General features: G+C 62.3%; 167 protein-coding genes, 2 pseudogenes and 3 riboswitches (1 of these 172 running past the window's edge). Of the genes and pseudogenes, 97 read left to right on the top strand and 72 right to left on the bottom strand.

Annotated elements, in window-relative coordinates; all coding sequences use genetic code 11:
• Nucleotides 1–257: 257 nt before the first annotated feature.
• Entirely contained in the window at nucleotides 258–1652 is a 1395-nt protein-coding gene (locus ACN50D_RS14885; protein ID WP_209448300.1) for a PLP-dependent aminotransferase family protein, read from the bottom strand.
• 47 nt (nucleotides 1653–1699) lie between these two features.
• Between ACN50D_RS14885 and ACN50D_RS14880 the strand changes: the two genes are divergently transcribed.
• The 4 genes from ACN50D_RS14880 to ACN50D_RS14865 all read left to right on the top strand — a co-directional run bounded on the left by ACN50D_RS14880 (nucleotide 1700) and on the right by ACN50D_RS14865 (nucleotide 5936).
• Complete coding sequence (locus ACN50D_RS14880; RefSeq protein WP_003941117.1) at nucleotides 1700–2158, top strand: carboxymuconolactone decarboxylase family protein; 459 nt, start codon at nucleotides 1700–1702, stop codon at nucleotides 2156–2158.
• Nucleotides 2159–2778: 620 nt separating this feature from the next.
• Nucleotides 2779–4233, top strand: coding sequence for a hypothetical protein (locus ACN50D_RS14875; protein ID WP_249342957.1), 1455 nt, complete (start codon nucleotides 2779–2781; stop codon nucleotides 4231–4233).
• Nucleotides 4234–4362: 129 nt separating this feature from the next.
• Nucleotides 4363–5061, top strand: a complete 699-nt coding sequence (locus ACN50D_RS14870) for a class F sortase (protein WP_064688680.1) — start codon at nucleotides 4363–4365, stop codon at nucleotides 5059–5061.
• A 77-nt stretch (nucleotides 5062–5138) separates the two neighbouring features.
• Complete coding sequence (locus ACN50D_RS14865) at nucleotides 5139–5936, top strand: SDR family NAD(P)-dependent oxidoreductase (RefSeq protein WP_054187853.1); 798 nt, start codon at nucleotides 5139–5141, stop codon at nucleotides 5934–5936.
• Between the two features lie 14 nt (nucleotides 5937–5950).
• Here the strand turns inward: ACN50D_RS14865 and ACN50D_RS14860 are convergent, their stop codons facing one another.
• A complete protein-coding gene (locus ACN50D_RS14860) occupies nucleotides 5951–7072 on the bottom strand; it encodes a GGDEF domain-containing protein (RefSeq protein WP_054187854.1) in 1122 nt (373 codons plus the stop codon).
• Between the two features lie 175 nt (nucleotides 7073–7247).
• On the opposite strand from ACN50D_RS14860, the gene ACN50D_RS14855 reads away from it, so the two are divergent.
• Complete coding sequence (locus tag ACN50D_RS14855; protein ID WP_007727164.1) at nucleotides 7248–7892, top strand: GntR family transcriptional regulator; 645 nt, start codon at nucleotides 7248–7250, stop codon at nucleotides 7890–7892.
• The gene (locus ACN50D_RS14850; RefSeq protein ID WP_211921345.1) at nucleotides 7892–9166 is read left to right on the top strand and encodes an MFS transporter; all 1275 of its coding nucleotides are present in this window, start codon (nucleotides 7892–7894) and stop codon (nucleotides 9164–9166) included. Before ACN50D_RS14855 ends, ACN50D_RS14850 begins: the two co-directional genes overlap by 1 nt.
• A 45-nt stretch (nucleotides 9167–9211) precedes the next feature.
• On the opposite strand, the gene ACN50D_RS14845 is transcribed toward ACN50D_RS14850, so the two are convergent.
• The 6 genes from ACN50D_RS14845 to ACN50D_RS14820 form a co-directional block, all read right to left on the bottom strand.
• Nucleotides 9212–10783, bottom strand: a complete 1572-nt coding sequence (locus ACN50D_RS14845) for a flotillin family protein (RefSeq protein ID WP_003941083.1) — start codon at nucleotides 10781–10783, stop codon at nucleotides 9212–9214.
• An 11-nt stretch (nucleotides 10784–10794) separates the two neighbouring features.
• Nucleotides 10795–11310: a hypothetical protein gene (locus ACN50D_RS14840; RefSeq protein ID WP_211921347.1), complete on the bottom strand. Its 516-nt coding sequence runs from the start codon at nucleotides 11308–11310 to the stop codon at nucleotides 10795–10797.
• Between the two features lie 148 nt (nucleotides 11311–11458).
• Complete coding sequence (locus tag ACN50D_RS14835; protein ID WP_211921617.1) at nucleotides 11459–12760, bottom strand: M1 family metallopeptidase; 1302 nt, start codon at nucleotides 12758–12760, stop codon at nucleotides 11459–11461.
• 11 nt (nucleotides 12761–12771) lie between these two features.
• The gene (locus ACN50D_RS14830; RefSeq protein WP_211921615.1) at nucleotides 12772–16665 is read right to left on the bottom strand and encodes a Pls/PosA family non-ribosomal peptide synthetase; all 3894 of its coding nucleotides are present in this window, start codon (nucleotides 16663–16665) and stop codon (nucleotides 12772–12774) included.
• A gap of 122 nt (nucleotides 16666–16787) precedes the next feature.
• A complete protein-coding gene (locus tag ACN50D_RS14825; RefSeq protein WP_050655916.1) occupies nucleotides 16788–18641 on the bottom strand; it encodes a BCCT family transporter in 1854 nt (617 codons plus the stop codon).
• A gap of 428 nt (nucleotides 18642–19069) precedes the next feature.
• Nucleotides 19070–19474, bottom strand: a complete 405-nt coding sequence (locus tag ACN50D_RS14820) for a ribosomal protein L7/L12 (RefSeq protein ID WP_161121434.1) — start codon at nucleotides 19472–19474, stop codon at nucleotides 19070–19072.
• 39 nt (nucleotides 19475–19513) lie between these two features.
• Here ACN50D_RS14820 and ACN50D_RS14815 point away from each other — a divergent pair, with 39 nt between their 5' ends.
• A complete protein-coding gene (locus ACN50D_RS14815) occupies nucleotides 19514–19840 on the top strand; it encodes a hypothetical protein (RefSeq protein ID WP_039972778.1) in 327 nt (108 codons plus the stop codon).
• Here the strand turns inward: ACN50D_RS14815 and ACN50D_RS14810 are convergent.
• Entirely contained in the window at nucleotides 19828–19968 is a 141-nt protein-coding gene (locus ACN50D_RS14810; RefSeq protein WP_003941170.1) for a hypothetical protein, read from the bottom strand. The genes ACN50D_RS14815 and ACN50D_RS14810 overlap by 13 nt on opposite strands.
• Before the next feature lie 244 nt (nucleotides 19969–20212).
• On the opposite strand from ACN50D_RS14810, the gene ACN50D_RS14805 reads away from it, so the two are divergent.
• The 8 genes from ACN50D_RS14805 (at nucleotide 20213) to ACN50D_RS14770 (ending at nucleotide 30156) form a co-directional block, all read left to right on the top strand.
• A complete protein-coding gene (locus tag ACN50D_RS14805; protein ID WP_042922757.1) occupies nucleotides 20213–20944 on the top strand; it encodes an SDR family oxidoreductase in 732 nt (243 codons plus the stop codon).
• Nucleotides 20945–21095: 151 nt separating this feature from the next.
• Nucleotides 21096–22463: a purine-cytosine permease family protein gene (locus ACN50D_RS14800; protein WP_211921349.1), complete on the top strand. Its 1368-nt coding sequence runs from the start codon at nucleotides 21096–21098 to the stop codon at nucleotides 22461–22463.
• A gap of 30 nt (nucleotides 22464–22493) precedes the next feature.
• Nucleotides 22494–24074, top strand: coding sequence for a hydantoinase/oxoprolinase N-terminal domain-containing protein (locus ACN50D_RS14795; protein ID WP_208689925.1), 1581 nt, complete (start codon nucleotides 22494–22496; stop codon nucleotides 24072–24074).
• Nucleotides 24071–25180 carry a DUF917 domain-containing protein gene (locus tag ACN50D_RS14790; protein WP_211921351.1) on the top strand — a complete coding sequence of 370 codons (1110 nt, stop codon included), beginning with the start codon at nucleotides 24071–24073 and terminating at the stop codon, nucleotides 25178–25180. The genes ACN50D_RS14795 and ACN50D_RS14790 overlap by 4 nt, the downstream gene beginning before the upstream one ends.
• Before the next feature lie 6 nt (nucleotides 25181–25186).
• Complete coding sequence (locus ACN50D_RS14785) at nucleotides 25187–26245, top strand: DUF917 domain-containing protein (RefSeq protein WP_211921353.1); 1059 nt, start codon at nucleotides 25187–25189, stop codon at nucleotides 26243–26245.
• Nucleotides 26242–27777 carry a PucR family transcriptional regulator gene (locus tag ACN50D_RS14780; protein ID WP_047269699.1) on the top strand — a complete coding sequence of 512 codons (1536 nt, stop codon included), beginning with the start codon at nucleotides 26242–26244 and terminating at the stop codon, nucleotides 27775–27777. Before ACN50D_RS14785 ends, ACN50D_RS14780 begins: the two co-directional genes overlap by 4 nt.
• Nucleotides 27778–27837: 60 nt before the next feature.
• Nucleotides 27838–27952, top strand: a riboswitch (SAM riboswitch).
• A gap of 53 nt (nucleotides 27953–28005) precedes the next feature.
• Nucleotides 28006–29331: an aminotransferase class V-fold PLP-dependent enzyme gene (locus tag ACN50D_RS14775; protein WP_047269698.1), complete on the top strand. Its 1326-nt coding sequence runs from the start codon at nucleotides 28006–28008 to the stop codon at nucleotides 29329–29331.
• A 210-nt stretch (nucleotides 29332–29541) separates the two neighbouring features.
• Nucleotides 29542–30156 carry a hypothetical protein gene (locus tag ACN50D_RS14770; protein WP_003941149.1) on the top strand — a complete coding sequence of 205 codons (615 nt, stop codon included), beginning with the start codon at nucleotides 29542–29544 and terminating at the stop codon, nucleotides 30154–30156.
• Here the strand turns inward: ACN50D_RS14770 and ACN50D_RS14765 are convergent.
• On the bottom strand, nucleotides 30135–31013 hold the full coding sequence (locus tag ACN50D_RS14765) for a DNA-binding transcriptional regulator (protein WP_054187927.1): 879 nt from the start codon (nucleotides 31011–31013) through the stop codon (nucleotides 30135–30137). The two genes, ACN50D_RS14770 and ACN50D_RS14765, sit on opposite strands and share 22 nt — an antisense overlap.
• Nucleotides 31014–31156: 143 nt before the next feature.
• On the opposite strand from ACN50D_RS14765, the gene ACN50D_RS14760 reads away from it, so the two are divergent.
• Together ACN50D_RS14760 and ACN50D_RS14755 are read left to right on the top strand one after the other, a co-directional pair.
• Entirely contained in the window at nucleotides 31157–32155 is a 999-nt protein-coding gene (locus ACN50D_RS14760) for an alpha/beta hydrolase family protein (RefSeq protein ID WP_211921355.1), read from the top strand.
• A complete protein-coding gene (locus ACN50D_RS14755; RefSeq protein WP_211921357.1) occupies nucleotides 32148–33359 on the top strand; it encodes a saccharopine dehydrogenase family protein in 1212 nt (403 codons plus the stop codon). Before ACN50D_RS14760 ends, ACN50D_RS14755 begins: the two co-directional genes overlap by 8 nt.
• Here the strand turns inward: ACN50D_RS14755 and ACN50D_RS14750 are convergent, their stop codons facing one another.
• Nucleotides 33360–33704 carry a hypothetical protein gene (locus ACN50D_RS14750; protein WP_042922749.1) on the bottom strand — a complete coding sequence of 115 codons (345 nt, stop codon included), beginning with the start codon at nucleotides 33702–33704 and terminating at the stop codon, nucleotides 33360–33362. It lies immediately after the preceding gene.
• Between the two features lie 93 nt (nucleotides 33705–33797).
• A complete protein-coding gene (locus ACN50D_RS14745; RefSeq protein ID WP_211921359.1) occupies nucleotides 33798–34175 on the bottom strand; it encodes a hypothetical protein in 378 nt (125 codons plus the stop codon).
• A 63-nt stretch (nucleotides 34176–34238) separates the two neighbouring features.
• On the opposite strand from ACN50D_RS14745, the gene ACN50D_RS14740 reads away from it, so the two are divergent.
• Both ACN50D_RS14740 and ACN50D_RS14735 read left to right on the top strand, forming a co-directional pair.
• Entirely contained in the window at nucleotides 34239–34817 is a 579-nt protein-coding gene (locus ACN50D_RS14740) for a CGNR zinc finger domain-containing protein (protein ID WP_050655927.1), read from the top strand.
• Nucleotides 34818–34951: 134 nt separating this feature from the next.
• Nucleotides 34952–36559: an ABC transporter substrate-binding protein gene (locus tag ACN50D_RS14735; protein ID WP_211921361.1), complete on the top strand. Its 1608-nt coding sequence runs from the start codon at nucleotides 34952–34954 to the stop codon at nucleotides 36557–36559.
• Nucleotides 36560–36914: 355 nt separating this feature from the next.
• Here ACN50D_RS14735 and ACN50D_RS14730 read toward each other — a convergent pair whose 3' ends face one another.
• The gene (locus ACN50D_RS14730; protein WP_211921363.1) at nucleotides 36915–38417 is read right to left on the bottom strand and encodes an MFS transporter; all 1503 of its coding nucleotides are present in this window, start codon (nucleotides 38415–38417) and stop codon (nucleotides 36915–36917) included.
• 158 nt (nucleotides 38418–38575) lie between these two features.
• On the opposite strand from ACN50D_RS14730, the gene ACN50D_RS14725 reads away from it, so the two are divergent.
• On the top strand, nucleotides 38576–39250 hold the full coding sequence (locus ACN50D_RS14725; RefSeq protein WP_007727120.1) for a TetR/AcrR family transcriptional regulator: 675 nt from the start codon (nucleotides 38576–38578) through the stop codon (nucleotides 39248–39250).
• Here ACN50D_RS14725 and ACN50D_RS14720 read toward each other — a convergent pair.
• Nucleotides 39240–40001 carry a DMT family transporter gene (locus ACN50D_RS14720; RefSeq protein WP_307850489.1) on the bottom strand — a complete coding sequence of 254 codons (762 nt, stop codon included), beginning with the start codon at nucleotides 39999–40001 and terminating at the stop codon, nucleotides 39240–39242. The genes ACN50D_RS14725 and ACN50D_RS14720 overlap by 11 nt on opposite strands.
• On the opposite strand from ACN50D_RS14720, the pseudogene ACN50D_RS14715 reads away from it, so the two are divergent.
• A pseudogene (locus tag ACN50D_RS14715) lies at nucleotides 39998–40051 on the top strand (hypothetical protein); the annotation flags it as partial. The gene ACN50D_RS14720 and the pseudogene ACN50D_RS14715 overlap by 4 nt on opposite strands.
• 79 nt (nucleotides 40052–40130) lie before the next feature.
• Here ACN50D_RS14715 and ACN50D_RS14710 read toward each other — a convergent pair.
• The 3 genes from ACN50D_RS14710 to ACN50D_RS14700 all read right to left on the bottom strand — a co-directional run bounded on the left by ACN50D_RS14710 (nucleotide 40131) and on the right by ACN50D_RS14700 (nucleotide 43468).
• Nucleotides 40131–41453, bottom strand: coding sequence for an MFS transporter (locus ACN50D_RS14710; protein ID WP_211921365.1), 1323 nt, complete (start codon nucleotides 41451–41453; stop codon nucleotides 40131–40133).
• Nucleotides 41437–41964 carry a carboxymuconolactone decarboxylase family protein gene (locus tag ACN50D_RS14705; RefSeq protein WP_211921367.1) on the bottom strand — a complete coding sequence of 176 codons (528 nt, stop codon included), beginning with the start codon at nucleotides 41962–41964 and terminating at the stop codon, nucleotides 41437–41439. Before ACN50D_RS14705 ends, ACN50D_RS14710 begins: the two co-directional genes overlap by 17 nt.
• Before the next feature lie 73 nt (nucleotides 41965–42037).
• Nucleotides 42038–43468, bottom strand: a complete 1431-nt coding sequence (locus ACN50D_RS14700; protein ID WP_041814608.1) for an MFS transporter — start codon at nucleotides 43466–43468, stop codon at nucleotides 42038–42040.
• Between the two features lie 251 nt (nucleotides 43469–43719).
• Here ACN50D_RS14700 and ACN50D_RS14695 point away from each other — a divergent pair, with 251 nt between their 5' ends.
• The 3 genes from ACN50D_RS14695 (at nucleotide 43720) to ACN50D_RS14685 (ending at nucleotide 45514) form a co-directional block, all read left to right on the top strand.
• Complete coding sequence (locus ACN50D_RS14695; protein ID WP_065456201.1) at nucleotides 43720–44526, top strand: hypothetical protein; 807 nt, start codon at nucleotides 43720–43722, stop codon at nucleotides 44524–44526.
• A 198-nt stretch (nucleotides 44527–44724) separates the two neighbouring features.
• Entirely contained in the window at nucleotides 44725–45102 is a 378-nt protein-coding gene (locus ACN50D_RS14690) for a metal-sensitive transcriptional regulator (protein ID WP_211921369.1), read from the top strand.
• Nucleotides 45103–45109: 7 nt separating this feature from the next.
• On the top strand, nucleotides 45110–45514 hold the full coding sequence (locus tag ACN50D_RS14685) for a 6-carboxytetrahydropterin synthase (protein WP_054187872.1): 405 nt from the start codon (nucleotides 45110–45112) through the stop codon (nucleotides 45512–45514).
• Nucleotides 45515–45555: 41 nt separating this feature from the next.
• On the opposite strand, the gene ACN50D_RS14680 is transcribed toward ACN50D_RS14685, so the two are convergent.
• Both ACN50D_RS14680 and ACN50D_RS14675 read right to left on the bottom strand, forming a co-directional pair.
• Nucleotides 45556–47157: an ABC transporter substrate-binding protein gene (locus ACN50D_RS14680; protein ID WP_003941166.1), complete on the bottom strand. Its 1602-nt coding sequence runs from the start codon at nucleotides 47155–47157 to the stop codon at nucleotides 45556–45558.
• Between the two features lie 163 nt (nucleotides 47158–47320).
• Nucleotides 47321–47776, bottom strand: a complete 456-nt coding sequence (locus tag ACN50D_RS14675; protein ID WP_307850465.1) for a hypothetical protein — start codon at nucleotides 47774–47776, stop codon at nucleotides 47321–47323.
• Between the two features lie 91 nt (nucleotides 47777–47867).
• Between ACN50D_RS14675 and ACN50D_RS14670 the strand changes: the two genes are divergently transcribed.
• Nucleotides 47868–48542, top strand: a complete 675-nt coding sequence (locus ACN50D_RS14670; protein ID WP_162113894.1) for a class I SAM-dependent methyltransferase — start codon at nucleotides 47868–47870, stop codon at nucleotides 48540–48542.
• Here ACN50D_RS14670 and speB read toward each other — a convergent pair.
• Nucleotides 48506–49462, bottom strand: a complete 957-nt coding sequence (gene speB, locus ACN50D_RS14665; RefSeq protein WP_003941134.1) for an agmatinase — start codon at nucleotides 49460–49462, stop codon at nucleotides 48506–48508. The two genes, ACN50D_RS14670 and speB, sit on opposite strands and share 37 nt — an antisense overlap.
• Nucleotides 49463–49608: 146 nt before the next feature.
• Here speB and ACN50D_RS14660 point away from each other — a divergent pair, with 146 nt between their 5' ends.
• The 4 genes from ACN50D_RS14660 to ACN50D_RS14645 all read left to right on the top strand — a co-directional run bounded on the left by ACN50D_RS14660 (nucleotide 49609) and on the right by ACN50D_RS14645 (nucleotide 56227).
• Nucleotides 49609–50244: a helix-turn-helix domain-containing protein gene (locus ACN50D_RS14660; protein ID WP_007727089.1), complete on the top strand. Its 636-nt coding sequence runs from the start codon at nucleotides 49609–49611 to the stop codon at nucleotides 50242–50244.
• A gap of 133 nt (nucleotides 50245–50377) precedes the next feature.
• A complete protein-coding gene (locus ACN50D_RS14655; RefSeq protein WP_070161550.1) occupies nucleotides 50378–51223 on the top strand; it encodes a carbon-nitrogen hydrolase family protein in 846 nt (281 codons plus the stop codon).
• On the top strand, nucleotides 51220–52908 hold the full coding sequence (locus tag ACN50D_RS14650) for a flavin monoamine oxidase family protein (protein WP_042452042.1): 1689 nt from the start codon (nucleotides 51220–51222) through the stop codon (nucleotides 52906–52908). Before ACN50D_RS14655 ends, ACN50D_RS14650 begins: the two co-directional genes overlap by 4 nt.
• Before the next feature lie 127 nt (nucleotides 52909–53035).
• The gene (locus ACN50D_RS14645) at nucleotides 53036–56227 is read left to right on the top strand and encodes an NAD-glutamate dehydrogenase domain-containing protein (protein ID WP_211921371.1); all 3192 of its coding nucleotides are present in this window, start codon (nucleotides 53036–53038) and stop codon (nucleotides 56225–56227) included.
• Here ACN50D_RS14645 and ACN50D_RS14640 read toward each other — a convergent pair.
• Nucleotides 56204–57721 (bottom strand): PucR family transcriptional regulator, encoded by a 1518-nt coding sequence (locus tag ACN50D_RS14640; RefSeq protein ID WP_065351873.1) that lies wholly within the window; start codon nucleotides 57719–57721, stop codon nucleotides 56204–56206. The two genes, ACN50D_RS14645 and ACN50D_RS14640, sit on opposite strands and share 24 nt — an antisense overlap.
• 128 nt (nucleotides 57722–57849) lie before the next feature.
• Between ACN50D_RS14640 and gabT the strand changes: the two genes are divergently transcribed.
• Together gabT and ACN50D_RS14630 are read left to right on the top strand one after the other, a co-directional pair.
• Complete coding sequence (gene gabT / locus ACN50D_RS14635) at nucleotides 57850–59214, top strand: 4-aminobutyrate--2-oxoglutarate transaminase (RefSeq protein ID WP_007727077.1); 1365 nt, start codon at nucleotides 57850–57852, stop codon at nucleotides 59212–59214.
• Between the two features lies 1 nt (nucleotide 59215).
• Nucleotides 59216–60661 carry an NAD-dependent succinate-semialdehyde dehydrogenase gene (locus ACN50D_RS14630; protein WP_211921372.1) on the top strand — a complete coding sequence of 482 codons (1446 nt, stop codon included), beginning with the start codon at nucleotides 59216–59218 and terminating at the stop codon, nucleotides 60659–60661.
• Nucleotides 60662–60713: 52 nt separating this feature from the next.
• Here ACN50D_RS14630 and dszD read toward each other — a convergent pair whose 3' ends face one another.
• The 3 genes from dszD to ACN50D_RS14615 all read right to left on the bottom strand — a co-directional run bounded on the left by dszD (nucleotide 60714) and on the right by ACN50D_RS14615 (nucleotide 63093).
• Entirely contained in the window at nucleotides 60714–61292 is a 579-nt protein-coding gene (gene dszD, locus ACN50D_RS14625) for an NADH:FMN oxidoreductase DszD (RefSeq protein ID WP_003941189.1), read from the bottom strand.
• Nucleotides 61293–61500: 208 nt separating this feature from the next.
• Nucleotides 61501–61974, bottom strand: a complete 474-nt coding sequence (locus ACN50D_RS14620) for a YbaK/EbsC family protein (protein WP_065351875.1) — start codon at nucleotides 61972–61974, stop codon at nucleotides 61501–61503.
• Nucleotides 61975–61989: 15 nt separating this feature from the next.
• Nucleotides 61990–63093, bottom strand: a complete 1104-nt coding sequence (locus tag ACN50D_RS14615) for a membrane protein (protein WP_003941129.1) — start codon at nucleotides 63091–63093, stop codon at nucleotides 61990–61992.
• A 126-nt stretch (nucleotides 63094–63219) separates the two neighbouring features.
• Between ACN50D_RS14615 and ACN50D_RS14610 the strand changes: the two genes are divergently transcribed.
• From ACN50D_RS14610 to ACN50D_RS14600, 3 genes are all read left to right on the top strand, one after another.
• Nucleotides 63220–63804, top strand: coding sequence for a TetR/AcrR family transcriptional regulator (locus tag ACN50D_RS14610; protein ID WP_039972784.1), 585 nt, complete (start codon nucleotides 63220–63222; stop codon nucleotides 63802–63804).
• A gap of 45 nt (nucleotides 63805–63849) precedes the next feature.
• Nucleotides 63850–64023, top strand: a riboswitch (M-box (ykoK) riboswitch).
• A 347-nt stretch (nucleotides 64024–64370) separates the two neighbouring features.
• On the top strand, nucleotides 64371–67064 hold the full coding sequence (gene mgtA, locus ACN50D_RS14605; protein WP_064111423.1) for a magnesium-translocating P-type ATPase: 2694 nt from the start codon (nucleotides 64371–64373) through the stop codon (nucleotides 67062–67064).
• A gap of 9 nt (nucleotides 67065–67073) precedes the next feature.
• A complete protein-coding gene (locus ACN50D_RS14600) occupies nucleotides 67074–67778 on the top strand; it encodes an MgtC/SapB family protein (protein WP_003941187.1) in 705 nt (234 codons plus the stop codon).
• 18 nt (nucleotides 67779–67796) lie between these two features.
• Here the strand turns inward: ACN50D_RS14600 and ACN50D_RS14595 are convergent, their stop codons facing one another.
• The 5 genes from ACN50D_RS14595 to ACN50D_RS14575 all read right to left on the bottom strand — a co-directional run bounded on the left by ACN50D_RS14595 (nucleotide 67797) and on the right by ACN50D_RS14575 (nucleotide 72175).
• Complete coding sequence (locus ACN50D_RS14595; protein ID WP_211921374.1) at nucleotides 67797–69158, bottom strand: lipase family protein; 1362 nt, start codon at nucleotides 69156–69158, stop codon at nucleotides 67797–67799.
• A gap of 63 nt (nucleotides 69159–69221) precedes the next feature.
• Nucleotides 69222–69671 (bottom strand): GNAT family N-acetyltransferase, encoded by a 450-nt coding sequence (locus ACN50D_RS14590; protein WP_007727049.1) that lies wholly within the window; start codon nucleotides 69669–69671, stop codon nucleotides 69222–69224.
• Nucleotides 69672–69689: 18 nt separating this feature from the next.
• Nucleotides 69690–70166: a GNAT family N-acetyltransferase gene (locus tag ACN50D_RS14585; protein ID WP_042922718.1), complete on the bottom strand. Its 477-nt coding sequence runs from the start codon at nucleotides 70164–70166 to the stop codon at nucleotides 69690–69692.
• Nucleotides 70167–70340: 174 nt separating this feature from the next.
• Complete coding sequence (locus ACN50D_RS14580) at nucleotides 70341–71462, bottom strand: DUF475 domain-containing protein (protein ID WP_003941145.1); 1122 nt, start codon at nucleotides 71460–71462, stop codon at nucleotides 70341–70343.
• Nucleotides 71463–71599: 137 nt separating this feature from the next.
• Entirely contained in the window at nucleotides 71600–72175 is a 576-nt protein-coding gene (locus ACN50D_RS14575) for a TerD family protein (protein WP_003941199.1), read from the bottom strand.
• A gap of 243 nt (nucleotides 72176–72418) precedes the next feature.
• On the opposite strand from ACN50D_RS14575, the gene ACN50D_RS14570 reads away from it, so the two are divergent.
• The 9 genes from ACN50D_RS14570 (at nucleotide 72419) to ACN50D_RS14530 (ending at nucleotide 82685) form a co-directional block, all read left to right on the top strand.
• A complete protein-coding gene (locus ACN50D_RS14570; RefSeq protein ID WP_007727045.1) occupies nucleotides 72419–73564 on the top strand; it encodes a hypothetical protein in 1146 nt (381 codons plus the stop codon).
• Nucleotides 73565–73656: 92 nt separating this feature from the next.
• A complete protein-coding gene (locus tag ACN50D_RS14565; RefSeq protein WP_042950575.1) occupies nucleotides 73657–74814 on the top strand; it encodes an HpcH/HpaI aldolase/citrate lyase family protein in 1158 nt (385 codons plus the stop codon).
• A complete protein-coding gene (locus ACN50D_RS14560; RefSeq protein WP_007727042.1) occupies nucleotides 74811–76100 on the top strand; it encodes a phosphoribosyltransferase family protein in 1290 nt (429 codons plus the stop codon). The genes ACN50D_RS14565 and ACN50D_RS14560 overlap by 4 nt, the downstream gene beginning before the upstream one ends.
• Nucleotides 76097–77206 (top strand): cysteine protease StiP family protein, encoded by a 1110-nt coding sequence (locus tag ACN50D_RS14555; protein WP_003941082.1) that lies wholly within the window; start codon nucleotides 76097–76099, stop codon nucleotides 77204–77206. The genes ACN50D_RS14560 and ACN50D_RS14555 overlap by 4 nt, the downstream gene beginning before the upstream one ends.
• The gene (locus ACN50D_RS14550; protein WP_082661496.1) at nucleotides 77203–78060 is read left to right on the top strand and encodes an HAD family hydrolase; all 858 of its coding nucleotides are present in this window, start codon (nucleotides 77203–77205) and stop codon (nucleotides 78058–78060) included. The genes ACN50D_RS14555 and ACN50D_RS14550 overlap by 4 nt, the downstream gene beginning before the upstream one ends.
• 27 nt (nucleotides 78061–78087) lie before the next feature.
• Nucleotides 78088–79497 carry a TerD family protein gene (locus ACN50D_RS14545; RefSeq protein WP_003941186.1) on the top strand — a complete coding sequence of 470 codons (1410 nt, stop codon included), beginning with the start codon at nucleotides 78088–78090 and terminating at the stop codon, nucleotides 79495–79497.
• Nucleotides 79498–79654: 157 nt separating this feature from the next.
• A complete protein-coding gene (locus tag ACN50D_RS14540; protein ID WP_211921376.1) occupies nucleotides 79655–80548 on the top strand; it encodes an SGNH/GDSL hydrolase family protein in 894 nt (297 codons plus the stop codon).
• Nucleotides 80549–80588: 40 nt separating this feature from the next.
• Complete coding sequence (locus ACN50D_RS14535; protein WP_083745009.1) at nucleotides 80589–82145, top strand: TerD family protein; 1557 nt, start codon at nucleotides 80589–80591, stop codon at nucleotides 82143–82145.
• A gap of 84 nt (nucleotides 82146–82229) precedes the next feature.
• Nucleotides 82230–82685 carry a tellurite resistance TerB family protein gene (locus tag ACN50D_RS14530; RefSeq protein WP_003941110.1) on the top strand — a complete coding sequence of 152 codons (456 nt, stop codon included), beginning with the start codon at nucleotides 82230–82232 and terminating at the stop codon, nucleotides 82683–82685.
• A gap of 56 nt (nucleotides 82686–82741) precedes the next feature.
• Here the strand turns inward: ACN50D_RS14530 and ACN50D_RS14525 are convergent, their stop codons facing one another.
• Nucleotides 82742–83263, bottom strand: coding sequence for a 2-oxo-4-hydroxy-4-carboxy-5-ureidoimidazoline decarboxylase (locus ACN50D_RS14525; RefSeq protein ID WP_007727034.1), 522 nt, complete (start codon nucleotides 83261–83263; stop codon nucleotides 82742–82744).
• 496 nt (nucleotides 83264–83759) lie between these two features.
• Between ACN50D_RS14525 and ACN50D_RS14520 the strand changes: the two genes are divergently transcribed.
• On the top strand, nucleotides 83760–84224 hold the full coding sequence (locus ACN50D_RS14520) for a hypothetical protein (protein WP_193595668.1): 465 nt from the start codon (nucleotides 83760–83762) through the stop codon (nucleotides 84222–84224).
• A 940-nt stretch (nucleotides 84225–85164) separates the two neighbouring features.
• On the opposite strand, the gene ACN50D_RS14515 is transcribed toward ACN50D_RS14520, so the two are convergent.
• From ACN50D_RS14515 to ACN50D_RS14495, 5 genes are all read right to left on the bottom strand, one after another.
• On the bottom strand, nucleotides 85165–86958 hold the full coding sequence (locus ACN50D_RS14515; RefSeq protein ID WP_007727030.1) for an alpha/beta fold hydrolase: 1794 nt from the start codon (nucleotides 86956–86958) through the stop codon (nucleotides 85165–85167).
• Nucleotides 86955–87509, bottom strand: a complete 555-nt coding sequence (locus ACN50D_RS14510; protein WP_007727029.1) for a TetR/AcrR family transcriptional regulator — start codon at nucleotides 87507–87509, stop codon at nucleotides 86955–86957. The genes ACN50D_RS14515 and ACN50D_RS14510 overlap by 4 nt, the downstream gene beginning before the upstream one ends.
• Nucleotides 87510–87696: 187 nt before the next feature.
• Entirely contained in the window at nucleotides 87697–88119 is a 423-nt protein-coding gene (locus tag ACN50D_RS14505) for a hypothetical protein (protein WP_231915382.1), read from the bottom strand.
• A gap of 434 nt (nucleotides 88120–88553) precedes the next feature.
• Nucleotides 88554–90533 (bottom strand): amino acid permease, encoded by a 1980-nt coding sequence (locus tag ACN50D_RS14500; RefSeq protein ID WP_080961074.1) that lies wholly within the window; start codon nucleotides 90531–90533, stop codon nucleotides 88554–88556.
• A gap of 4 nt (nucleotides 90534–90537) precedes the next feature.
• Nucleotides 90538–91356, bottom strand: a complete 819-nt coding sequence (locus ACN50D_RS14495) for a polysaccharide deacetylase family protein (protein WP_007727026.1) — start codon at nucleotides 91354–91356, stop codon at nucleotides 90538–90540.
• A 122-nt stretch (nucleotides 91357–91478) separates the two neighbouring features.
• Here ACN50D_RS14495 and ACN50D_RS14490 point away from each other — a divergent pair, with 122 nt between their 5' ends.
• The 3 genes from ACN50D_RS14490 (at nucleotide 91479) to ACN50D_RS14480 (ending at nucleotide 94225) form a co-directional block, all read left to right on the top strand.
• Nucleotides 91479–93008, top strand: a complete 1530-nt coding sequence (locus tag ACN50D_RS14490; protein ID WP_307850468.1) for an LCP family protein — start codon at nucleotides 91479–91481, stop codon at nucleotides 93006–93008.
• A gap of 133 nt (nucleotides 93009–93141) precedes the next feature.
• Entirely contained in the window at nucleotides 93142–93348 is a 207-nt protein-coding gene (locus tag ACN50D_RS14485; protein WP_124568973.1) for a hypothetical protein, read from the top strand.
• Nucleotides 93349–93394: 46 nt separating this feature from the next.
• On the top strand, nucleotides 93395–94225 hold the full coding sequence (locus ACN50D_RS14480; RefSeq protein WP_007727023.1) for a crotonase/enoyl-CoA hydratase family protein: 831 nt from the start codon (nucleotides 93395–93397) through the stop codon (nucleotides 94223–94225).
• A gap of 125 nt (nucleotides 94226–94350) precedes the next feature.
• On the opposite strand, the gene ACN50D_RS14475 is transcribed toward ACN50D_RS14480, so the two are convergent.
• Nucleotides 94351–94842 carry an inorganic diphosphatase gene (locus tag ACN50D_RS14475; protein ID WP_003941181.1) on the bottom strand — a complete coding sequence of 164 codons (492 nt, stop codon included), beginning with the start codon at nucleotides 94840–94842 and terminating at the stop codon, nucleotides 94351–94353.
• 103 nt (nucleotides 94843–94945) lie between these two features.
• Here ACN50D_RS14475 and dacB point away from each other — a divergent pair, with 103 nt between their 5' ends.
• From dacB to ACN50D_RS14450, 5 genes are all read left to right on the top strand, one after another.
• Entirely contained in the window at nucleotides 94946–96355 is a 1410-nt protein-coding gene (dacB, locus tag ACN50D_RS14470) for a D-alanyl-D-alanine carboxypeptidase/D-alanyl-D-alanine-endopeptidase (RefSeq protein ID WP_165638579.1), read from the top strand.
• Entirely contained in the window at nucleotides 96355–97428 is a 1074-nt protein-coding gene (locus ACN50D_RS14465) for a zinc-dependent metalloprotease (RefSeq protein WP_070161956.1), read from the top strand. The genes dacB and ACN50D_RS14465 overlap by 1 nt, the downstream gene beginning before the upstream one ends.
• Nucleotides 97429–98406, top strand: a complete 978-nt coding sequence (gene tilS / locus ACN50D_RS14460) for a tRNA lysidine(34) synthetase TilS (RefSeq protein ID WP_047269663.1) — start codon at nucleotides 97429–97431, stop codon at nucleotides 98404–98406.
• Nucleotides 98407–98409: 3 nt separating this feature from the next.
• A complete protein-coding gene (gene hpt, locus ACN50D_RS14455; protein ID WP_003941159.1) occupies nucleotides 98410–98964 on the top strand; it encodes a hypoxanthine phosphoribosyltransferase in 555 nt (184 codons plus the stop codon).
• 776 nt (nucleotides 98965–99740) lie between these two features.
• Complete coding sequence (locus tag ACN50D_RS14450; RefSeq protein ID WP_064688653.1) at nucleotides 99741–100355, top strand: DUF2510 domain-containing protein; 615 nt, start codon at nucleotides 99741–99743, stop codon at nucleotides 100353–100355.
• 357 nt (nucleotides 100356–100712) lie between these two features.
• Here the strand turns inward: ACN50D_RS14450 and ACN50D_RS14445 are convergent, their stop codons facing one another.
• The gene (locus ACN50D_RS14445; protein WP_211921379.1) at nucleotides 100713–102122 is read right to left on the bottom strand and encodes an acyl-CoA synthetase; all 1410 of its coding nucleotides are present in this window, start codon (nucleotides 102120–102122) and stop codon (nucleotides 100713–100715) included.
• 28 nt (nucleotides 102123–102150) lie between these two features.
• A complete protein-coding gene (locus ACN50D_RS14440) occupies nucleotides 102151–103491 on the bottom strand; it encodes an SLC13 family permease (RefSeq protein WP_211921381.1) in 1341 nt (446 codons plus the stop codon).
• A 99-nt stretch (nucleotides 103492–103590) separates the two neighbouring features.
• Between ACN50D_RS14440 and ACN50D_RS14435 the strand changes: the two genes are divergently transcribed.
• The 14 genes from ACN50D_RS14435 (at nucleotide 103591) to ACN50D_RS14370 (ending at nucleotide 115624) form a co-directional block, all read left to right on the top strand.
• Entirely contained in the window at nucleotides 103591–104238 is a 648-nt protein-coding gene (locus tag ACN50D_RS14435; protein ID WP_007727006.1) for a FadR/GntR family transcriptional regulator, read from the top strand.
• Between the two features lie 267 nt (nucleotides 104239–104505).
• Entirely contained in the window at nucleotides 104506–107070 is a 2565-nt protein-coding gene (gene ftsH, locus ACN50D_RS14430; RefSeq protein ID WP_162113921.1) for an ATP-dependent zinc metalloprotease FtsH, read from the top strand.
• A gap of 59 nt (nucleotides 107071–107129) precedes the next feature.
• On the top strand, nucleotides 107130–107747 hold the full coding sequence (gene folE, locus ACN50D_RS14425; RefSeq protein WP_019746783.1) for a GTP cyclohydrolase I FolE: 618 nt from the start codon (nucleotides 107130–107132) through the stop codon (nucleotides 107745–107747).
• Nucleotides 107748–107752: 5 nt separating this feature from the next.
• Complete coding sequence (gene folP / locus ACN50D_RS14420; protein ID WP_020968349.1) at nucleotides 107753–108613, top strand: dihydropteroate synthase; 861 nt, start codon at nucleotides 107753–107755, stop codon at nucleotides 108611–108613.
• Between the two features lies 1 nt (nucleotide 108614).
• Nucleotides 108615–108980, top strand: a complete 366-nt coding sequence (folB, locus tag ACN50D_RS14415; protein ID WP_003945780.1) for a dihydroneopterin aldolase — start codon at nucleotides 108615–108617, stop codon at nucleotides 108978–108980.
• Complete coding sequence (gene folK / locus ACN50D_RS14410; RefSeq protein WP_042923562.1) at nucleotides 108977–109480, top strand: 2-amino-4-hydroxy-6-hydroxymethyldihydropteridine diphosphokinase; 504 nt, start codon at nucleotides 108977–108979, stop codon at nucleotides 109478–109480. The genes folB and folK overlap by 4 nt, the downstream gene beginning before the upstream one ends.
• Nucleotides 109481–109497: 17 nt before the next feature.
• The gene (locus tag ACN50D_RS14405) at nucleotides 109498–109965 is read left to right on the top strand and encodes a DUF3180 domain-containing protein (RefSeq protein WP_153213529.1); all 468 of its coding nucleotides are present in this window, start codon (nucleotides 109498–109500) and stop codon (nucleotides 109963–109965) included.
• Nucleotides 109966–110033: 68 nt separating this feature from the next.
• Complete coding sequence (locus ACN50D_RS14400) at nucleotides 110034–111155, top strand: DUF6779 domain-containing protein (protein ID WP_211921383.1); 1122 nt, start codon at nucleotides 110034–110036, stop codon at nucleotides 111153–111155.
• Between the two features lie 110 nt (nucleotides 111156–111265).
• Complete coding sequence (locus tag ACN50D_RS14395; RefSeq protein WP_003945822.1) at nucleotides 111266–112207, top strand: Rossmann-like and DUF2520 domain-containing protein; 942 nt, start codon at nucleotides 111266–111268, stop codon at nucleotides 112205–112207.
• Nucleotides 112200–113132, top strand: a complete 933-nt coding sequence (gene panC / locus ACN50D_RS14390; RefSeq protein WP_003945953.1) for a pantoate--beta-alanine ligase — start codon at nucleotides 112200–112202, stop codon at nucleotides 113130–113132. The genes ACN50D_RS14395 and panC overlap by 8 nt, the downstream gene beginning before the upstream one ends.
• A 27-nt stretch (nucleotides 113133–113159) precedes the next feature.
• On the top strand, nucleotides 113160–113606 hold the full coding sequence (panD, locus tag ACN50D_RS14385; RefSeq protein WP_003945761.1) for an aspartate 1-decarboxylase: 447 nt from the start codon (nucleotides 113160–113162) through the stop codon (nucleotides 113604–113606).
• A 3-nt stretch (nucleotides 113607–113609) separates the two neighbouring features.
• Entirely contained in the window at nucleotides 113610–114425 is an 816-nt protein-coding gene (locus tag ACN50D_RS14380) for a type III pantothenate kinase (RefSeq protein ID WP_007726991.1), read from the top strand.
• Between the two features lie 261 nt (nucleotides 114426–114686).
• Nucleotides 114687–115205, top strand: coding sequence for a cysteine dioxygenase (locus ACN50D_RS14375; RefSeq protein WP_007726989.1), 519 nt, complete (start codon nucleotides 114687–114689; stop codon nucleotides 115203–115205).
• Nucleotides 115202–115624: a rhodanese-like domain-containing protein gene (locus tag ACN50D_RS14370; RefSeq protein ID WP_003945445.1), complete on the top strand. Its 423-nt coding sequence runs from the start codon at nucleotides 115202–115204 to the stop codon at nucleotides 115622–115624. The genes ACN50D_RS14375 and ACN50D_RS14370 overlap by 4 nt, the downstream gene beginning before the upstream one ends.
• A gap of 21 nt (nucleotides 115625–115645) precedes the next feature.
• On the opposite strand, the gene ACN50D_RS14365 is transcribed toward ACN50D_RS14370, so the two are convergent.
• Nucleotides 115646–116605, bottom strand: a complete 960-nt coding sequence (locus ACN50D_RS14365) for an AraC family transcriptional regulator (protein WP_211921385.1) — start codon at nucleotides 116603–116605, stop codon at nucleotides 115646–115648.
• Nucleotides 116606–116685: 80 nt separating this feature from the next.
• On the opposite strand from ACN50D_RS14365, the gene ACN50D_RS14360 reads away from it, so the two are divergent.
• The 8 genes from ACN50D_RS14360 (at nucleotide 116686) to ACN50D_RS14325 (ending at nucleotide 125848) form a co-directional block, all read left to right on the top strand.
• A complete protein-coding gene (locus ACN50D_RS14360; RefSeq protein ID WP_073512057.1) occupies nucleotides 116686–117519 on the top strand; it encodes an NAD(P)H-binding protein in 834 nt (277 codons plus the stop codon).
• Between the two features lie 79 nt (nucleotides 117520–117598).
• Nucleotides 117599–118003, top strand: coding sequence for an anthrone oxygenase family protein (locus tag ACN50D_RS14355; protein WP_249342960.1), 405 nt, complete (start codon nucleotides 117599–117601; stop codon nucleotides 118001–118003).
• 11 nt (nucleotides 118004–118014) lie between these two features.
• Nucleotides 118015–119526, top strand: coding sequence for a lysine--tRNA ligase (lysS, locus tag ACN50D_RS14350; protein ID WP_003945834.1), 1512 nt, complete (start codon nucleotides 118015–118017; stop codon nucleotides 119524–119526).
• A 642-nt stretch (nucleotides 119527–120168) separates the two neighbouring features.
• Nucleotides 120169–120507 (top strand): histone-like nucleoid-structuring protein Lsr2, encoded by a 339-nt coding sequence (locus tag ACN50D_RS14345; RefSeq protein WP_003945673.1) that lies wholly within the window; start codon nucleotides 120169–120171, stop codon nucleotides 120505–120507.
• Nucleotides 120508–120657: 150 nt separating this feature from the next.
• Entirely contained in the window at nucleotides 120658–121554 is an 897-nt protein-coding gene (locus ACN50D_RS14340; protein WP_047269726.1) for an esterase/lipase family protein, read from the top strand.
• Nucleotides 121555–121592: 38 nt separating this feature from the next.
• On the top strand, nucleotides 121593–122450 hold the full coding sequence (locus ACN50D_RS14335) for an esterase/lipase family protein (protein ID WP_211921386.1): 858 nt from the start codon (nucleotides 121593–121595) through the stop codon (nucleotides 122448–122450).
• Between the two features lie 297 nt (nucleotides 122451–122747).
• The gene (locus ACN50D_RS14330; protein ID WP_003945604.1) at nucleotides 122748–125291 is read left to right on the top strand and encodes an ATP-dependent Clp protease ATP-binding subunit; all 2544 of its coding nucleotides are present in this window, start codon (nucleotides 122748–122750) and stop codon (nucleotides 125289–125291) included.
• A 77-nt stretch (nucleotides 125292–125368) separates the two neighbouring features.
• Entirely contained in the window at nucleotides 125369–125848 is a 480-nt protein-coding gene (locus ACN50D_RS14325; RefSeq protein WP_054825400.1) for a nucleoside deaminase, read from the top strand.
• Between the two features lie 57 nt (nucleotides 125849–125905).
• Here the strand turns inward: ACN50D_RS14325 and fadD5 are convergent, their stop codons facing one another.
• The 3 genes from fadD5 to ACN50D_RS14310 all read right to left on the bottom strand — a co-directional run bounded on the left by fadD5 (nucleotide 125906) and on the right by ACN50D_RS14310 (nucleotide 129356).
• Entirely contained in the window at nucleotides 125906–127495 is a 1590-nt protein-coding gene (gene fadD5 / locus ACN50D_RS14320; protein ID WP_064688644.1) for a fatty-acid--CoA ligase FadD5, read from the bottom strand.
• A 95-nt stretch (nucleotides 127496–127590) separates the two neighbouring features.
• Nucleotides 127591–128370: an enoyl-CoA hydratase gene (locus ACN50D_RS14315; RefSeq protein ID WP_003945899.1), complete on the bottom strand. Its 780-nt coding sequence runs from the start codon at nucleotides 128368–128370 to the stop codon at nucleotides 127591–127593.
• On the bottom strand, nucleotides 128367–129356 hold the full coding sequence (locus ACN50D_RS14310) for an NAD(P)H-dependent flavin oxidoreductase (RefSeq protein ID WP_211921388.1): 990 nt from the start codon (nucleotides 129354–129356) through the stop codon (nucleotides 128367–128369). The genes ACN50D_RS14315 and ACN50D_RS14310 overlap by 4 nt, the downstream gene beginning before the upstream one ends.
• Nucleotides 129357–129695: 339 nt before the next feature.
• Between ACN50D_RS14310 and ACN50D_RS14305 the strand changes: the two genes are divergently transcribed.
• Together ACN50D_RS14305 and ACN50D_RS14300 are read left to right on the top strand one after the other, a co-directional pair.
• Nucleotides 129696–130919, top strand: coding sequence for a TetR/AcrR family transcriptional regulator (locus ACN50D_RS14305; protein ID WP_233405645.1), 1224 nt, complete (start codon nucleotides 129696–129698; stop codon nucleotides 130917–130919).
• Nucleotides 130920–131017: 98 nt separating this feature from the next.
• Nucleotides 131018–131452, top strand: a complete 435-nt coding sequence (locus ACN50D_RS14300; RefSeq protein ID WP_211921390.1) for an OsmC family protein — start codon at nucleotides 131018–131020, stop codon at nucleotides 131450–131452.
• On the opposite strand, the gene ACN50D_RS14295 is transcribed toward ACN50D_RS14300, so the two are convergent.
• Both ACN50D_RS14295 and ACN50D_RS14290 read right to left on the bottom strand, forming a co-directional pair.
• On the bottom strand, nucleotides 131427–131909 hold the full coding sequence (locus ACN50D_RS14295; RefSeq protein WP_064111334.1) for a hypothetical protein: 483 nt from the start codon (nucleotides 131907–131909) through the stop codon (nucleotides 131427–131429). The genes ACN50D_RS14300 and ACN50D_RS14295 overlap by 26 nt on opposite strands.
• The gene (locus tag ACN50D_RS14290; protein WP_003945701.1) at nucleotides 131906–132421 is read right to left on the bottom strand and encodes a DUF4352 domain-containing protein; all 516 of its coding nucleotides are present in this window, start codon (nucleotides 132419–132421) and stop codon (nucleotides 131906–131908) included. The genes ACN50D_RS14295 and ACN50D_RS14290 overlap by 4 nt, the downstream gene beginning before the upstream one ends.
• A 24-nt stretch (nucleotides 132422–132445) precedes the next feature.
• Between ACN50D_RS14290 and ACN50D_RS14285 the strand changes: the two genes are divergently transcribed.
• From ACN50D_RS14285 to ACN50D_RS14275, 3 genes are all read left to right on the top strand, one after another.
• Nucleotides 132446–133801 carry a sensor histidine kinase gene (locus ACN50D_RS14285; RefSeq protein WP_054781748.1) on the top strand — a complete coding sequence of 452 codons (1356 nt, stop codon included), beginning with the start codon at nucleotides 132446–132448 and terminating at the stop codon, nucleotides 133799–133801.
• A 48-nt stretch (nucleotides 133802–133849) separates the two neighbouring features.
• Nucleotides 133850–134503, top strand: coding sequence for a response regulator (locus ACN50D_RS14280; protein WP_211921392.1), 654 nt, complete (start codon nucleotides 133850–133852; stop codon nucleotides 134501–134503).
• Between the two features lie 86 nt (nucleotides 134504–134589).
• On the top strand, nucleotides 134590–135219 hold the full coding sequence (locus ACN50D_RS14275; protein ID WP_307850470.1) for a DsbA family oxidoreductase: 630 nt from the start codon (nucleotides 134590–134592) through the stop codon (nucleotides 135217–135219).
• Here the strand turns inward: ACN50D_RS14275 and ACN50D_RS14270 are convergent.
• Both ACN50D_RS14270 and ACN50D_RS14265 read right to left on the bottom strand, forming a co-directional pair.
• A complete protein-coding gene (locus ACN50D_RS14270; protein ID WP_211921619.1) occupies nucleotides 135198–136466 on the bottom strand; it encodes a GAF domain-containing protein in 1269 nt (422 codons plus the stop codon). The two genes, ACN50D_RS14275 and ACN50D_RS14270, sit on opposite strands and share 22 nt — an antisense overlap.
• Before the next feature lie 77 nt (nucleotides 136467–136543).
• Nucleotides 136544–137323, bottom strand: a complete 780-nt coding sequence (locus ACN50D_RS14265) for an acetoin reductase (RefSeq protein WP_054826788.1) — start codon at nucleotides 137321–137323, stop codon at nucleotides 136544–136546.
• A 220-nt stretch (nucleotides 137324–137543) separates the two neighbouring features.
• Here ACN50D_RS14265 and ACN50D_RS14260 point away from each other — a divergent pair, with 220 nt between their 5' ends.
• Nucleotides 137544–138689 carry a hypothetical protein gene (locus ACN50D_RS14260; RefSeq protein WP_042451931.1) on the top strand — a complete coding sequence of 382 codons (1146 nt, stop codon included), beginning with the start codon at nucleotides 137544–137546 and terminating at the stop codon, nucleotides 138687–138689.
• A 140-nt stretch (nucleotides 138690–138829) separates the two neighbouring features.
• Complete coding sequence (locus tag ACN50D_RS14255; RefSeq protein ID WP_211921396.1) at nucleotides 138830–140665, top strand: flavin-containing monooxygenase; 1836 nt, start codon at nucleotides 138830–138832, stop codon at nucleotides 140663–140665.
• Nucleotides 140666–140724: 59 nt separating this feature from the next.
• Here the strand turns inward: ACN50D_RS14255 and ACN50D_RS14250 are convergent, their stop codons facing one another.
• From ACN50D_RS14250 to mhuD, 3 genes are all read right to left on the bottom strand, one after another.
• On the bottom strand, nucleotides 140725–141501 hold the full coding sequence (locus ACN50D_RS14250; RefSeq protein WP_050656740.1) for a CbtA family protein: 777 nt from the start codon (nucleotides 141499–141501) through the stop codon (nucleotides 140725–140727).
• The gene (locus tag ACN50D_RS14245) at nucleotides 141492–141686 is read right to left on the bottom strand and encodes a CbtB domain-containing protein (protein WP_003945915.1); all 195 of its coding nucleotides are present in this window, start codon (nucleotides 141684–141686) and stop codon (nucleotides 141492–141494) included. The genes ACN50D_RS14250 and ACN50D_RS14245 overlap by 10 nt, the downstream gene beginning before the upstream one ends.
• 24 nt (nucleotides 141687–141710) lie before the next feature.
• Nucleotides 141711–141850: riboswitch (cobalamin riboswitch) on the bottom strand.
• 88 nt (nucleotides 141851–141938) lie between these two features.
• Nucleotides 141939–142247 (bottom strand): mycobilin-forming heme oxygenase MhuD, encoded by a 309-nt coding sequence (mhuD, locus tag ACN50D_RS14240; protein WP_007726927.1) that lies wholly within the window; start codon nucleotides 142245–142247, stop codon nucleotides 141939–141941.
• Nucleotides 142248–142292: 45 nt separating this feature from the next.
• Between mhuD and ACN50D_RS14235 the strand changes: the two genes are divergently transcribed.
• Nucleotides 142293–143030 carry an alpha/beta fold hydrolase gene (locus ACN50D_RS14235; protein WP_050656754.1) on the top strand — a complete coding sequence of 246 codons (738 nt, stop codon included), beginning with the start codon at nucleotides 142293–142295 and terminating at the stop codon, nucleotides 143028–143030.
• Here the strand turns inward: ACN50D_RS14235 and ACN50D_RS14230 are convergent.
• Both ACN50D_RS14230 and ACN50D_RS14225 read right to left on the bottom strand, forming a co-directional pair.
• A complete protein-coding gene (locus ACN50D_RS14230; RefSeq protein ID WP_003945905.1) occupies nucleotides 143015–143440 on the bottom strand; it encodes an HIT family protein in 426 nt (141 codons plus the stop codon). The two genes, ACN50D_RS14235 and ACN50D_RS14230, sit on opposite strands and share 16 nt — an antisense overlap.
• Nucleotides 143441–143478: 38 nt before the next feature.
• On the bottom strand, nucleotides 143479–146097 hold the full coding sequence (locus tag ACN50D_RS14225; protein WP_211921398.1) for a helix-turn-helix transcriptional regulator: 2619 nt from the start codon (nucleotides 146095–146097) through the stop codon (nucleotides 143479–143481).
• 296 nt (nucleotides 146098–146393) lie between these two features.
• Here ACN50D_RS14225 and ACN50D_RS14220 point away from each other — a divergent pair, with 296 nt between their 5' ends.
• Together ACN50D_RS14220 and ACN50D_RS14215 are read left to right on the top strand one after the other, a co-directional pair.
• Entirely contained in the window at nucleotides 146394–147305 is a 912-nt protein-coding gene (locus ACN50D_RS14220; protein WP_050656742.1) for a hypothetical protein, read from the top strand.
• Between the two features lie 59 nt (nucleotides 147306–147364).
• Entirely contained in the window at nucleotides 147365–148390 is a 1026-nt protein-coding gene (locus ACN50D_RS14215; protein ID WP_228232434.1) for a hypothetical protein, read from the top strand.
• On the opposite strand, the gene ACN50D_RS14210 is transcribed toward ACN50D_RS14215, so the two are convergent.
• From ACN50D_RS14210 to ACN50D_RS14195, 4 genes are all read right to left on the bottom strand, one after another.
• On the bottom strand, nucleotides 148387–149268 hold the full coding sequence (locus tag ACN50D_RS14210) for an A/G-specific adenine glycosylase (RefSeq protein WP_007726916.1): 882 nt from the start codon (nucleotides 149266–149268) through the stop codon (nucleotides 148387–148389). The two genes, ACN50D_RS14215 and ACN50D_RS14210, sit on opposite strands and share 4 nt — an antisense overlap.
• 149 nt (nucleotides 149269–149417) lie before the next feature.
• Complete coding sequence (locus tag ACN50D_RS14205) at nucleotides 149418–150782, bottom strand: MFS transporter (RefSeq protein ID WP_042451923.1); 1365 nt, start codon at nucleotides 150780–150782, stop codon at nucleotides 149418–149420.
• Nucleotides 150783–150807: 25 nt separating this feature from the next.
• Complete coding sequence (locus tag ACN50D_RS14200) at nucleotides 150808–151089, bottom strand: hypothetical protein (RefSeq protein ID WP_211921400.1); 282 nt, start codon at nucleotides 151087–151089, stop codon at nucleotides 150808–150810.
• 334 nt (nucleotides 151090–151423) lie between these two features.
• Complete coding sequence (locus ACN50D_RS14195; RefSeq protein WP_211921402.1) at nucleotides 151424–152011, bottom strand: TetR/AcrR family transcriptional regulator; 588 nt, start codon at nucleotides 152009–152011, stop codon at nucleotides 151424–151426.
• 160 nt (nucleotides 152012–152171) lie between these two features.
• On the opposite strand from ACN50D_RS14195, the gene ACN50D_RS14190 reads away from it, so the two are divergent.
• On the top strand, nucleotides 152172–153059 hold the full coding sequence (locus tag ACN50D_RS14190) for a crotonase/enoyl-CoA hydratase family protein (protein ID WP_064111586.1): 888 nt from the start codon (nucleotides 152172–152174) through the stop codon (nucleotides 153057–153059).
• Between the two features lie 42 nt (nucleotides 153060–153101).
• Here ACN50D_RS14190 and ACN50D_RS14185 read toward each other — a convergent pair whose 3' ends face one another.
• A complete protein-coding gene (locus ACN50D_RS14185; protein ID WP_064443074.1) occupies nucleotides 153102–154106 on the bottom strand; it encodes an AraC family transcriptional regulator in 1005 nt (334 codons plus the stop codon).
• 115 nt (nucleotides 154107–154221) lie between these two features.
• Here ACN50D_RS14185 and ACN50D_RS14180 point away from each other — a divergent pair, with 115 nt between their 5' ends.
• The 7 genes and pseudogenes from ACN50D_RS14180 (at nucleotide 154222) to ACN50D_RS14150 (ending at nucleotide 162136) form a co-directional block, all read left to right on the top strand.
• Nucleotides 154222–155676: an aldehyde dehydrogenase gene (locus tag ACN50D_RS14180; RefSeq protein WP_211921404.1), complete on the top strand. Its 1455-nt coding sequence runs from the start codon at nucleotides 154222–154224 to the stop codon at nucleotides 155674–155676.
• Between the two features lie 13 nt (nucleotides 155677–155689).
• Complete coding sequence (locus tag ACN50D_RS14175) at nucleotides 155690–156481, top strand: maleylpyruvate isomerase N-terminal domain-containing protein (RefSeq protein WP_042451910.1); 792 nt, start codon at nucleotides 155690–155692, stop codon at nucleotides 156479–156481.
• Nucleotides 156482–156521: 40 nt separating this feature from the next.
• Nucleotides 156522–157358, top strand: coding sequence for an SDR family oxidoreductase (locus ACN50D_RS14170; RefSeq protein WP_211921406.1), 837 nt, complete (start codon nucleotides 156522–156524; stop codon nucleotides 157356–157358).
• 199 nt (nucleotides 157359–157557) lie between these two features.
• A complete protein-coding gene (locus tag ACN50D_RS14165; RefSeq protein WP_064443076.1) occupies nucleotides 157558–158526 on the top strand; it encodes an NADPH:quinone oxidoreductase family protein in 969 nt (322 codons plus the stop codon).
• A gap of 59 nt (nucleotides 158527–158585) precedes the next feature.
• Nucleotides 158586–160133, top strand: coding sequence for an acyl-CoA synthetase (locus ACN50D_RS14160; protein WP_064111573.1), 1548 nt, complete (start codon nucleotides 158586–158588; stop codon nucleotides 160131–160133).
• Complete coding sequence (locus tag ACN50D_RS14155) at nucleotides 160130–161224, top strand: CaiB/BaiF CoA transferase family protein (RefSeq protein WP_042451899.1); 1095 nt, start codon at nucleotides 160130–160132, stop codon at nucleotides 161222–161224. The genes ACN50D_RS14160 and ACN50D_RS14155 overlap by 4 nt, the downstream gene beginning before the upstream one ends.
• Nucleotides 161225–161361: 137 nt before the next feature.
• Nucleotides 161362–162136, top strand: a pseudogene (locus ACN50D_RS14150) (enoyl-CoA hydratase).
• 78 nt (nucleotides 162137–162214) lie between these two features.
• Here the strand turns inward: ACN50D_RS14150 and ACN50D_RS14145 are convergent.
• From ACN50D_RS14145 to ACN50D_RS14125, 5 genes are all read right to left on the bottom strand, one after another.
• Nucleotides 162215–163366, bottom strand: coding sequence for an acyl-CoA dehydrogenase family protein (locus ACN50D_RS14145; protein ID WP_042451894.1), 1152 nt, complete (start codon nucleotides 163364–163366; stop codon nucleotides 162215–162217).
• 16 nt (nucleotides 163367–163382) lie between these two features.
• Nucleotides 163383–164366 carry an NAD(P)H-dependent flavin oxidoreductase gene (locus tag ACN50D_RS14140; RefSeq protein ID WP_042451892.1) on the bottom strand — a complete coding sequence of 328 codons (984 nt, stop codon included), beginning with the start codon at nucleotides 164364–164366 and terminating at the stop codon, nucleotides 163383–163385.
• Between the two features lie 32 nt (nucleotides 164367–164398).
• On the bottom strand, nucleotides 164399–165799 hold the full coding sequence (locus tag ACN50D_RS14135) for a 4-hydroxyphenylacetate 3-hydroxylase N-terminal domain-containing protein (RefSeq protein WP_307850472.1): 1401 nt from the start codon (nucleotides 165797–165799) through the stop codon (nucleotides 164399–164401).
• Nucleotides 165800–165926: 127 nt separating this feature from the next.
• Nucleotides 165927–167366: an aldehyde dehydrogenase gene (locus ACN50D_RS14130; protein ID WP_211921410.1), complete on the bottom strand. Its 1440-nt coding sequence runs from the start codon at nucleotides 167364–167366 to the stop codon at nucleotides 165927–165929.
• Nucleotides 167367–167478: 112 nt separating this feature from the next.
• The gene (locus ACN50D_RS14125; RefSeq protein ID WP_042451886.1) at nucleotides 167479–168414 is read right to left on the bottom strand and encodes a helix-turn-helix domain-containing protein; all 936 of its coding nucleotides are present in this window, start codon (nucleotides 168412–168414) and stop codon (nucleotides 167479–167481) included.
• Nucleotides 168415–168513: 99 nt separating this feature from the next.
• Between ACN50D_RS14125 and ACN50D_RS14120 the strand changes: the two genes are divergently transcribed.
• The 3 genes from ACN50D_RS14120 to ACN50D_RS14110 all read left to right on the top strand — a co-directional run bounded on the left by ACN50D_RS14120 (nucleotide 168514) and on the right by ACN50D_RS14110 (nucleotide 172635).
• Entirely contained in the window at nucleotides 168514–170226 is a 1713-nt protein-coding gene (locus ACN50D_RS14120; protein WP_042451883.1) for a thiamine pyrophosphate-binding protein, read from the top strand.
• Entirely contained in the window at nucleotides 170226–171005 is a 780-nt protein-coding gene (locus tag ACN50D_RS14115) for an SDR family NAD(P)-dependent oxidoreductase (protein WP_249342963.1), read from the top strand. Before ACN50D_RS14120 ends, ACN50D_RS14115 begins: the two co-directional genes overlap by 1 nt.
• A gap of 91 nt (nucleotides 171006–171096) precedes the next feature.
• A complete protein-coding gene (locus tag ACN50D_RS14110; protein ID WP_211921411.1) occupies nucleotides 171097–172635 on the top strand; it encodes a long-chain-fatty-acid--CoA ligase in 1539 nt (512 codons plus the stop codon).
• A 3-nt stretch (nucleotides 172636–172638) separates the two neighbouring features.
• On the opposite strand, the gene ACN50D_RS14105 is transcribed toward ACN50D_RS14110, so the two are convergent.
• Genes ACN50D_RS14105 through ACN50D_RS14060 form a run of 10 tightly spaced genes read right to left on the bottom strand, consistent with a single transcriptional unit; the run spans nucleotide 172639 to nucleotide 182120 of the window.
• Nucleotides 172639–173280, bottom strand: coding sequence for a TetR/AcrR family transcriptional regulator (locus tag ACN50D_RS14105; protein WP_069146941.1), 642 nt, complete (start codon nucleotides 173278–173280; stop codon nucleotides 172639–172641).
• 58 nt (nucleotides 173281–173338) lie between these two features.
• Complete coding sequence (locus ACN50D_RS14100; protein WP_211921413.1) at nucleotides 173339–173863, bottom strand: hypothetical protein; 525 nt, start codon at nucleotides 173861–173863, stop codon at nucleotides 173339–173341.
• On the bottom strand, nucleotides 173860–175098 hold the full coding sequence (locus ACN50D_RS14095; protein WP_042923604.1) for an MlaD family protein: 1239 nt from the start codon (nucleotides 175096–175098) through the stop codon (nucleotides 173860–173862). Before ACN50D_RS14095 ends, ACN50D_RS14100 begins: the two co-directional genes overlap by 4 nt.
• Complete coding sequence (locus tag ACN50D_RS14090; RefSeq protein ID WP_211921415.1) at nucleotides 175095–176168, bottom strand: MCE family protein; 1074 nt, start codon at nucleotides 176166–176168, stop codon at nucleotides 175095–175097. The genes ACN50D_RS14095 and ACN50D_RS14090 overlap by 4 nt, the downstream gene beginning before the upstream one ends.
• Nucleotides 176168–177247 carry an MCE family protein gene (locus ACN50D_RS14085; protein WP_007726908.1) on the bottom strand — a complete coding sequence of 360 codons (1080 nt, stop codon included), beginning with the start codon at nucleotides 177245–177247 and terminating at the stop codon, nucleotides 176168–176170. Before ACN50D_RS14085 ends, ACN50D_RS14090 begins: the two co-directional genes overlap by 1 nt.
• Entirely contained in the window at nucleotides 177244–178236 is a 993-nt protein-coding gene (locus tag ACN50D_RS14080; protein ID WP_249342964.1) for an MCE family protein, read from the bottom strand. The genes ACN50D_RS14085 and ACN50D_RS14080 overlap by 4 nt, the downstream gene beginning before the upstream one ends.
• A complete protein-coding gene (locus ACN50D_RS14075; protein WP_050656749.1) occupies nucleotides 178233–179243 on the bottom strand; it encodes an MCE family protein in 1011 nt (336 codons plus the stop codon). Before ACN50D_RS14075 ends, ACN50D_RS14080 begins: the two co-directional genes overlap by 4 nt.
• Complete coding sequence (locus ACN50D_RS14070; RefSeq protein WP_211921419.1) at nucleotides 179240–180424, bottom strand: MCE family protein; 1185 nt, start codon at nucleotides 180422–180424, stop codon at nucleotides 179240–179242. The genes ACN50D_RS14075 and ACN50D_RS14070 overlap by 4 nt, the downstream gene beginning before the upstream one ends.
• On the bottom strand, nucleotides 180421–181266 hold the full coding sequence (locus tag ACN50D_RS14065) for an MlaE family ABC transporter permease (protein WP_211921421.1): 846 nt from the start codon (nucleotides 181264–181266) through the stop codon (nucleotides 180421–180423). The genes ACN50D_RS14070 and ACN50D_RS14065 overlap by 4 nt, the downstream gene beginning before the upstream one ends.
• Nucleotides 181266–182120: an MlaE family ABC transporter permease gene (locus ACN50D_RS14060; RefSeq protein ID WP_003945667.1), complete on the bottom strand. Its 855-nt coding sequence runs from the start codon at nucleotides 182118–182120 to the stop codon at nucleotides 181266–181268. Before ACN50D_RS14060 ends, ACN50D_RS14065 begins: the two co-directional genes overlap by 1 nt.
• A gap of 228 nt (nucleotides 182121–182348) precedes the next feature.
• On the opposite strand from ACN50D_RS14060, the gene ACN50D_RS14055 reads away from it, so the two are divergent.
• Together ACN50D_RS14055 and ACN50D_RS14050 are read left to right on the top strand one after the other, a co-directional pair.
• Nucleotides 182349–182987: a carbonic anhydrase gene (locus tag ACN50D_RS14055; protein WP_003945421.1), complete on the top strand. Its 639-nt coding sequence runs from the start codon at nucleotides 182349–182351 to the stop codon at nucleotides 182985–182987.
• 97 nt (nucleotides 182988–183084) lie between these two features.
• Nucleotides 183085–183828 carry a DUF4232 domain-containing protein gene (locus ACN50D_RS14050; protein WP_007726893.1) on the top strand — a complete coding sequence of 248 codons (744 nt, stop codon included), beginning with the start codon at nucleotides 183085–183087 and terminating at the stop codon, nucleotides 183826–183828.
• 25 nt (nucleotides 183829–183853) lie between these two features.
• Here the strand turns inward: ACN50D_RS14050 and disA are convergent, their stop codons facing one another.
• Nucleotides 183854–184297, bottom strand: the 3' portion of a protein-coding gene (gene disA, locus ACN50D_RS14045) for a DNA integrity scanning diadenylate cyclase DisA (protein ID WP_024487741.1). It continues 642 nt past the right edge of the window; only the last 444 of its 1086 coding nucleotides appear in the window; its start codon lies beyond the right edge, outside the window — the gene reads right to left on this strand; it ends in the stop codon at nucleotides 183854–183856.

Here is a 184297-nt window from a genome sequence, read left to right as displayed (position 1 = left end):
ACCACCACCATCACCCGAAAGTACCCCCGCCGGCACCCCCGACTTCGAGCGAACGGCACTGTCGTCGCCTCAGATCGACCGAACGTACCGTTCACACCATCAGGGGCGGGCACGCCGCCGACTCACCACCCCGTCCGGGACCGAGCGAACGACACGCTCACCCTCTTGGACGAGGGGAACGGTACGTTCACACCATCAGGGCAGGGCAGGGCAGGGCAGGGCAGGGCAGGTGAGCGGCTGGGCAGGGCCGGCAGGCGTTATCGCAGAGCTGCCTGCAGCACCTCGCAGAGCACGTCCAGCGTCCTCGAATACTGCGACTGCGTCGGCGTGCTGTAGCCGACGACGATGCCGTCACCGCCGACTGACGACACGTCGGGATGTCGGAAGACCGACAGCCCTTCGAGCCCGAGATCGCTCGCCTGGGCCGCTGCAAGAACAGATTGTTCGGTGCCGGAGGGCAGACGGATCACAGCGTGAAGTCCCGCGGAGATCCCCTCGACCCTGACCTGGGGTACTTGCTGCGCAAGTGTCGCAACCAGTTGATCGCGTCGTCGTCGGTACGAGGTGCGCATCTTTCGAATATGGCTGTCGAATCTTCCGGATTCGATGAAGTCCGCCAAGGTCAATTGATCCGTTGAACTTACCCAGCGTTCGTAGGGTCCCTTTGTTGCGAGGACAGGTTCGATCAGCCTGTCCGGCAACACCATCCATCCGATGCGAATGGCCGGCGACAGTGTCTTGCTGACAGTGCCCAGGTACGCAACGTGCTGCGGTGCGATTCCTTGGAGTGCACCGACAGGTTTTCTGTCGTAACGGAATTCGCCGTCGTAGTCGTCCTCGATGATGACGCCGCCAGTAGTCGTGGCCCATTCGAGAGCGGTCGCGCGCCTCGCCGGTGTGAGGGGACCGCCGAGAGGGAACTGATGGGTCGGCGTCAGCAGAACACTTTCAGCAGATGTAGACGCCAATTCGTCTGTGCAAGTGCCTGATTCGTCAACCGATATGGGAACTGTCAGCAGCCCTTCGTCGGCGAGCAACTGTCGGTGCAGGTGAAGGCAGAAAGCGTCGACCGCAATCGTTCCTCCGAGTGCGCGGGCAAGGAGGGAGATCCCGTGACCCGAGCTGGCACTGATCACAATGCAGCTCGGATCGACGCGAACGCCTCTGGTGCGACTCAGGTATGTGGTGAGGGCGTTTCGGAGTTCGACTCGGCCCCTGGGATCAGTAGTCGCGAACGCGTCGGTCGGCGCGGTGGTCAAAGCACGTCTGGCGGACGAAATCCATGCAGTGCGGGGAAATGCCGACGCGTCGGGCGATCCAGGGAGAAGGCTGTAGGTCCAGCGTCGTCGAGTCGGTGATGGCTCGACCTCGCGGGTGTGTGTGCTGGCGAGCGTGGCGACCAGGGTCCCGGAACCAGGCCGTGTGACAAGCCACCCAGCTGCGGCGAGCTCGGCATAGCAGTCCGCAACGGTGTTTCGGGCAACTCCGAGGTCGAGCGCGAGGGTGCGGGAAGGTGGGAGTCTGGTGCCGGGCTTCAACAGTCCACTGTCGATCGCGTCGCGAAGGGTCTGAAGCAGTGCAGCGCGAACCCCGATTCCCTGTGGCAGCTCGATATGTAGATCGAACCCAAGATTGGCCCACGAATTCACCACCGGATTGAACCATGTTTCCGGGTCTTTCCGGGATTACCGTTTGAGTTATGACTACAGCAACAGGACAAAGACTGGATATCGCAAAGCTGGCGCCCGAGGTCTACAGGGCGATGATTGCGTTGGATGCCGCTGCACGCAAGGGGCTGGAGCCGACGCTCGTCGAGCTGGTCCTCACGCGTGCGTCGCAGCTGAATCATTGCGCATGGTGCCTGGACATGCACACTCGCGATGCCCGAAAGGTCGGCGTGACGGAGCAGAAGCTCTACCTACTGAACGCGTGGGAAGAAGCGCGAGGGATGTACTCCGATCGTGAACGTGCCGCGCTCGCCTTGACCGAGGCCGTGACAGTCCTCACCGACGGTTTCGTTCCGGACGAGGTGTACAGCGAGGCTGCCGGCGAATTCTCGGACGTGGAACTGGCTCAGCTCATCAGCGTCATTTTGACGATCAATGCGTGGAATCGCATTGCGGTTACCACGAGGAAGGCGCCTCCGGTCCGAGACTGATCCGAGGCTCGTGCTCCGCTCTCCGGCAGGGCAGGGTTCCGCCGTCGGAGATCTGGGTAATCGACGCAAAGAGGACCAAAAGATTGGTTCAGGGTGTGAACAAAACCAACAGATTCTTTGAATGTGAGGCAAATCACATAATGTGAGTGGAGATTGTTCTGGGTCATCTACAAGTTGCCCGAATCCCGACAAAGCAGTCTCGGTCGGAAGTTTCCGGCGAAGGGGTCCGCATAGCGGGCCCCTTCTTTTGCGCGCGAGCTGAAAACGCCCCTTCCTGTGAGTTTCCCCAGAATGTCCAAGTTACCGACTGGCTAGCGTTGGCGAAATGTCGGGAACGTCGCGGTTGGATGAGCAGATTTTGGGGGGATCGCGATTGTTGTGCGGTTGGACAAAGGTTCAGTCACCTTCATGGCTAACTCGTCATCCGAATGTCCAAGCTGCGCCCTGGGTGCTCGACGATTGGGTGATCTTTCTTGAAACATGCACTACATTGCCATTCAGTAACTGGCTGATTGCCAAAAGTGATCGGCTGATCCTCTCGGAAGTGAGCGCTGGGTGGCGTGGTATTGGGAATCCAGGCAACCGTCCCGCTACCGAAATGTCTTGAAAGGGAAGCTTTGATGACTGTGTCTGGTTCACGGCGTAGGCCGCTTGTTCTCCGGCTCTCGCTAACTGCAGCTATTGCCGTAACGGTGGCCGGTAGTAGCGTCGCTTTTGCATCACCAGCTGTGTCCGCGCCGATGCCGGTGCGAACCGCGGCCGCTCCGGCGTTCACCGCCGGGTTGTGTGAGGGCACCGAGTACACGCCCTCGGAGCAGATGCTCGACATCTCCGGCATTCGGCTGGATCACTACAACGACGGCAACATCGTGCCGATGTACGGCACCACCGATCGGGGTACCTCGGCCGCGGTGGATGCTCCGGTCTGCGGTGTCCGCGACGTCGACGGAATTGCGAAGTCGGAATGGATGTACTGCACGGACTTCGATCTCGATCCGTGTGCCGGTGTCGACGAGAACGGTTTGCCGGTTGACAAGCACAACGACGAGATGGGTGCGACGGTGCCGTCTTCGGGCAATCCCGATCTGTCAGCCGACGATCTCGCTGTCATCAGTTGGTTGCTGCAGAATCCCGCCAAACTCGACGGTGTCGTTTCGGGAAATAGCAGCGAGGATGCACGTTCGGCGCGGCAGACGCTTGTGTGGTGTGTCTCGGACTACGACAATCCGCTGATGGCCGATTTCAAAAGCCTGTGCGACAGGAACATCGGAGACGACGAGCGAGCTCGCATCGTCGAGATCATGAACGTCACGCAGACGCTCGACCTCGTTCGCAAGACACCCGCGACGGGGACTCTGAAGGCCGGCGAGACTGCCGTTTTCACCCTGAATACGAATATGTACCGGAAGCCGATCACTGTTCAGTCCTCGGCGGGCACCGAACTGACCGTCTGTGGTGACAACGCCAAGGCGACGTTGTCTGCAAATCAACTGACGGTCGACGGGCGCGGCGACGCACCGACTGCTGTTGATCTTTGCCTCACCGCTGCGGCCGGCGGGGACTACTCGGTGACTGCAAGCGTCATTCCGGATTCGGTCGAGAACCTGCACTGGAACACGGCAGGCGCACAGTGCCAGATCTTCGCGTCGTTCGACACCGTTCGGCCGGCTTCGATGAATGCATCTGCCAGCGTCGGATATGCAGCAGCACCCACGACGACACCGGCAACGAGCACGCCGGCAACGACCACACCGGCAACGACCACACCGGCCACCACGACGCCTGCAACCCCGGTCGTTCCGATCGTGCCGATTGTTCCGATCGTGCCCATCGTGCCGATTGTGCCGGTCGTGCCTGTAGTTCCGGGTGCACCTGTTCCGTCGCAGCCGGTTGCAACTCCCGCAACTCCGGCGCCGTCGGCTCCGAAGCCGGCCACTGGCCCCCGCCCGGTTGCCATCGACGGTGGTGCTGCTGAACAGAATTCAGGCCGTAACGTCGCCGTCGCAGTGACGGGCCTCGGGCTTGTCGGAATGGCTGCTGCCGGAGCAGTTGCTCTCCGCCGCAAGCGATCCTGACACCAGGCACGTGTAGTAGACGTCGGCACCGATCACGATTCGTGTGATCGGTGCCGACATTGATCAGACGCAGGGGGCGTCAATTCGCACGAGGTGCCGGGGGCGCCTCATCCCGCAGGAGACAGTTCGATGACCATGTACGAGTCGGATCCCAATCCATCCAATCCATACGACGATCCCAACCACGATCAGCCCGCGAGTCCAGGCAAAGGGCGTCGTGTCGCGTTCATTCTGGCTCTCATCGCGGTGTTGGCCGCCGGTGCTTCCATGGCCTTCGTCGGCCTGCGATCCTCCGATGGCGATGCTGCGATCCCGCCGAGTCCGGGAGTTGTCATGTCGCACTCCGCGAATCCGGCAACGCCTACGGATGCGTTGATGACTCCCAACACCCTTTCGCTCGACCCGGTCGGTGTTCAGGCGCCGATCGTGGACGCCACCGTGCCGGAAGGAGTTCTCACTCCGCCGGAGAACGTCAAGAACGTCGGAATCTGGCTCGACGGTGCATCTCTCGATTCCGCCACCGGCACGACCTTGATTGCCGGACACGTCAATCTGACCGGCCAGGGTAACGGCGCGCTGTTCGACCTGGGCACGATCGAGCCGGGTGAAGTGATCCGTACATCCGACGCGACGGGTAAGAGCACGTCGTGGAAGGTGACTGCGGTGACGACGCGCCCGAAGGCCGATGGTGTGGAGGAAAGCGTGCTGGCCGGCCCGGAAGGCCCTCGTAAGTTGGCAGTCGTAACCTGCGGCGGCGAACTGCAATTCGAGGACGGTGTGGGCAACTACGCCGACAACGTCTACCTGTACGCGGATCTGATGGTCTGAGACACAGGAATGATTCCGACGGTCCCCGATCCCTCTTCGTAGAGATCGGGGACCGCCTGTTGGATAGTGTCGCAGGTATGGATCTTCACTTGTCTGGAAAGCGTGCGATCGTTGCCGGTGGTAGCAAGGGGATCGGTCTGGCAATCGCCAGAGGTCTGGCCGCTGAAGGGGTCGACATCGCGATACTCGCGCGCACTGAGCGAACCGTCGTAAGCGTTGCACGAGATTTGGTTTCGGAGTTCGGAATTCGTGCGATCGGAGTCGTGACGGATACGCGAGACGACGACGCGGTTCAGGCGTCGGTGCGGCAAGTGGTAATGGAGTTCGGCGGTGTCGACATTCTGGTCAATTCGGCAGCGACGCCGTTCAGCGCCGGAAAGCCGACGGATTTCGAGGCGACCACCGACGACGTCGTGCGAGACGAAGTCGAAGTGAAAGTGCTGGGGTACCTGCGAACTGCGCGCGCTGTGGCGCCGTATCTGATTGATCAGGGTTGGGGTCGGATCATCAACATCAGCGGTTTGGGTGCCAGACAGGCCACTTCGATCGCCCACACGATCCGCAACGTCAGTGTGTCTGCACTGACCAAGAATCTTGCGGACGAGCTGGGCCCCAAGGGAATCAACGTCACCGTCGTCCATCCGGGCGTGACGAGGACCGAGAGGTTGACCGCACGGATTACGCGCGAGTCGGAAGAATCCGGCCGCTCGCAGGCAGAGGTGGAGCGTGGTATCGCGACGAACTCGATACATCGGATCATCGATGCCGAAGAAGTAGCCGACGTCGTGACCTTCCTGGCATCGCCGCGAAGCATCGCGATCACCGGTGACGCAGTGGCAGCGGGTGGAGGAGTGCCAGGGCCGGTCTACTACTGAAATTGTGCGTACTGCTACCTGCCGGCGGTGGTGACGATCGTGTGAACGCGTCCGCCGCCGAGTCTCTTGCTTTCGTACATCGCCGAATCGGCGACTTTCTGCATGTCCGTGAACGCTGCTGCGCGGTCTTCTCCGGCGACGAATTTGTGGGTACGCACGGCGATTCCGATGCTCGAAGTCGACGGTATCTCGTCGGAATTCGAGTGCATTGCCGGTCCGATCGAGTTGAGCATCGGTCCGATGGCTGGCACGGAAAGTCTTTGAACGAGGATGAATTCGTCGCCGCCGACCCGCGCGACGACAGCATCAGCGTGTGCCCAGGCGGATAACCGCTGCGATACCCGGAGAATGATGCGATCGCCGACGTCGTGGCCGTGCACGTCGTTGATCGTCTTGAACCGGTCGATGTCGATCGCGATCACGAGTAGTGCCGCAGATTCTTGACGCTGGAACCCCTCGAGTACCTTCTCGACGTGGCGGTCGAGGCCACGACGGTTCAAGAGGCCGGTGAGAGGATCGAGGTCGGAACTGGAAGCATCCATGCTGAGCATCGTCAGCACGATCTGCGAGATGAATGCGCAGACCACCAACGCGGTGATGACGACCAGTACTTTCGAAACACCAAGGGCTGGATCGCGATCCGGCCCGAACAGAATTGGCTGCGCAGCCACCGCGATCACAAGAAGCGAAAAAGCTATGTGCGCGATCTGCAACTTCGGGTTGTGGAAGTAGGCGATGTAGATGCCGACCAGAGCAAAAATGACACAGGTGAGCAATCGTGCGAGCTGGGAGGAATCTCCAACGACGGAGATCGTGACCGCGATGTCGCAGAAGACCACGAAACCGAACGAGCGACGCTTTGTGGGGCCGAAGACCCACCATGAGACTCCGACTACGAAGCACGAGATCACGACAACAGTATTGAAGAACAGCGCAATCGTGCTTGTCGGACCGGCAGGGCTGAATCTGTTCAGTAGTGCGCACACTCCCAGTCCGATGACAATGATGCCAAGTAATAGCCGGGTGGCGGTCGTGAGGCCGTTGTCGCGGAGATAGCGAGTGAAGCGGTCGTATTGATCGGGAAGAATCAACCACTCGCGGGTCAGCGTCCTCATCGACTTCATCTGCGATGTCATGAGTGCATCAGTCCTCGAAGGCTGGAGCGTGCGCCATTCATCGCGAACTGATTCCTCTTCTGTCTGGCACCTTGCAATGCTAACTGGATCGATGCCGCATCGGACCGAGATGTTCGGATCGGCGACCCGGATGTCTGCGTTGCGCCAGCGTGGAGTATAAATACATCTTGTGTCTATGTTGTATTCCGCTTCCGAAACCGTCTTCCGCGAAGTCAAGGAGCTGATCCTTTCCGGCGAGCTCGCCGGCGGGGAGCTGATCAGTGAGGGTGACATCGCTGCACGGACCAATGTGAGCCGAACGCCGGTGCGTGAGGCGTTTCTGCGTCTCGAGTCGGAAGGTTGGATGCGCCTCTATCCGAAGAAGGGGGCGCTGATCGTCCCGGTCGCGGATGGGGAAGCGGAACACGTAGTCAGTGCCAGACAGCTCGTCGAGACTCAGAGCGTTCGAGTCGTGTCGGTCCGACCGCACGCACGGGAAGCGCTTGTCGCAGCGTTGCGCGCGAATCTGATCGAGCAACGTGAGATTGCTGATCGCGGGGACGTGGCCGCGTTCAGCGCAATCGATGCAGACTTCCACAAGATGATCGTTGCCGCCGGCGGGAACCCTTTGCTCGACTCGTTCTACGCGAGTCTGCGCGACAGGCAACGACGGATGACAGCCCGGTCGATCTCACGCGACCCCGGCCAACTCTCGCGCATCCTTGCCGATCACACCGCGCTTACCGACCTCGTCGACACAGGCGATGCCGACGGATACAACACTGCCGTCCTCACACACATGCGCCAGGTCCACGGCCTCGGCTTCGAAGGAACTCTGTGATGAGCACCCAAACGATCGGCGCTGGGACCGCGGCCGAAACTCGTCTCGAGGGTGAACGCCTCTCCGGCGGAAAGTGGCTGTGGCTGACCGTTGCCGCCAGTATGTTCGCCGCTGCCTGGGGCGGAAACGAATTCACCCCACTGCTGGTGATGTACCGACTCGACCACGGCTATTCGCCGGTGATGGTCGATTTCTTCCTCTTCGCCTACGTCGTCGGAATTGTGCCGGCCCTGCTGCTCGGCGGCCCGCTGTCCGATCGATTGGGTCGACGCCCGATCATGCTCCCCGCGCCGATCATCGCGATCGCCGGTTCGACGCTGCTCGCTTTCGGGGCGGACTCCGCCGCTGCTCTCATCCTGGGAAGAATCCTCTGTGGCATTGCCTTGGGGATCGGTATGGCCGTCGGCGGCTCCTGGGTCAAGGAGTTGTCCACGCAACCTTGGGACCCGACGGCGTCGGAAGGCGCAGGTGCTCGGCGAGCAGCGATGAGTCTGACCGCGGGCTTCGCCTTGGGAGCGGGTGCTGCGGGAATCTTGGCGCAGTGGGCGCCCATGCCGAGTGTGTTGGCGTACTTGTTGCACATCGCGATCACCGTCCTCGCCGCCATGGCGCTGTGGCGTGCGCCCGAAACACGACCGGCACAGGCGAAATCCGACCGTCGCAGGTTGATCGACGACCTCAAGATCCCCTCGGCAGGTCACCGCAGATTCCTCTACGTCGTCGTTCCGTTGGCGCCGTGGGTGTTCGGTGCCGCCAGTGTCGCGTATGCAGTTATTCCGGCGCTCATGACCGGGCACAGTGGCGATGCGCCCGTGGCCTTTTCGGCTCTGCTGTGCATGGTCGCGCTGACATGCGGATTCGCGATTCAGTCGTTGGGGCGCAAGATCGACACCGACCGCAGTGCTCGTGGCGCCGTTGTGGCTCTGGTGTTTCTGGTGGTCGGTATGGCCGGTGCTGCTCTGGTTGCGTCGACGCTGACCGTGGCGATCGCGATCGTGGCTGCAGCGATCCTCGGTTGCGGGTACGGCATGGCACTGGTGTCCGGGTTGCTGGAGATCCAGCGAATCGCGGGGCCGGACGATCTGGCAGGATTGACCGCGGTGTTCTACTCGATCACCTACATCGGGTTCGCGGTGCCTGCGTTGCTGGCGATGCTGTCGGAAAGTATTCCGGCACTGAGCTACACGGTGACTCTGCTGTTCGGATCAGCCGCCGCCGCTGCCTGCTTGATTCTGATTCTCTTCAAGTCGCGTTCACATCTTCCGAGCGCGTGAAGCCGGCCCGCCGACTCCTACGAGAGTCGGCGGACCGGGGCGAAATCACGCGTCTACGGTTGCGGAACCGTTTTCCGAACTGTGGACCGAATTGTGTACCGAACCAGCCGGAACCGATGCGGTCTTGTTCAGGCCGTTGAGCAAACCGGTGATATCGACGCCTGAGCTTTCGAGAGTTTCGATGACACCGGCAATCACCTGGGGACTGATGCCCAGGATCGAGCCGATCGAACCCTGCGCCCCGTCGCTACCGCCGACGATGGAGATCCGATCGATGTCGCCGACCGGCTTCGCTGCTGCTGCGGTGGCGTCGACCAGTGCTGCCAGAACGTCAGGCAGAGTGAGCAACTGCGCGGCCTGCGGGGTGTAGGAATTGAGCGCCTCGGCGATCTGACGCTTACCGGCAGCTTCGGCTTCGAGCTTGGCGCGCAAACCATCCGCTTCGGCCTGCTGTTCGGCGCGAACGGCGTCGGCCGCTACCTTGCGGCCGTCAGCTTCGGCTTCCAGACGTGCTCGAAGGCCGTCGGCATCAGCCTGCTGCTCGGAGCGAACAGCGTCGGCGACGAGCTTTCGTGCATCGGCCTGAGCCCCGCCGGCCTGCCTTGCTGACTCGGCCTGTGCCTGGGCGCGGAGGATCGCGGCCTGTCGCTCACCCTCTGCGCGTGCGATGGAGGCTTGGCGTTCGGCCTCGGCCGGTGCAATGACATCTGCCTGCAATGCCGCTTCCGATTGCTGGGCGCGACGACGCTCGACCTCGGTGCGAGCTTCGACGCGGGCCGCCTCGGCCTGCTCACGTGCGATGCCGACGGCCTTCTCGGCCGTTGCCTGCGCGAGTGGTCCGGCCTGGTCGGCTTCGGCGTTCTCGGCTTCGGTCTGTGCTCGAAGGCGAGCGAGTTCGACGTCGCGCTTCTGATTTGCACTCGCGATCGCAGTGTCGGCCTCGGCCTGTGCGACGGAGCCTGCCTGTCGCGCCTTTGCCGACTGGATCTGCGAATCACGCTCTGCTTCAGCAGTTCCGATCGCGGCATCACGTTTGACCTCGGCGATGCGGCGCTGACCGAGCGATTCGAGGTAGCCGTTGAAGTCGGAGATTCCCGCGATCTTGATGACATCGACTTCCATGCCGATGCGTGCGAGGTCGCCGCCTGCCTCCTCGACCACGCTGCGTGCGAGCGAATCGCGGTTGGAGTTCAGATCCTCGACCGTCATGGTTGCGGTGATTCCGCGCAGGCTGCCGGCGAGGATTTCGTTGATCTGCTGCTGGAGTTCGTCCAGGTCGGAGGTCAGGAATCGTTGCACCGCTGTCTGAACCGCTTCGTCGGCGGAACCGATTCGTACCAGGCCGACTGCCTCGACGTTGACCGGAACACCGTCGTTGGAGAGCGCATTCTTGAGATTGATGCTGACGTTGAACGGCTCGAGCGACATGATGTCGACGCGTTCGATTCCCGGAATCTTGAACCGGGCTCCGCCGCGGACGACTTTCGGCTTGCCTCGTCCGGTGAAGACCGCCACTTCGTTCGGCGGGACCTTGACGTAGTTCTTCACGTAGATCGCGGGGAGAACGATGAAGATGATTACTGCGACTACAACCGCAATGATGATGATTGGCAGCATGTATCGAGTCCTTAGATCGCGTCGTCAACCGTGACGACGTGAAGGTATTGATCGTCTACATCGGCGATGTAGACGGTGGTGCCGGTGGTGAGCGCCATCGGCTGTGCACTGACGGCCTTGGCCTGCACGCGATTGCCTTCGGCGTCGACGAACGAGACTTCTCCCCAACCTTCGGCTGCAATGGTGAGGGTGACCGTGCCCAACAGCCCGGAGTACGAAGCTCGTCCGATGTGCGAATTATCTTGTTGCTCAAGGAGGTAGGGGAGAAGTAGGCCGCGCGTGACGACAACGAGAACGGCGGCGAGTGCGAGTGCTGCAATCGCCGCTACCAATGTCGGAGCGTCCGCGAGAGTGGCAGCTACGCCGTCGGCGCCGAAGCCGAAAAGTGCTGTGGCCAAGGTTGTCAGGCTCAGAAATGGCAGCCCGTCTGCGTGGCCGCCGCCCAGATCTGCAACCTCGCCGACGGCAAAGGCTCCGATCAGGGCGACGACCCCGATCACGAAACATATTGTGAATACAACGAACATCGATCCCCCGATCTACCTGTCGAGGAAGCGTGCCCTGAGAATTGTGTTGTCGGGGTCGTCCCTCGGCCCACCTCTATAGTAAAGGTAAGACAAAGCTAATCGGCGCATTCGGAATGTTTCGGCGTGGTGATATCGCGGTGAGAGAGCGTCAGAGACGAGGCAGAGAGCGCTGATTCAGCCATGCATCCCACAGTGGGCGCAATGGAGTGTCGGTGAAACGTGAAGCGAGATCGGTGAATTGCTCGGTACTGACCGTGCTGTGCCGATGCTTCGTGGTCCACTGACGGATCAGTTCGAAGAACTTCTCGTCTCCGAGAACGCCGCGCAGGGCGTGCAGAGTCAATGCGCCCCGCTTGTAGATTCGATCGTCGAACATCAGGGCAGGACCGGGATTGGCGACGATCAAGTCCTGAGATTTACGCCCGAGCCCTTGATAGGCGTTTGTCGCGAGTTGGTTCGAGGACGGGCCACCGGAATTCTCGGACCAGATCCACTCCGCGTAACAGGCAAAGCCTTCGTGCAGCCAGATGTCGCACCACTGCCCGAGAGTGAGGCTGTTGCCGAACCATTGATGGGCAAGCTCGTGTGCGACAAGACGTTCGGAACCGCGCCTGCCTGTGCAATGGTTGGCTCCGAAGATCGAGAGTCCCTGCGCTTCGATGGGGATTTCGAGTTCGTCGTCGGTGACCACAGCGGTGTAGTCGGCAAAGGGATACGGGCCGAACAGCTTTCCGAAGACCTCCAGCATCTGGGGTTGGCGCCCGAAGTCGACGTCGAACGCTGCGCGCAGCCGAGGTGGGTGAACGGCGAAGACCGGTACCGTCCCGGCGCTCACTTGTCGGTGCTCGTACTGACCGATCTGAATGGTTGCCAGGTAGGTTGCCATCGGTTCGGTCTGCTCGTAGACCCACGTCGTCTGACTCGCACGGGTCTGCTTGCGGATCAGCTTGCCGTTGGCGAGGGCGTAGAACGGGGAATCGGTGGTGATCGAGATGCGGTACGACGCTTTGGAAATCGGATGGTCGTCGCACGGGAACCAGGACGCCGCGCCGTTGGGCTGACTTGCGACCAAAGTTCCTTCGTCGAGTTCCTCCCAGCCGACTTCGCCCCACAGGCTCTTGATCGGCTCGGGGTTGCCGCTGTACGCGATGGTGACCGACAGGGCACCGCCCGCGGGGATCTTGGTAGACGGCGTGAGGATCAGCTTGTTGTTCAAGTGCGCGTACTTGGTGCCACGGGCACCGTTGACGGACACCTTGGACACCTGCAGGTTCTGCGCGAGGTCGAAGCTGAACTTGGATCGGCTCTCGGTGGTGACAGCGGTGATGACAGCTTTGCCGGCGAGACGGTTGCTGAAGACCTTGTACGTCAGTTCCAGTTCGTACCGGGACACGCGGTACCCGCGGTTGCCGTTGAGCGGCAGGTACGGATCGATCGGCTCCTCGAGCATTCGGTTCGGCTTCACGACGCCACCCACGGTGCAATCGGGTTGCCCTGCCAGCGGGTGGAGGGCGGAACGGTGTCACCTCGCATCACCAGAGATGCAGGCCCTACCGTCGCTCCCGCGCCGATGCCGGCTGCGGGTAGCGCGACACAGTGCGGTCCCAGCGTTGCTCCTGCTCCCAAAGTGACGGTGTCCATGGACATGATCCGATCATGGAAGAGATGAGTTTGCACGACGCACCCCCGTTCCACTGTCGCTCCGTCGCCCAAAGTCACAAGATCTGCCTCGGGTAGCCAGTACGACTCACACCAAACGCCCTTACCGATCTTGGCCCCGAGTCCACGCAAGAAGATGTTCAGTACGGCCGTACCAGTCGCCGCGCGAGCGAACCACGGCGCCGCGACGGTCTCGACGAAGGCGTCGGCTACCTCGTTTCGCCAGACGAACGAACTCCACAGCGGATGCTCGACCTTGGCGATGCGTCCGACGACGATCCACTTGGCGGCGATGGTGATCGCGCCCGCCACTGCTCCGGCGACGAGCAGAATTACGCCGCTCAGCAGAGCCGCGAACCAGAATCCGACTGCGCCGACCAGTGCTTCGAGTGCAAACAGAACACCGAGACCGATGCCGAACGTGACCATGACGGGGATCAGTCGGCAGGTTTCGACCACTCCGCGGGCGATCTTGAGGCGCATGGGCGGATTGAACGTGCGGGCGGCGTCGGTGTCTCCGGCAGCCCTTCTCAGACGTACCGGTGGACTACCCAGCCACGATGATCCGGACTTGGCCTTGGACGGGGTAGCCGACAGAACCGCCACCAGACCGTTCTTGGGGACGCGTCGACCGGGGGCGGTCATACCGGAGTTGCCGAGGAACGCGCGCTTGCCGATCTTCGCCTGTTCGATGTGCATCCAGCCGCCGCCGAGGCCGTAGCTCGCAACCATGGTGTCGTCAGCGAGGAATGCACCGTCGGCGACCGTCGTGAACTTGGGAAGGAGGAGCACGGTGGATGCTTCGACGTTCTTGCCGATCTTGGCGCCGAGAAGGCGGAGCCATCCCGGCGTCAGCAGGCTCGCGTAGAGCGGGAAGAGGAAGGTTCTGGCCGAGTCGAGCAGGCGTTCGGTCGCCCACACCTGCCAGCCGATGCGGCTGCGGACAGGGTGGTAACCGGGGGTCAGCCCGATCGAGAGAAGACGAACGGCCACAAGGGTGACGACTGCGAAGACGAGCAAACTCAGGATGGTCGCGACGGGAAGCATGATCAGCGATTGGAGCACTGCACTCGCGAGCGTGTCGGTGTCGCGAATCCACCAACCGATCAATGCGATCCCGGCCATCAGCGCGAAGATCGGCATACCGGCCAGGAAGACCGAGGTGACACCGTATACCGGCACCCAGCCGGGTGCACGCTTCGGATGTTCGGCAGGCCAAGGATGATTCGCTTTCCCGACCTTGGTGGCGGGGGAGCCGGCCCACTGCTGGTTTGCCTTCACTCGGCCGAACACCGCAGATCCGGGTTCGACGACGGCGTCCCGACCGATACGCGCGCCGGGCAGAAGCGTCGAGCGTGAACCGACGGAGGCGCCGTCGCCGATCTTGATCTCACCGATGTGGATGACGTCGCCGTCGATCCAGTGGCCCGAGAGGTCGACTTCGGGTTCGACGGAGCAGCCGTCACCGAGTTCGAGCATGCCGGTGATGGGAGGAAGTGTGTGGAGATCGACGCCGCTGCCGATGTCGGCGCCGAGGGCGCGGGCGTAATAGAGCATCCACGGTGCGCCCGAAAGGTTGGCTGCGCCACTGGCTTCGGTGAGTCGGAGCGCTATCCACAGACGCAGGTGTTCACTACCACCTCGCGGGTACGTTCCTGGCTCCAACTTGCGTAGGAGCAGGCGCGCCCCGACGACGGCGATGGTCATACGGCCGATCGGCGTGATGAACACGATGAACGCCAACAGGATCCACCACCACGAGACCGTGGGCGCCCAGCTGACGTCGACGAACCAGCCGAGGACGTTGTTCGCGATCGCCAGCCACGTCACCCACTGCAGTCCGGTGAGCGTCGTGAGTGGAACGGTGACGGCGATCTGCGCCAGCTGAGTTTTCAAGGGTGTCGGAGCGACGATGCGCGGCTCCACAGTTTCGGTGGGTGCCAATTCGTCGAGATATTCGGCGAGCGATCCCAACCGCGGATGGTCGTAGAGTTGTGCGACGGTCACTTCTGGGAACCGCTCGCGCAGGGCGGTCACCAACTGAGCAGCAGAGAGGGATCCGCCGCCCACTTCGAAGAAGTCGTCGTCGAGTCCGGTGATCTGGGCTCCCAGGATCGATCCCCACAGGCCGGCAACCCAGGCAGCGGTGCCGTCGAGGCCCAACGCGGCCCCGGCATCTTCACCGGCGCCGGGCAACGGCCACGGCAGCGCATTGCGGTCGACCTTGCCTGACGTACGCGTCGGAAGTTCGTCCATCAACGCCAGACGCGGCACGAGGGCTGCTGGTAGCTGCTCGCTGAGCAGTGCATGAGCGGCCTTGAGATCGAAGTCGGGATCCGTGCTGGCGATGTATCCGACGAGGAGCTGGTTGCAGGCTGCCGTCTTCTTCACGGCTGCGGCAGCGCCGCTCACACCCGGCAGGTTCTGCAAGGCGTTGTCGACCTCACCGAGTTCGATGCGCCTGCCGCCGAGCTTGACCTGATCGTCCGCGCGGCCCTGGAACATCAGGCCGGTGGTTTCGAGCCGGACCAGGTCGCCGCTTCGGTAGGCGCGTTCCCACCCGAGCGAGGGCATCGACGCGTACTTCTCGGCGTCCTTCGCGGGGTCGAGGTAACGGGCGAGGCCGACGCCGCCGATCACCAGCTCGCCCACCTCGCCGACCGCGACGGGATTGCTCTGGGCGTCGACGACGGCAAGGTCCCAGCCGTCGAGGGGGAGGCCGATGCTGACGGGGCTCTTGCCGTCCATCAGTGCGCCGCAGGCGACGACGGTTGCCTCGGTGGGGCCGTAAGTGTTCCAGACCTCGCGGCCCTCGACGGCCAGGCGTTCGGCCAGTTCGGGTGGGCAGGCTTCGCCGCCGAAGATCAGGAGTCGAACGGCTTCGAGGGCCTCGGCCGGCCACAGAGACGCAAGCGTCGGCACAGTGGAGACGATGCTGACGTCACGCGAGACCAGCCACGGGCCGAGGTCCATGCCGCTGCGGACCAGCGAACGAGGAGCCGGGACGAGGCAGGCGCCGTGGCGCCACGCGAGCCACATCTCCTCGCAGGACGCGTCGAATGCCACGGAGAGTCCCGCGAGGACGCGGTCACCAGGCCCGATGGGCTCGTCCTGGAGGAACATGCGCGCCTCGGCGTCGACGAAGGCTGCGGCATTGAGGTGAGTGACCGCGACGCCCTTGGGGGTGCCCGTGGATCCTGAGGTGAAGATGATCCAGGCGTCGTCCTCGGGTTCGGGTTCGCGAACCGGTGGATGTTCGAGCCGCTTCGGCGCCGTCCCCGGCTGGATTCCGTCGCCGGTGATGATCGCCGCTACCTGCGCCTCGCCGAACACCAACTCGGCGCGCTCTTCCGGATCGTCGGCGTCGACGGGAACGTAGGCGGCGCCCGCCGCGAGGATCGACAGGATCGCGACGTACAGCGAACGCGAACCTGACGGCATCCTGATTCCGACGCGGTCACCTGCGCCGACGCCGGCATCACCGAGCCAGCGCGCACCGAGCTCGATCTCGTCGAGCAACTCCGAGTACGACAGTGTGGTGTCGCCGTCGTCGATGGCAGGTGCTTCCGGGTTGGCCTCGGCTGAGGCCCGCACGATGTCGATGAGCGTGCGCGGCGCAGGTGCATGCGCCGACCGTAGGAATACGGACGGAATCCCGAAAGATTGTTCCGTCTCCGACTGCGACTGGAGTGGCAAACCCGTTGGTCCTGTTCTACTCACGAAACTTAGAGTCCTGCGAACTGTCGAGTTGAAAGTCTCATGACAAGTTTGCGAGTTGGTGAACAGATATGCCTAATGCAACATGCCGAACGTGCCGGTCAGTCCGTACTGGCAGCTTGCGCGTGGCCTTCTGCCGAGTCGGCGAACTCGGGTGTGTCGAACACCTCTCCGCCCAGCGGATCGACGACCTTCGATTCCTCGGAGAAGTCGACGGCGCCGGTATCCGGGTCGATGTTGACCGCATGGGCGGGAACTTCGTGGACCGCGACGAGCATGTGGGCGTCGGAGGGATCCGTCATGATTCCGCTTTGTGACGGGGTGAGCCCGGCGAAGGTCGACGAGATCTTCAGATCGCGGAGCCGCTTCTCGGTGGGTTGCGGAACGTCGGTCGATGCCGAGGCATTTGTAGAAACCCGCAGGTAGCGCGGTGCCGAAGCGACCTCGTATCGGAACGCCTTCAGCATCGACAGACATGCCAGCACCATGATGACCGAGAACGGTACCGCCGTGGCGATGGCAACGGTTTGCAGCGCCGTGAGCGATCCACTGCCACCCACGATGAGGAGAACTGCGGCCGCGGCACCGGAGAGGAACGTCCAGTAGACACGCGTGATCTTGGAGGTCTCCAAGCTGCCACCGGTCGCAAGGATGTCGATGACGATCGAGCCGGAATCCGCGGACGTGACGAAGAAGAAGACGATCACGACGATCGCGAGAACACTCGAAATCGTTCCGAGCGGAAGTCCGTCGAGAAGCGTGAACAGCGACGTGTTGGTGTCCACTGCGCCGGATGCGTCGAGCATCGTGCCTTCGTTGCGCTGACGCAGAATGCCGGAGTTACCGAAGATCGTGAACCACAACGAACCAACCAGCGTCGGGGCCAGCAGTACACCGAAGACGAATTCGCGGATGGTGCGGCCGCGTGAGATGCGCGCGATGAACATGCCGACGAACGGTGCCCAGCTCATCCACCAACCCCAGTAGAAGATGGTCCATGCGCCCTGCCAGCCGTCTTCGGCGAACGGGGACGTGCGCAGCATCAGTTCGGGCAAGGCCTGGACGTATCCGCCGAGGTTCTGCACCCACGACTGCATGAGGAACAGCGTCGGTCCCAGAATCAGGACGAACAGTGCCAGCGCGGCAGCGAGCATCATGTTGATGTTGGAGAGCCACTTGAGGCCCTTGGTGACGCCGGAGACGACCGAGAAGGTGGCCATGCCCGTCACGATGACGATGATGGTGATGACCAACCAGTTGTCGGTCTCCACCCAGCCGAGGTAGTCGAGGCCGGCCGAGATCTGCTGGACACCGAAGCCCAGCGACGTCGCGACACCGAACAGCGTGCCGACGATGGCGACGACGTCGATGGCGTGGCCGATCTTTCCTTCGATGCGAGCCCGTCCGAGGAGCGGCTCGAGCAACCAACGGATCGAGAGCGGACGACCCTTGCGGTAGGTCATGTACGCCAGACCAAGGCCGACGACGACGTAGATCGCCCATGCATGAAGGCCCCAGTGGAACAGCGTAAGTTCCATCGCTTGATTGGCTGCGGCGTCCGTGGATCCCGCGATCTGCCCGGCGACGGGAGGGTTCACATAGTGCGAAAGGGGTTCTGCCACTCCGTAGAACACGAGGCCGATGCCCATCCCGGCGCTGAAGAGCATCGCGAACCACGAGAGCATGCCGAACTCGGGTTGCTCGTCGTCGCGCCCCAATCGGATGTTGCCGATGCGGCTGATTCCGCAGTACAGCGCAAAGATCACGAAACCGGTAGCCGAGAGGATGTACCACCAGCCGACGCCGTCGCTGATCACGTTGTTGAGAGTTTCGAAAGCATCCGCAGCGGTTCCCGCATAGATCACGGCAAAGGCGATCAGGGCAAAGATCACTATCGACGCGGGGATGAACACGGGTTTCCGTAGTTCACGCCACGCAGTTTTGACCGCAGTCATTCCACTCCTCGAACGTTCAGGCATTCACAGCGCCCATACGGGCAGCCACGTGTCACGCGTAGGTGGGCGTTGCGCTCACACCATCGCAGGTCAAGACCGGGCTATTGTTTTGAAATTCAACGTAACGTCAAGTTTCGGTCAACTCAACTGGACGAAAGATGCTGCACTGTCGCGAAAGTTCTCACTGGATACCGTAGTTCCGGTTGTAAATCGTTGGGTAATAGTGGCATTGGGCCATGAGTGGAATGCTGAACGGCGAATTCGATTGGTACGGTGAGTTGAATCGGTCGAGTCGACGCTCACCGATTGACCACATTTGTCAAACTCGGCGAAACAGCCTGTCTGTCAGGTGGTTAACTCCTGGTGTGCTTGCCCGATCGTGGCGGTCAGGTGTCGATACCTAACTGTGATTGTGATGGTCGCAACTATCAGTGATGCGGGCCCTGTTCGCCCCGCTGAGCGTCGATCAGATCCATCGCATCCTTCAGACCCAAGCCCGGATGCAGTTCGCGTAGTGCCTTGATTGCCGGAATACGGTCGTCAGTCGACGCGAGTGCGCTACGGACGTCGTCGGCGGGTATTTCGGTGGGGGCAGTCGTCCCTTCCCACCACACCGACTGAGGTTTGTTCCTGTTTCGCCAGGCTTGGCCTGCGTAGTACGCAGACCCGACCGTCGCGAAAAGCCAGATTGCGAGGAATGTCCAATTCCAAGCTGTGGGTTCTGTGATGACCTTGTCGATGGTGCTTGGGCCGAAGAAAACGAGAAGCCAGGCCAGCACGATCGTCTGCCACCATCGCTCGACGCGCCTGCTCGGATTCCACCACTCGGCCATCGATCGATACTCGCACAGTGCTGCGGTTTCGATGCGACGATGGAGATCATGGAGATTCGTGATGCGGTGGAGCGATTTCGAGGGGAATCAGGGACCTCGACGATCTTCGGAGAACCGCACCAGACCAGCGACGGATCGACGATCATCACGGTTTCGCGTCTACACCGGCGGTGGCGCCGCGACCCGATACCGGTGCCAGTGGGAGTGTTCTCGATCCACGAGGGTGAGCCGTCGTGGTCACCGGCCGTCGATCACACCAGGGCGGCTTTGATGGGGGAGTTCATCGGGTTGGCGGCCGCAGTGATCGCAACTCTGGCCGTTCTACGTCGTCCGCCCTGGCCTGATGTGACGATTCAGAAGGGGTGACCCAGAATTACGCCGATCAGTTGGAACGGCATCGCGAGGAACATCGATCCGACGTAGAGCGGATAGCGAATCGGATCGCCGGCGAGGTAACCCTCGGCGAGCCAGGCCATGACGTCTGCTGATCCCATAGTCGTTACTTCCCTTCGCTGTTGTGGTTCACCGACATTTTCGGTCGTGGGAGTTGTTTTGTTACAGGCGAACTCGAAGGAGGAGTACATGTGAAGGCAGTTTCGACGCAGCAAACGTCGTCAAGCGAGATCCCCGGGGGCGGTGTCCTCTAACAGCTAAGTCTCGATACTTAGCACTGTGCCGTAGTGAAATCTGTGCGTTCTGCACATGTCGGGACAATTCGGTGAGCCCTACAGTCGCTGCATGACAACGACACCTTCTCCTCTCTCAGGCAAGACCGTCGTACTGATCGGCGGCGGAACAGGCATCGGGCTGCGAGTGGCGCAGCTTGCCGTCGACGCCGGTGCGCAGGTAGTTCTCGGCGGCCGAACCGCATCCAAGCTCGAAGCAGCGGCCGCGCAGCTGGGTGAGGCGGCGCACTGGTTCACCGTCGACACCTCCGACGACGACTCGGTGAAAGCGTTCTTCACCAACATCCCCAGCGTCGATGCGCTCTTCACCACGGCTGCCGATTACCAGGTCGGCTCGTTCCGTGAACAGAGCGTCGAGGAAGCGGCGTCGCCGTTCACCTCCAAGTTCTGGGGGCAGTACCGCGTCGTGCACGCTGCGCTCGACAAGCTGACACCCACCGCATCGGTGGTCCTCATGTCCGGCGCTGCCAGTGTGCGGCCACCCGCAGCTGCCGCGGCATACGTTGCAGCCAACGCGGCAATCGAGGGGCTCGGGCGGGGGCTGGCGGTCGAACTGTCGCCGATCCGCGTCAACACTGTCGCTCCCGGAACCATCGACGGGCATCTGTGGGCTCAGCGCCCGGCGGAGGTTCGGGAGGCCGCGTTCACCTGGAGTGCCGAGAACAACGTGCTCGGCCGCGTCGGGAACGAAGACGAGATTGCACAAGCGGTGTTCTATCTCTTCACCAACACGTACACAACGGGTTCCACGCTGTACCCCGACGGCGGGTATGCGTTGCGTTAGACCCGTGCCATTTGGCGACTGTGTGAAATGACGACTGTGCGAAATGCATTGTCGTAACACGAAGAAACGCCAATTCGCCCATAGGCGTGACCCCTGCCACATTCGTACCGTCTTCTCCGAGAACACTTCCCAACTATTCGAGGAGTCCGTCATGAAAAACACGTCAGCGACCGCCGCCGGCGGTGAAGTGTCCGACGGTGACGACTACGCGCTCACCCGCGTTCCCGACGAAGCACGATATTCGTGGTTCTCGGTGGCAGTACAGCGATTCGGTCAGGTATCGGCACTCGCACAGTTCTTGCTCGGTGCGACGCTCGGCTACGGTATGACGTTCTGGAATGCCTTCTGGGCATTGACAGTCGGGGCGGTGATTCTCGAGGTCGTCTGTATTTTCATCGGCATCATCGGGGTTCGTGAAGGGCTCAACACATCGGTGGTCGCACGCTGGTGTGGATTCGGGCACGCAGGTTCCGCGGTGATCGGTTTGGTGATCGGGGTCAGCCTGATCGGTTGGTTCGGCATACAATCTGCTGTCTCTGCATCAGGTTTGCACGGAATCATGCCGTTTCTGCCGCAGTGGGCGTGGGCTTTGGCCTTCGGTCTCCTGATCACCGCGATAGTCCTTCGCGGGTTCGGATCCATGCAACTGATCGCCAACATCACCGTTCCGCTGTTCCTGATCCTGGTCGGTTGGGCCGTCATCGCCGAACTGCGTAATCACTCGCTGTCAGATCTGATGACATCTGCTCCAGCCGGGCCGGAGCTCAGCTTCCTCGCCGGAACTACCATCGTCGCAGGCGGTTTCATTGCCGGAGCCGTGATCACACCCGACATGACGCGCTTCAACCGCACGGCAGGCGATGTCGTGAAGCAGACGCTCGTCGGAATAACGTTGGGCGAATACGTGATCGGGCTGACCGGTGTTCTCCTTGCCCATGCCGTTCGCAGTTCCGATATCGCCACGATCATCCTGTCGTCGGTCGGCTGGGTCGGCGTTCTCATCATTGTTCTCGGGACTTTCAAGATCAACGACTGGAACCTGTACAGTTCGGGGCTCGGCATCGTGAACTTCATCGACGTCGTGTTCGGTCGACGGATCAATCGCGCAGTTGTCACAGCAGTTGTCGGCATCACCGGTTCGGTCCTCGCGGCTGCCGGAATCCTGAACTCGTTCACCGACTTCCTGATCCTGTTGGGCGTCGGATTCCCGCCGATCGCCGGGATCATGGTGGCGGAATACTTCATCGTCAAGACATGGCGCAAGGATCTGGAGGAGAGTCGAGCTGCGGGTACCCTCCCGAACTCGGCACCCACTTGGGTACCGGCCACGCTGGTGATCTGGATCGTCTCGGCGCTGATCGGTCATTACAGCACCTTCGGCCTGCCGTCGATCAACGCGGTGGCCTCGGCCTTCGTTCTCTACGTCGTCGCGGGTCGACTCGGCCTGATTCGCGGAGTCGGACGCACCGCAACCGAAGCGCCGCAAGAGACTTCGGGAAGATCTGCGCTCACGCACTAGCACGGCACACACTGTAGAAGGGAGTTCGCGATGCGAATCGGAATCGACGTCGGTGGTACGAACACCGATGCGGTCCTGATGGACGGGACCACCGTCATCGGGCATGTCAAACACTCGACCAGCAAGGACATCACCGGCGGAATCGGCGGAGCTCTGACGGCGCTGCAGCAGCAGTACTCGTTCTCTCCCAGCGCTGTTCAAGCAGTGATGATCGGCACGACGCACTTTCTCAACGCTCTCATCGAGCAACGCGGACTTGCACCGACAGCGGCTCTGCGATTGGGGCTTCCGGCGACCGCCGCGCTTCCGCCGATGGTGGGGTGGCCGCGAGACCTGGTCTCCGCTGTGCAAGGAAGGCACTACCTCGCTCACGGTGGGCACGAGTTCGACGGTCGTCGTATCTCGCCGCTGGACCCCGACGAGATTCGCCGCCATGCCGCCGATATGGCTCGCAGCGGTACTCGTTCGGTCGCAATATCTTCGGTGTTCTCTCCGGTCAATCTCGAATGCGAAGCGGCCGCCGCGGAGATCGTGCGTGAGGAACTCGGCCCGGACGTCGCAATTTCGCTCTCGCACGAGATCGGTCGAGTGGGTCTACTCCAGCGGGAGAACGCGACCATCATCAATGCTGCGCTGCGCGAGCTCGCCGATCACATCGTCGACGGTCTTGCCCGATCTTTGGTCGAGCACGGCATTGTCGCGCCGCTGTACCTGAGCCAGAACGACGGAACCTTGATGGACATCGAGTACGCGAGGCGTTATCCGGTGGCGACTTTCGCTTCGGGGCCGACCAACTCCATGCGAGGCGCCGCTGTTCTGTCCGGTCTGGCCAGCTGTGCGGTGATCGACATCGGGGGCACCACTACCGACGTGGGCGTATTGACCAACGGTTTCCCCAGAGAAGCCACCACGGAGGTGACGGTCGCGGGGGTACGGACCAATTTCCGTATGCCGGACGTCTTCTCGATCGGTATCGGTGGTGGTTCGGTGGTGGATGCAGACGGACTCACAGTCGGACCCGAATCTGTGGGATACGAATTGGGTTCACGGGCACTCGTATTCGGCGGTGACACGTTGACGGCCACCGACATAGCCGTCGCGGCAGGCTTGGCCGACGTCGGAGATCGCAGTGCGGTGGCGCACCTCGACCGCGGCCTGGTGTCGACGGCACTCGACCGGATCTCGCGCCGAGTCGCCGACGCCGTGGAACAGATGCGGACCACGTCGGATCCACTTCCCGTTGTGGCGGTTGGCGGGGGATCGGTACTGCTGGAGCGTGAACTCCCGGGCCTGGGAACGGTGATTCGTCCTGAGCGCTTCGATGTTGCCAATGCGATCGGCGCTGCGATCGCGCAGGTCAGTGGTGAGGTAGATCGAGTCGAAGCGGTGCGGGACGGGCACCGGCAGGTCTTTGCCGACGATGCTCGCCAGGAGGCGATCGATCGGGCAGTCGCCGCAGGCGCACGGCCCGAGTCGGTGCAGATCGTGGAGTTCGACGAGGTCCCGATTCCGTATCTGCCGGGCAACGCAACACGTATTCGAGTGAAGGCAGTCGGTGACTTGGCACTGCACAGTGGTTTGGTCTCCACCGGTCAGGAGGGCTCACGATGAGTTGGACACTACGAACGGCGGATCTCGACGACCTCGCCAGGGGCGCAGCCTTGTTGGGCACCGGCGGCGGGGGAGATCCGTTCGTCGGCAAGATGTTGGTCACGCAGGCGCTCGGTGAGGCCGGTGAAATCACAATTCTCGATCCGGAGGAGCTTGACGACGACGCGTGGGTGATTCCCGTCGCGCAGATGGGTGCCCCGACCGTCGTGGTCGAAAAGATGCCGCGCGGAACCGAACCCGAGCTGGCGCTGATCACGTTGGAGAAGCACACGGGTCGAACTGCAGATGCCACGATGCCGATGGAGTGCGGCGGAATCAATTCGATGATTCCGTTGCTGGTGGCCGCACGGCGCGGCCTGCCGGTTGTCGACGCCGACGGGATGGGACGAGCCTTTCCTCAGCTCGAGATGGAAACCTTCTCGGTGTACGGGATTTCGGCGAGTCCGCTCGCCATGGCGAACGAGCACGACGAGGTGGCGATCTTCGACACCGGAAGTGACAACAGCAGATTGGAGGGCCTCGCCCGCGGGGTGACGTCGAGGTTCGGTGGGATGGCGCACATCGCGCAGTACTCGATGACGGGTGCAGATGTGAAGCGGACGGCGATCCCACGGACTCTGTCGTTGGCCCTGACCATCGGCCGGTCCATCAGACTTTCACGTGAGCAGCGGGTGGACCCGGTGCAGGCGCTTGTCGACAGTCTCGCCGACACGCTCTACGGATACGGGCGAGTTCTCTTTCACGGCAAGGTGATCGATGTCGACCGGCGAACCGATGAGGGGTTCGCTCGGGGTTCGGTGCGGATCGCCGGCGTCGGAGACGAAGAGCTGGAAGTTCAGTTCCAGAACGAAAATCTGATCGCCGTCCAATCCGGAGTGATGGTGGCGATCGTGCCAGACCTGATCTGCATCGTCGAGGCCGATACCGCCGAACCCATCACCACCGAGGGCTTGCGGTACGGGCAGCGCGTTGCGGTCATCGGGATCGCGACCCCACCCATCATGAGAACCCCGGAGGCACTGGCGGTCTTCGGCCCGGCTAGCTTCGGGCTCGATCGCCCGTTCCTGCCGGTGGAGACACTCGAGCAACCTGTACTGGCAGAATAGCGAGCCGTGAGCAGGCTGCACGCGGTCCGGGAGGCCGACCTCGACGCGATCGCAGCGGGGGCGGTGGTCCTGGGCTGCGGCGGGGGCGGCGATCCACGCTTGTTCGTGGAATTGCTGCGTCCACTGATGACGTCTACTTCGGTGGAGGTCATCGCGCCGGACCAGTTGCCGGAGGAGGCATTGGTGATGCCGGTGGGAATCGTCGGATCGGCCCTGGCCTTGGAGGAGCAATTGCCCTCCGGGCGTGAGTTTGCAGATACTGCAGCAGCTTTGACGCGCTGGACCGGGAAGCGTCCGACCGCGGTGATGACTTTCGAAGGCGGTGGACTCAACGCTCTCTCCGGCATTTCGGCGGCGTTGGCGTTGGGAATTCCCGTGGTCGACGCGGACCTGCTGGGTCGAGCGATGCCGCGGCTCGATCACTTCTCTCTCGCCGCAGCCGGGTTGGAATTGTGCCCGGTCACACTCGCCCAGCCCGGCGGCCTCATTACCGTCGTCGACGGAGTGGATGTGCTCGGCGCCGAGGTAGCAGTGCGGTCGTTGATCGGGAGAACCAGCGGTTGGGGCGCTCTAGCGATCGCGTCGATCGATGCGCGGACGGTGCAGGAGGCGTGCATTCCGGGAACTCTCTCCCGAGCACACGAACTGGGTCAGCACATCGGGGCCCTGGGCAGTTGGCAGGAGATCGCGGAGAGCTCCGGGGCCCTGGTAATGGGGACTGGCCGGGTGCGTGCGGTCCGTCGTAGTCGTCCGGACACCGGCGATCGTCGGGGCAGCGTGATTCTCGAACACGATTCTGCGGTGATACGAGTCGAATTCGAGAGTGAGTTCCTGACCGTCGCGTTGGACGGCGAGATGATTGCAACGTGCCCGGACATCGTGACGTTGCTCGACGTGCGGACCGGCGCCTTCGTCTCGTGTGAATCCGTGCACCAGGGGCACGATGTGGCCGTGTTGGTTCTTCCCGGTCCACAGTGGTGGGCGGACGAAGTGGGCAGATTGAAAGTTGTCGGCCCGCGGGCATTCGGGATCGACCACGACGCAGTGCTGATGGAGGCGCGATGAGCGCGAGTGTTTCGGCGTTGCTGAACAACCCGGCCTTTGTCGGGCTGTATCGACTTGCCGGGGAGGGTGATCCCGTCGTGACGACAGTGGGAGCACTCACCGGGGAATCGGCACAGTCGGCCGAGGCCGTGTCGGGTGCGGCGAGTTCAGGATCAGTTCTGGTGATTCTCGATCGAATCGACATCGGGGAGTGGAGATTCGACGCTCTCCTTCGGCGCACAGCGGCGACCGGCTGCCAGGTGGTCGCTGTGCACAGCGCTGCGGCGGAGGATGCGAATCTCTCGTTGCTTGCCGATCGGCTCGGACTGGTGGTGCTCGGAGTATCCGACCCGTGGCAGTTCAGCGTGGATCTTCGTGATCTTCTCTCGAATTCGCGGGCGGTGATGGCCGACGCAGTACTGCGGGCGACACACGCGGGCCAACGAGCCGGAGGAAGCGTCGAGAATCTTCTGTCGGTGCTACTGAACACCTTTCAGCGTTCATTCTTTCTCCTGGACACGTCCGGACGTCCGATGACCGGCGCCGACCTGTTGTCAGACGCTGATCGAGCAGCTGCCGGTATGTTGTCGGGTCGCGGGGCGCCCACCACGGTCGAATTGGACTCCGGCGGGGTCCTGATTGCGTGCCCGGTGATGTCCGGCGCAGCCCGAGAGCCCTGGCTGGCGGTGCTGCTCCCGGTGCGTCAAAGCGTCGAAGAGGCTTCTCTCTCAGTGGTTCTCGACGTGGCCTCGTTGGCTGCCGGGCACCGACTGGCCGTTGCGCGCATGGTCGACGAGCGTGAAGCGCGCCGGCGTAGCGCGTTGCTCGGTGAACTGATCGACACGTCAGCAGACGCCACACCCGGACTGCTCCGGCGCGCACTCGACGCGGGTTGGATGCTGGACGGATGGCACATCGGCATCAAAGTCCTGGCGGTCGGTGAGGTCGACCTGGTGGCAAGACGCAGCGAGGTTGCAGATGCTCTCGCCGCCGAGGGAATCGACGCCAATGTCGTGGAACAGGCTGACGGCTGGGCGGCGTGGACGACTCTGCCAGGCGAGCCGCGACCGGAGGCGATCACCAGGATCGCCGAGTGTATCCGTGCAGCTCAGGCCAGGTTGGAACCCACGATGGAGACCTGGGTAGGTGTGGGACGCGCACACGACGGTCCGGCTGGAATCGGTTCGTCCCTGTCGGAGGCCGGGGATGCCGCTCGGCTCGCCGGTTCCCGATCTCAAACAGGTCGATTCCTGCACGTGGACCGCCTCGGGCTGGCGCAGTTGCTGCTGGCGTGGACGCGAACCGACACCTTCCAGCCTGCGGCCGCGGCATTGCTCGCACCGCTACGCGATTCCAATGGAGAGTTGCTCGAGACTCTGTCGACGTACCTCGACGAAGAATCGTCTCTGGCTCACACCGCAACCCGAATGGGCTTGCACCGCAACACCGTATCGAGTCGGATCGATAGAATTCAGCGCCTTCTCTCGGTCGATCTGGCCGATCCGGAAACCAGGCTTGCGCTCCACCTCGCCTGCCGGACGATCGCGCCGTGACGACGGTCTTCGCAGCTTCGTCTTGACAAGCGCGGGAGGTTCCTGCCATCCTCGTTGCCAGGTCACGAGTACCAGTGTTCAGCCCCGGCTTGCTGGTCGGCAACCCTCCTCCGCGGTGGGGTGCTCCGGGTGACGACCCGGCTGCGTTCGAAAACGAATGCGGCAAGCGCGGACTCTTCCGGGGCCATCTCCCGACGAACGAGTCCTTGAACGTGAGGATTGTCTTCGATGACTGCTGTATTGAGTGCCGACACCTGCTGCACCACCGCGATTGCCAAGGTTTCGGGTGCCGACCTGCAGGTTCCATTGGTTCAGGGCGGCGAATGCTCCTACGCCAACTTCGACTACGCGGCCAGCGCGCCGGCATTGGCCCAGGTCACCGACCGTATCGCCGAATTGTTGCCCACGTACGCCAGCGTCCACCGCGGTGCCGGCTACGCGTCCCGGATCTCCACGCTCACCTACGAGAACGCTCGTGAATCCGTTGCTCGTTTCGTGAACTGTGCCAACGATCAGGTTGTCGTCTTCACCCGGAACACCACCGATTCGCTGAACCTGCTTGCGCAGTGCGTCCCCGGCAGCACCGTCGTCCTCGACGTCGAGCATCACGCAAACCTGTTGCCGTGGAACGACGCTCGTATCGTCACCGCCGCAGACACCATCGAAGAAACGATCGAGCGTCTGATCGGTGAACTGTGCACCAAGCCTGCCGCGCTGCTCGCAATCACCGGGGCCTCCAACGTGACCGGTGAGATCCTGCCGATTGCACGTTTGGCTGACATCGCTCACCGTTGCGGCGCACGTATCCTCGTCGACGCTGCTCAGTTGGCTCCCCACCGTCGCATCGACCTGCAGGAATGCGGCGTCGACTACGTAGCGTTCTCGGGCCACAAGCTGTACGCGCCCTTCGGCGCCGGCGTTCTCGTCGGCCGCCGTGACTGGCTCGACGAAGCTCAGCCGTACCTCGCCGGCGGCGGCGCCGTGCGTGAGGTGACCATCGAATCCACCGAGTGGGCTTGCGCGCCCGCACGCCACGAGGCGGGTTCCCCCAACGTGCTCGGTGCGGCAGCCATCGCGACCGCCTGCGAAACCCTGCACGCCCTGGACTTCGACGTGATCGCCGAGCATGAGAAGGCGCTCACCGCCCAGCTCACTGACGGCTTGTCCGCCATCGAGGGCGTCTCACTCGTGCGACTGTGGAACGACGCTCCCGACGCCGTCGGAATCGTCACCTTCACCGTTGACGGATTCGAAGCGGGCGAGATCGCCGCATTCCTCTCCGCCGAGCACGGCATCGGAGTTCGCGACGGTCGCTTCTGCGCACATCCGGTTCTCGCGCGCCTCGGCCTCTCCGGCGGTGCAGTTCGCGCCAGCCTCGGCCTCGGTAGCAGCTCGGACGACGTGACGCGGTTGGTCGACGCCGTGAACATCCTGGTTTCGAATCAGCGTGATTGGAAGTACGCGAAGACGGCAGGTGCGTGGAACCCTGTGCCCGAGACCCGCCCCTTCCTCGGAGCCGCAGACGACAATGCCGGCGCAGCCGAGTGCGTCTGAGCTGAGCTCGGTCCCCGAAAACTCGAACGGACAACTAGCATGGCAGCCATGGCACCAGCGGATTTTCCCGCCACCCCTTCGAGAGTGAGCATCACTCTCGGTCAGTGGTGCCGTCGCCATGTCGATCTGTGCCGCACCTCTTCAGGAATGTGTTCGAGCTGACGATTCGTCTCGCTCATCCCATACTTTTCTGATTTTCGGAGGTCTCACATGTCTTCACTCGCTTCGCATTCTCTGCACGTAGCGGTCGAGTTGACCGGATCCGGTCACCATCCGGCCGCTGAGGGCGCACCCGGCAACCTGCCCATCATCGGCGGCGACTACTGGGTGGACCTCACCGAGGGTGAAAAGGCTCTCGATTTGGCTTCATTCCCTACCAATGTGGTTCGGATTCGCGCTGCGGATCTGCGTGAGGCACAGCTCGAACGCGCACGGATACGCGCTGCCGTCGCCGAAGAAGGACGCGATCCCGACAGCGTCGCAGTGCTGGTCGATCTCGAGATTCTGATCGCGCCGGAGGCTCGCTCCGCTCGTAAGGAGCTTGCGCAGTTGGACAGCGCGTTGACCTCGCCGCGGGTTCCCGTTTCGCTTCATTACGTCGGAACGCCTTCCGGTCTCGGCAGTTTGATCGCCGATATCCGAGCTGCGGAGGTCGCCGACGGCGTTACGTTGCTGCCTCTCGCATTGCCTCGCACGCTCGAGCATCTGGTGGACAGCACCATTCCGTGGCTTCAGGATCGCGGACTTGTCACACCGTCCACCGCAGTCGACGAGGTTCTCGGGCGTTTCGGACTGCCGCCCCGTCAGCGCACGCTTGCGTCCTGATCGTCACCGATTGCATCTGCGTACAGGTGGAACAGCGACGGTAATTCGTCGGCACCGTCCACCTGTGCCAGAAGCGTCCAGCACTGCGCAGTGATCGACCGAGCCCTCGTGCCGATCCAGTTGGTGGGCAGTAGTTCCGGCGGCAACAGCGGATCCGGTTCCATGGCTCGCGTGAATTCCGCCGCGAGTTCGATGGTCATCGTGACAGCATCGGTACCCGGACTGTTCTGCAGTTTGTGCAGGCGTGCGGTCGCTACGTCGAGTAGCCGTTCGTATCCGTCAGCGATCTGGTCCAGTGGCCACAACTGCGCGGCAATCTTCACGGGGTCTTCGAGAGTGCCCACTTTCAGATCTCGAGTGGTGAGAGAAGACAGGTGCTGTTCGACGTCGAGTTCGGCGGCCGCATCGCGAATATACGGTTCCCAGGCGTGCGGCGAGACGTACAGACCGCCCTGGACGAGCGCGCCGCCGAGGTAAACGACCCTGGTGCGCAGCGCATCTCGCCCTTTCCGTGACGACTCCGGAATTGCGAATCCGGCCAGGTGCCAGTACCCGTCCCACGGCGTCACAGTGTCGCGGTCTTGTCGATAGGCCAGCCGAACGAATTCGACGTCGGGTTCCATCTCGCGCAGGGCTTTCGGCGTTGCTCGTAGCGTGGCCTGTCGCCCGCGACCTTCCTGAGTGAACTTCCCCTCGGTGACCAACCGCTTGATGCACAGCCGAACCTGTTGATCAGTTTTGCCGAGGGCGTCGGCGGTGGCATAGAGGGTGTGCCCGTCGACAGTTCCGTCCGTGCGCAGTAGTCCCTCGATCAAGATCCTCGTGGGTACATCGACGTCCCTGTCGGTCATCGCCATGTCCTTTCCTCGCTTCTCGACATCTTCGCCCACAACTGTACTATCGAATGCAATACGATCGTTTCAAATTCGTACGTTAGGGCGGGAAGATGGCAGCGGAATCGATGAGCGAGGGCAAGAGTAAGCCTCGTTTACGCAGGTGGATGGTTACTTCCCTGGCGGTGGTCGTTGTTCTGATCGCGACTCTGGTGGGCTGGACGCTGTACCAGAACACCTATGACATCCGTGAGGAAAAAGTGACGATCACCGGGGGATCGGTGCCGCTCCAGGGAGTCCTTGCACTGCCCGAACACGGTGACGGTCCCTTCGGGCTCGTGGTTTTCGTCCACGGAGACGGCCCGGTCGATGCAACACATGAGACGTTCTATCGACCGGTGTGGGAGGCGTTCGCAAAGGCGGGGTACGCGTCACTCTCCTGGGACAAGCCGGGGGTGAATGGGGCACCGGGCAATTGGCTCGACCAGAGCATGGACGATCGCGCGGCAGAAACGGAAGCGGCAATCGAGTGGGCGCGGGGACGTTCGGATATCGATCCGTCTCGGATCGGTCTGTGGGGTGCAAGCCAGGCAGGGTGGGTGATGCCCAAGGTGGTGAACCTCGACCCGGACGTAGCGTTCGTCATTGCCGTGGGTCCCGCGATCAACTGGCTCCAACAAGGCGAATTCAATACCCTAGCCGAACTTTCCGAGAGAAATGCGTCGGCCGACGAGTTCGAGAAAGCGCGGGTCGATCGTGCGAAGAACTTGGATCAGTTGGCCCGTGATGCATCGTTCGACGATCTCGTGGCCTCCGGCGAGGCCGACGGTCTCACCGAAGACCGGTGGAACTTCATCCGAAAGAACTACCTCTCGGATGCGCGAGCCGATCTCGAAACCGTGAAGGTTCCGGTGCTCTTGATCATCGGCGGACAAGACGTCAACGTCGACGTGGCTGATACCGAAAGGGCGTACCGCGAATTACTCGACTCGCCAGGGCAACTGGTGGTCAAGAAGTACCCCGACGCCACTCACTCGATTGTGGAGAAGGACCTCGAAGACTCGGAATTGATGTCGGCTCTGGTGGCCGTTCTTGCTCCCCGTTCGATCTTCGCTCCCGGCTATCTAGCGGATCAGACTGCATTTTTGGAGGGAATTCATGGCTGACGGAATCACGGTTGTCGCACTGGGTGGTGCCGGTGCCATGGGCTCGGCAGCAGTTCGTCTGGCCGCAACATTGCCGGGAATCGGCAAGGTAGTAGTCGCGGATCGCGATATCGATGCTGCGAAGCGTCTTTCAGTTGAACTGGCGCAGGCGTCAGCGGAAGTCGAGGCGCGCAGCATCGACGTCACGGACGGTCGCACGCTACGTGAATTGCTTGACGGCGCAGACGTGGTCGTCAATACGGTCGGACCGTTCTTCCGTTTCGGCGTCGGCATTCTCCAGGCAGCGATCGAGACCGGGACTCACTATCTCGACATCTGCGACGACTGGGAGCCGGCCGTCGACATGCTGGAATTGGACTGTGCCGCGAGGGGAGCCGGAATCTGTGCGGTAGTCGGCATGGGCGCAAGTCCCGGGATGAGTAACCTCCTGGCCGCGATGGCAGTCTCGCGATTGGACGTGGTCGACGATCTGTATACAGCCTGGCCGGTTGATGTCGAGGGCGAGGACGAGTCGGTGGACACATTGAGTGCAGCCGCCGTTCACTGGATGCAACAGATCAGCGGCCAGGTTCCGGTGGTTCGTGCGGGGCGAATCGTCAACGAAGAACCGTTGCGTTCCATCGCACTCGAACTGCCCGGCGGACGTCGGGGGAACGCTTACGTGGTCGGGCATCCGGAGCCGGTGATGTTTCATCGGACCATCAATCCTGCGGGGCATTCGGCAAATCTGATGGTCATCACACCGGAAACCGTGGCGTTTCTCGACGTTCTCCGCGCCGACATCGACAAGGGGAGAATCGATCTCGACTCGGCCGCCGAAGAATTGGGCAAGCCTTCGCTCGGACGGATGATCCGTGCTGCGCCTCGAATGCTCACGCGCGCCGGCCACGGATCCCTGCCGTTGTTCTTCGCCTCGGCGACAGGAATGTTCGACGGAAGAGCGATGCGCGTCGTGGCCCGGGTTGCAGACGATTCACCGGTGTCGGAGTTGCTGTCGGACATGGCCGGTTCAACCGGAATCCCCTTGGCGCTCGGCCTTGCTCAGGTGGTGTCCCGGCTCGCCGACGGAACGATTTCGGATCGGATCGGTGTGCACTCACCCGAGAGCGTCGTCGACCCGGAAGTTCTGTTCACTGCGCTGGCGCGGTTGTTCGATCGAACCGACTGGAGTGAGATCGTCACCGTCGAATCCGAGTTCCGCTAGTCAGTTCGCGGCGTGTGATCCGATGCGACTGCGGATTTCGGTCTCGACGCGATCGGCGTCCTTGGGGCTGAACGAAGGCGATCCGTGGCCGGCGAGAGTGAGTACCACCGCGGTCTCCTTCCACGGGCGTGAAAGATCCAGGCTGTACCACGAGCTGAAATCTGTTGTTCCCCAGATTCGTAGGCGTCCGCTCAGCCATGACATGACTCCGAGGTCGACGGATTCGATCTGCGAGTACGGGACGAACTTGCTGACAAACGGGAAGTAGTAGTGGCGGATCGTGACGCCCTGATCGTCGATCCGGACGGTTCGGTCCTCGTAGATTGTCGATGTTCCTGCACTCACAGTGATAACCCGGTTCCTGCTGGTCGATGCTCTCGATGGCTGCCTGAAAACCAACCATACAGTCTCTATTGGGACAGGCTGCGAGCGCGGGCGTCAAGCGCTGGTGGGCCTTGAGACGACGAGATCGCTCACCGCGATCTGGGCATTGCCGATTGCCGTCTGAACTGGTTTACAACTGCTCGATGCTCGGGCGAGCGCAAGAACTGCGGTGAGCAGGGCAGCGTCGGGTTGTCCTTCGAACGGTCCGCTCTCGACATCGAACTTTCCAGCTCGCAACTGCTTTCGGGCGTTGATTCCCAGTTGTGAAATGACCTCGTCCATCGCGGTCAGGCATTGGGCGAGCGCTCCGATCGACCAGTAGAGATCGGCTGCAACGACGGGTGTCCCCGACGCCACGGTGCCGGCGCGGCGTAATCGGTTGTGGGTGTCGAGGAGTATCTCGGGCAGTCCGTGGTCTGCGCAGTGTTCCATCCCGCCGCCTCCGTAAGGTGTAAAGTTAGGTTATTCAATTACGGTAAAGCAGGGAGGTAAGGGATGCAAGTAGTTTTAGACGATTACGTATCCGGTGCGTCGTTTGCGACGGACCTGGTCAACACCTCACCCCGAGTGTGGGTGGAGGCTGGTGACGCGTTGCCAGACTCCCAGACGCTTCACGATCTACTGGACGAACATGGACTCTCGCCGGATGCGCTCACCAACGGACGCGGGCCGACCAGCGGTGAACTTGCGGACGTTCAGGGGCTCAGAGAGGAAATTCGTTCGGTTCTCGATGCTCCGACTGCCGGCGAACTAGTCGATCGCACTCATCAACTTCTCCAGGCCGTCCCGCATCACGTTCGACTTACGCCAGATTCCCAGAACGGCTATCGGTGGAATGCAGTACCGGACAACACAATCGATCTCGCGGGTGAACTCACGTTGTTGATCGGATACTCGTTGCTGGGGACTCTGCGCACATTGGGGTACGAACGATTCCGTCCATGCGCATCGCCGACGTGCAACGGGGTGTTTGTCGATACGAGCAGGGGAGGGCGACGCCGATACTGCATGCCGGCGTTGTGCGGCAACCGAATCAACGTCGCGAATCACCGTCAACGGCAGCGTCGTACTTAGCGTCTGCGCTTGCCCGGTCGATAGTGACAATCGAACAGAGTACGGCCGACTGTATGGGGAACTTCAACGAGATACAGACCACGTCAATCCCGCACGATTGTCGCCATGGCAACTCCTAGTAGATGGCGGCTCGTATGAAAGCCCGTTCTGTCTCCGCGACAGCAGTTATCAGCGTTGGCGTTTTCACCCTGGCCGGGTGTGGCGGCGCATCCAGTCCCGAAGGTTCAGTCGGTGAGTATGCAAAGGACGGCAGTTTCACGACTGTCATCAACGCCGATCCCGGAAATCTGCACCCTCTGATCACCAACCTTACGTCGACTCAGATCGTGAACGCGTACTCGTACGATTCGTTGATCGACATCGACGCGCAAACACGCACTGTGCGTCCCTATCTGGCGGAGAGCTGGAGTGAAGAAGGGAACACGCTGAAGTTCGTGCTCAAGAAGGGCATCACTTGTGCCGACGGCACTTCCTTCACCGCACAGACCGCGGCCGATGACATCAACTGGGTCATGGATCCTGAAAACGCTTCACCGCTACGCGGATCCACTGTGCCGATGTCGACTTCGGCCTCAGCGGACGGTGACGAACTGACGGTGACTACCGCCGAGCCAGCGCCCTTCCTGCTCTCTCGGATCGGCGCGTTGCGGCTTCCGTGCGCTGCGACGCTCGAAGACCCGGCCAGTATCCGTTCCAGTAGTAACGGAACGGGTCTGTTCAAGGTCACCGAAGTTGTTCCCAACGATCACATCACGATGGAACGCCGCGACGGCTACACCTGGAGTCCGAACGGCGAGACCACTTCCGACACTCTCGGAGTGCCGAAGACAGTGACGATCAAGATTGTCACCGATCCCAGTACGACGGCGAATCTTGTTCTCACAGGCGGAGTGAATGCCGCAGCGGTCACCGGTTCGGACGAGGAACGAGTCTTGGCCGCGGGTCTGGATTCGAAGACCTACACCACGTTGTCCGGCGAGTTCATCTTCAATCATTTCGCGGCCCTACCCACGGCAGACCGTGCTGTACGGCAGGCCCTCGTGCAGGCAGTAGACCTGGACGACTACACCGAGATCACCACCGGCGGTAAAGGAACCCGCGCACGTGCCCTCGCGGTTTCGGAACCCCTTGCCTGCGACTACAACAGTGTTGAAGGAACGATTCCCGAGTTCGACGTCGACGCAGCCAAGAAGACCTTGTCCGACGCAGGTTGGAAGGCGGGGGCCGACGGCGTCCTGACGAAGGACGGTCGACCGCTTGCCCTCAACGTGATTTTCAACAACTCACGCGATACGAACTCTGCCGCCGCGGAATACGTGGCAACACAGTGGGAAGGACTGGGCGCGAAGGTGAAACTGACCGGCGGCGACTACAGTTTTGTCATCGCCAACACATTCAGCACCACCGACCTGTCGTCGTGGGACGTTTCCATCGGTTTGACGCTGGGGAGTGATACGCCGAGCATCTTTGCCAAGTACTTCACCGGCCCGCCCAAACCTGAAGGAGTGAACTTCGCTTCCCTCGACAACAAGAAGTACATCGAATTGTCCACTGAGGCTTCGCTTCTTCCCGGTGACGAGTCTTGCAAGGTCTGGGAGGAAAGTGAGCGCGCGTTGTTCAACGACATCGACCTGCTGCCGGTATCCACGACTCCCGCTCACATGTTCTTCAACGGCGCAACGTCGATCTACCCGCCGTCGAGCGGAATCCTTCCGGGCTCGGCGATCCGTGTCCTGAAGTAGGACCCTCGGCAAACGCTCACTTTCGGGTATTGATCATCCGAAGAGCAAACCGAAATACCACTGCAGCACCCGCACCTGCAGCCAGGCCGGCGACGACATCGGCAAGAAGGACACCGACGCCTATGCCCAGGACGGCAGCGGCGGCGACAGCAAGGGCTACGTCAGCACGGGGAGCGGCGATCGCGGCATCCTTTCCCCGAGTATCGAACGAGCACCCATCTCAACGGAGCATGTCACGAAACTGTCGTCCGCAGGTGTATCAACAGCAAAATGTGTGAAACGCGTCGGCCCCGACGGAGTTGGACTCCGCCGGGGCCGGGCTGTGTGTACAGCGCAGTGTGTATTGCGCGCTGGCTCAGTGTGTCGGAACGGATTCCTTCGAGGAGGGCGGGGACGTATCGGTGTGCTGGCTACCAATCTCCCTGCGGGAGTTGGAGCTGTTGAACCGAGGGAGGAAACCGGCCAGGACGAGTGCGACGACGGCGGATCCGGCAGCGAGGGCCATGACGACGCGGAAAGCGTTCTCCGACGGCAGCGTTGCCCCACCGATGGACATGGTCATCTGGGCGATGACGACACCCGCGATGGCGCTGGCGAATGAGGTACCGAGGGAGCGCATCAGGGTGTTGAAGCTGTTGGCTGCACCGGTCTCGGACGGAGGAACAGCCCCCATGATGAGAGCGGGCATCGCGCCGTAAGCCATACCGGTACCGGCGCCGATGATCACTGCGATCACGATCAGTTCCCAAATCGAGTGCATGGCGAAAATGCCGATGCCGTAACCGATTGCGACGACAACGGCGCCGAGCATGAGCGTCACCTTGGGGCCGTGCGAATTGGTGATGCGTGAGGACAGCGGAGAGATCAGCATCATGATGATGCCGGAGGGAGCCATGACCAGACCTGCGGTGAGCATCGAACCGCCTAGGCCGTAACCAGTGACTTCAGGCAACTGGACTACCTGGGGAAAGACCATGCTGGCGGCGAACATCGCGAATCCGAACACGATCGATGCGAGGTTGGTGAAGAGCACCTGGCGGCGGATGGATACGCGTAGATCCACCAGCGGCTTGGGGGTGCGTAGTTCCCACCAAGCCCAGAATCCGAATATCAGGATCGCGGCGCCGAACAAGGAAAGCGTGAGCGTGCTCGTCCAACCCCAGTCGCCACCCTTGGAAATGGCCAGTAGTAGAGCGATGAGGGCGGCTGAGAGCGAGATTGCCCCACCGAAGTCGAACGTGCCACCTGTGCGAACCGCCGATTCGGGGACCAGGACGACAACAAGAACGGCCGCAAGAGCGCCGAGCACGGCTGACGCCCAGAACAGGACGTGCCAGTCGGCGTACTCGGCGATCAAAGCCGCGATCGGAAGCCCCAGAGCGCCACCGACTCCCAGCGAAGCGCTCATCATCGCAACAGCGCCGGCGAGCTTCTTGGGCGGAAGTACATCGCGCATCACACTGATACCCAGCGGAATGACGCCGGCAGCAAGGCCTTGCAGGATTCGGCCGGCAACGAGGGGGATAACGCTCGAACTGAGGGCTCCGACCACCGAACCGGTGACCAACAGCGCCATGCTGATCAGGAGTAGACGCCGTTTGCCGAACATGTCGCCCAAGCGGCCCATGGTCGGGACGGCGACGGCGGCGGCGAGCAGCGTGGCGGTCACAGCCCACGCGGTATCGGACGCCGGCGCGTTCAGGTACTCGGGCAGATGCGGGATGATCGGGATGACCAGCGTCTGCATGAGCGAGACGACGATGCCGGAAAACGCCAGAACAGCCACCACTGCGGTGGTGGCTGGCGACTTCGTTGTCTGTGGCGGCGTTGTCGGTGGTGGAGAAGTGGTTGACGACATTGCGGTAACTCCATCGGAGGAAGAACGAATAATGGTTTAAGTCAGTTGATTGAACTAAAGTTAAATCAAGTGACTGACTTAACGGAAGGGTGTGCCTCCGATCGTGACGAATATCTCCGGTGCCGAGCAGCTTCGGATGGTCGAGGATGATGGTGCCCATGACTACGAGGACTGAGGACGCGTCGGCCGACGTCGGCGGCGCCGCAAATTCCGCGCGCTCTGCTGCAACCCGAGACCGCATTCTCGCCGTCGCCGAGCAGTTGTTCGCCGAGCACGGTGTCTTCGCGGTTTCGAACCGCCAGGTGAGTGAAGCGGCGGGTCAGGGCAACAATGCAGCCGTCGGATACCACTTCGGGACCAAGACCGATCTGGTCCGCGCGATCGTGAACAAGCATTCCCAGCAGGTCGAGAAGAAGCGTGGCGAACTGCTGTGTGAGATCGAAGGGTCCACAAACGTTCGTGACTGGATTTCGTGTCTGGTTCGGGCGTCGACCGATCACTACGCCGAAATGGGTGGCCCGACTTGGTACGCGCGGTTCAGTGCACAGATTCTCACCGACCCGGTCCTGCGGAAAATCGTCTACGACGAGGTACTGGCCTCGCCCACCCTGCAGGAGACGCTTCGGGGACTCTCTGACTGTCTGGCCGACATGCCGATGAGTGTTCGACGCGCCCGCGCGGACATCGGACGCAATGCGATCGTGCACATGTTCGCCGAACGTGAGCGCACGCTTGCCGAAGAGGGGCCGGACGCGGTCACGTCATGGGAGGACTTCACGACCGACCTCGTCGACGCGCTGGTCGGACTTTGGACGGCTCCGATCAGCCGCTGACCGGCCGTTTGTCCGCGCTAGCCGCCCGCCCCGGGGCAACCCTGCGGGATGGATCTCGCGTCGGTGGAAGATCCAGGAGCAAGCCGACTCCGGCAAGAATGACGACGAGCCCGCCGACGAGCGCGAAGGTAACAGGCTCGTTCAACCACAGCACTCCGATGGCTGATGCCGAAATCGGAACGAGAAGAGTGACGGCCGATGCCGCGACTGGACCTGCCTGACGAATTATCCAGAAGTAGACCAGGTAGCCACCGGCGGTAGCCCCCAGCCCCAGGGCTACCACGGCGATGAGTGGGCCGACGGTTATGGGCCCCGGAGGGGGAGCGACGGCGGACACCGGCACCAAGAGGGCGACCGCGGCAAGTTGCTGGCCGAGGGCCAGCGTCAGGGGTGGAGTGTCCTGGAACGACTTTCGTGCGTAGACACCTCCGACTGCGTACAGCAGCGCCGCGGTCGCAGATGCGCCAATGGCCAGCATTGCGCGACTGTCGATCGTTGACGGAATTCCGCCGACAAGCACCGAGACGCCGACGATGCCGATCGCGACCCCCGAGAGTTTTCGCCAGGTGATCTTTTGTCGAAGCCAGAAAGCGGCGACGAATACGGTGAACATCGGAGTCGTGGCATTCAGGATCGACGCCGTCGACGAGTTGAGGCCGACGATCGCAGTTGCGACAAGCGTCAGGGGCCCAGCGACGTTGAGGGTTTCGTGACTTCGAAGGTAATCGGTACTGGTTCTGCTGCAAGGGATGTGGTCCTCGGTTCGACGCAAATCCCAGGAAGTATGCCGACGTGAGCTGAGCGAAAAGTGGTGGTGCAGGCGATGGCTGCACCACCACTTTCGTTGAGGCCCAATCGAGGTTCGGGCAGACCGTCGACATCAGACGGTGCGAGCGCATGCGCACTGGGTTGCCGCCAAGGTGCATTGGCCTCGCGTGGTTTCATACGTCGCCTGTCCGGGCAATTCAGCAACTGTCTCCCGAGGCCAAAGTGCAAATCCTGCAACGGCTCCCACTGCGGCAAGCGCTGCAAGGATGCTCCAGGTGACCGCAAATCCCGCGCTCGAACCAACCCATCCGGCGATCGGATAGGTGACAAGCCAGGCAAGGTGCGACAGGGAGAACTGGGCTGCGAACACCTCCGGTATGCCTGCGGGTTCGACGGAGCGCCGAAGTACTTTTCCGGTCGGAGTGACGATCATGGCCATGCCGGCGCCGACGAGCGCCCACACTGCGGCAGTGAGCATCCACGTGAATACACCGGCCACGGCGAGGGCTGCTGCCGCGCCGGCGCTGACGACCAGGACAACGGAACCTGCTGTCATCACGGTACGTTCAGCGGTTCTGTCGAGAACGCGTGGAAGAAGAAGCGCGGTCACCAACGTGCCGGTGCCTGACGCGGCAAGCATCCACGCCACGTCGGATTGGGTTCCACCGAGCTCGTCGCGGACGTAGTTGACGGTGTTGACCACCACGATCGATCCGGCTGCTGCCACCACGAGATTGAGTGCCATGATGCCGCGCAGTCGCGGCGTGGTCACGAAGATCCGCATCCCCGACGCGATCCGATCCCACGCCTTGCGGTGAGTACTTCGGCGAGCGTTGGGGATTCGGGTGGCCAGCACGAGCAGTGCCGAGACGGCAAAGCCCACGGAGGTGGCGACGAACAACAGGTTGAATGTCATGAAGGACAGAGCGACTGCGGCAAGAACAGGGCTGAGCAGGCTTTCCATCGTGTAAGCGACCTGCGATGCCGACAGCGCGCGGGTGAAATCGGCCTCGTCGGTCACGATGTCAGGGATGACCGCTTGGAACGTGGGAGTGAACGCTGCCGACGCAGCTTGGAGAACGCCCACCAGCACGTAGATGTGCCAGATCTCGCTGACGAAGGGCAATGCGATCACGACCGCTGCGCGAATGGCGTCGAGGACAACGAGGAAAGCCCGTCTCGGCAACCGGTCTACGTACGCCGCCGCGAGTGGAGCGATCACGACGTACAGGGACATCTTGATCGTCAGCGCGGTGGCCAGCACGGCTCCGGCGCTCGGTCCGGCGAGTTCGTAGGCGAGTAGACCCAGCGCAACCGTCGCCAACCCGGTGCCGAACAGCGCGATGATCTGGGCGCTGAAGAGCAGGCGATAGTCGCGAATCAAGAACAGATGCAGGCTGTTCCGTTCCGGTGCGGAGTTAGCGATCCGGTTCATTTGGTTTCACTCCCGCGACAAGATTGAAAGCTCCGGTCAGGACATTGAGGGCGACGATTACGACTACGTCGGCGATCTCGCGATCACCGTAGCCGTGCGCTCGAAGGCCCGTGATGTGTTCGTCTGAAATCGAGGCAGGCTCCCGATAGACGCGAAGCCCGAGGTCGATCATTGCCGCGATGGCGGGATCGGCCGAGGTGCCCGCGCGGGCACGCTCGATCTCGTCCGCCTCGACGCCGTTGGCGTGCGCGGCGGCCACGTGGGCTTCGAGGCAAACAGCGCAACCTTGCTGGACCTGCACAGCGATAGAGATTCGCTCGGTGATCTTGCGGCTCAGTTTCGCTCGCTTCATTGCTCGGCTGAGTTGCAGATAGCCGCCCAGCACAGCGGGCGAATGAGCCATCGCCGCGACCATGTCACCGACCTGTCCGTGACGGTTGACGAGTTCGGCGAGAAGGTCTTTCGATGCACCGACAGCGGTGGTGGGCGTGAGAGAAGCAAGGCGCGACATAACGAGTCCTAAGTGGTTCCGCCGGTGGTGGGTTCGGCTGGTGACAGCCGGCCGAACCCACCACCGGAGTTGGTCAAGAATTGACGGTGGATTGAACGGGTCGAGGATCGTCGACCTTGGTCGACCGCATCACGATCGCGGTGATTGCTGCGCCAACCACTGCTATGGCGGCTGCTCCGAGGAACACGGCGGAGAAACCGTTCGTCAACTCCGTCAGGTCACCGAGTTGATCAGCGCCGAACACTGCTGCGATCGCGGTCATCACCGCGAGGCCGACAGCCGAGCCGACCTGGTAGCTGACGTTGACGATGCCGGAAGCCAATCCGCCCTCTTCCGGGCGCGCAGCCGAAATCGCCGTACCGAGTGAGGGAATGAACGCCAGCGTCATACCTGCCGCAGCCACGAGCGATGCCGGCAGTACGTCGACCCAGAAGTTGCCGGTGGGCCGGATCAACGACATCCAACCCAAACCGATTCCCAGTACAAGCAATCCGGTCACGATCATCGCTTTTGCACCGAAGCGTGCCATGGCCCGTGGTGCCACGACGACCATGCCGAGCATGACGAAGATCGTCATCGGCAGCAGCGCCGCACCGGCCGGGAAGGCGCTGTATCCGAGCACTTGCTGCAGGTACAGGTTCAGGAAGAACCACATCGGTATCCAGGCAGCGCCGAGGACGAGCTGAGCGATGTTCGCGGCACCGAGGTTGGGCGCCTTGAAGATTCCCAGACGCACCAGAGGTTCCCGACGCTTGGACTGGATCAACACGAATGCACCCAACAGAGCGGCCGAAACGGCGAGCGCCAGCCACGTCTGCCCGGATCCCCATCCAACATCAGGTGCTCTGACGATGCCGAAGACTCCGACAGCAAGACCTGCGGTGACAGCGAGTGCGCCGAGGAAGTCGATCGACCCGGTACGTGCCGGTGCGTTCGGCATCAGGAGGGGAGTAGCGATCAGCGCGATGACAGCGATGGGAATGTTGAGGTAAAACACCCAAGGCCAGCTGGTGTATTCGGTGATGACGCCGCCGAGGAACACGCCGGCCGTACCGCCGGCCGGGGCGGCAGCGCCGTAGATGGACAGCGCCTTGGTCATCTCTTTCTGCGTGCTGCCGAACAGCATCATCAGCAAGGTGAGCGCCGACGGCGCGATGAGTGCGGCACCGGCACCCTGAACTGCGCGGCCCGCAAGTTCGACGGCGACGTTACCGGCGGCACCGGCGACAACGGAACCGATCAGCAGGATCAGCCAACCAGCGGAGAACACTCTGCGGGCGCCGAACAGGTCGGACAGGCGGCCGCCGAGGAGGAGTAGCCCGCCGAACGCGATGACGTACGCATTGAAGACCCAGGTCAGGCCTTCTTGGGAAAAGCCGAGATCGCTCTGCATCTGGGGGAGAGCGACGCCGATGATGGAGGTGTCCATGATGACCATGAACTGAGCGGCGGCGATCAACGCCAACGCCCACCACTTACGGGTGGATTTCGGTTGTGTGGACATTCTGAGTTCCTTACCTGTACGGGGTATAGGTGATGCTTGTGTGGTCAAGGGGTGTCGTAAGCGGGCCTGGGTGACATCGGCGCAGCGCTTCGTTGGGGCGCACGGGGAAATGCTGCTCTTGGAACTCATTCGGCCGGCGCTCTGCGTAGATGCGCATCGGATCTCCTTCGAGTGAATTCAGGGTGTTCGAGTAGTTCGTTGCATACCCTAGGGGGGTATGGTACAAATTGCAACAGGTTCGATGTCAAGGAGTGCAGAACCTGACGCAGACGGCAACGAAAGTGCTGCCGACCCAAACTTTGGAGGGCAAGATGTTCAGCGACAACGGCTACACACTGGAATTGGCAACGTCGGAGGCGACCGTCGGCAACCATGTCCCCTTGCAGTTCCGGATCCTGGATCCGGTTGGAACTCCCTTGATCCGGTACACGGACACCCACGACAAGCAGTTGCATCTGATCGTGGTCGGTCTGGACCTGACCGGATTCCAGCACGTGCATCCCGAATTGGACGAGAACGGAAACTGGCATGTGTCAGTCGATTTCGATCATGCGGGAGACTATCGAGTGTTCGCTGATTTCACTCCGGACGGTGGTGACGGAATCACGCTCAGTGCGGATGTGCGCGTCGCCGGACCCTATGATCCTCGGCCGTTGCCCGCTGCTGCTGCCGCCACGACGGTCGACGGCTATACCGTCTCCCTCGAAGGCGCGGCCCATGCCGGCCAGATATCGAAGCTCACGCTCTCGGTCAGTCGTGACGGAATCCCGGTCACGGACTTGCAGCCCTACCTTGCCGCATACGGGCATCTGGTCGCGTTGCGTGCCTCCGACCTCGCCTATCTCCATGTCCATCCGGACGGCTACCCCGGTGACGGTGTCACGCCGGCTGGACCGGCAATCACCTTCTACGCCAACATGCCGAGCGCCGAGGATTACCGGTTGTTTTTGGACTTCAAGCACGGCGGAGTGGTGCGTACGGCGGAATTCACGCTGACGGCCGACAATGCGACCACGCCTGGGGCCGAACACTCGAGCCACGCGCACCACGGGCACTGAAACCGAATGCGTTTCGCAGCAACGGGAAAACGGGCATCGCTAATCGCCATGCACCCATCTGTTCGCGCAGTAGCGAAGTGCGTGGCGATGTGCACAGTGATTGCTCTGCAAGACAAGGGAAGTCGAAGAGTATCCGCACATCGCACCGGTAACGAGAATTGTTGCGAAGTCATGTGTTGACGAACAGGAGGACATCGAATGTCGGAAGCGACAGAAGTTGGCAGTGCGCCAAGCAGCGCTCCAAACAGTGTCCAAAGCAGTGATGCGACCGGCGATGCATGCTGCACGAGTGATTCGCACGGCTACATCACCGCCAAGGGCGACTACCTGGCGCGTCTGCGTCGCATAGAAGGTCAAGCTCGCGGCCTGCAGCGCATGGTCGACGAGGACAAGTACTGTATCGACATCCTGACGCAGGTGTCGGCGATGACCAAGGGCCTCCAGGCGGTGGCCATGGGCCTGCTCGAGGACCACATCGGCCACTGCGTCGTCAAAGCCGCTGTTGCCGGTGGGCCCGAGGCGGACGCGAAGATCAAAGAAGCGAACGACGCGATTGCGCGATTGGTCCGCTCATAGAATTGTGATGAACATTGATACCTTGGTGCGCATGTTCAGTATCGAGATCCGTCGTACATTCGCTGTGAGGCAGGGGCTTCCGGCACCGGTGCGGGACGCGAAGAACTTGCCGCCGCTGATGCCTGCCGACGGATTTCGCGTGACGATGCGAGTGGCGTTCTCGTTCGAGGACGACCAACTCGGAGAACGTGGATGGTTTGTCGACACGGACGCTCTGGACGAGTCCGTCGATCGATGTGCCGAGCAATTGGCGAGCGGTGCCTGGCCGGAGATTTTCGATTTCCGTCCGTCATTCGAGAATGTCGCGAAGTGGGCTTTCAGTGAACTTGCGTCCAGCATTCCTCAGCTGACCTACGTCGAACTCGACAACGAGACGATCGGTGTGGCAACAAGATACGTCAGATCACAATGATCTGACGTATCTCGTTGACGCACCGCGTTCGGTCGACCGGCCTACTGGTAGAGGCGCAACGCAGAACCGATGAAGGTCTTACCGAATGCGAGTCCGGCCTTGTTGAAGTAGAAGCTCAAGACCGTATCTGCAAACGGGACTGCGGACACCGTTTTGGTGATCTGTGACTCGGCGTCCGCCCACTCCGCGCACGCTGCTTCGCCGGTCAAGCCGGATGCCTTGGCAACGGCTGCTTCGTAGGCGGGGTTGTTGATCGAAGAGAAGTTCTTACCTGCTGCCGGAGCAGGACCGGAGAAGAACGGGACGAACCCGCTGGGAACCGAATTGTTGATCTGGATCCACGCGATGTCCCACTGGTTGTTGTCCTTGCCACTGAGCATGACGTCGACAACCTTGGTCTGGTCGGCTCCTGTCACCTCGACGGTCGCACCGAGGTCGGACCATGCCGACTGGGTGAGCTCGGCTGCCGCGCTGCGCGCATCTTCGCCGGCAGCGTAGAAGAGGCGGAGGGTCAGCGGCTTTCCGTCCTTGCTTCGTTTGCCGTCGGAGCCGGCGGTCCAACCTGCAGCGTCCAGTGTTGCCTTTGCTGCGCTGAGGTCGAAGTCCGGAATGTTGCCTGCGACAGAGTCGTACACACAGGCTCGGGGCTCGACGGAGACAAGACTTGTTGCACGGGTGCCCTGGCCGCCAGTGATGACTTCAGCGAGATCGTCGAGATTGACAGCCTGGACGAGAGCTTTTCGAACGGCGGGATCGCTGGTCGGATTGTCCGCAATCTGATTGAAGTACATCTGACCGGCGGGAAGTGGGCGCTGGACCGAGTCGAAATTGGCGGCATCGATGCGATCCTTGTCCGGACCGGCGATCGGAGATGCGCTCAGTTCGCCTGAGAGAAGCTGGTTTGCTGCGGTGCTGACATTGGGTGCCATGACAGCAATGACTGTCTTGGGGACACCCGGTGTGTCGGAGGTGGTGTCGTCGGGCCCCCAGCTGTAACCGTCACGACGCTCGAACGTGTAGTGGTCATTGGCCGAGACTTCGGTGACTTCGAACATGCCGGAGCCCAGCGACTTGTTGTTCGAGGCGGTCGGATCTTCGAGACCGGCATCGCACATGATCGGGAGGCGACTGATGGTGAGGAGGAGGAACGGGGTCGGCGCCGGAGTGGTTACCGTGATGGTGCGGGTGGCGAGATCGGCAGTGGCCGAAGCGCCGATGGGAACTGTGGTGCCGCGTTGTTGTGAACCCTTGGCTGGATCGGCTACGAAGTTGATGTTGTTCGCGACGGTCTGTGCAGTCAGCGTCGACCCGTCGGTACAGGTCACGCCTTCACGAATGGTGAAGGACGCGGAGGTCGGCGTTTCTTCCCACTTCTCGGCCAACCATGGTTTGAATTCACTGGTTTCAGGATCCTGGTAGACCAGGGAGTCGTACGCCAGCTTCGAAATTTCCGCGGTTGCCGCAGAGCCGGACATGATCGGGTTGAGTGCACCCGGATCGCCTTGCAACGCGTACCGGAAGGTTCCGTCAGTCAGAGGCTCACCGCCGCCGGAGCCCGAGGACGTGCCTCCCGAGCTGCAAGCCGACAATACGAGCGCGAGCCCCGCGGTCGCGGCAAGCGTCGAATAGGAGCGGTGTTTCATTGTGCCTCCGTGAAGGAGCCGGGGCCCGGGAGTGAATCGTGAGGGCGCAGTCGAGTGTGACCGCTAAATCTTGGCGTAGGACGTGACGGGCATCTCGGTCGATCCTCACGAAAATCGGGCGGATTTTTGTTCGATTTCACGAAGGTTGGAGTTCTGGTTCAGTTCACGGGGAGTCGAGGTCACTTCGTCGTGGCCACCCGGTCTCCGTGAGCACGGTTGCTGGAACTGACCTCAACGGGGAGGTGGGGCCGAGACCGTGGAGGTCTGCGTCGTCGTCGATTTCGGACCAGAATTCGTCCGCCGAAACATCAAGGCCGAGAACGATCCACGGCGGTCCGGCTTCTTGGAACGCGTACGAGACGGTTCCGGTACGCGGAACTGTCGTATCGAACAGTCGGTCTCCGACGGGATAGCCCTGCTGCTCGCCGACCAAAGTCAAGGTAGTCGGTTCGAAGGATTCATCGCGCAGAATCTTCTCGACTGCGCGGTCGAAGCTCTGCTGGACGCTGAACTCTTCGTCCGAGTTCGAACCGGTGAACTCGGGGAAATGCGCACAACACAAAACGTATGGGCCCGCTGAGCTGCAGTAGAGACGAAACACGGGAAATCCACCGGCCACGACGTGACGTTAGCAGGGCGTCGAAATGGAGAAGTTGCTGTTTCAGCAAAGATGGTTGCGTGAGTTGTGGAGGGTCGTTCATCCTGGGTGCATGAGCCACGAACACCACAATCACCACGAAAACTCCGATACCACCGAGAATCCGTACGCCAAGGCGGACGCACAGTTCTGGAACTCGCTGTACGAGGAACGCCCCGCGCGCTGGAGCGGAAATCCCAACCCACAGTTGATTGCCGAAGCCTCCGACCTGGAACCGGGCACGGCACTCGACGTCGGTTGCGGCGAAGGTGCCGACGCTTTGTGGTTGGCGCATCGCGGGTGGAAGGTCACCGGCACCGACATCTCGTCGGTTGCGCTCGGGCGCGCCCAGGCTCACGTCGAGGGCGAGGGCGTCGACATCGAATGGCTGGAAGCCGACCTGACGAAGTGGGATCCGCAGGGGCGCTCGTTCGATCTGGTGTCCGCGCAGTTCTTCCACATGCTCGAACCCGCGCGCGGGGAATTGTTCCGTGCTCTCGGAGATCTGGTCGCGCCCGGCGGGCATTTGCTGATCGTGGGCCACTCACCTCACGAGTCGCCGACCGAGCACCATCGGGCCATGCTCCATACACCCGAATACGTGGAGTCGCTGTTCACCGATGGTTGGAAGGTGTTGGTCTCGGAGTCGCGGGAACGTGATCTTCCCGCGAACCCCGAGATGCATCACACGACGGATACCGTTGTGCTGCTTCAGCGATTGAGTGCGAGCACCGACAGCAACTCGTAAGCGACGTGAGCCGCTGCGATACCGGTGATCTCGGCGTGGTCGTACGCCGGCGCTACCTCGACGATGTCGGCGCCGACCACGTTGAGTCCCACCAACCCACGCAGTGTGTTCAACAATTCGCGAGAGGTCATGCCGCCCGCTTCGGGTGTTCCGGTGCCCGGAGCGTGGGCGGGATCGAGTACGTCGATGTCGACGGAGACGTACACCGGGCCACCGTCGAGGCGCTTACGCATGCGCTCGACGATGCTGGCGACACCGTCGACCTCGTAGTCGTCACTGCGGATCACCTGGAAGCCGAGGACGCGGTCGTCTTCGAGGTCCTTCTCGCTGTAGAGCGGTCCACGGATGCCGATGTGCTGCGAACGCTCCATGTCGATCAGGCCCTCTTCGCTGGCGCGGCGGAAGGGGGTGCCGTGGGTGAAAGGCTGACCGAAGTAGGTGTCCCAGGTGTCGAGATGAGCGTCGAAGTGCAGGACGGCGATCGGGCCGTGATCGCGGGCCAGTGAACGCAGGATCGGCAGTGCGATGGTGTGGTCGCCGCCGAGCGTGAGCACGGAGGAACCGTCGGCGCGCAGGTCGGTGACGGCGGACTGAACCGTCGTGAGAGCTTCCTGAATGTCGAAGGGGTTGACGCCGATGTCGCCGAAATCGGCTACCTGCTGATTGGCGAAGGGCGAGACCTTGAGAGCCGGGTTGTACGGACGCAGCAGCTTCGACGCAGCGCGGATGTGGCCCGGACCGAACCGGGCACCGGGGCGGTAGCTGACACCCGAATCGAAGGGGATGCCGAGGATCGTCACGTCGGCGCGCGAGACCTCGTCCAGGCGCGGGAGACGCGCAAAGGTGGTCGGCTCGGCGTAGCGGGGGACGCGCGTGGCGTCGACGGGTCCGATGAACGATCCGGGGTTGTTGGTAGCCATGTGCAGAGGTCCCTGCTCTCGATTCGGCGCACACCGGGCGCCCTTCAGTGATGTAGCTCTCTGAGCAAGTATGGTTTCTTCAAGAGGCTCGGTTGTCAACCCCTGTTTCCTGAAAGGGACACGGCGGTCGTGAAGGAGTGGGTTCAGTGGCCAAGGCGAAGGAAGCGGTCGAGCCGGTCGGACCGCGCATCGGGGCGAGGCTCAAGGCGGCACGTCAATCGAAGCGGTTGACCCTCGACGACCTGGCCGAGGCCTGTGGTGTGACCAAGGGGTATCTCTCGAAACTCGAGCGCGATCACGTCAACGCGTCGGTGGCGACCCTGATCAAGGTGTGCGCGGTGCTCGAGATCCCTGTCGGATCCCTGTTCGAGAATGCGTCCGCCGGTGAAGTAGTCCGCGCCGACGCCATGCCGCAAATCAGCTTCGGTGGCGAAAAGATGACGGAGTACCTGCTCACGCCTACCAACGAGCGTCGAATTCAGGTGCTGCTCGGCGAGCTGGAACCAGGCGGCGGAAGTGGTCGGGAGTTCTACAGTCTGCCGATCGACGTGAACTTCGTGCACGTGCTCGAGGGCGGCTTGCGGGTCTCGTTCGAGGGCGGTCGGACGGATCCGAACGGTGAGGCCGTCGATGCCGAAGACGTCGTACTTGCGGCGGGCGATTCCTTCACATTCACGCCGACCCACAACCATAGTTTTCAGGCCGAAGGCTCGGTTCTGGCGAAGGTTCTGTGGGTCTTGAATCCGGCATTGCCGGAAGGGCCCCGCGCGTCGTCTTCGTGAGACTCGAATCCGTGAATGTTGATTCTTAGGAAACAAGAGTTGACATGATTGGCGGCACCCGTCACGCTGGTAGTTGTCCCCGTCACACACACCGTCGAAAATTGGCGTCACGGAACTCCTGAAGGAGCGCACCATGCATGTCGATTCAGTTCGAGTTGGCCTGTTCCAAGGTCCGCTCACCACCCCGGACACCTTTGCGTCGGTGGAGTTCAACCTCGCTGCAATCGACACTGCTGCCCGCGAGGCTGCAGCATCCGGTGCGAAGATCCTGCTGACGCCGGAGATGTCCGCAACCGGCTACGACATCGGCGAACTGGTGTCGCTACGCGCGGAACCGGCCGACGGCCCCATCTTCGATTCCGTCGCCGCGATTGCTCGAAGTGCCGGCATCGCAGTCGTCTACGGCTACCCCGAACTCGACGGGGGAGATGTCTACAACAGTGTGCAGGTGGTGGACCGCGACGGCACTTCGCTTGCGCACTACCGCAAGACGCACCTGTTCGGCGCGCTCGACCGCGAACATTTCCGGCCAGGTGAGACCCTGGTGGTCGGGTTCGATTTCGAGGGCATCCGCTGCGGGTTGTTGATCTGCTACGACGTGGAATTTCCGGAAGCGGTTCGGGCCCATGCCGACGCCGGTACCGAATGGCTCATCGTGCCGACAGGGTTGATGACTCCGTACGAACACATTGCGCAGCAAGTGGTTCCGGCCCGCGCATACGAGAGTCAGATGTTTGTCACCTACGTCAATCGCTGCGGCGCCGAAACCGAGCTGACCTACTGCGGTCTCTCGTGCGCCATCGCGCCCGACGGTGCCGAGTTGGCGAGGGCCGGGTTCGGCCAGGAATTGCTCTTCGCGGATATCGCCGCCGCCACCGTCTCGCAATCGCGCACCCTCAACACGCATCTCGACGATCGACGCCTCGATCTGTATCCAGACCTTTCTGTCACGACTGTCTCCAAGGAGAACCGTAGATGACCATCCCAGTAGCTCCGGACAGTTCCTCGGAACCCGGGAAGCAGCCGCCCCTCACGATGTTCGGGCCGGATTTTCCGTTCCCGTACGACGACTACGTTTCCAGTCCGGCGGGACTCGGCTCGGTGCCCGATCTGGCACTGGGTACAGAAGTTGCCGTGATCGGTGGCGGACTCTCCGGCATGATCGCGGCCTACGAGTTGCTCAAGGTCGGTCTCAAACCGATTGTCTACGAAGCTGATCAGATCGGTGGCCGGATGCGGTCGGTCGAGTTCGACGGGCACCCCGGGGTTGTCGCCGAGATGGGCGCAATGCGTTTCCCACCATCGTCGACGACGTTGTTCCACTACCTGAACGAACTGGGTCTGCAGACCGAAGAGTTCCCCAATCCCCTTGCCGAGGTCACGCCGAGCACCGTCATCGATCTCAAGGGCGAGAGTCACTACGCGCACACTCTCGAGGATCTGCCGCCGATCTACACCGAGGTGGCGCAGGCCTGGCAGCGCACTCTCGAAGAGCATGCCGATCTGATTCCGTTGCAGCAGGCCATTCGTGACCGCGACACCGCAGAAATCAAGCGGATCTGGAACGACCTCGTGGTGCGCTACGACGACCAGACGTTCTACGGATTCCTCGCCGCGTCGAAGCACTTCAAGTCCTTCCACATGCGGGAAGTGTTCGGACAGGTCGGATTCGGTACGGGCGGTTGGGATACCGACTACCCCAATTCGATCCTCGAAATCCTTCGTGTGGTCATCACGGCCGCCGACGACGACCACCGCGGCATCGTCGGTGGATCGCAGCAGCTGCCGATGCGGTTGTGGAACCGCGCCCCGGCGCACATGGCGCATTGGCCTGCCGGTACTACGGTCGCTTCGCTCAACGACGGTGAGACGCGTCCCCGCGTCACCGAACTCCGGCGTACCGAGCCCGGCAACATCACGGTCACCGACTCCGAAGGTTTCATTCGCACGTATGCGAGTGCCGTTGTGACAGTGCAGAGTTGGATGCTGCTGAACAATATCAGGTGTGACGACGATCTGTTCCCGATCGACCACTGGACTGCGATCGAGCGAACTCACTACATGGGTTCGACCAAGGTGTTCGTTCTCGTCGACCGCCCGTTCTGGAAGGACAAGGACCCCGTGACCGGCCGTGATTCGGTGTCGATGACACTGACCGACCGTATGAGTCGCGGCACCTACCTGCTGGATCAAGGCGAGGGCAAGCCAGGCCTGATCTGCTTGTCGTACACCTGGTCGGACGATTCGCTGAAGCTGCTGGCGCTCGACGCCACCGAGCGCATGAACATCATGCTGCGCTCTCTCGAAGAGATTTACCCCGGCGTTGACTTCCGCAGCCACATCATCTCGAGCCCGGTGACGCTGTCGTGGGAAACCGAGCGCGACTTCATGGGCGCATTCAAGGCGAACCTTCCGGGGCACTACCGCTACCAGGAGCGCCTGTTCTCCCACTTCGTGCAGAATGATCTCGAACCGCGTCATCGGGGAATCTTCCTCGCCGGTGACGACGTGTCGTGGACCGCCGGCTGGGCTGAGGGCGCGATCCAGACCGCGATCAACGCGGTATGGGGCGTCGTCAACCATCTCGGCGGCGCTGCGCCTGCCGAGAATCCCGGACCCGGCGACGTGTTCGAGGAGCTTGCTCCGATCAGGTTGGGCGACTGAGCTCACCGCAACTGCCGAAATGTCGTGCCCGATGGGGGTTGGTACTCCTATCGGGCACGACCTCTTTCCGGTGATCCACGCAACACTGGAAAGTGTTCGGATCCAATAATTTCCAGGAGGGTGTTCAATGGCGAGCACATCATCGGCGACCAAGACCGCAGCTGCAGAATCGAGACCGGCAGGCGGTGATCGATCCGGTGACCCGGCGCTCGAACTGGTCGCCGAATTGGCAGCAGCGGGCCAGCGACTCGTCTTCCGTCAGGGTGACAACCTGAACAGTGACGATCTGACCTGCGTGGTGCTGTGGCCGTCCGGAGAGCCCTCCCTCTCCGATCTGTGCGAGAACTTCGAGTCTCTCGGACTCCGAGTTTCGACGCACCGCCCGCTTCCGACCGTTCTGGGTTCGGCGCATTACTTCACCTTCGAGCCGAGCACCTTCGACGGCAGTGCGCTGGAGAAGATGGCGGACGCCTTCGAAGCCGTCATCGCCGGACAGACCCGGATGGATGCGTTCTCCAGTCTGATCGGACGAGCAGACATCACCTGGCGCGATGCAGAGTTGCTGCGCGCTGCGTGCCGTTTCCTCGCTCAGGCTCGTATCGGTTTGTCCGAGAGCTACATCGTCGGAGTGTTGGCAGCGAAGCCACTCTTCGTACGGCAGGCGATCGAACTTTTCACCGCGCGTTTCGACCCCGCCGTGGCGGGTGTGCGTGAGACAGCTGTGGCTACCGCAACGGCAGCTATCGATGAATCAGTCGACGGTGCAGACACTCTCGACGAGGATCGCGTCTTGCGCGGCGTGCGTTCGTTCCTGCAGGCGACTCTGCGCACCAACTGGTACCTGCGCGGTGAGAGCGGCGAACCGCTACCGTACGCGTCGTTCAAGATCGACTCGCAGTTGCTCTCCACTCCGCAGAAGACCGTTCCCTTCCGCGAGATCTACGTCAGCGCACCCAATGTCGAAGGCGTGCATCTGCGTAGTTCCTCCGTCGCCCGTGGTGGCCTGCGTTGGTCGGATCGATACGAGGACTTCCGCACCGAGGCTCTGAGTCTCATGAAGACCCAGAGCGTGAAGAATTCGCCGATCGTTCCTTCGGGAGCCAAGGGCGCGTTCGTGGTTCGGGGCACGTCGTCACCGACTCCGGCGCAGGTGCAGGAGTCTTACAGCACCTTCATTCGCGGCCTGCTGGACGTGGTGGACAACATCGTCGACGGCGCTGCGGTACACCCGGCAGAAGTAATCGAGTACGACGGTGAAGACTCCTATCTCGTCGTGGCAGCAGACAAGGGGACAGCGCGGTTCTCCGACGTCGCGAACGGCATCGCCGTCGAGCGTGGTTTCTGGCTCGGCGACGCTTTTGCTTCCGGCGGTTCGGCCGGCTACGACCACAAGGCGATGGGCATCACCGCTCGCGGCGCCTGGGTAGCGGTTCGACGGCACTTCGCCGAGCGCGACCTCGATGTCGACACCGATCCGTTCACCGTCGCGGGTATCGGGGACATGTCCGGCGACGTGTTCGGCAACGGAATGTTGCTCTCGCACAAGATCCGTCTGGTCGCGGCATTCGATCACCGCCACATCTTCATCGACCCGAACCCCGACACCGAGACGAGCTTTGCCGAACGCGCTCGCCTCTTCACCGTGCCGCGCTCGTCCTGGGACGACTTCGATCGCACCGTGATGTCGCCGGGCGGTGGCGTCTGGCCGCGGAGCGCGAAGTCGATCCGCCTTCCGCTCGAGGCGCGTGCGGCCCTCGGAATCACCGAGGAGAACTTGACCCCGCAGGAACTGATCCGAGCGATCCTGTGTGCTCCGGTGGACCTGTTGTGGAACGGCGGCGTCGGTACCTACGTGAAAGCGTCGACCGAAAGCAACGTCGACGCGGCCGATCCGTCCAACGACGCAGTTCGCGTCAGCGCTGACGAGTTGCGTGCGACGGTGGTCGGTGAGGGCGGCAACCTCGGCTTCACCCAGCGTGCCCGCATCGAATATGCCGCTGGCGGAGGCCGAATCAACGCCGACTTCATCGACAACGCGGCCGGCGTGGCTACCTCGGACCGTGAGGTCAACATCAAGATCGCACTCGCAGCGTTGGACTCGACCTCGCGCAATGAACTACTCGCGGCGGCCCAGGACGAGGTGGCCGCATCGGTGCTCGAGGCCAGTGAAGATCAGACCCTCGCGATCAGCCTGGCCGAGCACCGCGCACCGGCCCTGCTCGATCAGCACGAGCGGTTGATCGAGAACCTCGTCTCGGCGGGCGCCATGAAGCGACTGGAAGAATCTCTGCCCGACGCCAAGGCGCTGGCGGTCAGGGCGCGTGCCGGGCAGGGTCTCCTGCGGCCGGAACTTGCTGTGCTGGTGGCGCAGTCGAAGAACGTACTGACTGCGGAACTGGGCGCATCGACGGTCCCGGACAATCAGATCTTCGCCGATCGTCTCCCGCAGTACTTCCCGCTCTCCGTCGTCGAGGCCGCACCGGACGCAGTCCGCGCACATCGGTTGGGCCGCGACATCATCATCACCTCGGTTGTCGACGAACTGGTCAACCGCGTCGGCCCCGGCGTGTTGTTCCGGCTCGAGGAACACCTCGGAGTTCGCAGTCCGGAAGCGGCTCTGGCCTACGCCGTAGTCAGCGAAGTGCTTGGAACGGAGGACCTTCGACGTGAAATCCTGAACTCCGATCTCAGTGCCACCGAACAGCTGAAGGCTCTCGATCGCTTGCAGCAGCTGTTGGAATCCGAAATGAGCTGGGTGTTGCGCCGCCCGGGTGCTGCCGGCCGGTTCACCGTGAACCCGCGCGCCGACATCGATCGGTGGGCAGCCCCGGTGCGGGAACTCACCGACGGTTTGCCGGCCAGCGAGCGCATCGAGGCGTCTTTCGGAGCACTCGCCCTGGCAGACATTGCACTGCAGGAGAATACGACGGCCGCGGCCGCAGCCGCGATCTATCGGGAACTCTCCGACGCTCTCGATCTGGGCGATGTTCTCGGCGGCGTCGACGTCGCCGTCGGTGCCTCGCATTGGGAGGTCATGGGCAGCGCTGCCGTCCATGCCAGGCTGACGGCGCGTTTCGCGGACCTCGTGTCCGGTGCGCTCGGTGAAGGTATTCCGGAGGTCGTCGAGTTGTGGACCGCCGCCAATCCGCAAGCGGTGCGCCGGTTCACGGCTTTGATGTCGAGCGTGAGCCGCAGCGGAGCGCTGGACACCGCCCGTCTCTGCACGGTCGACGCCGAACTCGAACTACTCGTCCGCGGTGCGTCGAGCTTCGCTTCGGTGCACGCGGAGGAGGGTTCAGCGGCCCTCCCAGGCGAGTAGCGATAGCAGCAGTTCGGCTCTGACCCTGGCCTGTCCGAGGTCGCATTGCAGCAGTTCCTCGATGCGTGCGATGCGACCTCGGAGGGTGTGCCGATGAACACCGAGTTCGGCTGCGGCCGATTCCCATTGGCCGTTTGCCTCGAGATAGGCGCGCAAAGACGCGGCCAGTGCGGTTCCGTGTGCCTGGTCGTGTTCGGTCAGCACCGGGATGGTGTCCGCAGCCATTGCGATCAGTGCCTCACGGGCAGGCTCGGATGCCAGAATCGTCGAACCACTCAGAGCGTCGAACTCGAGAATGCGGGCAGTGGCCGTCGTGAGATTGGCCGCGGCGCGGGCCTGGACGAGTGCGCGCGGTGCGTCCAGAAGACGGTGAGGGGTGCTGATTCCGGCACGCACGGCTTTCGCTTCGGTGGGGGAGAGCTGCGCCAGTAGTGTTTTGGCGGTGTCGATTGTGTCGGTTCCGCGGAGGAGGACGGTCAGCGAACCGTCCTCGGATTGCGCGAACAACGGCCGGCCTGCTCGCGCGAGAGCGTTGTCGAGTTCGCGAAGAACTGGGCCGAGTCCGGATCCGCGAACGTGGACGACACGAATGTTGCCGTGCGTGTCGCTTGCCTCGTCCAAGTACGACGGCACACCGTCCTCGGGGATTCGGCCGTCGAGTAAGAGCCCGAAAGCCATGGCGTTGAGTCGAGTTCGCTCGGCCCGTAGTCGAACCGGTTTCTCGAGTTCGAGAGTGAGCAGCGAGACCGCATGCCCGAGCAACACTCTGTCGATATTGCTCAGGGGCCCGGCGCCCGCCATGGCGAGGTAGCCGTGCCAACTGTCGGTGACGCCGACGGGGGACAGTGTCAGCGTCCGTTCGGGTGTGCTCTGCGAGATCGACGCCGGAGCGTTGGGATCGCGGGTGGTGGCCGCGACCGCGCGAACCTCGGTGATCAACGACTTCTGGTTTGCCGGATGCACCGCGGTGATCCGATCACCGACAAACGCCACCGAAGTTTTTGTGGCCGTGGCTAGTTCACGCACGATCGCCGACACGCCACCGCGCAGTGCAACGCGGGTGATGCGCGTCTGTACTTCTGCCGCGCGGAGTACCGATTCGTATTCCTGCTGGCTCAGACGGGTCATCACCGCGCGCGTGACTGCCGCGAACGGGGTCGTGAACGGCACTTCCAGCAGGGGGAGTCCGCGGCTGCGGGCGGCGGCAATCAGGTCTGTGGGCACACTCTCGTGGGAAAGGCCGGTCCCGAAACCCAGAGCCGATACTTCTGCGGCGGCCAGACGGTCGATGTACTCGCTGTAGTCGGTGGCGTCCGCGCCCACCAGTGCCAGCCCGGTGGTGAGCACCAATTCGCCGCCGGAAAGCCACGGGGTGGGGTCCGTCAGCTCTGTGGCCTGCGCAAACGTGACGGGGTGGGTGGCAGCTGCTCGGTCGGTGAGCAGAGCCAGCGAGAGGTGTTTCTGTCGCAAGAGCCACGAGATCGGAACCGTCACCTGATCAAGGCTAGCTGTCGTTGCCGATATGGAGTAGCCCTGGAGCTCCGGGTATCCATTTCGGCAGTGCTTGCGATGCTTCGCGCGTCGCATACTCGAATGCAATACACAACCGAGAGGGTGGTCACATGAGTGCAATCGAATACCGGCTTCCGCAGGAGCGTCGCATCGTCACGGAGTTCCCGGGCCCGCGCTCGGCTGCGCTCGCCGAACGCCGTAAGAAGGTCGTCGGCGCCGGCGTCGCATCCACCCTCCCGGTCTACGTCGCCGACGCAGACGGCGGAGTCATCGTCGACGTCGACGGCAACTCGCTGATCGACCTCGGTGCCGGTATCGCGGTGACCAGCGTCGGCGCCTCCAACCCGGCCGTCGTGTCCGCAGTTCAGGATCAGGTCGCGCACTTCACCCACACCTGTTTCATGGTCGCTCCGTACGAGGGCTACGTCGAGGTCGCCGAGCGTCTCGCCGAACTCACCCCCGGTGACCACGAGAAGCGTTCCGTGCTGTTCAACTCCGGCGCAGAAGCTGTCGAGAACGCAGTCAAGATCGCCCGTCACGCGACCGGTCGCGACGCAGTCGTCGTCTTCGACCACGCGTACCACGGCCGCACCAACCTCACGATGGCACTGACGTCGAAGTCCATGCCGTACAAGAGCGGCTTCGGTCCGTTCGCCCCCGAGGTCTACCGCGTCCCGATGTCCTACCCGTACCGCGAGGGCCTCAATGTCGACGGCTCCAAGATCACCGGTGAGCAGGCCGCACAGCGCGCCATCACGATGATCGAGAAGCAGGTCGGCGCTGCCAACACGGCCGCCATCCTCATCGAGCCCATTCAGGGTGAGGGTGGATTCATCGTTCCCGCAGAAGGCTTCCTCCCGACGCTCGTCGCGTGGGCCAAGGAGAACGGCGTCGTCTTCATCGCCGACGAGGTTCAGGCAGGCTTCGCTCGTACCGGCGCCTGGTTCGCCAGCGATCACGAGGGCATCGTCCCCGACCTGGTCACGCTCGCCAAGGGCATCGCAGGCGGCATGCCGCTCGCCGCTGTCACGGGCCGCGCGGAGCTCATCGACGCTGTCCACCCCGGCGGCCTCGGTGGCACCTACGGCGGTAACCCCGTCGCCTGCGCCGCTGCATTGGCGTCCATCGACCAGATGCGTGAGCTCGACCTCTGTGGCCGCGCACGCACCATCGAGTCGACCGTCGTCGGCCGAATGAACGCACTGGCAAAGGAACTCGACGTCATCGGTGACGTTCGCGGTCGCGGCGCGATGCTCGCCATCGAGTTGGTCAAGCCCGGTGGGCAGGAGCCGGACGCAGACATCACCAAGAAGATCGCCGCCGAATGCCTCGCTGCCGGCGTCGTGATCCTCACCTGCGGTACCTACGGCAACGTCATCCGTCTGCTCCCGCCGCTGGTCATCTCCGAAGAGCTGCTCGACGACGCGTTGACCGTCCTCGAGACCGCTATCCGCACTGCAGCACAGGGGAACTGACATGTCCAACGTCTCGGATCTTCTCGACTCGGTACCCAAGGGTCTCTGGCTCGGCGGCAAGCTCGTCCCGGCCGAGAAGACCTTTGCGGTCTACAACCCGGCAACGGGTGAGGAACTCGCCCAGGTAGCCGACGCCACCGCTGCCGACGGTATCCGTGCGCTCGACCTCGCCGCTGCGGCGCAGGAAGACTGGGCGGCCACTCCGGCACGTGTACGCGGCGAGATTCTGCGCACCGCCTTCGAATTGCTGCACGCCCGCGCCGAGGACTTCGCGCTGATGATGACCCTGGAAATGGGTAAGTCGTTGGCAGAGAGCCGCGGTGAGGTCAACTACGGCGGCGAATTCCTGCGCTGGTTCAGCGAGGAAGCAGTACGCATCGGCGGACGTTTCACGCAGGCTCCGGCCGGCAACGGTCGCATCCTGGTCACCAAGGAAGCCGTCGGACCGGTCCTCGCGATCACCCCGTGGAACTTCCCGCTCGCCATGGGCACACGCAAGATCGGACCGGCGCTGGCTGCCGGTTGCACCATCATCGTCAAGCCCGCCGAGGACACGCCGCTGACCATGCAGCTCCTCGGTCAGGTGTTCGCCGATGCCGGTCTGCCCGACGGTGTGCTCTCGATCCTCCCGACGTCCGACGCGGCCTCCATCAGTGGACCGCTGATGGAAGATGCGCGTCTGCGCAAGGTCACCTTCACCGGCTCCACTGGCGTCGGAAAGTTGTTGGTGCGCAATGCTGCTGACAAGCTGCTCCGCACGTCGATGGAACTCGGTGGCAATGCGCCGTTCATCGTCTTCGACGACGCCGACATCGACGCAGCTGTCGACGGCGCAATGCTCGCGAAGATGCGTAACGGCGGCGAGGCCTGCACCGCGGCCAACCGCATCTACGTCGCCAACTCGGTGCGCGAAGAGTTCACCGACAAGTTCACCGCCAAGGTTGCGGCCTTGAAGGTGGGCGCCGGTGACGCCGAGGGCACCAACATCGGACCGCTGATCAACACCAAGCAGCTCGCAACCGTCACCGGACTCGTCGACGACGCGGTGTCCAAGGGCGCTCGCGTTCGCACCGGTGGATCGGCGCCCGAAGGCCCCGGGTTCTTCTTCACCCCGACGGTCCTCGACCGGGTGCCCGCCGACGCGCGCCTGCTGAAGGAAGAGATCTTCGGACCCGTTGCGGCAGTGGTCGGTTTCGACACCGAAGACGAAGCGATCGCGGCTGCGAACAACACCGAGTACGGTCTCGTGGCGTACTTCTACACCCGCGACATCGACCGTGCGATGCGCGTCTCGGCCAAGCTGGACACCGGCATGGTGGGCGTCAATCGCGGCGCGATCTCCGATGCTGCCGCGCCGTTCGGTGGCGTGAAGGAATCGGGCTTCGGCCGTGAAGGCGGAACCGAGGGTATCGACGAGTATCTCGATACCAAGTACGTAGCGCTCTAACTTGCTGTGCGCCTTTATTAACCGCGGGCGGTTAATAAAGGCGCACAGTTGTCTATTGACCCAACGGAGTCGGGCGGTAGTACTTGCCCTCGTGGTAGAGCAGCGGCGCGGCAGCGGATTCGTCGTCTTCTTCGGCGTGAACCCGCGTGACGAGTCCGATGACCAGCGTGTGGTCGCCGACAGGGATCAACTGGTCGACCTTGACGCGCATCCAGCTGGGGGTGCCGTGCAGCACCGGCTCCCCGGTGTCGAGCACTGCCCACAGTGACTCGTCTGCAAAACGCTGATCGGCACTACGCGCAAAGCGCTGGGCCAGATGCTGCTGATGTTCGCCGAGAAGGTGGATCACCAAGGACTCGGCTGCCTTGAGCGCATTGATGCTCGACGACGTCTCCGCGATGTTGAACGAGACGAGCGGCGGCTCGAGGGAGACGGACGAGAACGAAGTGGCGGTGAAACCCACCGGGCCGGTACCCGAATCGAGGGTCACGACGGTGACACCGGCGGGGTGGCGGCGAAGCGCAGCGCGGTAGTCACCGGCGCAGATGCCGGTGGACAACTCGGGCGTCGCTGCTACTTCGGGGACGTCGGGGGTGGTGTGGCTGGAAACGGCATTCGGCTTGTCAGACAACGGGAACTCTCCGGCTGGAACTCGAGGTGTGCGGTGTGGTCGAGGTGACTGCGCTCGGCATACACAGACATGCGTCGGTGCGGCACAGATCTACGTGCCGTCGACGCCAGTGGTTGCCGGCCGGGGTCCTGGTTGCAGTGCACATGGTGCGTCCAACTATAGGTGGACGCACGTCTGAGTGGTTTCGGACCGGGTTGGCTGAAGTGCTTCAGTCCATGTCGACGGCGAGGCCGGCGGTGATTCGGAGGAGTTCGGAGTACGTCGTGCGAAAGACCGTGTTGGGGTGCCCGGCGGCTGCCCACAACTCGGGGTACTGCTCGAGGGCGGTATCGACGTACGTCGGCAGGTTGGTGGGATGCCCGAGCGGAGCGACCCCACCGATCGGCTGGCCCGTCGCGGACTTCGCCATCTCCAGCGGCGCCCGCGTGAGCTTGCCTTCGAGGCGTTCGCCGGTGGCCTTCAGATTCACCTGATGCGCGCCGGAGACCAGCAGCAGGACCGGATCGTCGTCGAGAAGGAACACCAGTGACTTGGTGATCGCGCCTACCTCCACCCCGACGGCCGCCGCTGCCTCGGCCGCGGTGTGCGTGGCTTCGGGCTGCGTGACGATGACGCCGTGGTGACCCCGTGAGATCAGTGTTTCGGCGACGTGCGAGGCGTTGGGGTGGAGGAGGCTCGTCATGAGTTCAGACTAGGACTAGTCGGCGTTCGCCACAGCTGGAGTCGGCGTCGTGTCGGTGGACTTTCGGTTGCGACGGATCGTAAAGCCGAACAGCATGACCGCACCGATCAGTGCGTACAGGAAAAGCGTCAGAGCAGGCTGGCCGACGCCGACGTTGTTGAAGTAGACGATGCTCCGCACGCCTTCGGTGCCGGCGCCAGGTGTGATCCATCGGCCGATGGCGGCATAGAACGAGGGAATCACGTTGGAGCCGAATGCGCCTCCCGCACTGGGATTGCCGAGAATCACGAAGACGGCGATAGCCAGCGGGACTGCCAGAACGCCGATGGCAGCGCGCAATCCGAGTGTGAACATGGCGGTGCCGAACACCACGGCTGTTCCCAGGATCCACAGCGGGAACCAGTGGCCCGCGAAAGTTCCGAGTACGTGTGAGGTAATGAGGGCGCCGAGAGCTCCCGAGATGATCGAGTAGATCGCGATCACGCCCGTGTGTGCGCTTGCCTGGCGGAGAGTCTTCGGCGCACCGATGAACAGTCCGATGGCTGCCGCGAGGAGATAGCCGCCGACGACCCAGCCGACCGAGAGGTAGAAGCCCGAGAGGCCGCGGTTGTCGTGGGCTCCGACGGGGATCTCGTCGCGGACGACGAACTGTCGGTCCTGTGTCGCCTCGACCTTCGTGAACACCGCTTCGAGTGACGTCGCGATAGAGCTGCCGCCCGCGCTCGCGGTGATCAGGGTGTCCGGCCCGGCCGGGTTGATGACAAACGCGCCCTGGATCTCTCGGTCGTTGATCATGCGGCGAGCGGTCGCCGTGCTGTCGACCACCTGAGCGTCGAGCGGGCTGCCGTCGATGGCGTTGAGTTTGTCGGCGATCTGCTGATCCATGCCGTCGGGTGTGCCCTGATCGGCGATGACCGCGATTTCGATGTCTCGCGGAGTCGGCTGATGGAAGGCGGCGACGTAGCTGAGGATGAAGCCCATCTGCAGCAGGAGCACGCCGACGAACAACGCGGCCATCACCTTGGGTGCGCCGTACTTCACGAGCAGATTGTCGTGGTGGTGTTCGTCGTGGGTGGAGCTGTTGTCTGGTGCGGCGTGTGCCGGATGCGTAGTGGTCACGAAAGAGTCCTGATCTTGTCGAAAGTAAAGAGCTTGTCAATACCCGAGGTATTGAATACTCTAGGTATCGTGACTGAATCTCGTCAACCGGACTGGACTCCGGTAACCCGCCCCGGACGTGACGTGGTGCGGCAAAGACTGCTCGACGCTGCGGCGGAAGAGTTTGCGGAGCGCGGATTCAGTGCTGCACGTCTCACTGAAGTTGCTCGCCGAGCGGGCTTCACCAAGGGGGCTGTCTACTCCAACTTCGAGTCGAAACAAGATCTGTTCGCCGAACTGTTCGCGCAACGGTCTCTCGAACTGGCCGGCCGGGTGCTCGCCGAGATCGCCGGGATGAACCCCGCCGACGCGGCGGGCAAAGGTGGCGAGGCCATTGCAACGTGGATGGTCGACGACCCGGGGTGGTCGCTTCTCGTCCTCGAATTCGGAGTGCTCGCCGGGCGTGATCCGCAGATCGCTCAGGCGTACTTACGTGAGCGTCGCCACTTGCGCAGCCAACTCGTGGAGTTGATCGGCGAACGTGCCCGTGAATGGGGAGTGGACGATTCCTTTGACGTGCGGACAACCGCAATCTCGTTGATGGCGTTGATATCCGGGCTCGTTCTCGAACACTCCGTGGATCCGGAAGAGGTTGATCAGAGTGTCATGGGTGCCGCCGTGACGGCACTCTTCGCCGGCGCCGTCGCACGTGCAGGATTGTCCGCCGTCTGAGTTGCTCGGTTGACAGGCAACAGATTTGAGAACTACCCTCTGGGTGCAGTACCTCGTTAGGTGAGGCTTCTGCACGAACACAGGCCACTGATCTCACGACGTCGAGAGACGCCCAAGGTTAGGACAGATCTCCCCGGCTTAAGGGGTGATCCAAAGTGGCTTCCCGTTCTTGATCGGGACACGTCGTGCAGTGCCAAAACTCGGACGTGGAGGTGTTTTCGCAGCTTGATGCCGGTTTCTTCCGGCGAAGGCGAGAGTACGTCGATATTCGGTTCTCCTGGCGTGTGCTGTGCGCATGTACTTGTGTGGCGTCATCGGACGCCCCGAACTTTCAGGAGGTGACCATCGTGGACGACCCGCCGAGTCGATATTCGACCCATCCTTCTGTTCTTGCCGACGATGCTCACCCCGGTCTTTTGCTCTTCAGTCACTGACTCTTTGCATCCTCGGCTTCATCTGCGCGGCTTTGCCGCGACCGCTGACGACTTCCATTGTCGCTCAGCGCATTCTGCTGCCCTCATGCACTGGCATGGTCCGGCGTGTTCGGGCAGCCGAGGAGATTCGTCATGTCATTTTCCGTTCTCGCATTGCGGCCACGGCCCACGAGAAACAGTGCACAACAAACACATTCAACAGTCCTGGCAAAGGAAAGCGCACAGGAATTGGTCGACTTCTCGGCCTCGGACACGCGCACCGTTCTCGCGGATCTGACCACGACGGCCAACGGCCTTCGTGACGATCAGATCGACGATCTTCGTCGGCAATACGGGCGCAACGATGTCCGCCACGACCGCCCGGCGCCGGCAATCGTGCAGTTCGCGGAAGCCTTCAAGAACCCGTTCATCCTGATCCTGGTATTCCTCGCCCTGATCATGGTCGGGACCGACGTGGTCTGGGCGGACCCCGAGGACGGTCCTTCCTACGAGGGCATCATCACTCTCGGGTTGATGATCTTTGTCAGTGTCTCACTGAGGTTCTGGCAGGAATACCGTTCGAGTCGCGCCGCCGAGGCGCTCAAGGCGATGGTTACGACGACCGTCGCGGCCACCCGCAAGATCAACAACACCGTGGTCACGGCTGAGATTCCGATCGAGCAGTTACTGCCGGGGGATGTAGTCCAGCTTGCCGCCGGCGACATGATCCCGGCCGATGTCCGCATCATCCGGGCCAAGGATCTACAGGTCAATCAGTCCATGCTCAGCGGTGAATCGATGCCGGCCGAGAAGTCGGCGGACCCGTCGTCGGGGATCGACGTCGATCGGCTGCTCGAAGCCGAGAACATCGGGTTCATGGGTACTTCCGTCGTGTCGGGCAGTGGCACCGCCGTTGCGGTACACACCGGCAAGCGGACCTACTTCGGTGCCATGACAGCACAATTGGCGTCCAAGCGACCCGAAACCAGCTTCGACGTCGGGGTGCGCAGCGTCAGCTATCTGCTGATCAAGTTCATGCTGATCATGGTTCCCGCGGTGTTCATCATCAACGGACTGACCAAGGACTGGAGCCAAGCACTACTCTTCGGCGTCGCCACCGCCGTGGGGTTGACTCCGGAAATGTTGCCGCTCATCGTGACGGCGAACCTGGCCAAGGGTGCGCTCCACATGTCGCGCAAGAAGGTGATCGTCAAGCAGATCAACGCGATTCAGAACTTCGGTGCCATGGACGTTCTGTGCACGGACAAGACCGGAACTCTCACCGAGGACCGCATCGTTCTCGGTGAGCATCTCGATACTGCCGGACGTAAGTCCGAGGACGTATTGCGGCTAGCGGCGGTCAATTCCGTGAATCAGACCGGATTGCGCAGTCTTCTCGACGACGCGGTGATCGAGGCCGCCGGTCCCGAAGTGGTCGAGGAGATCTCGCGTCGGCACGGGTTGGTGGACGAGATTCCCTTCGACTTCAAGCGCCGTCGACTCTCCGTGGTGGTCGACCACGGAGACGCCGATCTGATCGTAACCAAAGGTGCAGTGGAAGAGCTCCTTTCGGTCTGTGAATCGGTGGAACTGGACGGGGTGACCCACCAATTGACACCGGGATGGCTGGCCCGAGTCGACCGTCTGGTCGCGGAGCTGAACGGTCAAGGCAAGCGAGTGCTTGCGGTGGCAACCAAGACAGTCGTCGAAGAGCAGCGCCGCGAGTACTCGACGGCCGACGAAGAGGGCATGACCCTGGTCGGTCTGCTGGCATTCCTCGACCCGCCGAAGGAATCTGCGGCCGGGGCGATCGAAGCCCTCGCGAGCCACGGAGTCGCGGTCAAGGTAGTGACGGGTGACAACGAACTGGTCGCCGAAACCGTCTGCGGCAAAGTCGGTATCGACGTGGGGACCGTGGTCTCCGGCGCTGAGATCGAAGCGTTGAGCGACGACGCCCTCGACGAGTTGGTGCAGCGGACAACCGTATTCGCGAAGACGGATCCGATGCAGAAGGCACGCATTGTCGAATCGCTGCGCCGGGTCGGCCACACGGTTGGTTTCCTCGGTGACGGTGTCAACGACGCACCCGCACTGCGGGCTGCGGACGTCGGCATCTCCGTTGACACAGCGGCGGACATCGCCCGCGAATCCGCGGACATCATCTTGCTGGAGAAGGACCTCGGTGTACTCGAACAAGGAGTCATCGAAGGGCGTCGTACCTTCGGAAACATCCAGAAGTACATCAAGATGACTGCGTCGTCGAACTTCGGGAACGTCTTCTCGGTGCTCGTCGCCAGTGCCCTGCTGCCGTTCATCCCCATGATTCCCGTAGTTCTGTTGTTGCAGAACCTGATCTACGATCTCTCGATGCTCACGATCCCGTGGGACCGTGTCGACGACGACTTCCTCGCGAAGCCCCGCAAGTGGGAGACCAAGAGCCTTCGCCGGTTCATGGTGTTCATCGGCCCGATCAGTTCGATCTTCGACATCTCGACGTTCGCGCTGATGTGGTTCGTGTTCGCCGCCAACTCTCCCGAGCATGCAGCGCTGTTCCAATCGGGTTGGTTCATCGAGTCATTGATCTCGCAGACGCTGATCGTTCACATGATCCGCACCCGCAAGATCCCGTTCATCCAGTCGCGTGCATCGCTGCCGGTACTGCTCAGCACGGGCGCTGCCTGCGTCTTCGCGCTGGTGTTCCCGTTCACGTCCTGGGGTCATTCCCTCGGGTTGGTTTCACTGCCGTGGAACTACTTCCCGTGGCTGGTCCTCACCCTCGGGGCATACTGCGTCGTCACGCAGGTGGCCAAGGGAATGTTCATTCGTCGATTCGCGACCTGGCTCTAGGAGTTCACCGTGGAAATCCACGTCATCCTTGTGCGGATAGCGCTCGGGCTCGTCCTCGGCGCTGCCGTCGGGATCGAAAGGCAATGGCGCGCAAGGATGGCGGGTCTGCGAACCAACGCGTTGGTGAGCTTGGGTGCGACGCTCTTCGTCATCATGGGCGCGTACGGGTTTCAGGGCCCGGACGCCGATCCGACGCGCGTCGCAGCGCAGATCGTCTCGGGGATCGGTTTCCTCGGTGCTGGAGTGATCATGAAGCAGGGTGCGTCGGTCACCGGCCTGAACACTGCCGCCACTCTGTGGGCCACGGCCGCCGTCGGCGCACTGGCCGGAGGCGGAATGTACTGGGTCGCGGTGTTCGGGGCCGGCGCAATCATGTTGGCGAACACGCTGTTGAGGCCGTTGGGTCGGATGATGGATCACCAGCCTGCCCGAACCGGACGCGAAGAACCGCCCGCGGACTACACCTTCGAGGTGACCTGTCACGGCGACGCCGAAGCTCACATCAGAGGTCTTACCGTGCAGTCCATTTCGAGGCCCGAGTTTCAGCTCCGGTCAGTGCAGTCCTTCGACATCCCGGACAGCGACCGCGTGCGGGTGGTGGCCGAACTGGCTGCCGCGGAGCGTGACGACGGACTCCTGGAATCCGCCGTCAGCCGACTTAGCCTGGAACCGTTGGTGACTCACGTTCGGTGGGAGGTGGAACCGTCGAAGTAGATTCAGGCTCGCTGTCAGTCAGCGCGCATGTTCTTGCGGCGCAAGTGAGTTCCCCAGTGCAATGTTCGCGCAGTTGGACGGTGCAGGCTTGCCGTTCAAGCGGTCGTCGACCCAGGCGAGCGCACCGGGGAGCCAGAGCATGGCGCCGAGGAAGTGGCTGATGGTGTCGTACTGGTCGTACTGAATCGCCAGGCCGGCGTCGCAGTACTTGCGTGCGAGGGTGCGGACGTCGCCCGTGATCATCACGCCGTCTCCCGCTCCGACACCGGGGCCGCCGGGTTGGGTGCCCTCGATGGTGCCGTTGGCCGCCTGCGCGATGAACATCGGAATGGTCGGTGTCGCCGCGGTGCCCATGTTGATCTTGTTCACGACATCGACGTACTCGGGAACCGTATTGGGATCGGCGTACTCGGGTTTGACCAGATCCTGCCAGGTCAGTCCGGGATACTGTGCCAGCACATTGCCGATGGACGCGTCTTCGAGTCGAGCCATGACGTCGCGTCCACGGTCGCTGAGATACTTCCCGAAATCGATGTCGTACGAACGCGCAACGCCGACGACTGCCATGCCGACCACGCCGCCCCACCCGATGCTTCCGCTCGCGTAGCGAAGGTTGTTGGCCGGATTGACCAGCACGCCTCCCTGCGCGGCACCGATCAAGTTGTCGTTGATCTCCGGTGCATATGCGGGAGCGAGTATCGAAGCCCAGTTGGTGGCGATCGCTCCGCCGGAGTAACCCATCAGCGCGATCTCTGCGTCGTCGGTGATTCCGGTTTCCGGGACATCGCGGGCGGCACGCAGAGCGTCGAGCGTCATCATCCCGTATTCGGGTCCGGCAGCGAAGTTTGCATCCGGCCCCTCGGTGTCCGGGACGACGATCGTGTAGCCCAATGCGAAGAGCGGCCCGAACAGGGCTGCCTCGATGGACGTGAAGGTACCGCCGATGTTGAAGTTGCGTCCGCTGGGAGTCCAGTCGCCGATCGGGGTGTTACCCGCGATGGCTCGCGACGGGCTGTCGTCGGGGTTCAGCGAATCGTAAAAGGACTGGTACGAAACAACTTTGTTCGGTTGGGCGTTGGCCGGGCGCAGGATCGAGGTGACGTTGGCGGACGGCTGTCCCAGGGCGTCGGTTGATCGGTAGAGAACCTGGACTGCCTGTATCGGGGTCGGGATGTTGAGCACGGTGTACGGCACGGTGCGAGTCTCGAGTACCGCACCCGGGGCGTACGACGAGAGGGGTGCCGCGCCGTCGTAGCTGTAGAAACCGTCATCGGGGGACTTGGCAAGGACTGGCTGCGCGAGCGCTACCGGTGCGCCGACGCCTGTCAGTGCAAGCGCGAGTACTCCGACAACTGCGCGAGATAAGACCCTTGACGACATACTCGTCCTCCACATTGTGTGCCACGCCCCACCCTGAGATCGTGGTGTGACGACCACCATATATTACTCGTGGGTAATGTGGGGATCAGTCAGATCGGTCGTCGTATCGAGGTCTCGACGTAGGAAGATTTCGGAGGACTCGCCTGGGAGTAAAAGAACTCCCGCGTCGGTGTATCCCATTGCGCGATAGAAGTTCTGGGCTGATTCGTCGGCGAGTGTGGAGGTGAGGACCTGCGAGTGTCCCGCGCGGCTCATGCGTTTTTCCCAATCTGTGACCAAAGCGCGCCCGATGCCTTGGCCGCGGTTCGAAGACAGGACGGTCAGCATGTTCATGAACGGAATCTCGTCCCAGAACAAGCCCCAGCGCAGCCATCCGATTGGATTACCGTTGTCCTCGGCGATGAGTATCCGGCCGCGTTGGACCACTGACGCGAGTTCCTCGGCAGCGACGTGCGAGTCGTGCTCACGTAAGAACGGCAAGTCTGTCTGCGCTGCGACGCGAATGTTCACCACAGAAGTCAGTATCGCCGTTCAGTCGGAGTTGATGGCGTTCGGCTTGGACAGGTAGACGACTCCGGGGATGTGGCTGGGGTCCGGCGGCAATTGGGAGTAGCCCGCTCGGGTGTACAGGCGAATGTTCCGCAGGCTCCTGCTTCCGGTGAACAGCTCGAAACGTGTGATGTGCTCCGGAGCGTTCTGTTCCACGTGCTGCAAGAGGCGTCGGCCGAGGCCGTTGCCCGCCAAGTCCGGTGCCACCATGAGGCGACCGATCTGCCATGCGGTTCCGTCCGCGGTTCCTCGCACGGCCCCGACGAGCCGGCCGCCGCGTCGTGCGGTCCAGACAGTCGACTCCTGAACCCAGGCTCGGACCGTGGGTAGGTCCTCGTGGAGCGGGGGTATGTCCATGCTGTTGTTGGAGATTGCTTCCGAAACCCAGCAACAGCGTTGTAGAACAAGGATTTCCGCGGCGTCCTCGTCCGTTGCGCGCTCTATGACTATCTCGTTCATTGTTTCCCTTACGAATAGGTTCTTCGCACCCGCAGGCCAATTGTTCACCCGCAGGCTGAATTTGGCGCGCGGCTGAACAATTGGCGCGCGGTTGTGAATGCAGAGCGTTTCAATTCAGGCATAACAAACAAAACGCCCGCAACCAATTGGTCGCGGGCGTTTCGAAAAAGAACGTCAGACAGTTGCCGGAGTGTTCTCGTCCAACTTCGGATCTGCGTTCGCGATTCGCTTGTTGCGAATGAGGCTGCTGATGAAAGCAGCGCCGATCAAGAAGACACCGACCAGGCCGGTGATGATCTCGTTGATGTGAACGCCGATGGACACCATCAAGATGACGGCCAGAGCGCCGATGGCCCAGTGCGCACCGTGCTCGAGGTAGACGTAATCGGAGAGCGTGCCCTTGCGGACCAGGAAGACCGTGATGGAACGGACGAACATCGCGCCGACGAAGCCGAGGCCGAGGGCGATGATGATCGGGTCTGCTGTGATGGCGAATGCGCCGATGACGCCGTCGAAGGAGAAGGACGCGTCGAGGACCTCGAGGTAGAGGAACAGGAAGAAGCCGGCCTTACCGGTCGCTTTCGCGAGCTGCGTGGGGCCGCCGGACTTGGCGGTTTCTTCCTCTTCGCCTTCTTCCGGCAGATTGAACAGTTCACCCAATCCGTTGACCGCGATGTAGGTGATCATGCCCAGAACGCCCGAGATCATGACGGTGGAGACCTTGTCGTCAGCAGCGAGGAAAGAACCACTGAGAACCAGGACGATGCCGGCCACGACGACGGAGAGCTGATCGAGCTTGCCGATGCGAGCGAGCGGCTTCTCCAGCCAGGACAGCCAGGTGATCTCACGCTCTTCGAAGATGAATCCGAGGAAGAGCATCAGCAGGAACATGCCACCGAAGGCAGCGATCTGCGGGTGAGCGTCGGTGAGGATGGTTTCGTAGCTCGGCTCGCCGTTGGCGAAGTACGCGGCGTCGTCCGCAGGCGGGTTCAGTGCGAGGTCGAGTGCAGCTACGGGTCCGAGACCGGATGCAGCCCAGACGATCACGAGCGGGAACACCAGACGCATACCGAAGACGGCGATGATGACGCCGATGGTGAGGAAGATCTTCTGCCAGAATTCACTCATTCTTTGCAGAACAGTGGCGTTGATGACGGCGTTGTCGAAGGAAAGCGAGATTTCCAGAATCGACAGGATGATGACGAGGAACAGTGCCTCGGGTCCGCCGTAGATGAACGCAACGATCATCGCGAGGATCGAAATTGCGATGGATAAACCGAATATTCGCAGTACCACGGAGCGTGGCCCTTTCTAGTTGGTCAATGCAGAGTGGTTACTGCAAGCGGTCTCTCACCGCATCCGAACGTGAAAACGGGGAGGGTTCCACAGACTACTGCGGAACCTTCCCCGAGTCAGCTCGTCGAGAGCGAAGATCAGACGTTGACGCCGTAATCGCGCGCGATGCCCGCGAGGCCGGACGCGTAGCCCTGGCCGATTGCGCGGAACTTCCACTCTGCACCGTTGCGGTACAGCTCACCGAAGACCATGGCGGTCTCGGTGGAAGCGTCCTCGGAGAGGTCGTAACGAGCGAGCTCGTTGCCGTTCGACTTGTCGACGACGCGGATGTACGCGTTGCGGACCTGGCCGAAGGACTGCGAGCGAGCTTCTGCGTCGTAGATCGAAACGGGGAAGACAACGCTCTCGACCTCGGCAGGAACCGCTGCGAGGTTCACGTCGATCTGCTCGTCGTCGCCTTCGCCTTCGCCGTCCGTGTTGTCACCCTTGTGCTCGATCGAGCCGTCGGGCGAACGGAGGTTGTTGAAGAAGATGAAGTGCTGGTCGGAGAGGACCTTCTTGTTCGAGCCTGCGCCGATTGCGCTGGCGTCGAGGTCGAAAGCAGCTCCGGTGGTGGAACGTGCGTCCCAGCCCAGGCCGACGACCACTGCAGTCAGGTTCGGGGCCTCCTTCGTGAGAGAGACATTGCCGCCTTTGGTCAAGCTGACGCCCATTCAGGGGTCCTTTCAAGAGGAGAGACAAGGCCCACTACGACGCGAAGTCGTCTTGGGAGTGTGTTTACCTCCACCACCCTAACCGCAGTTCCGGTGTGTTCGCCGTAACAGCAGAATTACGAACCGAGAAGCGAAGTGCTGGACCCGTAGGATTCAATCGTGGTGGGAAGATGGTCGGAGCGCTTCAATCGGGGGGCAAGAGTGGGGGAGTCGGTCAGTCGTGCGCGGGAGGCGCAGACGGCCATGGTTTCGGCGTTCCTCGACATGGACAAGCGGCAGACCATCGCGTCGGCAGCAGTCGACGCTTCCGCCGAGCTGTACCCCGAGCGAGGGCTGCGCGCTGCGTGGGAACCCGTTCGGGATCGGTGCTTCCAGGCTGCGTCGGACTACCTCGACACATCCGAGCGCTATGGCAACGATCAAGTACTCCACCAGAACCCGAACGGTGCTCGGGCGGCGTTCGAAAAGTCGGTAGCCGAACTCGTCGAGGCGGCAAAGGGCGTCGACGCCTTCTACAACGGGCATCGTGCGCACCTCGAGCAGGCGACGGTCACGATGTCCGCCATTCCCGTCCTCGGCCAGCAGGCCCGAACCCTGGCGAACGCCGTCCGGGAAAAACTGGCTGCCACCGATCAGCGCTATCGCGAGTACCCGTCGGTGGTGACGGCCTCCGAACACCTCGACGACGCGGTTGCAGCGCTCGACAATGCGCGCTCATCCGGTCGCGCCGACGCAGTCCGCACGCGGGCCGAGAGTGTCCGCGAAGCGGTATCGGCGCTCGAGGAAGCATTGGCAGAAGCCCCGTCGACCCAGCACCGTGCCGAGATGACGATTTCCTCGGTCTCGACCAGGTTGTCGGCAGTGCGCACTCGAGTGGACCGCCTGGATCCGGCGTACTCCGCATTGCTGCGCGAGTTCAACGCCGCGAGTTCTGCTGACCTCGTCGACAACAGCAGTCGCAGCCGAGCGCATATCGATCAGGCCGACATCGATCTCAAGGAAGCGAAGCAGTCGCTGGCTGCGGGAAACCCCGAACATGCACTGGCTTTGATGGCCGAAGCCCGCGTGCACCTCGCCGACGCCGAAGCGTGTGCCGACGCCGTGACGGACCGTCTCGCTACTCTGCGTGCAGTCCGGGCAGATCCGAGCCAAAAGGAACGTGAGGTTCGTTTCCGGCTGAAAGACGCCCAGATGTTCGCTGTTAACCAAGGGTTGGTGGCGGAGTGGGGCTCCGTACTCGATGCTCAACTAGCAAGGATCGAGCGAGCGAGTGCGTCACTGTCGGGAACTCATCCGGACTACTGGTCGTATGTATTACAGCTGGACTCGGTATCGACGTTCATCACCGAAGTTGTCGAGAAGATGCGGGCGCGAGCCGGCAAAAACTGAATGGTCGGGCCGATCGGGGGATCGGAGTTGCTCGACGCGTTGTCACAGGGGGTCGTTTCATGGACTTGATTGCGGTTACAGAGAGAAGAGAAATGCAGCACTTTCAACATCTCGAGGATGACGTGCGGGAGCAACTGTTCCTGCATGCGCCTCGATCGTTCGCGGATTCCGACGAGAGGGATCTGCTCGCGATTGCTCTGGGTGCAACTCTCTACGTTCCTGCCACCCGAGCCGGGTTGGCCGACATCGTGGTCAAGCGTGCGTCCGAGGGCGTCAGCTCGATGGTGCTTGATCTCGAGGACGCCGTCGCGGATCACGAGGTGGAGTCGGCGCGAGCGAACGCGGTTGACGCTCTCGACAAGATCGCGTCCACCGACGCCGTCGGCATGCTGCTGTTCGTACGGGTCCGTGAAGTCGCGGACATCCACAAGGTCGCCGCGTCGTTGACCGAGGGGCGCGCCGCGCTCACCGGGTTCGTCATCCCGAAGTTCGGCAGCGAGTCCGGCCCCGTGTTTCTCGACGCCGTCGCGGACGCATCCGAGTTGCTGGGCAAGCATCTCTACGCGATGCCGGTACTCGAATCACCCGCGCTTGTGCACCGCGATACTCGCGATCTCGAATTGCGCACCATCAGTGGGATTCTCGCGCAACACCGCGATCGAATCCTTGCCGTCCGCATCGGCGCCACCGACATGTGCAGCACCTTCGGCATCCGTCGTGACCGCGATCTGACCATCTACGACGTGCGCGTGGTGGTCGACGTCATCGCCGACATCGTCAACTATCTCGGGCGCGCGGACGGTTCGGGTTTTGTCATCACCGGGCCCGTGTGGGAGTACTTCGCCGATCACGAACGCATGTTCCGGCCGATGCTGCGCGCCACCCCGTTCGAGGAACACGACGCCGTCCGGTTCCGTCAGCATCTCGTCAGCCGCGACCTCGACGGTCTGCTCCGTGAGATCGCGCTGGACCGAGCCAACGGAATCCAGGGCAAGACGGTCATCCACCCGTCGCACGTCGCAGCGGTCAATGCATTGTCCGCCGTCACGCACGAGGAATATCACGATGCCCTCGACATTCTCGGTGCCGACGCCGGGGGAGTTCAGGCGTCCGGCTACCGGAACAAGATGAACGAGATGAAGCCGCACCGCAATTGGGCCCATCAGACTGCGCTCCGAGCTCACGTGTTCGGTGTGACCAACAAGGGAATCACGTTCGTCGAGTTGCTGACGGCGTTGGTCGATCGATGACAGAGCTTGTCCAGTCCAAGGACGTTCCCTGGGCTACAGCAGAATTCGGCTTGGACCTCGTTCACGGTGATTCGTCACTCGGGCATTCGGTGCCCGATCTGGTGATCCCGGGACTTCGGCGGAATCCGCGTCGCGCTCATCTGCTGGTGTCCACCGTGCTGGGAAAGCACGTGCCCACCGAGCCGTCCGTGGTCATCGGCGCTGCCGACGACCTCGGCGATCTGGTGCGGACAACCCTCGGTGAGGGTGTCGACGTCGTCGTTCTCGGATTTGCCGAAACCGCAACAGGTTTGGGCCACTGCGTCGCAGCTCGCCTCCACGCTCACTGCTACCTGCACTCCACGCGCCGAGACGTACCAGGGGCTACGACGCTCGCCGGATTCGAGGAGGGGCACTCGCACGCCACGAGCCATCTGATGCAGCCGACGTCCGCCGAACTGTTCGAGAACGACCTGCCTCTGGTCCTCGTCGACGACGAGATCTCCACCGGCGCCACCGCGATCGATGCCATCCGGGCGCTGCACGGGCAATGCCCGCGAAGCCGCTACGTCGTGGCCTCGCTGGTGGACATGAGAACCGAGGAACACCGAGTCGCCGGCGAAGCCGCGGCGGCAGAGTTGAATGTACGAATCGACTACGTCTCTCTCGCTTCGGGTTCGACGGTCCTGCCCGACGGCCTGACCGAGCGCGTCACGGCGCTGGATGCTCCGGATCTCAATCCGATCGGTGACCGCCGTGGCACGCTGGCACGGATCGATCTGCCGTGGCCGGCACATGTCCCCGACGGTGGCAGGCACGGCTTTCTCGATGGCGACACCGCGGCATTCGAGTCAGCCGTCGAGGCAGCGGTGTCCATTCTCAAATCGTCGATCGACGCGTCGCGTGCTGTGATCGTGATCGGTCACGAGGAGTTGATGTACCTGCCACTGCGCATCGCTGCGGGCTTGGAAAGCTCTGGGCGAGCAGTTCGTTACCAGACCACAACTCGCTCACCCGCGTACGTCGTCGACGTGCCGGGATACCCGCTGCGTCGCGGGTTCACCTTTCCGGCGCCCGAACTGGGTGAGAACGACCCTCGATACGTCTACAACGCGCAGTGGCCTGATGCGGCGGTCGACGCCCTTGCGTTGCTGGTCATCGACGAGCCCGCCGACACCGATCGGTTGACGGCGATGGACGGAGTGGTCGAGGTGTTGCGGAACTCCGGCACCGACGTCCTGGTCGCCACCGTTCGCGGGGCCGATCCGTCGGCGCTGCGAGATTCCAGAGCAGGGAGCTCGTCATGAACGAACCATTGGTCGGGCCCGAATTCGGTTCGTACGCGCCGGGCGAAGTGAAGTGGCTGCTCAAGGATCTCTCGCACGTGGATCTCGAAGCGGATGTATCCGTGCGCGAGAAGCGTATTCAGTCGGGTGAGGCGCACTATGCCGAGTCTCTCCCCATCGAGTACCAACCCGATCAGGCATACCGGGATCTTTTCGAGACGGTGCTCGCCGAGAGCGCTCCACGGTTGGCGCGCGCTGTCGGGACCGTGATGGACCTGGTCTTGGCCGAGCGGGGGAGTGACATCACGCTGGTCTCACTCGCCCGGGCCGGAACACCGATCGGGATTCTGATGCGGCGCTGGGCCCAGCAGACCCGCGGGTTGACGTTGCCGCACTATGCGGTGTCCATCGTCCGTGGCAAAGGAATCGATTCCGTCGCACTCGATTATCTTGCGCACCATCACGACTCGGAGAACGTCGTCTTCGTCGACGGCTGGACGGGCAAGGGCGCCATCGCCCGCGAACTCGACGCAGCGTTGACGGAGTACCACGAGGCAGGCGGAGCGAAGTTCGACTCCGATCTGGCTGTTCTCGCCGACCCCGGACACTGCGTGCGAACGTACGGGACCCGTGACGACTTCCTGATCGCGTCGGCGTGCCTCAATTCGACGGTGTCCGGCTTGGTCTCACGAACTGTCCTCAACGACACCCTCATCGGGCCCGGCGATTTCCACGGCGCCAAGTTCTACGCCGACCTCGCCGACGTCGACGTTTCCAACAGGTTGCTCGACGTGGTCTCGGCCGAGTTCGATTCGGTTCGCGGCGACGCAGCGGATTCTCTTGCTGCAGTGCTCGATTCCGATCGGACGCCGACCTGGGCCGGTTGGGAGTCGGTGGAGAAGGTGCAGGCCGAGTACGGGATCTCGACGGTCAACTTCGTCAAACCCGGTGTCGGAGAAACAACCAGGGTGCTGCTGCGCCGGCTTCCCTGGAAGGTTCTGGTGCGCGAACTCGAAGCCCCGGAGCACGCACACATCCGGTTGTTGGCACAGGCCCGTGGGGTCCCGGTCGAGGTCGTCCCGGATCTCGCCTACTCGTGTGTCGGCCTGATCAAGGACATCACGTGAGCCGTGTGGACACCGCTGCGTCCCAGGTCCTGATCGCCACGGATCTGGACCGCACGATGATCTATTCGCAGGCCGCGATCGGCGGCGATCCCAGTGGCTCCGACCTGGATTCGGCACCGAGCCCGCTGTGCGTCGAGTACTACAACGGCGGTCCGCTCTCGCACATGAGCGTCGAATCGATCGAACTGCTGACTGCGCTCAGCTCGCGGGTTCCGGTGATTCCGACAACGACCCGGACCATCGCACAGTTTCAGCGGATCGATCTCCCCGGCGGACCGTGGAAGTACGCGATCACGAGCAACGGCGGAAACATCCTGGTGGACGGCGAAGCCGATCGCGAGTGGCGAAACGAGATCGACCGTTCGACCCGCAAGGCCGGCGCCGAGTTGCCGCAGGTTCAGGCGGAACTGGAATCGCGCATCGACTCGAGTTGGGTCAGCTCCATTCGTGTTGCCGACGATCTGTTTCCGTACCTGGTCGTCGATCTGGCCGTGATGCCGAGTGAATTCGAGACCGAATGGAATCACTGGTGTGTGGCGCGGGGCTGGAACGTCTCTCGTCAAGGCCGGAAGATCTACACGATGCCCGACGCTGTCTCGAAGTCACGCGCGCTGGCAGAGGTGCGCCGCAGACTGGTCGAGTCGGGTGATCTGGATCAGTCCGCCGTCGTGATCTCGGCTGGTGATGGCGCATTGGATGCGGACATGCTCGAATACTCCGATTTCGCGATCAGGCCCAGGCACGGTGAGCTGGAAGAACTGAATTGGCAACGGCCGACCGTTACTGTGACAGAAAGGTCCGGTATCGCAGCGAGCGCGGAGATCTTGCGGTGGTTCTCTTCCGCGCTCGGGTAATACACGCTCTCTATGAAGGGGATTTAGTTGTCTGTATCGCTTGCCAAAGGGCAGAACGGCCCGCTGGACGTCTCGGATGTAGTTGTCTCGGTTCAGCTGGCTGCGGCCGCTGACCTGTCTGCACTCCTCGTGACGAGCAACGGAAAAGTTCGTTCCGACGCCGACTTCGTCTTCTTCAACCAGCCGACCGGACCCGGCGTGCAATTGGTACCCAACCCGGGTGGCATTGCCTCACTCCGAGTCTCACTCGCCGGCGTACCCGCCGATATCGAGCAGGTTCGCGCCGTCATCACGCTCGACGACGCTTCGTCGAACTTCGGGCGCACTGCTGCACCGACCGCTCGGGTCTCCGATGCGGCCGGGAACGTGTTGTACGAGTACGTGATCGACGGCCTCACCACCGAGTCCATCGTCATCGCGCTCGAGGTGTACCGACGCCAGGGTGCATGGAAGGTGCGCGCCGTCGGCCAGGGGTACGCGGGTGGATTTGCCGCGCTGGTCACCGATCATGGTGTGTCCGTCGACGATGCACCACCGCCGCCTCCCACTCCGGTCGCGGCTCCGGCGCCGATCACCCCGCCCTCGTCCGTCGCTCCTACACCGCCGGCGTACAACCAGCCGCCGCAGCAGCAGCCTTCGTACAACGCGCCGCCGGTTCCGCCGGCCCCGCCCGCGTACAACCAGCCGCCTGCCTACAACCAGGGACCGACGCCGCCGGCCTACCCGCCGGCGCAGCAGCCTGCGTACAACCAGCAGCCGACGTACAACCAGCAGCCGACGTACAACCAGGCACCCCCGGCGCCTCCCGTGCAGAACCAGCCGCCGGCGCAGCAGCCCGAGGTGAGCCTGGTCAAGGGACGCCCCGTCAGCCTGACCAAGGGCCAGAAGGTCACACTCCGCAAGGAGGGCGGCGTCGCGCTCACCATGATCCAGATGGGTCTGGGTTGGGATCCGATCAAGAAGAGCGGCCTGTTCGGAAGCCGTACCGCCGACGTCGACCTCGACGCTTCGGCACTCCTGTACGCCGACGGCAACCTCGTCGACGTCTGCTACTACGGTCAGTTGACGTCCAAGGACGGCTCGGTCCGTCACATGGGTGACAACCTGACCGGCGACGGAGACGGCGACGACGAGGTCATGCTCGTCGATCTGCAGCGGGTCCCGGCTCACGTGACCACCGTGATCTTCACCGTGACCTCGTACCGCGGACACACGTTCGAGCAGGTCTCCAACGCTTTCTGCCGTCTCGTGGACAGCACCACCAACTCCGAGCTCGCTCGATACACGCTCCAGGGCGGCATGGCTTTCACCGGAATGGTGATGGCAAAGGTATACCGCGTGAACGGTGAATGGAAGCTGCAGGCCATCGGTGAAGGTATCCAGGCCAAGCACGCAGGAGAAGCTGCGCCGCAGCTGGGCCGTTTCCTCACTGCTTGAGTCGAGACTGCATAGTCGAGATGAATCCGGTTCGGCGGTAGGTGATTTCGGTCGCCGTCCGTCGAACCGGACATCGTTTCCCCTCTGTGCGTTAACCTCATGCGGCATGTCGAGCCGTCAGTCGAGCGGCCGTGCGCGAGAGGACTTGGCACAGTAGATGATCATTGGAGGGAAACTTCTCGGTCGGGCGGCGGCCGTCGCAGGCGTTGTGCTGGCGCTCGTGAGCACCGGAATCGCGCAGGCTTCGGTGCCCCAGTCGGAAACTCGGTCAGGAGTATCCGGCACCGGGATCAAGTACGTCGCCCTCGGTGACTCCCGTGCCTCCGGTCCAAGGCTGGAACCGATGTACCCCGACGCCTGTTCGCGTTCGTACGAGAACTTCGCGGGCAAGATCTCTCGGGCACTCGAGGTCGCGGAGTTCACCGACGTCTCTTGCAGCGCGGCACGCGCCGAGAACATCATCGACACTCCACAGCTGATTCCGAACTACTGGCCTGTCCAACTCGATGCCGTTCACCCGGACACCGACCTGATCACCATCTCGATCGGCGGCAACGACTCCAACAGCATCTTCCTCGGTCCCCTGTGCGTCGCTCCGGGGCCAGGAACCGATCGTGGATGCCGGTACGACCCGCTCGCGAATTCCGTCGCCCAATCCGGAATCGACCGGGCTGCCGGAGAATTGGATCGCATCCTGACTGCGGTCACGCAGCGCGCGCCTAACGCTCGCATCTACCTGATCGGAGAGGGCGGCATGATCTCCTCTCGCGGATGCTGGCCGAACATTCCGTTCTCAGACGCCGACGCATCCTGGTTCATGGACTACTTCGCTCGCTACAACACGAAGTTCGACGAGGTCGCCCACGCCCACGGTGTGCGCACTGTCGACATTGCGGCGGCGAGCATCGCCGGCGGGCACGACGCATGTGCGAGTGCAGATCAGCGTTGGTTCGAAGGCCTGTTCTCGGAGTCGACGGCGCAGCGCTTGCACTTCACGGACGCTGGGATGACCGCGGTGGCCGATCTAGTGGTGGCGGACGTGCAAGGCTGACCGAGAGAGCCCGGTCATGGCATAGTTCGCTGCTGTGGGTATGACTTTTGTTCCCGGACAGAACGCGCCGCTGCAGGCGCCCGTGGTGACGTTTCGAGCCGAGAGCCAGACGCCGTTCGACGTGTCGGCGCTGGTAGCGGACGCGAACCTGCGGGCATTGACGTCCGCGGACTTCGTTTTCTACAACCAACCGTCCACCGCTGGAGTGCAACTCGACGAGAGTGGCATTCGGGTGGAACTCGATCGACTTCACCCCGATGCGGCGGCCGTGTTGTGCATCGTGAGCGTGGATCCGGCAGCGACGGCCGCGGGAGCCTTTCGCACGGCCGGGCTCTCCGCCACCCTGAGCGATCAATCCGGTTCGGTCCTGGCCGAATTCGCGATCCCCACCGCAGGTACCGAGACAGCGGTCATCTGCTGGGAGCTGTACCGAAAGTCCGGTGCCTGGAAGATCCGGGCCGTCGGGCAGGGCTATGCGGGTGGTCTGGCGGAACTGATCTCGGTGCACGGCGTCGAGGTGGACGACGAGCCGGCACAACCAGCCCCGACAGCCGCGCCCGCGTGGGACTCCGCGGTGGAGCCGTTGGAGGTGGGCCGCGGCCTCGAGCGCGCGTGGATGATCTTCGAGGATGCCTCACGATCTGCCGCTTCCTTCGTCTCCAGCAGCGAGTACGCGCTTGCCCGTTTGGACGAAGATCTGACCGCTGCCGTCGCAGATCCGTCGTTGCGGAACTCGGCAGCGGGAGTGGCGGCGCGCGATGCCGCACAGAAGCGTCACGACGACCTCGTCTCACTCGCGCGGGACAATCACGCCCGCGACAGCGCTCAGCTTGCGCACGAACTCGGCGTGATCGACGGCGTGCTCCCACGGTCGATGGCGTCGTGGAAGTCGGTGTCCTGGGCGGGTACAACCGATCCGGCCCAGATCACGGCCGTCAGCGACGGAATGCGTCTTGGCGAGCTGTCGGCTCCGGACCGCGGCACACTCACCGTTCCCTACTGCGTCCCGTTGCCACTGCGCCGGCCGATCTGGGTGGACAGTACGTCGAGCAAAGCAGCGCTCGGTCTGATCAGTGCCGTCACCGTGCGCGTCATGGCCGCCGGCCCGATGCCGCTACTCGACGTCGTCGACCTGACCGGCTCGCTCACGCCACTGACCGACCGACTGGCACCGATGCTCGCGGGGCCGGTCATCACCGCTCACACCGAGATCTCGGCGCGCTTGCGGGCACTGGCCGAGGCCGTCGACATGGGCGAACTCGCGCGAATGAGTGGTGTCGCAGATGGCCCGAGTTCCCTGCGCCTGTTGATCCTCAGCGATTTCCCGCACGGATATTCCGCCGAAGACGCACAGACCATCATGTTCCTCGCCGAACGCGGACCGGCAATCGGTTTGTCGATACTGATTGTCGGAGAGGATGAGTCGAACTTCGCGGAAGAATCCGTCGCCGCGCTGTCCGAGGGGTGCCAACATCTTTCGGCAGCAGGGCAGACGGAGGTTCACGATCCGTGGACCCGCACGCAATGGCACTTCACCCCGGACGTGCTCGACCCGATCTCCGAGTCGCGAATTCTGGCAGTGTTCGACCGCACCTAGCGGCCGATGGCGGATTGCCGAGCGCACAGGCAGAGTGGTGGTACGACCACGCGCGGTGTGTGGCGGCAATACTCGAGGAGACTCATGGCATTCTGGGATCAGTTGAAGGCTAAGGCTCAGGAGATGAACGGCCAGCTCAAGACAAAGACCAGCCAGTTCCAGAACAAGGAATTCAAGAACGCGAGCATGGCAATGTGCGCGTTGATCGCCGCCGCAGACGGTTCGATCGATCCGTCGGAGCGTCAGAAGACCGCCGCGCTGATCATGAGCAACGAGTCGCTCGCGGTCTTCCCGCCGGACGAGCTTCGTGAGCAGTTCGACTGGTACTGCAGCAAGCTGTCCTCGGACTACGAGTTCGGCAAGGTCGAGGCAACCGCGACCATCGCCAAGCTCAAGTCGAAGCAGGATCAGGCCCGCGCAGTCATCCAGATCGGCATCATCATCGGCGGCGCGGACGGCAACTTCGACGAGCACGAGCGCGGCGTCGTACGCGACATGTGTTTTGCAGTCGGAATCTCTCCGGCCGAGTTCGATCTCTGATCGATTCAGAGCATGAAAGCGGGTGCGGCGCGAAAGCGCTGCACCCGCTCTTCTTTTCAGTACTCGGGATAGCCGTCCTCGGGTCCCAGCATGCGCTCGATCCTCGTCCGCGTGATCTTGGCGAGCTCGTCGACGCAGACCTTGCGCTCGACGGACCGTTCGTTGGACATGCGCTGGCCGATGTTCTCGAGCAGGTCGTCGGCGTCGTGGCCGTGCGAACACCACAGATACCGGAAGCCGAAGTTCCGCTCGTACTCCTCGCCGGCGCGATAGATGGTTGCCATGACGGCGTCGTCCGGAACCCAGATCGAGCATTGCTCGAGGTGGGACGGCACGCTGTTCTTGCGCACGCCTACGGGTGGATGGCATTGCAGGGCGCGTTCGACGTCCTCGTCCGAGAGGTTGAGAATCGCGTCCTCGGCGCGCGAGAGGATCTCCGCGTGGTCGGCGAACGGACGTCCGTCGCTGACCCACCCGGCCCACGTCAGCGAGCAGCAGCACTCGAACAATGCGTGAACTGCCTTCTGCCGCGGTAGTTCGTTGAAGCGCTCCAACCCGATCGATTGATGTAGCAGCATGTGACCTCCCGGCCCGTTGTGCCTTCAGGCGCGCTCGACATGCCGCGCGGTAACCAGATGCGCGGCCACTTCGATAATCCGCCGCTTCACCTGGGAAAGGAAGGTTTGCTCCCCGAGTTTTCAGGTTCTTAACGCGGCGTAACGAGCTGACCGACACGGTCTCCACCCGACAAGGTTCGCTGACGAAGCCGACTCAACCGGGCGCCGATGACCACAGGAGATGGCGAGCAATCTGTCCCGAAAAGAGGCCAATAACGTTGCGTCTGATGCAACTTCACGGAGATCGGTTGGCGATCCCGCCGTCTCCGAAAGGCGACCAGCGGCTTGACAGGGTCGGCTCTCGTTTGAGGCTCTCGGCGTCGGCCCCTGCAATGGGCCGGGAGTGTGTCTCGTTCGCTGGCAGTCGTGGAGGCTCCGCGCGAGTTCGCGGTTGGCTCGATTTTGTATCGGGCCGTAGATGTCATATCAAGAATCTATGAGGTCGAGGGTGGATACGGTGGGCGAGCGGAGGGGGATGTGGATCGTCGCCGCATTGTCGATACTTGCTCTGGCAGCACTCATCTGCGCGGTGGTGACGTTCAGCATTGCTGTGCAGTCGATCTCCGGTGGTATGGGTCCTGCTGTCGAAGCGAGGGTGCTGGACGTGGAGGACGGTGCCACGCTGGGCCGTTGTGTGCATCCGCGCACCTATACGGTGGGATGGGCGCAGGACGAGGTGGACCACATCGAATCGTTCGTCGAGTGCTCCAGCGCGCACGAATACGCTGTGGGGCAGACGGTCAGGTTGTGGCGGGGTTCGAGTGGTCACTTGGTCGGATCGAGTCCGACGCTGATCGTGGCTTTGAGCAGTTCGCTGTCATTGGTGACGGGAGCGTTGGCGGTTTTCTCCGGGCGGAAGGCAGTTCGGGCGTGGCCGGCTCGACGGAAGGGGAGTAGTGATGTGGGGACGTTGAACATGTGAGTCCGAATGGCGGTGGCAGGGAACCGGAATTTCACGTAACCGTCCTCGCGGCTACGCCATTCGAACGCAAGTAGCTCGGCGATTCTTTTTGTGGGGCGACGCAAGCGCTCGCGGCCTCGGAAGTAGCTCGTAGACGTCACGATCTTCCACAGTTTATCTGCGCCGTTGGTGTGTGAACGGCGAACTCTCCATGAGGTGCCGTGACTCACTCAGAGGTTTTCGTCCTGGACGACGGGTATTGATTGTTCGATGTAGTCGGCGTCGGGCGTCGCGTCGACGGCTGCGGGTACGCGGTCGTTTTCCATGGCGGTGGTCCTTACTGTGCGGTGTGTCCTTCTGGCTGTGCGGATTTCAGTGTTGTTTGCGCGTTGTCGCGGCGTAGTGCTGCGGTGCTGTCCTCGAGTTCGAGGACCCGCCTGATGCCGACGAGGTTGATGCCGCCGGCGATGGGGTGTTGCTCACCAGGCTCGCGGCGGGCACCCTCGAAGCTGCAGCGCCGGCCCCGCCGATCATGTTGCCTCGCTACTCGTATCGGGTTCCGGTGATGCGGCCTCGAGCCACTCAACCCTCCCCTCCGTTGCAATTGAAGTGAAGGAACACTGCGCGATTCGAATACTGCACGGCCCGTCGACCTCCCCGGTTGTCACTGATCCGGAGCAACAACGCATTCGAGGAGGCTTCAGATGATCGCTGGGGTGGGATTCGGTGGCTTCCATTGCCGTGGGAATGGCGGATAGCGCTCTCCTAGGTGACTCCATGCGAGCTCAAGCGGAACGCAGTTTTACTGACGCCCTGGTGAACACTTCGGCAGCCATGAAGCTCTTACGTCGACTGCTCAAAGGACTGGAGTTGTGCTGAGTGTGATGGTCACCGACAGACTGGCCAGCTACAGATTGGATGCCCGTATCTCTGTCAGCTGCTGAAACCGCAGGCGTCTATGTCACGCGAGCGATCCCTCGAGCAGATCGACGAGAGCATCGGTATGGGTTAGTTGCGGATGGTGCCCGGCACCCGGCAGCGAGATCAGTTTGATGTTCGGAAGTGACTCGAGCTGCGCAACCGCGGCCGGGTCGATTGGGTCTTTGCTTCCTGTGATGATGCGGACCGGGCCACTGAATCGCCTAAGCGCTTCTTGGAGTTCAGCACGCCACCGCTTCGATCCCGCACGGGCGAGATGCTCGGCCACGCTCTTGGAACTGCTTCGCTCGAGGTCACTGAGACTGGAAACGAGAGAATCCGCGCTCGCTTCTGATCCGGTCAGTTTGCGTGAGAGCCGTGCCGGGTCTGCGTGTCGCAAGTAGGCGCGTACGAGCGGCTTCAGTCTGGCCGAGGAACCCATCGGGGCCTGGAGGAAGAACGGTGCGATCAACGTGAGGGACTTCACCTGCGCCGGGAACCGGTCAGCCGCAACTACTGCAGCAGCCGCACCGATGGAGTGGCCGACGAGGTCAGCAGGTTCACCAGCTACTACCGCCGGCAGCCACTCATCCCAGTCCTGAACGCCGGCCCCGCTACTGAGGCCGAGGCCGGGCAAGTCGACGACCCGCCCCTCGATGCCGGCAGCTACCTCTGCCCACGTGTCCGCGTTCACGGGCATGCCGGGAAGAATCACCCGACTCGATCCTCGTACGCCGAGCTCAAATGTCCTCAGGCCGCCGACGTCGACGAATCGACGGTCGGCGGACATGACGGCACCAAACCGATGCGCTGCCAGGTAGTCGGCCCACCGTTCGAGGGACACCAGCACGTCGGGCATCAGGATCCCGTGTCTGTCGGCGAACTCGACGGCGGACTCTGTCGGATAGCGGTCGGCGGACATGAAGGTGAGGGTCTCGGGATCGGCCTTGGTGATCTGCTGCGGGAGCCGCTTGATGACGCCGATCGGAATCCTGACCCGCGGGACCTTCGCACCGAGATGCCGACCGACGTGTGTGAGCAGGTCCGCTAGCGGTGGGGTGTCGTCGTGGAGAACCCAGTAGGCCATGCCCTCAGCAGCGGGATCGACCGCAGCTGCCGTCATGAAGGCCGCCAGATAGTCGACCGTGACGATCGGGAGAAACGTCGATTCGTTTCCAGGCAACGCTGCTGCGGTGCCGTTCCAAATCTGCTCGACTGTGCTGGCCAGCCCGATGTGCTGGTCGGATTCCCCGGTGGCGCTGTCGCCGATCACGCTGGACGGATTGACAATGGTCCAGGGAACTCCGTGCTTGAGGGCTCGGGCCTGGAAGATTGCGTCGGATTCCACTTTTGACGCTTCGTAGGCGCCAAGGTCCTTGTAAACCGCGGTGCGGTGATCGTCGGGCCATGGAACCGTTGTGGGGTCTTGTCCGCCGACGCGGTAGCCCGACACGTGGATCACGCGCTGCAGGTTGGGGAGGTCCTTGGCGAAGTCGATCAGCTTCTCGACGATGCCGACGTTCGCGCTGCGTGCCTCCTGGGCGGTCATTCCGAATCGGTAGGACCCGGCGCAGTTGTGGATCTCTGTGATGAAAGGGAACGCCGATGGGCCACCCGCGACGATTTCAGGAGCGTCGAAGTCGACGATGGTCGTGCTGATGCTCCGCGTCAGGCCATGCTCTCTGACCCATCGCTCGACACGGGCCCCGGACTCGGCGGTCCGAACTGCCGCCGTGACGTTCGTACCAGCCTCGGCGAGGGTCAGGACGAGGTGCCGACCGACCAGACCTGAGGCCCCGAAGACCAGGGCGTGACGGGAGACGTCGCGTGGAGTCATCGCGTTCCGCCAACGGTCTGGCAGCGCTGGTTGATGAGCTCCGCAACGATGTCAGCGGCCGAAATCAGGGGTTGCGTGTTTTGCGTAGCGCGAGAGACGATGACCGCCCCCTCGATCGTCGACACAACAACGGTCGCCAGGGATCGGGCCTCGTCGGGGACAACGCCGCTGGCCTCGAGAAACGCGGTTGTCAGGGCGATCCACGACTCAAAGGCAGCGGCGCACGCCTGCCGCAGACGCTCGTTCTCCGCGCCCATCTCCAGGGTGACGACAGAGACCGGGCAACCCCGCCGGAAGTTGCTCTCGCTGACGATGGTCGTCAGGGCCTCGATCGCGGCGCGTGCTGCCTCGGCCGCATCGACCCGGGAAATCGCGGCCTCTGCAATCAGCGTCCCGAATGCCTTCGTGGCGAGCTCAATCGCTGCGACGCCCAGGCCTTCCTTCCCGTCGGGGAAGTGGAAGTAGATCGACCCTTTCGGCGCTGCGGCGTGTTCGATCACGGCGTTCAGGCCCGTGCCGCTGTAGCCGCTGGTCTGGATGAGCTCGAGCATGGATTCTGCGAGCCGTGCCCTTGTCAGGTCTCCTTTGGATGCCATGAGCCAACAATAGACCGGTCTACATATTATTTTCAACCGAGAGAATGCGTCTACCAACCAGTCTCGTCGTGATCGACATGCGTGTGACCGCCGACGCCATCATCGGAGTGCCGGCGACCTAGGATCCGGCCAAGGCTTCGGGTCAGGTCCGCTTGCGGGTCGCGATCTCGTCGGAGAGCTGCTGAACGTGGGCGGCGTCCGCGTCCCGGGCAAGGGCGACGTAGTGGTCCATGACGGCCGGCCGGTAGCGCACGGGCAACGTCTGTCCTGGGGCGAGTCGTGTCAGCTCGGTGATCGTGAGGTCTTCGTCTGCGATACCGCGGAACAAGATGCCGTCGGAGGTCTCCACGTCGAACATCAGGACCACGCGTGGATTGCTGTTGACCTCCCGCCAGTCGACGAGAATGCCGAGCGCAAGCACCCCCGTCCGCAGTTCCGCATTGCGCTTGCGTGCATCACTGCTCATGAGCGGGTTCGGGGCGACGCCCGGAAAGTCGGGTCCGACGCCGAGTGATTCCCGACTCAGGTCAGGCCTGAGCTTCGACATCACATCGTCGAGCGTCATCTTTGAATCGTTGCGCTTCTTTTTCCAACCGAACATCCTGACCCCTCCATCACAGCGGCGCCGGAATCTCGGCCTGGAGCTTCGCTCTGATCGCGATTGTATGTCGCGGTCATTCTCGATCTCCGTCGCATCGTCCCGTCCACCTGCGGGTCGAAAGGCCTTTCAATCTGCACTCGCGCGTGCGGACAGACTTTTCGCTCACCAGTTGCACGCCAGTCCCTCTTGCCGGTGCAATTTCCGTTGTCAGAAGGCGAAATCCATGAAGGGGACCGAGATTGGCCCCCAGACACGAATGGAAGGTCGCCATGACGAACGACGCCCCTCACCATCGCGCCCGCATTGGTCGCCCGCCACCTCGGCCACCACAGCCCTGGATGCAGCGATGTTCGACAGCAATCGCGAGCGGGCTTGTGAGCGGTTAGTGGGAGTGGGCGTCAACCGACGTGGACGTGTGGCCGGCGGGACTGGTCGGGTTCGGCGCGGCGGAGGACCTCACGGGTCACGGGAGCTGTTTCGCCCTCACCGATGAACAGGAAGCGGAGCAGGTACATGATCGGGTTTCCCTCGGTCCACTCGAAGTAGACGTCGGGAATCACGCCGGTGATGTCCCTCGTCCGCAGGAGAACCGCCGCAATGGTGTTGGGGACGGCCGGGCTGTCGACCCACAGAATCCGGTGCTCACCGCGCTGTCGGCCGTGGACGAGGAGGTCGGTGCTGAATTCGGAGGAGTCCGTGACGTTTACCTCGATGAAGATGATCGACTCAGCCTCCGGGATGTTGCTTTCGGCGCGCTGCTGCGATTCCTTCTGCCGATACTCGTCCTCGTCGAGACGGTCGACGTCGTGCGCCACCATCGCGAGGTAACCCTTCTCGGCTGCCTCGGCGATGAATCGCAGTGCAGTCTCGTCGAATTCGACGGAGGTTGCCCGTAGTTCGAAGGCTCGCGAGATCCGGGAAAGGAAGGACACCACCATGATCGCGGCGATGAAGAACGACGCCACTTTCACACCGTCCGGACGTTCGAAGATGTTCGCGATCGTCGTGTAGACGAACAAAACTGCGACAAAACTGAACCCCACGAACAGTTTTCGCTGACCGTGCTTACGAGCGGACAGTGCAACGGCGACGGTCGCCGACGAGATGAGCACGAGGACACCGGTTGCGTACGCGGAACTCTGAGCGTCGACACCGGCGTCGAAGTAGATCGTGACAGTGATGGCGATGACGCTGAACACGAGGACCAGCGGACGCACGGCGCGGGCCCACGACGGCGCCATGCCGTAGCGGGGGAGATACCTCGGAACAAGATTGAGCAACCCTGCCATTGCCGATGCACCGGCAAACCAGAGGATCAGAATCGTGCTGAGATCGTAGACGGTTCCGAAGATCTCACCCAGATAGTCGTGGGCGAGAAAGGCAAGCGCGCGACCGTTGGCAGCGCCTCCGGGTTGGAACTCGTTTTCTGGGATCAGGATGGTGGTGACCAGGCTCGACGTCAGCAGGAATCCGCTCATGATCAGCGCCGCCGTGGTGAGCAGGCGCCGCGCACCTTTGATGCGGCCACGTGGATTCTGTTCGGTGTCGTGCGGATCGCCCTTGATCTGCGGCATGACCGCGACGCCGGTTTCGAAGCCGGACAGACCGAGAGCCAACTTCGGGAAGACGATCAGCGCGATCAGGATCATCATCGCCGGGTTTCCGTGCTCGGTGGTCATGGCGCGCGTCCAGTCGGTGACCAACGACGGCGCGGTCGCGATGTGCCACAGACCTACGGAGATGACCACCACGTTCAAGGCGAGATAGACGGCGACCAATCCGACCGCGATACCGATCGCTTCGGTGAATCCGCGGAGGAAGACCGCAGCGAGGAGCGCGAGCAGAACCAGGGTGACGGCGACGGTGTGTCCGGAGAGAAAGGTTGGAGCAAAAGGGTTCTCGACGAGGTGCGCCGTGGCATCGGCCGCCGAGAGCGTCATAGTGATGAGGAAATCGGTGGCCGCGAAGCCGAGAAGCACGAGAACGAAGATCTTGCCGCGCCACTTGGGCAGCAGCTTCTCGAGCATGGCGATCGAACCCTCGCCGTGCGGACTCTCGCGAGCCACTCGCCGGTAGACCGGTAGAGCGCCGAAGAGTGTCAGCAGGATCAATACGACTGTCGCGATGGGAGCCAACGTGCCGGCCGCCAGTGCCGCGATACCGGGTTGGTAACCGAGGGTGGAGAAGTAATCGACACCCGTCAGGCACATCACCTTCCACCACGGGTGGCGCTTCTCCTTCTTCGGCGCCATCCGGTGGGGCCCCAGATGTCCGGCCGGTTCCTCGGTGATGTCCGCGAGCAGCCAGGCCTCGGTGCGTTGTTTCACGGACGGAGCCGTGTTTTCGGCCGGGACCTCGTTGTCGGCTGCGGTCACCACGGCGTCACGGCTTCAGATAAACATCGTTGAGCGTGACAGTCCGCAGGTTTCGGCTCCGGATGATGTCCACCAGTTGCGGATACACGTGGGTCACGGGCAGATAGTTGAGGTGCCCGATCACGATGGCCCCCGGATTGAAGTACTGGTTCGCCATTTGGAGGATGTACTCCTCGGTGATCAACGAAGAATCCGACAGTGATCCGTACCAGAGGGTGGGCACGGTGTAGCCGACGCTCGCGGCCACGGAATCGACTGTCGCGTTGTGCCTTCCGTACGGCGGCCGAAAGTACGGCGCCGCGTCCACGCCGTAGGTGTTGCGCAGGAACGTGCCGTTCTTCGTCAGCTCGTCTGCGATCTGCTGCTTCGACACGGACGTCAGATCCGGGTGCGAGTAGGTGTGATTGCCGAGCTGAATTTGTCCGCTCTCGACCAGCGGTCTGAGAAGTCCGGCGTTTTCGGTCCACGAGTTGTATTGCCCGTTGACGAAGTACGTCAAACGGATGCCGGTGTCTTTTGCGAACTGTGTGTAGAGGCGCACGACTTCGGAGCTGGCTCCGTCGTCAACCGTCAGGGCAAACAGATCCCCACCGCCGGGTAACGCGGTCAACGATCCGCCGGCGGGCAGCGGCACCCGGGCAGACGGCGGTGGAGGCGGCAACAAGGCAGGCGGGAGATCCGGGACAGGGACGGGGTCGGTTGGTTCGTCGGCTGCGGCGATTGCCGTCCCGACCGAACGTGACGAACAAGCGGTTCCCATGGTCACCGCGGCGGTTCCGGTCAGAGTTGCTGCTGCGAGGGCACTGAGGAAGCGTCGGCGGTCCACAGGGCGGAGCCTAGAGCAGATTTGCCCTATTCGGACTTCATTCTCAGCGTTTTTTCAGCCAATGACCAGCCGTGTCCGGTATCGACAGGTTCTACTCAGGAACGCTGGATAGCGTGTCGGCCGTGGAACCGCGACCTCGACACTCGGCAACCAGACACAGGCGTAGGCGTCAACCGCAGCGGTCGACGCTCTCGGTAGGGCGCAAGCTGGCGGCGGCATCCCTGTCGACGACGATTCTGGTGGGCGTCGGAATCGGCTGGTACGTGCAGTCGGATTTGACGTCGGGGCTGTACCGGTCGGATGCGCTCTCCGCCCTCGGTGACGACGCCGGCAGTTCGCTCGACGGGGATACCAACATCTTGTTGATCGGGCTCGACAGTCGCAAGGCGATGGACGGCAGCGATCTGCCGGCAGAGTTCGTCACCGACAAGCTGCATGCGGGGGACAGCGATGTGGGTGGATACAACACGAACACGCTTATCCTGCTCCATGTTCCGGGCGATGGCGGCAAGGCCAGTGCAGTGGCGATCCCACGCGACGACTACGTCGCGGTACCCGGCTACGGAATGGCCAAGATCAAGGAAGCCTACGGAATGGCGAAGGCTGATGCGGACGCCAAACTCATAGCGGACGGTGTGACGGATCCTGCTGCACGAGAACAACAAGCGCGTGAAGTCGGAAGACGGTCGACACTGACCACCGTGCAGAATCTGCTCAAGGTTCCGATCGATCACTTTGCCGAAGTGAACCTGATGGGCTTCTACGACGTCGTCTCGGCTATCGGCCCCGTTCAGGTGTGCCTTAACAATCCGGTGCAGGATGACTTCTCGGGCGCCAACTTCCCGGCCGGAGTTCAGACTCTCGATGCGTCACAGGCACTTTCGTTTGTCCGTCAACGCCACGGCCTGGACAACGGGGACTTGGATCGCACCCACCGGCAGCAGGCTTTCATCAGCGCGGTGATCGCCAACTTGAAGGGCTCCGGCGTCATCGGAAACATTCCGAAGATGACGGCACTGGCCGACGTGGTGAAGAAGGACGTGGTGATCGATTCTGCCATGGATCCCGTCCGATTCGCTTCTCAGGCAAGCGCTCTCGCAGGTGGGAACATCGACTTCTACACCCTGCCCATCGAGGGATACGAGACCGTCGACGGCCAGGACGTCAACATGGTCGATCCGGCGCGTCTGCGTAGTGAAGTGTCGCGGATCTTCGCGGGAGGTGACTCGGCATCTGCACCTGCGATGGACACTGCTGTCTCGACCGGGAACGAAGTTGTGGACATCCGCAACGGAACCGCGACGGACGGGTTGGGTGCCGCGTTGGCAGCGGCGATGAAAGCGTCGGGAGTCGAAGTCGGAGAGGTGAGCACCGCAGCTGCGACGGCAAAGTCGGTGGTCAGCTATGGAGTCGGCGCCAAAGCCGTCGCAGAGGCGCTGGCCGAGCAGTTGGGCGTGGCCGCAGTGCCTAACGAGCAGGCAGCGGCCGAATCAGTGTCTGTACTGATCGGTGAGGACAATGCGCAGACCGTGTTCTCGGCCGCTCCGGCGCAGTCGGACTCGTCGGTATCCGCCGGCACCGTTCCCGATACGGGAGCGCAGGGATCACCCATCCGGGCCGACGCGAATGGCGGCATTCCCTGTGTGGACTGACTCTCAGGTAATTCGCACCAAACTCACGCTGACTTCTTCGATCTGCGGGTCTACATTGGAGAAGTCGAACTCAGTCGGGTACTTCACCTTTGGGGTACCTGACTGAGATTGCGTAGTTGAAAGGATCACCGACATGGCTACAACAGCAGCGGTACAGAATCCGACACGCTCACGTGCCAGGACCATGTCCTTGTCCGAGTACGTGGCCGAGCATCCGGCGCAGCGCGTTTTCCCACCGACCAGTGAGCGGGCGGCCAGGATGGCGATGCTCATCATGTTCGCCCTGATGGCCGTCACCCTCGTCGTACTGGTACTTGACGAGGCAGGAATCTTCGGATGAAGGCAGCGGTCTTCGGCTGAGCCCGACCTTTAGTTACTCTTGAGTAATGACTGAACAGAAGAGCTGGAATGCGTTCACCGTCGAGCGCGAAGACAACATCGCCCAGGTGACGCTGATCGGGCCGAGCAAGGGCAACGCGATGGGGCCGGATTTCTGGAGTGAACTCCCCGAAATCTTCGCCGACCTCGACGCCGACCCCGAGGTGCGTGCAATCGTCATCGCCGGTTCCGGCAAGCACTTCTCGTTCGGACTGGACCTGCCGGCGATGAGCGGTGAATTCGGTGCCGTCCTCGCGGACAAGGCTCAGGCAGGCCCGCGCACCAAGTTCCACGACATGATCAAGCGCATGCAGTCGGGCATCAATGCCGTCGCAGATTGCCGCAAGCCCGTCGTCGCAGCTGTGCAGGGCTGGTGCATCGGCGGCGGCGTCGACCTGATCACGGCGGCGGACATCCGCTACGCAAGTGCCGATGCCAAGTTCAGCATCCGCGAGGTCAAGGTCGCGATCGTCGCAGACATGGGCAGCCTCGCGCGTCTGCCCGCGATCATCGGCGACGGACACCTGCGTGAGTTGGCTCTGACCGGCAAGGACATCGACGCAGCGCGCGCCGAGAAGATCGGCCTCGTCAACGACGTTTTCGAAGATGCCGACGCGGTACTGGCAGCGGCGCGCGCGACCGCCAAGGAGATTGCGCTCAACCCGCCGCTCGTCGTCCACGGGATCAAGGACGTGCTCGATCACACCCGCAGCGCGAGCGTGAACGACAGCCTTCGCTACGTCGCAGCCTGGAACGCGGCGTTCCTGCCTTCGCAGGATCTGACCGAGGCCATCACCGCCGTCTTCCAGAAGCGCCCGCCAGTCTTCCAGGGTGAGTAGGAACTGCAAGGGTGAGTAGGAACTGCAAGGGTGAGTAGGAACTGCAAGGGCGAGTAAAAACAGCACAAAAATCCCCGCACATCTTCCGATGTGCGGGGATTTTCGTTAGGCCTGAGAACTCGAGCTCAGTGACCGCCGTTGGCAGCGAGACGCTTGATCGAAGCCTCGATCTCGGCCTCTGCCTCGGCGCGGCCGACCCAGTTGGCTGCCTCGACGTGCTTGTTCGGCTCGAGGTCCTTGTAGTGGACGAAAAAGTGCTTGATCGCATCGAGCTCGAACTGTGAGATGTCACCCAGATCCTGGATGTGATCCCAGCGGGGGTCACCGGCCGGAACGCAGAGGACCTTGTCGTCTCCGCCGGCCTCGTCGACCATCTTGAACATCGCGACTGCGCGAGCCTCGACGATGACGCCGGGGAAGACCGACTCGGGGAGCAGGACCATGGCGTCGAGCGGATCGCCGTCCTCACCCAGGGTGTTTTCGATGAAGCCGTAGTCGGCCGGGTAGCCGAAAGCTGTGTAGAGGTAGCGATCGAGTTTGACGCGACCGGTTACGTGGTCGACCTCGTACTTGTTGCGCTGACCCTTGGGGATCTCGATGGTGACGTCGAACTCCACGCCGATTCCTCGCTGTCGTGTCGGTAATGATTCGTCGGAAGGATATCGGGTCAAGGATAAGGTTGCCTGACCACCCAGTAGGCAGAGCACAGACGGAGGGGCGTTGGCGGGCCAAGGAAAGAAGAAGATCGGCTCGTTGGAAGAGAGTCGACGGCGTAACTTCCGCATCCTTCTGGCGGTCGGTGCAGTGGTTGTACTGGCCGTCGCCGGAGTTGTCGTCGTGAAACTCGGTACGTCGAACGACACTGCCGGCAGTGCGACCGTGACTACGTCGCCGCAGCCTGCGCTCGTGACGCCGTCACCTCAGGTGGTGCCCGTCCCGACGGACGCACCGATCCCGAGCGCGTCGGGAATCGCCGCGGCGATCGGCCCGGCTGTCGCCAACCCGGATCTGGGGAAGTTCACCGGAGTTGTCGCCGATGCGCTCACCGGAAACATTCTGTGGAGCACGGACCCGTCGACGCCGATGACGCCCGCGTCCACGACGAAGGTGCTCACCGCATCGGCGGCACTACTGAAGTTGCCGCTCGACCACCGGCTGTCCACGACGGTGGTTCCCGGAACGAGCCCCGGGCAGGTCGTTCTGGTCGGCGGTGGTGACCCGACGCTGACGGCCACGCCGAAGGGGCAGAGCGGGTATTACGCCAATGCTGCTCACATCGCGGATCTCGTCGACCAGATCAAGGCTGCCGGTACGCCGGTGACCAGCGTCGTGGTGGACTCGAGCTTGTTCAAGGGCGACAACATGGCCACCGGCTGGTTCCCCGCGGACATCGCGGCCGGCTACATCACCCCGATCGAATCGGTGATGATCGAAGGTGGTCGGTACGACGGCACTCAAGACGAGTCGCCGCGTTCGGAAACTCCCGCGTTGGACGCGGGCAAGGTGCTCGCTCAGGCACTCGGTGTCGATCCCGCCAACGTGAGTCTCGGCGCGGCGCCTGCCGGTGCCAAGCCGATCGCCACCGTGCAGTCGGCGCCGCTGAGCGACCGACTGCTGCAGATGATGGAACATTCCGACAACGTGCTCGCCGAGACCATCGGGCGTGAGGTCGCGATTGCCTCCGGAATCGAAGCCTCGTTCACCGGAGCCGTCGACGCGACCGGCAAGACCCTGCAGGCGGCCGGGTTCGACTACACCGGAGTTTCGCTGCACGATTCCAGCGGACTGTCCGTCGACGATCTCATTCCCGCTCAGGTACTCGATCGCGTCATGACGGCTGCGGCCGGTGACGGTGATCCGAAACTGCGCCCCCTGCTGGACTACCTTCCGGTGGCCGGCGGAACAGGAAGTTTGTCCGACCGCTACGCGTCCGGAAACCGAACCGGTGCGGGTTGGGTGCGAGCCAAGACGGGAACTCTCTCAACGGCCAGCGCGTTGTCAGGGTTCGTGGTCGATCAGAACGGGCGAGTGCTCACCTTCGCACTGATGTCCAATGACCGGCCGCCAGAAGTGAGCCGTCCTGCCCTGGACGCGATTGCCGGAGCATTGAGGAATTGCGGGTGCCAATAGTGGCCGAAAAGACTCCACAAGATGATGAAGCCTCGGCTCCGCTCGGTGGTGCCGTCGACTGGAGTCTTGCCGCCAAAGCCGGGATAAAACTGGCGCGCGGCGGCCCCGCGATGTCTCGCTACACGGCCGAGACGGCAACCGCAGAACTCGCCGAAGCGTCCAAGCGCGCAGAACTGCCGGTTCGTGAAGTGACCGGGCTGGCCGACGGTCTACCGGTCCCGGCCGCTGACGTGCTGGACCGGGCCGGGTGGATCACGGCGGCCTCGCGGTCGATGGCACATCTCACCGGCGCCGACCCTGACGGCAGTGGCAATCTCATCGTCGGAAAGCCGGCGGGCCTGCAGGCCGGCGCCATGCTGGCGTACCTGTCTTCGGCGATCCTCGGGCAGTACGACCCGTTCACCGGCGAGCACGGCACCCTGCTTCTGGTCACACCGAACATCGTCTCCGTCGAACGGTCCCTTCGGCTGAACCCGAGTGACTTCCGGTTGTGGGTCTGCCTGCACGAGGTCACTCACCGGGTCCAGTTCTCGTCCTCGCCGTGGCTCGCGGAGTACATGAAGGAATCCGTCGAAACGCTTGGTGCGACGGTGGACGAGTCGATGACCGACGTTGTCGGGCGCCTTGCTGCAGAGCTGCGCTCGCGGAAGGAACCCGACTCCAGTGACGGTGCGACGGCGGGCGGCATCATCGGACTGCTGCGCGCCTCGCAGGCGGAACCCCAGCGTGACGCGCTGGATCGGATGCTCGTACTCGGCACCCTCCTCGAAGGGCATGCAGACCACGTGATGGACGCCGTCGGTCCCGCTGTGGTGCCGTCGGTGTCAACTATCCGCGCGGCCTTCGACAAGCGTCGGCAGCGCAAGTCCAACCCCGTGCAGCGGATCATCAAGATGCTGCTCGGCATGGACGCCAAGATGGCGCAGTACGTACGTGGCAAGGCCTTCGTCGACGCGGTGGTTCTCAAGGTCGGCATGGAGCAGTTCAACACCATCTGGACCGGGCCCGAGACCTTGCCGTTGCTCGACGAGATCGACAATCCCGACGCGTGGGTAAAGCGCGTTCTCGGCTAGATGCTGCTGCCTGAGACGCCTGCCCTCCTGGCGCTGCGACAGGCCGTGCGGGCGTGGACGCTCGCATTCGAGCCACGACGCCGTGTGGTCGTCGCCCTGTCCGGGGGAGCCGATTCGTTGGCGCTGACAGCAGCAGCGGTGGCGGAAACCGATTCGGTCGACGCGTTGATCGTGGACCATCGCCTACAAGATGGTTCGGATGCCGTCGCGCGCTCGGCCGCAGACCAGGCGCTGGCGCTGGGTTGCCGGACCGCGACGGTGCTGACAGTCGACGTAGCCGATGGTGGGAGTCTCGAAGCCGCTGCGCGTGAGGCTCGGTATAACGCCCTACGCGACGCGAGGGCTGACCTCCCGGTTCTGCTCGGACACACGCTCGACGATCAGGCCGAGACCGTGCTTCTCGGACTCTCGCGCGGGTCCGGTGGGCGATCGATTCAAGGTATGGCTGCATTCGACGCTCCCTGGGGACGGCCGCTCCTCGGCATCCGGCGATCGGTGACCAGGGCGGCCTGCGTCGACCTGGGAATCACGCCGTGGGAGGACCCGCACAACAACAATCCCGAGTTCACTCGCGTACGTCTGCGGCACGAGGCGTTGCCGCTGCTCGAAGAAATTCTCGGCGGGGGAGTTCCCGAAGCATTGGCCCGAACCGCGACGCAGTTGCGTGAGGACGGTGAGGCGCTCGACGAGTACGCCGAGGCCCTACTCCTACGGGTTGTCGTCGACGGGGAAGTGGAAGTGGACACACTTGCCGAAGCGCCCACCGCAATCCGTCGACGCGCTCTGCGCGCCTGGCTGCTGCAGGGCGGCGCAAAAGCATTGACGGACAAACAGTTACGCGCAGTCGACGCCCTGGTGACCGACTGGCGGGGGCAAGGCGGCGTCGCGATCGGCGGCGGAACACCGGAGGCGAGGTTGGTGGCGGCCCGGCGACGTGGCAGGCTGATCCTCGGATTCGAAGACCGACGAAGGGTTTGACGCGTGTACGAGGGCGACATCGCATCGGTACTGATCTCCGAAGAACAGATCCGTGCACGAACGGCGGAACTGGCTGAGGACATCGCCAAGCGTTACCCGGCAGGCGCCCCCGAAGGGGATCTCCTGCTGATCGGCGTCCTCAAGGGAGCGGTCTTCTTCATGACCGACTTCGCCCGCGCCCTGCCGATCCCGTCGCAGATGGAATTCATGGCCGTGAGCTCCTACGGATCCTCGACCTCGTCTTCGGGCGTCGTCCGCATCCTCAAGGACCTCGACAAGGACATTGCCGGTCGCCACGTGCTGATCGTCGAAGACATCATCGACTCCGGTCTCACGCTGTCGTGGCTGATGCGCAACCTCAAGACACGTAATCCCGCTTCGCTCGAGGTCGTCACCCTGCTCCGTAAGCCGGATGCGGTCAAGATCGACGTCGACGTCCGCGACGTGGGCTTCGACATCCCCAACGAGTTCGTCGTAGGTTACGGCCTCGACTACGCCGAGCGGTACCGCGATCTGCCGTACATCGGCACCCTGGACCCCGAGGTCTACGGCGGCTGAGCCTGCTCGCGCCTGAGTGCGGCTCAAGCGCGGACCCTGGGCAAGACATCGTCGTGCTCCAAATGGTTTCTGTGTCGGGGCGCTGAGCGGTTCGTTCCAGTTTTGTGTTGGGATCGGGATGAATTTGATTTCCGAGTTGTGAACTGACGTGGATAACGCAGCTGCATCCCTGCGTGGCATCCCAAATTTCTGTGAAGTGGTTCAATTCGCAGATCAGCGAATAGTCTTCCGGCGATTTCCGTTGAGGCATCTCGAAGTTCCTGCTGATGTGTCCACGGCTACGGCCACAGACTCGAAACATGGCGATGTCACGTGTCTCCGACAAGTAGCCGCGATGCTTGAACGTACCCATAAAACCCAAATTTCGCGTCGACGGATTGATCTCTCGATCAATCGCCGATGGTAGGCGTGGCTATGCGCTTTCGACGGCTCCTCATATTTTGGCCGTGCTGGCAAGTTCATCGACGGCGTACGGCTGAAGTCGGGGTACTCGCCGACTAGGTGCTGCGGTTAGGTGAGTTTCGTCCTGGAAAAGGCGAGGTAGTAGGTCCAAGGCTCGTCCTTTGTTCCGATAGGGTGGCGCTCGATCTCCAAAACTGGACGGTTTGTCGGTATCACTCTCTATTCTGATTGAACTAACGAAATCCGTTTCAGCGGACCGGTCCCGAACGCGTTGCATTCAAGATTTATGGATGGGACAGATTCGCTAATTTTGGCAATTTCCAACCACACCCACCAGTGTGATCGGTTCTATCCAGGAATGAAGGAGCACGACGATGTCCGAGCCATCTGACCAGATACCCGCGGGCTGGTACCCAGATCCAGCGGGCGGTCAACGTTACTGGGATGGGGCAAAGTGGCTACCCCTGCCGGCGCCGGACTCGAAGGACTCGCCCACATCGCGCAAGCGGCCACCGAAGAAGGTTTTGATAGCGGTGCTGGCGATTGTTCTTCTCGCGGCGGTCGGCGGTACAGTCTGGAAACTGTCCCATGATTCCAACGTGAAGGCTGAGCGGGATGCAGCGGCAGCGGCGGTTCAGTTGGCGGCCGATGAAGAAGCTGCCCGCGTTGCCGCCGAAAAATCCGCTCAGGAGAGTAAGGATGCTAGCGAACGCGCCCGACGTATCTTGGCGGTGACCAATATTGAAAGCAGCGTCAAGACAATGGCTGAGGATCACGTTACGAAAGGGTTTATGGACGGACCGATTATTTCGGTGTCCTGTTCCCCTGTCGGGGGTGGTTCGACTGATGACCTATCTGAAAAAACCACGGTCTTTGAGTGCTTCGCAGCCAACGAGAATAAGGGCGACGGCATGATGAGTGGATACAAGTACCACGCGACGATGAACTGGAGTTCTGGAGAGTTCACCTACGGACTTGGGAAGCCCTGATTAGTAAGGCATCGAATCCCTTGGACGCTTACCGTCGAAGGGATGCTGCAATCGAGTTCACGGGCGGTAGGTCGTTATCTAGCTCAGCTTCGTTTGGTTTCAAGGTGATGGCTGGCTTTGACTTACGCAGGGAGCTGGCAAGGTAACCATCCTCGTAGCGGGTGCGACCGGGTCCTCGGCGATTCGTGAAACGAAAAGACTTCCGCGAGTGACGGGGCAGCCTGGCGGCAAACTATGCGAGTGCGAGTGAGAACCTTGAGGCGCATCGGTGCTGTACCGCCGTCTCGATGCTGGTATCGGGTGCGGTCGTGCAGAACTCACGACCGCACCGCGCCGATTGCGCAAGCGAGTACACCTTCAGGGCGTCAGCAGCTTCTTCTGGACTTTGCCCATAGCGTTGCGGGGCAAGCTGTCCACCAGACAAACCTGGCGTGGGCGCTTGTGGATCGACAGTGATTCGGCGACGAAGTCCGAAACCACAGCGCAGTCGGCTACGTCGCCGACGATGAACGCGACTATGCGCTGTCCGAGATCGTCGTCCGGCACACCGACGACGGCGGCCTCGCGAACGCCGGGGTATGCCAGAAGTGCCTGTTCCACCTCGCCTGCACCGATGCGGTATCCACCGGACTTGATCATGTCGACCGACTCGCGACCTACGATGCGGTGGAATCCGCTGTCGTCGATCACCGCGATGTCGCCGGTGCGGAACCAGCCGTCTTCGGTCATGGATTCCGCTGTCTTCGAGGGGTTCCCGAGGTACTCGTCGAAGAGAACGGCGCCCGCAACTTCCAGTTGCCCAAGCTGCTCTCCGTCGTGCGCCGACAATTGGCCGTTCTCGCCGCGCAACCTCGTCCTGACTCCCGGAACGGCGTGCCCGACCCAACCCGGGCGACGTTCGCCGTCGTGCGTCGTGCTGACGGTGATGAGGGTTTCACTCATTCCGTAGCGCTCGACGGGAGCCAACCCGGTCAGCGATTTCATCCGCTCGAACAATGGAACCGGAAGTGGTGCACTTCCGGACACGAGCAAGCGCGCGGATCGCAATGCTGCTGCCGCCGAGGGATCACCGCACACGCGTGACCAGACGGTCGGAACACCGAAGTACAACGAGCCACCCGCTGCGGCATACGAATCCGGAGTTGGTCTGACGGTATGAATCAGCGGCGAACCCACGCGCAAGGCGCCCAACACGCCGAGAATCAACCCGTGGACGTGGAAGAGGGGCAGTCCGTGGACGAGTGTGTCCTCTGGCGTCCAATTCCACACATGAGCGAGCGCGTCGAGATCCGCTGCGATCGATGCTCGCGAGAGGACAACGCCTTTCGGAGCTCCGGTGGTTCCCGAGGTGTACATGATCAGTGCGGTAGCTGCCGCACTCGGTTCGGGATAGGACGTCGCAGATCGCGCGTGAATATCGATGGGAATCAACGGGATACTCGAATCCGACGGTCCTTCTCCGAGTATCAGTTCGGCCTTGGAATCGGCGATGATGTGCTGACGTTCGAGCGGGCCGGAGTCGGGCGGGATCGGGACCACGGCAACACCGGCGATCAGTGCGCCGGCGACGGCGACCACTGTCTCGAGGCCGGCGGCGGCTTGTACTGCCACTCGCTGTGCACCATGGATTCGATCGGCGACCGCGGTGGCGGCGGCAAACAAGTCGGCGCGAGAGAGGGTTGCGCCTTCGCCGAAACTGACCGCCGCTCCGTGATCGTCGAAGATGCGGGGGTCGAGGGAGCGCAGAAGTGTGGATTCGCTGTTCATCGCGAGTTCCCTTTCTTTGAGCGAAGATTCAGACGGACCAGGGAACAACGAACAGCAGCCAGGCGAGAATCGGCGTCACCACCATGATGGTCATGCCCCACCGCATCGTCAGCCCGAACACCACGTCGCGTTCTTCCGGAGCGGCGTTCGCGACCACCAGCGCGCCGTTGGTCGAGAACGGACTGCAATCGACCAGAGACGAGGAGATTGCCAGCGCGATGACCAGACCGGTTGCATTGACCTGACCGGTCATGAGGAATGGAATTGCCAAAGGGATGAGTGCGCCGAGGATTCCCGTGGTGGATGCAAACGCCGACACGATCGCGCCGATCAGACAGATCAAGAACGCCGCGAGAAGTGGAATCCCCACGTGTGCAACCGAATCCCCGAGCCACTGGACGGTGTTCTGGTTCTGCAGAAGAGCGACGTACGTGACGATTCCGCCGATGAGGAGCACGGTGCCCCAGCTGATCTTGTCGACGGCGCCGCGGGCGGAGGCCGGGAAGATCAGGGTGAGAAGTACCGCGACGGTCAGTGCGGTGAATCCGACGTCGAGGTCGAACACCAAGGCGCCGAGTGCAAGCGACGCCAGTCCGAGCAAGGTGAGTCGGCGCTCGAGATTGAGCGCTCCCTCGTGCGGAGCGGCCCCACCCGAGGACTTGCCGCCACCCTTCGAGCTGTCGCCGGAACCCGAACCGGTGATGGTGTCGCCACCGCCAGACGCATTGCCGACTGCGCTGACGAGCACGCGTTCGGAGGCGCCGCGCGCAATCAACGCGCGTCCGCCGAACGAGACGTACGCGATGGCAGCAACAACGGCCGCGGCCGCGAAGGTCGAGACGAACAGCAAGGCCGGGCTCGACGGGAGGCCGTTCTGACGCATGACGTCGTTGGTGATCACACCGAAGATTCCGATAGGGGAGAAGCTGCCCGCCGTTGCGCCCTGGACGACCATGAAGCCCATCAGCATGGGGTGGATCCGGTAGCGGGTGGCGAAGCCCATTGCCACAGGCGCGATGATGGCGACGGCAGCGGGACTGACCGCGCCCATGGCGGTGACGGCCGCGCACACCGCGAACATCGCCCACGGCACGAGGGCCACTCGTCCTCTGACCGCGCGGACTGCCGCGTGAATGATCCAGTCGACCGTGCCGTTGTTTCTGGCCAGCGCGAACAGGTAGGTGACGCCGACCAGGATGACGAAGAGGCTGGCCGGGAAGCCGTCGAGGATCTCGCTGGTATCGACGGTGAAGACCAGTGTCCCGACGACGAAGGCAGCCACCAGGGCGAGCGCACCCATGTTCACCGACCTCACGGTGGATATGACGAACACCAGGACAAGTACTGACAGGGCTATGACATTTGCCATCGAACTCTCAATCCGTTCGCGACCAGCTTGTGGTCTGCATCACTTGGAATTGGCCTAGCCTCTCTGCCACTGCTCCATTTGTCAAGTACACTCCGAGGCATGAATTCGACGTCATCGCCCGGCTCGCGCTCGGGCCTGCCCGGACGATTGAAGCGTCCGCGCCTGTACGAGCAGTTGGCCGAGCACATTTCGAATTTCATCGAGGCTCAAGGCCTTTCGCCCGGCGATCGGCTTCCTCCCGAACGCAGCCTGGCTGCCGAACTCGGCGTGAGTCGCGCGTCGCTGGCTCAAGCGCTCGTTGCCCTCGAAATCCGAGGCCGAGTCGAAATCCAGCACGGTAACGGTGCGGTGATTCGCGAAGCTCCGACGCCCGACGCGGGTAGGTCTGCAGACTCGGGAGTGCGGTTGCAAGACCGAACCGTCGATGAACTGACTGCTGCCAGGGAGGCGATCATGGCCGGCCTGGCTCGGGCGGCGGCGTCGAATCCCAACGCTGCGCTTCGGGTCGCGATGTTGACCGACGACGGGACCGCGAGAAACTTCGCCGAGACATGGCGCTGCGTCAGGCACCTGGCCGGTGGCGGCCTATTGGCTGATCTCGACGACACCATCGCCAAGCAGGCAGACGTGCCCGAGTCCTCGGCGCGACTGTCTGCGCGACTCGATCAGCTCGCCCACCGGATCATCGACGGTGACCAATCGGGCGCCGCTGACGCTGTTGCGGGAATCCTCTCCGAAACGGCCTGACGAATAACGACGGACGAGCGTCGGAAAAGCGCACGATAACCACTATGAGCATGTTCGCTCACAGGAAACTGTGCTGCGACGTAGCCCGGGAACCTGATCGGCAATGCGCACGTTGAACACAGTGACGACCGTTCCAACCAAGCGGCACGGCCGCTGGCGGGCATCGATGGGGCCGATCGCGGTAACCTGCAGGTGTCCGGTTGGCAGCCGGAAGGCGACCTGGCAGACCCGCACTCTCGAAAGGACCGGCCACATCGGCCGACCTGTATGAACCGTAAGACTGTGTTCCGTAACGTGCTACTCGTAGCCGTCGTGCTGTTGGTGATCTATGCCTTCAGCTACTTCAGCAACGACACCCGCGACTTCAAGACCGTCGACACCTCGGTCGCGATCTCCCAACTCGACGCCAAGAATGTTGAGTCGGCGCAGATCGACGACCGTGAGCAGCAGGTTCGTCTGTGGCTCAAGAACGGCAACGACGCCACCGACGGTAAGACGCAGATCCTGGCGAAGTACCCCGCGAGTGCGTCGGAGCAGATCTTCGACAAGGTCGAAGGCGCCGGAGCGGACAAGTTCAACACGACGGTCACTCAGGAGAGCTGGCTGACGTCGATCCTTCTGTTCGTGCTGCCGATGATCATTCTGTTCGGCATCTTCTTCTTCGTCATGAACCGGATGCAGGGCGGCGGTGGTCGCGGCGGAGTCATGGGATTCGGTAAGTCGAAGGCCAAGCAGCTCACCAAGGACATGCCGAAAACCACGTTCGCAGACGTCGCCGGTGCGGACGAGGCTGTCGAAGAGCTGTACGAGATCAAGGACTTCCTGCAGAACCCGGCTCGCTACCAGGCGCTCGGCGCCAAGATTCCGCGCGGTGTGCTGCTGTACGGCCCTCCCGGAACCGGTAAGACGCTGCTCGCACGCGCTGTCGCAGGCGAAGCCGGCGTCCCGTTCTTCACCATCTCCGGTTCTGACTTCGTCGAGATGTTCGTCGGTGTCGGTGCTTCGCGTGTTCGCGACATGTTCGAGCAGGCCAAGCAGAACAGCCCCTGCATCATCTTCGTCGACGAGATCGACGCCGTCGGTCGTCAGCGCGGCGCAGGCCTGGGCGGCGGACACGACGAGCGCGAGCAGACGCTCAACCAGTTGCTCGTCGAGATGGACGGCTTCGGTGATCGCACCGGCATCATCTTGATCGCCGCAACCAACCGCCCCGACATCCTCGACCCCGCACTGCTGCGTCCGGGACGCTTCGATCGCCAGATTCCGGTCGGCGCCCCCGACCTCGCCGGTCGCCGCGCGATCCTGCGCGTGCACTCGCAGGGCAAGCCGATCGATCCCAACGCCGACCTCGAAGGTCTCGCCAAGCGGACCGTCGGAATGTCGGGTGCTGATCTCGCCAACGTCATCAACGAGGCTGCGCTGCTCACCGCACGCGAAAACGGAACCGTCATCACCGAAGCCTCGCTCGAGGAATCGGTGGATCGTGTTGTCGGTGGACCGCGGCGTAAGAGTCGCATCATCAGCGAGCACGAGAAGAAGATCACGGCGTACCACGAGGGCGGTCACACGCTGGCTGCTTGGGCAATGCCTGACATCGAGCCGGTCTACAAGGTCACGATCCTCGCTCGCGGTCGCACGGGTGGCCACGCGATGACCGTGCCCGAGGACGACAAGGGTTTGATGACGCGTTCGGAGATGATCGCTCGTCTCGTCATGGCAATGGGTGGACGCGCCGCCGAGGAGTTGGTGTTCCACGAGCCCACCACCGGAGCGTCGTCCGATATCGACATGGCGACCAAGATCGCCCGCGCGATGGTCACCGAATACGGCATGAGTGCCAAGCTCGGGGCGGTTCGCTACGGACAGGAGGGCGGGGATCCGTTCCTCGGCCGTTCGATGGGCGTTCAGTCCGACTACTCACACGAGATCGCCCGTGAAATCGACGAAGAGGTGCGCAACCTCATCGAGGCAGCGCACACCGAAGCGTGGGCAATCCTCAACGAGTACCGCGATGCGCTCGACCTCATCGCTACCGAACTGCTCGAGCGTGAGACGTTGACTCGCAAGGACCTCGAGAAGATCCTTGCCGGCGTCGAAAAGCGTCCGCGCATCACGGCTTTCAACGATTTCGGTGGGCGCACGCCTTCGGATCGTCCGCCGGTGAAGACTCCTCGCGAACTCGCGATCGAGCGCGGCGAAACCTGGCCGGAGCCCGCTGCCGCACCTGTTCTCGTCAAGGCAGGTGCACCCAACAGCGGTGCCCCCAACGGTGGTCTCCCCAACAACGGTGGTCTCCCCAACAACGGCAACCAGGGACCCTCGAACGGCTACGCACAGCCTTCGTACCCGCAGCCGAGTGCTCCGCAGCAGACTCCGCAACCGGGAACACCCGACTACGGAGCGCCCGCCGGATGGTCGGCACCGGGTTGGCCTCCGCGTGAGAACCCGTCGCCGACGTACCCCGGACAGCAGTCGGGTGGGTACACCGGTGGACAGAATCCGACCCCGCCGAACCAGTCGCAGGGCCAGTACGGTCAGCCCCAACACGGTCAGCCCCAGCCCGATCAGGGGCAGTACGGCCAGCCGCACCCGGGGCAGCAGGCGTACCCGGAGCAGCCGCATCCCGGCCGCCGTTACCCCGCGCAGCCCGATTACCCGGTGCAGTACCCGGACACTGGACCCTTCGCCGATCCGAACCGGGGAAACCCGTCGGGTGAAAACCAGTGGCAGAGCCCCGCACCGGAACAGCCGCAAACTCCTCCGCCGCATCATTCGGCTGAGGACGAGGGACCGAGCACCGTTCGCTGGGACGGACCGGACGGATCTCGCTGACCTTGCGCCACTAGGCTCTGCGGCGGGGGACCTGTGAACAATTCTCGAGGAGAGTTCGGTTGTCGGTGAATGATGTGGCCAGTGAACTGGTGTCGCTCGGAACGGGCCGCCCGTTCGATCAGGCGCGGGCAGAGGCTGCCGTACGGGAATTGTTGATCGCGGTCGGTGAAGATCCGGAGCGCCCAGGCCTGCTCGATACGCCGGCCCGGGTTGCGCGCTCGTACAAGGAGATCTTCGCGGGTCTGTACTCCGAACCTGACGACGCGTTGAACACAACTTTCGACGAGGGTCACCAGGAGTTGGTGCTCGTGCGAGACATTCCGATGTTCTCGACGTGCGAGCACCACCTGGTGTCCTTCCACGGTGTTGCTCACGTTGGCTACATCCCGGGAAAGTCGGGCAAGGTCACCGGTTTGTCGAAGCTCGCGCGCGTCGTCGACCTGTACGCCAAGCGTCCGCAGGTTCAAGAACGCCTGACCAGTCAGATCGCGGATGCTTTGATGCGCAAGCTCGACCCGCGTGGAGCCATCGTCGTCATCGAAGCCGAGCATCTGTGCATGGCGATGCGCGGTATCCGCAAGCCCGGAGCCAGCACGACCACGTCTGCGGTTCGTGGGCTCCTGCAATCCAGCGCGGCCTCGCGGTCCGAAGCGCTGGACCTCATCCTGCGTAAGTGAGCAAGATGTCCGCGGCTCCCGTTGCAGGCAGCGATCCGGCCCGGATGGTCGTGATGGGGATTCTGAACGTCACCGCCGATTCGTTTTCCGACGGTGGTCAATTTCTCGATCGTGACGCGGCGATCGCTCGCGGACTCGAACTGCAACGCATCGGCGTCGACATCGTCGACGTCGGCGGCGAGTCGACGCGTCCCGGAGCCACCCGCGTCGATCCGAAACTCGAGGCGGACCGAATTGCCCCGGTGATCGAAGAACTCGTGGCAGCCGGAATTCGCGTCAGCGTCGACACGATGCGTGCTTCCGTCGCCGCCGCCGCGATCGAAGCGGGCGCAGGCATCGTCAACGACGTATCGGGCGGTCGCGCAGACCCCGACATGGCCTCCGTTGTGGCCGACGCCGGAGTGCCCTGGATCCTCATGCATTGGCGCTCGGCCGGTGACTACGTCCATCGTGGCAGCGCCGATCACTACGACGACGTGGTCCGCGACGTCCGTGACGAACTGCTGTCGCAGGTCGATCTGGCGTTGAAAGCAGGGGTCGATTCGTCGTCGATCATCCTCGACCCCGGCCTCGGGTTCGCGAAGAACGCCGACCACAACTGGGCCCTGTTGCGAGCACTACCCGAGTTCAACGCGACCGGATTCCCGGTACTGGTCGGCGCTTCCCGCAAGCGGTTCCTGGGGTCTCTGCTCAGCGATCCCGACGGCAATCCGCGTCCACCTGGTGGCCGCGAGACTGCGACGGCCGTGGTCTCCGCCCTTGCAGCGCGCGAAGGCGCCTGGGGAGTTCGGGTGCACGACGCACAAGCTTCGCTCGACGCCATTGCCGTGGTCGACGCCTGGAACCGTGGACGAGAAAGGGCCTGACATGGGGGACCGAATCGAATTGCGCGGACTGAAGGTTCGCGGCAATCACGGAGTGTTCGACCACGAGAAGCGTGACGGTCAGGACTTCTTCATCGACATCACCGTGTGGATGGACTTGGCTCCCGCCGCGGCGTCGGACGACCTGACGCAGACCCTGCACTACGGCGAGTTGGCGGAAGCCGCCGCAGCGATAGTCGCCGGCCCGTCGCGCGATCTCATCGAGACCGTCGCCGCGGAGATCGCCGACGACGTCATGAAAGATTCGCGAGTCGAGAGCGTCGAGGTTGTTGTCCACAAACCGTCGGCACCGATTCCGCTGGTTTTTGCGGACGTCGCCGTCGTCGCACATCGGACCCGATCGGCATGACGCGCGCTGTACTGTCGATCGGTTCCAACATCGGCGACAGCGTGGCTCACCTGCAGTCCGTTGTCGACGGGTTGGGCAGCGCCGTCGTTGCTGTCTCACCGGTCTACTCGACCGCGCCGTGGGGTGGCGTCGAGCAGCAGGATTTCTACAACGCGGTGGTGGTGGTCGACGATCCCGAAGCCGATGCCGCTGAATGGCTTCGCCGCTCGCAAGCTCTCGAGGAAGCCGCAGACCGGGTGCGCGAACAGCGGTGGGGGCCACGGAGCCTGGACGTGGACGTAGTCGACTGCGAAGGCGTCGTCAGTTCCGATCCCGTGCTCACACTTCCGCATCCGCGCGCGCATCTTCGGGCATTCGTTCTCGTTCCTTGGCTGGACGTCGAGCCTGACGCGACGCTGATCGTCGACGGCCAGAAGTTGCCGGTGGCACAAATTCTCGACGGCCTCGATAGCACTGAGCGCGAAGGTGTCCGCACTACCGATGTGGTGCTTGCGCGGTGACCGAAAACGACAAGGGTTTGAAGCCGACCCGGATCAGTGAACTCGCGGTACTCGCCGCAGTGGCGGCCGTGGCCACCTGGATTCTGATTCGCGTGTTCTACGGTTCGATGCCGCCCATCCCTGTTTATGCGGGAGCGTCGCTGTACTTCGTGGCCGTTGCCGAGGCCGTCTTCGCTTTTGTCATTCGTTCACGCGTCAAAAACCGGCAGGTCGGCGACGGGCTCAGACAGCTTCATCCGATCACCGCCGCCCGAGCGCTGGCATTGGCCAAAGCATCCGCTTTGGTCGGTTCAGCTACCGTCGGTGTCTGGGTCGGAGTGCTGGTGTATCTCATCCCACAGCGCTCGGTTCTGCAGGCTGCAGCCTCCGACACGCCGGGCGCGTGGGTGGGGTTGGGCGCCGCAATTGCGCTGGTAGCGGCAGCTCTGTGGCTCGAACATTGTTGCAAGACGCCGGAAGATACACCTGACGAGCCTGCGCACTGACAGCCTGGTCGGCAAATCACCCACCGAGGTACGTGGCGACCCCGGTCTCGGCAAGTACCCTGGCAACCATGACAAATTCTGGTCGATCGAAGTCTGCGCGCCGAAGCAAGCGCAGCGCGAGCCAGATGATCATTGCTGCTCTTCTGGCACTTGCTGTCATTGCTTCGCTGTTTCTGATTTTCAGTAACAGCGTTCAGCTTCTTCGGGTGGGTCTGGTCGTCGCTCTGTGGGCAGCCACCCTCGGCGCTATCGCCATGACCAAGTATCGGCGTGAGTCGGCACTGGACAAAGCCAAGGTCGCCGATCTGCAGACCGTGTACGAACTGCAGCTCGAACGTGAAATTTCTGCTCGACGCGAGTACGAACTGAGCGTCGAAGGTCGCGTGCGACGTGAGGTGACCGCGGACGCGGAGGAGCTGGCCGGGTTGCGCGCCGAATTGGTGGCGCTGCGCCGAAACCTCGAAGCACTGTTCGAAGGTGGGCTGCTGCCCGAACAGACCGCGCTCAAGACCGATTCGACGCGAGTACCGGAACTTGGCGGTAGTTCGTACGGCGCGTACCAGCCGGCACCGTCGGGGTTGTACGTCCCCGGCGCCGGCCAGAGCGGACCCAGCCAACCGGCACCGAACGTCGGCGGCTTGGCTTCGCCCAACGACGATCCGGTGACTGCTGAGACAACCGTCGTGTTCGCGGAGACGTCGTGGCGTGACAGCAGCTTCGTGGCGCCGCGCGTCATCCCGACCCAGAAGTCTCGAGAGACGCAGAAGCCACAAGAGACACAGAAGCCCCAGAGCGGGAACCAAGCACCGAGTTCTCCGGTGAGTTCCTCGCCGACACGAACGGTGAAAGACGTTCCGGTGAAGAAGGATTCGGAGCCGGTCGAGCCGGTCGAGCCTGAAGTCAAGGCTCCCGCCCAGGCCCCGAACATCGAAGATGCCGTGATCGAAGACGCTGTCGTCGAAGAGGTGCCCGAGGTTGTTCCCGCGGTTGTTCCCGAAGCTGTCGCGGAAGCTGAACCCGAATCCGCTGCGGAGCCTGACGCGGAGCCGCGACGTCGTCGCCGTGCTGCCCCGGAAGATGCCGCCAGTGGTGCTCATTCCAACGGATTGACCGTCGCCGAAATCATGGCAAACCTGAGTTCGAACAACCCGTCCGAAGGCTCCGGTCGACGCCGTCGCCGAGAGGACTGAGTCGCAGATCACTCGCCCGGCCATGGCATGACGGTTCGGGCGAAGGATATCCTCGGACGCAGAACGTCTGGTACCCGCCGAGCGGGACTGGAACGAACGAGAGGAATCCGGTGACTTCCTTCGGGATCACTAATGGACCTGCACCTGCGCGATTGACGGTAGGAATTGTCTCAGCAGGCCGGGTCGGAACAGCTGTCGGTGCCGCATTGGAGCGAGCCGGTCATGTTGTCAGCGCTTGCTCCGCCGTCTCCAGCGCCTCGGTTGCCCGCGCTGTGAAGCGGCTTCCCGATACCGAAATTCTTCCGGCTGCCGACGTCGCAGCTCGTTCCGAGTTGCTGATTCTCGCCGTTCCTGACGATCAGCTTGCGGATCTTGTTCGAGGTCTAGCGGCCACCCATGCCGTCAAGCCGGGCACGCTCGTCGCCCATACGTCCGGTGCCAACGGGATCGCGATCCTGACTCCACTCACCGAACTGGGCGCACTACCCCTGGCTATCCATCCGGCGATGACGTTCACCGGTCACGACGAGGACACCGCACGGCTGTCGTCGGCATGCTTCGGAATCACCGCTGCCGACGACATCGGTTACGCGATCGCGCAGTCACTGGTCCTCGAGATCGGCGGCGAGCCCGTCCGAGTGCGCGAGGAGAACCGCGCGCTCTACCACGCCGCACTGGCTCACGGCAGTAATCACCTGGTCACGCTCGTGGTCGACGCCGTCGAGGCCCTGCGAGCGTCGTTGCAAGGTGACGAGCTGCTCGGTCAGCAGTTGGTCGACGGCGATCCGGGTGGAGTGGCCGAGCGAGTCCTGCAGCCGCTGCTGTCGGCGGCCTTGGACAACGCGCTACGACGCGGTCCCTCGGCGTTGACCGGCCCGGTGGCACGCGGCGACGCTGCTGCTGTCGACACACATTTGCGCGTACTGACAGACCTGGATCCGGAGCTCGCTGCCGGCTATCGGGCGATGTCCTTGCGATCGGCCCAGCGGGTGGGCGCCCCCACCGAATTGTTCGACATCTTGACTGAAACGGGAGGTGACCGTCGTGAGTGATCTGCAGGGCGGATACAAGCGCGGCGAACTGACGGTGCACCACGATCCGGACAAGCTTCGGCGCGTCTCGCGGGCACTGCGAGGTGTCGGGCGTCAGGTGGCGCTCGTTCCGACGATGGGTGCGCTGCATGCCGGCCACATCGAACTGGTTCGTCAGGCCAAGGTCACCGGCGCCGTCGTGATCGTTTCCATCTTCGTGAACCCGCTCCAGTTCGGTGCCGGCGAAGATCTGGACGCGTACCCGCGCACTCTCGATGCGGATCTCGACCTGTTGCGCGCCGAGGGCGTCGAATTGGTGTTCGCGCCGAGCGCCAAGACGATGTACCCGCGTGGTCAGCGCACCACCATCGTGCCGGGCCCGTTGGGTAGCGAACTCGAAGGCGGAGCGCGCCCCACTCACTTCGCGGGAATGCTGACGGTAGTGGCGAAGCTGCTGCAGATCGCGGCACCCAATCACGCGTACTTCGGTGAGAAGGACTACCAGCAGCTGACGCTCATCCGTCAGATGGTGTGGGATCTCAATTTCGATGTACAGATCATCGGAGTTCCGACGGTTCGCGAGTTCGACGGCCTCGCGTTGTCCTCTCGCAATCGCTACCTCGACGAGAACCAGCGCGCGGCAGCGGTCGCGCTGTCCGCCGCTCTGATCGCCGGTGCACACGCGGCGGCTGGGGGAGCGGAAGCAATCCTGGAAACCGCACGCGCTGTTCTGGCAGCTGTTCCGGAAATCGAGGTCGACTACCTCGAGGTTCGGGGCGTCGATCTGGGCCCCGCGCCCGAGCGAGGTGACGGTCGACTGTTGGTGGCCGCCAAGCTCGGAACCACCCGTTTGATCGACAACGTCGGTGTCGCGGTGGGAACCGGCTTCCTCGAGCGTGACACCGACCCATCCGCCGACGCCATCGACGACCTGCTGTCTCACTGAGCACTTTTCACGAGTAAGGACCTGGATATGTTTCGCACGATGATGAAGTCGAAGATCCACCGCGCCACCGTGACTCACGCCGACCTGCATTACGTCGGCTCCGTCACCGTCGACCAGGATCTGATGGACGCCGCAGACCTCCTCGAAGGCGAACAGGTGTGCATCGTCGACATCGACAACGGTGCGCGTCTCGAGACGTACGTCATTGCCGGCGAGCGCGGAACTGGTGTCATCGGAATCAACGGTGCGGCAGCGCATCTGGTCAAGCCAGGCGACCTGGTCATCCTCATCGCCTACGGCGTGATGAACGAGCAGGAAGTCAAGGAGTACTCCCCGCGCGTAGTCTTCGTCGATGCCGACAACAAGCAGATCGAACTCGGTTCCGACCCGGCTCACGCGCCGGAGGGTTCGGGTCTGATCACCCCACGCATGCTGTCGACGCTCGAGGCCTCGCGCGAATCCAGCCTGGTGTAATCCATGCTGCTCACGGTCGACGTCCGGAACACCAACATCGTTCTCGGTCTGTTCTCCGGGACTGGTGAGTATTCGAAGCTGTTGCAGGACTGGCGAATGCGAACCGATCCTCGGATGACTGCCGACGAGTTGGCGTTGACCTTCCGTGGGCTGTTGGGTTCTCATGTCGATCAGATCACCGGCGTTGCGGCGCTGTCGACAGTGCCGTCCGTCTTGCGTGAAATCCGTGTGATGCTCGAGCGGTACTGGGGTCACGTTCCCCATGTGGTGGTCGAACCGGGTATTCGCACCGGTGTGCCACTGCTGGTGGACAACCCCAAAGAGGTGGGAGCCGACCGGATCGTCAACAGCCTTGCCGCTCACCATCTTTACGAGGGGCCGTGCATTGTCGTGGACTTCGGTACGTCGACCTGTGTCGACGTCGTTTCCGCCAAGGGTGAGTTTCTGGGCGGCTGCATCGCGCCCGGACTCGAGATCTCGACCGATGCCTTGGCGTCGCAGTCCGCTGCGCTGCGCAAGGTCGAATTGGTGCGCCCGCGTTCGGTGGTCGGCAAGAATACCGTCGAATGCATGCAGTCCGGTGCGGTATTCGGCTTTGCAGGCCTCGTCGACGGATTGGTCAACCGCGTCCGCGACGAACTACCGGAGTTCGGTGGTGACGACGTCTCCGTGATCGCGACCGGGGACAGCGCACCGCTGATCATTCCCGAGTCCGACACCATCGATCACCTCGAACGGGACCTCACCCTCGAGGGGCTGAGGTTGGTCTTCGAGCGCAATCAGGCGCGTCGTGGATCCGGTCGACGACCCGTCGCCTGATCGATGGTTTCGTTCCAGCGGTTTCGCGATTGCAAAAGTTATGCCACAATGGTGCTCGTGAATCGCTGCATGGGTGCTCAGGAGTGTTGTCGAGGCTGACCGCTGCCTTGACCAATTCACATTCCTTGGAGCTAGCTCGTGCTATCCACATATTCTGCAGATCTCTCTGTTTTGACCCCGACTCTCGCTGCTGATCGTGCTGTTTCCGCAGGTCGTAGCGCTAATCGTGGGGCGTCCGGACGCCGTCCGAGTGGTGCGTCGTTGCCTACCCGCCTTCGCCCGGCCGATCTGCTGCGTCTGACCGACGAGGGAGCAAACGGCGTGCTCGACGGCCGTTTCGATCACCTCATCCCCGACACCTTCCCGACGCTCGACCGTTGGTCCACCCGCTTGCACGCGGACGACGACGTCGATGTGTGGCTCATCAGTTGGGTACCCGAACGCAACACCGAATTGCACGACCACGCAGGCTCGTTCGGCGCCTTGACTGTCCTCAGTGGTTCGCTCACCGAATTCCGTTGGGCCGGTGACGCCCTGGTGGAACGCCAGCTCGACGCCGGCGACCAGGCTTCGTTCCCGCTCGGCTGGGTTCACGATGTCGTGCGTTCGACGGATGCTCCCGGTGCTCCGATCGAAATCAGCTCTGATGCACCGACTCTGAGCGTTCACGCGTACTCGCCGCCGCTGACGGCAATGTCCTTCTACGAAGTGACGGATCACCGGACACTTCGCCGCACCCGTACCGAGCTGACCGACCTGCCCGAGGGGGGCACCAAATGACCATCGACCAAATGCTCGACGACGCTCGCGCACAGATCGATCGTATGTACGTCTTCCAGCTCACCGAAGCCTTCCACCGCGGCGCGATCTTCGTCGACATTCGCCCGCAGGCGCAGCGCGCCATCGAGGGAACTCTTCCCGGCGCACTCGCGATCGAGCGGAACGTGCTCGAATGGCGCCTCGACCCCACCAGCAGCGCACACCTCGCGTTGGCCACCGACCACGACGTCGAGTGGGTGATCGTCTGCTCCGAGGGTTACACCTCGAGCCTGGCCGCAGCGTCGTTGCAGCAGTTGGGTCTGCACAAGGCCACCGATCTCGTGGGTGGATACCAGGCGATCAAGGCCGCCGGCCTGCTCGGTGCGCTCAGCGGAGTGCGTCATTGCTCCCGCGAGTTGGCGGCGGTTTCGGCTCATTGAGGTATTTGCTGTGCGCCTTTATTAACCGCGGGCGGTTAATAAAGGCGCACAGCGGGTCTGGCGGTACATCTTCGGGCTCATTCCGTGATGACGGGTGAACGCGGTTGTGAGGGCGAAGGGGCTCGAGTAGCCCACTTCTCGCGCGATCGACGACACCGTTCGTGCCGGGTCTGCGAGTAGATCCGCCGCCACCGACAAGCGCCACTCGGTCAGATAGCCGACGGGTCCGATCCCCATGAGGCTGGTGAACCGGCGCGCGAAGGCTGCTCGTGAACTGCCGGACTCCTGGGCCAGGCTCGCGACCGTCCAGGGGTGTTCCGGCCGATTGTGTATGAGCCGCAAGGCATGCCCGATGACGGGATCCTCGTAGGCCTTGATCCATCGCGGTGATCGATTCGGGTTCTCGGCGAACCACGTACGGACCGCCGATATCAGGACAAGGTCCAGGAGCCTGTCCAGCAACACTTCCTGCCCTGGCCCGTCGGCGGCGATCTGTTGTTCCAGAAGGTTTGTCATCGGCGCGGTTTCGATGCTGCGTCGTACTACCGCGACGGGTGTCAGGCTGTCGAGAATCTGTCCGCTGACGTAAGAGTCCAAACGGTATGTGCCCGTGAGCATGACGGTCTGACCACTGGTCGAGTTGCCCCAGGTGCGAACGCCGAGAACCGACATGTCCTCGAGCGGTGTGCCGTCGACCGCAGCGCAATTCTGTGCTTCGTCGATCAGTACGTGGACTGGTGTGTCCGGGTGATCGGCGACCGTATACGGATCGGGGCCGCGCAACAGTGCAACGTCGCCGGCCTCGAGATCTTCTGTCTGTCCGGTGTCGGAGACGACGACCGCGCTGCCTCGAACCAGAACCAGCACGGTGATCGGTGCGTGGTCCTCGATACGTAATGACCACGGTGGATCGAGCAGCGAGCGCAGTAGAAAAGCGCCCTCCGCCCGCGATCCCGCCAGCATCATCGACAATGCATCCATGCTTCGACGGTAGACGCTGGCGTATGTTTTTGCGACCTTCGGCTATGGATCGTATTGACGCTCCGCGGTCGAATGAGTGCATGACGACAACAAGCGACATTCAATCGGCAGTAGTGATCGGTGGTACCGGCAAGACCGGTGCGCGCGTTGCGCAGAGGCTGACGGCGGTGGGAATCCGTACCCGAATCGCGTCGAGAACATCCGGGGCGCGTTTCGACTGGAACGATCAGACGACGTGGCAGCCAGCAGTGTCCGGCGTCGACGTGGCATATGTGACGTATGCGCCAGATCTGGCTGTTCCGGAATCGAGCGCCCACATCGAGGAGTTCGCGGAGCTTGCGTACCGCGAAGGGGTTCGTCGCATGGTGCTCCTGTCCGGGCGCGGTGAACCGGCGGCGCAGAAAGCCGAGCAGGTTCTCGCCGACAGCGGTCTGGAATGGGCTGTGGTGCGGGCCAGTTGGTTTGCCCAGAACTTCAGTGAGGGGTACCTACTCGATCCGATTCGGGAAGGCCACCTGGCACTTCCGGTCGGTGAGGTGGGGGAGCCGTTCATCGACGTCGACGATCTCGCCGACGTGGCGGTGGCCGCATTGACTCGAACCGACCTCCTTGGCCGAGTTCTCGAGGTGACAGGTCCGGAGTTGCTCACTTTCGCGGCGGCGGTGGATGCGATTTCGACGGCGTCGGGTCGTCTCGTGACATTCGAAAGAATTGGACTCAAACAGTTTTCCGACGGCATGGCGGAGGTCGGCGTCCCGAGTGACGTCGTGGAGTTACTCAGGTACCTGTTTGCCGAGGTTCTCGACGGACGAAATCAAAGTGTGACCGGTGTCGTCGAAGAGGTCCTGGAACGACCCGCTCGAGATTTCACCACTTTTGCCGCCGAGGCTGCCCGAACGGGGGTCTGGTCGTGAAGAAATCCGAGATTTTCTTGGAGCTGCGCTCGGCGCGCTCGTCGCCGGTGGTGCGTTGTTTGCCTTCTCGTCCTTCGTGATGCCCGCTCTGCGGTCGGTCGATGCACATACCGCGATCACGTCGATGCAGGCGATCAACGTCGAAGCGCCGCGTAGTGCGTTGATGCTGCCGCTGGTCGGATCGGCGCTCACCGCGATCGCCGCTGGAATCTGGGCAGCGATCTCCAGACCGGACGGCTGGGTCCTTGCTGTCGTCGGTTGCGTCGGGGTGCTCGCGTCCTTCGCGGTGACCGCGATCTACCACGTCCCTCGCAACGACGCGTTTGCCTCGGTCAGCACTACCGACGCGGCCGCATGGGCGTCGTACGAGGCGGGTTGGACTATGTGGAATCACGTTCGGGTCGGGCTGTACCTGCTGTCGGGAATCGTGCTCGCGGTGGCCGCGGTGCTACCAGCAACAAACGCGGTGGACACGGCCCAGTAGTCTTGTACCCCGTGAGTGATGTAGAAGCCCAGCCAGTCGACGACACCCCCGAGCAGCTCCGTATCCGGCGCGAGAAGCGTGAACGGATCCTCGCGCAGGGGCAGGAGGCGTACCCGGTTTCGGTCGATCGCACCCACACGCTCGCGCAGATCCGCGCGGAGTACCCGGAACTCGAGCCGGACACGGCGACTGGTGTGCTGGTCGGCGTCGTCGGCCGCGTCATCTTCATGCGCAACACCGGCAAGTTGTGCTTCGCGACTCTGCAGGAAGGCGACGGTACCCAGCTGCAGGCCATGATCAGCCTCGCCGGCGTCGGCGAAGAGGCACTGGCTGCCTGGAAGTCCGACGTCGACCTCGGCGACTTCGTCTTCATCCACGGTGAGGTCATCAGCTCCCGTCGCGGCGAGCTCAGCGTGATGGCCGACGCGTGGCAGATCGCGTCCAAGTCGCTGCGCCCCCTGCCGGTTGCTCACAAGGAAATGAGCGAAGAGTCCCGGGTGCGTCAGCGCTACGCGGATCTGATCGTTCGCCCCGAGGCTCGGGACAACGCCCGCAAGCGCGTCGCAGTTGTCCGTGCGCTGCGCAATGCACTCGAGAGCCGCGGCTTCCTCGAGGTCGAGACGCCGATGCTGCAGACGCTGCACGGCGGCGCGGCAGCTCGCCCGTTCGTCACGCACTCGAACGCCCTCGACATCGACCTGTACCTGCGTATCGCGCCGGAACTGTTCCTCAAGCGTTGCGTCGTCGGCGGTATCGAGAAGGTCTTCGAGATCAACCGCAACTTCCGCAACGAGGGCGTCGACTCCACTCACTCGCCCGAGTTCGCGATGCTCGAGACGTACGAGGCCTACGGCACGTACGACGATTCCGCGAAGATGATTCGTGAACTCGTCCAGGAAGTTGCGCAGGAAGCATTCGGCACGCAGGTCCTCACCCTCGCCGACGGTTCCGAGTACGACGTCAGTGGCGAGTGGCAGGTTCTCGAGATGTACCCGTCGCTGTCGGCTGCCATCGGCACCGAGGTCACGCCGGATACAACGGTCGACGAGCTTCTCGCTCTGGCGGAGAAGGTCGGCCTCGAGGTTCCCAAGGACAAGGGCTACGGCCACGGCAAGCTCGTCGAGGAGCTGTGGGAACACCAGTGCGGCGATCAGCTGTACGTGCCGACGTTCGTCCGTGACTTCCCGGTCGAGACGTCGCCCCTGACCCGTGATCACCGCAGCAAGAAGGGTGTCACCGAGAAGTGGGACCTGTACATCCGCGGATTCGAGTTGGCGACAGGCTACTCCGAACTTGTCGACCCGGTCATCCAGCGTGAGCGCTTTGTCGACCAGGCGCGCCTCGCGTCGGCAGGCGACGACGAAGCGATGGTGCTGGACGAGGAGTTCCTCGCCGCGATGGAACAGGGCATGCCGCCGACCACCGGCACCGGCATGGGAATCGATCGACTGCTGATGGCTTTGACTGGTCTCGGTATTCGCGAGACGATCCTCTTCCCGATCGTTCGTCCGTCCGCTCGCTAGCTTTACTTCGATCAAGGTTCGGCCGCACATGTTGCGGCCGAACCTTTTTCAGTTGGGGCGCTCCCAAGGTATTCGATAGTTCCCAACGACATTCGCCTGCGGCAAAGGATTCATCCATGCGCGGTCGCCCGAGTTTCGGACTCTCGAATTGTTGCGATGATTTGGTCGATCGTGCCCTGGTTGAGTGCGTCAGGTAGTCCCTGATCCGACTGGACAAGGAAGACCATGACCTCGGCTGTGGAGTATCCGGGTGTGGTGACGACATCGAATTGTGCTGAGGGCGGATAGCATTCGTTGTCCGCCGGGATATTTGTGACGGTTGCGGCGTGCCGGATCGCCGGGCGTCCGGAGATGGTGAAATTCGTGGGTCCGCCGTAAGCGATACTGGCGAGAGTGCCGTTCTTGGAGGCGAAGATTGCGCTCGGTAGAGGTCTTTTCTCGAGCCGTCGTCTGTCATGATTCCCCCGTCTGGATGCATCCCCCGATGCGTCGCGAGGAGTGTATCGGCACTGTCCTTGTCGCAAGACAAGTCGACCGGCATACCCGGCGGCGAGAAGTCCCAATCATCCTGACGAGCCAAGACAGGACGTTTGTCCAGGTGCTATTGTCGCTGCTTATCGAAGGATCTGGGGAGGAATGGTCGTGGTGAAAAAGGTTGTTGTCACGATGGTTGACGATCTGGACAAAAAATCGCCCGCGGACGAAACTGTGGAGTTTTCCGTCGACGGAGTTGCTTACGAAATCGATCTCACCGCCGCCCACGCCGCGGAACTGCGCGATGCACTGAAAAAGTGGATTCCTCATGCGAGAAAGTCGAATTCCGCCAAATCAGTCAACGGAGCGGTGACCAAATCCCGTCCCGTTGCGGACCGCGATCAGAGTGCCGCCATCCGCGAATGGGCCAAGGGTGCCGGCTTCGAGATTTCGGCCCGCGGTCGTATTTCCACCGAGGTGCGCCGAGCCTACGAAAAGGCCGTCTGAAATGGATCGCGAATGGATTCGGGCGCATTTTGCCGAAACGGATTGATAACGCGTTCTAGTTTGTTAGCGTCTGCACGGTTCGCATCTCTCGTAGAGGAGTCGGTCGTGCACAGAAACAGGTTGTTCGGGGGCGTGGTTCTTGCCGCTCTGATGCTCGTCGGGTTCACCTCCGTGGCTTCGGCTCAGGCCCCGTTGCCCGTGCCCAATGCCTTCCTTGCCGGTGTTCCTCAGGAGTTGGGAAATCCTGGCGGTTCAGCTCCGGGATCCAATGACTTTTCGTGTAAACCGACTGCCGAACATCCCAATCCGGTTGTGCTCGTTCACGGAACGGGTGGAAACAGGCAGACCAACTGGGCCACCTATGCGCCGTTGCTCGCCAACGAGGGCTACTGCGTCTTCGCGCTGACATACGGCAACTTCCCCGAGCAGCCGTGGCCGTTGTCGGCCATCGGTGGAATGCAGGAAATTCCTTCCAGCGCAGCGCAATTGTCGAATTTTGTCGATCAAGTACTTGATGCCACGGGTGCTACATCGGTAGATCTGATCGGACATTCCCAGGGCACCATCATCAACGGGTACTACGCGAAGTTCCTCGGTGGTGCCGACAAAGTGGACAACATCGTCTCGGTGGCGTCGCTGTGGAAGGGAACGCTCGGAAACGAGCAGGCAAGTGTCGGCCGCAGCCTTCGCGAACTCGGGGTATCCGAGGCAGCGCAGGCCGGATTCCCGATCTGCAAGGCATGTCTGAACATGGGGGCAGGCTCGGAGTTCATCGAAAATCTCCGTGCGGGAGGCGTTTACGCGCCGGGTGTTCACTATACGAACATCACGACCCGCTACGACGAACTGGTGCTGCCGTATACAAATGGGCTGGAGCCTGGGCCGAACGCCACCAACATCGTCGTCCAGGACGGTTGTGAGCAAGACATCTCCGATCACCTCGCCATCGCGGCATCGCTGCGCGCCGCGACTTTTGCTCTCAATGCACTCGACCCCGCGCATCAGCGGCCGGTACCGTGCAACTCGGTATTGCCCGTCGTGGGTTGATCACTATGCGGAGGCCTTCGGTGGGGATTCGAACATGCGTGGGCGCTCTCGCTGTGGCGGGAGCCGTGGCCGTGTCCGCGCCGTCTCTTGCGTCGGCGAACGAACCTCTTCCCGTTCCGTCCGGTTTCCTCAGTGGAATCGCCCTCGAAGCGACCAGCCCGGGCGGATCGGCCCCTGGCACCAACGACTTCTCGTGCACGCCTTCCGCTGCTCATCCTGATCCAGTCGTCCTGGTGCACGGGACGGCGGCCAACCGTCAGACCAATTGGGGCGTACTCGCACCCGTACTGGCCAACGAGGGATACTGCGTTTTTGCGCTCACCTTCGGGAATCGAACGGACCAGCCGTGGCCGATTTCCGCAGCCGGCGGTCTCGCACCACTCGGAGACAGCGCAGGGCAGCTGTCGGACTTCGTCGACGACGTTCTCTCTGCGACGGGTGCCTCGAAGGTCGACCTGATCGGACACTCTCAGGGGACGACGGTCAGTGCGTACTACGCCAAGTTCCTCGGCGGCGACACGCACGTTTCCAAGATCGTCTCCATCGCTCCGTTGTGGGACGGCTCGGAGGTCGGCCCGCCGGAAGGCGTCGGGGGACCGGATTTCGACAACGCCAGCTTCGTCACCGAACTGCGCGACGCGGGCGTCTACTCCGATGACGTCGAGTACACCAACATCGTGACTCGGTTCGATCAAGTGGTCGTTCCGTACAGCAGCGGAATACTGGCCGCGTCGAACGCGTCGAACATAGTTGTTCAGGACGGTTGCGAGCAGGACCTGTCGGATCACATCGCGCTGGTGGCGTCGCGGCGAACGGCGACTCTGACGCTCAACGCGCTGGATCCGTCGGATCCGCGTGAGGTGCCGTGCGCTCGGGTACTCCCGATATTCGGCTGATCAGGCGTCGAAAATCGCTGTTCGCTTCAGGCGTACAGGAACCGGGAAACGATTCCCTCAGCTGCGACGTTGTGAACGGTAAGCAGTCCGGCTTCCGCCGCCAATCGGGTGGAGGAGCAGCAGGTGGACTTCGCGCCCTCTAGAGTAATAAGTGGGGTCGTGCAACCTTTGTCGATTCGTGGACGTCAGTCCGCTGACCGGCGAGGCGATCAGTCTGTAGTGCCGGAGCGAAACGCGGCGACCAGGGACGAGACATCCGGTCTCGAACCTGCCCGCCGGAGAGTGTGAGGGAGAGCGATGTTCGAGAGGTTCACCGATCGCGCGCGGCGCGTTGTTGTCCTGGCTCAAGAAGAAGCCAGGATGCTCAACCACAACTACATCGGCACGGAGCACATCCTTCTCGGCCTCATTCACGAGGGCGAAGGTGTCGCAGCCAAGTCGTTGGAGTCGTTGGGTATCTCCCTCGAGGGAGTCCGCAGCCAGGTCGAGGAGATCATCGGCCAGGGCCAGCAGGCTCCGTCCGGTCACATCCCCTTCACACCGCGCGCCAAGAAAGTCCTCGAGCTGAGTCTGCGCGAAGCGCTGCAGCTCGGACACAACTACATCGGTACGGAGCACATCCTGCTCGGTCTCATCCGTGAGGGTGAGGGCGTAGCAGCCCAGGTTCTGGTCAAGCTCGGTGCCGATCTCAACCGCGTCCGCCAGCAGGTCATCCAGCTGCTGTCGGGCTACCAGGGCAAAGAGCCCACCGAAACCGGTGGCACCCGCGGAGAGGCCGGCACGCCGTCCACCTCGCTCGTGCTCGACCAGTTCGGTCGCAACCTGACGCAAGCTGCCCTCGAAGGCAAGCTGGACCCGGTCATCGGCCGCTCGAAGGAAATCGAGCGTGTCATGCAGGTTCTCTCGCGTCGTACCAAGAACAACCCGGTTCTCATCGGTGAACCCGGTGTCGGTAAGACCGCTGTGGTCGAGGGCCTGGCTCAGGCAATCGTCAACGGTGAGGTCCCCGAGACCCTCAAGGACAAGCAGCTGTACACGCTCGACCTCGGGTCGCTCGTGGCCGGCAGCCGTTACCGCGGTGACTTCGAAGAGCGCCTGAAGAAGGTTCTCAAGGAGATCAACACCCGCGGCGACATCATCCTGTTCATCGACGAGCTGCACACCCTCGTGGGTGCGGGCGCGGCCGAGGGCGCTATTGACGCGGCCTCCATCCTCAAGCCCAAGCTTGCTCGCGGTGAGCTGCAGACCATCGGTGCCACCACGCTCGACGAGTACCGCAAGTACATCGAGAAGGATGCTGCCCTCGAGCGTCGTTTCCAGCCTGTTCAGGTGGGCGAGCCGACCGTCGAGCACACCATCGAGATCCTCAAGGGTCTTCGTGACCGCTACGAGGCTCACCACCGTGTCTCCATCACGGACGGTGCTCTCGTGGCAGCGGCGACGCTGGCCGACCGCTACATCAACGACCGCTTCTTGCCGGACAAGGCGATCGACCTCATCGACGAGGCGGGCGCGCGAATGCGCATCCGTCGGATGACTGCACCGCCGGACCTGCGCGAATTCGACGATCGCATCGCCGACGCGCGTCGCGAGAAGGAGTCCGCGATCGACGCGCAGGACTTCGAGAAGGCTGCGAACCTGCGTGACAAAGAGAAGACCCTCGTTGCTCAGCGCGCTGAGCGTGAGAAGCAGTGGCGTGCGGGCGACCTGGACGTCATTGCCGAGGTCGACGACGAGCAGATCGCCGAGGTTCTGGGCAACTGGACCGGTATCCCCGTCTTCAAGCTCACCGAGGAGGAGACCACTCGTCTGCTCCGCATGGAAGAGGAACTGCACAAGCGGATCATCGGCCAGGAAGAGGCGGTCAAGTCCGTCTCGAAGGCGATCCGTCGTACGCGTGCAGGTCTGAAGGATCCCAAGCGTCCCTCGGGCTCGTTCATCTTCGCCGGCCCGTCCGGTGTCGGTAAGACGGAGCTCGCGAAGTCGCTCGCCAACTTCCTGTTCGGCGACGACGACGCTCTGATCCAGATCGACATGGGCGAGTTCCACGACCGCTTCACCGCTTCGCGTCTGTTCGGTGCCCCTCCCGGGTACGTCGGGTACGAAGAGGGTGGCCAGCTCACCGAGAAGGTGCGCCGCAAGCCGTTCAGCGTCGTGCTGTTCGACGAGATCGAGAAGGCACACCAGGAGATCTACAACACCCTCCTGCAGGTGCTCGAGGACGGCCGTCTCACCGACGGTCAGGGACGTACCGTCGACTTCAAGAACACGGTGCTGATCTTCACGTCCAACCTCGGTACGTCGGACATCTCCAAGGCAGTCGGCCTGGGCTTCAGCTCGGGAACGGGCACGGAGTCGAACTACGAGCGCATGAAGCTCAAGGTTCACGACGAGCTGAAGAAGCACTTCCGTCCCGAGTTCTTGAACCGTATCGACGACATCGTCGTCTTCCATCAGCTCACGAACGAGCAGATCGTTCAGATGGTCGACCTGATGCTCGCTCGCGTCGAGGCGGCACTCAAGAACAAGGACATGGCCATGGAGGTCACCGACAAGGCCAAGTCGCTTCTGGCCAAGCGCGGATTCGATCCGGTACTGGGTGCACGACCGCTGCGTCGCACCATCCAGCGCGAGATCGAGGACCAGATGTCCGAGAAGATCCTCTTCGGAGAGATCGGACCCGGCCACATCGTGCTCGTCGACGTCGAGAACTGGGACGGCGAAGGCTCGGGTGAGGACGCGAAGTTCACGTTCACGCCCACCAAGAAGCCGATCGACGTGCCGGACGCACCGCCGATCGAGCTGACCAAGGCCGGCGAAAGCGAAAGCGCAGCAGAGTAGTACAGCAGAGTAGGTAACGAACGGGCGGCACCTCACCGGTGCCGCCCGTTTCGTGTATCACGGGAGAGGGCGTACACATGAACGACATCGAACTGGGTCACCTGCGCCGTTGCGTCGAATTGGCAACGGAAGCATTGGATGCCGGCGACGAACCTTTCGGATCCGTCCTGGCAGCGGCCGACGGAACATTTCTGGCGGAGGACCGAAACCGGATCGCGGGCGGCGACAACACTCGCCACCCCGAGTTCGAGCTGGCTCGGTGGGCGGCTCAGTACCTGACGCCGGAAGAGCGTTCGACGGCAACGGTATTCACCTCGGGAGAGCACTGCGCGATGTGTTCGGCCGCGCACGCGTGGGTGGGCCTCGGACGTATCGTCTACATCTGCTCTTCGGCTCAACTCGGCGACTGGCTCGCGGAGTGGGGTGTGTCCCCGGCGCCGGTGAAGTCTCTGTCGGTCAACGAGGTTGCGCCGAACGTCCCGGTCGAAGGCCCGGTGCCGGAGTTGGTTCCGCTGGTGCGAGAACTGCATCGGAAGTTGCATTCGCCGAGTGCTTGACGGGCACACACAAACGGGCGGCACCTCGCTGGAGGTGCCGCCCGTTTGCGTGTGAAGTCAGGAAACTGCGTCGACCGCTCGAACCTTCTCTCGCAGTTCACCCTTGACGACCTTGCCGCTTGCATTGCGCGGCAGTGCTTCCACGACGACGATGTCCTTCGGGTGCTTGTAGCGCGCGAGACGATCGTTGAGGAAGCTGCTCAGCTCCTCGATGGTCAGGTCCACGGCTGAACCTGGCGCCATCGCGACGATCGCTACCGGCACCTCGCCCCACTTGGCGTCGGGGCGACCGACGACGGCCGCTTCGACGATCAATTCGTGTTCGTAGAGGACGTTTTCCACCTCCGCGCAGTAGATGTTCTCTCCGCCGGAGATGATCATGTCCTTCTTGCGATCCACGACGTAGACGAAGCCTTCGTCGTCGACTCGAACGAGATCGCCGGAGTGGAACCATCCACCGTGGAAGGCGTCAGCGGTGGCGGTGGGATTGTTCCAGTATTCGCTCATCATCGTGGGCCCGCGGTAGACGATTTCACCGATTTCACCGGGTGCCACGTCGTCCATGTTCTCGTCGACGACCCTGGCCGAGATGGTCGGGATGACCCGACCGACGGATCCGAGCTTACGAATCGCATCCTCGCCGTCGAGAACGCAAGTGATGGGCGACATCTCGGTCTGACCGAAGACCGCGACATTGAATGCGTCCGGGAAGGTTTCGGCCATTGCCCGCAGGATCGTATCGGACGACGGTGCGGCGCCCCACGAAATGTTCTTCAGCGACAGTGCTCGAGGTTGCGCCTTCTGTACTGCGCACACGGCCTGCCATTGCACGGGCACGAGGAACAAGCTGGTGACCTTCTCGGCTTCGAGGATGTCGAGTAGTTGACCAGGGTCGAATGCGCCGACCGGATGGATCACCGTGGTCGTGCCGAGTTGCAGGCTCGGCGCTATGGAACCTAGGGCTGCGATGTGGAACATGGGCGACGCGCAGAAGCCGATGGAATCGGCATTGAACAGGTGGAAGGCCCTGATACAGGTCAATGCTTGCGAAGACAGGTTGGAGTGAGAGAGCACCGAGCCCTTGGGGCGACCGGTGGTTCCCGAGGTGTACATGATGAGTGCAGGCGTGTCGTCCGGGATGTCGACGAACGCGTGCGGCTCGCCCTCTTCGCTGATCAAGTCCTCGTAGTTCAGGCTGTCACCCTCGGCGGGGGCGCCTACGGTGATGGAGATGTCGATACCCTCGGACGCGGCTCGCGCAGCTCCGGCCAACGGAGCCAACGGTCCTTCGGCGACAATGACTTTGGAGCCGGAGTCGTTTACCAGATAAGCGACCTCGGGTGGTGTCAGACGGAAGTTCACCGGAACAGCGATGGCGCCCAGTGCGTTGGTCGCGAGCACGACCTCGAGGTATTCGGGGCGGTTGAGCATCAGGATGAGCACGCGGTCGCCGAAGCTGACGCCGCGTCGGGCAAGAGCGTCCGCCAGCTTCTCGACGCGTGCGTCGAGGGTGCTCCAGGTGATGGAATCGCCCAGGAATCGCAGTGCGGTGCGATCGGGAATCATCTGCGCATGCCTGGCGATCTGATTGTTCCAGTTGGTGCGGCGTGAACGCTGCGCCTCGGAGACTGCATCGGTGGAGGCCATCGATGGGTTCCTCTCATGCGTGGGTGATTGTGTGACTCAGGCTACAGTGAGCCGTCGATTCGTACAGTGGTTTTGTTAACGAAAATTCGCAGTGATCACTTGAAGTGGGGCGCGCGTTTCTGCAGCATCGCCATCGCGCCTTCTTTGAAGTCCTCGCCGGTGAGAAGTTCTGCCTGACCGGTATTTTCGAGCTCCAGTGCAGCATCGAGGCGGTCCAATGTCGCCGCATTGAGTGCGCGCTTGGTTAGTTCGAGGGCGCGTCGGGGAGCCTTCGACGTGCGATCGACGACGGAGTCGACGAGTGCGTCGAACGCGTCGTCGGCGACGGTGCGGGACACGAGCCCGAACCGCTCTGCGTCCTCGGCGGAAACTCGCTCGCCCAGCAATGCCATCTCGGCCGCTCGGGCGCGTCCGATCGCTGCCGGTACCAACGCACTGGCGCCGCCGTCGGGCATCAAGCCGATGTTGACGAAGGAGAGGAGGAAATAGGCGCTCGATGCGGCGTACGTCAGGTCCGCGGCTAGAGCGATGGACACGCCGACGCCGGCGGCCGGGCCGTTGACCGCGGCGATCACCGGGACCGGGGCGCTGGTGATGGCGCGAATCAGCGACGTCGCCGCATCCATGACGACTTTCGGGTCTGCGGGGTTGACGGCCGCTGCGGCGAGGTCGGCTCCGGTGCAGAACGCTCGACCGGATCCGGTGATGACGATGGTGCGAACGGCCGGGTCTGCGCCGCCGTCGTGGACGGCAGCTGCGAAAGCAGTCATCGTGGGCAGATCGATCGCGTTCATCCGCTTCGGGCGGTCGAAGGTCAATCGCAGTACACCGTCGGTGATTTCGGAGCGAAAGCCCGTCTCGGCGGTGGCGGTCATGCCGCGCTCACAGCCGTGACGAATCCGGAAAGCCGTGAGGTGATGAGGTGTTCGGCCTCCGAGACCATGCGGTCGATCATGTCGGCGACGGTCGGGATGTCGTTGATCAATCCTTGGCTCTGTCCGGCGGACCAGATGCCTGCATCGAGGTCGCCGTCCTCGAAGACCTTGCGTCCGCGGGCTCCGGCTACCAGATGCTGAATGTCGCTGAACTGCGCGTCGCCACGTGCTTCGATGTCGACGACCTCGGCACTGATCGCATTCGCGGCTACGCGCGCGGTGTTGTGAAGGGTCCGGAAGATCAGCTTGGTGTCGCGTTCAGTATTTGTGACAATCTGCTCTTTAACCGATTGTGCGACAGGGGATTCCACGGTACACATGAAGCGAGTTCCCATGTTGACGCCGTCTGCTCCGAGCGCAAGCGCCGCGACGAGTCCACGTGAATCTGCGATTCCGCCTGAAGCGATCACCGGAATCGTGAGTTGCTGCGTGGCCGCCGGAATCAGAATGAGCCCTGGTATGTCGTCCTCGCCTGGGTGCCCGGCGCATTCGAAGCCGTCGATGCTGACGGCGTCGACGCCCAGTCTCTCGGCCTTGACCGCATGTCGAACTGCAGTGCACTTGTGGATAACCTTCACGTCCGCGTCCTTGAAATGCGGAAGATGATCGATCGGATTGGAACCGGCGGTTTCGACGATCTTGATCCCGGATTCGATGATCGCCTGGCGGTATTCGGCGTACGGCGGCGGCGTGATCGACGGCAGAATAGTGAGATTGACGCCGAAAGGCTTGTCGGTGAGATCGCGGGTTCGAGTAATTTCCTTGACGAGGTCTTCCGGTGTGGGTTGGGTGAGGCCCGTCAAGAACCCGAGGGCGCCGGAATTTGCCGTGGCCGCAACAAGTTCTGCTCGTCCCACCCACATCATGCCCCCTTGCACGATGGGATGGTCAACGCCGAACATTTCGGTGAAGCGAGTGCGAATCATCTGCTCACAACTACTTTCTTACGGTCGGTCATTCGGCATCGAACCCTCTTGCGGGCGAAGAAAACTTCACGCCGCAGGGAACGAGCCCGCCAGCGGACTACGTGCGAGGTTGTGCGAATCGTCACTAACATAACACCGCTGAGAGAGCGGGTGTCAAGACTCTTTTTCCGGAATCCGTCCGCCGCTACAACTGCGTTGTAGGGTTTCGGGTGAAGCAGTACCGCGCGCGAATTGCGACCTTCGCGACGGTTAACATGATCCGTTCGGACTCGCGCCCGTGGAAGTGCGGTGCAGCGGACGAAGGCAGTACAAGAGAAAGCAACGGAAGTGGAGGGTCAGGTGCCCGGACAGACACGCGTCTCCGTGCGTGGCAGCGACCCTGCACCACGGACGCGTCCGAAGAATCGGAAGGCACAAATCGCGGCCGCTGCTGCGGAAGCATTCAGCGAACGTGGCTACCATGCGGTGGGTATCGACGAGATCGCAGCGAAGGTCGGAATTTCCGGTCCGGCCCTCTATCGTCATTTCCCCACGAAATACGCGCTGTTCGTCTACACCGTGAACAACCTGACGCAGGCGTTGTTGGATGCCAGCGATCCAGCTGTGCACGGAAACGAAAATCCACGCGAGCAGTTGAACTCCACGATGGTGGGTGTCATCCGCGCGACGATCGAGAATCGGCGCCGGGGAGGGCTCTACCGATGGGAGGGCAGGTATCTGGTCGACGAGGATCGTGAGCAATTGCGGGTGGGAATGCGCACGCTCAATCTTCGGATCGCCGAGCCGCTGGCAGCGGTTCGTCCGGAACTCGACCCGGCGGATGTAGAACTCATCGCGCCCGCCGTGCTCAGTGTGATCGCCAGTATCACCGGTCATCGATCCGCGTTGTCCGCCAAGCAGATCGAAGCGCTGATTCTTGCGGCATGCTGGTCCGTCATCGGCGTCGAATTGCCCGCTGCCGAGGAGGACGGCGCGAGGGCAGGGGCGTCCGAACGCAAAACAGGCCTCGTACGGACGTCGAAACGCGAAGTGCTGCTTCAGGAAGCAGTGTTGCTGTTCTATCAGCGCGGCTACCACGACGTGAGCATCGAGGAGATCGGTGCCGCGGCGGGTATCAACGCGTCGAGTGTGTATCGGCACTTCGCGAGCAAGGCCGACCTTCTTGCTGCGGCCTTCCACCGTGCGTCCGATCGTCTGACTATGACGTTGGGCTCGGCGTTGGCTGAGTCGGAGACTCCTCTCGCGGCCGTCGAGACGTTGGCGAAGATGTACGTCGAGGTTTCGTTCGGAACCAGCGAACTGTTGGCCGTGTACTTTGCCGAGATCGGCAGTTTGCCGGATCGATCACGGACCGAGTTGCGCAACATTCAGCGTTTGAACGTCGAGGAGTGGGCGCACTTGTGTGTCGAGGCGCGTCCGGAGTTGTCGATCGTCCAAGCGCGGTTTCTCGTCCACGCGGCGCTCGGACTGGTCTTCGACATCGGCCGAATCGTGCACTTTTCCTCGGAGAACTCCGCGCAGGCCCGCGTCGAGAAACTGCTGTCCGCGACGCTCCTCGGGTAGTCCCGCCCGAAACAGTAGGTGTGACTTCACGTATCGCGGGTAGGTTCGTGATCGCAAGGCGTTCACCGAATCATGTGAAGACGGAAGTAGGGACAGCAATGCCAACTCGTACCGCACGCACCGCCTGGAACGGCACCCTCGAGGCCGGATCGGGACAGGTGGAACTCACCAGCTCGGGCGTCGCCACCTTCGACGTGTCGTTCCCCAAGCGCGCAGCTGAGGAGGCCGGCGGAACCACCAGCCCCGAGGAACTCATCGCCGCGGCGCATTCGTCCTGCTACGCGATGCAGTTGTCGGCCCTGATCGCCGAGGCCGGCGGGACCCCCCAGAGCCTCGACATCACCGCGGACGTGGCACTCGGCCCCGACGCGGTCGGATTCAAGCTCACCGGAATCAAGCTCACCGTTCGCGCCGAGGTCGACGGCCTCGACGCCGACGGTTTTGCCAAGGTTGCCCAGGCGGCCAAGGAAACCTGCCCGGTCAGCAAGGCACTGACCGGCGTCGACATCACGTTGGATGCGGCCCTGGACTGATCATCTCGCGCTCGGGCGCCCCCTCCGGCGCCCGAGTGCGGTTGTGTGTGACGACCAGGTAGCTCGCGAACAGGATCGGGAGCACCCACAGGTCCGAGGGATCGCGATAGACCAGGATCGGCAAAAGATCTCCGCGGAATCCTCCTGCGGTCAGGCGGAGAAACCCGATCACCCACTCGTATGCGTCGCCGATCGGCGGTATCACCTTCACGGCGGCGAAGCCGATCCCCGTGACCGCGATGGACCAGGCGATCGCTGCTCGCCCCACCAGACTTCGCCTGAGCACCTCGAGAACCGAGAGCAGAAGCAGGGGAAGCAGGAACACACCGGCGACGTCGGACAGCTTGCCCGTCATCGTGTTCCCGAATGCCCCTTTGAGTACGTGGTCGTTGATCAAGATGACGGCCACCGAGACCAGTGCCCACGGATTCAGCAGCAGATCGCCCGGACGATTCACGACAGGTTGATGGTTGCCGAGCCGGACGAGAACAGATCGCACTTGAACTGAAGGCGCAGACCGGTGGCGGCTTCGGGGACCTCGTACGCCAATTCGCCTCGTTTGGCAGCGCCCGGCGCGAGCTCTCCGTCGACACTCGACGTGCTGCTGTCGGTGAACGTGATGTTGTACGACTTGTTTGCCGAGTCCTGCAGTTCGAAGCACATCATCGACGAGACCGTCGACGGCTTGTCACTGTTGTTGGTGACCTCGGTGTCGACCACGACGTAGCGGTTTCCGGGATCAGCGGTGATGAACTGATTGGTCGAGACGTAGGGATCGACGACGCCGTGTACCTGGACGCGCCAGTCGCCCAGTTCGACGACGTCACCGATTCCGAAGGCGGCCGCAGGTGCGGCGGAAGAACCGTTGTCGTCGACCTTCTTCGCTTCGTCGGTCTCGCCCGAGGCGATGGTTGCGAACAGGGCTGCGCCGACGGCGAGGAGGGCGAGGGGAGTGCGGAGTGATCGCATGATGTGCGCCTTTCGAGAGTTGGTATGGCACAAGTCAACGATGTGAGGACTGCTCACCGCTTCGGTCGAAAGATCGGTCCGCCTCATCCTTTCGGTCGGAGCCTGGCGGTTCGTCCACCCGTTCGGCTGATTCGAGGCGTCGGTGGCGGTGGATACGCTTGCTCGGTGATCACCACCAAAGGAACCGTTGTGCGACGACGCGTATGGACTACCGCCGCTGTCGCGTTCAGCCTTTTCTGTTCCTTCATGACGGTGGGCATCGCAGGCGCGTCGGGAAATATGCCACCGGTATTGGTCGGTATCGGGTTCGTCCTGGGCGTGGCCGGTGGGATATCGCTTGTGTGGCGCCATCAGTATCCCTGGGTGGTTCTGGCGATCACGCTGGTCGGCCCGTTGTTCTTCCCCACCGATGCGACGGCGGCGCTCATCGCATTGTTCGCCGTTGCTCGGATCGCGCGTGGGCCTCGGCTTGCTGCCGCTGCGGCAGCTGTCTTCGTCGCGTGCGGAATTTCGTTGACCTACGACGCTTTTCGCAATCGTGAGTACTCCGTTCTCACGATGGGAACGATGAAACCCAAGGACGGTTCGGCGGTTGTTCAATACGACGTCGCCATCTGGATCCCGTGGCTCGTCGCAGCCGTCATGGTCGGCATCGTCGTGGCGCTCTCGCTCCTGATTCGGACCAGAACCGAACTCGTCGAGGCAGAGCACGTACGGGATCTTGCCACCGAGAAAACAGACGTGATGCGCGACGAGATGATTCGCACCGAGGAACGAACGCGGATCGCGCGCGACATGCACGACACGATCGCGGCCAGTCTGAGCCGGATTTCGTTGTTCGCCGGTGGGTTACAGGTCAGCGCGGCAGACAATCCCGAGAAGGTCGTCAACACCGCTGCGATGATCAGAACCACCGCGCACGAGGCTTTGGACGAATTGAAGGGAATCGTCGGAGTGCTCAGGGGAAGCGGTGATCGCCGCGAACACGGCGGGCACCAGGGGATCGACGCGATCGGCGATCTGGTCAACGGTGCACGCGCCGCGGGCATTCACTGCCGTCTCGAATCGGAGTTGCTCCCGGGTGATGTCGGAATGTTGGCGGGGCACGTCTGTTATCGCGTCGTTCAGGAATCGTTGACCAACGTCCAGAAGTACGCGAGCGACCAGATGCTCGTCATTTCGGTGACCGGGTCGCCGCACGACGGAATTCGTATCCTCGCACGCAACAAGCTGAGCGAGCTTGCACCCATGACGTCGATCGGTTCGCGGTCCGGCCTACGCGGGTTGGCCGAACAGGCAAGAGAAATCGGCGGCAAGGTGGAGGCAGGCGCGCTGGGGGACGATTTCCTCGTCAGTTGCTGGGTGCCCTGGTCGTCGTAACCCTCCCACCCTCTAACTGTCGGGGGCTCTGGGTAATCTGAGCGCACTATGGACGCTGACTCGCGCATCACAGTTTTGATCGTCGACAACGACGCCTGGGTTCGGCGCGGAATGAAGGACATCCTGGAAGCAGCGCCGGACATCGTGGTGGTTGCCGAGGCCGAGGACGGCGATCAGGTCGCAGCCAAAGTCACTCGGTTTCGTCCGCACGTGGTGCTGATGGATCTGAAGATGGCACGGGTCGGTGGCTTGGAGGCCACCCGAGAGTTGATGACCATGAGCAATCCGCCGAAGGTCATTGCGATGACCGCCTTCGACGTCGACGACATGGTCGTGCAGGCGGTCGAGGCGGGCGCGCACAGCTTTCTGAGCAAGGACGCGGCCCCACAGGCGTTCCAGCAGGCAGTACGGGTGGTGGCGTTGGACCACTCGTTGTTCAGCTCCGATTCTCTACGTGCCATCGTGGCCTCGGCGCCGCGTCGGCAAGCACCCGACCTGACTCCCCTCGCTTCGCTCACCGAGCGTGAGCGCGAAGTGCTGACAATCCTGGCGACAGGCGCGGCCAACAGCGTCATCGCGGAGCGGCTGTACCTCGGTGAGACCACCGTCAAGACGCATATCTCCTCGTTGTTCGCCAAGCTCGGTGTGCCCAACCGGGTGAGTGCGTCGTTGATCGCGTTCCGGTGTGGTCTGGTCACGTGATTCTGTGACCTCGTGAGCCGGGACTAATCCCGGCCCTGTTCGTTGTTGCACCTTCGGTGACTGATCAAATCGTGATTGACCAAGACGTGACCATCGAAGTGTGGTCTGACGTCGCTTGTCCGTGGTGCTACATCGGAAAGACCAGGTTCCTTTCGGCTCTGGATCGTTTCGAGAACAAGGACCGCGTCAACGTCATCTGGCGCTCGTACCAGCTCGCTCCGGAGACCCCGGTGGGAGAGGGACGAACCGAACTCGACGCCTTGGTCGAGATGAAGGGGATGGCGCCTGAACAGGTACGTCAGATGTTCGCCCACGTCAGCGCGACGGCAGCCGAGGTCGGCTTGAACTTGGACTTCGACACCGTGATCGCCGCCAACACCTTTGATGCGCACAGGTTGCTGCATCTCGCGGGTGAGCGGCAGAACGAACTCCTCGAAGCGCTGTTCAAAGCGCACTTCAGCGACGGCAAGGTGATCGACGACCGTGAGGTGCTGGTCGAGTTGGCCGTGAGCGTCGGCCTCGACGCCGATGTCGTGCGCGAGCAACTGGGCTCCGATGCCGCAGCCGAGGCTGTTCGCGAAGATCTGTCCATGGCCCGCCAACTGCAGGTCAGCGGCGTTCCGTTCTTCGTCGCCAACCGTGCGGTCGCAGTATCCGGCGCTCAACCCGAAGAGGTGTTTCTGCAGTTGCTCACTCAGGCCTCCGAACCGGCCTGAGTAAGGCGAGCGGCACGAACTGCCGGGGCGTTCGAGAACGGCAACAGATGTGCACCGTCGTCGGGGCAGGAAAGCGTGACGTGCGCTGCATCGACGAACCGGTACGGCTGCGCTGCAACAACTCCGGCAAGGTTCTTGCGCAGACGCGACATCTCGGCCCGCGCGGTCACCGTGCGGGCCGGGTCACCGAAAAGATCCTGCGCCAACCGCGATGCGGTCAGTCCACGCCTCTCGGATCCGAGGAGAAACAGAATCTCCGCATGCCGCTGGGTCGGGGAGTAGGCCCATTCGCCCAACCCCGACGTGACGGTCACCGACATGTTCTCGGAATCGCGCAGATCGATATGCACCGTGGGCGGACTGATTTTCTCGCCGGTGGCGATCGGCCGGACCACCCACCCGCCGGGAAGTGGATCCAGTTCGCACAGACCCAAAGCGGGGAACCACGTCCTGCCGGGAGCCAAAGCCGCGGGGAGCAGCACGCGCGAGCGATGAGGTAGCGCATCGACCGCCGCTACCCAGCCATGAGTATCGATCACCAATGCCGGTGATCCGCTACGAGCAAGCATCGGCCCTGCAACAGAACGCAATTGATCGAGATTGTCCCGATGCTTGTCGCGCAGGTGTGATTGCGCGAGGCGTGCGACGGCGTCGACCAGAGCGAGTGTGGTGGGGTGGACGGTCTTGGCGGGACCACTGATGTCGACGACGCCGATGACACGGTCGTCCCGCGGATCGCGGATGGGTGCCCCCGCGCAGGTCCACGGATGATGGCTGCGCGCATAGTGTTCCGCCGAGAAGATCTGAACCGCCTGTCGTGACACCAATGCCGTTCCGATGGCGTTGGTGCCGACGCTGTCCTCGGCCCAGTTCGCACCCTCGACAAATCCCAGACGCGCAGCTTGGTCCAGTACTCGATGGGACCCGCTGCGCCACAGTACAGTTCCGCGAAGATCTGCGACGACCATGATGTTCTCACCGCTCGCGGTAACCGATTCGAGTCCACGCGTCACGTCGTCGAGCACGTCGTACAGTCCGGACTCACGACGACGGAGATCGAGTTCGGCGACGTCCATGGACGGTTCGACCCGGTTGTGTTCGGGGTCGATACCTAACTCGCGCAGGCGTTGCCACGATTGGCGGACCACGTCCCTGGGGCGGGCCGGTGCGCGGTCTCCGGCCATCGTCGCGTCGTACACCGCGGCGAGGGTCCTCGCGTAGTCGCGAGGATCCTCGCCGGGCGGCATCGCGGGCTCGGGCAACCGCTTTTTCAGCGAAGATACCGTTTTCAGCGAAGACACCGCTTTCAGTGAAGACACCGCGGTCAGCGGTAGACGAGGCCGCCGTCGATGAGACCGGCCTGACCGGTCATGTAGTCGGAATCGGGCCCGGCAAGGTACGAGACGAAACCGGCGACATCGTCGGGGGTTTCAGCTCGACCCAGCGCAATTCCGCCGACGAACTTCTCGTAGGTGGCGCCCTCTGGTGCACCGGTCAATTCGGCGAACCTCTTGTCGATCGTCACCCACATGTCGGTGCCCACGACGCCGGGGCAGTACGCGTTGACGGTGATTCCGTCGGACGCGTATTCCTTGGCTGCAGCCTGAGTGAGGGCCCTGACCGCGAATTTTGTTGCGCTGTAAACACCTAACATGGCGAACCCGTCGTGACCGGCGATGGATGACGCGTTGATGATCTTTCCGCGCTGACCGAGCGCTTGGAACTTTGCTGCTGCAGCTTGAATTCCCCACAGGACACCGTCGACGTTGACGCTCCAGATCTTGGAGACCTCTTCCGGCGTCGCGTCGGAGATCGGGCCGACGAGAGCGATTCCCGCGTTGTTGACGATGACGTCGAATCCGCCCAATTCCTGGTGTGCATGTTCGACGGCTGCGTGAACCCGCGCGCGATCGCTGACGTCGGCGACAAACGTCGTTGCACGACGGCCGATCTGTCTGATCTCGTCGGCAACCGCATCCAGCTTGGTTTGGTCGAGGTCGACCAACGCGATGTCGGCGCCGTCGTGGGCGAGGCGGAGAGCAATTCCGCGTCCGATGCCTTGGCCGGCGCCGGTGACCAGTACTACCTTGCCCGTGATGCTCATGCAGTTTCTCCTCGTAAGCAGTGAACCGGTTGCCTGGGAACCGGTGAGTGATTTGTATGTGACGGCGACCACAATGCGGAAGGGTTGCACCGTGTTGCAATTCCGCAGAATGGGGCAGCGGTTGCAACCCTCGGCAACCCTCCCGGTATCCCGCGCGACGGCTCCATAGTTGCGCCACCACTTCGCGAATCATCCTGCGAGACAATCTGGGAGAGGGCACATGACCGCTACAGTCGACACACCCACGGAACCGGCCACGCCGAGCCGACAACCGTCACGCCGCTGGATCGGGTTCGGGATCGCGAACCTCGTGATCGTTCTCGTGCTGGCCGTGGCGAGTTGGTACCTTCTGGCCGATCCGACCACCAGTCCCTGGAGTTTCTATCCTCTGCCGTTCAACGCGGCGCTTTTCTGGGCAATCCTTTTTGTGGTGTTCATCGGCTTCAATTGCGAGTTCGCCGGCTTCGACCGACTCCCGCAGCCGGCGAAAGGCCTGGCGATCATGGTCGCGACCGCGGTCTTCGCCGTCGTGGTGACGTGGCTCCTGGCAAACGGCTTGGGGAGTTTGTACCCGGATTTCGCGGCCGATCGTGAGGGCGGCCTCGGATATTTCGCGGGTGCGCTGTTCGTGCTCTTCGGCTTCGGGACCTGGGTGATGGTGGTCCTGAACTGGCAGCATTGGCCGTGGACTTCCCTGGGGATGAAGCAGCCGTTGGTGGGTTTGTGTGAGATCGCGTTTGTCGCCGTCCCGACGCTGGCGCTGTACTTCGTGTTCGGTCTGCCGTCCGTGTCGCTGTCCGCCACGGATCCGTTGATGACCGTCGACACCGTGCTCGGGTGGTTCTACTGCGTCGTGGTGGTCGTGATCCTGACTGGCCAGACGCTCGACAACTGGCCGTGGCGACTGTTCGGCGGTGGGGGAAAGACGGCGCTCGCAGCCACGATCGGTAACTTCGCCGTGGGAACCGGCTTGTACTTCGTGGCGCTTCCAGTGGTTAAGGCACTTTTGGGAAGCGATGCCGTTGCCGAGTTGGGTGGTGTGGTCCATCAGTTCCCGGCGCAGCTCGGTGTGTGCTGGGCATTCTGGATGATCTTCTGGGCCAACGCCTTCGGTAACAAACCCACGGGCTTTGCGGACGGGGTCAACCTGGCGATCCGCGCGCTGCTCACGTTTGTGCTCGCGGTGGTCACATTCTTGTTCTATTACCGCTTTGCAGCAGAGCACATTCTTCACGAGCCGGCAGTTGTCGACGGATTACACGGCAATGCACTGGGTTTCGTGGATTGGGCCGTGTTGTGGACGTTGTTCTACGTTGTGGGATTTCAGTCGCTGGGACTCGGCAGATTCAAGCCTGCTGAGGGGTGAGTCGGTTGCCCGCACATCGGTGCGGGTAACCGGTATCGGGCGGCGGCACCGCGCCCGCTGATTGCAACAGACTGCAACGCTTGTGACCGGGGCCACTTATGGGATGTGCTGTGTGTCACATTCACAAACAAGGAGAAGTGATGACGCAAACCATCGATTCCGCAGTCACCCCCGAGGTGAAGTTGACGGCGGTGACACCTCAGGAGCGCGTCGACGCCTGGCTGGCGGATTTCGAGTCGGCCCTCGCGGCTCGTGACATCGAGCGTGTGGCAGGCAAATTCGCACTCGACAGCTTCTGGCGAGACCTGGTGTCGTTCACCTGGAACATCAAGACCGTCGAAGGTCGCGAGCAGATCGCCGACATGCTCTCCGCGCGACTCGACGACACCGACCCTTCGGGATTCCGGACCACCGAGACACCCGACGAAGCAGACGGCGTCACGTCAGCCTGGATCGAGTTCGAGACTGCAACCGGTCGCGCGCACGGGCACCTTCGTTTGAAGGGAGATGAAGGTTGGACCCTGCTGACGTCGCTGCAGGAATTGAAGGGACACGAAGAAGGTAAGGGCACTCGTCGTCCGCGCGGCGCCAAGCATGGGGCAGACCCGAACCGCATCACGTGGGCCGAGCAGAAGGAGATCGAAGACCGCGAACTCGGTTACACCACACAGCCTTACGTCGTGATCGTCGGCGGCGGCCAGGGCGGCATCGCGCTCGGCGCCCGGATGCGTCAGCTCGGAGTACCGGCCATCGTGATCGACAGCCACGAGCGACCCGGCGATCAGTGGCGCGGACGCTACAAGTCCCTGTGCCTGCACGATCCGGTTTGGTACGACCACCTGCCCTACATGCCGTTCCCCGACAACTGGCCGGTGTTCGCGCCCAAGGACAAGATCGGCGACTGGCTCGAGATGTACACCAAGGTCATGGAGGTTCCGTACTGGAATTCCACGACCTGCACCTCGGCGTCGTTCGACGAGAAGACCCAGGAATGGACCGTCGAGGTCAACCGCAACGGCGAGAAGCTGACGTTGCGTCCCAAGCAGTTGGTGATGGCGACGGGTATGTCCGGCAAGGCCAACGTTCCGACGTTCCCCGGGCAGGACAAGTTCCTCGGCGATCAGCACCACTCGAGCAAGCACCCCGGCCCGGATCAGTACGTGGGCAAGAAGGTCGTCGTGATCGGGGCCAACAACTCCTCGCACGACATCTGCGGCGCACTGTGGGAGAACGGTATCGACGTCACGATGGTGCAGCGCAGCTCGACGCACATCGTGAAGTCGGATTCGCTGATGGATTTGGGCTTGGGCGATCTGTACTCGGAGCGAGCACTGGCCGCCGGCATGACGACACACAAGGCGGACCTCACGTTCGGTTCGCTGCCGTACCGGATCATGCACGAGTTCCAGATCCCGGTGTACGACGCAATCCGTGAGCGCGACAAGGATTTCTACGATCGCCTCGAGAAGGCGGGCTTCGAGCACGACTGGGGCGACGACGGTTCGGGCCTGTTCATGAAGTACCTACGCCGTGGCTCGGGCTACTACATCGATGTCGGCGCTGCCGAACTGGTTGCCAATGGAGACATCAAGCTCGCGCACGGCAACATTCGTGAGCTGACCGAGAACAGCGTGATCCTCGAAGACGGTACGGAATTGCCTGCCGACGTGGTGGTCTACGCGACCGGCTACGGCTCGATGAATGGCTGGGTGGCGGATCTGATCGGTCAGGACACCGCCGACAAGGTCGGCAAGGTGTGGGGCCTGGGCTCGAATACCACCAAGGATCCGGGACCGTGGGAAGGCGAGCAGCGCAACATGTGGAAGCCGACGCAGCAGGAAGCGCTGTGGTTCCACGGAGGCAATCTGCACCAGTCGCGCCACTACTCGCTGTACTTGGCGTTGCAATTGAAGGCGCGTTACGAGGGCATCCCGACGCCGGTGTACGGACTGCAAGAAGTGCATCATCTGAGCTGAAACAGAACTGCTGTGCGCCTTTATTAACCGCGGGAGGTTAATAAAGGCGCACAGCAGGTTCAGCGAAGGGCGTACTTCTTTGCTACTTCGGTGTTCTTGGTCGCGCGCTCGGTGAGGAAGGCGAATGCCAACCCGAGTACGAGCCAGAGCGTCGCCTGCGTAGCGAGCGAGGAAAGTCGGAACTCCCACAGCAGAGTTGCCGGGAAGTCCTCGCCCACCTCGTTGATGCCGGGAAGCGAGACGTAACCGATCGCGACGATCACCAGGAACGCAGCCGCCGGAGCAGCGATGCGCACGCTGAGGAACTCGTGCCCGGAAACTGCCTTTGCAGCCGCTGCTGCCGCGGTGACGGACAGCAGTCCGAGAATCACGGCGGCCAGCCACAGCAGTGTGCGCTGGTTGATGGTGTCGGGATCTCCGACGGCCGGCGGATTGGCCGGGTACTTGAAAAAGGGGACAGCCTCGATAGCCAGCCAACCACCGACGGCGATGGTGATCGCCAACAACGGCCCGGACATTCCGGTGAGTCGTCGAGCGTAATTGGCAACGACCGAGAAGATCGCCCCGAGCGCCAGTCCGGCAAGCGCCGTGGCCAGGAACAGCCCGGCGCGCTGCCCGTCGCGGCTCACCAGTGGTTCTTCTTCGTCACCGTGCGAATGCCCAGCGGCTTCGCCGGAAACCTCACCGGTGGCGCTGTTGGCTTCTTCGATCGCAATGGCAGCGTTGACGTGCGGTTCACCCAGCACGAATGCAACTCCGCCGGCAAGGATGCCTGCGATCAGACCAGCCAACAAACCACGAATGAGAAGCTTCGTGAAATTGTCGACTAGTGGCACGGCAGGCCCATCAAGTGTCGACCGTCGTGCATCAATTCATGCATGTACATGCCGGTGCGAGAGATAGCGCCCTGGTCGAATCCGACCAGGTAGAGAGCCAGCATCGCGAACAGAACTACTGCAGCGGCGAGGAAAGCAAGACGAGTCGAATCGATCGACGTATCGGGAGAATAGGCGAGAGCCATCGAAGCCTCCTGGGATTTTCGCGTCCCCTAGGTCCATGCGATGGCCGAAGTGTCTGGCTGTCGAAATTGTCGTGCCGAAAAAGGCACTTCACCTCGAATTACAGTGGCGCGACCGCTCCGGGCTTTCACCGGATTCCTGTCGGACCATCGCGTTTACATGCGAACTTTTGCACTACAGCCCGCACCGTGTCAACGCGTGAAGCCGAGATGACCGTCGATTGTGCCCGCCAAGGCAGGCACAATCGCTCGAGATCAGCTCTTTGCGGCGACGTCCAGGACAACTTCGAATTCGAGCAACGACGCACCCGAAGCGACGGGCTTCGCGCGCTCGCCGGAATGGGCTTCACGGGCGGGGCCGTCACGCCAATCGGCGAACGCCTGCTCGGACTCCCACTGAGTCACCACGAAGTAGCGGCTCTCACCGGCGGTGGGGCGGAGGAGTTGGAATCCGAGAAAGCCCGGGGAGTTCTCGACTGCGTGAGCGCGTGCTGCGAAGCGCTTCTCCAGTTCGGGGCCGGCGCCCTCGGGGACCTCGATTGCATTGATCTTCACGACTGCCATGCAAGCGACATTACCCGCGCACCTTCACCGCGTACCGTGACACTCGTGTTGCATGACGAAGGTGGAACGGGACAACCGATTCTGTTGTTGCACGGCCTCATGGGCAGCTCCCGAACGTGGCGACGCCATGTGCCGTGGATCCGCGAGTTCGGCCACGTCTACACCTTCGACGCTGCCGGTCACGGCAGGCCGGCGCCAGCGGCACTGACTACCGAGGCATTCGTCGAGGACCTGACATCGGCCGTTGCGTCCATCGAGGAGCCGATGATCGTGATCGGTCATTCGATGGGGGCTCTGCATGCGTGGTGCTTCGCCGCCGCGCATCCCGAAAAGGTTTGTGCGCTGGTCCTCGAAGACATGGCCCCGGACTTTCGTGGACGCACCGCTGCGGACTGGGCGCAGATGATCTCGGCGTGGCCGCAGCCGTTTGCTTCCGAGGAGGCGATGAAGGAATTCTTCGGCCCCGTCGCCGGCCAGTACTTTCTCGACTCTTTCGACCGCCGCGACGACGGGTGGTACCTGCACGGCGACGTGTCGACCTTCCGCGACATCTCGGAGGAGTGGGGCACGAGGCATTTCTGGGATCAGTGGAAGGCGATCGAGGTGCCGACCTTGCTGATCGAGGGGGAGTTCACCATCACCCCTGAGGGACAGATGCGAGAGATGGCCGAGAGGCCGGGAACTCGGTACGTATGTATTGCCGATGCAGGCCACCTGGTCCACGACGATCAACCGCAGCGCTATCGCGAAGTGGTGACGGAATTCCTTCACACGGTGAGCTGACTTCGGATCGACGCGCCCACCTGCTCCAGCTCGACGGCTCGCCTGGCGAGGAGTCCAGCAGCGAACTTCGCCTTGTCGCCGCGATGGCGGGGGACGACGTGCAGGTGCGAGTGGAACACGGTTTGGCCCGCGGCACGCCCGTCGTTGACGAGAAAGTTGACTCCGTCAGCGGCGATGTCGCAGCGGCGTAGAGCTCCGGCGATGAGCGTGCCGACGCGGAACATCTCTGCGCCTTCGTGACTTTCGAGAGCATCGAGGTTCTCTGCATGACGCTTGGGGACCACCAGGGTGTGTCCGCGACTCACCGGCCGTGCATCGAGGAATGCGAGAGTTGTCTCGCTCTCGTGAACGAGAATCGCCGGCTCGGTCAGCGCGACGATCTTGCAGAAGACGCAGGAATCGGTGCTCATGCCTACAGAATGTAGTCCGAAATCAGATCCGACCCCGACTACAGCAAGCGCAGTTGGCGTGCCCTCGTGATCGCTTCGTTTCGATTGTGTACGTCGAGCTTCTTGTAGAGAGTGCGCAGTTGAGTCTTGACGGTGTTGACGGACACGTACAGTTTGTCGGCCATCGCAGCCGACCCCATGCCGAGCGCCAGGAGTGAGAGGACTTTCTGTTCGCGTTCGGTCAGCTCCACGATATGTACGAATTCCGGAAAAGATTCCGCAGGAGCCCTTTTCGAGAATTCGGCCAGTGCACGCGATTTCGTTTCGGCCATCGATTCGAGTTTCTCGACGTCCGACGATGCGATGGTCGCGAACGAACGTAGAAGTCCGGTCTGATCCGCGATGCTGCACGCTCTGGACCACTCCTGAGAGGCGAGGCGTGGCTCACCCAGCTCGGAGTGGGCAACCGCTTGCACCAGAAGCGATTCCATCTGTGCCCGCGGATAGGATACGCCAGACCAGTCGAACTGGTGACACAGCGCCACCGCGGCCTCGTTCTGGCCGATCCGCTGACGTAAACGCGCCACCGACGTGAGCGTCCACGGGTTGGCTGCAGGATCGATGATCTCCTTGGCCAGTGCTACGGCATTGTTCCCCTGTCCGAGAGCGAGCAAGAGATCGATCTCTGCGGATTGCAACAGAGGAAGCGCGAAAGATGTAGCCGTGTACTGCTTGGAATGTGCTTCGATCGCATTGTGGAGCAACAGTAGTGCCGCAGTGTGGTCGCCGGAGGTCAAGGCGAATTGGCAATGCGCATAGACGACGAATGCCCACAGTTCCTCGGTGTCGGACGGAAGACCGAGTTCGGTCAATGCGAGACGTGCGTCGTCGAAGTCGAGTGTGTCGAGAGCAGTGAGCGCCCGTGCTGTCAGACCGGCGATCTTGACCACAGGTTCGAGCCAACCGCCGGGGTCCGGATGCTTCTGTTCGAGTTCGGACCAGTGTGTGGCCTGCCGCGGCTCACCAGCCAGCGCCCAATTCAGGGCGGCACTTCCCGCAGAGTTACGAGCGATGAAGTCGACTCCATGAGACAGGGCGCCGTGGTACGCCATTCGAGCCTTGATCGTGGATTCTGTGAACCTGCCGCTCAATTGAAAATTGATCGCCCATTGAAGTCGCATGAGAGGGAGCTGTGCGCTGACCGCTTCCGGGTTGTTCTCCAGCGCACTGCGACTGAGATGAGACAGGCGCCTGGTGGTTTCTGCTGCGAGCCCGTACTCGCCTGCCATCCTGAGCATGATCGATTGAACGCAGGCAATGCTCAAGGCGTCCTTCGCGCCAGATTCAGCGCCGAGAGCCCACAGTTCTGCCGGCGATTCGGGTAGCAAGTCGACTACCGTCGAGCGCTCGCTCGGATGCATCGTGAACAGTGCGCGCCCCGCCTCCACGGCAGAGTGTTTGTCCGCAGCTTCCGCCGGAATCCGTTGGAGAGCAGAGCGAACCGAGTCCAGATTGTGGACGATCATCGTCACCCAGTGTTGCTCGACGATGTCTACTGCCAGGGTCCAGTTCTGTGCCTCGACCGCGTAGTCCAGCGCCGACGCGTGATGACCGTGGTCGAGTCGGTTGTGTGCGAGGAACGAAAGACGTTGCGCCGGATCGACTCCAGCGCGCTTTTGGTGCGCGAGTATCGATCGACGAATGGCGGGAGGCAGCTCCCAGGTTTCTTCGGCTTCGGTCTCGACCCGTGACAACAACCCGGCTGTCTCCAGTATCGCCAGGCGCACGCGAATCTGATGAACGGTCTCGCCATCCTCAGGGTGTTGGGACTCGAACAGCATGGCGGCGATGTCGACGGTGATCGATCGCGCAAAGGCCGTCGCGAGCAGGAACTCGAGTTGTTTCACATGATCAGCGGTCATGAGAACGGATTTGTTCACGTAGTCGTCGATCGCCTGCGCGATGTTCTTCCCGATCATCTGCTCGCGGTTGCGGCTACCCGATGTCTGGACGTCGGGAACGGCGACACGAACCAGCGCTGGCAGCCCACCTGTCAGGGCTGTGATTTGTTCGGCATCACCGTCAGTCGTGTTTACGTCAGCTTGTGCGAGCAAATGGGCGGTATCGGCTCTCGTGAACAACAGCTCACTCGCGCCTATCACCTCGTGGTCCGTGTCGAGCAGGTACGGCTCGGAGAACATGCCGAAGCCCGAGAGCGTGACCACGAGGTCCAGGTTGTGACAGAGGGCGAGGAGTTCGATCAACTGATCGTCCAACTCTGGTTCCGATATCAGATCCGGCCTGATCAGCACGAGCAGCACGGGGCGGCTGAGGGCGTTCAGGGATTTGGCGACAGCGGTGAAAGGATCGGCGAGATCGTCGACGTCGGGCAGTGCGATTCCGGCAGCGTGGATTCGATCGAGGACAACGGCCCAGAAATCTTCGAGTGTCGACGAGGGCCGTGGGGCCGAGACCCAGACGAGTATTCGTTCGGATGCCAAATGGGCGCGCAGCCACGATGCGATCAACGACGATTTCCCGTGGCCGTTCGGTGCACGGACGATTGTCAGCGCGGCACGTCGGTCAAGTTTGTCGAAGAGCGCTTGCCGGGGAATCGACGTCGCGAGGGTGCGCCTTTCGGGAATAGCTGCCCAGTCGTGGCCGTCCATCCCGAACATCAGCGCGGACCCTTTCTGCTTTCGCGCCCCGCAATGATTGAAGAGTTTGGGCGGATTGTCTCGATCCAACTATCTACAGGGAGGAGCGTAGCTGGTGCGAATCCAGAGCGTGCCATCCCGGGCAATTCACCCGGGAATTCACCCCGGCTGAGAGAAGTTCACCCACACAATCACGCCGTCACCATTGGCTTTCGAGTCCCTCGAGCGACTTCTATTGAACGTAGCTCGGGATTCGCCAAATGTGGCCGCGAGCGCCTGTCGGAGGCCCGAGAGAGTCAGACATCGAAAGGAGCGTCGTGAGAACTCGTCTGTCAGAGGTGCGGTCGAAGGCCGTTGTCGTCGGACTCCGGCCGAGAGCGTGGCGCCGAGGAGTGCGAGGTATCGGCATAGTTGTCGTGACCGGAGCTCTGGTGGTCGGCGCTGCTGCGCTCGGCTTGCTGCCGATGCAGTCGGATGTTCGATTGGCGGCCGAGGGAGAGTTCGTGCCTCCCTTCACCGTCGAGCTGACGGCGATTGACGGTGCACCGCCCTTCGATCCCGCTGACGGTCCAGGGCTCGATTCGGGACCGTCCAACGGCATTGTCCGAGAGGGTGATCCGGTGACGTATGTCATCGACATCGGTGTCCGGGGCAACCCGCTCGCCGACGTGGTCGTGCAACTTCCGGTGCCTCGAGGTTTCGTTCTGCCGTCCGTGCCTGACTACTGCGAAGACGGCTCGGGTGTCGACGAGGTCGGATTACATTGCCTGATAGGCAATCTGGACGCGGACCGGTACTTCACCCGAACGGCGACGATGACTGCGGGAAAGCGGGAAGACGCCGACGGTCTACCGATCGCTGCACTGGTCACCGCAGATCGGGGGGCGGTTCGCGTGCGGTCGGGCGATGTCACGGTGCGGGTGGCGACCACCCCGGGAGTGTGTGATCCGTACGGGATTTCTGTTGGTGGTCAGAGAAGCCAGTGGGCTGCTGTCTCGGCAGATGGACGAATCTCAGGTCTGGTGACATCGGGCATCTCGGAGGCGGTGGTGATCGACGGCGTCGATCAATGCGGGCACGCGACAGCGCGGACGGTGAAACCGTTCGAGGGTCACTTCTCGTTTGTCGGACTGCTACCGGGGACGTATCGCGTCACGGTCGACGGCCGAGCGCCGGTGGAAGTGGTGCTGGAACCAGGTGCAATGGCGGTCGGTGGCCTGACGTTCTGATACAGCTTCGCAGGAATGGCAACACTCGTAACAGTCAGTAGCAGTCAATGGAGGATCCAGTGCGTGAAAGCCTGGGCGTTGTATTCGAAAATCAGTCAATTTCAACAGCTCTCGTAGATGCAGACACACCCCTTCTGGGCTCGATCGACGAGTTCCGTCACCCCTGGGGTGCAGACGGGACTGTTCCCTCTCCGCAAGCGTCGGCGCGCGCACTCGCCTCCGCGGCCGAGGTCGCCACCGGTCGAGCCCTGCGCTCGAATCTGTGCCCCACCGTCGTCGGAGTGATGTGCGAGCGTGCGGACGTGCGCGAACATGTCTCGGATTCGTTGTCCTCCAGTCCTTTCGAGAACATCGAGTTGGTCAACGGTCTCGACGCACGGCTTGCCTACCTGCGGACGGTCGACGCTCTCATTGGTGTTTCGCCGATTCTCGCGTTCTGGCCGGACGGCAGTGAGACCGTGATCGCGGCCGTCGACCCGAGAGCAGGCGTCGTGGACTCGGCGCATCGTTACGACACGGCCGAGTTGCTTGCGGACAGCTCGACATTTGCTGCGACATTGGACCTCCTCGTCGCCGAACGAGACCCTGTGCCCAAGATGCTCGTCGCGATGCTCGTGAAGGAAGACTCTCGGCGGCCGTCCGCGGAAGCCGCTGAACTGGCAGGTCTCGGCTTCCTGTTTCTCGGCGAGCGGACCCAACTGGCGATAGGGGCTGCGCTGGTAGCGGCCGATCGCGGAAGCGAAGTTCGGTCCGGTGGCGGCATGGCTGCCCGGCCCGTCAACAGGGTCCGGTGGGCGGCGGCAATAGTACTGCCGCTTCTACTCATGTTGACGGGGTTGCTGATCGCGCTGTCCCCAGACGGGTCGCGCGCGGTGTCCACGGATAGCCCGAACATCGGCGCCGAGTCGGCGACCTCCACCAGCGGGCCCCCGCCCGGCGCTGCCCTACAGATTCCGACACTTGCGCCTTGCGATCCAGTGGTGCCTGCCGTTCCTGCTGTACTTCGGCGTTCTGATCCGGAAGTCGCACCGCTCCAGACCGACGAACCCACAGCCGAAGAATGCACCCCGCTGCGAGTCGGCTAAGCCGTACCCTCTCCGGCCAGCGCAAACAGGCCGTCGTCGGTCTGCTCGACCAGTCCGTCGACCAGCAGTGAATGCAACGCACGGTCACGCTGACCCGGATCGGCCGGCCAGACGATGTCGAGTTGCGCGCGCTCGACCGGACGGTGACTCTCGCGAAGAACGGCCATCAATTTTCCACGAACCTGGCGATCTGTGCCCGCGAACTTCTGCACCTTCTTGGGTGGTCCGGTGTGTGCCGGTTTGCCCGAAGCGACCCACGCGCAGTTCGGCAAAGGGCAGTTCTCGCAGTTCGGGTTCCGCGCCGTGCAGATCAGTGCACCGAGTTCCATGAGAGCTGCGCTGTAGGTGGCGGCGCGCGCACGCGTCCTCGGCAGCAGCGCCGCCACGTCGGCGAGGTCTCGCGTGTTGGACGGGTTCCCGGGTTCCGCATTGCCGTGGACGGCTCGCGCAACTACGCGTCGTACGTTGGTGTCCACCACAGGCACTCGCTGTCCGTAGGCGAAACACGCGACGGCGCGGGCGGTGTACGAACCGATTCCCGGTAGCGAGAGCAAGGTATCGACGTCTTCCGGGACCACGTCACCGTGCTCGGCAGCCAGGACGCCCGCGCATTCGTGTAACCGCAGCGCGCGTCGTGGATAACCGAGTTTGCCCCACGCGCGAAGCACCTCTGCCTGGCTCGACGCTGCCATCGCCGACGGCACCGGCCAGCGCTCGACCCACTCTTCCCAGATTGGCGCAACGCGCACCACCGGCGTCTGCTGGAGCATGATCTCGCTCATCAGGATCTGCCAGGCACTGACGCCCTCGCGTCGCCACGGCAGGTCGCGAGCCGTCTCGGAGTACCACTTCAGCAGCACCGAAGATTCCACTGCCACTGCTACCGACACACTCCTCGAACCTGTGCTCCTGGTCGACGAAGGACACGTCGACTTGTGGACGCCACTTTATCGGCAGTCGCCGACAGTGATTTCTCGTACCCGAAAACCTGGGGTGAGTGGCATCGAGACCACTCACCCCAGGTTGATCATGATGCGTACTGAGCGTTCGCGGTCTCCACACGGGTGCTTGCGACGGTCGGCGAGGTTCCGGAGTATCGGCGAATGATCACGTAGAGGCAGATCAATCCGATAGCACCGGCAGCGGCGAGGAAGGAACCGACCTTCCATGCGTTGTCCGGATTTCCGTTGATCAGCATCACCATGATCATCGGCGCGAAACCTCCGATGATTGCGGAGATCTGATAACCGAGTGAAGCGCCGGAGAATCGAATCTCCGGTGGGAACAGTTCAGCGAATAGTGTTCCCTGCGTGCCAGTTTGGAGGGACATTGCTACTACGCCGACGATAACCGCGACGGCAAACGGCCAGATCGTGTCCGGGCTGGATCCACCGATCATCAGCCACATCGGGATACCCCAGAGCATCATGGCTGCGGTGCCGAGGCCGAAGACCAGTTTGCGACCGTAGAGGTCGGACAGATATCCCGCCAGCGGAACCAGGGGAATCTGTATTGCACATGCGATCAGGATGTAGGTGAGGACCGTCGACCGCGGTATTTCCAGGTAGGTGGTCGCGAACTGAACCGAACCGGTGATCATCGTGTAGAAGAAGATCACGCCGATGGCATTGGCGCCTGCTGCAGCGAGGACTGTGCCTGGATTCTTCTTGAGCACTTCGAGAATGGGGGACTTCCGAACGACCGGAGATTCGGCGAGTTTTTCTGCGAGTGCCTTGAACTCGGGGGTTTCTTCGAGATAGCGATGGATGAGGAATGCCACTGGAAGCATGACCAAGCTGATCCAGAACGGGATCCTCCATCCCCAGGAGAGGAACGAATCAGCCGCAAGAGTTGCTGTCAGGACCAGGAACACGATATTGCCCAGCACCACACCGATCGGAACACCGAGTTGGGCGAAGCTGCCGAAGAGCCCGCGGCGGTCCGCCGGTGCGTTCTCGGTGGCCAGCAATACGGCCCCGCCCCACTGTGCTCCCACGGCCAAGCCCTGGCAGATTCGCAGCGTCACGAGGATGGCCGGGGCAAGCCACACGACATTGGTGTTGGGGACGAAACCAACCAAGGAGGTTGCCACCGCCATGAGGACCACGGCGGCAACGAGCACCGGCTTTCGGCCGTACCGGTCACCGAAATGACCGGCGAGCACACCACCGATAGGACGGGCGATGAATCCGACTGCGACGGTGGCAAACGAACTCATTGCAGCGACCACCTCGCTGTCGGTGGCGAAGAACGTCGAGTTGAACACGAGCGCGGCGGCAGTCGCGTAGATGAAGAAGTCGTACCACTCCAGGGAAGTGGAGATAGCGGCTGCAAAGGACGCGCGCCGAGATCTGCCCGGGCGCTCCACCGCAGATTCGGTGTTGTTGGTCATCGCGATTCGCTCTCTGTGGGGTCGTTCAGTTGAGTTCGGTCAGGACGTGAGTTGCGGCAAGTTGGGTGTGCGGCCGACGACGAGCTTGTCCCGAGCGCCGGCACCAGACGGAATCGTGCTCGCCGGGTATTGGGTCGAAAGGTGGTGACGCAATATCCAAGTGCGAGTGGGTTCTTCGATACGAGAAGTCATATCTCGCCGCCATTGCCGTACCGGAGGCGCTCGCAAAGTCGGGTGGCGAAGGTGACCACGTCGAGGCCGCCGGCGACGTGTGCAGCGTCATCTCGGGCAATGCGGAGGTGGTCATGTGGCCCGCACTCCTTCGTTCCGAATTTGCCAAACGATCGTTCGGCTGCGAGTCATCATTGACCTAGCGATCGTTAAATGTCAATAGTCGGGAAAAGTGCGTTTTTGCAGCGACTTTCTCCGCGAGGAGGGTGCGATTCGAAATCTGTTGCCAAACGATCGTTCGCCTGAGATGATGATTAGTCAGTGATGCAGGTCTCAGGAATGGAGATACCGATTCGAGCGGCGGGGGTGCGGACGAAAGTCGAGGCACGCTGGTCTCGCACATCGACGGCGTTGAGTGGCTTCAGCCAATGCGACCCTTCAGATCTTCTTTGGCGGAGGTGTCGCCCAGCTCAGCTTGATTCGATCATCGCGGTCGCCAATGCGCAGTACCGAGACGCGATATCTTCCGCATTCATCGGTCCGTCGACGCGCCACCACACACAGACTTGCTGCCCCATGTTGATGATGGCGCGCACGGCATCTCGGGGAAAGGGAGTGTGGAAAGCACCTTCTTCAATGCCGCGTTCGACGACGTCGCGAAACATGCTTTCCTGCTCGTCACGCAGGGTTACGACCAGACGGTGACCCGATTCGTCCAAGCTGCGCAATTCTGTCGCTCCTACGAGGGCGTCTTCGCGCCTGGTCGTATGGAACATGACCCAAGCGCGGACGATTGCTTGCAGTTGGTCTTTCGGGTCGCCGCCGGAGCGCAGCAGTGCAATGCGGGTCATGCTGATGGCGTCGTGGAGCGCCCGAATCATGATTTCTTGAAGGATTTCCTGCTTGGATTTGAAGTGGTGGTAGATGGACGCGACAGTGAGATCGGCGCCGGCGGAGATGTCACGCATGGACGTCCCGTGATAGCCGCGCTCGTTCATGTTTCGGACAGCGGAATCGAGTATGAGTTGCCGGACAACGACTGTCTTCGCCCCACTCATTGTTCGGTTTCCTTCTCATTTCCTCGGTGCCTGCGTCTTGCCCAGCTTAGAGCCGAACAGTCGCGGGACACACCTGATGGAAAGGAACCGTCTTGAACTGCCGATATGGGCAGAATACCGATTATCGTTCGCTGATCGCCACCCGGAGAAAGAGGTACCTGTGGAACACATATCGATGAGTATCGAAGACGGTATCGCCGTGATCACCCTCGATCGACCGGACAAGCTGAACGCATTCACCACGACGATGGAAAACGAGCTCATCGAAGCGTTCGACTCCACCGACGCGAACGACGCTGTGCGCGCGGTGATCCTGACGGGAGCGGGCCGCGCGTTTTGCGCGGGGGCAGATCTGTCCTCGGGGGCAGAGACATTCTCCGAATGGAGCGCCGAGTCGAACGGAACTGACGCGGACGGTGACGATCTACGTCGGGACGGTGACGATCTACGTCGGGACGGCGGCGGACGCGTCGTCCTGCGAATGTTCGATTCATTGAAGCCGATCATTGCGGCCATCAACGGACCGGCGGTCGGCGTGGGTATCACCATGACTCTTGCGGCCGACTTTCGCTTGGCCGCCGACGACGCCAGGATGGGTTTCGTCTTCAATCGGCGAGGACTCGTGCCCGAGTCGTGTTCGTCGTGGTTGCTGCCGAAACTGGTTCCGCTCCAGCGAGCCCTCGACTGGATCTACTCCGGACGGATCTTCACTGCTGCGGAAGCATTTTCGGCCGGGTTGGTCTACCGACTGCATTCGCGCGAAGATCTTCCAGGGGAGGCGACGGCGCTCGCGCATAGCCTGACCCGTGACAGCGCGCCGGTATCGGTTGCCCTGTCGCGTCAGATGATCTGGCGCATGCTGGGAGTCGAACATCCCATGGTCGCGCATCGCGTCGAGAGCATCGGAATTAATGCTCGCGGTGCTCAGGCTGACGTTCGTGAAGGTGTTGCGGCGTTTCTGGAAAAGCGAGAGGCGGTGTTTCCCGACCGTTGCAGTGACGCAATGCCAGATCTGTTCTCATCCCATCTCCCACGCCCCCGGTGGTGAGCCGCTACGACCTTCGAACCGTCGGCGTTGTAGCTCATGCGGTCAACCAGTGCGGCGGGTAAGTGCCCTCCGCTTCTCCAGGGGCGTTGTGGAGAACCAACGCCTACAGCTTCGAGTGAGGGTGCTCGGTTCGGAATAGCCGAGTTGGCGTGACACTTCGGAGAGGGACACGTCTCTGTTCGAGAGAAGACCGAGAGCAAGTTCGCGTCGTGAATCGTCGACGAGCGATTCGAACGCCTTGCCTTCCAACGCCAATCGTCTCTGCAATGTTCGCGGGTGCAGCATCATCAATGTCGCGACTTGCTTCAGTGTGGCTGCACCCGCAGGCAGGGAACGCACGATCAAAGCCGACACCGCGTCGTGGAACGCGACATCCGGATCTCGACCCGCCATGAAACGCACGGCGAAGTCGTAGGCCAACGGATCCACCCGGGGCAGGTGGCGCTGCATGACTCCGCGCGGAAAGGTCAACAGATTCCGATCCGAGCTGAACTCGACGGAACAACCGAAATGCTCTACGTACCTACGCATTTCGGAGATGCGTGGATGTTGAAACGAGATGTGCGTCGGATGGAAATCCGGGCCGGCCATCATCCGGAACGTCTGAAGCGTTACGCCCATCGCCAGTTCCACGACGTGGGACCGATACGGAAGTCGATGCAGCACGGTATCGAGTCCGTAGGACACCTCGGTGTCGCCGACTGTCAGATCGACCGCCAACGCCGGACTGTACACGTGCGCGTATCGGGCGACGTCATGCAACGCATCTCCGATTGTCTCGGCACTGCGGGCCGCGATGGCAACCGGACCGAGAATGTCCGGGTCCTGTCTGCCTGCGAGCCTGAGTGCGAAGTCGGGCGACTCCAATTCATCCGCGCAGAGTCCGAGCAGCGTGGACAAGGCACTGAACGGCAAGAAGTGGTCGTACGCGCCGATGATGGCCGGATCGATGCCCACACGGTCGAGGAATTCGTACGGATCTCCACCGAGTTCGGAGATCAACTCGGGCAGTCGCGTCAGCGACGAGGCACTGATCAGATCTGCCATGTGTCGAAATGTAAATAAATTGGCGCATGATGTCAATTTTCTCGTCGCCTGAGCAGTGATGATCAACACAGGTTGGCTGGTTCAACGTCGAGCGCCATCCCTGGAGGAGCCAGAAATGACAACACTCACCGACCGCACTGCACTGTTCATCGATGGACTGTGGAGATCACCGGATACTTCCGAAATCATCCGAGCCGTATCACCTTTCACAGAGCAGCAGATAGGCTCGTTCCCCGCCTCCGTATCGACGGATGTCGACGCAGCTGTATCAGCGGCTCGAAAAGCGTTGCGACGGAATGACTGGGCCGATCTTTCCGCCGCAGAACGTGCGCGTGTCATCCGCAGGTTCGCCGACGAACTCGAGAAACGATCCGAAGACCGCGCGTCGGCGGTCACTCACCAGAACGGCATGCCTATCGAGCTCGCCCGTTTCGCCGAGGGGGCCGCACCCGTCCAGCTTTTGCGCTATTACGCAGGCCTCGCCGAGTCGATGCCTACCGAAGAGCGACGGGCCAGCCAACCGATGCCGGGTACGACAATCGTGCGACGCGAGCCGATCGGTGTCGTTGCTGCCATCGCGCCCTGGAACTTCCCGGCTGTGCTTTCGATGTTCAAGATCGCCCCGGCTCTTGCTGCGGGATGCACCGTCGTGCTGAAACCCTCTCCCGAAACCACCTTGGACTCTTATATATTGGCCGAAGCCGCCATTGCGGCAGAACTTCCCGCGGGTGTCATCAACATCGTGACTGGCGGACCGGAGATCGGTCAGTATCTCGTGGCGCATCCCGGGATCGACAAGGTAGCCTTCACCGGATCCACTGCGGCCGGTCGACACATCGGCACGGTGTGTGGCGGTATGCTTCGCCCCGTTACCTTGGAGTTGGGTGGCAAGTCGGCGGCCCTGGTCCTCGACGACGCGGATGTCGAGGAGACGGTAACCGGTCTGGCAACTGCATCCCTGCTCAACAGTGGGCAGACGTGCTATATGTCGACTCGAATCTTGGTTCCCCGCAGCCATAGTCGGACGTACGTCGACGCCATTACCGCGATGGCCGAGGGTCTGCAGGTCGGCGACCCGATGGGACCGTCGACGTTCGTCGGCCCGATGGTAAGCGCAAGGCAACAGGAACGTGTGCTGTCCTTGATCGACCAGGGACGCTCGGAGGGCGGAACTGTCACCACGGGTGGCGGACGCCCCGCCGACCTCGACACCGGATTCTTCGTGCAGCCCACGGTGTTCGCCGATGTCGACAACGACAGCACCATCGCACGGCAGGAAGTATTCGGGCCGGTGCTGTCAGTCATTTCATACGACGACGTCGATGAGGCTGTCGCGCTTGCCAACAACTCCGAGTACGGCCTCGGTGGGACTGTATGGACCTCCGACGAGGAACGCGGTATCGCAATTGCTCGACGTGTCGAGACCGGCTCGTTCGGTGTCAACACCTTCAACCTCGACTGGGGTTCACCGTTCGGTGGAGTCAAAGCCAGCGGCCTGGGTCGTGAACTCGGTCCCGAAGGGCTCGCGGCGTACCAGCAGCTCAAATCCATTTTCCTCGCATCCTCGTAAGAATCGAGCCACCATGTCCGACGCAGGACTCGCCGGCGCTCGTGCGCTGGCAGAAAACACAGTGAAAATCGCCGAGCAGTTCGGCACGACCGAGTGGGAAGCAGACAGTGCGTGCCACGGTTGGCGCGTCCACGATCTCATCGGTCACATGGCGTTCTTCTTCAACTTCATCGCCGATCCGGATCTGGTGTTCCCGCCGAACCCCAGTGGAAAGTCCGAGCGGCTCAACGATGCTGCCGTCCGCGAGCGTGCCGATCTACCGCACGAGCAGATCCTGGACTACTACCGGGAACAATCCGAAGCGGGACTCGCGACGTTGGCCGCGCTGCAGACAGAGGAGCTTCGCAACAACACACTCGAGATGCTCGACCTCGGGACTTATCGCCTTCATCAGCTCAGTGACGCAGTGTCGTTCGACCATCTCGTCCATTTGACGTCGGATCTTCTGTCGCCGTTCGGACCGTTTCCTCACGGTGAGATCGACGTGGCGGCCGCTGTCGATCCGGCGATCGACTGGATGGTTGCGGGGCTCCCGCAGATGTGCGGCGAAGCTGTCGCCGCCGCCTTGACATCGCCTGTGGCACTGCGCCTCAACGGCGCCACCGAGCGCACTTTCGTCATCTCTCATGGCGATGGGGGAGTGACCGTCACCGAAGCTGACGACGTGCCGGAGAACGTCGCGACCACCCAGGCCACCGAATTCCTGCGGTGGGGGACCACCCGATCTGCATGGCGGTCTGCCGTCGAGGTTTCCGGCGACCGCAAGACCGTCGCCGCAGTCCTCGATGCCATCGACATCGTCTGACCCACAACGAACCCGAGATCCAGAACAAGAGGAAACAGCTATGTCTCAGTACTTGCAGGACAAGGTCATTCTCATCACCGGTGCAGGCGGTGGGTTCGGTCAACTCATCGCCGAGAAGGTGGCAGCGCAGGGCGCCAAAGTCGTCGGCGTGGACATCAACGAGGCGGGCCTGAAGACTGTATTTGACGGTATCGCGGCCGCGGGATTCACCGGTACCTACAAGATTGCCGACGTCACCGACATGGATCAGGTCATCGCCGCGGCGCAGCACGGCATTTCGGAGTACGGAGCGCTCGACGTACTCGTCAACAACGCAGGCGTCATGCCTCTCGCGTATTTCGCCGATCACGAACGTGCGTGGCAGAAGTGGCACAAGGCAATCGACATCAACATCAAGGGCGTCGTGAACGGAATCTCCGCCGTATACGACCAGATGATCGAGCAGGGACGCGGTCAAGTCGTCAACATCTCGTCGATCTTCGGAAACGCAGGCATCGACGGTTCCGGCGTCTACAGCGCGACCAAGGCTGCAGTCACCACGATCTCGGATTCACTGCGAATCGAAGCCAAGGGCAAGATCAAGGTGACGACGGTCAAGCCCACAGGCGTGACAGGAACAAACTTGGCGAGCTGGATCGTCAATGAGAACGCGATCCTGGGTCTCACCGGTCAACGTGCGGGAACCTACATGGAGAACGTCGGGCATCTAACCGACGGCACCCTCAGCCCCGGGCAGAAGGACGTCGACTCCATCGAATACTGGCTGATCAAGCCCGACGATCTGGCCGAAGCTGTTGTTCACATCATTGATCAACCATGGGGTATCAGCATCAGTGACATAACCGTGCGCGCCAGCGGCGAGGATTACCTGTACTGACGACCTGATCGAAAACCGCTCCCTGCCAGTGTGGCTTCGCGAACATCGTCGAGGACGACGGCCCGGGGGCGTCCCGCGGGCAGACGCCATTGCCATGGTCTGCCTGTCGCCGTAGAGTCCTACTTAACGATCGTTAAACTGTTGCTACGGCGGATTCCGTTTGTCAACGAAGTCGCCGGGACCAGTCCGAGGAGTTTGAATGAAAGCAGTCCACTTGGTGGAGGCGACGGGGCCCGGAGGTCTGTCGTTGGTCGATGTCGACGAACCTGTCGATCCGGCACTGGTGGTAATTGATCTGCACACCGCCGGAGTGAGTTTCCCCGATCTTCTCCAGACCACGGGCAGCTACCAAACGGTGCGCGAATTACCCTGCGCGCTAGGGGTTGAGGGCGCCGGTACCGTTCGGAGCGCGCCACCCGGGTCCGGCTTCACACCCGGGCGGCGCGTGGCCGTGCTTACGGCCGGGGAAGGTGCGTGGCAGCAGACCGTTGCGGTCGCGCCGTCCAATGTCTTTGCTCTGCCTGATGCGGTCTCGCTCTCGGCCGGCTCGGGATTTCTCCTGAATTATCTGACTGCGCATTTCGCCCTCGACGAACGCGCGCGATACCGTGCCGGCGAGACCGTCCTGATTCACGGCGCGGCCGGTGGATTGGGTACGGCCGCGTTGCATGTCGCGTCAGCGCTCGGTCTGGAGACCGTCGCTGTCGTGAGTACAGGCGAGAAGGAGAAAATCGCCGCGGAGTCCGGGGCAACGCACGTCGTGTCGGTCGACGGGTGGAAGGAACGCGTCCAAGGGATTACGAATGGGCGCGGTGTCGACATCATTCTCGATCCGGTCGGTGGTGACCGCTTCACCGACAGCCTGCGCAGCCTTGCGCCGAACGGGCGCCTGGTCGTTTTGGGATTCACCGGCGGTGATATTCCCACGGTCAAAGTCAATCGACTTCTCCTGAAGAATATTTCGGTTACCGGTGCAGGATGGGGTGAATATCTGAAAACTGATCCCAAGTATCTGGCGCGTCAATGGCAGGAGCTCTACCCCCTGCTCGAGTCGGGAGCTCTGAGGGTGCCCGAGCCCACCCTCTACCCCTTGGCGCGTGCCGCCGATGCATTGAAGTCGTTGCGTGAGCGTACGGCGGTAGGAAAAGTCGCGCTGTCTCTCGAATGATCTCTACACGAACAACTTTGTGAACAAACGACCTTAGCGAACGAACCTTGGAGTAAACCATGTATCCCGGAGCGTATGTTGCGACAAACCCGGATAAGGCCGCGGTAATCGTTGCCGAGACCGGTGAAGCGGTGACGTTCGCGCAATTGGAATCGAATTCGATTCGGATTGCGCGAGTGCTCCACGGACTCGGGTTGCGGCGAGGCGACAACCTGGCCGTGCTCGCCACCAATAACGTTCAGGTCTTCGACATCTACTGGGCGGCTATGCGATCCGGTGTCTACCTGACGATGGTCAACTGGCACCTGACCGCTCCGGAAGGTGCATACATCGTTGAGGACTGCGAGGCAAAGGTAGTCATCGTCGATGCTGCTCTGGGCGAGCTGGCAGAGACGCTGTCCGAACTCGTTCCCCGGCAGGTGACCAGGCTTTCCTTCGGCGGTCAACTAGACGGATACGACTCCCTCGACCAGGCGGCTGACATGGAGTCGGACATACCGCTCCCGGATCAACCGCGCGGCGCCGACATGTTGTACTCGTCGGGAACAACCGGCCGTCCCAAGGGCATCAAACCGGCTCTACCGAATCGCCGGATACAGGATCCCGGCGATCAGATGACGACAATGAACCAAAGTGTTTGGGGTGTAACCGAAGACGACATCTATCTGTCCCCGGCGCCGCTCTATCATGCCGCTCCGCTCCGGACGTGCGCGTCGGTCCAGGCGCTGGGTGGCACCGTAGTGATGATGAATCGGTTCGATCCGGAAAAGGCCCTGGAATACATCGAGCGTTATCGCGTCACGTACAGCCAGTGGGTGCCGACAATGTTCGTGCGCATGCTCAAACTGCCACAGGAAACCCGAGACCGTTACGACATATCGTCTCTGCGACTTGCCGTCCACGCAGCCGCACCGTGCCCTGTCGATGTGAAGCGAAAGATGATCGATTGGTGGGGAACGATTCTGGACGAATATTACTCCTCGACGGAACTCAACGGCATGACCATTGTTCACTCGGACGAGTGGCTGCGAAAGCCGGGCACAGTGGGGCGAGCCGCACTGGGAGTGCTCCACGTATGTGGGGAGAACGGCGAAGATCTACCCTCCGGCGAGGTGGGTACGCTGTACTTCGAACGTGACGAATTGCCCTTCAATTATCACAATGCGCCCGAAAAGACCAAGGAAGCACAGCATCCCGCCCACCCGACCTGGACGACTACGGGTGATGTCGGCTTCATGGATGAGGAGGGTTATCTGTTTCTGACCGACCGTAAGTCCTTCATGATCATCTCGGGTGGTGTGAACATATACCCGCAGGAGATCGAGAACGTGCTGATCGAGCATTCCTCGGTATTGGACGCGGCGGTGATCGGGTTGCCCGACGACGAGATGGGGGAGATAGTGATGGCTGTCGTCGAGCCAGTCCCCGAAGCCGAAGCCGGCGATGCGCTTCGCGACGAACTGCTTTCTCATTTGCGCGGACAGATCGCCAAGTACAAGTTGCCGAGGCGACTCGTGTTCAGTACGGATCTACCTCGAACTCCGACCGGAAAACTGGTCAAAGGGAAACTGCGCGAACACTATTCAGGGGAGGTATCCGTCGGATGAGCGGCCCGATGCACGGTGTTCGCGTGCTGGAACTCGCCGGGTTGGGGCCGGGGCCACACGCTGCGATGATGCTTGCAGATCTCGGAGCGGACGTAGTTCGAGTCGAGCGTCCGTCTGGTGGACTCGAGATCTCGCCACGGGAGCAGGACCAACTTTTGCGGGGGAGACGGTCGGTGGAAGCCGACCTCAAGACCGAGTCAGGCCGAGAGCTGGTGAGAGCCCTCGTCTCGAAAGCCGATGTGCTCCTGGAAGGTTTTCGGCCCGGTGTGACCGAGCGGCTGGGTTTCGGTCCCGACGTGTGCACCGAACTCAACAGCCGGCTGATCTACGCACGTATGACCGGATGGGGCCAAGACGGCCCACTCGCGCAGCGGGCGGGGCATGACATTACTTACCTGGCGCTGACCGGAGTCCTGCACGCCATCGGTCCGGCCGAGAAACCCACGGTTCCGCTGAACCTCGTCGGGGACTTCGGCGGTGGCTCCATGTTCTTGATCCTCGGAATCGTCTCTGCCTTGTACGAGCGAGAGAGTTCGGGCAAAGGACAAGTGGTCGATGCCGCAATTGTCGACGGAACTTCGGTGTTGGCGCAGATGATGTGGTCGTTGCGAGGGAGCGGACAGTGGAGTGACTCACGTGCAACCAACCTCCTGGACGGTTCCACGCCGTTCTACGACACCTACGAATGTTCGGACGGCAAGTTCGTAGCAGTCGGTGCCCTCGAACCGCAGTTCTACGCGGCGCTCCTCCAAGGCCTGGATATCGCGCCGGAATCGTTGCCTGAACAGATGGATCGAAGGGGTTGGCCCACAATCCGAGAACGGTTCACGGAGGCGTTTTCGTCGCGCACGCGAGACGCCTGGGCAGCGTTGTTCGAATCGACGGACGCTTGTGTTGCTCCTGTCCTGAGTCTCGCCGAAGCCGCGCTGCACCCGCATCTTGCCCAGCGGGGAACTCTTGTCGAGGCCGACGGAATAGTGCAGGCGGCACCCGCGCCGCGGTTCTCCCGTTCCAGGACTGAGCAGCCGTCAGGTGCTCGGCCACCCGGGGCCGACACCACCGTCGTGACGAAGGATTGGCTGGGCGGCTGAGGGAAGAAGTACAGGTGAGGAATGTCGCGACAGCCTCTCTCGATCGTTCTTACGTTGCCCCCTACTCATCGTCGATGGATCGCGAAGATCAACTTTTGTAGCACAACTCGATCGAGTCTGACTGACAAGGAATTTCAATGACCGAAACGCGACCGGATGTCTACGCGAGCCAAGACGGCGGGGTGCTCCGCATAGTTGTCAACAGGCCAGCGCGAATGAACGCGTTGACTACCGAAACCCTGGAGAGACTTGCCACGATCTTCGTCGAGCACGCACAATCCTCGGACGTGCGGGTGGCGGTTCTCGAAGGAGAGGGCAAGGCCTTTTGCACGGGCGCGGACCTCGCGGACGTGACGTTGTCCGGTCCGCCGTCGGCGGACACGATCGATGCCGCCAATGCCTTGGTGCAGACCATTCGAGAGTTTCCGTTTCCGGTGGTCGCTGCGGTACGAGGCCCTGCCGCAGGTGTGGGTGTTTCGCTGGCTTTGGCGTGCGACCTCGTGCTCGCGGCGGAGTCGAGTTACTTTCTGCTCGCGTTCACCAAGGTGGGATTGATGCCGGACGGTGGAGCTACCGCACTGGTGGCAGCGTCGATCGGTCGCGCGCGCGATGCGCATGGCGCTGCTGGCCGAAAGATTATCCGCTCGAGATGCTTTCGACTGCGGCCTGGTCTCACACGTGTGCGAGGACGACGCCTTCGCGGGGGAATTGGCAGACCTGACCCACCGATTGGTCGCCGGGTCGTCCCCTGCTTTTCGGTTTACCAAGAAGGCGATCAACGACGCTACGCTCACCGAACTCGGTGATGCGTTCACACGCGAGCGCGTAGGCCAGATCGACCTGTTGGGTAGTGGTGATTTTGCCGAAGGTGTTGCGGCGTTTCAGGAAAAGCGCGCAGCAGTCTTCGGATAGACGAAGCGAGAACGGCGCTTACAACGACCGTGGTCCCGAACACAGGATGTTCGGGACCACGGTCGTTCTCGGTGCTGATCAACTCTTTGCGATGTCGCGACCGATTATCTCCTTCATGATTTCGGTGGTTCCGCCGTAGATGGTCTGGATTCGGCTGTCTACGTAGGCCCGGGCGATCGGGTACTCCATCATGTAGCCGTATCCACCGTGTAGTTGTACGCAACGATCCACGACGCGCTTCTGAAGTTCGCTGGCCCACCACTTCGCCTGTGCCGCTTCGACTGCTGACAGTTGGTCGTCGTTGATGGCCAGGACGGCGTTGTCGACGTATGCCTGTGTCACGTCGATCTCGGTCAGCATCTCGGCGAGGGCGAATCGAGTGTTCTGGAAGTCGCCGATCGGCTTGCCGAAGGCGGTGCGGTCGAACGCGTAGTCTTTGGTCCATTCGTAGGCCGCACGCGCGGAACTGATTGCGCCCGCGGCGATCGACAGACGCTCACGGGGAAGACGCTCCATGAGATGAATGAGGCCTCCGCCCTCCTCGCCCAGGAGGTTGCTTGCCGGGACTCTTACGTTGTCGAACGACAACTCGGCTGTGTCTTGACCCGCCAACCCCACCTTGTGGAGTTTGCGACCGCGGGTGAATCCGTCCATCCCACGTTCGACCACGAGGAGGCTGAATCCCCGCGACCCCGCTTTGCGATCGGTGCGGGCCGCAACGATGACGATGTCGGCGTGAATTCCGCTGGTGATGAACGTCTTCTGTCCGTTCAAGATCCAGTCGTCGCCATCTCGAACAGCGGAGGTCTTGATGCCTTGCAGATCACTGCCGGTACCCGGTTCGGTCATCGCGATGGCGCAGATGAGTTCACCGGCAGCCATACCAGGTAGCCAACGTGCTTTCTGCTCGTCTGTGCCGAGGTCGGCGATGTACGGAATGACGATGTCGTCCTGAAGGCCTAGTCCGGCGCCGAACGAGGTGGTGCCGGTACGGGCGATCTCTTCGGCGACCACGTACCGGTACCGGTAGTCGAGTTCACCCGAGCCTCCGTATTGTTCGGGGACGGCCAGGCCGACAATACCCATCTTGCCGGCCGCGAGCCACGCTGATCGGTCGACGAGCCTGGCTTCTTCCCAGCTGTCGTAGTGAGGCGTGATCTCGCGGGCAATGAACTCGCGCACAGTCTCTCGGTAGGCCTCGTGGTCGGCTGTGAACAGTGTTCGACGCATGGGTTGCTCTCCTGTCCTAGACGGAAACGCGTTCGGTCATCGAACGCAAGCGTGCCCCGATGATGGCCTCTGCTTCGGACACCATGCGCTGGACCAACTCGTCGACGGTGGGGATGTCGTGGATCAGCCCCTGTGATGTGCCGACCGTCCAGATACCGGCGTCGGGATTGCCGGTTTCGTATACGCTTCGCCCACGCGCTCCTGCTACCAGGTCGCGCACATCCTCGAATTGTCCGCCGCGGGAGAGTATGTCGACAACCTCTCGGCTGACGATGTTGCTTGCCACGCGTGCAGTATTGCGGAGTGGTCGGAAGATCAGTTCGGTCTGTGTTTCGTCTGCAGCGACGATGGCTTCTTTGATGTTCTGGTGGATCGGAGACTCGGTGGTGCACATGAATCGCGTACCCATGTTGATGCCGTCTGCTCCGAGCGCCAGCGCGGCGACCAGACCACGTGCATCGGCGAAGCCGCCGGAAGCGATCATGGGTATCGAAATCTTTTCTGCGGCAGCTGGAATCAAGACCAAGCCTGCGACATCGTCTTCCCCTGGATGGCCGGCGCACTCGAATCCGTCGATACTGATTCCGTCGACACCGAGATCCTGTGCTTTGACCGCATGCCGGACTGTTGTGCACTTGTGGAGCACTTTGATTCCGGCGTCATGGAAGATCGGCAGGTGAGGACCGGGATTGGAACCTGCGGTCTCGACGATCTTCACGCCTGAGTCGACGATCACCTGGCGGTACTCGTCGTACGGCGGTGGCGTGATCGACGGCAGAATTGTGAGGTTGACGCCGAACGGTTGGTCGGTCAGGTCGCGGCATCGGGCGATTTCGTTCGCCAGGTCGGCCGGCGTCGGCTGCGTGAGTGCAGTGATGAATCCCAATGCGCCGGCATTGGCAACGGCTGCGACGAGTTCTGCTCTGCCGACCCACTGCATTCCACCTTGGACGATGGGGTGGCGAACGCCGAACGTTTCCGTGAATGCTGTCGAGATCATGAAAATCCTTGTTGTTCTCTCGGGACGAATGGTCAGAGGTGGGATATTCCGGCGAGGTCACTGACGTATTCGCGTGCCCTCGTCGGATCGAAGGAGCGTGAGATCTGCAGTTTCTCGGCCTCGAGTGATCCTTCTGCGTGCGTGGCCAGGACTGACTGATATCCGCCGTAGTCGCGGGCGGTCAGATCCGCAATGAAGTTGAGTAGACGGAGACGCTTTTCGGCAGGAACTGCTGCAGCGTAATATTTTTCGAGAACTACACGAATTTCGGGATTCTCCCAGTCTTCACCGCCGGGGCCGGTGGCGAGGAGGCCACCTGAGAGATCGGTGAGGATGGCGACCGCGTTGTGGAATCCATGTGCGAAGTGGTATTTGGCCATGTTGACGGCAAGCGGATCTGGTTGCCTGACACCGTGTGCTCCTGGCTTTGATCGAACGGCGGCGAGTTGAGCCAGTCCGCGCACGGTCTCGCTCCAGGTGATCAGTTCGGTGATCTTGCCCTTCACGTGGCCTGCCTTGTTGATGCCGTTGGCCTCGGCGATCAGTGAAGCTGCTCCGACCATGATGTCGAGTAGGGGCAACTTGTAGTTGATGGCGGTGAAACGGTGGTAATCGACAAACGCCAACGCGAGTGGTCCGGCAAGTTCGGGTTGACGGTTGAGGAAGACTCGATTTTTCGGTACTCGGACATCGTTGAAGACGGTGAGCGATTCGAGGAGTTTGTGTTTCGTGGAGATCGGAAATTCGAAGGAGTTGCGTTCTCCGGCTGCGTAGGGAGAGACGTACAGCTGGAGACCTGGTGTGTCGATCGGGATGGCGAAGGACACTGCGTAGTCGGCGTCTTCGGGGCCCATCGCGCGGGTGGGCAGCACGATCAACTCGTCGGCGTTCGCCGAGAACGAAGTGTGGCACTTCGCGCCGCGCACGGTGATGGAGTCGGCGTCCTCGTCGACGATGTGCAGGTAGAGGTCTGGGTCTGCCTGTTGGCGCGGTCCAAGTGACCGGTCACCCTTGACGTCGGTTTGCGCGACGGCGAGTGCGAGATCGCCGTCGCAGACCCGCTTGTAGAAAGCGCGCGCATTCTCGAGACCTTCACCGCTGGTTGCACGAAGAAGGGCGAACAGCGCATCGCTGCCCACCTCTTTGAGGACGATGGTTCCGCCGCCGCGCCGCGATACTTCCTCGATCAGGGCGCCGCGACGAATCAGATCGTCCGCAGATGTCGGCGCCACGTAGAACGCGCTGACTGGGTCGCCGTCGACATCGGTGACCGCGAGGTCGGGTCGATCGTCGGCGATGTCGTAGCACAGTGCCGAATGATCCACTGCGAGAGTCAGTTCGGGTTCGGCGTAGACATCGAAAATTTTCTTGCCTCGGTAGAAGACTCGGCGATCGTCGCTGAGCCCTTTTCGGTACTGGTCACTGGATCGCACGGCCACTGGATACTTCCTTGATCTTCTGTAGCGGTTACTGCATTGAACCTAGCTTAACGATCGTTAAGTAAGTGTGCAATCATCATGTGCTCGACGATTTCCGGCCACTCATGGCGCAGGTGACGAATCAGGCCGTGGTGAAGATCGATTTGGTCTGGAAGTATGCGGCCAGGCCTTCCGGTCCAAGCTCGCGACCGATGCCGCTCGCCTTGGTGCCTCCGAACGGTGCTCCGAAATCGAGTGTGTAGCCGTTGATCCCGAGCGAACCGGTATCGACTGAGCGGGCTATTTCCATCCCGCGGTCGAAGTCGGCAGTCCACACGGTTCCACCGAGGCCGTACTCGGAATCGTTGGCGATTGCGATGGCCTGTGCCTCGTCGGTGTATGGAATGACAGAGAGTACGGGGCCGAAGATCTCTTCGGTTGCAATCGTGTGGTTTGCGGAGACGTTACCGAAAACGGTTGGCTCCAGGAACCATCCGCGTTCGAGTGTGCGCGGTCGTGATCCGCCGGTCGTGATCCGTGCGCCTTCCGCAGTGCCTGCGGCGATGAAGGACTCGACACGTTCGCGCTGCCCGGCGCTCACGAGAGGGCCGATGAAGGTGGTGGGATCCAACGGGTCGCCCACCGGCAGCGACTCCACCATTGCGGTGACGGCATCGAGCACTTCCTCGTAGCGTCCGACGGGCGCGAGAATTCTTGTCGAGGCGTAGCAGGTTTGTCCGGTGTTGATCAACGATGCCGTCGCCAAACCTGCCATCGTCGCGTCGAGGTCCGCATCGTCGAGAATGACTGCGGCGGACTTGCCGCCGAGTTCGAGCGATACCGGACGCAGAAGTCGTCCGCAGGTTGCTCCGATGTGTCGGCCTGCCGGTGTAGAGCCAGTGAACGCGACCTTGTGTACACCCGGATGAGCGACGAGGTATTTGCCGATTTCGGGTCCGCCGGTGACGATGTTGAGAACACCGGCAGGAAGACCGGCCTCCATTGCGGCCTCGGCGAGGACGAACGCGTCGAGCAAGGTCTCGGGTGACGGCTTCAGTACGACGGTGCATCCCGATGCGAGCGCGGGGGCGATTTTCATCATTGCGAGAAGAGATGGGAAGTTCCACGGTGCAATCGCGGCAACAACACCGATCGGTTCTTTCCGAACGATGGTGGTTCCCGTTCCGGCCAGCGCGTGACGGGGTTCTTCGAGCTCGGTCGTGCGGGCAAGCGCGGCGTAATAGCTCAAAAGCCCTGAAGGTCCCTGTCCTTCAGCGACAGTGGAGATCGATACGGGCATTCCGTTTTGCTGGCTGACCAATCGGGCTGTGAGGTCGGCGCGACGCCCCAAGGCTGTGGCAAATCGATCCAAGGCGTCGGCTCGGTCGGCAGGCTCGAGTCGCGACCACGTACGAAAGGCCCGGCCCGCCGCCGCGACGGCAGAATCGACGTCGTTTGTTGCGCTGCCCGGCACGCTGCCGATCTTCTCTTCTGTACTGGCCGAGTGCACCGAGATGGCGTCCGAAATCGTCGGTGATTGCCAGGTTCCGTCTATGTAAAGGGCGGAGTGAGTGAGAATCATGCAGGCTCCTTGCGGTGGGTGGGTGTGCGGGGATCGGGGCGCTCACGTGGACGTAGGCAAACCGCCACACTCATGACTTAGCGATCGTTACATAAGTCATTTGACTCACAAGCTATGTTGCTCCGCCTGTGGATGTCAATGGTCGAGGTGTCCGGCCGTGCATGAGAGTGGTGACCTGATCGGCGGCTTCACTCACGAGCTTGCCCAGTGCGGCGATCCGCTCCCCGGTCAGTGGTGACGGGGCATCGACCAAGCAGAGGATCAGCGCCGGTGTCGAGTCCTGGGCGAAGGCGACGGCATTGACGGACAGCAATTGATAATTGCCGTCGAGGTCGAGTGTTCCGACCGCGACATCCGCGGACAGAAGACGTCGCGCTTCTCGCAGCGCGAGTGCTGCCCTCTGGCCGCCGACTCCCGGGCCGCGCATCTCGGCGACGGCGTCGGAAATTGAACGTTCTTGTTGGCGAAGGCATTCCACGGCGAACCCGCGCTCTCGAATGGCCGTGAGGATTGGCTCGTACTCCGACCGTAGAAGTGCGGCCTCCGTGTCCAATGCCTCCTTGCCGAGGAGAAACCATTCGTGAAGGTCGTTCTCGTCGAACCATGCGGCAAGGCCTGCACCCAGTGGAGGTGCCATCAGCACATTGTCGCCGATGCGCAAGCCGAGAGTTCCGCTGCGCTTGGAGATCGGTTGAATTGCCTCGGCGACAACGAGGTCGGCGCCGGATCGGATGAATCCGAGACAGGCCAGTTCGGATGTGTCGGCCAGTTCTTGTATGACGGTGCGTGAAAGATCGACGACATCGATTGCGCGGGAAGCGGCTTGGCCGATGGGGACTAGCGCCGGGCCGAGTTGGTAGGTCTTGCGGATCGGGTGACGGACGAGCCAGCCGGCCTCGGCGAGAGCGACGACCATGGGGTAGCAGGTCGCCTTTGCGACGCCGAGGTGTCGTGCGATATCGGCGAGGCTCCGCCCCGCCGTGGGGTCGGATGCCAGCAGTTCGGTCAGCATGACGATTCGATCGGTTTGAGGGGAATTTCGTGCCATGTGTTCGCATAATGCCACTCTGGCGTCGCACTGTGACCCACGATACAGTGGAATGACTTAGCGATCGTTAATCAAGCGGCAAACTCCGGAAGGAAATACATGATTGTCAACGGTGGCGAATTACTTGCCAGAGCACTAGCTGAAGCGGGCACAACCGAGGTCTTCACCCTGCACGGAGGGCACTTGGATGCTTTCCTCGTAGCCTGTCGACGTCACGGCATCCGGCTCACCGACACCCGACACGAAGCCACTGCGGGACACGCTGCGGATGCGTACGCGCGAGTGACGGGCAATTACGGCGTTTGTGTAGTCACCTCCGGCCCGGGCTTCACGAATGTCTACACCGCGCTGACCAATGCACTCCTCGATCGCACGCCGACTATCTTCGTCGTCGGTGCTCCGCCGATGCGTGAGACCGAGACGAATCCGCTTCAGGGTGGTTTCGATCAGATTGCCGCAGCTGTTCCGGTGACCAAGTGGGCATACCGCATCACCGATCCGGCACGCGTCCCCGAGATAGTTGCTCTGGCAATTCGTAAGGCGACGACCGGAATTCCGGGGCCGGTGCTGCTCGAAGTGCCGATCGACGTGATGTTCGGTGAAGCCGACGAAGATACCGTGAGATTTCCGGTGAACTACACCGTGAGTGCGAGGTCGGGTCCGACTGCTGCAGCGGTCGAGGCCGCTCTCGATCTGCTCGGTGAAGCGACGAACCCCGCCATTGTGATCGGAGGTGGCGTCACTTTCTCCCATGCGAGCGCGGCGCTGGTGGCGTTCGCGGAAACGGTGGACGTGCCGGTGTTCTACCCCGGGAAGTCCGATGGAGCGGTACCCGCAAGCCATCGACTGGCCGGCGGCGGACTGTTGGCGATCGGCTCGTTACCTGCCCTTGGGTATCCGACCCCCGACGTGGTATTCGTTGTCGGTGCCCGAGCCGGGATGTTCACCGGCGGACGCACCAGCTTGTTCCCCGGTGCGCGGTTGGTCCAGATCGACGTCGACGCGTCCGAAATCGGGCGTATGCAGGACGTGGACATTCCGATACTTGCCGACTGTCGAGAAGCGCTCATCGCTTTGAAAACTGCTGCTGATCAACGTCAATGGCCCGATTGGAGTGCCTGGGTCGATGCCGCCACCAGTGCGAAACATGCGCACCGGCATGGTTTCGAGGACGAAGCGACGGAAAGCGGTAAGGCGCATCCGTACTTTGCAGCGCGCGCGATCGTCGAAGCCTGCCCGCCCGGTACTACTTTCGTGATGGACGGTGCCGAGGCGCCGTCGTGGGGCGAGTTCTTCACTACCACCGAAGAGGTTGGTGGTGTCTTGAGGCTCGGCTACCTCGGATGCCTGGGTGTGGGGCCCGGTTTCGCAATCGGCGCACATCGGGCACGACCGGAATCACCCGTTGTGCTCATTACCGGTGACGGCGCGGCAGGATTCCACATCCAGGAATTCGACACAATGGCCCGTCATGGAATACCTGTTGTGACAGTGATATTCAACAATGCAGTGTGGGGAATGTCGATCCACGGCCAGGAAGCGGTGTACGGGGACGAAGGAATTGTCGTATCCGAACTCGCAGACAGCGCATACGAGAAGGTCGCCGAGGCCTTCGGTGGATACGGTGAGCGTGTTAAGGATGTCGCCTCCATCGCCGACGCTATGAAACGCGCGTTCGACGCGGGAGTTCCCGCATGTATCAACGTCGAGGTGGACCCGCACGTAGTCCACCCCATCACGACGATGATGCTCGGTGACGTCACAAGTACTGACGAAATCGTTGTCCCGTACTACGAGAACATTCCTCGCTGATGCCGGGGCGAATGGAAGGTGCAGTAGCCGTCGTGATCGGCGGAGCATCCGGTATCGGTTGGGCAACAGCGCAATTGCTGGCTGCCGAAGGTGTGAGCGTCGTGATAGGCGACATCGACATCGAAGGCGGGCGGAAACGCGCCGTAGAACTCGGTGGGCGAGCTGAAGCAGTCCGGGTCGACGTCGTCGACGAAGAATCGGTCAAGGTGATATTCGAGGGGGCCGAGGCGCAGCATGGTCGGCTGGATATCGCGGTCAATTGTGCCGGGGTGAATCTGCCGGGATACATAACGGATTTGGAGGCGCAAAGTTGGCGGCGAACCGTTGACATCTGTCTCACCGGAGGTTTCTTCGTGATCAAGCATGCGGCGCGTGCCATGACTGCCGGTGGATCGATCGTCTCCATTACCTCATTGAACGCACGCCAGGCGGCTGCAGGTTTTGCAGGATACTGCTCCGCCAAAGCTGGCCTCGCCATGCTCACCGAGGTTGCGGCACTCGAACTCGGAGACCGGGGGATACGCGTCAACGCGGTTTCGCCAGGTCTTGTCGAAACGCCACTTGTCGAGGGTCTCACCGGTGTGCCGGCTATTCAGGCGGACTTCACCGAGAACACTCCGCTCGGACGTAATGGGTTGCCACGCGACGTTGCCGAAGCGGTGTTCTTCCTCGCTTCCGATGCTTCTTCGTGGATCACGGGCGAGGTTCTCGATGTCAACGGCGGTGCCCACTTACGTCGGTACCCGGACGTGATGAAACACATCGAGGCGATGCAATAGCTCGTCGAGAGTTCGTCGGTTCTGATAGCGCCCGGTGTCGTCCACGCGCCCGGGCCGGAAGTTACGTCCAATCCAGAAAGGGCTTTTCACGATGTGCTCGCAATATCGCCTTGCCGATGAGTCTCGACGCCACGCTGCTGCACGACCAGACGCCCTCGCGTTGACAGGTCGAGACGGGTCGATGACGTTTGCCGAGCTCGACCTCCGCACCAGTCGGCTGGCCAATGTTCTTCTCGACCTGGGTTGTAGATCTGGAACCAGGGTGGCCGTGGTGGACAGAGGCTCGACTCAAGTCGTCGAGATCGTACTTGCGGCAGCGAAGATCGGGGCAGTGGCAATCCCGATCAATTGGAGGTTGTCCGGCGCCGAGGTTGCCGAGGTGCTCGCCGACGCGGACGCTCGTGTGTTGTTCTTCCACAGTGAATTCGAGGGTGTGGTCTCGGCGGTGCAGGCATCGGAAGGGGCGAAGCTGCGTGTCGTGAAGATCGACGGTTCCGAGGAGTTCGACTACGAAGCGCGATCGGCAGGCGCAAGTTCGGTCGATCCGGGATGGCGCGGAAGCCTGGACGACGTTGTACTGCAACTGTATACATCCGGAACGACGGCAAAACCCAAAGGTGTTCTCACATCCAACAGGAACCTGGAGGCATGCACGCGAACCGGCGGGCCATGGGGATTCGACGAATCCTCGGTCAGCTTGTGTGCGATGCCCCTGTTCCACATCGGTGGATTGGGTTGGGCGCTCGTGGGACTTGCGAATGGCGCCCATAACGTTGTTCTCCCAGAATTCACACCTGCCGGTCTGTTGGAAGTACTGGAAGGGATGAGTATCACCAATACCTTTCTCGTGCCTTCCGTCATTGGGATGCTGGTCGACGTACCAGGCGCGCGAGAGCGCAATTTCGCAACTCTCCGATCCATCGCTTACGGTTCCTCGCCGATCACACCATGGGTCTTGAAGCGAGCTCTCGAGACGTTCCGCAAGCCCCTGTTCCAGGTCTACGGGCTGACCGAAACGCATGGAGCAGTAACACAACTCGATTCTTGTGACCATGCGGTGGACGGCGAGAAGGTCGGACTGCTGCGCTCGGTCGGAAAACCCTACCCCTGGGTGGACTTGAAGGTGATGTCACCGGAAGGCGAGGAAGTTGCGGTCGGCGAGGCCGGCGAGATCTATGTCAGGTCTCCGCAAACGACCGAAGGTTACTACCGACGGCCGGAAGAGACTGCCGCTGCGATAGATACCGACGGGTGGTTCCATACCGGCGACGTGGGACGGGTCGACAGCGAGGGCTACGTCTACATCACCGATCGGATGAAGGACATGATCATCACGGGTGGAGAGAACGTCTATCCCATCGAAGTCGAATCGGTCATCGCCGACTATCCGGGAGTATCCCAAGTTGCCGTCATTGGAGTGGAGGATCCACTGTGGGGCGAGGCAGTCAAAGCCGTCGTAGTTGCTGCTGCAGGGCATCAACTCGATACCGACTCGATTTCAGGTTTCGTTCGAAGCCGACTTGCCGGCTACAAGTGCCCCAAGTCCATCGAGATAGTCACGGAACTTCCGTTGGGTGCTACGGGCAAGATCCTCAAGCGCGAACTTCGGGCGCGATACAGGACAGTATGAGAATCAACGTGCACGCTTGCGGCCGGGTTTGCATCCAACCGTATTCAGTGCGATCACGGCGTACTTCTGAGCTACCTCTTCCGGGGTGAGTTCTCCCTCGGCGTGATACCAGCGCGGAATCGACTGGCACATCGCGAGAAGTGCGCGGGTGGTCTCGGGCACGTCTGCTACTGAGAAGAGACCTCGTTCCGAACCCTCGGTGACTATACCGAGCACCAATTCTTCGACGCCCTTGCGTACGACACGATATCGCTGTCGGTGTTCGGGACTGAGGTAGCGCACTTCCCCCTCGAGGGCTGCCAACCGAGAGCGGGTCGTCATACGAAGCACGATCGCTTCGACGACGTTGGTGAGCTGTTGTCGAGGGTCGTCTCCGCCGTCGGAGTACGCGCTGTGGGCACGAGCGAGGACGTCACTGGTCGAAATCTCCAGCAGAGCAAGGAGGATCCCCTCTTTGCTCTGGTGGTGGTAGTAGAGGGCGGGGATCGTCACGCCGACGCGGCGTGCGATCTCGCGTATCGAAGTACCGTGGAACCCGTTGTCGTAGAATCCTTCGAGGGCGGCTTCCAGGATAGGAGTCAGCTCGAGCGGCTCGATCCGTCGCCAACTGGCTGTGGCGTCCTTCGCCGAATCTTTCGTGGCCATACGTGGTCCCCTAGCTATCGCTCGATAATGCTCGGGGAGATACTACGCCGCGACGAAGTCACAACAACTGCACGTTGCTCAGTTTCCAATCGCCGTCCTCGCAGACCAGAGAAAGTTGCATGCGGTTACGGTCGATCCTCGGATCGGGGGAGTTGGTATTGGTGATCGTCTGATCGAGGAACACGAGCACCTCGGCGTTGTCGCGATCACTGCTCGCCAGCCCGGCTGAAATGATCTGAGCGGACGAGGTCGCCTGATACTGCACGATCATGTTCTGCAGGTTGGCTGCCACCTGGGCGTACTGACCGGCGAACTCACCGACAGAGTTGTCACGCACCACGGAAAGATTCTGATCGAGGTTCTGGAAGTTGTACGTCGCAAGATCAGTGGCGAATTGTCGTCCGCTGTCCAGTGCGCTGGTACGCGCGTTTTCGTCGACCGATTTCTGCCAGGTCGCGAATGCGCCCCATCCGAGCGCCGCGACCACGACCAGGGCGCCGGCAACGATCGCTACGGTCTGCTTGCGAAGCCGCTTGGGCTTGTCGACGATTGTGGGCGTCTGGGGTTCGGTTGTCTCGGTCATTGCGTTCCTTGTACTAGTAGTGCGGCAAACGAGTTGTCACCGAGAACGGTGTTCTGACCACCGTTGAGGCCCAGACGAATCGACGTTCCGTCACCGGCTGCGACCGTTCCGAGGGCAGGATCGTATTCAGCAACCCCGTCGATCGTTCCAGTTCCGGTGGGGACGTTCTGCGATCCGCGATTCTGGATCCGGCCCGACTGGTCCGCGCAGTGTTGGTTCTTGTCGAGCGTGGTCGGTGAGGTGTCCTGTACCGATCGCCGGGGCGTGTCGTAGATACAGACCGGTCCGAGTGCTGTGATCAGATCAAGCTGTGCCCGTCCGTCTTTGACGATACTTCCGAACTTCTCGAATCCTTTGGGCACCACCACCAACAAGGCATCGACGGCGGGCATCCGTGCAGTGACGATCTGAGTGGAGACGAGAGAATTGGCCAACAGCAGACTGAACGGCTCACGACTCTGTTCGATGAGAGGCAGTATCTGATTGTCGAGAACACTCGGGCTTCGATCGAGGAGTGTGCGCAGTTGCGGATCGGAGTTTCGTACCTGATCTGTCAATTGGCGAAGTGTGAGTGCAACTTCGGGAAGAGCGTCAACATTTTCCTCGTTCGCAGTGAACAGTGAGCGCGAGTTCTCGACGAGTGTGTTGACACGCGGTTGATCGGATTGGACAGTGCGCGCGAGCACGTCGAAGTTGTCGACGAGCGCCTGCAGATCCGGACCCAATCCGTTCAATCCCTCGCCGAGTTCGTGCGAGAGGGTTCGCAGGTCTGCCGGATCGACGGTGTCGGCAGCAGCGTTGAAATTCGCAATCACGGTTCCCAACGCGACCGGGATCGAAGTGCGCTCAGTCGGAACAACGGAACCTTCAACCAGATACGGGCCGCCGTCGGTCTGCGAGGACAACTGAACTTTCAATACCGGAACGGCGGTGTCCTGGCTGATGGCCACATGCGAATCGTTGGGGATCTGTTTGTCGGCGGCGATGCTCAACGTCATCACGACGAGGTCCTGGGCAGAGTCCACCTCCACCGACTCGACGTCGCCGACGGTGACTCCGCGATAGGCCACTTCCGAACCGGGAGCGATTCCGGCCGCGTTCTCCAATTCGACGATGACCGAGAAGGTTCCGGTGAACGGATCTCCGGCACCGACTTGCCGGAGTACGTACGTCGTGCTGACCACCGCGATGAGGAGAAAGGCGGCGATCTCGAAATAGACGGTTCGGTTCTTCATCGCGTTCCTCCTTGCAGGGGTGTCGTGATCGGCAGTTCCCGATCGGAGGCGGGCAGAGGTGGCAGTGGCGGTGCGGCGCCCGGGATTATCTCGTTGAGCACTCCGGTCACGGTGCCCTCGACATCGACGTCGAGGTCGATGTTCACGTAATCGCCTGGGCTGGCACGCTCGAGGAGCACTCTTGCGTTGTCCAGGTTGGCCATCGTCTCACCCAGTGTCGGCCCCATTGCCGAGAACTGGTCGAGGATGGGTGACAGTCGTCCGGTGATCTCGGAAATCTGGTCGGCCGACTGGTCGAGTACGGAATTGGTTGCGGTACTGAGCCGATCGGTTTCGTCGAGTAGATCGAGGAGCGGTTGTCGTTGGTCGGCGATCACGCCCAATGCGGGTGTGAGTGTGCGCAAGCCTTCGTCGATGGTGGCGCTCTCGTCTCCGATCAGAGCGCTGAGCCGGTTCAGTGAATCCAGTGCCGAATTGATCGATTCCTTTCGGTCGTCAAGTGTTCCGAGAAAAGTGTCAAGGCGTGCAAGCAGATCGCGGATCGTCCCCTCCCTGCCGTCGAGAATCTGATCAGCCTCACTGACGATGTTCTTGACCTGCGCCAACCCACTGCCGTTCAACAGAGTTCCGACGGCGCCGAGCAGTTGTGCGACATCGGGTCCGCGCACGGTCTCCGATCGCTCGATGGTGGAACCTGGTTCGAGAATGGGGCCCGCTGGATCGACCGGAACTTCGAGGTTGACGAACGCATCGCCGATCGGGGTCGACAGTTCGATCCGGGCGCGGGTGCCGACAGGTAGTTCGATGTCCGACGCGATTTCGGTATGTACCACGGCTGCAAAGGTTTGCGCGCTCATCGACGTGACTCTGCCGACCACTGCCTGGCCGATCCGCACCTCGCCGCCGACGGGAAGTAACGACGCGTCGACGAATTCCATGTTCAGCGGGTACGACTCTCCTGGCAGACCGCGTCCGAGGGGGAGGTGCTGGAAGTTGAGACTGCAGCCGGTCAATGGCGCCGCGATGACAAGTGCCACGACAACGCTCACCACGGACTTGTTCGACGCCATCAGTTGCCCCCACCGAGGATGCGTGCCAGGTCGGAGCTGCCTGCCGAAGGAAATTCGATGGGATTGACGATGCCCGGCCCGGTGCACAGCGGTATCGGCATCTTCTCGCACAGTTCTCGCGTCGTGTCGAACTGTGAGAGATCGGTGGCGACGTTCAATCGTGCTCTGGCTCGGCCTTCTTCGGTGACGAGGTTGGCGACGTTCTCGAATCCCGTTGGTGCCGTTTCGATGATCTCGCGCAGTTGATCCTGTTTGGTCGCGACTGCACCGGCCAACTGTGCGAGCGTACCCAGATCGGCGGTGACCGCCTCGCCGTGTTCGGCGAGTAGCGCTGAGACCTGTCCGAGCAACGTGGTCAGGGAATCGAGCGCCCCGCTGATGTCTTCTCGCTGGGCGCTGAACGTGCGGGCGGTGACTGTCACCGAGTTCGACAGGGAGTCGACCTTGGTCTGGTTGTCCGCGATCAACTGCACGAGGGTGTTCAGGTTCTTCACCAGTTCGGAGATGTCGGGACTTGCACCCGCCAGTACCGAACTGGCCTGTGAGATGGACCGAACGGCATCGTTGAATGCTTGCCCGTTGCCGTCCAACGCGTGGGCGCCTTCTCCGATGAGGTCACCGATCCCGCCGCCGTCGGCGCCAGGGCCGAGCGCCACCGTCAATTCGTTCACCGATGCGGTGAGTTGGTCCCACGTCAGCGGGGAGTGAGTGCGTTCGAGAGGGATCACCGCGCCGTCGATGAGGAACTCACCGTCCTCGTAGCCGGGGCCGAGTTCGATCGTGCGGTCACTGATGACCGAGGGAGACAGGACCCAGGCCTGCGCGTCGGCGGGTATACGTGTTCCGGATGGCAGGCTCAGCGCCACTCGTACCCGGGACCCTTCCGGCGTGACGCTCTCGACCCTCCCGCTGGGAACTCCCAGAATCGTCACTGTGTTCCCGGTGAAGATAGCGTCGGTCGAGGTGAATTCGGCGGTGAGAGTGAGTCTGTGTTCGTCACGCGTGACGAACAGGACGGCACCGATCGCGCAGATCACAATCGCTGCCAGCACGGCGAGTTTCTTGACGGTCGTGGTCATCGACACCCCTGAACGAGCCCGACGACGCACAACCAATTGTCCGGGATGAGGGTGGAGGGCGAGTTGAGGTCGAGCCAGTTGCCGTTACCGGTCGCGTTGGTGACGTAGCGGACGCTGGGGGCGAAGTTGTCGAGCAGTGTGGTCAGTGATTGTTCGTTCTCGGACAGAACTCCCGTCACCACGTGGATGTCTCCCATGACCGAGTCGACCAAAGCCTGGTTGTCGCCCAGGAACTGGGCAAGTGTGGTGCTCAACTGATTGAGGTCTTGTACAAGCGCATTCAGCACATCTCGCCGGTCGGCGATCGTGGACATCACCAGATCCGCATTCCCCAGAAGGGTTTCCAGAGTGTCCTTCTGCTCGATCAGTGTTGCGGTCGTCTGCTGCGCTCCGATGAGAAGGGAACGGAGCGCAACGTCGTTGTCGTTGACTACTCCGGAGAGTGCGTCGATTCCCTCGAGTGAGCGGCGAATGAGTTCGGGATCGTCCGGTGAGTTGTCGGACACCACGGTCAGCATGTTTCGCAGTTGTTGCAGATCAAGATTTTCCGACGTGGATTGTGCTCCTCGACCGAGATCGTCGAGAGTGAACGGAACGCTCGTGTTCTCGATGGGGATGGTCGAACCTGCGGGTAACGAGCGCGATCCGTTCGGAGTGACGTCGAGCGAACGTCGGCCGAGCAGAGTCGAGATCTTGATGTCCGCACGGGAGTCTTCGCCGAGAGTGACGCCGTCGTCGAGTCGGAAGGTGACTTCAACCGAGTTGCCGCTGACCGCCAACGAGGTGACCACCCCGCTCGGGACTCCCGCGACGTTGACCGGATCGTCCTGCGTCAACCCGGTGGCGTTGGTAAAGACGGCGTGGTACTCGTTGGTCTTGACCTTCAAGATCAGTTGAGGGACAACGAGTGCGGCCAGAACCACACCGACTCCGACGAGGATGCAGATGATTCCGTTGCGGACCGGGTTCTTGACGGTGAGCCAGTTCATCGGCACACCGCCGAACGCTCGGGGCCGCCGAGGGTCACCGATTGGTCCAGCGCGCTGAGCCGGAAGTTGCAGATGTAGATGTTCGCCCAGCTTCCGTAGCTCATCGCGATCCCCAACTGGGTGAACAGTTGATCGAAAGCGGTGATACCTGTCGCCAGCGACTCACGATTGTCGACGACGACGCGAGCCGACTGATCGATCGAAGTCAGCGCGCCAGCCAAGTCCGGTTCCACGCCCGTCACCAAGTCCTGAAGTGAAGAAGTCAGTGCGCCTGCGGAATCCACTGCGGCCGAGATCTGTTGGCGGTCCTGTGCCAAACCGCCGACCAGTGTGTCGAGCGTGTTGATCATCTCGACGAAGTTGGGTCGATTCGTCGTGGTCACGGTAAGGACCCGGTCGAGGTTGTTCAGTAGTTGGTCCAAGATCGCGTCCCGGGACGTCAAGTTCTCGGTGACGGCAACAGTGCGCTCCAGCAGGCTTTCGATGGTGGAACCTTGTCCTTGGAATACCTGGACGACCTGTGCGGCAAGCTCGTTGACTTCTGCGGGGTCAAGTGCGTCGAACAGGGGACGGAATCCGCCGAGGATGTCGGTGAGGTCGATCGCCGGCTGAGTCTGTTCCACGGGAATTGTGGCCCCGGGGGAGAGGTAGTTGCCTGTTGCGCGTTCGGCCTGTCCGGGTTCGATCGAAATTGTTCGCGCTCCCAACAGGTCTGCGTACCTCACCACAGCGCGACCGTCGGACGGAATACGTTGTGCAGATTCGAGTTCGAAGCCGACGACGGCTTGGTTGTTCACCAGCTCGACGCTGTCGACGCGCCCTACTCGCACCCCGGCGATCTGAACATCGCTGCCGGTGACCAGGCCGGAGGCATTGACGAAGACGGCCCGGTACTGCGAACTCGACCCGGAGACTGGGTTGATCAGGGTGCTCACCACAACCACGGTGGCGAGAATCGACAGTGCAGCAAACAGTCCGAACCTGATCAGAGATTTCTTCACGCTCATCCGCCCACCACCGTCGTGCCGCGAAATACCGGCCCCGCCACGAGAGTGTCCAAAGCTGTACCGCCCTGGGTGAGAGCCGAGATCCGGGACTGTTCGGCAGGGCTGCCGACCGGGCCGACGGTTCCGCCGAACGCGGTCGCGGCGGCAGGACAGTTGGGTCCGCGGGTTCCGTCGTACTGTGGGCAGTCGGTCTTTCCGTACGGATACAGATCTGTGACGGACAGCCGTAGATCGGTGCTGAGCCACGGACCATGCGCCAACGCGGGCGGGAGCTTTATCGTGAGATTGCGCAGGCCGTTGTAGAAGGTGGTGATGTGGTCCGGCCGCGAAGTGATTGCGCCGGTCAGGGAATCGGCGTCGTCGACCAAGGTGATCATGCGGTCGCGATTGTCACCGATCAGACTCGTGGCAGCAGCTCCCGTGCTGGTGCCGGCACGCAGAAGCCCCGCCAACCCGTCGGATTTCTCGACGACGGTCTTGGATGTGGTGATGGAGTTCTCGAATGCGGCGAGCATGTCCGGCGCACTCGTCGAGAGACTGTCGGCGAGGGTGGCTATGTCGTCGAGGTCGTCACCGAGTCCGTCGATGACGGGCTGCGCACCGACCAACGCTTGGTGGACTGAATCGAGCGATTCGCCGATCTGGTTTCCCTTGCCGCTCAACGCGTCCGAGACTGCCGTGAGTGCGACGTTGATGTCGGCGGGGTCGAGGGAAGAAACGAGCGAGTAGATCCGTGAGATCGATTGGTAGAGCTGGACCGCGACTTCGGACTGATCGGATACCAATTCGGTACCCGGCACGAGAGCAGGACCACGCGAGAGTCCGTCAGGTTGAATCAAGTCTACGAAGAAGTCACCGAAGATGTTGCGGGGCATCAGTCGCACCTGACTTGTCGACGGTATGTCCTCGAACGCTCCCTCGTCGATCGCGAGTGAGACAGTCGAAGCGGTGGTGCCCGGCTCGATCTCGGCCACAGCGCCGACGACGACGCCGCGGTACTGTACCGAGGATCCGACTCGCAGCGCACCGGCACTGGCGGGGACGACAGCACTGACCTGCGGTGTGGAACCGGTGGAGTCCGTACCTCTGCTGAACAAGAAGACGTAGGCGAGGATCAGGATGACCACGGCGAGTAAACCCCGCAGTGCCAGGGTGATTCGGCTGCAATTCGTGACGATCATCCGGTCAGCCCGGGTACGTGAGGTTTGAGTCCCCACAGCGCAATGGTCATCGCGACGTCGGTGAATGCAAGGAAGACGATGCTGGTGCGCAACGCTCGTCCGGCGGCTCGTCCGACGCCTTCGGGTCCACCCGTCGCGGTGTAACCGTAGTAGCAGTGCACGAGGGTCACGACGACCGCGAACACCATGACTTTTATCAAGGACAACCAGATGTCGTTGGGAGAGAGGAAAAGACTGAAGTAGTAGCCGTACGTTCCCTCCGACTGGCCTTTGACCCGGATCACCGCAAGCGCCGTTGCCATGTACGAAGCAAACAGGCCGACCAGGTACAGCGGGACCACCGCGATGAGCGCCGCGATCATTCGGGTGGTGACCAGGTACCGCATCGAGGGAATCGCCATGACTTCGAGCGCGTCGATTTCCTCGGAGATCCGCATCGCTCCGAGCTGCGCGGTGAATCCGGTTCCGACCTTGGCTGCCAGGGTGATTGCGGCAACGAGTGGTGCCACCTCGCGAGTATTCGCGATGGCGGACATCACGCCGGACAGCGGTGCGAGGCCGACGAGGTTGAGTCCGCGGTAGCCCTCGAGTCCGATCTGGGAACCGGCGAAGAACGAGATCGCGAAGATCACGACGACGCTGCCGCCTCCGGCGAGCAGGGTGCCCGAACCGAATGCCACCTGGGCGACGAGACGGGCGACTTCACGCCAATAGCGCTTGAGGGTTGCGGGAATCGAGGTGACGACACGCGCGTGGAACGTGAACTGATCGCCGAGTCGACTCAGGCCGTCGACGGTCCGCGAACTGACCCGCTTGGCACGAATTGCGATGGGCAGGTGCATCAATAGGCACCTTTCACCGAGACGAACAGTGGGTAGAACTGAGTAATTGCGAGGTTGGCGACAAACACGAGGACAAACGAGAGCACGACGGTCTCGTTGACTGCGTCGCCGACGCCTTGAGCTCCGCGCTTGACGGTCAGGCCCTTGTAGCAGGCCACGATTCCCGAGATGAGAGCAAAGGCAACGGCTTTGATGCCGGAGACGACGAAGTCGCTGGGTTGACTGAATTGAACGAGATTGCGCAGGAAACTCTGTGCGTTGCCGTCGAGTATCAGGACGTGAACGAAGAGGCTTGCGCCCAAACCGATTACGAGAACTATCGAGTTCAGTAGGAGGCAGACGACGGCAATGGCGATCATCCGGGGTACGACCAGGCGTTCGAGCACGGGTAGACCGAGCACTTCGAGTGCATCGATTTCCTCGCGTATCGTTCGCGCTCCCAAATCTGCGCAGATTGCGGAACCGCCGACACCGGCGATGATCAGGGCGCACACCAGGGGGCCGGCCTGTCCGATGATGAGGAACGCGACGACGGCACCGCTGTACGCACCCGCGCCGATTTGATCTGCGAGCGCACCGATCTGCAGTGCTACCCCGACACCGAGGGGAATCATCACCAGAGCGGACGCGACCGAGGTGACGTGGGCGAGAAACCACATCTGGTCGAGCGCCTCACGCCAGGCGAGGCGCTTGTGTCGAAGAGATGTGAACGCCGCAACGCACACGCGAACGGTGAAGGTGAAGAGCAGTCCGATCTCGGAGAGCAGGTTCGAGAACATGTTCGTCTTGGCGGGGGAGACAGCAGTTGTTTCCCCGGTTGTTCCATTCCCGGTCGTCGTAGCTTCGGTGCTCACGCCATCCCCCTCTCCGGCCGAATCGTTCTGGTCGGGTTTCTTCGATCACACTCGGGAGCTCGAAGTGCTCCAGGTCACGTTCGGAGACGGTATCAGGAAACTGACTCTGAAGTAAGTTCCATTTCGGCCACTTCATCACCGGGCGTGAATGTCGACGCGGAACTTTCGTTTGCGTCCACGCAACCTTCCCGGCGAGAGCCCGAAATGCGGCGGGTGCACAATGAGTGAATGCCACGATCAAGCCCCATTTCCGCTTGGAAGTCCCTTCGCGAAGGCAACGAGCGATTTGTCAACGACGCGTCCATTCACCCCAGCCAGGGAATCGCGGACCGCGCGAAACTCGTCGATGGGCAGCACCCCACAGCGGTGCTGTTCGGTTGCGGTGATTCGCGCGTAGCCGCCGAGATCATCTTCGACCAGGGTCTCGGCGACATGTTCGTCGTGCGCACTGCAGGTCACGTGCTCGACGATTCGGTGCTCGGTTCCATCGAGTACGCGGTTCACGTGCTCAACGTGCCGCTCATCGTCGTCCTCGGGCACGACGGTTGCGGTGCCGTGAAGGCAACGCTCGACGCCCTGGACGAGGGCGCAGTTCCCGACGGATTCATCCGCAGTGTGGTCGAGCGTGTTGCTCCGTCCATCCTGATGGGCCGCAACGAGGGCTTGTCCACCGTGGACGAACTCGAAGGCCGTCACGTCGTGGAGACCGGCTCGCTGATCATGCAGAGGTCGCGGATCATCGCCGACAAGGTGGACAAGGGTGCGTGCGCGATCGTCGGCGTCACGTACACGTTGTCCGACGGTCACATGCGAGTTCAGGGCGCGGTCGGCGACATCGGCGAGAGCGTCGAGACCGTCGAGGGTTAGATCTTCCGGGGCAGTGGTACCTGGCAGCAGACAATGGGTACCGACACGCCGCCTCAGCTGACGGTTAGTGGACCCTGCGCCAACTACCGTTGAGTCCGTGTTGGAACCTAATGGACCACTGCCCCCCGAGATCTACTGGCGTCGCCGGGCGCTGGCCATTGGTGCCGCCGTCATTGCACTGGCGTTGATCATCTGGGCGGCATCCGCCCTCTTCGGCGGTGGAAGTGATACCCCGGAGGCCGATTCGGCCGCTGCGAGTTCCTCGCTGACGACGGACGTCTCCTTCACCCCCAACCCTTCCGGCTCCAACGCGCCGGACGGTGGCGGTGGCTCGGGTGGCGGCGCTGCCGGTGGATCAGGTGGCTCGGGCACGCAGGCTTCGGGATCGTCTTCGTCTTCTTCCTCTTCGTCGACCACCGGGGCTCCGGTCCCGGCCGGTCAGTGCGCCGACTCGTCGCTGGCAGTCAAGGCCACCGCAGACAAGGCGACCTTCGCTCCCGGCGAAGAGCCGTCGTTCACGATCGTCATCACCAACATCGGTTCGGCACCCTGTGATCGAGATCTGGCGGGCGGCCTTCAGCAGGTGCTCGTCTACAGCATCGACGGCAAGACCCGGTTGTGGTCCAACGTCGACTGCTACCCACAGCCCGCAGCCGACGTACGCAATCTCGCGCCCGGCGAGCAAGCTGCGTTCAAGGTCGCCTGGTCGGCCACGACGTCGACCCCCGAGTGCGCGACCGCGCAGAACCCCGAGCGCAATCCGGTGGGCGCAGGCGCTTACACGGTTGTCGGGCAGCTCGGTGCACTGCGAAGCTCCCCGGAGCCGTTCAACATCGCATGAGCGCGGGCAAGCCCGAACAGGCCCGCTAGTTGAAGGATCCGGTGATCGACGTCTCCGCGAGCCGGGAAAGTCCCTCACGGATGTGACGAGCCCACAGCCCGCCGATGCCCTCGACCGACTGCAGATCGGCAGCCGTAGCGGCCAGCAGCGACTGGAGAGTGCCGAAGGATCCGACCAACCGGTGGATCTGATGGAACTGCAATCGAGGTACACGCATCAGCACGCGATATCCGCGAGGAGTCATCGGAGTGTCGAGGGCTTCGATCGTGCCCGGATAACCGAGAACACGCGCAAGAGTCGTGAGATCGAGTAGATCGGCGTCGGTGACGCGATCGAGTGCGACGAGGACGTTGTCCATCGCCGCGGTGCCGATGGGTTCGGGACCGGCAAGATAGTCCCGAACGATGAGTTGACGTGCAATGTCGTTGTCGCCGACCAGTTCTTCGAGCTGCAGTGCCAACTGGCGACC

This window comes from Rhodococcus sp. SB1D, assembly GCF_048573875.1.
Classification (GTDB): domain Bacteria; phylum Actinomycetota; class Actinomycetes; order Mycobacteriales; family Mycobacteriaceae; genus Rhodococcus_F; species Rhodococcus_F qingshengii.
This window is presented reverse-complemented; position numbering and strand designations above follow the sequence as displayed.

Excerpts from the sequence above, each read along its gene's own strand:
- ACN50D_RS14840 (WP_211921347.1), bottom strand. The coding sequence starts at position 11,310 with ATGTTCGTTGTATTCACAATATGTTTCGTGATCGGGGTCGTCGCCCTG.
- ACN50D_RS14705 (WP_211921367.1), bottom strand. The coding sequence starts at position 41,964 with ATGTCGCGCCTTGCTTCTCTCACGCCCACCACCGCTGTCGGTGCATCG.
- ACN50D_RS14370 (WP_003945445.1), top strand. The coding sequence starts at position 115,202 with ATGACCATCGACCAAATGCTCGACGACGCTCGCGCACAGATCGATCGT.
- ACN50D_RS14650 (WP_042452042.1), top strand. The coding sequence starts at position 51,220 with ATGACCATCCCAGTAGCTCCGGACAGTTCCTCGGAACCCGGGAAGCAG.
- folK (WP_042923562.1), top strand. The coding sequence starts at position 108,977 with ATGACGCGCGCTGTACTGTCGATCGGTTCCAACATCGGCGACAGCGTG.
- ACN50D_RS14200 (WP_211921400.1), bottom strand. The coding sequence starts at position 151,089 with ATGACCACCTCCGCATTGCCCGAGATGACGCTGCACACGTCGCCGGCG.
- ACN50D_RS14120 (WP_042451883.1), top strand. The coding sequence starts at position 168,514 with ATGATTGTCAACGGTGGCGAATTACTTGCCAGAGCACTAGCTGAAGCG.
- ACN50D_RS14245 (WP_003945915.1), bottom strand. The coding sequence starts at position 141,686 with ATGGCTCTCGCCTATTCTCCCGATACGTCGATCGATTCGACTCGTCTT.
- ACN50D_RS14445 (WP_211921379.1), bottom strand. The coding sequence starts at position 102,122 with ATGAACAGCGAATCCACACTTCTGCGCTCCCTCGACCCCCGCATCTTC.
- ACN50D_RS14770 (WP_003941149.1), top strand. The coding sequence starts at position 29,542 with ATGTCTTCACTCGCTTCGCATTCTCTGCACGTAGCGGTCGAGTTGACC.
- ACN50D_RS14805 (WP_042922757.1), top strand. The coding sequence starts at position 20,213 with ATGACAACGACACCTTCTCCTCTCTCAGGCAAGACCGTCGTACTGATC.
- ACN50D_RS14835 (WP_211921617.1), bottom strand. The coding sequence starts at position 12,760 with ATGCTCGAGGAGCCGATCGATCCGTACCTGCCGCTCAACGGCAACCGC.
- ACN50D_RS14145 (WP_042451894.1), bottom strand. The coding sequence starts at position 163,366 with ATGCGTCGAACACTGTTCACAGCCGACCACGAGGCCTACCGAGAGACT.
- ACN50D_RS14880 (WP_003941117.1), top strand. The coding sequence starts at position 1,700 with ATGACTACAGCAACAGGACAAAGACTGGATATCGCAAAGCTGGCGCCC.
- ACN50D_RS14065 (WP_211921421.1), bottom strand. The coding sequence starts at position 181,266 with ATGCACCTGCCCATCGCAATTCGTGCCAAGCGGGTCAGTTCGCGGACC.
- ACN50D_RS14540 (WP_211921376.1), top strand. The coding sequence starts at position 79,655 with ATGATCATTGGAGGGAAACTTCTCGGTCGGGCGGCGGCCGTCGCAGGC.
- ACN50D_RS14225 (WP_211921398.1), bottom strand. The coding sequence starts at position 146,097 with ATGTTCGGGATGGACGGCCACGACTGGGCAGCTATTCCCGAAAGGCGC.
- ACN50D_RS14310 (WP_211921388.1), bottom strand. The coding sequence starts at position 129,356 with ATGATTCGCACTCGCTTCACCGAAATGTTCGGCGTTGACCATCCCATC.
- folP (WP_020968349.1), top strand. The coding sequence starts at position 107,753 with ATGTCCGCGGCTCCCGTTGCAGGCAGCGATCCGGCCCGGATGGTCGTG.
- ACN50D_RS14480 (WP_007727023.1), top strand. The coding sequence starts at position 93,395 with ATGACTGAACAGAAGAGCTGGAATGCGTTCACCGTCGAGCGCGAAGAC.
- ACN50D_RS14570 (WP_007727045.1), top strand. The coding sequence starts at position 72,419 with ATGGTTTCGGCGTTCCTCGACATGGACAAGCGGCAGACCATCGCGTCG.
- ACN50D_RS14510 (WP_007727029.1), bottom strand. The coding sequence starts at position 87,509 with ATGCTCGAGCTCATCCAGACCAGCGGCTACAGCGGCACGGGCCTGAAC.
- ACN50D_RS14195 (WP_211921402.1), bottom strand. The coding sequence starts at position 152,011 with ATGAGTGGGGCGAAGACAGTCGTTGTCCGGCAACTCATACTCGATTCC.
- ACN50D_RS14775 (WP_047269698.1), top strand. The coding sequence starts at position 28,006 with ATGACTGCTGTATTGAGTGCCGACACCTGCTGCACCACCGCGATTGCC.
- ACN50D_RS14300 (WP_211921390.1), top strand. The coding sequence starts at position 131,018 with ATGCCAACTCGTACCGCACGCACCGCCTGGAACGGCACCCTCGAGGCC.
- ACN50D_RS14440 (WP_211921381.1), bottom strand. The coding sequence starts at position 103,491 with ATGGCAAATGTCATAGCCCTGTCAGTACTTGTCCTGGTGTTCGTCATA.
- tilS (WP_047269663.1), top strand. The coding sequence starts at position 97,429 with ATGCTGCTGCCTGAGACGCCTGCCCTCCTGGCGCTGCGACAGGCCGTG.
- ACN50D_RS14685 (WP_054187872.1), top strand. The coding sequence starts at position 45,110 with ATGAACATTGATACCTTGGTGCGCATGTTCAGTATCGAGATCCGTCGT.
- ACN50D_RS14620 (WP_065351875.1), bottom strand. The coding sequence starts at position 61,974 with ATGACGAGCCTCCTCCACCCCAACGCCTCGCACGTCGCCGAAACACTG.
- ACN50D_RS14435 (WP_007727006.1), top strand. The coding sequence starts at position 103,591 with ATGAATTCGACGTCATCGCCCGGCTCGCGCTCGGGCCTGCCCGGACGA.
- ACN50D_RS14365 (WP_211921385.1), bottom strand. The coding sequence starts at position 116,605 with ATGGATGCATTGTCGATGATGCTGGCGGGATCGCGGGCGGAGGGCGCT.
- ACN50D_RS14735 (WP_211921361.1), top strand. The coding sequence starts at position 34,952 with ATGAAAGCCCGTTCTGTCTCCGCGACAGCAGTTATCAGCGTTGGCGTT.
- ACN50D_RS14780 (WP_047269699.1), top strand. The coding sequence starts at position 26,242 with ATGAGCGCGAGTGTTTCGGCGTTGCTGAACAACCCGGCCTTTGTCGGG.
- ACN50D_RS14085 (WP_007726908.1), bottom strand. The coding sequence starts at position 177,247 with ATGACCACGACCGTCAAGAAACTCGCCGTGCTGGCAGCGATTGTGATC.
- ACN50D_RS14655 (WP_070161550.1), top strand. The coding sequence starts at position 50,378 with ATGCATGTCGATTCAGTTCGAGTTGGCCTGTTCCAAGGTCCGCTCACC.
- ACN50D_RS14800 (WP_211921349.1), top strand. The coding sequence starts at position 21,096 with ATGAAAAACACGTCAGCGACCGCCGCCGGCGGTGAAGTGTCCGACGGT.
- ACN50D_RS14645 (WP_211921371.1), top strand. The coding sequence starts at position 53,036 with ATGGCGAGCACATCATCGGCGACCAAGACCGCAGCTGCAGAATCGAGA.
- ACN50D_RS14340 (WP_047269726.1), top strand. The coding sequence starts at position 120,658 with ATGCTCGTCGGGTTCACCTCCGTGGCTTCGGCTCAGGCCCCGTTGCCC.
- ACN50D_RS14205 (WP_042451923.1), bottom strand. The coding sequence starts at position 150,782 with ATGACCAACAACACCGAATCTGCGGTGGAGCGCCCGGGCAGATCTCGG.
- ACN50D_RS14730 (WP_211921363.1), bottom strand. The coding sequence starts at position 38,417 with ATGTCGTCAACCACTTCTCCACCACCGACAACGCCGCCACAGACAACG.
- ACN50D_RS14690 (WP_211921369.1), top strand. The coding sequence starts at position 44,725 with ATGTCGGAAGCGACAGAAGTTGGCAGTGCGCCAAGCAGCGCTCCAAAC.
- mhuD (WP_007726927.1), bottom strand. The coding sequence starts at position 142,247 with ATGGCAGTCGTGAAGATCAATGCAATCGAGGTCCCCGAGGGCGCCGGC.
- gabT (WP_007727077.1), top strand. The coding sequence starts at position 57,850 with ATGAGTGCAATCGAATACCGGCTTCCGCAGGAGCGTCGCATCGTCACG.
- ACN50D_RS14555 (WP_003941082.1), top strand. The coding sequence starts at position 76,097 with ATGAACGAACCATTGGTCGGGCCCGAATTCGGTTCGTACGCGCCGGGC.
- ACN50D_RS14535 (WP_083745009.1), top strand. The coding sequence starts at position 80,589 with ATGACTTTTGTTCCCGGACAGAACGCGCCGCTGCAGGCGCCCGTGGTG.
- ACN50D_RS14095 (WP_042923604.1), bottom strand. The coding sequence starts at position 175,098 with ATGAAGAACCGAACCGTCTATTTCGAGATCGCCGCCTTTCTCCTCATC.
- ACN50D_RS14260 (WP_042451931.1), top strand. The coding sequence starts at position 137,544 with ATGACCGCTACAGTCGACACACCCACGGAACCGGCCACGCCGAGCCGA.
- ACN50D_RS14745 (WP_211921359.1), bottom strand. The coding sequence starts at position 34,175 with ATGGAACACTGCGCAGACCACGGACTGCCCGAGATACTCCTCGACACC.
- ACN50D_RS14845 (WP_003941083.1), bottom strand. The coding sequence starts at position 10,783 with ATGCTGCCAATCATCATCATTGCGGTTGTAGTCGCAGTAATCATCTTC.
- ACN50D_RS14565 (WP_042950575.1), top strand. The coding sequence starts at position 73,657 with ATGCAGCACTTTCAACATCTCGAGGATGACGTGCGGGAGCAACTGTTC.
- ACN50D_RS14485 (WP_124568973.1), top strand. The coding sequence starts at position 93,142 with ATGGCTACAACAGCAGCGGTACAGAATCCGACACGCTCACGTGCCAGG.
- ACN50D_RS14525 (WP_007727034.1), bottom strand. The coding sequence starts at position 83,263 with ATGCTGCTACATCAATCGATCGGGTTGGAGCGCTTCAACGAACTACCG.
- ACN50D_RS14100 (WP_211921413.1), bottom strand. The coding sequence starts at position 173,863 with ATGACCGAGACAACCGAACCCCAGACGCCCACAATCGTCGACAAGCCC.
- ACN50D_RS14115 (WP_249342963.1), top strand. The coding sequence starts at position 170,226 with ATGCCGGGGCGAATGGAAGGTGCAGTAGCCGTCGTGATCGGCGGAGCA.
- ACN50D_RS14280 (WP_211921392.1), top strand. The coding sequence starts at position 133,850 with ATGGACGCTGACTCGCGCATCACAGTTTTGATCGTCGACAACGACGCC.
- ACN50D_RS14765 (WP_054187927.1), bottom strand. The coding sequence starts at position 31,013 with ATGGCGATGACCGACAGGGACGTCGATGTACCCACGAGGATCTTGATC.
- ACN50D_RS14075 (WP_050656749.1), bottom strand. The coding sequence starts at position 179,243 with ATGAGCGTGAAGAAATCTCTGATCAGGTTCGGACTGTTTGCTGCACTG.
- ACN50D_RS14255 (WP_211921396.1), top strand. The coding sequence starts at position 138,830 with ATGACGCAAACCATCGATTCCGCAGTCACCCCCGAGGTGAAGTTGACG.
- ACN50D_RS14130 (WP_211921410.1), bottom strand. The coding sequence starts at position 167,366 with ATGATTCTCACTCACTCCGCCCTTTACATAGACGGAACCTGGCAATCA.
- ACN50D_RS14140 (WP_042451892.1), bottom strand. The coding sequence starts at position 164,366 with ATGATCTCGACAGCATTCACGGAAACGTTCGGCGTTCGCCACCCCATC.
- ACN50D_RS14160 (WP_064111573.1), top strand. The coding sequence starts at position 158,586 with ATGTATCCCGGAGCGTATGTTGCGACAAACCCGGATAAGGCCGCGGTA.
- ACN50D_RS14155 (WP_042451899.1), top strand. The coding sequence starts at position 160,130 with ATGAGCGGCCCGATGCACGGTGTTCGCGTGCTGGAACTCGCCGGGTTG.
- ACN50D_RS14530 (WP_003941110.1), top strand. The coding sequence starts at position 82,230 with ATGGCATTCTGGGATCAGTTGAAGGCTAAGGCTCAGGAGATGAACGGC.
- ACN50D_RS14795 (WP_208689925.1), top strand. The coding sequence starts at position 22,494 with ATGCGAATCGGAATCGACGTCGGTGGTACGAACACCGATGCGGTCCTG.
- ACN50D_RS14790 (WP_211921351.1), top strand. The coding sequence starts at position 24,071 with ATGAGTTGGACACTACGAACGGCGGATCTCGACGACCTCGCCAGGGGC.
- ACN50D_RS14265 (WP_054826788.1), bottom strand. The coding sequence starts at position 137,323 with ATGAGCATCACGGGCAAGGTAGTACTGGTCACCGGCGCCGGCCAAGGC.
- ACN50D_RS14360 (WP_073512057.1), top strand. The coding sequence starts at position 116,686 with ATGACGACAACAAGCGACATTCAATCGGCAGTAGTGATCGGTGGTACC.
- ACN50D_RS14325 (WP_054825400.1), top strand. The coding sequence starts at position 125,369 with ATGAACGACATCGAACTGGGTCACCTGCGCCGTTGCGTCGAATTGGCA.
- panD (WP_003945761.1), top strand. The coding sequence starts at position 113,160 with ATGTTTCGCACGATGATGAAGTCGAAGATCCACCGCGCCACCGTGACT.
- ACN50D_RS14575 (WP_003941199.1), bottom strand. The coding sequence starts at position 72,175 with ATGGGCGTCAGCTTGACCAAAGGCGGCAATGTCTCTCTCACGAAGGAG.
- ACN50D_RS14825 (WP_050655916.1), bottom strand. The coding sequence starts at position 18,641 with ATGACTGCGGTCAAAACTGCGTGGCGTGAACTACGGAAACCCGTGTTC.
- ACN50D_RS14850 (WP_211921345.1), top strand. The coding sequence starts at position 7,892 with ATGAGCACCCAAACGATCGGCGCTGGGACCGCGGCCGAAACTCGTCTC.
- ACN50D_RS14170 (WP_211921406.1), top strand. The coding sequence starts at position 156,522 with ATGTCTCAGTACTTGCAGGACAAGGTCATTCTCATCACCGGTGCAGGC.
- ACN50D_RS14290 (WP_003945701.1), bottom strand. The coding sequence starts at position 132,421 with ATGCGATCACTCCGCACTCCCCTCGCCCTCCTCGCCGTCGGCGCAGCC.
- ACN50D_RS14820 (WP_161121434.1), bottom strand. The coding sequence starts at position 19,474 with ATGGCCGAGTGGTGGAATCCGAGCAGGCGCGTCGAGCGATGGTGGCAG.
- ACN50D_RS14285 (WP_054781748.1), top strand. The coding sequence starts at position 132,446 with ATGGCACAAGTCAACGATGTGAGGACTGCTCACCGCTTCGGTCGAAAG.
- ACN50D_RS14055 (WP_003945421.1), top strand. The coding sequence starts at position 182,349 with ATGCCACGATCAAGCCCCATTTCCGCTTGGAAGTCCCTTCGCGAAGGC.
- ACN50D_RS14630 (WP_211921372.1), top strand. The coding sequence starts at position 59,216 with ATGTCCAACGTCTCGGATCTTCTCGACTCGGTACCCAAGGGTCTCTGG.
- ACN50D_RS14400 (WP_211921383.1), top strand. The coding sequence starts at position 110,034 with ATGACAAATTCTGGTCGATCGAAGTCTGCGCGCCGAAGCAAGCGCAGC.
- ACN50D_RS14185 (WP_064443074.1), bottom strand. The coding sequence starts at position 154,106 with ATGGCAGATCTGATCAGTGCCTCGTCGCTGACGCGACTGCCCGAGTTG.
- ACN50D_RS14560 (WP_007727042.1), top strand. The coding sequence starts at position 74,811 with ATGACAGAGCTTGTCCAGTCCAAGGACGTTCCCTGGGCTACAGCAGAA.
- ACN50D_RS14755 (WP_211921357.1), top strand. The coding sequence starts at position 32,148 with ATGGCTGACGGAATCACGGTTGTCGCACTGGGTGGTGCCGGTGCCATG.
- ACN50D_RS14815 (WP_039972778.1), top strand. The coding sequence starts at position 19,514 with ATGGAGATCATGGAGATTCGTGATGCGGTGGAGCGATTTCGAGGGGAA.
- ACN50D_RS14110 (WP_211921411.1), top strand. The coding sequence starts at position 171,097 with ATGTGCTCGCAATATCGCCTTGCCGATGAGTCTCGACGCCACGCTGCT.
- ACN50D_RS14175 (WP_042451910.1), top strand. The coding sequence starts at position 155,690 with ATGTCCGACGCAGGACTCGCCGGCGCTCGTGCGCTGGCAGAAAACACA.
- ACN50D_RS14875 (WP_249342957.1), top strand. The coding sequence starts at position 2,779 with ATGACTGTGTCTGGTTCACGGCGTAGGCCGCTTGTTCTCCGGCTCTCG.
- ACN50D_RS14515 (WP_007727030.1), bottom strand. The coding sequence starts at position 86,958 with ATGACTCCACGCGACGTCTCCCGTCACGCCCTGGTCTTCGGGGCCTCA.
- ftsH (WP_162113921.1), top strand. The coding sequence starts at position 104,506 with ATGAACCGTAAGACTGTGTTCCGTAACGTGCTACTCGTAGCCGTCGTG.
- ACN50D_RS14725 (WP_007727120.1), top strand. The coding sequence starts at position 38,576 with ATGACTACGAGGACTGAGGACGCGTCGGCCGACGTCGGCGGCGCCGCA.
- ACN50D_RS14230 (WP_003945905.1), bottom strand. The coding sequence starts at position 143,440 with ATGAGCACCGATTCCTGCGTCTTCTGCAAGATCGTCGCGCTGACCGAG.
- fadD5 (WP_064688644.1), bottom strand. The coding sequence starts at position 127,495 with ATGGCCTCCACCGATGCAGTCTCCGAGGCGCAGCGTTCACGCCGCACC.
- ACN50D_RS14855 (WP_007727164.1), top strand. The coding sequence starts at position 7,248 with ATGTTGTATTCCGCTTCCGAAACCGTCTTCCGCGAAGTCAAGGAGCTG.
- ACN50D_RS14450 (WP_064688653.1), top strand. The coding sequence starts at position 99,741 with ATGTCCGAGCCATCTGACCAGATACCCGCGGGCTGGTACCCAGATCCA.
- ACN50D_RS14080 (WP_249342964.1), bottom strand. The coding sequence starts at position 178,236 with ATGAACTGGCTCACCGTCAAGAACCCGGTCCGCAACGGAATCATCTGC.
- ACN50D_RS14860 (WP_054187854.1), bottom strand. The coding sequence starts at position 7,072 with ATGACATCGCAGATGAAGTCGATGAGGACGCTGACCCGCGAGTGGTTG.
- ACN50D_RS14270 (WP_211921619.1), bottom strand. The coding sequence starts at position 136,466 with ATGCCGCCCGGCGAGGATCCTCGCGACTACGCGAGGACCCTCGCCGCG.
- ACN50D_RS14125 (WP_042451886.1), bottom strand. The coding sequence starts at position 168,414 with ATGGCACGAAATTCCCCTCAAACCGATCGAATCGTCATGCTGACCGAA.
- ACN50D_RS14380 (WP_007726991.1), top strand. The coding sequence starts at position 113,610 with ATGCTGCTCACGGTCGACGTCCGGAACACCAACATCGTTCTCGGTCTG.
- ACN50D_RS14700 (WP_041814608.1), bottom strand. The coding sequence starts at position 43,468 with ATGTCCACACAACCGAAATCCACCCGTAAGTGGTGGGCGTTGGCGTTG.
- ACN50D_RS14165 (WP_064443076.1), top strand. The coding sequence starts at position 157,558 with ATGAAAGCAGTCCACTTGGTGGAGGCGACGGGGCCCGGAGGTCTGTCG.
- ACN50D_RS14070 (WP_211921419.1), bottom strand. The coding sequence starts at position 180,424 with ATGATCGTCACGAATTGCAGCCGAATCACCCTGGCACTGCGGGGTTTA.
- mgtA (WP_064111423.1), top strand. The coding sequence starts at position 64,371 with ATGTCATTTTCCGTTCTCGCATTGCGGCCACGGCCCACGAGAAACAGT.
- speB (WP_003941134.1), bottom strand. The coding sequence starts at position 49,462 with ATGGCTACCAACAACCCCGGATCGTTCATCGGACCCGTCGACGCCACG.
- ACN50D_RS14670 (WP_162113894.1), top strand. The coding sequence starts at position 47,868 with ATGAGCCACGAACACCACAATCACCACGAAAACTCCGATACCACCGAG.
- ACN50D_RS14330 (WP_003945604.1), top strand. The coding sequence starts at position 122,748 with ATGTTCGAGAGGTTCACCGATCGCGCGCGGCGCGTTGTTGTCCTGGCT.
- ACN50D_RS14180 (WP_211921404.1), top strand. The coding sequence starts at position 154,222 with ATGACAACACTCACCGACCGCACTGCACTGTTCATCGATGGACTGTGG.
- ACN50D_RS14315 (WP_003945899.1), bottom strand. The coding sequence starts at position 128,370 with ATGACCGCCACCGCCGAGACGGGCTTTCGCTCCGAAATCACCGACGGT.
- ACN50D_RS14105 (WP_069146941.1), bottom strand. The coding sequence starts at position 173,280 with ATGGCCACGAAAGATTCGGCGAAGGACGCCACAGCCAGTTGGCGACGG.
- ACN50D_RS14740 (WP_050655927.1), top strand. The coding sequence starts at position 34,239 with ATGCAAGTAGTTTTAGACGATTACGTATCCGGTGCGTCGTTTGCGACG.
- folB (WP_003945780.1), top strand. The coding sequence starts at position 108,615 with ATGGGGGACCGAATCGAATTGCGCGGACTGAAGGTTCGCGGCAATCAC.
- ACN50D_RS14870 (WP_064688680.1), top strand. The coding sequence starts at position 4,363 with ATGACCATGTACGAGTCGGATCCCAATCCATCCAATCCATACGACGAT.
- ACN50D_RS14505 (WP_231915382.1), bottom strand. The coding sequence starts at position 88,119 with ATGACGCTCGACGATGTGATGTCGAAGCTCAGGCCTGACCTGAGTCGG.
- ACN50D_RS14090 (WP_211921415.1), bottom strand. The coding sequence starts at position 176,168 with ATGGCGTCGAACAAGTCCGTGGTGAGCGTTGTCGTGGCACTTGTCATC.
- ACN50D_RS14355 (WP_249342960.1), top strand. The coding sequence starts at position 117,599 with ATGCCCGCTCTGCGGTCGGTCGATGCACATACCGCGATCACGTCGATG.
- ACN50D_RS14865 (WP_054187853.1), top strand. The coding sequence starts at position 5,139 with ATGGATCTTCACTTGTCTGGAAAGCGTGCGATCGTTGCCGGTGGTAGC.
- ACN50D_RS14710 (WP_211921365.1), bottom strand. The coding sequence starts at position 41,453 with ATGAACCGGATCGCTAACTCCGCACCGGAACGGAACAGCCTGCATCTG.
- ACN50D_RS14680 (WP_003941166.1), bottom strand. The coding sequence starts at position 47,157 with ATGAAACACCGCTCCTATTCGACGCTTGCCGCGACCGCGGGGCTCGCG.
- ACN50D_RS14760 (WP_211921355.1), top strand. The coding sequence starts at position 31,157 with ATGGTTACTTCCCTGGCGGTGGTCGTTGTTCTGATCGCGACTCTGGTG.
- ACN50D_RS14585 (WP_042922718.1), bottom strand. The coding sequence starts at position 70,166 with ATGAACGAGATAGTCATAGAGCGCGCAACGGACGAGGACGCCGCGGAA.
- ACN50D_RS14810 (WP_003941170.1), bottom strand. The coding sequence starts at position 19,968 with ATGGGATCAGCAGACGTCATGGCCTGGCTCGCCGAGGGTTACCTCGCC.
- ACN50D_RS14595 (WP_211921374.1), bottom strand. The coding sequence starts at position 69,158 with ATGTCGTCAAGGGTCTTATCTCGCGCAGTTGTCGGAGTACTCGCGCTT.